The organism is Coralliovum pocilloporae (assembly GCF_030845175.1).
In the GTDB taxonomy this organism is placed as follows: domain Bacteria; phylum Pseudomonadota; class Alphaproteobacteria; order Rhizobiales; family Cohaesibacteraceae; genus Coralliovum; species Coralliovum pocilloporae.
Map to the genome: position 1 here is coordinate 57,672 of NZ_CP132542.1, position 230,686 is coordinate 288,357.

The following is a 230,686-nucleotide window of genomic DNA, read 5'->3' on the forward strand; positions in this document are numbered from 1 at the left end:
CTTCTTGTTTCTTCTCAAATGTCCCCGGAATGGAATTGGTCTAAAACGCCTCCCACCATCATACAATGATTAAATTGCCGCAGAGGCCAAGAGAACAGGTGACATTGTCCGCGATCATCTATAAGCGAATGCACGGAAATCAGATCAACGAGGCCAGCACAATTATGAAACAGAGAACCCGCAAGTTTTTCGGCGTTATCCTGGTCCTGATATGGATGATTTTCTACGCCCTTCTGGCCATGACCATTGCGGTCGCAAAGCTGCCAGAAGCAAGCCGTCTGTTTGAACTCGTCTACTACGCTCTGGCTGGCCTGCTCTGGACCATTCCAGTCGCAATCATCATCAAATGGATGGCAAAACCTGACGAAGAGGCCGCAGACGCTGAAGGGTGATCAGCTTCCGTACAGATCAGGCGGCTTCAGATGCTCTCAGGCGCTCACCCTTGATGAGTTTGAGTCCCTTGTAGAACAGCATCGGTGCACCCGACAACAGGACATCCAGATAACGAAGGTCCTGATATTCTCCGTTCAGCGAAATTCTGGGTAAGGCGGTGGGTACATCCATAGGCTTCCTGTGCAAAAGCCCAGGGCGCGTCGTAACGGCAGTCTTGAAGCCGATTTCCGCCGCAAGCTGAAACTCCCTCTCCGACGCGGCCATAGCCATGCCATAAGGATAAGAAAAATGTGCAGGGTTTTCACCGAGCTGTTCTGCCAGAACAGCTGCCCCGCGGATGATTTCCTCCCGTGCTTCGTCCCTGCCAAGGCGGCGCAAAGCGTAATGATTGACCGTATGGGCACCGATTGTCACAAGAGGATCCTGATTGATGGTCCGGACTTCATCCCAGGTCATGAACAGCTCATCGTTCATCTCATCGATTGAGATATCAGCCTGGTCAGCCAGCCTGCGGATAATCCGCCTCTGCCAATGCTGGTCACCGGTCATCAGGGCATGCCAGAGCATCTGATAAGCCGCACATTTCTCGCCAGATGTTCTGAGCGGAGCCGACCATTCCACTCCTTCCCCGGCAAAATCCAGCGCTTGTGATTTCCGCAGGACTTCCTCAAGCACAAGCCACCATGGCTCCGTCTGACGATCAATCAGGCCGGTCGCCACATAGATACAGAAAGGAACATTGTGTTTTTTGAGGATGGGATAGGCCAGTTCCAGATTATCGCGATATCCATCATCAAACGTCAGGCAGACAAAACGACGGGCATCGGGGTCATTCAACCGATTTGAGGCTTCATCCAGCGAAACAAGATCAATATCAGCTTCCCGCAAGTGCCGGACTACGGCCTCAAGATAGTCTGGTGTGACTTCCAGAAGTCGATTGGGCTGGAAATCATCGCCATCCTGCCGCGGCTGCACACGGTGCAAGGTCAAAAAAGCGCCCTTGCCTCCACAAACAGGCGACAGCATCCGATACAGACCAGAGTAATAAAAGGACTCGAGTCCAAGCCGAATAATGGCTCTTCTCAATGACGAAACATCCAACGCACCAGCCTCAAACCTGTTTGCGACAGAAGGCAATCACTTTACCATATGCCATTCAGAAAGCAGTACCTCAATGGCATAGGGCAGCAACAGCCTTAACAAATTCCTGCACTATTCTATACAATTACCGTTGATAGATTAAATTGATCTGAACGCGCGTGTCCTATGGTTGTATCAACAACTTTGGGGAAGTGACACGATGCCATCGAAAGTCGATGCATTTGAACGGGCGGAAAGCCGGGTGACAGCCAACATGCTTGGCCAGCATCTGGGCAATGTCGAATCGTTTGATCTTTATCTCTCCGACAGCACCAGTTCGCTTGAATATTTATGGCACGATTTCCAGAAAACGGCCGTTATGACGCCCTATCAGCAGTTTGGCTGGATGGATGCATGGCTGAATACGATCGGCGCAGAGCAGAATATTGAAGCAGCGATTGTGACCGGATTCGATAATCACGGGATTGCATTCATCCTCCCCCTCTGCATCAAGCGTCGCGGACCATTTCGGGTCCTGAACTGGATTGGTGGAAAACATACCAACTACAATATGGGCCTTTATCGCCGGGATGTGATGAGCAGATTGTCAGCGCAAGACATCTGCCAACTGCTCAAGATCATCTCACAAAACGGCACCAGAATTGACGTTGTCCAGCTCCAGAACCAACCCAAGAGCTGGAATGGACTGGATAACCCGTTCGCCGCTGTCCCCTATTCGGATGCGCCAAGCATTGCGCTCTCTGTGGATCTGAGCAGTGGCTTTCAGCACTATTTTGAAACCGTAGTGCGCAAAAGAGCCCGTAAGAAATACAAGACCCAGACTCGCAAACTTCTTGAATCCGGACACTCCGTTGCAATCCGCATCTCGGAAAGTGCAACGGATGGTTATGAGCTGTTTTCAATCTTTCTCAAGCAGAGAAATGAGCGGTTCCGAAATCAGGGCATTCAAAGCCCCTTCGGCAGTGACGATGCCATATTGTTCTATCTTGATCTGATCCAGCGATCACAATCAGCCGATAAAGATCTGCTGACCTTCTACAGTCTGGTTATCGATGGTCAAGTGCGGGCGATTTTCGCAGGCGTCGGTCACAGAGGAAGGTTCTCGGCCTGTATAACGTCCTTTGCAGATGATGAACTGGCACAGCTCAGCCCGGGTGAATATCTGTTGCATTACCTTATCCAGGATCGTGCGGAGCTGGGTGATGTGATCTTTGATCTTGGTATTGGAGATGCGCGCTACAAACGCGCCTGGTGCGATACAGAGGACGTTCTGTTCGACAATCTCCTCCCGGTCGCTTCTATTGGCAGACTTCTGGTCCCTGCCCTTCGGGTAGGCTCTCGTCTCAAGTCCGAAATCAAAAACTCCAGAACTCTTTGGTCTGCGGTTAATCTATACCGAAGAGCCAAAGCTTACCTGCTCTGTGTCTTTCATCCATGCGATGATGAAGAGGCTTTACCGTCGGTCAAAAACGTCAAACAGCCCGTTGCAAACCAAGATCGTCGCGACAGTAACGCTGCCTAGATATCGCCCTTCATAGGAACGACCAGCTCTGCGCCAATCCGCCACCAGAATCTTCAATCCTCGCCAACAATAAAACACCCGGACCAGTGTTTGCTCCGGGGGTTAATCCGTTTTACAGTCGCCATAATGGCCTGCAGCGCGCGTCTGAAAAATGGATAGACTTTCAGGCAGAAATTCGTGCAAAAACAAACTCTTAAAGTACTGCCACCAATTCAAGTTAAAGGTCTGGTGCTTTAAGCCATTGAGCGGGCTCTTGAAGCAAAAGTCACATCGCGACAGGCAAACTCTTCCAGAGCTTCACGCAGGCTGGCTTCATCCGCCTCGCTGAGTGCCTGATCCGGGGTAACGATCACATCAGCGCCATCTCCGATAACCTCAAGCCCTGCATCCAGATGTTCAGGTCCGCCGAGATTGGTCACCACATAGTCATAACGCTTGCTCAACCGCCTGAAGAGCCCTTTGACGATATCGGAGGACTCATCCCAACGATCATCAACAGTACCCGCGACCACCATATCAAGGCCCGTATCAGCATCCGGCACGATAACATCACTCAGAGACATTGTGCCTGCCACCACATCCCAGAAACCTGCGGCTTTATCAGCGGCGCCAATGTTGGCAAGATCGATATCAAGAAGCAGAACCTTCTGTCCTTGACCAGATAAATCCTGAGCAAGATCCATCGCCCGCCCAAGGGATCCACCGGACGGAGAAAGCTGAATAAACACGACAGATTCAGCGTCCTTGTTGTTCACCTGAGCAATAGCCGCCGGAGACACAGACGCAGCTTCGGCCTCAGATCCCCGCTGGTCCGACGAATCCGGTGAACGTACCTTGGTCAGATCATGAATAGAGGCGCTTTTAGGAGTAGCCATTGCTGCCAGTGTCGATGCTCCGGCAGCGGCATGGCCAACGCCCGTTTCCCCTGAGCCTCTTTTCTCGTCTGAGACAAGCTTTGGCTTGGTCATTTCTGTCTCAGAGGTGCTCTCCCGGAGGCTTTCCGGTATCTGTGAAGTAGAGGCTGTAATGTTGTCTGACGGATTGTCATCAGTCTTGATAGCTTTGACACGCTCATCCATCAGAACATCTTCGATCGACGCTCTGAGACGTAGTCCCTCTTCCTTGGCCTCGTCATCCAGAACGACGGAATTCCTTGTCGATTCCTGTGTGTCGGACCTGTTGGTTTGTGGTGAATTGACCGGAGGCGTCTCCTCAACAACACGACTGACCTCAGCATGGCCAGTCCGTGTCGGAGAAGTCGGTGCCGGAGTTGGTGTTGGTGTTGGTGTTACAGCCGGTGCTGCAACAGCAGCAACTGGTACAGCAGCAGGCATAACTTCAGAATACACGATAGCCCGACCACTCAGGAGTGACCGAAGGGTTATTCCCACCACGCCAAAAATAAAGACGACAGCAACTGCAGCAATGACAAACAGCCCAACATTGGGGAAATATGGCTTGCTCGGCACCGACGCGTTCGACACAACACGCGCATCTGGCAGGAACGCATCAACATTCTGCCGCGCCAAAGCTTCACGATACCGCTTGAGGAACGTCTCGAGCAGATCACGATCCGATGTCGCCTCCCGCTCCAGTTCGCGCAACTTCACCGACTGGGTATCAGCATTGGCAGAAACTTGCTGAAGCTGCGTCAGCTTCGCCTCAAGAGATTCTACTCGCTTGCGAGCAACCGTTGCATCATTTTCAAGTGCACGTCTGAGGTTACGGGCTTCCGAACGGATTTCCTTATCCAGATCAGCGATCTGGGACTGGATTGCCTTGATCGTCGGATGGCCAGGCAGAAGTGAAGCAGACAGTTGAGCCAGCCGGGCCTTCAACTGTGCTTTCTGCTCGCGCAAACGCTGGATAAGCTGAGAGTTGATGACCTCACGAGAGGTATCGAGAGATCCACCCCCATCAAGCAAAGACTGGATCTGCGATGCCTTAGCTTCCGCATCGAGCTGAACGCCGCGCGCACGAGCCAGTTCCGTGTTCAGACTGCTGAGTTGTTCGCGATTGAGAGGCGTATTGCTCTGGCCAATCTGTAATCCGGTTTCGGCACGATATTCAGCTACCCGGTTTTCTGACAATGTTACCGTCTCGCGGAGGCGCGCAATCTCGCTTTCAAGCCAGACCACAGCTTCCTTGGTCCGCTGTTCCTTTACCTCTCCCTGGAAAGCAAGGTATTCGGAAACAACGGTGTTGGCAGCAGCAGCTGCAAAGGTCGGGTCCATCGAAGAGTAATCAATGGTTATAACGCGTGTTCCACGTACTTCATAAACCTCCAGCCCTTCCGAAAAGCGGGCAACACGGTCATATTCCGGGTTCACGCTACGCTTCGGTCCGCCGAGGTTGAAAATACCACTGACACTGTCAAACAGCTGCTTTACGATACCCCGCTCATTCTCACGCTCTTTTTCGCTGGCCGGCATTTCTCCTGTCTTGGCGACAACGCGACGCAGCAAGTCGACGGAGGCAAGCATCTCGACCTGACTGCGAACACCTTCCTTGTCGAGAATCGTGCGCTCTTCCGATCGCACCCCACTTTCGGCAGGTCGCGTGAAAACACTGTCATTAGCTGCAACGATAATTTGCGCGGTCGCTCTGTACTTCGGATCAACCATCTGCATCAGAAACAGGACAAAAACCCCTGCGATCAATGCACTGGCTATCAGTTTGTACTTGGCACGCCAGAGTGCCGCAGCAATATATCCAACATCAATTTCACCATCGGCATCCGATGGTCTGTATTGCATAGCCATGCTCTTTGCCCTCAATCCTGTCAGGACAATGCGCTGTCAAGGTAACGGTTTCGTTAAGCTATACCGTACTCCCATAATGCGCGTTACGTCTCGCCATAAGTCTGGCGACCAATTATGGCATAAACACTTCAGCGCCAGATTTACTCGACATTAACCAAGAAATCCGATTTTGGAGAGAGTTTCGATGAGATCGGATTGTGTAATGTTTATTCGCTCAATTGCCATAGCCCTTGTTCTGGCGCTTGCCGCGTGCTCTTCAACAGCACCGCGCAACCCATCCCTGACACAAGGGTTGAAGGGTCCATATCGCCTCGACAGTGGTGACCAGTTACGTATTCTGGTGTTTGGCCAACGAGAGCTGACCAACAGCTATACGGTCGATCAGTCAGGGTTTCTCTCGTTCCCGCTTGTAGGGGCTATTCCTGCCCGCGGCCGCACGACAGCCGACATGGAAAAAGCCATTGCCAAGAAACTCAAGAACGGTTTCCTGAGAAACCCGGATGTTACGGTTGAAGTTCAGACATTCCGGCCTTTCTTTATTCGCGGCGCTGTACGAGCACCAGGCCAGTTTCCTTATGTGAACGGCATGACCGTGGAAAACGCTATTGCCATTGCCGGAGGCTTCACTGAGCGAGCTGCCAAGAAATCTGTCTTCATTACACGGCATATTAACGGCAAGGTGATAAACGGACGTCTTGCATTAACTGATCCGATCAGGCCCGGGGATACGATCCGGATTGACGAGCGTCTGTTCTGATCCAGGCTCCGGCATCTATCCGGAAAAGCCATTGAGAGCGGAACCGGAATTCCATGCACCAGCAAAATGCCCGTATCGTGCACTGTGTCAGATCACCGGTTGGTGGCATTTTCCGCCACATCGAAGATCTCATCCGTCACCAGAGTGCCGAAGGAAACGCTGTCGGCCTTATCTATGACAGCCTGACAGAAGGCCCCGTCGAACGCGCTCACGCAGAACGCATGGCACCGTATCTCGCACTGGGTGCACATACGGTTCCGATGGCTCGAAGCCTTGGTCCAGCAGATGCTTTCTCCGTTATGCGCATTCATCGTCTGGTCAGGAGCATGGCACCGGACATACTTCATGGCCATGGTGCAAAGGGTGGCGCATATTCCCGTATGCTGGGTGGCCTCAACAGCATCATGCGGCGTCCACTCGTGACACTCTACAGTCCGCATGGCGGAAGCCTTCATTACGACCCACAGAGCCTGAAAGGAAAGCTGTTCTTCTCACTGGAACGCTTCCTTGAGCGCTGGACATCATCATTGGTCTTTGTCTGCCAATATGAAAAGAACGTCTACAGCAACAAGGTTGGTTCACCCTGTTGTCCTGCAGCCGTCATTCACAATGGCGTACGCCCTGAAGAATTTGAACCCGTTGCCGAAGCAGACTCCATATCTGACTTTGTTTTCTTCGGCACGCTCAGAGATCTGAAAGGCCCCGATCTCTTTCTCAGTGCAATCACTCAACTCCCCTCCGAGACGCGAGCAGACATTGTTGGGGATGGGCCTGACCGTCCGCGCTATGAAGCTATGGCAGCAGAACTTGGGCTGAAAGAGCGCATAACATTTCACGGCTCACGTCCTCCGCGTGAAACGTTCGGCCTGGGACGATGTGTTGTGATGCCATCCCGTGCTGAATCGTTCCCCTATGCGGTCCTTGAGGCTCTTGCAGCCGCAAAACCTGTCATCACGACCAATGTCGGCGGTATATCAGAAATGTTTCAAGCCTCTGACAGCCGCCTTATTCCTGCCGATGATGTGGCTAGTCTGGTAACAGCAATGGCACAGTTTCAACAAAATACCACCGCCTGGCAGGCACGTGCGCAAGATGAACAGCTCTTCATCAAGACGCATTTCCAGGCCAGCCAGATGGCCGAGACGGTGAGCAATCTCTATCGCGACCTTCTCAGATCTGTATCGGCGACATCATGACCGGACCAATCCTCCCTCCATACGAACCGCGTTGGACAGTTCGGGTACCTGACAAGTCCGGTCGAGAAATATTGATCAGCTTTGTGCTTGGTTTTGCAGTCTTCCTCGGCGGGTTTGTCCTGATGGAGCCAGCTCCTTATGAGCTTTTCTTCGTTATACTCATAGCAGCCTGGATTTTGACAGGAGCATTGACACTGTCGCGAACGACAGCAACTCTTTTACTGCTGTTGATGGTGTTCACTGCTGGCGGTTTTATTTCCATGACACAGGTCGCCCGTCTGAATCAGACAATCGCCATCTATGTGCTTGTGACAGGCTTTCTTTGCGCAACCAGTATTTTTCTGGCCAGCGTAATCAGCAGAAAACCGGAAACCCGGCTGTCTGCCATACAAACCGGATATCTCGTGGCAGCGACCATCGTCGCCTGCCTGGGTATTGCCGGATATTTCAATCTCATTCCCGGAGCCGACGTTCTGACCCGGTACGGTCGGGCAAAAAGCACCTTTGAAGATCCCAATGTTTATGGTCCGTTTCTGGTACTTGGTGCTGCAATCCTGACACGACAGACGATGATCGGCAGACGCAACAAACGCCTGTTCTCTGCTGCCTTTCTCGGCATCCTGCTGCTCGGCATCCTGCTGAGTTTCTCCCGGGCCGCCTGGGCACTCGCCTTGTTCAGCTGCGGCAGCATAGTTGCCCTCACCTTTGTCGAGCATAGGAATCCCGTCTTCAGACTGAGATTGATCGCTGTCGCATTAATCGGCGTCGGCCTAATGGGCCTAGGTCTCTTTGCGGCTCTTTCATCAGGCGCTTTGGGAGATCTGTTCACAGAGCGTCTTCAGCTCGTGCAAGAATATGACAGCGCACCTGATGGTCGCTTCGCACGACATCTTGATGGTTTCGCCCTTGCGTTAACAAGCCCCCTGGGAATCGGTCCACTTCAGTTCGCAAAGGTCTACGGTGAAGACCCACACAATCTGTACCTGAAATCAGCAATGGCCTATGGCTGGCCCGGTCTTATCAGCATGATACTGCTAATTCTGATCACTCTTGTACATGGGTTCCGGCAGCTCCTGCTGAAAAGGCCATGGACACCGCTCCTTCAGGCCTGTTTCGTGACCTTCCTTGGGCATGTCTGTATTGGCCTCGTTATTGATCTCGACCATTGGAGACATTTCTATCTGCTGCTGGGCCTCCTCTGGGGAATGTATGCAGCTAACGCGAGACTACGCGCGCACTCTCATACCATTACTCAGACAATGGCAAATCCGGGTCAAACCTCATAGTCACTCAGATCTTCCGGTGCATGAAGCAGAGTGCTGTCATGTTTAGGCAGATCATCACCCATCTGAAGCCAGGACAGCTTGCTTTTATAGTTTACATGGAAGGTCGGTTTAAAATTTTCAGGATCCTCCAAAGAAGCCGCATAGAGATGCATGCCGCCTTTGTAATGGTCTGCTTCAAAACCCATTGGTGCCCCGCAGTGACCGCAGAAATGCCTGTAGACACCTTCTGAACTCTCAAGCGTCTTTGGCGCGTCCCCTGTCCATCGAAAGTTCCGGAGGGGAATACCCAGCCAGGCAACCACAGGGGCCGAACAATTCCGGCGGCAGTCATCACAATGGCAATAGCAGGCCCAGGTCACTTCACCTTCATATTCCCAACGAGTCTTATTGCAGAGACAGTGGCCACGGGTTGTCATGGAACTCTCCTCAAACCTCAAAAGACATAATCCTCAGCAGCAAGATTTGCATGATATCCAGCCAACACAATGCATAAAGCGGACTAATCACGTTCCAGATACGACACAGATCCTGCGACCGTGTTTGGAACATGCAAGCAGACAGACTGGAGATCAGGGAAGGTCACGCGGAACGAGAGGAATTAAGTCAGCTCCCATGATCACCATATCGACCATGAAGCCTCCGCCACGCCAGGCTTTAAAGTACCAGATCTTTAACTTGGATTGGTAGCCGTGCTTTAAGAGTTTGTTTCTGCGCGAGCTTTTATCTGAAAAGTCTATCAACTTTTCAGAAGCACGCTGTAAACCGAAGCAGCAGCAAGACTTTAGCTCTTGAGCGAACTAAATAATGGTCGGAGCGATAGGATTCGAACCTACGACCCCCTCACCCCCAGCGAGGTGCGCTACCAGACTGCGCTACGCTCCGACTGGGGCGCACTATATGAGCGGTGTTCTGAAATAGCAATTCGAAACCGCGCTGTATCACCAGGGTTTTTATAGAGGCTGAATTTGGGTTCTAGGGTCTACCTGTCCTGCGCTCTTGTTTGCGTCCATTCTGCCCTTCCCTGATAAACAGAATGGACGTGAGCAATGAGTTTTGACCCTAGCGAACCTGATCCAGTATGCGCTTGCACTCCAGCAGCTCAAACAAGGTTGACTGCAGACGCCTCACATCGTCACGAGACAATTCCTGTGAGGAACTGTCACCGGATCGATCCGAGACCGGAGCTACAGGCGTCCTGGAAACTCGAGAAAGGACAGGTTCTTTGGCCCGACCAGCAGCAGTCGGACGAGGTGCAGACACCGCAGAAGGTTTAGGCTTGCTCTGTGCGGGTTCTGCCACGACTTGCTCAGGCGCTATCTGTTCAGCAACAACGGCCTCAGGCTGGTCAGCAGTTTTGGGGGCCGCTGGAACGTCAGGCTCCGGCTCCGAATGAATCTCATCGACCGGATCAGCTTCTGCTGTCTTTTCTGAAGCCTCTCTCATCACCTGCGGAGCACCACTTCCCTGACCGTTTGGCTGGACTCTGGCTGGCTCAGCCTCGACCACAATACGGGGCTGTGGTTCCGGAGCAGGTTCAGCAATAACGGGCGCTTCCAGCTCTATCTCGACCGGGTCAGCATCCTGCCAGATTGTCTGAACATATTTGATCCCTTGCTCTTTGAGGATCCGCTGAACGCCTTTGATGGTGTAGCCTTCATCATAGAGCAGATGCCGGATCCCCATCAGAAGATCCACATCGTCAGACCGGTAGTAGCGTCGTCCTCCACCACGCTTCATCGGTTTGATTTGTGAGAATCGGGTTTCCCAAAACCTCAGCACATGCTGCGGGAGATCCATCTCCTCGGCAACTTCGCTGATTGTCCGGAACGCATCTCTGCTCTTTTCCAACACCGCACCCAATATACGCAGATGATCTGTCGTCAGGTTTATTTCCCGGCGTTACCGCCTTTGGAAAGTCCGTCATTCACACGGTTCTTCAGAACATTGCTCGGTTTGAAGACCATGACACGCCGTGGCGAAATCGGAACTTCCTCACCGGTTTTGGGATTACGTCCAATCCGTTCTCCTTTGGAACGGACGACAAAAGAACCAAATGACGACAACTTGACGGTTTCACCGGTCACAAGACAGTCTGAAATCTCCTTGAGAACAAGCTCAACAAGATCCGACGACTCTGTCCGGGACAAACCAACCTTCTGATAGACGGCCTCGCACAGGTCAGCGCGCGTAATCGTTTTCCCCCCCATCAGACACCCTCAGCTTTTTGTTTTTTCATAGCAGGTCAAATATATAGTCGGAAACCAACTCACAAAGCGTATTGCCTTAACGTCCCCCGGTCAACAGGCAGGAACCGTAGAAACGAAAGTTTAAGCGTTCCTTGAGGTGGTATTATATTACAAAAATCACGATTTGGGGCACCGAACGCATAAGTTGTCACCCAGCCAAAATTACCAGCGCAGGAGGACAGAACCCCAGGTGAATCCTCCACCCATCGCTTCCAGCATCACCAGGTCACCGGTCTTGATTCGACCGTCCCGACGGGCCTCAGTCAAAGCAAGCGGCACAGATGCAGCGGATGTATTGCCATGTTTCTGAACAGTGCAAACAACCTTCTGCGGATCGATGCCCAGCTTCTTGGCACTGCTGTCGATAATCCGTTTGTTTGCCTGATGCGGAACAAACCAGGTCAGATCATCCGCGGTCAGGCCCGTCTCTGAAAAGGCATCATCGACCACATCGGAAATCATGCCGACAGCATGTTTGAAAACCTCACGGCCCTCCATGCGGAGATGACCAACGGTCTGGGTAGAAGATGGCCCGCCATCCACATAAAGCTTCTTCTGATGGCAACCGTCAGAGCGCAGCTTGCAGGTAAGAATACCCCGGTCATCAACGGTGCCCTCGCCTTCCTGCGCCTCCAGAACCACAGCTCCAGCGCCGTCACCGAACAGGACGCAGGTGGTTCTGTCTTCCCAATCAAGAATTCGTGAGAATGTCTCCGCACCGATCACCAGAACACGTTTGGCAAGCCCGGCCTTGATATAGGCGTCCGCCGTGGTCATCGCATAAACGAATCCGGAACAGACTGCATGCACATCAAACGCGGCACCATGGCTCATGCCCAGGCGATGCTGGATGCTGACAGATGTTGCCGGAAATGTATTGTCGGGGGTCGCGGTTGCCAGGATAATCAGATCCAGGGACGAGGCATCAATCCCGGCATCGTCCAACGCAGCCTTTGCCGCATTGTATCCGAGATCAGAAGTGGTCTGGCCTTCAGCAGCAATATGGCGCTGAGAAATGCCTGTCCGCTGAACAATCCATTCATCAGACGTATCAACCATTTGCGCCAGATCGCTATTGGTCAGCGCCTTCTCGGGAAGGTACGAACCGCATCCCAGAACCACAGATCGGACGACTCTCACTCTTCTGCTCCATTCCCGGCTTGTGTCGCTTGAAAACGAGCCTTGTGATAGCGATCAAGATCATTGCCAATCTTGGTCATCAGCCCGTTGCGTGCCATGTCATATGCCAGTTCGACAGCGCTTGCGAAACCTTCCGCATCCGTTCCGCCGTGGCTTTTGATCACAATTCCATTCAACCCTAGGAAAACGCCACCATTGGCCTTCCGCGGATCCATTTTCTCGCGCAGTTTGTCAAACGCTGTCTTTGCAAGAAGATAACCCAGACGCGCTCGCCATGTTCTGCCCATGGCATCCCTCAGGTAAGAGGCAATCTGCTTGGCGGTACCTTCTGCTGTCTTGAGAGCAATATTGCCACTGAACGCTTCAGTCACCACCACATCGACAAGCCCCTTGCCGAGGCTGTCGCCTTCAACAAAGCCTTTGTAATTCATGGTCTCCAGATTGGCTTCCCGCAGCAGGCGGCCGGCAGTCTTTACATCATCCTGCCCCTTGACCTCTTCCACGCCGATATTCAGCAGTGCAACACTCGGGCGCTTCAGATCAAACAGCGCGCGCGCCATGGCACTTCCCATAATGGCGAAATCAAAGAGCTGCTGAGCATCGGCTCCAATCGTCGCGCCCACATCGAGAACGATGCTTTCTCCGCGGAGCGTGGGCCAGATAGCAGCAATAGCCGGGCGATCAATATTGGCCATGGTCCGAAGGCAGAATGTCGACATCGCCATAAGCGCGCCGGTATTGCCAGCAGACACACAAACATCAGCATCCAGGTTTTTGACCGCCTCGATGGCCTGCCACATGCTTGAGCGCTTGCGGCCTTTCCTCAGAGCCTGACTCGGCTTTTCATCCATCCGGACAGAGTAATCACAATGATGGAATGTCGATTTTTCCTGCAGGCGGGGATAGTTCGCCAGAAGCGGCCTGACGACGGCTTCATCACCATAGAGCTGATAGCGAATATCCGGTCTGCGCAGCAGTGCAAGCTCAGCCCCCGGCAGAATAACCGCAGCCCCCTCATCACCGCCCATCACATCAAGCGAAATAGTTATTGTTTTCGACATTCAAACGCCAAACCGGGATGGTTCTTCATGACAATGGCCGGGGTTTCCGGTGCCCCCAGTCAAGACCAGCGAAAATACCCGTTTCCGAAGCTGAGACAACCTCTTTTCTTACCTCAGCGTGGGATCTGTCTCCCAAATCGTCCGGAAATCAGGATTTCAATTGCCCCTGAAGGCCCTTCAGGGCTGCGAACGGTGATTCCCTGCCGTCGTCCTCATCTTCATCTTCCGTATCGGGCAGATGAGCTCCTTCAAGGCGTGGATAGGGATTGAGAGCCAGTGCGAAATGCTCAAAAGCCGGAGTCGCCACATCCAACCTGTTGCCAGTCAGAATTTCTGGTGGATCCTCGGCTTCCGGATCGATCATGATTTCCTTGCCGCTGGCCTCGACCTGCCGCCCTCTGGATGCTCCCTCAGGCAAAAAGCAGATATCCATCTCTTCACGAATCGTGCCGGGAACAGGTTCAAGCGTTACAACACAGGACTGAATGACCTCAGCCTTCAGATCTCCCTTGAGCCGCAGGCCCTGCTTGCGCCAGGCTTCCACCTCAATCTCAAATGAGAAAGCCGTTACGTCCGGCAAACTGTAAAGTTTGGCAATCTCGGCACATTCTTCAGCTGATGCCGTGAACCGAACGGTTTCCGGGCGTTTCAAAGCATCTGAAATCAACACCCAGTGTTTGAGGTTGTCCGGCAGTTGATCAATCATCCTGCGACTTTCTTTCTATTGCCCGGCTGTCCTGAGCCGAGGCGGCACTTACGGCAGATATTGTTCCGGATCAGCAAACGACAACTGGCCTGAGAGAATTTCCTCTACTGGACAATCGCTAAGCCGGGAAATGTTTTTGCGGATATAATCGGCCAGAGCCTGCGCTTCCAGCTCTTTTTTGTCATCAGGGAAAAGGTTCCGGCTGACAGCTGCAGCCAGCGCACCCGGCTCAGCATCAGGTGAGACAGCCTCTCCATACGCCTGACAGCGCCCATAAAAAGCCTGAACCATCTTTTTCACCTTCTTGGGCACCGAAATATCACCAACACCCATCTCTCTCAGCGACCGGTCCATATCCTTAAACATAAGGTCAAAAACCTTCTGACCAAAGGTCCGCTTTGCCTCATCCTCAACAGACAGACGGTGAAACAGGAGAAACGCGTGCAGCACAATCATATCAAAACGCCCGGTCACGGTATCGTTTATACCGAAATGCGTATAAAATGATGGCTGACGGGCCTGTGCCACGATCACGCCATAAATCTGATGGACCTCATCGGACGGTTGGTTTCGACGGAAAAGGCCGAAAATCATCCTGCTCAACTCCCTGTTCTGCAACAACGGGGTTGCATGGTTTCGTATTGTGCCGTAACGCAGTCTTTCGGTCTTGCCAAGCGGCATATGGGTTTTGGAGGCAATAATCGTGTCGAACGCGGATGACAGACAAATAAAAACCTCATCTGGACGGAAAGCTTACCGCCTGCTGGCCGGAGCCGCCGCCCTAGCTGTTCTCTCCATGGTCAGCGCTTGCGGTACCGCAAGCACAGAACATGTGCATGGTTTTGTTGTGACCGACGATCTTCTGCAGCAAGTGCCTGAAGGTGCCAGTCAGGATCACGTCAATCTCGTGCTTGGAACTCCGTCAGTGACGGCAGAGTTCGGTAACGAGGTCTATTATTATATTTCCCAGACCAAAAGACAGGAAATGCGGTTCCTGAAGGCCGAGCTGGTCGATCAGAAGGTTCTCGCCGTCTATTTTGATGAAGAAGGCTCAGTCGATCGTCTCGCCAATTATGGTCTGCAGGACGGTAAGGTTTTTGATTTCATCACCAAGACCACGCCTACAGGCGGTAAGGACGTCTCCTTCGTTCAGCAGCTTATCGAGGGTGCAGGGCGTGGCCTTGTCGGCGGCATCTGATCAGAACCTTGAATTGCACTCATTTAAAAGCCCGATCACATGGTCGGGCTTTTCTTATGCAGTGGCGTGATCGGGCGCACGAAGCTTCTGCCACAGAAGCGCTGCCAGGCAGAGCACAACAATCGGAAAGACAACCATATTCACGCCATCCCATCCGGCGGTATTGAGCATTCTCCCGGACAGGAACGACCCGACACCCACCGTACCGAAGACCAGAAATTCATTCAGACCCTGAACCTTGTTGCGCTCTTCCGGCCTGTAAACATCCGTCAGCATGGATGTGGCACCGATAAAGCTGAAATTCCAGCCAACACCCAGGAAAACAAGCGATATCCAGAAATGGGCGAGCCCAAGACCTGACAGGCCGATTGCAGCACTGATGGCAAGCAGCACAAACCCCACCCCGATGATTACCGTCTTGCCAAACCGGGCAATCAGATGTCCGGTAAAGAAGCTCGGACCGAACATGGCAATCACATGCCACTGGATGCCAAGCGCTGCATCGCCCTGCCCGTGCCCGCACTGCACCATGGCCAGCGGTGCAGCCGTCATAACGAAATTCATGATCACATAGCTCGATACGCCACAGAGCACAGCAATAAGGAATCGTGGTTGTCTGGCGATTTCAGCAAGCGGGCGTCCCTGATGGCTATAGGCTGCATCCCGCACTGGCGGCGCCTTCAAAAACAACAGCAACGCAATGGCAACCAGGCCATAAAAGGCCTGAACCAGAAACATGCCTGCAAATGCGACTGTCGGAATAAGATCAGACGCCAGAATAACCGTCTGGGGTCCAACAACAGCAGCCAGAATCCCGCCAATCAGAACCCAGGAAATCACTTTCGGCTTCATGGCATCAGACGCTGTGTCGGCTGCAGCAAACCGGTATTGCTGCACAAAGGCTGTACTGGCTCCGCTTACCAGATAGGCCAGACAGAACAGCATGAAACTTGAGACATACAGTGCGCCAAAAGCCGAAAGCGCACCAATAATTGTCATACCGGCACCCAGGACGAAGCCCGCCTGTCGGCCGATGTGGCGCATCATCAGCGCAGCAGGCATAGTCATCAGGGCTGTACCGACCACAAAAGCAGTAATTGGCAAGGTGGCCAGGGACTGGTCTTCACCAAGGAGATGTGATCCGATAATGCTGCCGATCGCAAAGGACATGGGCGCGACAGCCCCCGCCACCGACTGCGTCGCAGCCAGCACAATGGCATTGCGCCGGGCAAGGCCATCATCAACAAACGGTTCCGTATCAACAGTCGAGGTCATGCTTGCCTTACCCATGACCGCGGAGCAAAAACCGATGCGCCTGGTCAAAGAAGAATGGTGAGAATCCAGTTTGGATCAGAAATGGGAGAAGGACTGCTGCTCCCAGACCAAGCTTTGCCCATCAGCATCCTTCAAGTCAATCTCGGTCGAGCCTTCAGTCATCACGCCAATTCGCGTGAAAGGAACAGAAGACATCTTCACAGCGTCCTGAAATGCTTTATGCCTGTCATCAGGCACCGTCAGGAGAACCTCGTAATCGTCACCACCGGTCAGCATGGTCTGGAGACAGCCGGTCTCAACTGAAGCTGCCACCTGCCCGGCCTCGGACATCGGCACAAGCCCTGTTTCCAGCCGCGCGCCACAGCCGGAGGCAACACAGATATGACGCAGGTCTCCCACAAGGCCATCCGAGATATCCATAGACGCTGATGCATAATCCAGAACCAGCGATCGGATATCCTGCCTGTTTCCCGGCAGAAGGTAGCGATTGATCAACTCGTTGCACAGTCTGTCGTCCAGAGCCACTACCCACGTCGGTTGGTCCCCGCGATGCAGCAGAAGACCAAGCGCAGAATCACCGATGACACCACTGACATACAGATGATCCCCAGGCCGGGCCCCGCCTCTCGTCAGACGGGTTCCCTTGGGCTGCCATCCGAAAACAGTCACGGAGATTGTCAATCGGTCCGACCCGGATTTGACCGTATCTCCCCCGAGAAGCCCAAGACTGAAAACAGCAGCGTCTCGCCCAAGCCCTTCGGAGAACCTCTGGAGCCAGTCTTCAGTCCAGTCATCCGGCAGGCTGAGACCCAACATATACCCGGCGGCCTCTGCGCCTTTGGCTGTCAGATCGGAAATATTGACCCGGAGGGCTTTCCGGGCAATCAGGTCAGGCGGGTCGGTGGCAAGAAAATGCATACCGGAGACCAGCATATCCTTGCTGATAACCAGCTGCTGGCCATCCGGGATATCAAGACGACAGGTATCGTCTGTGAGGTCAAATGTACCGGGATCTGTAGCAAGCGGCGCAAGATACTTGGCGATCAGCGCAAATTCACCAGGCCTTTGCCGCTGCTCGCCCATCAGTAATCACTGCTCGCCGTCAAATTCCTGCGGGCGCTCTGCATGGGCCAGACGGTCCAGCACACCATTGACCATCTTCGCCTCATCACCTTCAAAGAAGGCCCGTGCAACATCCACATATTCCGTGATGATCACCCGGGACGGAACATCGGAACGATTGAGGATTTCATAGGTGCCACAGCGCAGAATAGCACGCAGCGTTGTATCGATCCGCTTCAGCGGCCATTTGTCCGCCAGCGCAACGTGAATCTTCGGATCCAGCAGACGCTGATCCTTGACCACGCCGGAAACGATGTCCCGGAAATAGACCCGATCCGCATCGCGATACTGATCACCGTCCATCTCCTTGCCCAGACGGAAGGATTCGAACTCGACGATCACATGCGTGAGGTCAGTCCCGCCCACATCCATCTGATAAAGCGCCTGAACAGCTGCAAGCCGGGCCGCGCCACGCTTGTTGGCCGGTCTGAAAGTCTTCGGAGCCTGCGGAGAGGTGTCACTGGCCATTCGTTATTGTCCGTATTTCTGCTTCAGTTCGATCATCCGAAGCGCTGCAGCGGCGGCACCGCCACCCTTGTTCTTTTCAGAGATACGTGCACGTGCCCAGGCCTGAGCCTCGTTCTCAACCGTCTGAATGCCGTTTCCGACAGCCAGACGGTGGTCAACGCACAGGTCCATGATAGCACGGGCGGATTCACCCGCGACGATATCATAATGTGTCGTCTCGCCACGAATGACACAGCCCAGCGTGACATAGCCATCGTAAGAAACCTTGCCATCTGCCACAGCCTTGTTGGCCACAGCCAGAGCCGTCGGAATTTCCAGAACGCCCGGAACAGCAATCCGCTCATAAGTCGCGCCTGATGCTTCGATTTCAGCAATCGCGCCATTGGCAATTTCGTCGGCAATCGCTTCATAAAAACGCGCCTCAATGATCAGGATATGCGGCTTTGACTGTGCCATATGTGTACTTCCGTCAGAATGATCAGGACTTCTTATTCTTCTTACGTGAATTCAGCAAGCCTTGCTGCATAGCGGGCCATCAAATCGACTTCAAGGTTTACTTTGTCACCAGCCTGACGGCTTCCCCAGCTTGTCACCGTCAATGTGTGTGGAATCAGCATGATCGTGAATTCATCCCCCTCCACGTCATTCACCGTCAGAGAAGTGCCATCAAGGGTCACAGACCCCTTCCCGGCAATGAATTTTGCCAGATCATGCGGTGCTTTCAGGCGGAAGCGGGATGTATCATCATAATCCACGCGCTCGACAATCTCGGCCAGCCCGTCCACATGGCCGGTCACCACATGGCCGCCCAGTTCCGTGCCAAGAGTAAGCGGACGTTCGAGATTGACCGTATCCCCTTCAACCCAGAACCCAAGCGTCGTGCGATCAAGCGTCTCACGTGACACGTCAAACTGAAACGTGCTGCGACCATCCTCAAGCCGCTCACTGTCAACAACAGTCAGACAGATACCGGCACAGGCGATGGATGCACCCATATCAACCTGGGCAGCATCATATGCGCTCGCAATGGTGATGCGGGCACCGGACGGGCGTGTTTCCACCGAGTGGATCTCTCCCTTGTCTGTCACAATTCCGGTAAACATGGATTTGTCTCCTTTTCTGTAACGACGAAGCCTGTCCGCGCCATAGCGCTGCTCGTCCATCAGAATAAAATCGCTGTCTCTCCTGATCCTGCTTTCACGCAAAACAGCAGAGAGATCGAGCCCGGCCAGCGCGGGAATGCCATCCGCTCCAATCCGGCCTGGTCCGGAAAACAACAGGAATTCGTCAACAAGCCCGGCATCAAGAAAACTCCTGGCGACCCGAGCACCACCCTCAACAAAAAGAGTGGTCAATTCCTCTTCCGCCAAAAGCGATGTCAGATAAACCAGATCAAGCCCGGAGCCTGACAGCGGGCAGCGAATAACACGCGCGCCTCTGGCCTCACAGGCCTTCAGGTGAGACACATCAGCCTCAGGTCCAACCAGAATCCAGACGGGCACCCTGTCCGCTGTCTGCAGAAGACGACAGTCAAGCGGCATCCGTCCACGCCTGTCGAGCACCAGCCGGACAGGTGAAAAGCGCTCAAGCCCGGGCAATCGGCAGGACAGGTCCGGATCATCGGCAAGAACGGTCTCTATCCCGACCAGTATCCCATCGGCCTGTGCCCGCATGATCTGGACAGCCTGTCGTGCTTCAGGGCCGGTGATGGCCACCTGCCCGGCACCTTTCTGACCGATAAACCCGTCGGAACTGACAGCCAGTTTCAACTGGATATGCGGCCGTTTGCGGGTGACCCGGCTGACATGCCCATCATGCAGCTGTCGGGCCTCTTGGCCCAGAACACCAGTTACGACCTCGATACCCGCATCCCGCAGCCGGGTAATTCCCTGTCCTGCCACACGCGGGTCGGGGTCTTTCAGGGCAATGACGACCCGCGCTACGCCAGCCTCCACAAGAGCATTAGCACACGGGGACGTTTTTCCGTGATGAGAACAGGGCTCAAGGGTCACATAACAACATGCTCCCCTAGCCTCACCGCCAAGTGCATCCAGCGCACGTCTTTCGGCATGTGGACGGCCGCTGTCCGCTGTCCGGGCGTATGACAGCACCTGCCCCTCTGCGGTTACCAGCACCGCACCGACTGATGGATTGGGAGCAGTACGTCCGAGACCGCGACGCGCAATACGGATTGCAAACCGCATGAAATGCTCATCGCGTGAGGAATCAAAACGGGGGACAGATGGGGACACCTCCCCCTGTATCTTGCTCATTATCAGTCGCCGGACTTCAATGAATCAGCATCCGTGTCCGGACTGAGAGGCTCGTCCTCAGGCCCATGCAGTTCATCAAGAATATTCTCGAAGTCTTTGGCTTCACGGAAGTTTTTGTAAACCGACGCAAACCGCACATAGGCTACATCATCCAGCCCGCGCAGGCCGTCCATGACGAAGTACCCAATCTGGTCTGCATTGACTTCCGGGTCGCCTAGGCTTTCGAGCTGACGCACAATGCCACTGACCATCCGTTCCACCCGTTCCATCTCAACCGAGCGCTTGCGCAGGGCGATCTGAACAGAGCGCATCAGCTTGTCCCGGTCAAACGGAACACGGCGGCCACTCTTCTTGATGACGGTGAGTTCACGGAGCTGGATGCGTTCAAAGGTCGTGAACCGACCACCGCAATCCGCACAAACACGACGCCGACGGATGGACGTATGGTCCTCCGTCGGCCGAGAGTCTTTTACCTGCGTATTGTCACAGCTGCAATATGGACAACGCATTCAGTCTACCTTCCTGACGCGGAAGGCCGGTCTGGCTCAGTAGATCGGGAACCGATCGGTCAGAGCAATAACCTTTTCCTTCACACGTGCTTCAACGTCTGCATTGCCGTCTTCGCCGTTTTCTTTGAGGCCGTCAAGCACTTCGCAGATCAACTGAGCGATTTCACGGAATTCAGCAGTACCAAAGCCGCGTGTTGTACCAGCCGGTGTACCCAGACGGATACCGGATGTGATGGTTGGTTTTTCCGGATCGTTCGGCACACCGTTTTTGTTACAGGTGATGAATGCACGACCAAGAGCCGCTTCAGCAGCCTTACCGGTGATGCCTTTCGGGCGCAGGTCAACCAGAACGATGTGGTTGTCTGTACCGCCAGACACGGTGTCGAGACCATTTTCCATCAGAGTGGATGCCAGAACTTTGGCGTTGTCCACAACAGACTGGATGTAGCTGTTGAATTCCGGACGCAGAGCTTCACCGAATGCAACGGCCTTAGCAGCAATCACATGCATCAGAGGACCACCCTGGATGCCCGGGAAGATAGCCGAATCGATCTTCTTGGCCAGAGCTTCATCGTTGGTCAGGATGATACCGCCACGTGGACCACGGAGGGTTTTGTGGGTCGTGGAGGTTGCCACATGTGCATGCGGGAACGGGTTCGGATGAGCGCCACCAGCAACGAGGCCGGCAATGTGGGCCATGTCAACAAACAGATAAGCGCCAACCTTGTCAGCGATTTCACGGAACTTGGCGAAATCGAACTGACGGGCATAAGCAGAACCACCAGCAATGATGACCGTAGGCTTGTGCTCAACAGCAAGAGCTTCAACCTGATCATAATCGATTGTGTGGCTATCTTCTTTCACGCCATACTGAATGGCGTTGAACCATTTACCGGACTGGTTCGGACGGGCACCATGGGTCAGGTGACCACCGGCATCAAGGCTCATGCCGAGAATGGTGTCGCCTGGCTTGGCCAGTGCCATCAGAACACCCTGGTTAGCCTGGCTGCCTGAGTTTGGCTGAACGTTGGCATAAGAGCAGCCAAACAGCTTGGTGATGCGCTCGATAGCCAGATCTTCAGCGATATCAACAAAATGACAACCACCGTAGTAACGGCGATGCGGATAACCTTCCGCATACTTGTTGGTCATTATGCTGCCCTGGGCTTCCATAACGGCTTTGGAAACAATGTTTTCAGATGCGATCAGTTCGATCTCATGCTTCTGACGACCGAGTTCTTTCTCGATTGCGGCAGCGATATCCGGGTCGGAACTCGCCAGGTCCGCAGAGAAGAAATTCGGAAAGTTCGACGCCCCGCTGGGCTGCTCAACCGTAGACATATGTGTCGATCCCTGTTCTCATGACGCGTCCCTTAAGACGCACGGTCGCTGATGGATAAATGCGATTTAACACAGGTCCACACCGGGACCAAACTTTACAAACGACAAATTCCATCGGGTTTTCGTCGCTTTTGTTCACTTTCGGAAACTTTTTCCCAGAAATAGCGTAACGACACGCTTGGGCCCAGGTGTTTCATGGGGGGCCATGGGGAGTGCTTATGGGGCTTCATCAGGCGCTTTAGGCCTGCCCTTCCCGCTCGAGACGGCGACGCAGTTTCTGGATGGCAATAGACTGCAATTCGGTACGACTGCCATTGACCGGCCCGAATACGGACACCTCAATGCCAGTCGCCTCGTCAATTGCGTTGACCTTCAATTGCTGGCCGACGCGGATAAACTCGAGAAAAACTGTCCCGGACATTCCCCCTCCCGGACCAGATCACCATATCCCTCCGGCCCTATTGGGCCAGAGCGCCCAGTCCATCACGATTATAGACATCGGGGCGGAAATGCACATGCCCCTGACGTGTGGCCCAGGCCGTCACGTATGTCATATAGAGCGGTGTTTTTTCCTTGATGCGGACATCCAGTCGCTCGCCGCTGCCAATTGCGGAATCGACCCGTGCCCGGTTCCAGTCCCCATTTGGCTGCAGCAGCCAGGATACGAAATCGCGAACATTATGAACGCGTACACAGCCCGAGCTATGGAAACGATAGTTCTGACCAAACAGGCTCTGGGACGGCGTATCGTGCAGATAGACCGCATGCGGATTATGGAAGTTGATCCGTACAGAGCCCAGGGAATTCTCAGAACCCGGATCCTGACGGAACAGGTACTTTGTCGCTTCATCAGTATGCCAGTCTATGGAATTCTGATCGAGCAGGTTCCCCTTCCAGTCATAGATAAAGATCTTGTTGCGCAGCAGATATTGCGGATCCTGCTGCATCTTAGGAATGAGATCCTTGCGGATAATGCTCTTGGGCACGTGCCAATACGGATTGAAGTTCAGCTCATGAATTTTGCTGTTCAGAATTGGTGTCTGCCGGTCAATCTTGCCGACAACAGCCACATGACGCGAATAGACCGCACGCTGCTCGACAGCTTCAATCTCGGCCGCCGGAATATTGACCATCACGAACCGGTCTCCCAGGAAACCGGACATGGCGCGCAGGCGCACAAGATTTGTCTGCAGCTGGTTCAGTCGCACATCAGCTGGAACATTGAGTGCACGATAGGTCGCCTCACGCACGACACCATCATCCCGGATGCCATGCCGCGCCTGGAACCGTCGCACCGCCATAGCTGCTTCTGCATCATAAACATCATTCACATCTGCACCCGGCGCCATATCACCGGACGCAATCAGGCGCTGACGCAACTGCGGAACATTTCTATGCCTGGAACCAAGGCGCAGCCGTGCGCCATGCGGTACTGCCGGCCATCCACCCTTCTGAACGATGTAGGAATAGCGGGCCACAGCCTGCTCGATGAAGACCCCGGCCTCGTGGGACAGCACAGGCTCAGCACCCAGAACTTCACTGCGAACATCACGGTTCGGATCAAACCCCTGGGACCAGGCGGACCGACGGTTGTTCTTGAGGAAGACAGTCACAGGGTTCTCGGCCTGCGCCGCGCTCGAAAGAAGCGTCGCCGAGCCTGCAGCCAGTCCTGTAACAAACGCCCTGCGATCCAGCGTGCGCGTGGTCTTTGGAGAAGTCATTTTACGATCCGATTATATCTCGTGCCGGTGTCAATACCGCATGTATCAATGGGCTCGCTTCGACCCAAAACAAATCGCGAGCGCGTTACGGTTCAGTCAATACGCATCCGTACATGAAACTCTGAATAAAATATGACATAGTCCGGCAAGAATTCGAAGCCAAACAAATTCTGAAAAAAAGCGGAAGGCGTTACCCAAAAACCACAAACACAGGGAGTTCCGCCGCTTCCTGCCCTCAGACAAAAGAAAACGGGGCGCCATAAGCACCCCGTCTTGATCTTCACAAATTAGTGTTCCCGTCAGAGACGGTACAAAATCTGATCCGTCCAGAACCGTTCAAGTCGTTTCAGCGACTTGTTCATGGCCTGGAAGTCTTCAACGCTCACACCACCGACTTTCTCGACAGTCTCGATATGGCGCTCATAGAGACCGGCAACCACATCTGCGATTTCCTGCCCGTGATCCGTCAGACGAACCCGGACAGACCGCCGGTCAGTCTTCGAACGCTCATGATGGATATAGCCGAGGTCCACCAGTTTCTTGAGATTGTAAGACACATTCGAGCCCAGATAGAACCCGCGGGTGCGCAGTTCCCCTGCCGTCAACTCGGAATCACCGATATGGAACAGCAAGAGTGCCTGAACGCTATTCACATCCGACCGGCCCATGCGATCAAATTCATCCTTGATCACATCCAGCAAACGGCGGTGCAGTCGCTCAACATAGCTCAGCGCCTCAAGATAGAGCGGTCTGATGTCCGCTACCTCTTCCGCTGGCTCCAACGTGTCGAGCTTCATCGATACGTTGCTCATAGTTACGCCTCTCTGACATCTGTTCTTATGGGCCTGTTTTTTATTGGTGGCCCTTATTCAATACAGGCGACTATAGGCGAGGCATTCTAAAATCCACTTAAGAGAGACGGATAACGAAACCTTACCAGGGCCTCTCAAATGACATACAATCTATCAGAGTAAAGAGAACGTTTCTAAAAACGACCGGCTTTTATCTATTGAATACGGTCCGGAACGCTCAATAGCCCTGTTGTGCATGGATACGCTCACGCACGTAGAGCAGACAGAGATAGATGAGAACCGTTACCCCATCGAAAATCAGAAGCGGTGCATTGAACTGGGTTATTTCCGGGAAGAAAACCGCCAGTACGGCATTGAGAAATGCAGCGGCCATCCAGACCACCACGCCCCAGGTTGCCAGGATCCAGAGGCCGGTGGACGCCACCAGCAGCACCACAGCAAAAAAGACAAGTTCGACCTGACCACTCACGGAAAGCCCGAGCAGGCCTTCAGGATGCCCGCTCAGCCCGGTCAAGTCAGCCCATCGCAAAATGCCACGCACCATGAGGACAGCAGCCATGACACGCAAGAACACAGACAGGGCCAGATCCGAGCGAATAGCAGCGCTCTGCCCGGGCAATCCTGATCTGTCAGTCCTGCTGATCATCACATGGTCTCACTTCAGTCGCTGACCGCTATCGGTCAAATGTCAGTTCATCGTCGCCAAGTTCGGCGAAGTATGCATCGATATCACGTGACGACACCAGATCAAGCCTCTCCGGTGACCAGCGTGGATTATTATCCTTGTCGATAATGGCAGCACGGATGCCCTCATAGAACTCCTGCCCCGACAACAGACGGGAAACAATCCGATACTCCATCTGCATGGCGGCCCTGAAATCAAGCGCCAATCCCTCCTGCATCTGCCGGAATGCGATATGCAGACTGGTCGGAGATTTCAAACGGATTGTGGCAGCCGTCTGGCCGCACCACTCATCACCATTTAAAGCCGCCTTATCCAGACGGGACATCACGGTCTCAAGATTATCAGCCCTGAAATGCGCATCAAGGGCGTCTGCGAGCGCTCCAATCCGATCCGCAGGCACTGATTCTTCATGTGCTGCCAGAACAGCATCTGTATCGGGGCTCTCCACGAGCGCTTCAAGAAGCACCTCGAAACGATGAGACGGCACGGTATGGGTCAGAACACCAGCCCATAATGCGTCTCCCTGTTTCAGGCGATCTCCAGTCAGGGCCAGATAGACACCGCAGCTCCCCTTAAGACGGGGGAGAAAATAAGAGCCGCCCACATCCGGGAAAAAGCCGATACCCACTTCAGGCATGGCAAAGCCGACATTGTCCCCGCCGATCCGATGAGAGCCATTCACCGAAACACCGACACCGCCTCCCATGACGATGCCGTCAATCAGGGAGATATAGGGTTTTGGATAGTGATGGATATAAGCATTGAGCCGATACTCATCTCTGAAGAAATCAAGCGGAGGTTTGCCCGCCCGCCCCGATTCATAGAGATCCCGAATATCACCACCCGCACTGAACGCCCGTTCTGATGTGGATCTGACAACAATATGGGCTACACTGCTGTTCGTCTCCCAATTCCGCAACTGATCAGACAGGCGCAGAACCATGTCATGACTTAACGCATTCAGCGCCTTGGGACGGTTGAGCGTAACCAGACCGGCACAGCCCCTCTGCTCAAAGAGAATATCGTCACTGCTCATGATCACTGACCTCGTTCAAACAGCTTGCGGGCGATGATCAGTCGCATCACTTCATTGGTTCCCTCGAGAATCTGATGGACACGGACATCCCGCAAATGGCGCTCTATGGGAAAATCGCGCAAATAGCCATAGCCACCGTGCAATTGCAGCGCTTCATTGACCACCTGAAAGCCCACATCCGTTGCAAATCGCTTGGCCATGGCAGCCTGCTGTGTCGCAGCTGGGTGTTTATCCGAGACCATCAGCGCTGCCTTGTGCAGCAGTAGACGCGCTGCCTCAAGTTCGGTCGCCATATCGGCAACCCGGAACTGAAGCGCCTGAAACTCGGCAATGGCTCGCCCAAACTGCTTCCGTTCCTGCATATAGGCAATAGACCGGTCCAGACAGGCCTGTGCCGCGCCCAGCGAACAGGCCCCGATATTCAGACGTCCGCCATCGAGGCCCGCCATGGCTATCCTGAACCCGCTTCCCTCACCACCAATCAGATTGGCTGCAGGCACGCGACAGTTTTCAAACATGACCATTGCCGTCGGCTGACTCTTCCAGCCCAGCTTGGCTTCGTTGGCACCGAATGACAGACCCGGCGTTCCATTTTCCACAACAAAGCATGAGACACCTTTCGGCCCCTCTCCGCCCGTCCGCGCCATGACCACATAGATATCAGATCGCCCACCACCGGAAATAAAGGCCTTCGATCCGTTCAGCACATAAGCATCACCATCCCGCTCAGCCCGGGTTTTCAGACTGGCTGCATCAGACCCGGCTCCAGGCTCGGTCAGGCAATAGCTGGCGAAATGCTCCATGGAACACAGTCTGGGGAGAAACCGTGTCCGCTGCTCATCAGACCCAAACGTATCAATCATCCACGCGGCCATATTGTGGATAGAAATATAGGCAGCGGTTGATGTGCAGCCTTTTGACAATTCCTCGAAAATGATCGCGGCATCCAGACGATTGAGAGCGGAACCACCCACATCGTCTTTCACATAGATACCACCAAAGCCAAGAGCCGCAGCCTCCCGCAGAACATCTTCGGGGAAGATCGATTGCTCGTCCCACTCCCGGGCATGCGGCTCCATCTGGTCTGCTGCAAAAGACCGTGCCATGTCCTGAATGGCACTTTGCTCTTCAGTCAGTTGAAAGTCCATAACTCCCCTTTCATGCCCGCTTTAAGGCCTTCCGCGTCAGCATGTCACGGTAATAGAAAACAGTCATTTGCAGATAGCACCAAGCTGATCTCTTGTCCGGCAACCCCGCGAGGTGATAAGTTTTGCCAAGCAGACACGGTTTGAGGAAGTTAATCAATGGACGTAGGTGGTAACGCGAGCTCCGGCCAGACATTGCGGCAGCAGGTTCGTGATATGATCGGCGGACGCAGAATGCGCCGGAACAGGAAGAGCGACTGGTCCCGTCGCCTGGTCCGGGAAAACAGCCTGACCGTCAATGATCTGATCTGGCCCATCTTTCTCATGGAAGGGAACGGAGTGGTCGAACCTGTTCCATCCATGCCGGACGTCTATCGCTATTCGGTTGATCAGGCCGTAAAGCAGGCTGAAAGAGCCGCAGCGCTTGGGATCCCTGTCCTTGCGCTCTTTCCGAACACACCAACACACCTGCGCGATGACATGGGCACAGAAGCGCTCAATCCGAACAATCTGGTGTGCACGGCCTTAAGGGCGATTAAGAAGGCTGTGCCCGACATCGGCCTGATGACGGATGTGGCGCTTGATCCCTATACCAGTCATGGTCACGACGGCCTGATGGTCGGAAACGAGATCATCAACGACCAGACCGTCATTCAACTGATGCAGCAAGCTCTGGTTCAGGCGGAAGCCGGCTCCGATATTATTGGGCCTTCCGACATGATGGACGGGCGCATCGGAGCCATTCGCACCGCTCTTGATGATGCCGAATTCGAGCATGTACAAATCATGGCCTACACCGCCAAATACGCGTCAGCGTTTTACGGCCCGTTCCGGGACGCAGTGGGTGCCAATGCCACACTGAAAGGTGACAAGAAGACCTATCAGATGGACCCAGGCAATTCAGATGAAGCCATTTATGAGGCGCAACTGGATATTGCAGAAGGCGCCGATATGGTCATGGTCAAGCCCGGCATGCCCTATCTGGATATCGTTTATCGTCTGAAAAGCGATTTCGGCCTGCCGACCTTCGCCTATCAGGTCTCTGGCGAGTATGCCATGATCCACGCAGCATCTGCCAATGGCTGGCTGGATCATGACCGCTGCATGCTGGAAAGCCTGCTGGCGTTCAAACGAGCTGGGGCCGATGGCATCCTCACCTATTTTGCACCCAAAGTGGCTCAGATGATTGCGGACGGACAATTGTGAGAGGCAAGAGAACCGGACCTGTCGCGGCCTTGAGCCTCACACTGGTATTGCTGTTGTCAGCCTGCCAGGATCAAGGCAAATTGCTGACGCGTCTGTGTCTGGCAACGCTTCCGGCCCTTGAGTCTGCCGAGAGCAAGATCACGGTTCGGTCCGTTTCAAATCTGTCCGCTGCTGAAGTGCGCATTGATTATGAGACCTATCAGAACGGAGCTTATGACTCCGGTGTTGCTGTCTGCGAATATGGTCACGATGCAGCTACGGGAAACCGCACGGCGCTGGCGGGGATCGACACTCATTTCGGCCGCCTGTCCGAAACCCAGTTGTGGGCTCTCAAGCGGTTCTGGCTGGCACGCCCTGGCAAAATCAGCGAAGCTATCGACATGCTGGCCTTTGAAGATGGTGGAGAAGTCATCGCCCCATCCCCATTCGAACAATTATTAGCGCTTTTTGACGGGGATTGAGCCCTACCCTCTCCGATATTCAGAGACTGATCACAAGAGCCGCCAACTCCTGGAAAGAAACCTGCAGAATGCCTGAACACACTTCTGTCGACCTGTCGACGATACAGGATGCCGCCTCGATCATTGAAGGCCATATCTTACGGACTCCGACCCTGTTCTCCCCGCGCCTGAGCGCCCGGCTCGGAGCAAAGGTCCACGTCAAGTATGACAACATGCAGGCCACCGGTGCCTTCAAGGAGCGTGGGGCGCTGGTCAAGCTGACCATGCTGTCAGAAGACGAGCGGAAACGCGGCGTCGTTGCCATGTCAGCGGGCAATCATGCACAGGCTGTTGCCTATCATGCCGGTCGGCTTGGCATTCCGGCAACCATCGTCATGCCGCGTTTCACACCATTCGTGAAAGTCGAAGCCACTGAATCCTATGGCGCGACCGTCGTTCTTCACGGTGACACCCTCATTGAGGCTCAACAGGAAGCACAGCGCCTGTCAGAAGAAGAAGGCCTCGTCTGGGTTCATCCATTCGACGACCCGGATGTCATTCGCGGACAGGGAACCATCGCTCTTGAAATGCTGGAGGACTGCCCGGATCTCGATACGCTTGTGGTCCCTATCGGAGGCGGAGGTCTGATTTCCGGTATTGCTGTTGCCGCAAAAGCGTTGAAGCCTGAGATCACCATCGTCGGCGTTGAAACGGAGCTTTATCCGGGCATGACACGCGCCCTCAAAGACCCCTCTCTTGAATGCGGAGGCAACACCATTGCCGAAGGCATTGCCGTCAAGGATGTGGGGCAGCTCACCCGTCGCATTACGGCAGAGCATGTGGATGAGCTGGTGATTATCCCCGAGGCGCTCGTGGAACAGGCCATCTATCTCTATATGGCCCTTCAGAAAACCAGTGCGGAAGGTGCAGGCGGAGCAGGCCTTGCAGCCCTTCTCCATGACCCTGAACGGTACCACGGCAAATCTGTCGGGCTGGTGCTGTGCGGTGGTAATATTGATGCACGTATCCTCACTTCCATCATGGTGCGGCAGCTCGAGAGCGAAGACAAGATTGTCACTCTGCGGATGATCATCCCGGACCGGCCCGGCATCCTGGGTACCATCTCGACGATTATCGGCGGTATGGGTGCAAATATCCTGGAGGTCTCCCATCATCGGCATTTCCTTGCGGTTCCCGCCAAGGGGGCCACTCTGGATGTGACCATGGAAACCCGGAACCGGGATCACGCTGAACGGATCATCAAAAGCCTGGAAGCAGAAGATCTGATCGTCCGGCGACTGAAATCAGCCCGTAGCGATGATGCCTGATGCTCACTTGTAAAGCCCGCTGCCTTCCCCATCTCTTGTGTGACGATATATTCAAAATACAGGATGCGATATGAGCACCGAAAATCCGTTGCCTCAGACAGGAGTTGGTATTAGCCGCACCATGACATCAGGTGTCAGAACACGCCGGATGATGGCCTTTGTGGTTGATGCCATCATCATCGCAGTGCTCACATCCATTATGTATGTGGTGGTTGCCGTTCTCGGGATAGTCACACTGTCTCTGGGGTGGCTGCTGTTTCCAGCGGTCTTTCCCTGTGTTGCCCTGCTCTACAATGCATCGACTCTTGGCAGCCGTGATGCGGCAACAATCGGCATGCGTCTGATGGGGCTTCAGGTCCGCTTTGAGGATGGCGCATCCATGACCATGCTGCAGGCATTGGCGCACACCCTGCTCTTCTATGTATCCGTCACCATTCTGACGCCATTTGTGCTGCTGCTGTCACTGTTCACCAGACACAAACAATTGCTGCATGATCTCCTGTTGGGCGTCATTGCCGTGAACTCTGACCAATAGATGCCGTTTCCTTGATGGTATCAATATCCGGTGCCCTTAAAATTGATTTCGTGCTTTAATTGTACGGAATCAGAACCCACCGCAATGCGGCAAAGGAAGACCGGGGACTGTTGAGTGGATTATAGTTTTGCGGGCCATGCCAGCAATCTTCATATGTGGCTGTCACTGGCAATCATTTCAGCCACAATCTTTGCTTTTGCCTGGGAACGTTATTCGATTGAAGCCATTTCTCTGGCTTCACTGGCCGCTTTCCTGTTTCTGTTTACAGTCTTCCCTTATCAGAACACCGCGACGGGCATTCTTGTTGATGCCGAGCAAATCCTTTCCGGATTCGCCAACCCCGCGCTTATTACAATCCTGTCCCTGCTGATTGTCGGACAGGCGCTTTTCCAGACGGATGCTCTCGACAGACCCAGCCAGCTTATCTCGCGGCTGGCCAGAAAAAACCGCTGGCTGGCAATCACCGGCGTCTATCTGGTTGCAGGCATTGTAAGCGCTTTCATGAACAATACGCCTGTTGTGGTGATGTTCATCCCGATCCTCTCTGCCCTTGCTGCCAGCGAACGGATGAGCCCGGCACGTGTTCTGATGCCTCTGAGCTTCATCAGTATTCTGGGCGGCATGACCACGCTTATCGGCTCATCCACCAACCTGCTTGTGGCGGGCGTATCCGAGAAGGCCGGTTTCCCCATCGGCTTCTTCGACATCACGGCTGTCGGCGTCATCCTCGCCGGTGTCGGTGCGGTCTATGCACTGGTCATCATGCCGCGTCTGCTGTCGGACAGGGAAACCATGGCCGACGAGTTGCGCCATGGCGATGGCAAGCATTTCATAGCACAAATCATCATCTCGGATTCCCACAGCCTGAACGGTGTTCGTGCCGTTGCAGGCATGTTCCCCGACCTGAAGGACATGACGGTTCGACTGGTGCAACGTGGCGAGCAGCCGCTTCTGCCTCCCTTCGATGACATCACGCTGGAGACAGGAGATGTTGTCGTGGTGGCTGCAACACGCGCAGCTCTCACAAAAGCACTCTCGTCCAAGAAAAAACTGCTCCAGCATGACGAGGAGCAGGAAGAGGAAGCCAATACAGCACCCCCGTCAGACTTCACTCTGGCGGAGGTGATTATCCCGCCCGGCTCCCGCATGATCCGTCGCATGGTGTCGGCAGCAAACATTCACGCAGATACAGATTGCGTTGTTCTTGGCATCCAGCGTCGCGCCCGCATGCCACGTATGTCGATCAGCGACATCCGGCTTGAGACCGGCGACGTTCTGCTTGTTGGCGGTTCCAGAACCGACATCATGGGTCTGAGATCCAATCGCGACATGCTGGTGGTTGATTTCTCAGCGGCAGACGTGCCCATGCGCAGCCGCGCACCGCATGCGCTTGCCATTTTCGGTGCAATGATCATCACAGCAGCAACAGGTATCCTGCCTATCGTTACATCAGCCCTTCTGGCAACACTGGCGATGATAGCCGCAGGCTGTATCAACATCCGCCAGACGGCCCGTGCCATTGACGGCAAAATTCTGATGCTGATCGCAGCCTCACTGGCCAGTGCAACGGCTCTGGAAGCAACAGGAGGGGCGGAATTCATCGCCCATGGCGTGGTCCTGGCCCTGGAAGGTGCTCCACCGGCTGTGCTTCTGTCCGCCCTTTTCCTGCTGATTGCCGCTTTGACCAACATCCTGTCAAACAATGCAACAGCCGTTCTCTTCACACCGATTGCGCTCAATATTTCCGCGCAGACCGGATTGCCGGTAGAACCATTTATCATTGCGGTTATTCTGGCAGCCAACTGCTCGTTCATCACCCCGATCGGCTATCAGACCAATCTTCTTGTTATGGGCCCCGGTCACTACAAATTCAGTGATTTCGTCCGGGCTGGCCTGCCATTGGCTATCCTTATCTGGATCACATTTTCGATTGTAGCGCCCTGGTACTATGGTTTGATATAGTCCTCGCCATGACGCGTCATTTCACAGAAACGCCGCAATTCTTCCTGACGGCTCCCTCAACCTGCCCCTATATTGAAGGGCGGGAGGAACGCAAGATTTTCACTCATCTTGTGGGCGAGAATGCTGCCGCTCTGAATGACCTTCTCACCCATGGCGGCTTCAGGCGCAGCCAGAATATTGCCTATCGGCCAGCCTGTGAAGGATGTCGCGCCTGCGTTTCCGTCCGGGTGCGTGTGTCAGACTTTGTCTGGGAGCGCAAGTTCCGCAAGATCATGAAACGCAATACGGACCTGATCGGAATAGAACGTCCCGCTCAGGGGGAAGATGAGCACTATGCCCTCTTCCGGGACTATCTGGAATCCCGGCATGCGGACGGTGGCATGGCGGATATGTCATTCTACGATTACATGCAGATGGTGGAGGACAGCCACGTGGACACCATGCTGATCGAATATCGCGCCCGCGATATCGACAGCGGCATATCAGGCGACAGCGAAGGCCCGCTTTTTGCCACAGCTCTCACCGACCGTCTCGTTGATGGTCTCTCGATGGTCTACTCATTCTATACCCCGTCAGAGCATCACAGAAGCCTTGGCACCTACATGATTCTCGAGCATATCGATCGCACACATCGGCTCGGTCTCCCCTATCTCTATCTGGGATACTGGGTCGAGGGGTCTCAGAAAATGGACTACAAGGCCCGTTTCCTTCCCCAGGAACGATTGGGTATGGAAGGCTGGACTCTGGTGACCAAATAATCAGCTTGCATCCATCTGCAGCCGCCTTCATACAGCCATATTGACCGGACAAGTGAACCGGGAAGAACGACACTCACAGCGCTGTATCCTGAATGATAAGCTTACTTCGCTTCTTTTACTGGCTTGCCCTGCTGGGCCTTGTTTCACTGCAGGCCACAGCTCTGCTGGGGAGCCATATCTATGCGTTTGATGCCATCAATCACTTCCAGCCCTTCCTGCTTCTAGTCTCCGTCCTGTCACTGATCATCGCGATACTTCTTTTCGGAAAGCACATTTTCAGGCCATTTCACACTCTTTTGCTCGGCTTTCCCTTTGTGGTCAGCAGCGTCATGGTGCTGCCGCATCTTGCAAGCCACTGGCTGCAGGCCTCCACCCCGATCGCGACCTCAGAAGCCGGTTCACCGCTGAAAGTCATCAGCTTCAATCTCTGGGCAGGAAACTACAAGCAGGATCAGGTTGTTGCCTTCGTCCGGGAAGAAAATCCGGATGTCATCCTGTTTCAGGAATTCGCGGCATTGAACAGACGCCTCCTGAAAGCATTCAGGACGGATTATCCTTATCAGGTTCACTGCGCGCACAGAGCTCATTGCAAAGTGGGGATCCTGTCCCGATACCGGCTGACTGATGAAGCAATTCAGCCCTTCAGTTTTCGCCAGGGCGCAAAGCCGAAATTTCTTGATCGGGTCTTTGGAGAGAAACCGGAAAGGCCCAGCGGCCCCATTGCCAGTGCCCGGCTGCATCTGCCAGGTGCAAAACCCGTCCATCTGATAACGGCGCATCTGCGCTGGCCCTTGCCGGGAGATCGACAAAGACAGCAGTTCCACACGCTGTTGGGTGAATTGAAAAATCATCCCTCCGAGCGCACACTTCTGACCGGAGATTTCAATTCAACGCCCTGGTCCTTCGCGCTCGGAGCATTTGACAAGGCTGCCGGTCTCGAGCGGCACACAAAGGCCATATGGACCTTCCCGACACCGCGTTTTTATGAGGAACTGGGCGGCTATGAGGGCATAGCCTTCCTGCCCATAGACCAGATTTACTCAGGCTCAGACCTGCGCCTCATATCCCTGAAGCGTGGGCCTTATGTGGGATCTGATCACTATCCGCTGATTGCCGAATTCGCGATCAGCCCCTAACTCAACCTTTGAACTTGTTGGTACGCGGGAAACCGGACGGTGCCAAACGACCTGCCTGAGCGCGATCACCACACCAGTCTGCAAGATCCTCAAGGCTCCGCGTATGGGTTCGGCCAGCTGAATCGGTCCAGGTCAGTCCCTCTTCACCCTTGAACAGCTTGGCATCTGACACGCCGCCATCCTTGTAGCGCTGCAGACGTACACCGCGCCCTCGGGTCATTTCAGGCAACTGGTCTGCCGGGAACAGAAGCAGCTTACGGTTCAGACCCACAAGGGCAACATGATCACCCTGCGCCTCGACACAGAGGCAGGCTTCCTCACCGCCAGAAACATTCAGCACCTGCTTGCCCTTGCGGGTTCCCGCTACAACATCACTTTCAGACACCACAAACCCGCGGGCATCAGTAGCGATCACCAGACGTTTCATCTCCTTGCGATGAACAAATGCATCAACCACGTCCTGATCCTGATCCATATCGATCATGATACGGATTGGTTCTCCGTGCCCACGCCCGCCCGGAAGTTTATCCCCCTGAAGGGTGAAGAACTTGCCGCCGGTGGTGAAAATCAGGATTTTGTCCGTCGTCTCGGCATGGAACGCAATCTTCAGCTTGTCACCGGTTTTGAAGGCAAGCGTCGAGGTATCTGACACATGCCCGCGCATGGCACGGATCCAGCCTTTTTCAGAAATGATGACCGTAATCGGTTCCCGTTCGATCATCGCCTGCTGGATATCAGACAGGTCACGATCCGGGGCCTCGGCAAATCCGGTCCGGCGCGCGCCCAGCTCCGTATCCGGTCCGAAGGTTTTCATAACCGCCTTGATTTCCTTGCCAACCCTCGCCCACTGCTTGGCATTCGAGGCAAGAAGCGCTTCAAGACCACTCTTTTCCTTGGTCAGATTGTCATGCTCGGTACGGATCTCCATTTCCTCAAGCTTGCGCAAGCTGCGCAGACGCATGTTGAGAATGGCCTCAGCCTGAACATCAGTCAGCGAGAAGGTCCGCATCAGTTCCTTTTTGGGCTCATCCTCTTCACGGATGATCCGGATCACCTCATCCAGATTGAGGTAGGCAATCAGATAGCCGCCCAGAACTTCCAGCCGGTGCTCAATCTTGGCCAGGCGATGCCTGGAGCGCCGTACCAGAACTTCTTTCCGGTGATCGAGCCATTCCCGAAGCACCTGCTTCAGGCCGATAACATTCGGAATCACACCACGAGACAGAACATTCATGTTCAGCGACACGCGGTTTTCCAGATCCGTGAGCTTAAAGAGGGATTCCATCAGAAGCTCAGGATCGACGGTCCGGCTTTTCGGCTCCAACACAAGCCGGATATCTTCTGCAGATTCATCCCGGATATCACCCAGAAGCGGCAGCTTCCGGTTCTGCAGAAGCTCGGCCACCTTCTCGATCAGCTTGGATTTCTGAACCTGATAGGGAATCTCGGTCACAACAATGACCCAGGCCCCACGTCCCTGATCTTCCTTCTCCCAGCGCGCACGGACGCGGAACCCGCCACGACCGGTTTCGTAAGCGTCCAGAATATTGGCCGGATCTTCAACGATGACACCTCCGGTCGGGAAATCCGGACCAGGAACAATCTTTACCAGCTCTTCCGTAGTGACATTGGGATTGTCGATCAGCACAAGAGACGCTTCACACAGTTCAGCTGCGTTGTGAGGCGGGATATTGGTCGCCATTCCCACCGCAATACCGCTTGAACCATTGGCCAGAAGGTTGGGGAAGTTGGCCGGAAGAACCACCGGCTCCTTGTCTTCCCCGTCATAGGTCTCGCGGAAGTCAACAGCGTCCTCATCAAGCCCTTCAAGCAGCAAGGCGGCAACCGCGGTCAGGCGGGATTCCGTGTAACGCATGGCAGCGGCGTTATCACCATCGATATTGCCGAAATTGCCCTGCCCGTCGACCAGCGGGAACCGAACGGCAAAATCCTGCGCCAGACGCACCAGCGCGTCATAGACCGATTGATCACCGTGCGGGTGGTACTTACCAATCACATCGCCCACCACACGGGCACATTTCTTGAACGATGCATTGGGATCAAGCTTGAGCTGCCGCATGGCATGCAGAAGCCGTCTGTGCACAGGCTTAAGCCCATCCCTGACATCCGGCAGTGCCCGGTGCATGATGGTCGACAGAGCATATGCCAGATAGCGCTCTTCCAGCGCTTCCCGCAGATTGATGGTTTCAGTGCCGCTTGGCGGAATCAGTTCGTTTCCCATATGAATTTGCTACTCTTTAATGCTGCAAAGCGCAAGAATCAGCCGCTCATCTGCTTTTTCAAGGCGGTGATAAATCCATCCCGCTCCCCCGGCGGCTGGATACCGCGTGCCCCCCAGATATGGCGATCATAGAAAAACCCGGCCAGCCTGAATCCGTCAAAAACTTCCCCCGCATCCGGTGTTTCACGCGGCAGGCTGGAGACAAGGAAGCGCGGCAGGGTCAGCAGCTTGTCATGATAGGGCAACCCGGCCTTTCGCGACACAGCACGGCCCGATTTAGGCGACACGTAAACCAGTTCCTGCGTCCCGCCGGTCGCAGCACAGCTTTCCAGGTCAAGGCCAAAGCCCAGCTCCTCCAGCACGGCAAGTTCCAATCGGACCAGAAGACCGGCGGCAAGCAGCGGTTCTTCAAAAGTCTCAACAATGGCAGACGCCGCCAGATAAAGCCCGTCCTCACGGGTTCTCTCTGGCAGAAGCCTTAACAGGCCTGCAAGAAACTGGACCCCGTAGACGCTGACCGGATCGGCCATCAGAACAGCTGCCCGTGCCTTGTGGAGTTCCACAGAGAACTGTCCCAGATGATCTTCCAACCGGGCGCGCCAGGTCACAGTCACGCTGTTGCCCGGTTGCAGGGCTGCCTGAAACTTCCGTGACCGACCATTGCGAACCAGGCCAAGATGACGGCCATGATGATGGGTCATCACCTCAAGGATGACGCTGTTCTCACCATGTTTGCGGGCACCCAGCACAAGCGCCTCGTCTGTCCATTCCATCACAGAGCCCGAATGATTCGTGTCTTGATCTGACCTAACAAATCAGCCCACACTCCCAAGAACAAGGGAGTAACGCGGAATGGCCTCCAATCTGTTGATTCTGATCTCCGATGAGCATCGCAAGGATGCTCTTGGCTGTGCCGGACATCCGATTGTCAAAACGCCAAATCTGGATGCGCTGGCCGCAAGGGGCGCGCATTTTACAAACGCTTATACACCCTCTCCCATGTGTGTCCCCACCCGGGCGGCCCTTGCCTGTGGTGACCACGTGCACAGAATCCGCCACTGGGATAGCGCCACACCCTATGACGGCAAACAGCGAAGCTGGATGCGGCATCTCCGCGACCAGGGCATCGATGTCACCTCAATCGGAAAGCTCCATTTCCGATCGGCGCAGGATGACAACGGCTTCACAGAAGAAATCCTGCCCATGCACGTGGTGGGCGGTGTCGGCTGGGCCATTGGCCTCCTGCGGGAGAACCCTCCCTCCTATGACGCTGCGAAAGAACTCGCTGCAGATGTCGGACCGGGGCCCAGCACCTACACGGATTACGATCTGGCAATCACCAAAGCCACAGAACACTGGCTGAAAGACAGATCAGGCTCGGAAAATCCCTGGGCCGCATTCGTCTCTCTGGTCAGTCCTCACTATCCCCTGACCTGCCCGGAGACGTTCTACAATCTTTACGACCCGGCAGACATGGACCTGCCCATTGCCTACGACCCGGCAGAACGCCCCCATCACTCCGAACTGTCGAACGTGGCGGACTTCTTTGCCTATGACAAACACTTCGATGAGGCCAAACTCAGGGAGGCGAAGGCCGCCTATTATGGCCTGACCAGCTTCATGGACCATTGTGTCGGGCGCATTCTGACAGCTCTGGAAGCAAGCGGACAGGCAGAGAATACGGTCATTGTCTATGTCTCTGACCATGGCGACATGATGGGCGATCACGGTTTCTGGACCAAACAGGTGATGTATGAACAGTCTGCTGGCGTGCCGATGATTGCAGCCGGTCCGGGCATTCCACAAGGACGCATCGTCACAACCGGCGCCACTCTTCTGGACCTGGCGGCCACCGCCGTGGATGTCACCGGCGCCAGACATGACAAACTCAGTGAAGCCCTGTCCGGCCAGTCCCTCAGAGACCTGGCTACTCAGCCAGACAACAAAGACCGCACCATTCTAAGCGAGTATCACGATGGCGGATCAACCACCGGCACCTTCATGATCCGCTGGGACAAGTGGAAATATATCCACTATGTAGGCCATCAGCCGCAGTTATTCGACCTGGATGCAGACCCGGATGAAAGGCTGGACCTCGCAGCCAATCCGGACCGCTCCAACACCATAAGCATGGCCTTGCGGGAAGGTGAGACACGCCTCCGGGCGATTTGTGATCCTGACGCTGTCAATGCGCTGTGTTTTACCGACCAGAAAAAACGGATTGACGATCTGGGGGGCGAAGATGCCTGCCTGCACGCCTATGCCTTCAATCATACCCCGACGCCATCAGAACAAGAAAAAATGCGCGAAGGGTCTGCTCTTTAGAGGGGATCAACAACCATACCGAAGGACCTCACCATGCCTATAGCTCTTATTGTCGGCGCAGGCGAAGGACTGTCAGCCTCCTTTGCACGGAAACTCAGGGCGCGCGGTTACGACCTGCTGCTGGCGGCACGCAATATCGACAAACTTGACGACTTGCAGGCTGAAACCGACGCAGAACTGATTGCCTGTGACGCCTCCGACCCTGACCACATGACAGAGGTCTTCAGGAAAGTGGACAGCATGGCGGGAACACTGGACGTCGCTCTTTATAACCCGTCTGCCCGGGTGCGTGGCTCAATTGTCGATCTGGACCCCGAACAGGTTCGCAACGCCGTTCTCATCACAGGCTATGGTGCCTTTCTGATGGCTCAGGAAGCGGCGAAACGCATGCTGCCGCAAGGACATGGTGCCATTCTGTTCACCGGAGCGTCTGCCGGTGTCAAAGGCTATGCAAATTCAGCACCCTTTGCCATGGGCAAGTTTGCTCTGCGCGGGCTGGCTCAAAGTCTTGCCCGAGAACTTCATCCGAAAGGCATTCATATCGGTCATTTCGTTATCGACGGCGGCATCCGCAATCCCAACAGACCGGAGCGGATAGACCCGGCTGATAATCCCGATTCCATGCTTGATCCGGATGCAATAGCCGACAGCTATCTGTACTTCCTCGATCAGCCCCGCTCAAGCTGGGCCTGGGAAATTGAGCTGCGTCCCTGGGTCGAAAAGTTCTGAATTCCTGACCCGATATCAGGTCGGGAATTCCAGCCCCATCTCCCGATAGCGCTCGGGATCATCAGACCAGTTCTCGCGCACCTTAACGAACAGGAAGAGGTGAACCGGGCGCTCTATAATCTCGGCCAGCTCCTTGCGGGCCTGCATGGAAATGGCTTTCACAGTCTGACCGTTCTTGCCCAGAACAATCTTCTTCTGACTGTCCCGCTCTACATAGATGACCTGCTCAACGCGCACCGACCCGTTTTTCTGCTCTGTCCATTGCTCTGTCTCAACGGTCGAGGAATAGGGCAATTCCTGATGCAGACGCAGATAGAGCTTTTCACGGGTCAATTCCGCAGCCAGCTGGCGCATGGGAAGGTCTGACATCTGGTCTTCGGGATAGTGCCAAGGCCCTTCCGGCGAATGGTTCGCCAGATAGGACATCACATCTCCGATGCCATCACCATTGAGAGCCGAGATCATGAAGGTCTGGTCAAATTTTGCCAGTTCATTGGCCCGCTGTGTCAGCGCCAGAAGCGCATCGCGCGGCACCGTATCAATCTTGTTCAGCAACAGAATCTTCGGCTGACGCACATCCACCAGCTTTTCCAGAATGTCGATAATATCATCCTGAAGGCCGCGTTTCGCATCAATCAACAGCGCCACAAGATCCGCATCCTGCGCCCCGCCCCAGGCCGTCCGCACCATGGCACTGTCAAGCCGCCGCTTGGGCTTAAAGATCCCCGGTGTATCAATGAACACAATCTGGGATGCATCCTGAATGGCAATGCCACGAACGATCGCACGCGTGGTCTGCACCTTGTGGGTCACAATGGAAACCTTGGCACCAACCATTCTGTTGAGCAAGGTTGACTTACCGGCATTCGGCGCGCCAATCAGGGCGACAAAACCACACCGCTGCGCTGACTGTTCAATCTGATCAGACATGATCATCCCCTTCAGACCAGACCCCTTCCCGCTTCAGGACAAGACTGGCCACTTCATGTTCTGCGACGCGTTTGGACGACCCGCTGGCTTCCGCCGGATCCACACCGTCAATCTCGACCTTGATACGGAAAGTCGGAGCGTGGTCGGGGCCGGTACGGCTCACCTCACGATAGACAGGCGCCGGCAACCCTCTTCCCTGGGCCCATTCCTGCAGGGTCGTCTTGGCATCACGTAACGGCCCGCTCGCATTGGCCATGCGCTTTTTCCAGTTATGACGGATAAACCGATCTGCAACCTCAAGGCCACCGTCCAGATAGAGCGCTGCAATCACACTTTCGCACACATCGCCTAGAATTGCATTTTTACGTCGCCCACCGGTCTGGGCCTCACCATCCCCCATGCGGATGGCCTCTCCGAATGTCAGGTCCCGGGCAACTTCGGCACATGTTTCCCTGCGAACAAGCTGATTGAGCCGTCTCGCCAGTTCGCCCTCATCTGCTTTCGGGAACGCTTCATACAGCATCATGGAGATAACCAGCCCAAGAACCCGGTCACCAAGAAACTCCATACGCTGATAGGATTCATACTCGCTGTTTGTCTGCTGCTTCAGCGCGCTGGAATGGGTCAGGGCCCTGTCCAGCAGAGCCCTGTCCTTGAATGAATATCCAAGCCGCTCTTCGAGGCGGTCCAGTTTATTATCCCGCGGCTCGCGTCTCATAACGTATCCAGCAACCTGTCCCAGCGGACGGACCACGGCCATTTCCAGACCTGCCAGGCAGATGTGCCCGATTTAACAGAGAAGAAAATGATCTCGGCTCTGCCAATCAGGTTTTCTTCAGGAACGAACCCGACACTGAACCGGCTGTCTGTAGAATTGTCGCGGTTATCGCCCATCATGAAGTAATGACCATCCGGCACTTCAAAGACACCGGTATTATCCCCCTGACTGGTGGAATAGAGATCAAGCACATCATAGGTCACGTTATTGGGAAGCGTCTCGGAGAACCGGCGAATCTCCTCAGAGCGTCCATAGCGACCGTCCTCATCGATAAACACTTCAGCCGGAGACATTTCGACTGGTTTGCCGTTGATGGAAAGAACCCCATCCTGCATCTGGATTTTGTCGCCGGGCAAGCCGATCACACGCTTGATATAATCTGTCTCGTTATCCTGTGGCAGCTTGAAAACGGCAATATCACCACGCTCCGGCGCGCTGCCCCAGATCCGGCCCTCAAAAGGCACCAGACCAAACGGGAAAGAATAGCGGCTGTATCCGTAGCTGTATTTTGAAACAAACAGATAGTCACCGATCAGCAGGGTCGACTTCATCGAACCCGAAGGAATGTTGAACGGCTGAAACAGAAATGTTCTGACCACAAGGGCAAGAAGAAGCGCATGGATGATCACTTTGACCGTTTCACCCAGGCCGCCTTCGCTCTTACTGCTATCCTGCTCTGCCACGTTCTCGCCTTTCCATAAAACCTGGCCCCAAATCAGACGCCACGCGCCCTGATCCCCCGATGTAGCGACTGTTACCGCCATACGCAACGCGTGACTTGCCGCAGAGGGAACTTTCCCCCTCATTTAGAGCATTTCATGGCTGATAAATCAGAAATCGGGTGGATCAGACCGCTTCTATGACAACAAATGCTTGCGCGTAAGGATATTCGTCTGTTGTTGTAACATGCACCCGAATATCAGAGCTGTCCGGTGCAAGTGCCTGCGCCGCACTCATGGCACCGTCTGTCAACACCATTGACGGCTTGCCACCAGATGCCGTCCGGACTTCCATATGATGCCAGTAGACACTCTCCTGGATACCTGTCCCGAGCGCCTTCGAGCAGGCTTCCTTAGCTGCAAAGCGCTTTGCATAAGCACCCACACGGTCTCCCCGTCCATCACAGAGAGATCGCTCGTCTTCAGTGAAAACCCGCGTCAGAAACCGGTCACCAAACCGCTCAATGGACCGTTCAATCCGCCTGATATCAACAAGATCACTGCCCATGCCGACGATCATGGCTGCTCTGTTTCCTGATCCTGCAACACCTTCCGACGGATACGCAGCTTCTCTGATCTGGCCCTCTGATAGGCCTGGGCTGCGAAACGAACGATGATATAAACCACCAGTCCCATGGAGAAGCCGAATGGAATACTGCCAACCAGCATGGGCTTCAGAACCGGAATGGCCGATTCAAACGAGTTCCAGATCATATCAAAAGACAGGGTGGCCGGGGCACCGGAACCGCCGTCCGAAGGCACTCCCCCAAGGATAAAATTACCGATCTTCCACGTGGTCGCCCAGATGAACGGAAAACTGAGCGGATTGCCAAAGGAGGTTCCCAGAGCCGCCGCCAGCATATTGCCGCCCACAAAGAAGGCAAAAATGAAACTGACGATGAAGTGAAACCCGACAAAGGGTGTGCAGGACGCCGCGACACCAGCCGCGACACCAGCTGCAATCGTATGGGGAGAACCGGTCAGACGCAGAATACGCTTGGTAAAATAGCTATAGGAACGAGCCCAGGTCCGACGCGGCCACATCCAGACCCGGATTGTTTCCAACCAACCCGGCTTATCTCGCCTTTGAAACAGCATATCCTACGCCAATACCTTCTAAGCCCACCCTCTCTTTACCACTGAGAGTCTTAATTGATTACGACAAGCCGCGACTTCCAGGCTTGACGGGAGGCAAAGCGGCCATTTCTGCAGGAATTTCATCTGGCTCATAAGCCGGAACCTTGTATTCCGCCAGAGACAGAAGTGGCACACCCACATCCGCTTCACCGCCGGATCTGTCGATGAGACAGGCCACAGCCAGAACTTCAGCACCAAGATCCCTGATAGCTTTGACCGTTTCGCGGCTGGAAAGACCTGTTGTGACAATATCCTCGACGATAATCACCTTGGCATTCTCTGGCATATCAAAGCGACGAAGCTGGAAAACACCATTCTCACGCTCAACCCAGATTGCAGGAACATCAAGATGCCGCGCTGTCTCATAACCCGGGATAAGACCACCGAGAGCCGGGGAGATAATCAGATCAAATTCACCGATATCGGCAGACCGGATCTTGTCAGCCAGCGCTTTGCAGAGTTTCTCGGTCTTGTCCGGATACATGAAGACCCGGGCTTTCTGCAGAAAGATCGGGCTTCTGAGGCCAGAACTCAGAATGAAATGCCCTTCAAGAAGGCCACCCGCTTCGCGGAAAATCTCCAATACATCGTCCCTGGTCATAAAACTGTTCCTGCGTGATTTCCGTCAACCATTCACACGATTGACGCTGCTTACGGGTTCAAGATTGTGGATCTCGTGAATGATGCGGCTTAAATGCTTCAAGTCCCACACTTCGAGATCGATTACGATATCCGCAAAGTCCGATGCTCGCTTGGACAGATGCAGATTGTCGATATTGCCATCATTGGTGCCGATCACCGCTGATATCTGGGCCAGCGTGCCAGGCTCATTGATCACCGTCACATGAACGCGGGCAGGAAAACGCTCGGGATTGTCTTCATCAATATCCCAGCGCACATCCACCCAGCGATCCGGCTCGTCATCAAATTCCTGCAGGGCTGGCGACTGGATCGGGTAAATTGTAACACCCTCGCCCGGCGACAGGATACCCACAATCCTGTCTCCCGGCACCGCTCCGCCTTCTGGTGCGAAAGACACAGGCAGGCCTCGCCGGATACCGCGAACAGGAATGGACCGTGTGCCATTGCTGCCGGCTTCCTCGACCCGCATCTTCATGCCCGCCTTGCCATCAAGGGCAACCCAGCCGGTATCATTCGGATCGGTCTGATGAATCACACGTTCATCCTGATAATCCGGATAAAGCACCCTGACCACGTCACGGGATGTAATCTCCCCGCGCCCCACAGCTGCCAGACAATCTTCAATATTGGCATGCCCCAGCCGCGGCGCAACAGTGCCAAACGCTTCTTCCGAGAACGGCTTGCCGTAACGCTCGAACGAATGGGTCAGAATCTGGCGGCCAAGGTCAGCGTATTGCTGCCGCACAGCTTCACGCGTCGCCCGGCGAATGGCTGCACGCGCCTTGCCGGTTACCGCAATATTTTCCCAGGCAGATGGTGGTGTCTGCGCATTGGATCGGATGATTTCGACCTCATCCCCGTTCATCAACTCGGTCACAAGCGGCCGGATATGTCCGTTGACCTTGCTGCCGACAGCGGTGTTGCCCACATCCGTATGGACCGCATAGGCAAAATCAATCGGTGTTGCCCCTTTCGGCAGCGCAATCAGACGCCCCTTCGGAGTAAAACAGAAAACCTGATCGTGAAACAGCTCAAGCTTGGTGTTCTCAAGAAAGGCTTCAGGGCTGTCACCCTGGGCAAGGATCTCGATTGACCGGCGCAGCCATTCATAAGCACGGCTATCCGAAGACAGGCGCTGTGCATGCTCACCTTCGCGATCCTTGTAAAGGGCATGGGCAGCAATGCCATATTCGGCAATCTGGTCCATATCCCGCGTCCGGATCTGCAGCTCGACACGCTGTCGGCTGGTGCCGACCACCGTCGTATGGATAGACTGATAGTCATTCTGCTTCGGCGTCGAGATATAGTCCTTAAACTGCCCCGGGACGCAAGACCAGCTTGAGTGGACAATACCGAGTGCCTGATAACAGGCGGGAATGGTATCCACCATAATCCGAAAGCCGAAAATATCCGAAAGCTGCTCGAACGAAAGAGACTTCTTCTGGGTCTTCCGGAAGATGGAATAAGGCCGCTTCTCACGTGCCTTGACCACAGCAGAAATCCCGTTCTGCTCCAGCCGCTCCAGGAGGTCATGCTGGATTTCTTCGATGAATGGGCGGTTCTTTTCTCTCAGGTCCGAAAGACGCTCGACAATCGCCTCGTAGGCATCAGGATTGACATAGCGGAAAGACAGATCTTCCAGCTCTTCACGCATATCCTGCATACCCATACGGCCTGCAAGCGGCGCATAGATCTCAAGCGTCTCTTCCGAAATCCGGGTACGCTTGTGCGGCGGCACATGATGGAGGGTCCGCATGTTGTGAAGGCGGTCACCCAGCTTGACCAGCAGAACACGAACGTCATCCGAGATCGCCAGAAGCAGCTTGCGCAGGTTTTCTGCCTGCGCAGCCTTCTTTGACATCAGATCAAGACGCTCGATCTTCGTCAGTCCCTCGACAAGCTTGCCGATATCATGGCCGAAAACATCGTCAATTTCTGCCCGGGTCGCATCCGTGTCTTCAATGGTGTCATGGAGAAGAGCAACGACAATCGTCGCATCATCCACTTTCAGATCCGCCAGAATAGCCGCAACTTCAAGAGGATGAGAAAAATAGGGATCGCCGGAAGCGCGCGTCTGTGAGCCATGCTTCTGCATGGCATAGACATAGGCCTTGTTCAGCAGAAGTTCGTCCGCATGCGGATTATAACTGGTCGCACGTTCGACCAACTCATATTGACGCATCATGGGCAGAACACCGGTTTCTGCTTACCAGGGCCGAAACCCCAAACAACAGCACATGCCGTGAGGTTTGCAAAGACGAAGAAAGAGCGTAGCGGGCTGGCGATCAAAAGAAAACCGGATTGTGCGGCTGACCGACAATCCGGTATTCTAATTCACTTATCGGTCGTGATTAATCGTCACGACGCTCCGGCGGTACCAGACCTTCAAGACCGCGCAGAAGCTCTTCTTCCGACATCCGGTCATAGGATTCGACAGCTTCACCCATATCAGCATCAGCGGACGCAGCAGGGCTTGCAATCATTGGTACGATTTCCGGCTCCGGCTCATCCACTTCAACATATTTCTGCAGTGAATGGATCAGGTCTTCTTTCAGATCACCGGGAGAGACTGTTTCATCAGCAATCTCACGCAGTGCAACAACCGGATTCTTATCGTTATCGCGATCAACGGTAATCTCAGAACCGCTGGAAATCATTCGGGCACGGTGACTCGCCAAAAGCACAAGCTCAAAGCGATTCTCGACCTTGTCCACGCAATCTTCCACTGTGACGCGGGCCATATGGTCTACTCCTGTCTGGAAATTAGTTTGCCACTAAATAGCAAATCTGCCGAGAAACGCAAGCACAGCAAACAGATCATGGTTTTGATTCTTGCCACAAGCAACAGCGCACACGCGAGCAAGGAAACCCAAGGGAAAAAGCACCACAAAGTAGCAACAACTCATGATACAATAGGCACTTATCCGACACCCGCTGCGGATAATGCAGAAAAACCGAATATAATCCCTTTCGAGTGATTGCAAAGTATAAGGGGAAACGCTAAGTGAGGGTTTAGTGCGATTTCTTTTATTTCTGTTAGTCGCATTAATATGCTGGACCCTTACAATTCACAAAAGAAAACCAGCATCTGTCGGGCAAATAGAGAAGCAATTACAGCTTCATCAAATATAGAAAGATAACAACAATATGTTCGATCCCAGAGAGAAGGTCGCTCTGTTCATCGACGGAGCCAACCTGTACGCCACTGCGAAATCACTTGGCTTTGATATCGACTACCGTCGACTTCTTAAAGTATTTCAAACAGAAGGCTATTTGCTGAGAGCCTACTACTACACTGCTCTGGCAGAGGATCAGGAATATTCATCCATCCGTCCGCTCATCGATTGGCTGGACTATAACGGCTATAAGGTTGTTACCAAACCAACCAAGGAATTCTTCGACGCATCTGGCCGCCGCAAGGTCAAGGGCAACATGGACATTGAGCTGGCTGTTGATGCCATGGAAACCATGGAACATGTGGACCATATCGTCCTGTTCTCTGGTGACGGCGATTTCCGCAGACTTGTGGAAGCCATCCAGCGCCGTGGTCGCAAGGTCAGTGTCATCTCCACATTGTCGACACAACCGCCAATGATTGCAGACGAACTGCGTCGTCAGGCAGACCATTTTGTTGATCTGGCAACGCTGGTCAAAAAAGTCGGTCGTGACCCGGCAGAACGGCCACAGCGTCCTGTTGAACGCAATTCTGATGATGATTACGAAGATGACGATTACGAACTGTGACCCCACTTGATCCGGATTATGACTGCCCGGACTGTCCGAGGCTTGTCGCATTTCGCAATCGCTATAGGCAGGAGGAGCCGGACTGGTTTAACGGTCCGGTTCCCAGTTTCGGCGATATCAATGGTGCTCTCCTGATTGTCGGGCTCGCTCCTGGCCTCAGGGGCGCCAATCGCACCAGTCGTCCCTTTACCGGCGATTATGCCGGCGATCTGCTCTATCAGACCCTGGGTGAGTTCGGCTTTGCCAAGGGACATTATGACAAACGGCCAGACGACGGTCTGACTCTGCACAATGTTCTGATTACCAACGCCGTGCGCTGCGTTCCGCCGGAAAACAAGCCGATCGGTGCAGAAATCAATACCTGTCGTCCTTACCTCACCAATACGATTGCCGCCATGACGGATCTCAAGGTGATCCTGACACTTGGCAAGATAGCCCACGACACCACCGTCAGAATGCTGGGGTACAAACTCAAGGACATTCCATTCGGCCACGGCAATGCCGCTCGGCTGGACAATGGACTGACCCTTGTCGACAGCTATCACTGCTCCCGATACAACACCAATACCGGTCGCCTGACGGAAGACATGTTCCGCAGTGTTTTCCAAAAGATAAGGGATATACTTTAAAGCGCCAGACCTCTGACCTGAATTGGTGGCGGTGCTTCAAGCTTTTTTCAGCGATTTTCCTTGAAAATCCGGGCTTTTTCGCGGTCCCAGCTACGTTTTTTCTCGGTTTCGCGCTTGTCATGCAGCTTCTTGCCACGTGCCAGGGCAATCTCAAGCTTGGCGCGCCCGGAATCATTGAAATAGATTTTGAGGGGAACGATCGTCATCCCCTCCTTCTGGACACCACCCAGAAGACGACCGATTTCCCGCTTGTGCAGAAGCAGTTTTCTCGGGCGTCGCGGCTCATGGTTGAACCGGTTGGCCTGCAGGTATTCGGGGATATTGGCATTGAACAGGAAGATTTCACCGCCCTGCTCGCCCGCATAGGATTCAGCAATATTGCATTTGCCAACCCGAAGGGACTTTACCTCAGTACCACGCAGCTCAAGACCGGCCTCGAAAGTCTGGCCGATCTCGAAATTGAACCGCGCCTTGCGGTTGTCTGCGATAACACGATAGGCAGACCCAGCCTTACGGGCTGATGACATGCTGAACCTCTAATTCTACTACTAGTTCAGAAGACCCGCATGGGTCATGGCATCACGAACGCGCTCTTCTGTGGGCCCGCTGATGGATACAAGCGGCAAACGCAGCTCATTCTGCATCCGGCCAAGCAACGACAGGGCATACTTCGAGCCTGTCGGGTTCGGCTCAATAAACAGCGCTTCATGCAGCGGCATCAGCCTGTCCTGGATAGACAAAGCCTTGGCAAAGTCACCAGCCAGACATGCGGCCTGGAACTCGGAGCACAGACGCGGTGCCACATTGGACGTCACTGAAATACAGCCATGACCACCGTGAGCCATGAAGCCAAGAGCAGTGCCGTCTTCACCAGAAAGCTGGATGAAATCCGGCCCCATGGCAGCGCGCTGCTGGCTTACGCGCTGAATATTGGCTGTCGCATCTTTCACGCCCTTGATATTGGCACAGTCCTCGTAAAGGCGCGCCATGGTATCAACTGACATATCGATGACGGAGCGTGGCGGGATATTGTAGATGATGATGGGAATCCCGACCGCATCATTGATTGTCTTGAAATGCTGGTAGAGGCCTTCCTGATTGGGCTTGTTGTAATAAGGCGTCACAACAAGAAGTCCGTCAGCACCAGCCTTTTCAGCATGGGAAGCCAGTTCCAATGCCTCAGCTGTGTTGTTAGACCCGGCACCGGCAATCACGGGAACACGCCCGGCAGAAACCTTGATGGCAATTTCAACAACACGTTTGTGTTCTTCGTGGCTCAGCGTCGGTGACTCACCAGATGTTCCAACCGGAACAATGCCATTCGAACCTTCGTTGATCTGCCAATCGACAAATGACTCAAAGGCTGCCTCATCCACAGCGCCATCCCGCATGGGCGTCACAAGCGCCGTAATAGAACCCTTAAACATCAAACGTATCCTGCTCACACAAAGCTCCCCACCGGGAGCAGTCTCAAACGAGACGCACAATAGACGCGCCCCCCGCGTTCCACAAGGAAAACCATGCACCTGGTTAACGGGCATCCTGTTTTCCCCACTCATTCCTCAAACAAGTCAGGATCCAGTCATATTTCCGGCCTACAAATCAGGCTGAGCGGATTTATGGCTCTGGTTACCAGCCTGATCTGCTACCCTTGCATCATTCATCCCCGGATTCGAATATCAGGGCCGGGTTGATGACCGTCTTTCATTCTGCTGATCTGGGAGGGTCAGAATGAAGGAAAAGGGGCACGGCCCCGCCAGCCCCCTCCCCGTAACGGATGATACGATGACGCTGAAACAGAAGCGACCAGGGATATTCGGCAAGACGGGCACGCTGGCATACCTGATTTCAATGACCTGTCTGGTTTCAACGGGTCTTGCTGTACCGGTTTCCGCCACACCAGTTCCCGAACCGCGTCCACAGGCATCATCCCCAGTATCTTCACCAGAGCGCCGCACTCCAGCCATCCGCTTCGGATCAGTCCCCACTCCCGCACCGAGACCACAAAACAGTTACGCACCGGCGCGCACCACGCCATTGGCCGTCAAGCCAACGGGCTCGGCCAAAGCGCTTGGCAAGGCCTTGACCGCTCTTGACCGCGGCAAGCCTCAGCAGGCACGTGCATTGCGGACGACACTCTCATCACGCCTTGATCGGGAGATTCTGGACTGGCAGATCATTCTCACCAAAGGGTCAGGTGCATCCAGCAACCAGATCCAGCAATTCGAGAGGCAATATCCGAACTGGCCGGGCGACGACATCAGACAGGTTCGCCTGGAACTGGCCCTCTGGGAAGAGAAGGCTTCAGCCAGAAAGGTTCTTTCAGCGTTCTCCGGTCGCACTCCCAAGACCATTACGGGGCGCTATATTTACGCAAGAGCACTGCTGAACAATGGGCAGAAATCCAAAGCAGCCGTTGAAATACGCAAACTGTGGCACCGGGAAACGCTGTGGTCCGCCCTTGAAGGGCGCATTCTGGCAGATTTCAGATCTGTACTCACCAAGCAGGACCACAAGATCCGGGTCCATTTTCTGCTCTACAGGGACAGGACAACAGCAGCGGCACGGCTGAAGCGCTTCCTCTCGTCTTCCGAGAAAGCTCTGGTTGATGCACGAACGGCCGTCAGCAAGAAACAGAGGAAAGCCGCGAAGCTTCTTCAGCAGGTTCCCCGGTCCCAGCATTCAGATCCACTTTATCTGTTCAGCCGCATCCAGCACATGCGCCGGGCCAACAAGATCACAAAGGCCGCCCAACTGATGCTGAAGGCTCCAACAAAACAGTCCTCCCTCATCCACCCGGACGAATGGTGGGTCGAACGCAAGCTGATTGCCAGAAAGCTGCTGGATCAGAGAGATTACAAGACCGCCTATAGAATAGCGGCAGGTCATTCAGCGGAATCGGAAGCATCTCAGGTTGAAGCGGAATTCCATGCGGGCTGGATAGCGCTGAGCTATCTCAACAATCCCCGTCAGGCCTATCCGCATTTCGAACGGGTTCTGGCACTGGCAACCACGGATCGCACCAGCGCCCGGGCCTATTACTGGATGGGTCGGGCTCAACAGGTATCTGGGAACACGAGCGCTGCCCGACAACTTTACGAACGGGCCGGCCAGTTCGGCAACGTCTTCTATGGACAGCTGGCGCGGGAGGCTCTGGGCAAACGCAATACAGGCCTGCTGCCAGTCCCCAAACTTACCCAGACAGCGCGCAGGCAGTTTGAACAGCGCAAGACCGTCATCATGGCTCGACGCCTGCATCAGGCCGGGCACAGCAGCAGGACAGGCAGCATCATCCGTCATATGGCCAAGCAGGCGAAAAGTCGCGAGGAACTGGCGCAAATCATAGCCTTGGCGGAAGACCTGGGCGAGCATCAATATGCTCTGCAAGCTGCTCTTCTGGCTGGCAAAAACGGTATCAACCCCGGCATGCTGGCCTTTCCCATCAATGCTATTCCGAAATCAACACGCATCCCTTCAAGGGTTGGCAAAGCGCTTGTTTATGCCATTGCCAGGCAGGAAAGCGCCTTCAATATCGGCGCAGTCAGCTCTGCCAATGCCCGCGGATTGCTGCAATTGCTGCCAAGCACAGCCAAAGCAACGGCAAAACGCAATGGACTGCCCTATTCAAAAAGCCGCCTGACCACAGATGCCCGGTACAATGCCACGGTTGGAGCTGCACATCTTGGCGAGCTACTGGACGAATTCCAGGGGTCTTATTCTCTGGTCGCCGTAGGCTATAATGCGGGTAAGAGACGATCCTACCAATGGACGGAGCGGTTTGGTGACCCGCGCAGTTCATCCATCGATATCGTTGACTGGGTCGAGCGGATCCCGTTTACCGAAACCCGCAAATATGTGCAGCGCGTGCTGGAGAATATGCAGGTCTACAAGGCCCGCCTCGACGGGGCTCCCCTCACTCTGACCCGTGATCTGAAAAGGGGGCGCTAGCTGTGTGGCAGGAGGTAGAATGGACTGCTCAGGATGGCCTCACATTACGCGGCCGGAGCTACGGGCCTCCAAATTGTCGGCATCCGCATGCAATTGTCTGCCTTCCTGGTCTGACCCGCAACAGCGGCGATTTCCACGATCTGGCAATCGCTTGCGCTGATGCAGGTTACCGCGCCATCACCATGGACTCCCGCGGTCGCGGCCGGTCGGACTATGCAGAGGATTGGGAAACCTATTCCATCCTACAGGAAACACAGGACGTGCTGGCAGGGCTAACGGCGCTCGGCATTGAGAAGGCAACACTTATCGGCACCTCCCGCGGTGGTCTGATTTCTATGCTTATCGGCGTTCTGCAGCCCGCCGTTCTGGCCGGCGTTCTGCTAAATGATATCGGACCTAAAATAGAGCTGAACGGCCTTCTTGCCATCAAGACCTATCTCGACAACCGCAGCACGCCTGAGAACTGGTCACAGGCGGTAGACATGGTCAAGGCGGCAGCTGCCTTGTCTTTTCCGAACCTGACCGAAGAGGAATGGGAGAAGTTCACCCAGGCCACATTCTGGGAGATATCACCCGACACCCTCGTGGCAGATTATGACCCCAACCTCCTGAAACCTCTTGCAGAACTGTCAGAGACAACCGAAATCCCGGAGCTCTGGCCGCAGTTTGAAGCTCTGGCTCATATACCGGTTCTGGTTATGCGCGGAGCTCTGTCAACTCTTCTGTCCGATGAGACCGTCAACAGGATGCGGACAGTTCATCCGGATTGTGATTCCGTCACCATAGAGAACCAGGGTCATGCGCCGCTTTTCACATCAGAGGCAACCCTGAAACCAGCAATGGAGTTCATCAGTTCGACAGTTCTTTCGCCTGTTCAGTCGAACAGTCACACCTGACCAGTTTGGGTGTCTGCGGGACGCCAACCATTTTCAAATCACCAATCGCTCAGCTCGTGAGTTCCACACATGCTGAGACAGCCAGCAGAATCTATTTCTTAAGAAAACCAAATATCAATTTGATTTTTATGCAAAAATCATAATTTCCGAGCAGGTTTCAACCTTCTGAGAAGCGTTCCGATCAGACATCCGCTAAGGAAAACCATCAGGATCAGGACGGAAACGTGAAGTGTCTCGATCATCTTGATGACTCCCATTACGCTTCACTGTCAGTCAACAGGAAACCAACGGCAATTCCAATCAAAAGAACGAATAGAAGCGAGCCGCCAATCTGACCGGTTAATTCGAGCATCTGCCTTCTCCAATCTTCAGAACCCGTAACAGAATCGACACTAACGGTTTCAAGCAACTGCGCCAAGACAACAAAAAACCCGGCGGGAAAACCCGCCGGGTCACTGTCAGACCAAAAGGTCCGTCAGATTAGAACGTACGCTGTACGCGGAAGACACCACCGTATACGTCAAACTCATCATCGGTGATACCGTTGATGGTGACAGGTGCGTCAATTTCAGCATGCTGCCAGTAAGCTTCAAGACCAACAACCAGACCAGAAACCGGGGTCCAGGACAGGGTTGCTGCTGCAGAGTAAGCTTCGATGTCGGAACCTACGACGTTTACATCAACATCAGAGTAAGAACCACTGATAGCCAGTGAGACATCAGAAGAGAAGAAGTGCAGGAAGCCAGCAGATACGTGGAAGATTTCTGCATCTGCATCGTTCAGATCAGAGTTGCTGATGCTTGCAGCAGAAGCAATCTGGTAATCTTCAAATGCGGAGTACTCAGCCAGGTCGTCTGCGTACAGAACATATACGCCTACACGGTCGTTAGCACCAGCTACCGGTACGTTGACTTCGAGGCCAGCGCCGATTGCAAAGCCAGTGTCGTCAGAACCGGTTGTTGCACCTTCACCAACAGCACCGGAGAGGTCAAAAGTACCCCAGCTCTGGTTGACAACAACTTTACCAACCAGGATCGGCAGTGTGTCAGCAGGAATGCCGTTTGCATCTTCGAGAGCAACTGTAGCAGAAACGCCGTTACCTACGTCGAATGTGTAAGCAAGAACGTTGGTGTCTTCATAGTTATCCGGAACACCGAATTCAGACGCGAAGGAGTAGTGACCACCCCAAGTTGGGTAGAAGAAACCACCAGCAACACGACCGAATGTGAAGCCACCCCACTGTACGAAGCCAGCTTCGAGAGTGGTGGAAACAGAACCGTTATCCGTTACGGTGAAGTAAACGGAAGAATAGGCGCGGAGAAGACCGAAGTCTGTCTGCGTACGAGCGTCGAGACGGAAGTAGGAACGAGCGCGGAAATCGAGATCGTTTTCGTCGCCACCTTCGGTGTCAGCGTCGATATAACGGTAGTCGGCACGAACACGACCACCAACGCGCAGGCAGGTGTCGGTGCCTGGCAGGTAGTAGAAACCGGAACCGTAAGCGTCACAAACGCGAACGTAATCAACCGGCTCAGCCGGCAGGTCGGCAGCCTGAGCGCCAGCAACAGTCATAAGCGCAGCGGCAGAGCCGAGAACGAGAGTTTTAAAGTTCATTTCTGACCTCCAATCAGATCGATCAAAGGGAATTGAGTTCTTCGGCGCCTGGCCGGTGAGAAACGTCATGTCCCCGCGAGACCCAATGTTTTCGAGAACCACCCCAGTCCTTGAGAACATCAGTTGACAGTCTGGATTACCCCCAAACCGCAGGATCAACATACTCATGCTTTTTTTGAGAACAAGCCAATAATACACCCATATGGGTGAATAGGATGAGGGTGTTGCAAGAAAGCCACAAACCCACCCGTCAGACCGGCAATTTTGAAAGGATTCATTAAGAAACTGGCCAATTTCAGGCGATTTCCTGCGGGTAATGCACAGAAGCCAGATTAAAAAAACGCCTCTGCGCAACTTAATGCAGCAGAGGCGTAGAATTCTTGTCACAGAATTAAAGGTGATGACCTTCGCCCGAGAGCGTTTTTATCACCTGATTGGGACTATACGCGGATTGGAGAGAAAGGCAATAGGAAATTACCTCATTTGGGGTGGTTTAGAGCCTTTTCCCGCAAGGCAGAGAGTGTTGTCGCAGGGGTAATGCCTTCCGGATCTATCTTTATATGCAGCAATGCCGGGCCGTTTGATGCCTTCGCAGCGCGGAAAAGATCAGCAAACTCTTCGGTTTTTTCCACCGTCGCTCCAAACACGCCATAGGATCGCGCCCAGGCCGCAAAATCCGGATTGATCAGGGAGGTTGCCGATAGACGTGCTGGATACTCCCTCTCCTGATGCATACGAATCGTGCCGTACATGCCATTATCCACCACAAGAACAATGACAGCGGCTCCAGCCTGAACAGCCGTACCGAATTCCTGACATGTCATCTGGAAGCAGCCATCTCCCGCAAAAGCCACAACATCCCTGTCCGGATGCAGCAGTTTGGCCGCAACAGCAGCCGGAACACCATATCCCATCGACCCGGATGTCGGCGCTGCCTGAGTAGCGAATCTCCTGAATGGCCAGAAACGATGGATCCAGGTGGCATAATTGCCCGCGCCATTGCAGAGAATCGAATCGTCCGGCAACTCCCCTTTAAGCCATGCGACGATCTCACCCATATGCACATCACCCGGCATGCTGTCGGGGATTCGGGACCAGGAGAGATAGTCTTTATGAGTCGATTCTGCCCAATCAGAATACTGAGGGATAGAATCATCCTGATTATAAGCCGCCAGGGCGGACGCAAACCCACGGGGTGATGCGTGGATAGCCAGATCAGGCCGATAGACACGTCCAAGCTCTTCCACACCGGCATGAATATGGATAAACGGCTGCCTTGGAGACGGGATATCAAGCAGCTCATAGCTCTGAGATGGCATTTCCGACAGGCGCCCACCCAGGAGAATCAGGCAATCCGACTCATCAATGCGTGCCCGCAGCTTCGGATTGAGACCGATTCCCACATCTCCGGCATAAAGCGGATGTGAATGGTCAAACAGCATCTGACGACGGAAGGAGCAGGCGATCGGCACAGAGAACCGCTCCGCAAAGCCTTTAACCTGATCCACGGCATCCTGAGACCATCTAGAACCACCAAGAATCATCAATGGCCGCCCAGCCGCCTCGATTCGCCTGACAAAATCAGCAATCTGATCAGATCCCGGATAGGTTTCCACCGGCTTCCAGGGTGCGGGCTGGGATATATCAGCTGTATCAATCAGCGCATCTTCGGGCAGAGCCAGAACAACAGGCCCCGGCCGACCGCTGGTGGCTACATGAAAAGCGCGGGAGATCATCTCCGGCACGCGCTCTGCCGAATCGATCTCAGCAACCCACTTTGCCATGGGACTGAAGAATCGCCGGTAATCGACTTCCTGAAAGGCTTCACGCTCGCGGAACCGGGAATCAATCTGGCCAATGAACAGAATCATCGGCGTTGAATCCTGATAAGCAATATGCACCCCGGCAGCCGCATTGGTTGCTCCAGGCCCACGCGTCACCATACAAATGCCGGGCGTACCCGTCAGCTTGCCCCAGGCATCCGCCATCATAGCGGCTCCACCTTCCTGCCGACAGACAGTTGTTTCAATCCTGCTGTCATGAAGCCCGTCGAGAACCGCCAGATAACTCTCGCCCGGTATGCAGAACACCCGTTCCACACCGTGGGTTTCAAGCGCTTCAACAATCAACTGTCCGCCGGTTTTCATTCTGTCCTCATCAACCTGGTTTGGTCACCATGACCCGGACCTGCTTCTGGCCCGCTTTAAAAGGAATATGTGTGTCATTGATAAAGCGCAGCACGCCATCCTTGACGATATGAACGGAAATCGAGCACCGCCCCTCTTCCTTGCATAGCTCCAGAGACGCCTGATCAATCGGGAAAGACAGCCGCAAGGACTTGTCCGCCCGCCTGAGAGTGGTTTCATCACCCGCAAGAGCTTTTGATGGAGCGTCAGCCAAAGCCGTATCCGCGATTGTAATCACCACACGACTTCTGGCCGGGATAATCCGATGTGCCTTGGTCCTGATGGTAACCGCAAGCAGGCCATCCCCAACTCTGGCCGCGGGCGGCCTGTCGATTTCAAAGGATGGTGCGCAACCGGACAGGACAAGAAGTCCGGTACCGAGAAGAAAGGCAAGAGGTCTGAACATGAAGACTACCCTGATGAGGAATCAGATAACGCACTATGATGATGTGCTCCTACTATGCGGGCAAATCACCTCTGCGTCTCATTCCTACTCCTTCCATCCGATTTCGGCCAAAATCTGATCGGTATGCTCACCCAGACCAGGTGCATGGCGATCACTGCACAGTGTCTCACCATTTCGGATAATCGGCAGACGCACACTCGGAATGGTGCCGTCAGACGCATGGTCATGTTCCAGACTGACCTGCATGCGGCGAGACTGGACATGGCGGTCGCTGAAAACATCCGCCACTGTGTTGATCGGCCCGACAGGCACGCCCCGCTCGGCCAGCGTCTCAAGCAGATCATCCCGCTTCCACAAGCTGGTTTTCTCTGTCAGAAGCGCAATCAGTTCCTCTCGAGCAGCTATCCGCGCCTGATTGGTGGCGAAACGCGGATCTGAGGAGAGAGCCGGACAGTCCAGAACCTGACACAGTTTTTCGAACTGACCATTATTGCCAACCGCAATGATCAGATGACCATCCAGAACCGGGAAAACCTGATAGGGCACAATATTGGGATGTGCATTGCCCATACGTCTGGGCGCCTGACCTGAGACCAGATAATTGAGTGCCTGATTGGCCAGAACACCCGTCTGACAATCGAGAAGCGCCATATCCAGATGACAGCCTTCGCCTGTCTTCTCCCGTTCAATCAGTGCCGATTGAATGCCGATGACAGAATACAGCCCGGTAAAGATATCAGCGTAGGCAACACCAACTTTCTGCGGCTCTCCTTCCGGATCACCAGTGAGATCCATGATTCCGCCCATACCCTGAATCATAAAGTCATACCCGGCGCGGGCGGCATAGGGCCCGGTCTGCCCAAATCCGGTAATTGAACAATAGATCAGCCGAGGATTGATCTCTTTCAGGCTGTCATAGTCGAGGCCATATTTCTTGAGGCCACCAACCTTGAAATTCTCAATCAGAATATCGCTGCGCTTGACCAGTTCGCGGACAAGGCGCTGCCCGCTCTCGTCGCGAAAATCAACTGCCACGGACCGCTTGCCGCGATTACAGGCATGGAAATAGGCCGCATCCAGATGGTCACCATCTACAGCCTCGACAAACGGAGGGCCCCACCCTCGGGTATCATCCCCCTGCCCGGGCTGCTCCACCTTGATCACATCGGCGCCCAGGTCAGCCAGCGCCTGACCGGCCCATGGGCCTGCCAGAATACGCGCCAGCTCCAGAACCCTGATCCCTTCCAGCGGACGTGTCATTGCCCTCTCCTGTCTGTCAGACGTCTCAGAAGAAAGCCTGCAGGCCGGTCTGCGCACGGCCAAGGATCAGTGCATGCACATCATGTGTGCCTTCATAGGTGTTGACCGTTTCCAGATTCGCAGAGTGCCGGATCACATGGAATTCGTCCGCAATACCGTTACCGCCGTGCATGTCACGCGCCAGGCGGGCGATATCCAGCGCCTTGCCGCAATTGTTCCGCTTGACGATGGAAATCATCTCTGGTGCGGCCCGCGCCTCATCCATCAACCGGCCAACCCGCAGGGAAGCCTGCAGACCAAGGGCAATCTCCGTCTGCATATCCGCCAGTTTCTTCTGGAACAGCTGAGTCTGGGCCAGAGGGCGACCGAACTGCTTCCGGTCCAGGCCATATTGCCGGGCCGCATGCCAGCAGAATTCAGCCGAGCCCAGAACACCCCAGGAAATGCCATACCGTGCTCGGTTCAGACATCCGAACGGCCCTTTCAGGCCGGAGACATTCGGAAGCAGCGCCTCTTCCGGTACAACCACACCGTCCAGAACAATTTCACCGGTGATGGACGCCCGCAGAGACTGCTTTCCTTCAATCTTCGGCGCTGTGAGACCCGGCAAGCCCTTGTCCAGAACAAACCCACGGATCTTGCCATCATGAGCATCAGACTTGGCCCAGATGACAAAGACATCAGCAACCGGCGAGTTTGAAATCCACATCTTGGATCCGGTCAGACGATACCCGTCCGAAACCTTCTCGGCCCGCGTTTTCATGCCAGCAGGATCAGACCCCGCATCCGGCTCTGTCAGGCCAAAGCAGCCGATATATTCACCACTGGCAAGCTTGGGCAGATAACGCTGGCGCTGCTCCTCGGAGCCATAGGCATAGATTGGATACATCACCAGCGACGACTGGACGCTCATAGCAGAGCGATAACCGGAATCAACCCGCTCGATTTCCCGCGCCACGAGGCCATAAGTGACGTAGCTTGTACCCGCGCCACCATACTGTTCAGGTGTTGTGGGTCCGAGGAGGCCCAGCTCTCCCATCTCATTCATGATGTCACGATCGAACCGCTCTTCCCGATAGGCGGAAAGCACGCGCGGCATCAGCTTGTCCTGGGCATAGGCGCGCGCTGCGTCTCGCACCATACGCTCTTCTTCGGATAGTTGATCATCCAGATAGAACGGATCGTCCCACTGAAAGGAGCCAAGGTCGGGTCTGTCTTTTGCTTTCAGGTCAGTCATCGCCTTCAACTCCGGGGATCATTCAACATCAAAGCTGACGCCCTGCGCCAAAGGCAGGTCGCGGGAATAGTTGATCGTATTGGTGGCACGCCGCATATAGGCTTTCCAGGCATCCGATCCGGATTCACGACCGCCACCGGTTTCTTTCTCGCCACCGAAAGCACCACCGATCTCTGCACCGGACGGGCCGATATTTACATTGCAGATACCACAGTCAGACCCAGCAGCTGACATGAACTGCTCGGCTTCCCGCATGTCATTGGTAAAGACGGATGATGAAAGCCCCTGCGGAACATCATTGTGAAGCGCAACGGCTTCATCAAAGTCGGAATAGCGCATCACATAGAGAATGGGCGCAAACGTCTCCCGTTTGACCACATCGGCCTGCTCGGAAATCTCAACAATGGCCGGCTGTACATAATAACCATCGCCCGGCCCTTCGACCCGGTCCCCACCCTGTACCGACGCGCCACACGCTCTGGCATCGTCGAGAGCTGTCTGCATGCCGTTGAAGGCCCCTTCATCAACAAGCGGACCGATCAGCGTTCCGGCATCCCGAGGATCACCAATGCTGACAGACTGATAGGCCTTCTTCAGGCGTGGGACCAGGGCATCATAAACATCATCATGGACAATCAGACGACGCAGGGTCGTACAGCGCTGGCCACAGGTTCCCATGGCAGCAAAAGCCACACCACGGAGAACCAGATCCAGATCAGCCGTCGGCGTGATAATCGCCCCGTTATTGCCGCCCAGCTCAAGAATGGAGCGACCAAAGCGAGCCGCAACGCGCGGAGCAACTTCCCGGCCCATGCGGGTCGAGCCCGTTGCCGAGATAAGCGGTACGCGCGTGTCATCGACGAGCTGCTCACCAAGGTCACGACCACCAATGATCAGGCCCAGCAGACCATCCGGTGCGTCGCCAAAGCGATCCAGTGCCCGCTTGAAGATTGCTTCACAGGCCAGCGCAGTCAGCGGCGTCTTCTCAGACGGTTTCCACACAACACTGTTGCCCGCCACCAGGGTCAGAGCCGAATTCCAGGACCAGACAGCCACAGGGAAATTGAATGCCGTAATCACCCCGCAGGCCCCGATCGGGTGCCAGGTTTCCATCATCCGGTGTCCAGGGCGCTCTGTCGCAATCGTGAGACCATAAAGCTGACGGGAGAGACCAACGGCGAAATCACAGATATCGATCATCTCCTGAACTTCGCCCAGGCCTTCCGAAATGATCTTCCCGGCCTCAAGGGTTACAACGCGGCCAAGATCGTCCTTGGAAGCCCGCAGTTCCTCGCCCAGCAGGCGAATGAGTTCACCACGACGGGGTGCCGGGACCTGACGCCAGGCTTTGAACGCGGCATCTGCGTCTTCAATCATCTGCGCCACATCTGCAGCGCTGTGTTCTGCAATCCGCGCCAGCTCGGCCCCATCAACAGGAGACCGGGCAGGCAGAGACCCGCCTTCAAGCCTTGCCAGATCAACACCGATACGGCCTAGAACATCACGGATTTCTACTGCAGACGATTGCATGACACCTCTCAACGGATTCTATTTGGTCGGAGCAAGCCCTGCTCCATAAAGCGTTGCTCCTTTATGCCGTGAAGCAGAACCGGTCACAAACGAATTTACATCAGAAGGTCATGCATTATTGTAATGACCATGACAGTCAATCGCCGCGTCCTCCCCTCCATCAGTGCACTTGCCGCCTTTGAAGCGGCAGCACGGACTCAGAGCTTTACAGAAGCCGCCGAAGAAGTGGGCCTGACACAGGGTGCTGTCAGCCGCCAGATAGCCAGTCTTGAAAGCTTCCTTGGGGTCCGGCTGTTTGACCGGGACCGCCAACGGGTTTATCTGACCAAGGACGGGCGGAGTTATGCGGCCGAAGTGAGACCAGCCCTTCACCGGATCGGCACCGCATCGCTACGCCTGATGGTCTCGAAAGATGGTGCCGGAATTATCAATCTGGCCAGCCTGCCGACCTTCGGGACCCGTTGGCTCATTCCGCGTCTGCCGGACTTCTTTGCAAGCCATCCCGATGTCAGCGTCAATCTGAACACGCGGGTAGAGCCTTTCGATTTTGCCGAGACCGATATCGATGCAGCTATTCACTTCGGTCATGATAACTGGCCAGGCACAGTCGCCACCCGCCTGATGGGAGAAGAGATCATACCGGTCTGCAGCGCTGACTTTCTGAAAAGCCAGGCCATTGCCCAGCCCGCTGACCTCCTGCATTTGCCCCTGCTCCATCAACGGACCCGCCCATCCGCCTGGCTCGACTGGTTCCATGCTCAGGGAATCAGGGTAGACCGCGTTCCCGGAATGCGCTTTGAACAGTTTGCCATGGTGGCTCAGGCAGCCTCTGCTGGCATGGGCATTGCCATTCTGCCAAGATTCCTTGTTGCGGATGAACTCTCCTCGGGCCGCCTTGTGCCGCTCTATTCAAGTGGCATTCGCATGGAGACCGCCTATTACTTTGTCTATCCGGAATGGAACAGCGAAGTACCGGCCATCCTCGCCTTTCGCGACTGGCTGACGACGGAGATGAACGCATTTGAAACAGAACTGGCCCAATGGCCACCACTTGAAGGACGTTTGGATCATGATAGTCACTGAAGCCGTGAGAAGGCGCATGAGCTGCCGGGCTTTCCGTCCCGATCCTGTTCCAGACGACGCGCTGCGGGCGATACTGGAAACCGCACTCTGGTCTCCGTCCGGCAGCAATATGCAGCCCTGGCACATACATGTGGTGCGCGGGGAAAGCCGGAACAAGCTTGTCCAGGCCATCCAGAACCAGTCTCACAAGCTGCCCGATGGCGAAGGATCTGAACTCGCATTCGCTCCATCCCCCCTGCCTGATCCCTACAAAACCCGCTCACGGGAATGCGGCATGGCTCTTTATGAGGCCATAGGCATTGAGCGTTCGGACCGTGCCGGGCGTCTGGCGCAATATGCTCAGAACCTCGCCTTCTTCGGTGCACCGGTTGGTTTGTTTTTCACCGTAGACCGATCGTTTGACAGAGGTCAGTGGGGTGATATCGGCATGCTGATGCAGACAATCATGCTGCTGGCTTGCGAACATGGCCTTGATACCTGCGCCCAGCAAAGCTGGCTGGAATGGCCTCAGACCCTCACAACTCATCTGAGCATTCCAGACAATCATGTGCTCGTTTGCGGCATGTCACTGGGGTATGGCGATGAGACCCATCCGATCAATCAGTGGCGGACCAGACGGGATCCGCTTGAAAACTGTACGACCTTTCACGATTGAGTCTTTGAAACACCAGATCTTGATATTGAATCGACGGGGGTGCTTGAAAATATTCTTTTCAAAGCGAGCTTTTACCCGAAAGGTCTGTCAACTTTTCGGAACCCTGCTGTAGAACAAACAGACAAGACCAGAGAGCAGCTAGCGCTGGCTTGTCTTCATTCTCTATCTCGATTGAAACGGTGTAACGCACGAGAACACGCTCTCCCTCCTGTCGCTTGAGGGAATGCACGCCGAACAAAGCCCGGATACGTTTGCCCGCCCGCACCGGTGCAAGAAAGCGCAGTTTGTCAAAACCGTAGTTCACAGACATGGCGACATTGTCGGGGATAGGCATCGCCTGCCTGCCGAAAAAGGACAACAGCGACAACGTCAGAAAGCCATGCGCAATGGTACCGCCAAATGGCGTCTCCGCAGCCGCACGCTCGGGATCACAATGAATGAACTGATGATCGTCCGAAACAGCCGCAAAGGCATCGATCCGGTCCTGATCAACGAGCAACCAGTCCGATACGAGCGCATCCTGCCCAATCAGCGCCTCAAGATCAGACAGGGGCAGAACCGGCCTTTCTTTCATCAGGATGTCCTGTTGGTGTGTTTGCGCAATTCATGGCGCGCCACCTGACGGCGATGAACGGCATCCGGCCCATCTGCAAACCGCAAGGTCCGGAGATGCATCCACATGCGCGACAGTGGCACATCCTGACTGATGCCGGTGGCACCAAAGATCTGCATGGCCTCATCTACCACTTTCGTTGCCATCTGCGGGCCGATAACCTTGATCTTGGAAATCCAGGGAGCCGCCGCCCGCATGTCGCCCTGATCCATGATCCAGGCTGTCTTCAGGCACAGAAGGCGCGCCATCTCGATCTCCATCCGGCAGTTGGCGATGATGTCGTAATTCCCACCCAGATGCGCAATTGGCTTGCCAAAGGCTTCCCTGTCCAGCGCCCGACGACACATCATCTCAAGTGCCCGCTCCGCCTGACCGATTGCCCGCATGCAATGATGGATACGACCCGGCCCAAGCCGCCCCTGCGCAACCTCGAACCCGCGCCCGCGCCCCAGAACAAGATTGTCTGCAGGAACCCGCACATCGGAAAACCGGATATGCATATGGCCATGTGGCGCATCATCATGACCGAAGATATGCATCGGTCGTAAAATCTCGATACCAGGTGTATCCGCTGGCACCAGAATCTGGGAATGCTGCTGATGCCGGTCGGCGTCCGGATCGGTCATCACCATAACGATATAGAGTGCACAACGCGGATCACCTGCTCCGGATGCCCAGTATTTCTCGCCATTCAAGACCCAGCTATCCCCGTCAAGCCGGGCATCCAGAGAGATATTGGTGGCATCTGACGATGCCACATCCGGCTCCGTCATCAGATAAGCAGAGCGGATTTCACCATTCAGCAAGGGCGTCAGCCAACGCTCTTTCTGGGCTTCCGTGCCATATTTGACCAGCACATCCATATTGCCGGTATCGGGCGCATTACAGTTGAAAATCTCAGGTGCAATATGGGACCAGCCCATCTCTTCCGCCAGATAAGCATAATCCACCGTTGAAAGGGCATGCTCTCCGTGCGCGCCGGTCAGCCAGAAATTCCAAAGCCCCTGCTCACGTGCCCTGGCCTTCAACCCTTCGATGATGTCCAGCTGGCGTGGCGTATGCTCAAACCGCTCACCATTGCGTCCGACCTCGGCAAAATACTCATCCTCCACCGGCAGGATATCCTGCCGCACCATCGTCCTGACAGTCTGGACAAGTCCTTCTGCGTGCTGGGACAGTCTGAAATCCACGGCTCTATCCTGTCATGCCAACAATGTTGTCGAGCCGGTCTTTCAAACGCCGCATACCGCCGATCCATCCATCATAGTCGGACGCCTTGCGTTTGAAATGTTCCTGCACCTGCGGATGCGGCAGGATCATGAAACGCCCCTCCTCAAGCCCCCGGAATGCAGCCTCAGCCACATCTTCGGGCCTGACCATCCCATCAACCGCAACAGAACTGTTGTCTAACCCGGCAATCATGTCCGTCTGCACCCCTTGCGGGCACAGGGCACAGACCTGAATATTGTCCTTACCATGCATGATGGCCAGATTTTCAGCAAAACCAAGGGCTGCATATTTGCTGACCCCATAAGGAGCATTGCCGATCTGGTTCAGGAGCCCGGCCGCAGAAACCGTCATAAGAAACGCACCGCCACCCCGTGCCTTCATACGAGGCACCAGAGCACGGGCCGCATGCACATGGCTCATCACATTGACCTGCCAGCTCTTTTGCCAGACTTCATCGCTGGCGGCAGCACTTTCGTCCGTCAACTCGGCCGGAAAAACAACGCCTGCATTGGAACAATAGAGATCGATCGGGGCGATCTCGTTTTCCACCTGTTCCACCAGTGCTGACACGCTGTCCTGGCTGGCAACATCGACCGCAATGGCCTGAGCACCAAGGCCGCGCGCGGTTTGTCTGGCAGCAGAGAAATCCCGATCAGCAACCACGATATGTGCCGCACCATGATCTGACGCAGCTTCAGCAAGCGCCCGGCCAACACCACGTGCACCACCAGTCACCACGACGGTCTTGCCGGTCAGTTCCATGGATGATCCTCCCCTGTTCTCCCTCGGAGATTATAGGACCCGCATCTCTGACAGAATGCGAATCCGCATTTCCGCCATCATAAGCCGAGACAGGGAGAGGTCAAAAGGTGGAGTACCACAAAGATCTAAAAATCGGTTGGCGCACCGCCCTCTTCTTTTCGTCTGGCGACAAAATCCTGAAGGGATTCAAGGACAGCAGGGTCAATCGGCGGCTCTTCATATTCCGTCAGGAGCTGCTTGTAGACCGCATTGGCCTTGTCATAGGCTGTTGGCTGGCCCGCATCCGCCCAGCTCTCATAATTGCGCCAGTCAGAAATCATCGGCTCATAGAAGGCACTGTCATAGCGGGCCAACGTGTGTGCACAGCCAAAGAAGTGCCCGCCCGGCCCCACTTCCCGCATGGCATCAAGGGCAAGCTCATCCTCATTGACAGCCAGCGGAGACAAGAACTGCGACGCCATCTGCAGAAGATCCGCATCCAGAACCATCTTCTCAAACGAAGCGTGCAGGCCGCCCTCCATCCAGCCGGCTCCATGCATCAACATATTGGTGTGGGCCATTGTTGCACCCCAGAGCGAAAACACGCTCTCATAGGCAGCTTGCGCATCCAGCGTGTTGGCCGCATTGGTGTTGGACGCCCGGAACGGCACTTTATAGCGCCGCGCCAGCTGCCCGCTGAGCAAGGTCGTTTTCATATATTCCGGGGTACCGAAAGCCGGAGCACCTGACCGCATATCCACATTGGATGTAAAACTGCCATAGACGAAGGGCGCGCCTTTGTTGACGGCCTGGGTCAGCACAAGCCCTGCCAGAGCTTCCGCATTCTGCTGGGTGACCGCCCCCGCCAGGGTGACGGGAGCCATGGCACCGGCCAGCGTAAATGGCGTCAGAACAATCGGCTGATTGCGCTGCGCCATCTCAATGATGCCCTGCATCATCGGCGTGTCATGCCTGAGAGGTGAACTGGCATTGATCACGGTAATCACCGATGGCTCACGCATCAGCGTTTCATCGTCAATGTTGCGGGCGCGCTTGACCAGCTCAATCGCATCCAGATTCCGCTCCTTGCCAAGACTGTAGGCATGGATCGCCTTGTCTGACAGGGTCAGCATGTCATAGAGCGCATCCAGGTGACGGACTGATGCGTGAATATCAGCGGGCTCAACCGGATAACCGCCCCAGAGATGAACGGCATTGAGTACCTGCCCGAGCTTGAGGAACTTTCTGTAGTCCTCATGAGTGCCAGTCCTGCGACCACCATCCCGGTCCGCGGCATTCGGCGGGCTGGCAATCGAGCAAACGGCCATTTTGTTGCCGCCAAACTGCAGATTATGCGCCGGGTTCCGGGCATGAAGCGTGAAGGTCTCAGGCGCAAGCCCGATGAATTCCTCAACCAGAGCCGGATCAAACCGTACCCGATCCCCGTCAGGCTGAACATCTGCCCCCGCAGCCTTCAGGATCTCCTTGGCTTCCTCATGGATGAAGTCGATACCGATGTCACTGAGAATGGTCAGCGACGCCTGATGAATCGATTCCAACTGATCATCCGAGACCGCTTTCAGGGCCGGGTAGATATGGGTAGGTTGTTCAAACGGCAATTGCCGGATCTTCTCGACAGCCTTGGCTGTATCCTGTCGGCGGGACCGCCGCCTCCCCCGTGACCGTTCTGCCTGCGCGGATTGATCCGTCATACCCGTTATCCTTATTCACTGCCTCATGTCATGATGAGGTCAGGCCTCCACATCCAGAATTACCTTGCAGGCTTGCCCTGCTCTCAATGCATCAAATCCATCCTGAAACCGCTCGAACGGCAGACGATGGGTAATGACAGGGGAAACATCCAGTCCGCTCTGCAGCATTGAAACCATCTTGTACCAGGTGTCGAACATCTCCCGCCCGTAAATGCCCTTGATGACCAGGCCCTTGAAGATCACCTGATTCCAGTCAATTGCAAAAGGCTCTAGCGGGATGCCGAGAAAACCGATCCGTCCACCATGGTTCATTGCGCCAAGCATGTCCCGGAAAGCGTGGCTGTTGCCGGACATCTCAAGCCCCACATCAAAGCCTTCCCGCATACCAAGATCGGCCATCACATCCTGTAGATTCTCCCGATCAGCCCGAACGGCGCGATTGGCCCCCATCTGCTCAGCAAGTCGGAGGCGCTCGTCATTCATATCGGTCACGACCACATGGCGCGCGCCCACATGTCGGGCTATGGCCGCAGACATCAGACCAATCGGACCAGCACCGGTGATGAGAACATCCTCTCCCACCAGATCAAAGGACAATGAGGTATGAACCGCATTCCCCAGCGGATCGAAAATGGCTGCAATCTCATCCGGAATTTCATCGGGGATCTGATAAAGATTATGCGCTGGCAGAACCACATAATCGGCAAACGCACCGGGGTGATTGACACCAACACCAAGCGTATTGCGGCAAAGATGCTCCCGCCCGGCCCGGCAGTTACGGCAGGTTCCACAGACGATGTGCCCCTCACCGACAACCCGTGCACCCAGCTCGACAGACCGCACATTGGCACCCGTGGCAATCACCGTTCCCACATGCTCATGCCCTGTTACAAGCGGCACCGGAACCGTCTTCTGAGCCCAGTCATCCCAATTGTAGATGTGAACATCAGTCCCGCAAATAGCCACTTTGCGAACCTTGATCAGAACATCATCCGGCCCGGGGTCCGGCAAGGGAACCTCTTCCAGCCACAAGCCTTCCTCCGATTTGGCTTTTACAAGCGCCCGCATATCATGCCCTCCCTTCAAGGATGCCAAGCGACCGCCCAACCCTGCCAAATGCATCAATGGCAAAGTCCAGATCGTCACGGGTCAATGAGGCTGACATCTGGGTACGAATACGAGCCAGGCCTTTCGGCACCACCGGATAGGAAAACGCGGTGACATAGATGCCTTCATCCATCAGCCCCCGCGCCATGGCCTGCGCCTGAACCGCATCACCAATCATCACCGGAATGATCGGATGATCTCCTGGCACCAGGTCAAATCCCTGATCTTCCAGACCTTTGCGGAACCAGGCAGCATGCGAGCGCAATGCTGCGCGCAAATCCTGTCCTTCCCGAACCAGATCCAGCGCCTCAAGGGTAGCTGCGGTAATCATCGGCGCAAGCGCATTGGAAAACAGATAGGGCCTGGCCCGCTGACGCAGCAGATCAATAATCGGCTTCGGTCCAGCAATATATCCGCCAGATGCCCCGCCAAGCGCCTTGCCAAAGGTACCGGATGTCAGGTGAACGCGACCCTCTACGCCTTTGTATTCCGGTGTGCCGCTTCCCCGCTCGCCCATGAAGCCGACGGCATGGGAATCATCCACCATCACCAGTGCATCATGGTCTTCAGCCAGTTGGCAGACAGCCGGGAGATCAGCGACAATGCCATCCATGGAGAAAACGCCATCAGTGACAATCAACCGGTGGCGGGCATCTGAAGCCTCCTGAAGCCTTTCCCGGAGCTCATCCATATTGTTGTTGGCATATCGCAGACGCCGGGCCTTGCAGAGGCGAATGCCATCAATAATAGAGGCATGATTGAGCGCATCTGACAGAACCGCGTCTTCCGGCCCAAGCACCGTTTCGAAAATCGCCGCATTGGCGTCAAAGCAGGACGAGAACAGGATCGCATCCTCATAGCCAAGATAGTCGGCCAGGCTCGTTTCAAGCTCCCGATGCAAGTCCTGCGTACCGCAAATGAAACGGACAGACGCCACACCGAACCCATGGCTATCCAGCGTATCCTTAGCAGCATCAATCAGCCGTTGATTATCAGCCAGTCCAAGATAGTTGTTGGCACAGAGGTTCAGCAGTCTAGAGCCATCTGAGAGCTCAATATGCGCACTCTGCGGGGAACGGATCGGCCGTTCGGTCTTGTAGAGACCGTCCGCTTCTATGGACGACAGCTGATTACGGGCAAAATCGACAAGGGATCTGGACATGACATCCTCTGAATTTCACTATCCTGAACTATTTCAATATATAGAAAATTCTGTCAAGCCTATTGCTGCCCAAACAGGCTGATTACCTCACAACGCTCCATATTGTGATGGCAACGCAATCATCAGCACGGCCCGCGCCGGACCATCACCCGCATTTCGGATCACATGTGGCTGATCCGCATCATAACGCACTGTATCCCCCTCTCTCAATACAACGCGGGTTTCCTGGACCTCCACTTCCAGAAGGCCGGAGAGGCAACTCAGATGTTCATAGGTTCCACGGGCATGGGCATTGGATGCAAGGACACCGCCAGCGTCAGCCTGCAGATCATACCACTCCACCGGAAGAACTGTGCCGCGCGGCGGGCTGAGCATACGCAACAGAACACGGCCATCAGCGCTGGTTTTTGTCGGGGTGGAATAGGCCGCCTGAAAATCCACCATGGTTTGCGGCGCAGATGCTCCACCTGCCAGCTCGTTCATATCAAGTCCCAGAGCCTGCGTCAGATTCCAGACCACAGAGAAGGTCGGATTCACCAGTCCCCGCTCGATCTGAGACAGCATGGATTTCGATAACCGGGCCCGCGTTGCCACCTGATCAAGCGTCAGGGACAAATCCTTTCGCTTCTGTCGGAGGATAGCACCAAGGGCTGGCGGCGGCGCGAAGGCATCGGTCATGCTGATCTCTGTTCAATATCTTGAATTTACTCACTATACCGAACAGAGATCAGAATGCGAGGCAAAAAGAAAGGGGCCTGGAAGAGCCCCTTTCCTCAACATGTTTCAGGCAGACCTTACTCGGCGGCCTGATTGTCATGGACCTTGATCACCGGCTCCATCTCCTTGAGCGTTTCTTCACTCAGATGACAGGCAATCCTGTGTCCTTCTCCCATATCCCGCAACGGTGCCTGCTCCACATCACACGTGCCCGGAATCATATAAGGACAACGGGTAGAGAACGGACAGCCGCTCGGTGGATTGGTGGGTGATGGAATTTCACCGGTCAGAACCACCTTACGCTTCTCAATGGATGTGTCGGCAATCGGCACCGCAGACAGAAGCGCTTCCGTATACGGATGATAAGGCGGCGCGAAGATATCGTCTGTGCGCCCCTGCTCCATGATCTTGCCGAGATACATCACCACGATACGGTCAGACAGATAACGCACCACCGACAGGTCATGACTGATGAACAGCATGGTCGTCCGGTTGTCCCGCTGGATGTCCATCAGCAGCTCTGTCACCGCAGCCTGAACCGACACATCAAGCGCTGAAACCGGTTCATCGGCAATCACAATGTCCGGATGGCCCGCAAAGGCACGGGCAATGCCGATTCTCTGCTTTTGCCCGCCTGACAACTGCCGCGGCCTGCGTCTTGCGAAGTCTCTCGGCAGCTTGACGATATCCAAGAGTTCAAAGACACGGTCGCGCACCTTGTCTTCATCGGATTCAATGCCAAACTTCCGGATCACCCGCGCAATCTGGGAGCCCACCGTATGGGAAGGATTGAGCGTGTCAAACGGGTTCTGGAACACCATTTGCAAACGTGAGATCGTTTTCGGATCACGCTTGTCAACTGGTAGCCCGCCAAGTTCCAGATCACCCATATAGACACCACCATCGGTGGATTCCTCAAGCCCCATCAGAACCCGGGCAAAGGTGGATTTGCCACAGCCGGATTCACCCACAATGGCAACGGTTTCGGCCTCACGCGCATTGAAGTTGAGATCCTGATTGGCTTTCACCGTCTTTGCCGGGCCTATGCCCAGAAGACCGCCAGCGGCGATCTCGTAATGCTTGGTCAGGTCCTCGACCTTCAGCACCACGTCGCCCGCCTCAACCACTTCGCGTTCAGTATGCTTGATTTCCTGGACGCCCCAGTCAATCTCCCGGAACCGGGCACACCGCGTATGATGGCGATCGCCAGAGCCCGTATCCTGCATGGAGATCAGGCCCTGCTCGCAGACGCTGGCATCGAAGTGGTCACAGCGCGGCCCGAAATAGCACCCGTTCGGCCGCTCATGCGGCAAGGGCAATTGACCGCGAATGGACTGCAACGGGCGCGCATTCTTATCCGCTCCAGGCACAGGAATGGAGCCGAACAGGCCACGGGTATAAGGGTGACGCATCTCATCAAATACGTCCTCCACCTGGCCCACTTCCACAGCCTCACCGGAATACATCACTGTAATCCGGTCACAGGTTTCGAGAATGAGGCCGAGGTTATGGGAAATATAGATCATGGATGTCCCGAACTTCTTCGAGATATCCTTGATCAGATCCACAATACCCGCCTCAACGGTCACATCCAGTGCCGTGGTCGGTTCATCAAGCAGCAGAAGCTTCGGATTGGACAGCAGTGCCATGGCAATCACCACGCGCTGCTGCTGGCCGCCCGAAATCTGGTGAGGATAGGAATCCATGATCCGCTGAGGGTCCGGCAGGCGCACACTGGCCAGCATCTCTTTCGAGCGTTCCCTGGCCTCTTCTTCTGATACGCCTTCATGATAAATCGGCACTTCAGCAAGCTGGTCGCCAATCTTCATGGACGGGTTCAGAGATGCCATGGGCTCCTGATACACCATGGCGATGTCAGAGCCGCGGATCTGCCGCAGCTCCTCCTGGCTCATGGTGCGCATATCACGACCATTAAAGAGGATTTCCCCTTCAACCACCCGACCGTTCTTGCCCATATGCTGCATGATGGCCAGAGCCACCGTCGACTTCCCGCAGCCGGATTCCCCAACGATACCATGGGCTTCCCCTGGCATCAGTTTGAGGTTGAAGTCGACCACCGCCGGAATCTCGCCTGCTCTCACAAAATAGGAGATGGAGACATTACGGCATTCGAGAATTGGGGTTTGTTCCGTCATATCATCTCTCCCGATCAATCTCTAAGGCTCATCTCACGCAGACCGTCAGCCATCAGATTGAAGCCGAGGATCAGCGTCATCACCGACACAGCCGGAATGATCAGCATGTAAGAGAACTTGAACAGAAGAGCGACATTCTTCGCTTCACGGATCATCAGACCCCAGTCCGGATCAGGCGGCTGAAGACCAAGACCAAGGAAGGTCAGGGTCGTAATCGCAACCGTCGTGTAACCGAGACGCAGGCAGGCATCAACGATGATCGGGCCACGCACATTGGGCAGAAGCTCGACAATCATGATCCAGAGTGGATGTTCACCGCGCGTCTGCGCAGCAAACACATAGTCCCTGCTCTTGATATCAAGCGCCAGCCCCCGAACGATACGCATCACGGCAGGCGCTGAAGCGAACGTCACCGCCACAACGATGTTGAACCCGCTTGGACCGAGATAGTTCAGGATGATGATAAACAGCACCATCACCGGGAAGGACAGGAAGATGTTCCCGATAAAGGAGATCACCTCATCCCACCAACCGGCAATGTAACCAGCAACCAGACCAAGGAATGATCCGATGACATAGGCAACAAGTGTTGCAGTTACGCCCCAGACAATCACACGCTGGCAGCCCCAGAGTGTTCTCGCCAGGATATCGCGACCCTTGTGGTCAGCACCCAGCATGAAAAACACATCTCGCTTCTCACTGAATGGCGTTGCAAAAGGCGCAATCGGCTTGTTGGGGTCAAGAATGATCCCGGTCGCCTGCAAGTAGGGTGCTGTTACGGCCATCAACAGCCAGAACATCACCAGAGTGAGGCCAATCCGGGCAATCGTCGATTCATGCCAGGCGGCCATCAATGTCACATAAAGCAGGATCGTTGCAGGCACCGCTGGTGCCAGCAGGATCATGCCTGCGGTCTGGCTGAGCGCAGAACCGGACATGACAAAGATCATCAGTGGAAACCACATCAGCGCGAGCATCAGCATCATCGGCTTCGGCTCTTTCAATTGCTCCAGAAGAGGAATTGAATCGGTGGTCGTATCAGTCGTACTCATCATAACCTCCCGATCAACTGAAGCGAATGCGCGGATTGAGGAACGTATAGCCGATATCCGAAATAATCTGGGTGGATACGGCCACGAAGACGGCAACCAGCGTTGCTGCCTGGATCACATAGATATCTCCGAACAGGGCAGCTTCGAGGATCATCTTCCCGAATCCGTCATATTCAAAGAACACCTCAACAACCACGACACCGGACAACAGCCAGGTCATGTAGAGAACAATCACCGTAAACGGCGCAATCAGGGCGTTACGTAACGCATGCTTCATGATGATGCGCTTGTAAGGCAGCCCCTTCAGGATAGCCGTACGGATATATTGTGACGTCATCACTTCAGCCATGGATGCACGGGTCATACGGGCGATATAGCCGGTACCATAAAGAACCAGCGTCGCCACCGGCAGAACCAGCTGCGCACCTTCAAAGCCGTTCAGCATGGCCGACTTGCCAGGCAACCAGCCAAGTCCAAGCGCAAAGACAACAGTCAGAATGATAGCTGTGGCAATTTCTGGGAATGACGTGGTCGCAACTGACAGGAACGAGATGGCCCTGTCCTGAAACGATCCCTCCTTCATTCCCGCCAGCACCCCTAGGGTTAGCGATAACGGTATGAGGATCGCAAAGACCCAGAAGGCCAGAATCCCCGTATTCGCCAATCGGTCAGCCAGCAGACCAGCAACAGGCCGGTTCTTTTCCCAGGATTGTCCGAAATCCCCTTGGAAAATATTGACCACCCAGGTGCCAAATCGCTCGTGAAATGGCACATTCAGACCTTTCTTCTCCAACCAGGCCTGATAATCAGCCTCGGTCAGGGAAGACAGTCCGAAATTGCCCAGTTCCTGCACAGCAATCTGCTGCTTGAACTTATCGGTGTCAAAAATGATAAACAGGATCAGTGAAATAACAGCCATAATCGCTGCCATCTGCACCAGGCGGCGGAAGATCAGCTTTAGCATGAATGTCCCCGGCTTGCCGTACACGACGGAGCAAAGCGTATTGTTGCCGTTCTGCTACGCGAACGGTCGTTCTTGTTAATGCTTTGCCCGTTTACGAATGAGCCCCGGAACACTCCGTTCCAGGGCTCCTGTTATCAGCAGTAGGCTTTAGCCAACCCAGACCTTGTTGAACTGGTGATACTGCGTCGGATGTGGAGGCCATCCGTGAACCTTCTTGGATGCAATGGTAAAGACCGGACGCCAGAACGGCTGCACCATGATTGCATCGTCCTGAAGAATGCCTTCCACTTTTTCCATGAGTGCACGACGTTTCTCAACATCCACCTCAGCTTCAGCAGCATTAAGTGCCGCTTCCCACTCAGGATTGTCATAGTGCGTCTCGTTCCACGGCACACCCGCACGATAGGCGAGTGACAGAACCATGGTACCAAGCGGACGGTGTGTCCAGGCGGTTGCACCAAAGGCCGTCTTGTCCCAGATTTCCCAGAACTTGGACGCTGGCAGCACATTGATGTTCAGCTTGATACCGGCTTCCGCGAGCTGATCCCTCAGGATCTCACAAACTGCCTGATGCCAAGGGCCATCCGTATTACCGGTATCAATGGTGATCTCCAGACCGTCTCCGTGACCGGCTTCAGCCAGAAGTGCCTTTGCCTTGGCAACATCACGCTTCTGCTTGGGCAGAGCGTAATATTCCGGATGGATCGGTGCGACGTGATGATCTTCAGCTGGCGTCGCAAGACCCTGGAAGACAAGATCGTTGTAGACATCATGATCCACGGCAGCCTGGATAGCCTGACGGACTTTCTTGTTGTCAAACGGAGGCTTGTCGATCTGGAAACGCAGAATAAGCGTCTGGGCTGTCTTAGCAGCAATCACATCGCCCTCAAGAACCTTCGCAAGCTCAAGCTGCTCGATACCAAACTCGTAAATGCCATCCACGTCACCAGACGCAAATGCGGTCAGCTGGTTGTCGGCATCAAAGTTGTAGTAGTGAATTTCATCCACATAGACATCACCACCCCAATATTCACCATCACGGCGCTTGAGGATACACTTGTCTCCCACAACAAGCTCGGTCAGTTCATAAGGACCAGTACCGATCGGATTGTCGGAGAATGGCGGCTTGAAGCTCCGGTGCAGCATGGCTGTCGGGTAATTGTAAAAATTCTCCGGAATAGCCAGAGCAGCCTGCTTCAGATTAAGCCGGATGGTGTGATCGTCAATTTTCTCGACGCCCTTCTCCACCATACGCTTGGTGCCATCTACTTCCTCGACCATTGCGCCGAAAAGGCCAATATTTGAGGAACCGATATCCGGATCGAACCAGCGGGTAATGGTAAAAACCACATCATCGGCGGTGAAATCATCACCATTATTCCACTTCACACCCTTACGGAGTTTGAAGGTCCAGGTCTTAAGGTCATCAGATGCTTCCCAGCTTTCCGCCAGCATCGGACGGGTAATATTGTTCGCATCTGTGAAGGTTAGGTACTCAAGAACATGACGGGACTGGTTTGCCATCTGCAGCCAAGAGTACGATGCAGGGTCTTCCATTTTCTGGATCTGCATGGCCACCTTCAGAACGCCACCCTTTTTGGCATTCGGATCATCCGGAGCAAACGGCAGGTTATCCGCTGCCATGGCTGGCGCCGACAGTCCCGCCATCGAATAAGCCGCTGTTGCGCTGACACCCAGAAGGGCGGCAATCCGAACAAATTCACGGCGATCCATTTCGCCGGACTTCATAAGGCTCTCGGCCTCACGAACCTTCGGATGCAAACGGCCAGTGTGGTTGTGATGAGAAGTCATATTGGGATTTATCCTCCGCTTAACGGCAGTTAATCATGCCTTGTTCCTTCAGCGTTTTGCCGCGCTTGCCCCTCCTCCTGGTCAATAACGCGCAAAGCAAAGATCGCTTCGGCCAGAATTAAACACGCAGAAGCATTCAAAGATCAACAGTCTATGGACAGTTTTTTTGATTTCTGTACACAATTGTCCTGATCTCGACAGACACCATCCCGTTCCCGGCAGCAACAGTTACCAGGGAAGTGCTTGCCTTTTACAAAGCATCAAATCTACCAAACGAAATAAAGCATGAATTTCAGAATCTTATCAGATCCGCTTCGTCCATAGCAGCGCGTCACGGGTTTTTGACCGTTTCACCAGACGCCAACCCGACCGGTCACGGCAAAAGCACTACCAGGAAAATAATCGATTCAAGCTGCTCAGCGTCTAGACATCTTTGGAACATAGAGCTGGGAATAGGCCCGACGGACGGCACTGGTTGCTTCTTCACTCCGCCGCTCGATATGACGCCTCATTGCATCAGCGGCCTGGTCCGGCGCACGTGTCTGGATCGATTCGACAATGGCACGATGATCGGTTGGTGTAACCGTTCTCCGATCTTCCATATCAATCCATCTTATATAACGAATGCGGGCGTTGATATTATCAAGCATCCTGACCAGTTCTTCATTGCCGGAAAGGCGCGCAAGCTTCAGATGGAAACACTCATCAATGCCCACCAGTTCCTTTGGCTCCAGATCGCCGGAATAATCCTTCTCCACACCATCCAGATAGGCTGACAGGTCAGCTATCGCTTCATCCGACGCCCGCTGACAGGCAAGACGTGCGGCTTCGCACTCAATCGCAGCCCTCACCTCATAGAGATCAAGGATTTCATCGGGATCGAGAGAACGACAGAAGAAGCCCTTACCGGTCTGGAATGTCAGAAACCCCTCTGCCACAAGCCGGTTCAACGCCTCACGGACCGGCGTACGACTGGCACCAAGCGTGCGCGCAAGAGCGCCCTCATTAATCCGCTCATCCGGTTTTATCTCGAACGACGCAGCCATCAGGCGCACTTGCTCATAGATCCGGTCGACACTGCTCGGTTGTCTGGCTTCCATTCATATTCTCTCTGTCAGCGATCAACAGTCTCAGACTACAGGCCGGACAATCAACCGCAAAACCTATTGTGGACAGACTTGAATACGATACTTTCAACCCTGCATAACGCACAACACAGGCTTTCCTATAGCAGCAAATGCCGAACTTGCGCAGCAATTATCCAAAGCCTGCAAATTCCAATTGATCTGCAAGATGTTAAGGCGCACTCTGTCCTTGACGGCCCAGACATCAAACAGAGCGCCGAAAAGAGTAAACTGGAGTGTAGCCATGTCCCGGAAACCGGCGGAGAATGTTGTCGTTATCGGTGCTGGTATCAATGGCATATCAACAGGTATCTGGCTGAGACGGGCGGGCAAAGCCGTTACAGTGATTGACAGGCTTGCCCCCGGCGAAGGTGCGTCTCATGGCAATGCCGGTATTCTGGCGGCTTGCGCGATTGTGCCTGTCACTGAACCGGGCCTCATCACCAAAGCCCCGGGTATGGTGATCAGACCGTCTTCTCCATTGTTTCTCAAATGGCCCTATATACCGCGCATGATCCCGTGGCTGCTGCGTTATCTGTCGCACGCCAATACGGCAGATACCACCCGCATTACCAACCACCTGGCTCCTGTTGCCATGGACACAGTGGAGCAGCACAAGGCGCTGGCCGAAAATACAGAAGCGGAGCACTGGCTGCAGGAGTCAGACTATGTTTTTGCCTACGCCTCCGCCGAAGCCCATGAAAAGGACCGGTTTGGCTGGAGCTTGAGAGAACAGGCGGGCTTTCAGCCACAAATTCTCGATGGCGATGACGTCCGGGCCTATGATCCGAATTTCGGGCCCTCCGTCAATCGACTGGTCGTTATGGGGCAGCATGGCTATGTGCGCAGCCCAGGTCTTTATGTAAAAGCTCTGGCCAAACATTTTGAAGCACTGGGCGGCACACTCGTCAAAGCCGATGTGAAAGACTTCGACATCACAGATGGTACAGTCAAAGCGGCTCTCACCGATCAGGGACGCTTCCCCTGCGACGCTCTTGTCCTCGCCACCGGGGCCTGGTCAAAAGCCCTGACGCAGAAGTTGGGCCTGACTGTACCTCTTGAAAGTGAACGCGGCTATCATGTCATCCTCAAAAACGCCCGTGGCGGCCCCAAGGTCCCGAGCATGATTGCAGCATCAAAATTCGTTGCAACACCAATGGAAGATGGTCTTCGCTGTGCCGGGCTGGTGGAATTTGGCGGCCTCGAAGCCTCCCCGTCAACAGCTCCAATCGAACTGCTTATGCGTGGTGTTCGCACGGCCTTCCCGCAAATTGACTATGACGAGACCGAAGAATGGCTTGGCCATCGCCCTGCTCCGACCGACAGCCTGCCACTGATAGGTGAGCTCAACAGCTGCAAGGGTGCCTATACCGCCTTCGGTCATCAGCATATCGGCCTGACCTGTGGCGCGAAGACCGGCAGACTGGTCGCCGACATGATTGCAGACAAAGGCATCAATCTGGACATGAAACCTTACGACCCGAACCGGTTCAGATAAAAAGGCTTAGCTGAAAAAGGCAGGTTTCAGGGCAAGAAGAGCCACCACAATCAGCAATCCGCCAACGGCAAGCTTCCAGGCGTCCTGCCTGCGCTCAAGACCGGGCCAGCCGAGGGGTTTGATGATCTGAATTGCAGCCATGGCCGCAAGCACCAGCATAACAACCTTGGTCACAAGGCTCTCCGTCTGTTGAAGTGACTTGCGGAGTTATACACGTCCCTGTCGGATTCGTCCGTACGATTTTTCACCCAGGAGATTTCAGAGAACTGACGCCACTACTCCGCAGCTTCCTGAATGAGGTAACCGTCTCGTGTCTGCGGCAGTTTCCGGTTCAGAATCCGACCTGCAATCAGATTACGCAACATCTCGGCAGTTCCCCCGCCAATCGTAAACATCCGGGCATCCCGCACCATACGCTCCATAGGCAGATTGCGGGAATAGCCCATGGCACCGTGCATCTGCAGGGCGTCATTCGTCACCTTGATAGCCATTTCAGACGCCATCAGCTTGGCCTGGGCCGCCAGCATCGGGTCCGGAAACCCTGACGGGTCTTGCTGAGCACTTGCAGCTGCATGCCACAACATCAGACGTGCTGCATCGATCCGGGTTTTCATATCGGCCAGAGACCACTGCAACCCCTGAAATTCACAGATGGGGCGACCGAATTGCTCCCGGTGCTGAGAATAGTCCAGCGCCTGATCAAAAGCGCCCTGCGCAAGACCCAGCGCAACAGTACCCGCACCGACGCGCTGGCCGTTATAGGCCGTCATCAGACCGGCAAATCCATGACGAATACCTTCCGGGGGAAGAATAATCCTGTCCTCTGGCAACCAGAGATCCTGACAATGTATCTCCGTCTCCGGAATACCGCGCAAGCCCATGGCAGGCTCACGACGTCCCACAATGAGGCCCTGATCCTGCCCCCGAACCGCAAGAAAACCGGCAATGCCATAATCCACATTGCCGTCTGACAATCGGGCGAAGATCAAATGCAGACGAGATACTCCACCGCCGGTGATCCAGTGCTTTGTTCCATTCAGAACATAACCATTGCCACGCTTTTCAGCAGTTGTGGTCATATCCGTAGCCGCACTGCCCGCGTCCGGCTCTGTTATGCAGATTGCCGGTTTATCACCTGACAGCACCAGATCAGCAGCTAAGCGTTTCTGCGCTTCAGAGCCATAACGCATAATGGCGCCGATCGCCCCCATATTGGCTTCAACCGCAATTCGTGCCGTAACACCGCAGACGCGCGCCAGCTCTTCAACAACCAAGATAGCATCAAGATAGGAACGCCCCTGCCCGCCATAAGCAGCCGGAACCGTCATTCCCATGAAACCCGCATCCTTCAGGCAGGCCACATTGTCCCACGGGTAGGCCTCTGATGCATCAATCCCGGCAGCCCGGTCAGCAAAGACCTCACGCGCCAGAGATTGCGCCTTGTCTCGAAGCGCACATTGCGCTGGTGTCAGTTCAAACATACTTCCCCCAAAGTGTCGTTTGATCCGGTGTACCGGTGTTAAACAGAATTTCTGCTCCCAAACTCAGCCAAACCTTTGCCATCAAGAGAAACAGCAGGTCAGACAGCGCCAGGAGCACGCGACTGGTCGACTGTAACAAAGAGCGATTATTGAGGAAAATTGATACATATATTTATAATCTTCAGAATTATAAAAGATAAATTCAAACTACCGCCCCATTACCCAATCTGAGAAATCTCTCTGGACGCAAATCTGTAAATTATGCATAGTATCGTAAAATTTGCAGGATAATTCCAGAATGCAGGATTTCAGCGCGGCATTTCTCTTGGCATTTCAGCTCGTCTGGCAGCTTGATTCGACTCTGGTCGAGATTGTCGGCCTGTCCCTGCATGTGAGCCTGTCCGCACTTGTTCTCGCCTGCCTGTTCGGCCTGCCTGCCGGAGCTGTTCTGGCAATTTTCCCCATACCGTTCCGAGGAACCATCATCGTGATGGTCAACGCCCTGATGGGACTGCCGCCGGTGGTCGTTGGCTTGCTGGTCTATCTGGCACTGTCACGGGCGGGGCCGCTGGGTTGGCTGGCGCTGCTTTATTCCCCCACGGCAATGATTATCGCCCAGACCCTTTTGATCACGCCCATTATCGCGGCCCTGTCTCGTCAGGTTCTGGCAGATTTGCACGAAGAATATGACGAACTGCTGCGCTCCATGAATGTCCCGGCCTACAAGGCGATTGGAACATTGATCTGGGACGGGCGCTTCAGCCTTTCAACAGTCGCCCTTGCCGGTTTTGGGCGCGCTATAGCAGAAGTCGGAGCTGTCATGATCGTCGGTGGCAACATCGACCACCTGACCCGGGTCATGACAACGGCAATCGCACTTGAAACATCCAAGGGCGAACTGGCTCTGGCCCTCGCTCTGGGGCTTATCCTTGTGACCCTCGCAATGCTGATCAACGGCCTTGTCTCGGTGCTGAATCAGGTGGGAGCACGCTATGCAAATGCCTGAAGCAAGCGTGAGAACATCTGACACAGGCAGCCTGCTGCCGCTCACGCTGTCCGATATCTGTCTCAGGCTGAACGGAACCGTATTGCTGAAGTCAGTTTCACTCACGCTTGACCAGCCCTGCAAGACGGTCATCCTCGGCGCCAATGGCGCGGGAAAAAGCCTTCTCCTGAGGGTCATGCATGGCTTGATCGCCCCCACATCCGGCACAATCCGGTGGAATGGCCAACAGGCTGATGAGACGATACGCAAACGTCAGGCCATGCTGTTTCAGCGCCCTGTCCTGCTTCGTCGCAGTGTCGCGGCAAACATTGACTATGCGCTGTCTCTGGCAGACAACACAGACCCGCACCGACGCGACCAGCTTCTGGACGATGCGGGGCTTCTGCCCTTTGCAAAACAACCGGCCAGACGCCTCTCAGGCGGCGAACAACAAAGACTGGCACTGGCTCGTGCACTAGCAATCAACCCCGACATCCTGTTTCTTGATGAACCCACATCCAATCTTGATCCTGCATCAACAGCCCGTTTCGAACGCAGTCTCGACAGAACCAACAAAGCCGGAACAACCGTTGTCCTTGTGACACACGACATCAATCAGGCCAAACGCCTCGCCGACCAGATCATCTTCCTGCATCAGGGGGAAATCATCGAGCAGGCACCTGCACAGAGCTTCTTCCGTGCTCCTAAGTCGGATATTGCCCGCCGCTATATCTGCGGTGAACTTTTGACATAACACTTCCGAACCGGAGACACCAATCCATGCATCTCGATCAATCACTCGCAACACTGTGCCGGTCAACGTTTGTCGCCTGTACCATTGCCGCGCTTTTACAGATGCCCCTTCTGCAGGAAGCAGAGGCAGGCGAGATCATTGTGCAGTCGACCACATCGACGGCCAATTCCGGCCTCTATGATCATCTTCTGCCGATCTTTGAAGCCAGGACAGGCATAAAGGTTCGCGTCGTCGCTGTCGGCACCGGTCAGGCCATCAAGAATGCCCGTAATGGCGATGCGGATGTCCTGCTTGTCCATGCCAAAGATGCAGAAGAGCAATTTGTCAAAGATGGCTTCGGAACTGTCCGACATGATCTCATGTATAACGACTTTGTTCTTGTCGGTCCCGCTTCAGATCCCGCAGCTCTGGGTGGATTACCAAACCCGCACAACGCATTGTCAAAAATAGAAAAAACAAAATCAGTCTTCGCTTCCAGAGGCGACAATTCCGGAACACACAAAAAAGAGCTGAAACTGTGGGCCGCAGCGTCCCTTGATCCGTCTGCTGCAAGCGGCACGTGGTACAGGGAAACAGGGTCAGGCATGGGGGCAACGCTGAATGTGGCCATCGGCATGAACGCCTATACGCTGACTGACCGCGCAACCTGGATCAGCTTCGGCAACAAGGCCGACCACAGGATTCTTGTTGAAGGCGACCCGGCCCTGTTCAATCAATATGGCATCATTCTGGTCAGCAAGGACCGTCACAGCCACGTCAACGAGGAGGATGGTACAGCATTCGTCAACTGGATGCTGTCAGAGGAAGGCCAGTCAGCAATCGCAGCCTACAGGCGCGACGGAAAACAGCTTTTCTTCCCGAATGCCAATTAGGCCGTAGCCTGGGGCCCAAATCTGGGCCCCACAGTTGGATCGATGACTCAATTCATCCGTTCCAGTGAACCCGGCCAAAGTCTGACAGGTCATAACCCGTCAGGCTGTCAGCCCGGGCTTTGAACAGATCCGACTGGCAGTAAGACCAGAAGGTCTGGAAAGGCTCTTCAAACCAGTGCCGTCGGCTGATCAGAAGGTCAAACCGCTCTTCAACAATCGGAACGAAAGCCAGCCCCAACTGGTTGGCCACACTTTTGAGCCCGAAGGTCACATCGACCTGCCCTTCCCGCAGGGCCAAGGCAGCATCAAACTCAGTATGTGCGATGATGGATGGTTTTGCTGCGGACTCTTCTATTCCATTGTCTCGCAAGAGATGACTGAGAAGAACCTGCGTGCCTGTCCCGTCCGCGCGTCCAGCGAGCCTAAGTCCGGTGATATCCGACAAAGATCTGATATGGTCTGCTTTGTCTGGATTGATCACAAGGCCGCGGCTGCGTTTGGCCCATTCCACAAGCACCACATCCTGACCGGCAAACCGGGCGCTGACAGATGCTACATTCCATGTCCGAGATACTGCATCAAACAGATGCAGAGCAGTTCCGCTTCCCTGATGCAGCGCAAAGCGCTCAAGTCCGTCTCCACTGCCGCTGAACCCCATAGCCAGGTTCGTACCAGACTCCCTCAGCGCCCACTCGAGCAGCGGGTCATGACTGCCCAGGAGAATCGGCGGCAGGTCTTCTGGAGACCTGCGCGCACTGGAGTGCTTTCCACCGGAGCTGTTCTCCTCAAGCCAGGTCTCCACAGCATCTTTCGGGAAAAGAAGCTTGCCCATGGCCCGTGTACACGGAACCACGCCAGAAGCAGCAAGATCATAGACCTTGCGTTCCTTGATCCTCAGGAACTCAGCCAATTCTTTAGTGGTGAAGAACTCGGACATAAACTCGCTCGGCAAGAATGAACTTTTTGCATGATTATGCAAAACAGTGCAGTTTGCCAAGCCCTTCAGCAGAGTTCGCGGGGATTACCCGTCCGGTTCAGCACCGCCTTCTTCCTTCCGGCGTGCAACAAATGCATCCAGTGCAGTCCGTCTGTCAGCCGCAAGCGCCACAGGTTCAAAGGTATCAAGAATGGAGCGATAGATCTCGTTGGCCCGCTCCGTTGCGGTCTTTTCGCCATTCTCTGACCATTGACCGAAATTGCTCCAATCCGAGAGAACCGGCGTATAGAAGGCCGTGTCATACCGTGCCAGAGTATGATCCTCACCAAAATAGTGGCCACCCGGTTCAACAGACGCAATTGCATCAAAGGCCAGATCTTCATCCGTCACCTTCTGAGGCTGAAACAGTTCCGCCATCTGCTGCAGCATTTCAACGTCAACAATCAGCTTCTCGAATGAAGCCGTGAGGCCTCCCTCAAGCCAGCCAGCCGCATGAAGCAACAGATTGGCACCACCGAGCATCGCTCCCCAGAGCGCCATTTGCGTCTCATAAGCCGCCTGGGCATCCACACAATTGGACGTACAGGACCCTGAAGACCGCCATGGAACACCGACCTTCCGCGCAAGCTGACCACTCCCCATAGCCGCTCTCACATATTCAGGCGTACCGAATGCCGGTGCGCCCGACCGCATGTCCACATTAGAGGTAAACGCCCCATAGACCACAGGCGCACCCGGCCTTACCAGCTGATGAATGGTGAGCGCGGCCAGAAACTCCGCATGTTGCTGCGACAGAGCGCCTGGAATTGTTACGGGAGCCATCGCTCCAGACAGCGTGAACGGGGTGATGACCATCATCTGCCCCCATTCGGCAAAGTCGATGAGCCCCTGCACCATCAGTGAATCCAGAACACGCGGCGAATTCGTGTTGATCACACCCCAGATATAAACCTTCTCGCGGAATTCCTCTTCAGACAGTCCGCGGGCAATCCGCACCATTTCAAAACCATCCATGACCTGACCATGCCCGCGACAGAAAACCCAGGGCAACTTGTCTGACAGGGTCAATTGGGCATGCATGGTCTCCAGATGCCTGAACCGGATCGGAACATCCTGAGGCTCTGTCATCGCACTCTGTACGTGCAGCACATCAAAATGCTGCACCAGCTTGACGAAATTCGTGTAATCCTCAAGCGTTCCCGGCCGCTTGCCACCCTCAAGGTCTGAAGCATAAGGGGCTCCACCAACAGGAGCAAAAACCGCAGATCGCCCTCCAAAACGCACCGGTTCATGCTCTTCAGTCGTATATGCGTCAAATTCTGAAGGTGCCGAGGCCATTGCCTGCTCGACGAGCTCTCTGGGAAACCGCACCAGATGGTCATCAGCATCAACGGAAGCGCCATGCTCCACCAGCATGGCACGGGCCTTGTCATGTAGAATCCTGATACCCGTTTCCTGCAGAATCCTCAGCGCATTGGCATGGATCGCATCGATATCAGTGTCAGAATAGAACGGCACTGGTGAAAAGCAGTTCATCAGCGTTGTGCGCGGCTCTGATGCAGAGGCTTCAGAATCCTCACGCGCTCTGCGTCTTCTTCCGCGACGTCCATGCTGCACAGCTTCCATAGCACCCTCCCGCAATGACGAAACCTGTGGCGATGAAATCACGATAAGTCAGGTGCGGCAAAAAATCTAGACACTTATGTACAGAGATTTTAGATGTGATGTCACAGAGCCATATCAGGAACGCCATTGCCTCACCGCTCATCGCTGGATAAACAGGAGCCATGACCGTTTACGTTGACAGAGCCCGGCACCCCTTCAAGGGCATGATTATGTGCCACATGCTGGCTGACACAGAAGAAGAGCTGCATCAGATGGCCAGACGTCTGGGCATGAAACGGGAATGGTTCCAACCGAAAAGCTCACCACACTACGATATTGATGAAAATCGCCGGGCAAAAGCCCTTGAGATGGGCGCACAGGAAATCAGCCGTCGCGATCTTGTCGACCTGATACGCCGGATCAGGCGGGAGCCCCGAACGTTCTGGCTACCCGGCCACGAGCTCAAGTGACGGCCTGTCCATAACCACACGATTGCGGCCGTTCTGCTTGGCGCGATACATGTTTCTGTCCGCCTCATTGATCACGTCATGGACGGTCAGGGCATGATCTGTCCGGGCAGCGCCAATACTGATTGTCAGGGATTTTGCGTCGCCGTTATCAAGAGCAAATTCGCACTGTTCCACATGACCTCTGCACGATTCCGCCAGCTCTGATGCAGAACGCCCCTCCTTGTGAGGGATAAAGATGACAAACTCCTCGCCGCCCAGGCGACCGAATAGACAATCTTCATCCAGAAGACTTCTGACAGCTTCAACAAGCGCTTTCAGAGCCCGGTCTCCGACAGGATGACCAAAAGTGTCATTGATGGCCTTGAACCGGTCCGCGTCCAGAACCAGCAATGTTCCATGACGCCCCTCATCAAACCGGTTGGTCAAGGCAACCAGAAAGTATTCCCGGTTCATAATGCCTGTCAGCGCATCAAGCTTGGCTCTTGTAGAAAGCTCACCATACATATCGCGAAGTTTCTGATGGGCAAGCGCCAGCTCCTGCAATGCATCATTGGCACGATTGCGCTGAAACTCGACAAAATAACTGACGGGAAACGCAACAAAGAGAGGGACAAAAATAGCCACAATGAACGCGACCCGGTTCATACTGCCGTGAACCAGATACATCAGGATTGTTGTAATCCCCAGTGATACCCCGACGGACAGAACTGTTACGAGAACAGCACGGGCAAAAACGCGTTTCATCAGCAACTATCCAATAACCTAGGCTGAAGCCTACACGCCACAACTGAACAGAATGATAAAACGACACTGACAGTTTTAGCAATGCTGAGCGAAAGGCAAACAGCAAGAACTCTTACTGAGTACGCAAAATAAACACCGGGAGTCTACTGACCGCAGATGGACATGGCACACAAAAGCGTGCGTTTGTGTGATGACTCAAGGCTCCAGAGCATCCAGTCTCAGTTATTCAGGTCAGGCAAGAGGCGTTGGTGGCGGCGCATGGCACTGAGGACATCTCCGAATGTGTGGAGACCATGACTCTCCAGAACCGGGATGAGTTTCAACAGAACCGCCGCTGTGGCCTGGGCATCCCCCAATGCCGTGTGCCTCACCTCATCAGGGAGACTGACCCCAAGGCGTTCAGCCAAAGCATCCAGCGTATGTTCTTCAAGCTCTCCATAGACCGCCGCTGACAGAAGCACCGTATCCATGATCGGATGATCAAACCGGATTCCCAGGCGCTCACCATAACGCCGCAGAAAAGCGATATCGAACGGCGCATTATGGGCGACGAGAACAGCATCACTTGCGAACCGCGAAAAGATCGGGATAACCTCGTCAATGGGAGGTGCACCACGAACCATCTCATCAGTAATACCGTGAATTCTGGTTGAGGCTGGCGGAATGGGACGTCCCGGATTGACCAGCATATCGCAAACCTCGCCATCAACCAGACGACCGTTGACCACACGCAAGGCTCCCATCTGCACCAGGTCATCCTTTTCTGTATCAAGGCCGGTGGTTTCGGTATCGAACACCACAAATGTCAGATCTTTCAGAGGCGTCTCATAAACCGTGGATGATACGCGGCGATCAAACAGTGAGAAATCAAACGTGACCGGTCTGCCCGAATAACTGACATGCTCAACATCGATCGCAAGAAGATACCCTTCCCCCTCACCCAGCATACGCATGGTCGCAGGATAGTTCTCCGAATGATCCGCAGACAGCAGTGATATGGACTGAGGTGTGGTCTGACTGCGTTCAACAAGCCTCTGATACGTCTCTGTCAGAATAGTCTTGTCAAACCAGTCAAAGGCCGTTCGCCCGAGCCCGATCGGATCACGATCTCCGAGTAATGCAGAGAACTGACCATCATACAGCGTCACATGATGGGTCGGGCTCATAACAGCAACCGCTAAGGGAATATCAGACAGGATCGCTGCCAGCCTGGATTTCTCCGCTTCCAGTTGCGCAGTTTTTCGGGCGATTTCCTCTGCAGCAGTATATTTGGCAGCACCCAGCATTTCGGTCATGCTGGCAGCAGCCGGCGCAAGGTCTCCCAGATAACGCGCGGCATCCGTGCGCAGTTCAGCCCCGACATCCGCATGAGCACGTGTGCGCAGATCCACAGCCAGTGTTTCAACGGCCTTGGCCACATGCTCGTCAAACAGCCGCCAGACAAACACCGTAAGACCGAAGATGCCAAAGCCTGCAAACAGGCTGCTCTGGATCAAGGCTGCACCGACCAGTTCACTGCCCTGGCGATGTGCAATGAACCAGGAAGCGGCCCCCAGAATCGTCAGCGCGCCAATACCAAGAAACAGGAAAAACAGTAAGACACGCAGACGAAGGCTTAGATGATCAAGCACCTCATATCCTCCCCCCACATGCAACAGCCGTCACGGGTTCATCCAGGCCTGTTTCATACCAGACCGCCCCGACCAGTGCCCCGTCTGCACCAAACTCAACTCCGTCGACCAGATCAGCACGCTTGCCGTCATTGCAGTCAAAAACCGCCCGCAGACGACGGGGTGGTGCCCAGCGTCCCATGACAAGCAGGTCAACAATACGCTGCCCGGGCAAGGCCTCATTGGTTCGGACCGAAGCTGTATCCACGGCAATAAAGCGGCTGACAAACGGAATGACATAGCTCCAGGGGCGCCAGATCGCGCGATCTTCCACAGTTCTGGCTACAACGACCCCTTCAGGCAGGCTTGCCGATGTCCGGCTGTACCAGCCATATTCATTGGCAACCGTTACCCCGATCATGGCAAGCCCGGCAGCGACAGGCACAAGCCAGCGCGGCAGCCTGCCGCCGGACAGGTTGCGGAGCAGCATCAGAATACCAGCGCCAGCCAGACCACCAGCAAAAGCGGCAATCAACTCAAAGAACATTTCCGGCTCCTTCTGCTCCACATCAACTGATGCGAAGTCTTACACCTATCCCAACAGCCCGCGTCCGCCACCAGCGGCGGATTGCATCGTACGCACGACAACAAAGGCATCACGCAGGTGACTGCGTTCAAACTCGGACAAAACCGTCGGGCTCATGAAGTTGTCCGGCGTCTTGCCAGACCGGATCAGCCGCGCCTGATGGCTCAGGCGGGTTTCAGCAATCAGATCATACGCATCAATCAGGTCTTGGCCGCCACTTGTGCTGATAATCCCCTTGGCCTGAGCCGCAACAAGCCGCGCACGGGTGTTCACAGCGGTGATCTCACCTTTCAGAGCCGAGACACGACCAAGGTCCACAACCGGCACCACCCCGTTATGCTTCAGATCGATCTGGTTCTTGTGCTCGCCAGAGCGCAAAGTCGCAAACCCGCGCAAAAGACCAAGTGGCGGCGCATGCTTGATTGAGTTGGAAACCATATGCGCCACAAAGATGCTGTTCCGGGATGCAAATTTCAGGGTCTCCGCCTGAACCTTATCGAACAGCCTCTCATCACCTCCAATCGGCCTCAGATCGAACATCACAGAGGCCAGCATCTGCGCCATCGGATCCGGCGTGTTGATCCAGCCCTTGAAATAACTGCGCCACACCGAAATCGTCTGACGCCATTTCGGGTTGGTCGCCATCATGTCACCAGGACAATAGACATACCCGCAGGCATCAAGACCATCGCAGACAAATTCGGCCAGAGCCTTGAAATAGGCGTCATCGTCCTCTGTGGCAGCATCATCCAGCATCAGGCAATTGTCCTGATCGGAAACGCCTGCCTGCTCCTGCCGCCCCTGCGAGCCGCAGGCAAGCCAGAGATAAGGCACAGGCGGTGGTCCGAGTTTCTCTTCAGCCATGGCCAGAAGCCGCCGCGTGGTGCTGTCAGCTATATCGGTTATCAGCCGGGTGACCACTTCATGGCGGTTTCCAGCACCCACAAGATGCACCAGCAATTGCGGGATGCGAGCCGTAGTCGCAGCCATTTGCTCGATCGTCTGAGCCTGGGCGATGTCCCTGACCAGAAGAGCAGAATTCTCGGCCTGAACACGGGTCAGATTGGTCTGGGTGACAATTCCCACCACCTGATCACCATTCGCAATCGGAACATGCCCGATCCCGCGCTCCATCATCAGATGCAGAACATCTGAGCCGATTGCAGTCGGTGGCAGAGTATAAGGGTCGGGCGACATCACATCAGCAACTCTGGTGTCGTGCCCCAGACCAGCAGCAACAACCCTGTTGGTGATATCCCGCAAGGTCAACAGACCGACAAGCCGCCCCTCTTCAGTCACCACCAGCGACGATATTCGATGATCGCGCAAGATCCTGGCAGCTTCACCCACACTCGCCTCCGGCGAGCAGCCAATCGGTGACGATGCCATAAGCTGTTCCACTCGCATATTGGCAAGGGTATTCTGTCGCGGTGTCGGAAGGCTGGATCGATTGCGCGTGAAAAACAGATTGAAAGGCGGATGCCCTTCCATCAGGGCCTGAAAGTCAAAGGCAGGCAGAAGCAGAACCGTCACGTCATCAAGAGCGCGCGCTGATGTGACTGCATATCCCTCGCGCAGCAGGCCGCGCTCGCCAAATGTATTCTTGGCTCTCAGAGAGGAGACGATTTCACCGTCGGGTCCCTCAACCTGAACCTGACCGTCATAAATCACATAGAGCCCGTCAAGCCTGGCCCCGAGCTGATAGATAATTTCGCCTTTGGGAATTGTCAGAGATCGGAAGCACCCCGCGACCTGAGTCAATTCATCAGTCGCGAATGTATCATAGGGGTGGATTGCCGACAGGAAATCCCGGATCACTGATGCACTGACAGACAAATCAGATCTCCTTCAAACAGATAGGCTCACCGTAACAGTTATCGGCGAGCACTTAGGGTCAGGACCCAAAACGAGTATGAGAGCGGAGAGAAACTCCCCGCTCCCGAATAGCTTAGTGATCCGTAGCTGCACCGGCGCCACGCGGGACGCGGACACTGCGAACAAGCTCTTTGATTTCCTGCGGAGTATCTTCCGTCGCATTGGACACCATGAAGGCCACTGCGAAGTTCAGAAGAGCGCCGATGGAACCAATCGCCGTTGACTGGATACCCAGCAGGGAGCCGGAAATCGTGTCAGCAAACTGGTTGGTGCCTGGAATGAAGAACCAGCCTTTGTGCATGAAGATGTAGATCAGCGTGAACAGCAGACCTGTCAGCATCCCCGCAACCGCACCACGGTTGTTCACCCGCATGGAGAAGATACCCATCATCAGCGCCGGGAAGATCGATGCCGCAGCAAGACCGAAGGCCAGAGCCACCGTCTGAGCCGCAAAGCCCGGAGGATTGAGCCCCAGATAGGTCGCCACACCAATGGCAACCGCCATTGATACACGAGCCGCCATCAACTCGCCCCGCTCACTGATATTCGGGTTGATCTGCCCCTTGATCAAATCGTGGCTCACCGCCGACGAAATCGCCAGAAGCAGACCCGCAGCCGTAGACAGGGCCGCAGCCAGACCACCGGCAGCCACCAGAGCAATCACCCAGCCAGGAAGCCGTGCAATCTCAGGATTGGCCAGAACAAGGATGTCGCGGTTCACCGTCAATTCAGAACCCTGCCAGCCACGCGCTTCAGCGGTTGCTGCAAAGGCCTCAGACTTGTCGTTGTACCACTGGATACGACCGTCATTGTTCTTGTCTTCGAACTTCAGAAGGCCTGTAACTTCCCAGTTCTTCATCCAGTCCGGACGTGCCTGATATTCAATCGGCTGCTCGGAAACACCATTCGGGAACACCGTATCGATCAGGTTCAGACGCGCCATGGCACCAACAGCCGGAGCTGTCAGGTAAAGAAGCGCAATGAACACCAGCGCCCAGCCCGCAGACCAGCGCGCATCAGCCACTTTCGGAACCGTGAAGAAGCGGATGATCACGTGCGGCAGACCAGCTGTACCGATCATCAGCGAGAAGGTGAACAGAACCATGTTGATCACCTGGGATGGCGTGCCATCCTGGAAGGTGTACTCACGGAAACCGAGATCGGTCACCACCTGATCAAGCCGTGTCAGCAGCGCAACACCGGATTCAGCATGCTCACCGAACAGGCCAAGCGGCGGCAACGGGTTACCCGTCAGCTGCAGTGAGATGAAGATCGCCGGGATTGTGTAGGCGGTGATCAGCACGCAATACTGAGCCACCTGCGTGTAGGTCACGCCCTTCATGCCGCCAAGAACCGCATAGAAGAACACAACAGCCGCACCGATCAGAAGACCAGCGGTGTTGGAGACTTCCAGGAAGCGGGAGAACGCCACACCAACGCCGGTCATCTGACCGATAACATAGGTCACAGACGCAACGATCAGGCAGAGCACCGCAACGATACGGGCTGTCGGGCTGTAAAACCGATCGCCGATAAACTCGGGAACCGTAAACTTGCCGAACTTGCGGAGATAAGGCGCAAGCAGCAGAGCCAGAAGCACGTAGCCACCGGTCCAGCCCATCAGGAACGAACTGTTCTGGTAACCGCCAAAGGCAATCAGGCCGGCCATGGAGATGAAGGAGGCCGCTGACATCCAGTCAGCTGCTGTCGCCATACCATTGGTGACCGGATGAACGCCCCGGCCCGCCGCATAAAACTCGGATGTGGACCCGGCACGGGCCCAGATCGCGATGCCGATATAGAGCGCAAATGTACCGCCCACAAACAGCAGATTGAGAGTATATTGATCCATGGCCCCTATTCCTCATCCACGCCGTGTTCACGGTCGAGCTTGTTCATGCGCCATGCATAGAAAAAGATCAGCGCCAGGAACACGAGGATTGATCCCTGCTGCGCGAACCAGAAACCAAGATCTGTTCCGCCTACCGTGATGCCGGAAAGCAGTGGACGCAGCAGAATGCCGAACCCAAAGGACACCACACCCCAGATGACAAGGCTGACCACAATGATGCGCAGGTTTGCGGACCAGTAGGCCTTGTCGGATTCACTCGACTGAGAGTTTTGATCTGTCTGATCAGACATTAGAACTCCTCCGTTACAATGATCGACGATTCATATCGCCGAATGCGTCTGCCCCCTCTCCCCTTTGAAAGGACCAGCACCCCCAGGCATGGCATCAGGTGTTCTCGCTAACCGGCAAACATCTGATCTGAAGCCCATAACTGTTTCTGGGACCGCTTCTGGCCGCCTCCGCCCGCTTCCGGCGGAAACGGCGAGAAAGGTTGTGAACGCTTCTTTAACGAAGTCAGTAACTTGTCAATTCCAGCCCCTTGCTACTTATTTCCAATAAGGATTCCGGAAAGCGCAGTTTTCTGCCAATTCACAAAAGCGGTCTTCGACCATTGGACGAGCCCCAAAACAGTTGTTATCCCGAGACAACGAGGTCATCAGGTAACCTGTTCCACGCCGCAATCAGAGATCCAACAAGGCGAACGAAGGCTGCAGGCAGCCAGGCAGACATACGCGCTCAGCCTGTAGTTCGCCCCTCACGGTACACCTTGGGGAAAACTGACAAGACCTGCAAAAAGCCCTTGATTCAGGCCCTTCCCGCCTATAAACACGTCTGCGGAGAGGTGGCCGAGTGGTCGAAGGCGCTCCCCTGCTAAGGGAGTAGGCGGGAAACCGTCTCGAGGGTTCGAATCCCTTCTTCTCCGCCATTTCATTTTTTTCCCTTCTAATTCCCTCTAATACCTTGAACGGCAAGATAGTTTTTGGGGTTCGAAGTCTTTTTTCGGCAATATGTAGGACGCTCCGAAAACACCATTCTGAGCACCATTTTTCTGTACATCAAATCACCGAAAATGTAGATATTACAAGGGTTTGCTAAAAACATTGTAGCGAGTTCGAACAGTTCATCAAACGATCCTGTTTTTGACGGCTTTTCTTCCATTTTTTCTGCTAAGATCAGCTTTTCACGTTCCAACTCATCAAGCTTCTTTGCGCAAGCTGAAACGACACGATCCGATGACGCATCGACCAAACGCTCAACCAAAGCATCGATTTTCTTATCGATCTCTTTTATCTGCGATTTGAAATCGAGCATCACAGCGGCCAATTGGTCTGACTGTTGTTTCCAGGCATGTTTGAACATGATGGTGGCAATAGCAATGAAGTCATTGCCCGGTTGCAGCGCTCTGAGAACGTCATCGAACTCGCCTTCCAGCTGATCGCGCCGGATTGATTTGCGGTAGCTTTCACAGCCTTTGGTGAAGCACATATAGTAAAGATGCTTCTTGCCTGCCTTACTCTTCGACCAGTTCCCTGTCAGCGGATTGCCGCAATCAGCGCAGGTCGCAAACCCGCACAAGGGAAAATCAGCACTGATATCTTTACGGGCCGGAGCACGTGCCCCTTCTATAGTTCGGCTTTGTATCTTCTCGAAATCCGCAAACGAGATCGGCCCTTCATAATGGCCTTTGCGTTAGGAAATCCCCCAATCGGGAATTTCGATATATCCGGCATAATGAACACGGTGGAACAGACGAATGACTTCTTCATAGCGCACTTCCTCGGTGCGGCGATCCTTTGGAAAGTCCGACTAGCTTTCCAGATATCGTTTTACTTCGCTTTGGGTTTCAAAGCGCCCCGAGGCAAAGCCCTGTAAGGCTTCCTGAATAATGGAGACCATCGGTTCATCGCGCACCATGACCCGGCCCTCATGCCCCGCCACCTTGACGTATTTATGACCGGGCGGCGCATGCCCCCCCAATAGTCATTACGTGCCCGCCCTTCCATTCTGCTGCGGGTCTGCTTGGCATTATCAAGTCGTTGATGCTCGGCAAAGACAGCTTGAATATTACCCATCATGATCCTGAGGGTGTTTTCTCTCAATACTGTTGCATACGCATGCGGTGGCTGATCTATTCAGTGCGTTAGAACCTGTTCTAGGAAATTCCGTGTCCGTTCACTTTTGGGACTGTCAAAGAAGCTTTCCGGATCATCTTCTTCTATGATCTCACCGGTATCCATGAAGATCACCCGATCCGCCACTTTACGGGCAAACCCCATCTCATGGGTTACGCAAATCATTGTCATGCCTTCTTCAGCAAGCGTCACCATCACGTCCAGAACCTCACCGATCATCTCAGGATCAAGGGCCGAGGTCGGCTCGTCGAACAGCAGAATATCGGGCTTCATGCACAACGCCCGTGCGATGGCAACACGCTGTTGCTGACCGCCCGAAAGCTGACCGGGGTATTTCGATGCCTGATTGGCGATCTGCACCTTTTCCAGATACGTCATCGCGGTCTCTTCCGCTTCAGCCTGAGAGATTTTGCGCGCCAGCATCGGGGCCAGTGTGCAGTTCTCAAGGATCGTCATATGGGGAAATAGATTGAAGTGCTGAAACACCATGCCAACATCCTGCCGCAGCTTGTCGATATTTGGATCGTCTGCGCTGATGGCGTGGCCATTGATCTCAATCAGGCCGGACTGATGTTCCTCGAGCTGGTTGATCGTGCGGATCATGGTCGATTTGCCGGAGCCTGAAGGACCGCAGACAACGATCTTTTCACCCTTGCTTACGGTTAGATTGACGTTCTTGAGAGCGTGAAAACTGCCGTAGTACTTTTCGACATGGCTGAGTCTGACGGCCGGAACTTCGGACATGGGCGATCTCCCCTTCAGGTTTTTATGGCGGCAGTAACGATGATCTCGACTTTCAGTACATCCCGCGCCAACCGGGCTTCGCCACAGGCGCGGGCAGGCGCGTGATTTTCGGGTACCCAGGCATCCCAGACGGCGTTCATTTCGGCGAAATCCGCCATATCGCGCAGCCAGACAATGGCTTGCAAAATATGCTCACGGTCAGAGCCCGCCTCGGTCAGCAGGGCATCAATGCGCGACAGACAGTCTTGCGTCTGCTCGGTGACGCTGTCACCGGCTCCGACCTGACCACACAGGTAAGCAACGCCATTGTGTTTGACGATCTTCGACATCCTTGCGCCGGTATGCAGGCGTTCTATCATGACAGTAACCCCCTGGCCTTCAGCGCATCGGATATCTCGTCCAAAATGGCCGGATCGTCGATGGCAGCGGGCGTCTTGAATTCGGCGCGATCGGCAATCTTCTGCATCGTGCCGCGTAGCACCTTGCCCGAGCGTGTCTTGGGCAGGCGTTTGACCGGGATGGCTGTTTTGAAAGCGGCGACGGCACCGATTTGCTCTCGCATCAGCGCGACCAGCTCTTTCTCCAGCTCACCCGTATCCCGATCAGCGCCGTCATTGGTTACATAGAAACCCAGCGGCATTTGACCTTTCAACGCATCCGCCGCGCCGATCACGGCACATTCCGCGATGTCGGGATGCGCCCCGATCACTTCCTCCATCGCGCCGGTGGACAGGCGATGACCGGCCACGTTGATTATGTCATCCGTGCGGGCCATGATGAAGACATAGCCGTCCTCATCAATGATCCCCGCATCCGATGTGGCGTAGTAGCCAGGAAATTCGTTCATATACGAGGTCAGGAACCGCTCCGGCGCGTTCCATAGCGTCGGGAAACCCGAGGGTGGTAGCGGAAGCTTGCAAACGATATTGCCCAGCGTGCCGGGTTCAACCTCGTGCCCTTCGTCGTCCAAAACGCGGATGTCGAATCCCGGCATCGGTTTGCCCGGCGAGCCGTATTTGACCGGGATCTGTCCAAGCCCTACAGGGTTGCCGGACATGGCCCATCCGGTTTCTGTCTGCCACCAGTGGTCAATCACTGGACGCTGCAGCTTTTCTTCTGCCCATTGGATCGTTGCCGGGTCCGAGCGTTCGCCGGCCAGAAACAGCGTGCGGAATTTGGACAGGTCATACTGTTCGATCAACTGGCCTTTGGGGTCTTCTTTCTTAATCGCGCGAAACGCCGTGGGGGCCGTAAAAAGCGCCGCGACCTGATGATCCTGAATAACCCGCCAGAAAGCGCCCGCATCTGGGGTGCCCACCGGTTTCCCCTCGTAAACCACGGTGGCGCAGCCATGCAGCAGCGGCCCGTAACAGATGTAGGAATGCCCGACGACCCAGCCTACATCGGACGCGGCCCAGAACACCTCACCAGGCTGGATCCCATAGTGGTATTCCATCGTCCATTTCAGCGCCACCATGTGCCCGCCATTGTCGCGCACAACGCCTTTCGGCTGGCCGGTGGTGCCAGAGGTGTAGAGGATATAGAGCGGATCGGTCGCCGCAACCGGCACGCATTCTGTTGTCTCTCCTGCCGCCTTTGCTGCACCGATCAGTTCGGCATAGTCCAGATCGCGCCCCGGGATCAGTTCGGCCACTTCCATGTCGCGTTGCAGGATCAAGCAATGCTCGGGCTTGGACGTGGCTTCCTCAATGGCCGCTTCCAGTAGCGGTTTGTAATGTATGATCCGACCCGGTTCGATCCCGCAGGAGGCTGAGATGATCATCCTAGGTTCGGCATCATTGATCCGCGTGGCAAGTTCATGTGGCGCAAAACCGCCAAACACAACCGAATGGATCGCCCCCAAACGAGCGCAAGCCAACATTGCGAACACAGCCTGCGGCACCATTGGCATGTAGATGACAACGCGGTCGCCCTTGCCAACGCCATGCGCGCGCATGACGAATGCAAGCGCGCCGACTTCCGCCTGTAACTCCGCAAAGCTGAAAGTCTGGGCCGTGTCAGTGACCGGACTGTCATAGATCAGCGCGGTGCGGTCGCCATGCCCAGCCTCGACATGACGGTCGACGCAGTTCCAGCAGGTGTTGCATGTAGCACCCGCGAACCAGCGGCCATAAACGCCCATCTCAGGGTCCAACACCTTATCGGCTGGTTTGAACCAGTCTATCTGTTCAGCGGCTTTGGCCCAGAACGCCTCTGGGTCCACTTGCCAGCTTCCATATGCGTCCGCGTAGCTCATGACATTACGTAGTTCAGGCCAAGGCGGCCGCCATCGACATAGATCGTTTCGCCGGTGACATAGCTGGCCTTTTTCGAGCATAGGAACGCCACCACATCCCCGATCTCGCGGGCCGTGCCAGCGCGACCCAGCGGAGTACGTGACATCGCAATTTTGAACGCTTCAGGGTTGGCGTTCACGCCAGCCATCATCTCGGTATCGATCGAGCCGGGACCCACGGCATTCACGCGGATGTTGTTCTTGGCCAGTGCCAAGGCTGCGACCTTGGTCAACTGCATGACACCGCCTTTGGACGCGCAATAAGCCGGGATGGCCGGGATCGCGACCTGCGCGTTGATTGACGACATGTTTACAATCACACCTTCAATCCCCTTTTCAACCATCGTCGCTGCAGCCCGTTGCATCGCCACAAAAACACCGCGCAGATTGATATTCATCACGCGGTCAAAAGCATCCAGATCGTAGTCCAGAAAATTGCCTGGCATCGCGATACCCGCGTTGTTCACCAGGGCCGAGACCGGGCCATACTCTGCTTCGATCGTGTCGAACAAGGCGCCGATGGAGTCCACGTCCCCCATATCGCAAATCATTCCAACACCACCCAGATCGGCGGCAACCTTGTGAACGCTGTCCTGAATATCGACCAAGATGACCTTAAAACCATCTTCGTTCAGCGCCTCGACACAGGCCAGTCCGATGCCTTGCGCAGCACCTGTTACAACTGCAATTGGAGTGTCAGCCATCTGCATCTATCCTTCAAATCCATAGTCATTCTTTGCCTGTTCGGCGGTAATGAACCCGGCGGCTAGATCTTGAGCCACCGCATTACGATCCCTTTTCTCCGGCGCGCCATAACCGCCGCCGCCCGGCAGGCTCAGCTTCAGTCGCTGGCCGTTCTTGATCATTTGGCGCCCCTTAGACCGCAGCGCCGATCCGTCGGTCAGTTCCACCGCACCGGCACCACCCGCAAGTCCACCATTGCGTCCACGCGCCGGGTTTTTCACCCGATCGAACATGGCGTTGAAGTAAAAATCATACCCTGCACGCGGCTCAATCTCGATCGTCTGACCCAAGCCGCCGCGCAGCATCCCAGCACCGCCAGACCCTTCACGCAGATCTTTTCGCCAAACTGTGATCGGGCCGACATGCTCGGTCGCCTCAACACTCATCGTCGAAACACCGGAGGGGAATGCTGTTGCGCTCAACCCATCGAATGCCGGCCGTGCACCGGTGCCGCCGGAGTTGAACATCAGCACTTCTCGGTTCGGCAGTCCGCTTTCGGGATCGGAGGCACGGGCAGAAATCTGAATATTCCAAAGCGCGCTTGCGCCTTCCGCCGGAACTGTGTCGGGCATCGCCTTGTGCAATGCGCCCAGAACCACATCGGGCACCAGATGCCCCATGACATGCCGCACGGACACGGGCGCGGGCCGTCTCGCTGCAAGGATACAACCCTCGGGTGCCGTGATCTGGAATGGCTCGAGCGAGCCGGTATTGTTCGGAACTTCGGGCGCGATTGCGCATTTCAGCGCGTAGCAGGCATAGGCGCGGGTATAAACCTCGGGGCAGTTTACGCCAAAGCGGCTCATACCCGAGGTGCCCTCAAAATCCGCAACAAGCTGATCGCCATCAACGCTCAGCGTCACTTCCATATGCACGGGCGCGTCATAGCCATCGACTTGCATCGTCTCGTGATAGACACCCGAGGGCACTTTCGCGATGGCCTCCAGCGTTGCATTGCGGCTGGTTTCGATAACGAAATCTGACAGGGATTGCAGGTCATCAATCCCGAACTCGTCCATCATCGCCTGCAAACGACGCCCCCCCGCCTCGTTACAGGCTGCCAGCGAGTACATATCACCCACGGTCTGATCAGGCGTGCGCACATTTGCGCGGATCATCTCGATCAACAGGGGCTGAACTTGACCACGCTCGGCAAACTTGGTGATCGGGATCAGCAGGCCCTCTTCAAACACCTCGTTACCGTCAGGTCCAAAGCCGCGCCCGCCGATATCGACCACATGCGCGGTACAGGCGAAGTAACCGATATGCACGCCCTCGCGGAAAACCGGTGTGACAACAGTAATGTCATGCAGATGCCCAGTGCCCAGCCACGGGTCATTGGTGATGAACACATCACCTTCAAACGTGTTCTGTGGGCCGATCCGGGCGGCAAAATGCGTGACACTTTCGGCCATCGCATTGACGTGGCCTGGCGTCCCGGTCACCGCCTGTGCGATCATGCGGCCCTCGCGGTCAAAGAGGCCCGCCGACAGGTCGCCCGCCTCGCGGACCGAAGTTGAAAATGCTGTACGGATCAGCGTGGTGGCTTGTTCCTCCACAACCGCGATCAGGCGGCTCCACATGATCTGATGATCGATATCTGACACGCCCATGCCTTAAGCCTCCTTCGCCAGCAACAGCAGACTTCCATCGCCCTGCCCCACCGCGCGATAGCCTGATGTGACAATCGTTGATGTCTCGGATTCCACGATGATTGCGGGGCCTTCGACGGCCATGCCGGGCGTCATGTGCACCCGTTCAACCTCACGCGCTTCGACCGATTTGCGTAATGCAGCGTCAAAAAATTCACGTGTGCGGGCGGCTTCTGCGGAAGACCCACTCTGATGGCCAACAACAGCTTCAGCGTCAGGCAGGACCGTTGATACGGTCAACAGCCAGTTCGTAATCTCAACCGCCAACCCATCAATCACCCGGCCAAATAGCGTGCGATAGGCATCTTCGAAAGCTGCAAGGATCAACGATACATCGCTGTCTTCAAACTGTTTATGTGGCAGTACAACCGGAATTTCCCAGCCCTGCCCGGAATAGCGCATCTGCGCTGTCAGGCGGATCTCGGTGGCTTCGCCTTTAGCTCCTTCGTTCACAAACGCGCGCGCCTCAGCCTCCATCTCGATCAAGGCCGCATTCACAGCACTGGCGTCAAATTCATCCATGCGCTGGAACATGCCGCGTGTCGCTTCAAAACTGAATGGCGCTTTCAGAAACCCGATAGCCGAGCCCACACCCGCACCCGGCGGTATGATCAGCGCCTTGATCCCAAGCTTTTCACATTGGCGGCAGGCATGCAGCGGAGCGCCGCCGCCGAATGCGATCATGGTGAAATGCTCAATGTCGCGCCCATTCTCGACCGTGTGAACCCGCGCCGCGTTGGCCATGTTTTCATCTACCAGTTCGGTGATACCAAAGGCGGCATCACCTGCGGAGAGGTTCAATTTGGCCGCGGCCTTCTCGGATTCCGCCACGTTTAGCGGTATCGCACCACCCGCAAAATTATCCGGGTCCAATCGGCCCAACAGCAGGTTGGCATCAGTCACCGTGGGTTCCGTCCCGCCGCGCCCATAACAGGCAGGTCCAGGTTCAGAGGCGGCAGAACGCGGTCCCACCTGCAGCCGCCCCATGCTATCGACAGAAGCGATCGAACCACCACCGGCACCGATCTCAACCATTTCGACCACGGGTGTCGACACGGTCATGCCGGACCCTTTCTTAAAGCGATAGGTTCGGGCAACCTCAAAGGTGTTTGCCGTTTTGGGCGCACCGTCTTCGATCAGACAAATCTTGGCGGTTGTCCCGCCCATATCGAAGCTGAGCACTTTGTCCAGCCCATGTGCCCGCGCGAAATCGGCGGCAAAAATCGCCCCCCCCGCCGGGCCGGATTCCAGCAGACGCACCGGCTGCTCTGCAGCAGTTTCGACCGAAATCAAACCTCCACCGGAATGCAGCATGAAGACCGGCGCCATCACGCCGGTATCGCGCAGCCGCGATACCAGCCGCCCGAGATAATCAGCAACTTGCGGCTGCACATAGGCATTTGCAATCACAGTGTTGAAACGCGGCAGCTCTCGCATCTGCGGGGAGATCACAGAGGACAGAGAGATCGACAACTCCGGCATCGCTGCGCGCAACGCCTTACCCATCGCGACTTCATGCGCGTCATTGGCATAAGCATGCATCAAACCAACCGCAACGGCCTCGAACCCGCCTGCACGGATGGTTTCAACCATCTCTTCGACTTCGACTGGATCAAGCGTCAGCAGAACTTCTCCGTCCGGGCCCATCCGTTCGTTCAGAGTGAAGCGATGCTGGCGCGGGACCAGAGGCTTGGGCAGGTTCAGATTCAGATCATACTGCTCGAACCGGTTTTCCGAGCGCATCTCAATCACGTCGCGGAAACCCTCAGTGGTTATGAACGCAGTCTTTGCCCCGCGCCGCTCGATCAGCGAATTTGTGACCAGCGTTGTGCCATGTATGACCTGAGCAATCTCACCCAACGCAAGACCCACCTGACCGGCCGCTTTGACGATCCCGTCCAGAATAGCCTGTTCCGGCTGACTGTAATTGGTCAGCACTTTGCAGGTAGACAGACCACCCGAATGCACAAGCGCTACATCTGTGAAGGTTCCGCCGATATCGACGCCGACGCGTATTTCTGAATTGCTCATGGGTCTCTTAAAGGCTCTTGAGGACTTGGTTGGCCGTGAATGCCACCCGATACACGCGCGACATGATTGATGCCGCTGGTACAGGCGAAAACTCGGCCATTGGTAGTGGCAGCACGGCAGGGTCCATTCCCGATATCAGCTTAGCCATACACTCACCAAAGATTGTACCCGTGGTGATACCTCGTCCATTGTATCCGATTGATGTCAAAAGATTGGGTGCCAGCTGGTAAATTCGTGGTAGGTGATCCGGAGTCATGGCTATTTTCCCATCCCAAGCCTCCTCGAATTCGATAGGCCCAAGCTCCGGAAAAAGACGTAAGAGTTGTTTTCTGGCCCAGCGATGTGACAATCCACGACCGACCGATCCAACGACCGAACCCATCGAACCGATCACGAGGCGGTCATACGCATCCCGGCGGAGGCTAAACATAATTTGCCCGGTATCCCAGATGCCTTGCCGTCCTGGAATTATGTGTGACATTCCGGTGCTCAAAGGTGTCGTGGCAAACTGAAAGTAAGGGATCATGGTGAATACACGATTCAGACTTGGCCACAGCTCATCACTATAGGCGTTTGTACCCAACACCACATTTTTTGCACGAACCAAGCCTTTGTTGGTTTCAACGATCCATATTTGACCATCTCGTCGAAGACCGGTTGCTCGGACATTTGTACTGATTTCCGCACCTGCGCTCCTAGCCGCACGGGCCAATCCACGGCAATATCCCATCGGGTTGATTGTACCAGCACGGTGATCCAGCAAGCCGCCATAGAACGCACTTGTTCCGGTCATCTCGACCATCTCTTCTGCCGAGAGTAAATCAACCGGCTCTCCCAAGCGTTCCCATTCAGCGTGTCGGGCTTGTAAATCTCTGACGCCTGACTTCGCATGGGCGGCGTGTATGGTTCCTGTTTTTGAGACCTCACAGCGGATCTGGTGCTTTTCAATCAGATTGAAAACCTGAGCAGGGCCAGCTCCAAATCGTTTTATAAACTTTGGTCCATATGTATTCCCAAGCTTTTTTCGAACCGCTGCAGGGGGATGCCACACGCCAGCGTTTACGAGACCTACGTTCCGACCTGAACCGCCATATCCAATAAAATTGGCTTCAAGTACGTGTGCACTTAACCCCATTTCTGCACAGTGAAGCGCAGTGGATAGTCCTGTAAATCCGCCACCAACAATTGCGACATCTGTCTCCGCGTCACCCGTCATTGGGTTACGGTAATCTGGTTCTTCGGCAGATAAGTCCCAAAGAGAAATCGGGCTGTCTGAATTCATGCGCTGGGGCCCTTTTTTGGTATAGACATGCCGCGTGTTCAGCGGTTCCTGTCAGCTTACGTTGCAATGATTTTCTTGATGTGTCAATATATGGAATTAGTGTTTTATATAACGGAACAATCGAAATGTTTCAACTCAAGAAAACGGCTGCCCAGATGGTTCAAGAGGCGCGTGACCGTATAGAAGAAATAGAAACACCAAATCTGATCGGGATGGTCGATGACCCAAATGTGGTCATCGTCGATATCCGAGACGTGCGCGAACGTCAGCGCACCGGGTTCATCCCGGGCAGCTTCCATGCGCCGCGGGGCATGGTCGAATTCTGGGTCGATCCTGATAGCCCGTATCACAAGGATATTTTTGCGCAGGAAGGCAAGAAGTATGTCTTTCACTGTGCGTCGGGCTGGCGGTCGGCCCTGACGGTCGCAACCCTGCAAGACATGGGCTTTGAAGCAGCACACCTTAAGGAAGGATTCGGTTCCTGGGAAAAATCCGGCGGCCCTGTCGAGAAATCCGATTGAATCCAACCGGAAGCTGCGCCTCAGAGCTGGCGCAGTTTCTGGGTCACGCCTTCTGCAGCATGATGCACCAACATCCCCAACCGGTCCTCGCCGCCGTCGCTCATGTTGATATCAGGCAGTGAGATGCCAAGCGCGGCGATGGCCTCGCCGTCGGGCAACAGGATAGGGGCTCCGAAGCTCAGGATACGGTCGCGGAACTCTCCGCGGTCAAACGCATAACCACGTTTTAGCGTTTCCTGCATGTCCTCGGCGACTTGCTCCAGTGTCGTCAGGGTTTTGTCTGTATACCGCGCCAACCGGCCCTCGAGCTTGTCGCGCAATTGATCAAAATTTCTCGACAGAATGGCCTTGCCCGTTCCTACGCAATGAATTGGGGCGCTGCCACCAACGGGATTCCAGGACCTGATTGGCTTCAGGCTTTCAACCTTGTCTATATAGATGACATTCAATCCCTCTAGCACAGCCAGATAAATGGCCTCACCGGTTTCCTGACTCAGATAGGCCATTTCAGGCGCTGCGGCAGCTCGCAGGTTGAGGTTTTCGACCGAACTGCGCCCCACCTGCCATGTCTTCAGCGTGGCGGCATAAGTCTTGTCATCGAGGTGTTTCACATACCCCAGCGTGATCAAGGTCTGCAACAGCCGAAACGTATTCGATTTTGTCAGTTCCAGTTCGCGCGACAGCTCGGTCACTCCTTTGCTGCCTTGATGCGCCGCGAGGTTCTCCAGAATGGCAAGCCCTTTGGATAAGGTCGAGTCCACCTTTGGGGCTTTGGGTGCGTCACTCACTATTCGTCCTTTCTGCGCAGTTTGCTCTGTATAGCAGAACGGGAACGAGCTTCAAATGATGGTTGATCATGAACCGTCAGATCAGGCACTTCGCCTTCAAAACGGCGTATGTCCACCATGGTCGAATGAGACGCCGGGCTTTGGGTCAGGCTCGATGTGCGCAGATCATGAGTTAGGGCATTGGGATTGCCGTGCCTGTCCCGTTCCTGGGGGGCGTCATAGTCAGGATCGTACCAGGCACCGGTCCAGAGAAAGACACAACCTTTCAAAATGTCCGGCGTAACGCGGGCACCGGCCAAACACCGGCCACGATCATTGAAAAGTTCAACAACATCGCCATCTGCGATTCCCCTGTCGGCCGCATCTTCCGGGTGAATCAATACCGGCTCGCGCCCCTGCACCTTCATGGCAAGGCTGTAGTGGCCATTGTCCAGTTGCGAATGCAGCCGTGTGCCCGGCTGACCCGACAACAGAAAAAGAGAATGCGTACCGGCGGAATAATCTCGGGGCACGAACCAGGTCGGATGTCCATGACAGTCGTCCAGTCCAAACCCTGCAATCTGCTCTGAGAATATTTCGATTCGACCGCTTGGCGTCGGCAAAGGGTTCGCATCTGGATCCCGTCGAAAATCGGCCAAAAAGACTTGCTGCGGAGATGGGTCCTGCAGTTCCACAACATCCCCTTTGATGAATGTCTCCCAATCCGGCAAGCGCTCACCGCTCGACTGCGCCACCTCTTGCGTTTGGGCCCAAATGCGGCGCAGCCAGTTGTCACGGTCCAACCCATCGGTGAACTGGTCCGCATTTCCCATGCGCCGGGCGAGATTGGCATAGATGTCAAACTCGATCCGCGCTTCACCGCGGGGGGCTGCATTTGCGGGCATGGGCACCAGTGCGTTGTCTGACTTGCCGCCACCGAAATCCGTGCGCTCTTGCGGTGCGGCCACTGGCAGAACGATATCCGCGTGGCGCGCCGTTGAGGTCCAATTCAACTCGTTCACAATCACGGTTTCGGGACGTTGAAACGCTTGGTGAAGGCGCCGCAGGTCCTGATGGTGGTGAAAGGGGTTACCGCCAGCCCACCAGACCATCCGAATATCAGGAAAAACGCGGTCCTCGCCATTGTATTGATACTCACCGCCCGGGTTCAAAAGCATGTCCGATATCATCGCTACCGGGATGAAATCAGAAACTGGGTTCTTGCCCTGCGGCAATGTCCCCCAGCGGAACGGGCGTTCAATGTTGCCGATATTTGCATTTACACCATAGCCAACCGTATACCCGCCGCCCGGCAGTCCGATCTGCCCCAGCATCGCCGCCAGCGTGACTGTCATCCACAGCGGCTGTTCACCATAGTCCGCCCGCTGAAGCGCGGCGGCGCAGGTGATCATCGTCCGACGTGCGGCCATTTCCCGCGCCAACGAGGTAATCCGCTCGGCGGGGACGCCTGAGATTGATGCAGCCCAATCGGCGGACTTTGCAATCCCATCGGTTTCTCCCTGCAAGTAGCTCGCGAATTTGTGAAATCCGACGGTGTAGCGATCTAGAAATTGGATATCATGCAACCCTTCTGCAAGCAGAGTATGCGCCAATCCCATCATGACTGCGGTATCCGTACCGGGCTTTGGCGGCACCCATTCCGCCCCGATCTCGTCAGCGGCATCGGTTCTCAGGGGGCTGAAATTCACGAATCTCACACCAGCCTCTGTGCAGGCTTTCAGGTTGTCCATCATCCTGTGACGCGCCACGCCACCATCGCTGACCTGTGTGTTCCGCATCGCCATGCCCCCAAACATGACTACCAGTTCACTATGCTTGGCGACAACGGGCCAACGGGTCGCCTGCGCCACATGAGTTCTAAACGGGCCGACGATATGCGGCATCAGCACCAGTGCGGCATTATAGCTGTAATTACCCTCTGAACGCACAAACCCGCCTTGCCCGTTTAAAAAACGTTTGAGCTGGCTTTGCGCATGATGAAAACGCCCGGCGCTGGACCAGCCGTATGACCCTGCATAAATCGCAGTGTTGCCGTAGGATCCGCGTACGCGCGTCAACTCCGAAGCAATAAAGTCCAGTGCATCATCCCAACTGACTTCGACAAAACTGTCGCGCCCGCGCGTACCGTCACCCTCCAACCAACCGCGTCGTATGGCGGGACGCAGAACGCGCGCGCGACCGTTCAAGCTGGACGCGATGTTGCGGTTGATTTCAGACGGGTTTGGATCATTCGGATGCGGATGCACCGCTACAAGTTTGCCGTTTCTGGTTTCAGAAATACCAGCGCCCCAGTGATTTCCTGTCAGGGTCCGGGAGGTTTCTGCGGTCACATTTTTTGTTCCGTTATAAAAAACTCACTTTCCAAATATTGACACAACATTGACTGGCTGTCATCATGCCTGTCAACATTAAAGGGCACAAAAGTGCAAAACACTCCAATTAATTTATCGGACTGTCTGGTGCAGGATGGACGACCAGATCGTATCGAAGGGCGGCACGTCAATATGCCGATCGAGCTCGGCTCGACGATGGTGTTTGACACCTTGTCCGAGTTCGAGGCCGCGCGCGATGCGCGATACAAAAGCGGCACGCATTATTATGGGCGATACGGCAACGCCGCGACGCATAAGCTGGAACAGATGCTCGCAAAGCTCGAAGGTGCCGATGCGATCACACTGACCTCCTCTGGCGTGGCCGCGATTACCACCACGTTGATGGCCCTGACCCGACCTGGCAGTCATCTTCTGGTCGCCGACAATGTGTATGGCAATACGCGGGCCTTTTGTGACGGTCTTTTGACTCAGCAAGGAGTTCAGGTCGAATATTTCGACCCTATGATCGGCAGCGCAATAGGGCATCTGATACGCGAAGACACCGCTGCCATCATGTTCGAAAGTCCCGGGTCGGGAACCTTTGAGATGCCCGATATTCGGGCCATCGCCACAGCGGGAAAATCGGCAAACGTGCCGACCATTCTGGACAATACCTGGGGCACACCCGTGTTCAGCCAGCCCATTGCCCTAGGCGTCGATATCGTCGTCTATTCCGGCAGCAAATACATCTCGGGCCATTCCGATTGCATGTTGGGGGTCACCGCAAGTAATGCGACCTATGCAAAGGTCATTCGCAAAGCGGTGATGCAGATCGGCGACAAAACAGGGGGGCAGGAAATACTGCTGGCACTGCGCGGCCTCAGAACGCTAAAGCTGCGGATGGAACATATCGACGCCGCTGGTCGTGAGATGGCGCTTTGGTTTGCGGATCAGCCGCAAGTGAAAACCGTTTTGCATCCCGCTCTGCCCTCCTGCCCCGGTCAAGAGAACTGGGCGCGTGACTTTACCGGGGCTGCGGGCCTGTTTGGCGTTGTATTTCATACAAGCAGCGAACGTTCGGTACGGGCATTTGTTGATGCGCTGCATCATTTCGGGATCGGCGTGAGTTGGGGCGGGTATGAAAGTCTTGTCCTGCCCGTCACGCCCGTCCGTACGGCAACAAACTGGTCGGAGACCGGCCAGCTTGTCCGCTTCAACATCGGATTGGAGAATGTTGAGAGCCTGAAATCAGACCTCGCAAATGCACTCCCCCTGCTTGACCAATAAGGACTCAGAATGCGCAACAAGATCGACCACTTTGCCGTCGGTGCCGATACCTTGGCACAGGGCGTATCCGCGATGAAAGACGCGCTGGGTGTCGACATTCCTCAAGGATCAAAGCACGATGCGATGAGCACGCATAACTGCGTGATGCAGGCCGGAAACGAGAGCTTCTTCGAGCTTATCGCAATCGACCCCGACGCGCCCGAACCGGCGCGCGCGCGCTGGTTCTCGCTTGACGATAATACCACACAAGCGCGCCTGAAAGAACGCCCGCGCGCCTTATGCTGGGTGGTCAACACCGACGATCTGGATGCTGTGATCGCGTCCAGCCCTATTGATCTGGGTGAAGTTGTGAATTTCCAGCGAGGCGACCGCACTTGGCGTCTGACCGTCCCCAAAGATGGTCATTTGCCTGAAAATGGCCTGTTGCCCGCGTTCATAGAATGGTCGCCCGGCCCGCACCCTTCAACTGGACAACAGAACCTTGGTGTGACTTTGTCCAAAGTGCAAATCCAAACACCGGATCCTGCGCACCTGAAAGAGATATTCGAGACATTGCAGATTTCGCACTTGGCCGAGATCGCTGAGGGTCCAACCGCGCTTTCTTTTGTACTGGACAGCCCGAAAGGGTCGGTGACTATCGAATAACGAAGGGGTGTTTCATGTCGATCCCAACCGTGGATCTAACGCAAAGGCCTGACATAACGGGTTTTTTCGACCCGGGATCGAACACGATCACTTATGTTGTGCGCGACCCGGCCTCAACAGCCTGCGCCATAGTTGATCCGGTTATGGAGTTTGATCTGGCGGCTGCCCGTCTGACGTTCGACAGCGCCGATCAGATCATCGCCCACATTCGCGATAACAAGCTGACGCTTAAATGGATAATCGAAACGCATGTGCATGCCGATCACCTCTCGGCCGCACCTTATCTGCAACAGAAACTGGGCGGCAAAATCGGTATTGGCGAACATGTTCAGACCGTTCAGGACACGTTTGGTAAAATCTTCAACGAAGGAACCGAGTTTCAACGGGACGGGTCCCAATTTGATGTTTTGTTTTCGGATGGCGCGACCTACCAACTGGGCGGCCTCTCGTGCTTTGCATTGCATACACCGGGACACACACCCGCTTGCATGGTGCACGTCATCGGTGATGCGGTTTTCGTAGGTGATACTCTTTTCATGCCGGACGGCGGGTCTGCACGCGCTGACTTTCCGGGCGGAGACGCCGGTCAGCTGTATGATTCAATCCAGCGGGTCCTTTCAATGCCGGACGAGATGAGGCTGTTTATCTGCCATGATTACGGCCCCGGTGGTCGGGCAATCGCATGGGAAACCACGATTGGCGAGCAAAAGGCCAAAAACATCCATGTCGGCGAGGGAAAGACGCGAGACGAGTTCATCAAGTTCCGCACGGAACGGGACGCTCAACTGGCGGTTCCAAAGCTCATTTTGCCATCGCTTCAGGTCAACATGCGCGCAGGCGAAGTGCCTGAGGACCCGGACGGCAACATGATGCTTAAGACCCCAATCAATAAACTCTGACCATCACGAAAATTACCCATCCGGTTTTAGGTGGGCGTTGCTTGTGCAGAAGCGGAGAAGGGAGGCCGAGGAGAGATTACCGCTCTGCAACGTTCATGCGCCGCTTCAGGTATTCGCCGTATTGACCAAGGCCAAACAGGAAGATCCAGTAGATAGCAGCCACAAAGGCAAGCACTTCGATGTAATAAGGTGCCCATGCGCCGGTGCCGAAAGCGGCATTGGCCGAAGCGAGGATATCGAAGAACCCGATGATGATTACAATCGCGGTTTCCTTGAAGGTCACGACCACGTTGTTGACCGTTGCCGGCAGCGCGTGGCGGAATACCTGTGGTAGCACAATGCGCCCAAGGATTTGCCAATAGGTCAAACCCAGCGCTTTGCCCGCTTCGAACTGGCCTTTTGGGATGGCCTGAAATCCGCCTCGTAAAACTTCGGCCTGGTAGCAGGCAAAGAACAAGCCAAAAGCGATGATCACACGCCAAATTTTGTCGCCCTCCAGCCAGCTGGGCAACAGGATCGGGATCACAACCGCAGCTGTGAACAAAGTTGTCAGCAGCGGCAAAGATCGGATCAGGTCAATCACCAGCGAGGCAAACCCGCGCACCACGGGCATCTCAGACCGTCGCATCAGCGCCAGCCCAAGCCCCATCGGCATCCCGATCAGCACGACGCTTGAGAACAGAAACAGAGTTAGGGCAAGTCCACCCCACTGGTCCGTTGTCACCTGGGGCAAGCCCAACAGGCTGCCTTCCATGAGCAGGTAATAGATCGCAAAACCCGCAATCCATATCGTCGACAGACGCTTGGTAGTCCATGTCCACGGGAAACAGGAAATCACCACAGTAGCGATGATCGACAGGCAGGCCAGAGTGGACCGCCAATGCTCTTCATATGGATAAAGACCGAACAGGATCAGCCGGTGCCGCGCGTCGATGACCGACCAGCAAGCACCACCATGGCCGCATTGCTCTACATCATCGGCGCTCCAAACCGCGTTGAGGATGCCCCAGTTCAACGCCTGCCAGACCAACCACGCAAGACCAGAAAAGACGATAACGGTGATGACCGTGTCCATCGGCGAGGCAAAAGAACGGCGGCGGAACAGCTGCCAATCGAACTTCTTGGAAACTACAGCGTCAGCCATATCAATGCGCCTTGAGTTTGAGACTTTCGTTCAGCCAATTTATGAACTGCGCAATCGTGAAGTTCACCAGCAGGAACGCGCCCATTAGGATGGCAATCAGTTCCAGAGTCTGACCGGACTGCGTGATTGACGTCGAGACGATGTAGAACAGGTCAGAAAAGCCGATGGCGACCCCGATGGTTGTCGCTTTCATGATGAAAATCCACTGATTGCCCAGCGGCGGGATGATGGTGCGCAGCGCCATCGGCATCTTGATCCGCGCCCAGATCACACGTTGTGTCAGCCCCAGCGCCTCGCCCGCCTCGATCAAGCCCTTGGGGACTTCAACCAGACCGCCGCGAACCACCTCGGCGATATAGGCCGAACCATAGAGCGTGATCGCAATGATCATCACCAGCAGCTCCGGTGAGATGGTCAATCCACCAACGAAGCGCAGCCCTTTGAGTTCGGGCCAAGAAATCGCGCCCTCACCCGCTGGTACTGTCAGACCAGTCGCGATCAACACCATGAAGAAGCACAAACCAATCATGGCCAACACGATCTTGATAACGCTGACTTTCATCCGCGCCATGAAAAATGCGGCTACGATCAAAACAAGGACCATCACCAGCGCAACGGTCAGTGATACGTTCAACAGCGGGATCATCAACCCGCGGTTAGACAAGAAGATCGCATCGCCGAGACTCATCGCCTGTCGCGGGCCCGGCAGGTGGATCACGATGGCGTACCAGAAAATCCCCTGAAGGATCAGCGGAATGTTTCGGAAGGTCTGGATATAGACGGTAGCTGCAGTCTTAAGCGCCGGGTTTCGCGCATCACGGAAAGTGCCGATGAGGAAGCCGAAGATCGTGGACAATACGATTGTCAGCAGACCCAGAAAAACCGTGTTCAAAAACCCGATGGTCAGGGTTCGGGCATAGCTGTCGTTGATATCCCGCTCGATCAGCGAGAAGGAGTACGACCAGCCGGTGGACCGTTCGAGAAATCCAAAACCACTGGCAAGCCCCAAAGCATTGAGATTGACCTGAGCACTCCGAATAGCGCTGATAATGATAAGCGCCGAAAAAACGATCAACGCGCTTTGTATGATCAGCTTACGCCGATTGGCGCGCGCCTTGAGTGCGGATGCGTCCATGGATCAGATCTTTTGCTTTGAAGGACGTTTCGGGGCCGCAGAACCTGCAGCCCCGGGCTAAGTCAAAACTTAGTCGAGCTGCGGGGCGTAAAGCACGCCACCATGGCTCCAGAGGTTGTTGAGACCGCGCTCCAGTTTGTACGGGCTGTTTTCACCCAGATTGCGGTGGTAGATTTCGCCATAATTACCCATTGCGGCAATCATTTCTTTGGCCCAAGTGTCGCGCAATCCAAGACGCTCGCCCATACCGGGCTCAGCACCCAGCAGACGTGCGATTTTCGGGTTCGGCGGGTTTGCGGCCATTTCTTCAACGTTTTCCGAGGTGATACCTTCTTCCTCGGCAATGAGCAGCGCGGCCAACATCCAGTTGGTGAAATCGACGAAGTCTTCATCACCCTGCCGCATTGCGGCCGAGATTGGCTCGTTCGACAACTGGTCATTCAGGATCACATGCGCATCGGGGTTTTCAAGTTCCGTGGCGCGCAGAACGGCCAGGAACGGACCCCAAGCCACAAAGCTGTCGCACCGGTTGGCCAGATAAGCAGCCCGCAATTCGGACGCCTTTTCATAGCTGACCATGGTGTGTTCGACAGCAAGGCTTTGCAGATAATTCGCGGCGATGCGTTCGATGGTGGTTCCGGCCTCGACACAAATCGTACCGCCTTCCAGATCCTTGGCATCGGTGATCCCAAGATCGCCATGCGCCATGAACTGCGCACCGCCAAAAAAGTAAGGAATCGAGAACTGCAGACCCAGCTCGGTATCGCGGCCCATTGTCCAACCTGTCGCTTTGATGATCACGTCCACGTCACCAGATTGTAGCGCCGGAAAGCGCTGCGCCCAGCTGAGCGGAACAATCTGCGCCTTTTCCGGATCACCCAGCAGAGCCGTGGTCATTGCGCGGCAAAGGTCAATGTCGAGACCTTTCCACTCGTTCCGGTCGTTTACCTCGACGAATCCGAAATAGGACCCGTTGTGGCCCGAGCACAGTAAGGTGCCACGTTCCTGGATTGCTTTTATTGTCGGACTTTCGGCCTTGGCAATACCGGGTAATACCAAGGCCCCAGCTACTGCCAATCCCAAGGCTAGATGTTTAACTAGCATTTTTCTCGCTCCACTGTTGTTCTATATATCAATACATTAGTACTGATATATAGAATGAATAACTTGTGTGAGCAAGTCAACAGTTTCGACTCAACAGACTGCGCGTTCCGGGGGTAGCGCGGACAAGGATTCCAATCTGACGCGGACACCCATTCCGATTTAGCGCGGACAGGATTCCGGGGCCTGCGGACAAGACCGCAGAGTTCCTTGTCGGGGTGCTGAGCAATCACGTGGCGAGTAGCCTTTCGCTCTTTTGAAGAAAGGGAAGGACCCAATGGCGAGATTGCCTATGAGGAAGATCAGAGAAGCTTTGAGGTTGCGTGCAAGCGGCCTGACGAACCGGGAGGCGGGTGACGCAACAATATGTTGCTTTGACCGCGTTGCGACTGTTAGAGCCATCGCAAATCTACATTCGAAACAAATGGCAGGTTTTGGGAAGATACGTTGCCAAATCGACGACTAGCAAAATGTCGGCTTTGAGCCGAGAGTGTAAGTAAAAAAAACCCTGCGTGACGTCTCAGTTGTTTCGTGGAAATTCATCTACTCTGAGCTGCCTTGCGCATCCAACTTCACCTATTACATTGCAAGTCCCCTCTTGGCACGATGACCATGACAGCTTCAGCCGGGCTGATGACACCACCAATGGTTTGGACAGCAAGATTGTTCACAAAGCCTGAGCGAGGGGCACGGATCTCAACCCGGGTCAGCTGATCTTCTGCAGTTTCCCGTGAAGGATATTTCGACCATTTTGGGGTTGCGGTTGGACCGTATTTTCTGATCTGCTACAGTAGATAATCGGTTAATTCCTTGAAATAAAAAGGGAATTGACCGCTTCTACTGGAGCTAAAATGAGACATTTCCTCAAAAAAGAGCCAATTGTTTGGGATTTTTTCGGCGTTTTTTGCGCGCCTGATCCGAGAATCGGACAATATTTTCATACTGCCTGTCGGTAAACTGGAAGATGTAGATATCGCCCCATTCCGGCAAGGCTTGCTCGATCTGGCGGACATAACTTTCAAACTGCTCCTTGCCGTTACAATAGCGCAGATAATTGGAAAGCTGACTCATTTCGAAGCCGATATCCAGCAGAAATTCGCGAAATTTTGTTGCGGCCTTGCGCTGTTTCTTTGTCTCGACCGGCAGGTCAAATGTCACCAGCATCCACATGATCTGATATCCGCTTAAATGAGTGGCACCATTATTCGCCTTGTTTTCAAATGCCGTCATGGTGCGTCGTCCTCCTCGACCAGCCTGCCAAGGCTTGACAGCTCCAGAGGGGATGGCAGAGCTGGCAATTCGAGAGTGGCTTTGCCTGTCTCAAAACTGGTAACAACAGAATGAACCAGTCGGGACACCTGGACAGAAAGAGGTGACAGTCCCGGCCCGCTTTCCAGATCAAACGTCGCGATACTGGTCAGGGCGTGCTTGGCCTCAGGTGTTACCTCATCAACACCGCCTGCCAGAAGGTTGAGGACAAGCTGGTCGACAAGAGGTCGATAGATTTCCATCAGGTCATCAGCCAATGCAAAGGTGTTGGCTCTATTGGAATGAAAAATGCCCATGGTCGGATGCAGGCCCGCCGCACAAACGGCCCGGGACACAATGGCACGCAAAACCGTATAACCATAGTTCAGCAGTGCATTGACGCCGCCGGCATCCTGATCACGGGCAAAATCCGGACCAAACAACTGCTTCCAATATCGTCGTGCCGCCTGGGCTTCGATGTTGTCAGGATCACCGGACCGGACCTTGCGTGCCAGTGTCCAGAAGCCACCACCCTCCTTGCCATTGGCATGAAGGACTTTCCCCTGAAGTCGGATCTTCGCAACAATCACCTTCTGCCAGATTCTCTTCTGCAGAATTTTGGAAGCCGCAAGCTGGGCCCTCAACCGCGCTCCCTGAATATGATGCCCCTCAAGAGGCCAGACGACAGAGACCGGCGCGTGATTAGGCGCACATAAAACCACCGGAACATTTCGTTCAGCCAGTCGAACAAACACCTGATTGGACCACGTCACGCCATGGGCATGAACGATAAGTCCTCCTATATCGTCCAGTGCAATGCGACCAAGCTCACCATCCTCGCTGGAAATGACAAGAAAGCCGCGATAGACGGACAGATACAGGCCGTCGGTTGATATATCGACAATCCGATCCATGATGGCATTATGCTATCATGGTTTGAATAAATGCAATTTAAACAAGAAAAAAGCTTATTTTATCTTGTTTTTCCGCGCTTCCCTGTCTTGCGGCCCTGGGTCAAACACACGACCGGCTTCGTCTATACGCACCTGACGGCATTGGATTTTTTTCAGGCCGGATGCACTTTTGCTCATATATTTGAAGGGATCCTGCTTATCCGCGTCACGGGATTTCAGACTACCCGCTTCCTTGTGATTGGCCAGGGCGATCTGCCCGCTTACGCGAAATTTCACCACCCGGGCGATGGTATAGCCATCATCGGGATGCTCATAGGCCACCATATCATTCTGCTGCAGACGCAAGACCCGGCGAGCCGTTGGATTGTCCCTGTGAAATGCCGATTGCCAGTCTGACTGGTGGGCATCAAACATGGAAATCACTTCAGAATGCCATTTGCCGTCCAGTGTCTCCCAGACATCATAACGGTAATTGGCATCGCCCTTGTAGCCTTTATAGGCCCTGCCTTCCTTGTCACGAATCGGAATGACCTTGAGCGCCTCAGCGATCCGGACACGCCGGATTCCTCTGAACCTGGGATGCGTTTCGCGGAACTTTTGAAGTGCCTCCTGCAAGGCTTTCTTATCGGTGATGCCATCCAGCGCCGTAAACAGCTCAGCCCGCAAATCTTCATCCCGAATAGTGGGAAGGTCCTTCAGCTGCAGCCCGGAGAACGGCACCCGATGAACCGCGACCGGGCGGCCATCCGGGTCATGACCCAGCCCATAGGCCGTATCATTGTGCAGTTTGCCAGCGGTCTGCCCCTTGCCCTCGGCATAGCCCTTGCGAGACACAGTGCCATGATCCGGTTTGTGGCTGACGGTAATCCTGTTGACAGCCTCGCGAAGATCAGAGCGGAAAGTCTCCCAGGGCAGAATCTCGCCCACAGTCTTGTTGACGTAATTCTCCAGATCCAGACTGTCCATCCGCCCGGCCGCCTTGGAAATACGGTTGAGCAGGCTGCGTGTGGTGACACCGACGACAGCCGCATCAATCGCATGGTGACGATGATCCTTGCGGTTCTTGGCCTGTGCCATCCCGCCGAGATTGCTGTCCGGCAGCAGGGAATTGAGCCCCCAGTTTCGCCGCAGCATCTCTGTCAGCCGCCCGGGCGATACCAGAACATGGTTGCGCCTTTTCAACTCACCATGCTCGTCTGCTTCTTCATAGGGATACAGACATTCGAGATATTCCCGCGCCATGCGTGACAGATACTGAGTATCCGTCAATTGCCGAGCCAGGAATCCGCCATCCTTTTCAACTTTCTCCATCGCATCGGCAGAAAACCGCCAGCGCTTGTTTTTCGGCAGGCGGGCAGCCCGAGCCAGAATCTCATCATAGCGAGACTGCCATTCTGTCACGTCAACCGGAGCCCGATTGCCTTTCTGCCGGTTGGCGGATTTCAGGCACAGAATCTTGTTCGTCGGACTGTCATCCAGTGTCTGCGACCAGGGCAGGATGTGATCAACATCCACCTCACCGGAAAACAGCATCTTGATACCAATCCGTTTTCCTGAATAGATGCAGACTCGGTCTTCCGGCTTATCCACGTTCAGCTCTTCCCAGAGTTTCAGCAGCAGCCGGTTATAGCCATTGTTCTGCTGGCTCAGCTTTTCAAGCTTTTTCCCGCGCGCCTCCGCAGCGCGGGTGTTTTTGGTAATCGTCTGCTTGACCTTCCTCTTCTGCTCATCAGAAAGCTGCAGGTCGCGAGCCAGTTCCACAGCCATAAAGCGCGGCTTGCCATGCACCCGGATCAAGGCATTTACCAAACGCTTGAGCTGATTGAGCCCGATGTGAACGGTCGGATTGGTGATCCGACCCTTGTAGATGTGATAAATATCGTCCGGATTACCGCTGCCCGGCGGAATATGCAGTGCCAGCACCTCCTGATACGGCGGCAGGAATGCCTCGCCCTCATCCTCAGCGCTGCGTTCGGAGTGTTTATACCCACAGTTCTGAGCAGCTATTGCCTCGGGAATGACAAAACCATCCGCAACCGTGTTCTTCAACTCATCAAGTATGGACGAAAGAGCCGTTTCTCCTATACGTCCATGGCCATCCGGCAGCGGGCAGTTGGCAATCGCTTCAGCCTGCTCCCCCGCTATTCCGTAACGCTCCTGCAGCCATTCAAACACACGGTCCGGGTCTTCTTCCTCTTTCAGAGTCTGGATAATCTGCCACTGCTCTTGACGGTCAAACCCTGCCCATTTCGGGCCAAAGCGAGTCTTGTCAGACAGGGCCGCATAGACTTCATCTCCCTTCAGCTTCTGGCGATTTTCAGATTCCTTGTTGAACGAAAAATCCGGGGTCAGCTTCAGGGTCTTCCGCAGCGCCTTGAAGGTCACCTCCTTTTTGCTGCGCAGATGGTGGATCAGGGCATCACGCTGATCAGGCGTCAGTTTTCGTTCCTGGAGGTCCGGCTGAACCAATGCCAGCTCATTGACCTCCTTATAGAGGCGAAATTCCTGAAACAGCGGGTGAGCTTTGGACAGGCGTTCTTCCAGCGGATTGTAAGCACACTTCCCCACCTGCGGCTTTTTCAATGGCCGCTGATAGAACATCACCCTGAACAGATAAGCACGGCGCTCTTCAGTCAGAAGGTCCGGATAATGCGACTGCTGCGCATCCCAGATCGCATGGAACTCAGCCTCAAGCAGCGATCGCTCAGGATAAAACGCGTAACCGGTCTCATCAAAGGCATCAGAGCCGGCACGGAGACGGACCACATCCCCCGCCTCACGTCGCATCGACAGCCATTCTCCGTAAGTCCGCGCGCGCGTATCATGCATCCGGCCCTTTAGGTCAGCAATGCCCAGCGCGATCTTGCCCTGATCGTTCTCCTTGCGATCTGTCTTGCGGTTTGATTTGAAACCCCGCCGCTGTGACAGATGGAACAGAGCCCGACCGATATAAGCTGGCGGCAGAACCTCATCCAGAGCTTTGGCCCGCAGCGCGTAAGGGTTGGCACTGTCTTCACCGGTTTCCGCCTTGCGATCTCCGGTTTCCAGCAGAAGCGCCTTCTGGGCTATTTTATCCGCAGGCATCAGACCAAATTCAATCAGGGTCCGTAACGCCGCCTTACGTCGCCGCTTGTAGCGATCCCGCATCCGCGAAGCTGCCCGTCCCTCCCGCCGTGCAACCGCAAGAGAAGCATTCGACTTCGGCTCTCTCCCGTCTGAATAAATGCGCGTCCCGATATCAAGAATACGGTCCGGCTCTCCATTGGAATCCAACCCAAACACGCACCAGCCAATTGAGTTGGTGCCGATGTCGAAAGAGAACAGACGATTCGTGAAAAAGAGGTTAGCCATACAGAACCCACAACCTTTGACCGATAAGACGAATATAAACTCACCAAGCTGTATTCACAATATGATACAATAAAACAACGACTTAGCAATATTTATATAAATTACTGGTAAGGGACTATTTTTCTACACACATCTCTGCTATCTTAAACAAAGGCTCATGATGCCTAATTTCGAGCCTAGAACATCATGAGCCTCAGCAACAAATCACGGAACCATAGGCCGTGCAGTCGTAGGACACTGGTCCGTTGCGGGAGGTGGTCCATGAGAAGATTATAGGCAATAATTTGGGCAGCGGCAATTATCTGCTGCCCATTCTGCAGATTACTGGAATTTTTCTTGTCAAAATTTTTGCTTTTGCAAGACAAATTACTGGTAGTTGCGGCCAGGCAGACTTGACGTATGCTCTGGAATATATCAATCTGAGATTGATTATAGATCAGAAAATACGCGTCTGGCCGTTAACAAGCTAAGACGGCACCAGATAAGGCCGCTCCTCCGGGGGCGGTTTTTCTGTTTGCATATGGTGTTGGACACCACGCTGATCGCCCCGCTGGAAGCTGATCTGTTGTCTACCAGACGAGTGCCACTCGCCATCTGGTTGCTATCACGGATACTGGTGATATAGTACGGCCTCAGAAGGGGATGTGCTGCCTTGGGGGGGGTGCCAAGCCATCGCGGATAAACGCGATTTCCCCGATATGCCCCATAAGAGCAAGTATAAAAATCCCGACAAACGGGAAAGAAGCGGCTCCATAGATAGATTGTATAATCCTCCGTTGCGGAACGGAGCCTTGGGGGCATTTATGCTTATCGATGATATTATGGAAATCCTGCAACATGCCCGGGCTGCAACGCCACAGGAACAGCTTGAGCGGTTGAACGCCAATATTGAACGGCATGACCTCCAGGCTCTGGCCGGTCTCATTCTGATGGATCGCTTCAACACGCTTGACCCGGCCCTGCTGGCTGACGAACAAAAGCTGGAATACATTCGGGTCATGAGTGATATATTGCGGACACAGACAGCCTTTGCCCGAACACATGATACACACGCGCATTGAGGTATCGCGATGAACCGTTTCAGTTCCCTCCCCGTTTCATGGCTGCAGTCGGGCCACGCTTCAGAGCGGCTCGGGCAGTTCTACGATGCCGTGATGAGTGCGGGATCCGTTCTGACCCAGGAACACAATGCGGTCTTTTCCGACCTTTCCATCTGTGCGATGGACGCCAGGCTTGGGCAATCCCCCACCATTCTTTTTGTTGGCAGCCAATCCAGTCAGCGCTCTGTCTTCGGCGATGACTGGGCAGACGACCCCAGTCATCGAGGCAGAACCACTGATAACAGGCTGGAAGAGGACGCCAGTGCTGGCTATGTGCTTGCCCAGACAGGCAGTCCCGTCTATCAGATCGCGGAAACACGTGTACACGGAACTCATATGACCTATGAACGGCTGATCCTGCCGATCAGGCTTGATCACCGGAAGCCGCCGAGCCTGCTTGCGTATATGGGTTATGTTCTGCACCGTAGCGATCAATGATCTCGGCCAGATAATACATGTTGGCCTTGTCCATCCAGACAAGCCAGTCTTCCGATGAAATCCCCTCTGGTTCAAGTTCCCAGTCGGTTCCATGCGGCACAGCATGTGTATAGCCGACACGAGAGTGAAACCCCACGTGAACGCCCTTGGTCGCCATCAGGCCATAGAGGTAGTCACAATCAAAATTAATGAGCGCCATGAGATAGCCAAGCTGCGCGATCTGCACGCTCACCGAACCGCCTCTTATGGAGCGGTCAATCCAGTAGTCACCATGATAAACAACCCGCCCTGTTATCTGGTCTGCGGCGATAGCGTGACGTTTGCCTATCCGGCCGCCATAAAGGCGCGGTTGCTGCTCATTCCAGTATTCCGACAGTGTCTTTCGTCCCAGGCAGTCCAGGCGCGCGGCCTGCACGCTGACACACTTCCCTTCCCCATCAAACGCGCCAATCCAAAACCCGTTGTCAGATGTAAAATCAAAAAACTTGTTATCCGCCTGCTGTGTCACCCGCTTTTCCGGCATGCACGACACAATGCGCTTCATATCCGCAAAAGAGTCTGACTCAACCAATGTTACCCCAGCAGATTCAATCGCGCTGTTCAGCTTCCCGATCGCCTTGGTCACAACAAGGCGGTTCTGTCTGTTGTCTGTACCCATGCTGCCCTCCAGATTGCGCAAACAATCTTGGACATACCATTGATAAGTATGGGTTGAGAAACAGTATCGCTCTACCGTGCATTTTCTTATTGCAACCAAATACACGCGAAAGAGACCGGGTCGACTATTGAGTAACACCCAGATCCTGAATCAGGCTCGACAAACAGCGCCAGCAACAGGAAGGCGAGAATAGAGCCGTTCAATATTCCGGATTGGATATCCAGGGTTCATAGACAAGCTGGACACTGGGTCTTTGCATCACAGCGTCCGCAATCCGTTTGACATTTGGAAAATCGGAAACAGGTGGATGGCCCTTTGAAGACCGCAACCATGTTGTCAGCATGAACAGATAGATATCAGCAGCACTGAACCGATCGCCCAGCAGCCATCGATTATCGCTGATCTGCTCATCAATAACCCGCCATGTCTCCGCAAGCCGCCGGTTACCACGCCTCTCGGCGCTCGGTTCATACTCTACCGCATCAGCAAAGCGATCCGGATAGTAGGTGAGCTGAAAGGCATTCTGAATCGAGTTCGAGAAATAGACCAGTGTCTGCAGATAAAGCGCACGCGCCGGGTCATTTATAGCCGGAGCAAGGCCCTTCTCCCCATGCCGGTCGCAGAGGAAAACGATTATGGCCGCCGCTTCATACATTGCGCCGTTCTCCCACTGAAGAACAGGCACCCATCCATTGGGATTGACGGCCAGTTGCGCTTCTGGACGGGGCTCACCCGGCTCGACGCTCGTCTGGAGCAGTTCATACGGCAGGTCCAGCTCTTCCAGTATCACCCGGATGCCCATGGAAGCACTTTTTTCCGCATAAAACAGCCTGTACATGCGTGCCTCGGCTACCGAACCAGAGCACGTGCCTGAGCAAAAGACAGAAGACGCTTGCCTTCTTCATCCCAGAGGTGAAGTCGGGCAGCAGAAATGCTTTCCCGAATTGTCAGCCTGTTTTCATTGGCGAGAACCGCATGGTCACGCAGGACTTCCGGCAAACGATAGAACGGTATGCGGCTGTAAAGATGGTGCACATGGTGAATGCCGATATTCGCACTAAGCCACTGCAGCACCGGGGGCAGCACATAGTGAGAACTGCCCTTGAGCGCCGCATCATGAAGCTGCCATTCTTCTTCTTCGTCCCAATGCGTGGTCTCGAACTGATGCTGCACATAGAACAGCCACACCCCTGCAGTGGCAGCCAGAAGCGTTGACGGCAGGAAAATCAGCAGGATTGGCATCAGACCACCGAAATAGAGAATAAGCCCCACAGCAACAAAAATAGCTGCATTGGTGCACATCGCACTGGTCCAGTATCTGGCACTGTCCATCAGGCCGAGCGGCAACCGGTTCTGAAAATAGAACAGATAACCAGGCCCCAGGCCAAACAGAACAATCGGATTCCGGTACAGCCGGTAAACCAGACGGTTGAACGGTGTCAGTTCACGATATTCAGCCACCGTCAGCGTATGGATGTCTCCCATACCGCGTCGACCAAGATTGCCGGAAGAGGAGTGATGGATCGCATGGGTACACCGCCAGACATCATAGGGTGTCAGCGTCAGCACTCCAATCACCCGGCCAAGCCAGTCGCTGACAGTGCGGTTCTGGAAGAACGCCCCATGTCCGCAATCATGCTGGATACAGAAAAGGCGCAAAAGAAAGGCCGCATTGACAACAGAAATCCCGAATGTCAGCCAGTAACTGACCGACAGCGACCACCAGGCAAGCCCCCAAAGAAGAAGAAACGGTCCCAGAGTAACAGCAAGCTCGAATGAACTGCGCCAGGTGCTCGCTTCCCGATATTCGGAAAGAACCTTGACCCACTCTCTTCCAGTGCGCGTTTCAGGCAGCTGCCCGGAAGCTTCGGATTGTTCGACCATGCAAATGCCCTTTTCTGAGTTCGTGGACAGGGTTCTTATATGATTGCCGGTCTGTTGGAAAGATAAGTTCTTTAAAGCAATCGTGATACTGTTTTATCGGCGGATTCGTAACGGATTACCAGCACCTGATTGCGGAACTCCATGTAAGCGGTCTTCACGGAAACAGGTCATTCACCGCTACACCTCCACGAACACAACACGATGTCAAGGCATGGCTTCCCCGACATCATGCCAACCTCTTTCCATCGCCTGCTGAGAGGATGACGAATACACGGCGAGCCACCTCTCTATAAGAGTCCTGCTGTCATCGCTGGAAAGATAGACGCAGGGCCAATTCTGGACCATAGGCTCCGAATTGGGATGTCATCGGTCAGACAGGATCAGAAGATCGACACAAAACGGGATACTGCCCTGCTCAAGCCGGGCTGGAAAACAGCCCCGCCCTTCGGGTCTGCGGGAGTAATCTATGGGTCTGAATCCTAGAACGGCACGTTGACACTCAGAGACCCGCCATAGGCCTCAAAGTCACGAACACCGATACCATCATAGAAGCCCTCTCCCGTAACTCTGATGTTATTGGTTGAGAACAAAACAGCCGCCCCGGCTTCAATTCGAGCCCGTACGGAATCTGAAGATGATGTCAAGGAAGCGGTCGTCGCTGTGTCATCGCGTAATTCGTTAAAGTCATAGATACCTGACAACGACATGAAGAGAGACATGATGTAATCATCTTCTCCCTGAATGTCATAGGACACCCTGGGGCCGAACTCCAGACGACCAAGGTCAAAGTCCTGACTGGGGATCAAATTCCCCAGCGTATCGGTATAGGATTCCTGTTCTTCCCAGAAATAGGTGACCTTCAGGAATGGATTGACGTTCAACGGCCCCATATCAAAGTCGCCTGTCAGGCCGCCCTGAATCAGAACCCGCTGTGTATCGAAGTCATCCGAGAACAACCCCAGAGCATTGACCTGATTGTAGGATTGCCCATAGGTCGCACGGCCATCCAGATAGAGATTGTCATGCAGTCGTACAACTGCATATGGCCCGACCATCCAACCAATGCCATCGGCAGAGGTATTGGCCACAGTATTCTCTTCATCAGAAATATCGAGCTGCCCCATAAGCCCGATCAAGGCATCATCCCGGAACCGGTAATCAACACCGGCAAAGAAAATCCCGTTCTCGCTCTCGCTGCTGCCATTCTCAACCGCTGCATAAGTGCCCTTGGCCCAGAAGTCGAAACCGGACTGAACCGCCCCACCCTGTTTTCCGTCAACCTGCCCCTCATCAAAGGCAAGCGTTGCAAAGGTCTCTTCCAGGTCGCGTGTTTCCTGCGAGAAGGCAGAATGTCTGCGAGCAGCGTCTTTCGCCTCCAGCTCATCAAAAGCCGAAAAGCGGTCAACGAGCTGGCTTGTCCCTTCTGGAGCGTTTTCACTCCGCTCCCCAAGAGAGGATATCTTGTTGACGAAGGCCCTGTAGCTGAACTCAAAACTGGCTGATTTGTTCTGTGAACTGATATCAAAGGCAAAACTGTTGAAATTGTTCTGGCGCCCGAAAGCTCCACCCTTGAGCCGGTCAACCAAGTCAGGTTGCTCTGAGACAATCCTGTCCGCTCTGTTGGTGACAAAAGACGCAATCACTTCCTGGGTTTTGGTGATATCTGCCGATGAATCGCGCGTATTGGTCAGAGAGAATGTGACATCAGTCACTCCTGCGGCTTGCGCTGTGACCATATAGGGTTCAAACGCACTTCCTCCGAGAAAGTTCGACACAACAGAGTTGGCTGTCATAATCGAGCTTGTCGCCTCACCATTGGCATCTGTGGTTACGGTCTCGGTATTGGTCCCTGTCGATGCAAATGTCAGCGAGGCTCCACTGGCAGGCGCTGTAAACGTGACCGCCTCGTTGGCAACACCATTGCCGCTGGCATCCGTCAATGTGGCCACCAGACGGCTGCCAAAGGCTGTATTGATTTCGGTAATCTGCCCAGACCCGGAGGTTGCTGCCAGCGCTGCCGGAACGCCCAATGCCGCCCCGGAGGCCGTGATGTTATACGGGTTCTCATCAGCATCACTGTTAGCGAAGTTAAACGCGAAGCTGAACGCCCCTGCAGCAGTCGGCGTATAGTTCACAACGAGCGTTGTTGTACCGCCACCCGGCGTTACGCTGACAGCGCCGAGGGTCATGCTATTCACGGTCACATTCGATGTGGACGTCACATTGCCACCCACAGTGGGAGGCGTAACACTGAGCGCAGACGTCCCGGTATTTGTGATTGTGTAGGTAACAGTCGACGCAGAGCCAGCCGCCGGTGTCGAGGTGAAGGTGTCCGTTCCACCATCGGCCACAGCGCCACCCTCAGAAGACGACACCTCTATCTCAGGTGTACCACTCGCATTGCCACTTGCAGTAATGTTGAACGGATTCTCATCAGCATCACCATTGGCAAAGTCAAACGCGAAGCTGAACGCCCCTGAATTGGTCGGCGTATAATTCACAACAAGTGTCGTGGTCCCACCACCAGGAGCGACACTTGTCGAACCGAGTGTCAGGCTGTTCACGACAACATTGGTTGTCGCGGAGACGTTGCTGCCAACGGTAGGCGCGGTCACAGAGAGAGCGGACGTGCCGGAATTGGTAATCGTGTAGGTGACTGTACCTGCCACACCGGCAACAGGGGTAGACGTGAAGGCATCCGTCCCACCATCTGCAACAGCACCACCCTCAGAAGACGAAACCTCTATCTCCGGAGCACCTGTCGCTATACCGCTGGCCGTGATGTTATACGGGTTCTCGTCACCATCACCATTGGCAAAATTAAACGCGAAGCTGAACGCGCCAGCAGCGGTTGGCGTGTAGTTCACAACAAGCGTTGTCGTACCGCCACCTGGCGCTACGCTGACAGCGCCGAGTGTCATGGCATTCACGGTCACATTCGATGTGGACGTTACATTGCCACCCACAGTGGGAGGCGTAACACTGAGCGCAGACGTCCCGGTATTCGTGATTGTGTAGGTCACAATCGCCGGGGAGCCAGCCGCAGGTGTCGAAGTGAAGGTGTCCGTTCCACCATCAGCGACAGCACCACCCTCAGAAGACGAAACCTCTATCTCTGGAGTACCTGTCGCGGTGCCGCTGGCTGTGATGTTGTACGGATTCTCGTCACCATCACCATTGGCGAAATTGAAATCAAAACTGAATGCGCCAGCAGCCGTTGGCGTATAGTTCACAACAAGCGTTGTCGTGCCGCCACCAGGAGCCACGCTGACAGCGCCGAGTGTCATGGCATTCACGGTCACATTGGATGTGGAGGTCACATTGCCCCCAACAGTCGGTGGCGTAACACTGAGCGCAGACGTCCCGGTATTCGTGATTGTGTAAGTCACAATCGCCGGGGAGCCCGCTGCAGGTGTCGAGGTGAAAGTATCCGTTCCACCATCAGCAACCGCACCGCCCTCGGAAGACGATACTTCAATCTCAGGCGGGCCGACTGCCGTACCACTGGCTGTGATATTATACGGGTTCTCATCACCATCACCATTGGCGAAGTTGAACGCGAAGCTGAAAGCGCCTGCAGCAGTCGGGGTATAGTTCACAACGAGTGTTGTCGTCCCCCCTGCCGGAGCAACGCTCACGGCACCCAACGTCATGGCATTAACCGTCACATTCGACGTCGACGTCACATTGCCCCCAACAGTCGGTGGCGTGATGGACAAGGCGGACGTCCCGGTATTTGTGATTGTGTAGGTAACGATTGCTGGAGAGCCAGAGACAGGTGACGACGTAAAAGTGTCTGTCCCACCATCCGCAACAGCACCACCCTCAGAAGACAAAACCGCAATCTCCGGAGTGCCCGTCGCAGTACCACTCGCTGTGATGTTGTACGGGTTCTCGTCACTATCACCATTGGCGAAGTTGAAATCGAAGCTGAACGCGCCTGCAACAGTCGGCGTATAATTCACAACGAGCGTGGTCGTTCCACCGCCGGGTGCAACACTCACGGCACCCAACGTCATACTATTCACTGTCACATTCGACGTTGATGTCACATTGCCCCCAACAGTTGGAGGCGTAACACTGAGCGCAGACGTCCCTGTATTTGTGATTGTGTAGGTCACAATCGCCGGGGAACCTGCTGCAGGTGTCGAGGTGAAGGTATCTGTTCCACCATCGGCGACAGCACCACCACTTTCTGACGAGGAAACCGCAATCTCCGGGGTGCCCGTCGCAGTACCGCTTGCCGTGATATTGTACGGGTTCTCATCACTATCACCATTGGCGAAGTTAAACGCGAAGCTGAATGCCCCGGCAACGGTCGGCGTGTAGTTGACGACGAGTGTGGTCGTTCCTCCCGGGGCAACACTCACGGCACCCAACGTCATACTGTTCACCGTCACATTCGACGTCGACGTCACATTACCCCCAACAGTCGGAGGCGTAACAGACAGAGCAGATGCGCCCGTATTCGAAATCGTATAGGTCACAATCGCCGGGGAGCCAGCCGCCGGGGTTGATGTGAAGGTGTCCGTTCCACCATCCGCAACAGCACCACCCTCAGAAGAGGAAACCGCAATCTCCGGCGGACCGACTGCCGTACCGCTGGCGGTGATATTGTAAGGGTTCTCGTCCGCATCACCATTGGCGAAGTTAAACGCGAAGCTGAACGCCCCTGCAGCAGTCGGCGTATAATTGACGACAAGTGTTGTCGTGCCACCCGGGGCGACACTGACAGCACCCAACGTCATGGCATTAACAGTAACGTTTGACGTCGATGTCACATTGCTTCCCACAGTGGGAGGCGTAACAGACAGTGCAAACGTCCCGGTATTCTCAATTGTATAGGTTACAATTGCGGGGGAACCCGCAACGGGAGACGATGCAAAACTGTCCGTTCCCCCGTCCGCAACAGCACCGCCGCTTTCAGAGGACGACACGGCAATTTCAGGCGCAACACCAGTACCGGATACCAGAATATCGTAAGGATTCTCATCTGAATCATCATTCGTGATGTCCAGCTCAAATGAGAAGGCACCCGTGGCTGTCGGCGTATAGGTCACATCAAAGGTCTGGGGTCCGCCACCCGATGCAATACTAAAACTCGTCGAGGAAATCGTCGGACTGCCCGTGATGTTCGACAGATTGCTCGCGACAATATTGGTCACATTCAGCGTCGCTGAACCGGAATTGGTGACCGTGTAGGTTACCGTCTTGGCCGTACTGATGGGCTCATCACCCTGGGCATCGGTTCCACCATCCAGAACAACACCACCGCTTTCGGAAGATGACACTTCAATCTCGGGAGCCAGGACACCAACCGCGCCCTGGCCGGTGCCTGTATTAAACGTGTAAGTAAAACTGAATGGCGTACCGCCATGGGTACCGGAAACCGTACATCCACCACTACAGTCGATCGTTGTACCATCACCATTGTTATCAATAGAGCTACCACCATTCACCTGATAGACAAGATCGCGGGCATCGGCTGGCCCCTCTTGAATTTCAAAGGTGGTTGAACCTGTTCCATCAGCAGGCTGTATTAAAATAAAGTCGTTATTCTGCTGCGAAACAGGTAAGGAATTCGTGTCGGTACAATTGTCGGCCGTCAGATCAAGCCCGGCCTGAATAGGGAATGGTGTGACATCCAAAGCCGGGCACATCGTAAAGGATGCTTCCGCCTGATTTGGCATGGCCGTCCAGAACAGAACACTCAGCATTGACCCAAAGACAAGTTGAAAAACGGCAAGAGACCGAATGGTCCATCGCCATCCTGCTGATCGATCAGATCCGATAATCATGTATGCCACCCCTGTGGGTGCAATCGTGTCGTCGCACCTCATAAGTTTGCTTCTGCCGATCGTTCTAAGAACCCTTTCAAATCAACCGAAACGAGAAACAACTAATACGAGCGAAGCAATTGACGCAACCTAATTGATTACCACCTTGTTAATTTTTTCAGGGAGTCCATCGAAAAAGTGGCATTTGTGCAACACAACTCTAAGATTCATTTTCGCCAGAGAGAACTCATAGCTCAAAATACCCGTTATAGACAGATTGCAAGCTTTTCCAGATAAGAATCGCCTAACGATTAAAAATCACCACAAAAATCAATCAAACAAAAATCAATCAAAAATTGAAATTTTTCTATAAAAAACAATAAGAGAAACTGATCTCCTGCCATCATTGAGCTCACCTAAAAAGCGATCACTCAAATCATACGACACCTTTAAATCGATTTTTTAGGTTGCACACCATAATTATACCGTGCAAAAATTACCCTCAATTGGTGAAAAATTACATTCATCACCCAGGAATTGACGATGTATAGATGCTGGTTTCCAGATATTCCGCCAGCTGTGTAAGCCTGACTTCAGAGCATCGGAGATTTTAATGTCAGAGCCGTTTCTTGCCGAAATACGAATGGTCGGGTTCAACTTCGCACCGCGAGGATGGGCATTCCTTGATGGCCAAATCCTTCCAATCAACCAGAACCAATCGCTCTATTCCCTACTTGGAACCAATTACGGAGGCGATGGCAGAACGAGTTTCGCTCTGCCGGACTTACGTGGTCGGACACCAATCCACAAGAGCGACGCTCATCCTCTGGCTCAAAAGAGTGGTGCTGAGACGGTTACTCTGACAGCAGCCGAAATCCCCGCGCATACTCATGCAGCAAAGGCTTCATCCACCCTCGGCAATGTTCGGCCACCTGCAGGAGCTATTCTTGCAGCAGAGAGGCCGCCCGATCTGGCTTATCGAGATCCGGAAGCTGCAACAAGCACAGCATTGCGCAGTGGTTCGATAACCAATGCAGGCGGCGGACAGGCTCACAACAATATGCAGCCCTACACGACCTTGTCTTTTTGCATTGCCTTGCAGGGATTGTTCCCTTCGCGCAACTAAATCTGGAAGGACAGAGAATGTCGGAACCGTTTGTTGGCGAAATTCGCATGTTCGCGGGCAATTTTGCACCACGAGGCTGGGCCTTCTGTGATGGCCAGTTGCTTGCAACGTCTCAGAATGATGCCTTGTTCTCTCTGCTTGGAACGATCTATGGGGGTGATGGTCGAACGACCTTCGGCCTGCCTGATATGAGAGGCAGAATCCCGCTTCATCAGGGCACAGGGCCCGGACTGAGCCCTCGCAGGCTTGGCAGCAGAAGCGGCAGTGAGACAGAAACCCTGACGACCAATCAACTGGCCAGCCACAGCCACGATCTTAACGCAAATACGGCGCAGGCCACTGATACAGCGCCACAAGGGAAAATCCTCGCCCAGGGCGTGGGAGTCAACTTCTACAACCCGTCAGACCCGAACGTTTCAATGGCGCCTTCCGCGATCACACAGACAGGTGGTTCGCAACGCCATACCAACCTGATGCCCACCTTGTGCGTCAATTTCATCATTGCACTCTTCGGCATTTATCCAAGTCGTCATTAGGAGGTCGGAACATGTCGGAACCATTTATTGCAGAAATCCGCATTTTCGCAGGAAACTTCGCACCACGGGGCTGGGCCTTCTGCGACGGACAGCTTCTGCCAATCTCCAACAACACCGCCCTGTTCTCTCTCATAGGCACCACTTATGGCGGGGATGGCCGGAGCACAACCGCTCTTCCCAACCTTCAGGGCCGCGCACCGATGCATCCCGGTCGTGGACCAGGCCTGACAGCGCGGCGGCTCGGTGAAAAAGTCGGCACTGAGACAGTTACTCTGAGCGAAGCCCAGATTCCCTCTCACAATCACACCATGCGAGCCAGCTCGTCATCCGGTGTTCCAGCCGTGCCATCGAACACAACGGCGCTGTCTCAACCGGGATTTGGCGACAATCTTTATCAGAACAACACCACAGACAACCTTGTCGACCTGGCCAGTGAATCAGTCAGCACTACAGGCGGTGGTCAGCCGCACACGAACATTCAGCCGTTTCTGTCTCTGAATTTCATCATCGCGCTGACTGGCCTTTATCCATCGCGCGGCTAGATCAAGCCTTTGGCCACCACGTGGAGCAACCAGGGCCAGGACCCACTAATTTCTGTCCAGATAAAGGACGATTGATATGTCGGTTGAAACAACAACACCAGAAGACGTAGAAGGCAAACTGGATCTTCCTCCTTCCTACTATCGCATTTTCATTGCCGCGATCGCGGCTGACGGAAAACTGGTTTACCTTGATCAGGACAGTGAGGACGGGCCATTCACCGGCACCTTCACTCAGTTGACCGACAAATCCTATGACCACGCGCCTCTGCAGGCAGGGTTGTCGATGGATGGATATGTCACCATTCTGGCGCAGCAGACCGGGACACAACACCTTATCTATATTCGCGAAAGCAATGATGAGGCCAATACGAACAGGTTTGACCAACCGGTCGACCTCGGACTGCCGCCATCCGTTGCCGCATTCCAGGATACCAAGCTTATCCGTGGTCTGAACGGGCTCGACAATATCTTTGGCACCGCAGCGACCACAGACAATTCCATCTGGTGGAAGTTCAAAAATCCCTACACGATCAAGACAGAGACGGAACAAGTCACACCCCCGGGGTCTGACACCCCGATCGAAGTGACCGTTCAGGTTCCTGTCCCGCCTGCCCAGCCATGGTCTGACTGGATTCAGATACCGGGGGGATTGAAGTCAATCACCGCTGTCAATAATGCCGACGGTCGCCTGATTATTGGCGGGCTGAACAGCGGCAAAATCCCCTATATCAATTTCCAGAACAGTGATGATCCCTTCACTGTCGAGGGCTGGAAGGGTTGGGAGGATATCTCCGGAGTAATCGGACAATTCGAGCAGATTGAACTGGCCATAGACGGCAATGCTCTTGTTCATATCTTCGGCCGCATCGGAACCAACATCTACATGAAGGCGCAGAAAGAGGTTGGCAAGGACGACTTCACCGGTTGGGTTCTCTTTGCAGCCTTTGACGAGATCATTTACACTTTCGATGTCGATGCCTGCTCCAATGACGGATTGTATATCACCGCGCAGGTTGGCAGTGGCAGCGGCAGCCCGATCTATGGCTGGCATCAGGCAGACCCGAACCTCAGAACCTGGACCGCGCCACAGATCATTACGTTCGCACAAAGTGATGCCCAGCTTGTTCTGGAGCCCAATGCGAATACAAAACTGAGCCTATTCGCGCTCAACACCGGGTCGCAGATGCTTGATTATACCGACCAGCTACTGCCGGATTATTGGCAGGCCGGATGGAAACGCATTGGTCAGGGCATCACGAGTATCGCAATCACGCATGACATAACGCCCAATACCAAGTGATGCTGGTTAAACCAACTACTGATGTGAGGCGCTTGCCGCCAATTGACAGGGCCTCACGTCATTCCCTGCGCTATCGCGACATAACCCAGGACGATATGGGCTTTCTGTGTGCTCTCTACCGCTCGACCCGAGAGGCGGAGCTGGCCCGCACCCCATGGGATGAGGTTCAGAAGCAGGCCTTCATCCAGATGCAGTTCGACGCCCAGCACAGCCATTACCAGAAGCATTATCCGGATGCGTTATGGCTGATCATAGAACAGAATACCCTTCCAATCGGCAGACTTTATCTGGAGCGCTGGCAAAAAGAACATCGGATTATCGATATCGCCTTGATGCCTTCTGCGCGAAATACCGGCATAGGGGGAGACATTCTGACTGACCTGATGCACGACGCCAGACGAGAAGACAAGTCAGTCAGCATCCATGTGGAAAAGACAAATCCTGCCCTGTCCCTCTATTATCGTCTCGGCTTTCAAACCACCGAAGACAAGGGCGTCTATGACCTGCTGGTCTGGACCCCGTCATGATATGGGACAGCACTCTCTGAGGGTCACGGGTTCTATGTAAAGATGGCCTCATACTGAATGCCAGCCTGCTTTTCAGCCACCGGCACCAGAAACATGTCATGAGATCCAATAGCAGTCTGGGACAGACAATATGTCGCCTGTGTCAGGACCGGCTCTGACGGCCCCTGCCACAACAGCGAAAACGCACCGCCTTTTCGCTCCCCTGAACCAAGCTTCTTAACTTCAATGAGCTGCAGGGAAATCCGGGGATCGAGCGAGGTAATATGAAAAACCGTGTCTTCGAGATCAGCAAAATCTTCAGCTGTCATATCATTGAGATTACGCATGCTTCCCTGCTATCCAGTTGAAACTCTGATATTCACCACCTTAAGGGTGCTTCTGACAAGTGGATAGGCTTTTCAGATAAAAAATCATGCAGAAGCAGATTCTCAAAGCATCATTGCCAATTCAGGTTAAAGGTTTAGTGCTTTAGCCTGCGCTACGCTCCTGTCACCTCTTGTGCACAGACTTCACGTGATCGAACCATCAGCACTGTGAGAGATGGACTGATCGTGTGCCATTGGCATCAGGATACGGAAACAGGCTCCGCCACCAGATCGGTTGGAAGCAGAAATATCTCCGCCATGTGCTTTGACCAGAGTTGCAACAACGGCAAGCCCCAGCCCTGACCCACCCGTCGCGCGTGATCGGGATTCATCGCCTCTCTTGAACGCCTCAAAATAGGTTTCTGCATTCCCGTCAGGAAAGCCCGGACCACAGTCGGAAATCTCAAGAAAGGCCCGGTCACCTTCCCTGCCGGTTACAATCTCAACCCGCTGCCCGTCTGAGGCATACCGCAGAGCATTTTCCAGAAGGTTGGTGGTTATCTGCTGGATCCTGCTTCCATCAGCATGCACCTTAACCGGCTGCAAATCAGAGAGGACCACCATATCCTGTTCCTGAAGGCGCGGTTTGATAGCACCAACAGCCGCTCCAACCGCATCAGCCAGATCCAGAACCATGCAGTTCAGGCGGATAGCGCCAGCATTCCCAAGGGATACGGTTCTCAGATCCTCAATCAGAACCGCCAGCATATGCGTCTGCCCAAGAAGACGATCATACTCCTCCTCTCTGGCCTCAAATACGCCGTCACGAATGCCCTGTAGCCGCCCGATAAGAATGGTCAGCGGCGTTCGCAGTTCATGTGCAATCGCGGCCATATCCTGCCTGACCCGCTTCTCAGAAATTTCAAGAGACTCAGTCAGTTGGTTGAAATTCTGGACCAGACCCGAGATTTCCTGGCCGCCCAGTCTGGTATCACTCTCCACCCGGACAGACAGATTGCCCTGAACAATCCTGTTGGCCGCATTGGCAACATCGGATATCGGTTGCGTAATCCGTCTGGCGATAGCAGAGGAAATGACTGAAACAAGCGTCAGTGCCAGCAGACCACCAACTGACAATGTGAAGATAATCCTGTTCCAGGTGACGATGTGATAGTCATCATAGGTGGCATAGATCTCAAGAATACGTTTTTCATTGGCAATGCCATCCTCTTCGAGAACGTTCAGTTCGGCCTCAACCTCGGGTGGGAGGTTCGCATAGAATTTGTAGTCCAGAACAATCTCAAACGTAATGATTGTCCCAACCATGATGAGGACACTGAGGGCCGTCATGAGACAGGTCATCAGAGACAGGCGCGCCCAAAGGCAGGAAAAACGGTTCATCGGAAAACCTGTAATAACGGGATATCGAGGCTGGAAAGCATCTGGTCATTCGGGAGTATGCGTATCAGGACAGGCGGTAGCCGATACCACGGACAGATGTCAGCATTCCTTCTGCCCCTCCCTTGTCCAGCTTGCGCCTCAGATTACTCACATGACTGTCGATGGTCCGCTCAAGGGCATCGCTGTCAGGGAAGCACGCGTCCAGCAACTCCGCACGGGAAAACGCCTTGCTCGGCACCCGGATCATATGGGCAAGGAGCGTAAACTCGGTCAATGTAAGATCAAGATGCGCTTTCGACCCATCACTTTGAACAAAAGCGGTATGCGCTGTTGGGTCAACCACAAGATCACCCAGCCGGAACACAGCAGCCTCGGTAGACCGGCCGCGCCGTAAAATCGCCTTGGCCCGGGCGACCACTTCCAATGGATTGAATGGTTTGACCACGTAGTCATCCGCACCGATGCGTAACGCCGACAGTTTATCGAGATCTTCCGCCAGTGCCGTCACCATCATCACTGGCGTATCACCCCGCTGACGCAGCTCTCCCAATACGGTAAATCCGTCAGCTTTTGGCAGATTGATATCAAGAACCACAAGATCGGGTTTCAGCATCTGGTGATGCTGCAGCCCCATCTCACCATCTCCTGCACAGACTGTACGGAATCCCTCACGCTGAAAGTAGGCTTCCAGAATGGAGGAGATATCCGGCTCATCCTCAACAATCAGTATCAGCGCATTATCCAATGCAGCCCCCTCAATTCCCGCACATTCCATAACAACTCTCACATTACAGTATTTTATCTCGATTTCGAGACAATGCCCATCGTTGCCAGATAGACGCGAACTGTTGAGATCGTGTGGAGATTTTACCCTCCTTCGCTCCAGCAGAAATCAAAAAAGCGGTAATAAAGAACCTCCACACAATCTCCACAAAGTAGCGACGCCTTCTCAATCTCCCCTGACCAGATTACGCCCAAGGAAAAGCCCGGCCTCGTCATCGGGACCGGACAACAAGGGAGCACAAGGCATGCCTGCAGCGCAAAATTCATTTAACACTGATATTGCCAGTGGCTCACGTCCATTGGCAGGCAAATACAGACATGGTGTTCTGAAACGGTTATCGACCCTTGCCAGGCACCTGCTCATCAGCACCGCCCTGCTCATGCCAATGGCAGCAGCACAGGCAGCAGAAGAAGAGCCTGACCTGACATTCGAACCGTTGTTTGAGCTTCTCGAACAAGAGCCTGTCTTCACTGAGACTGTGAAGGGCGAGAAGCTGACGATCAAACTGGACTTCATGCATCTGATTCCTGGAGAACAAGGACAGACAGCACGTCCGTGGGACAAAGCTGCCCGCGCTCCTTTCGTCAAGGGCGTAAAACGCTGGATGGAGATCATCAAGGGCGTCAAAAACAAGGCTCATCATGAGTTGACGGTTCGGGTCGCTGTCTTTGATCTCAAGGACTACGCAAACGGGGTCGCAGACCTGCATTACGATGAGCTGGTGATCACCGACGGCAATATTCTGCCGACACTTGGCTATATTGCCGTTCACAAGGATTTCTACCTGGGAGATCCGAAGGCTTTCGGCTTTCCGAACCAGAAGGAACTGGACCAGGAGTTTGATGCAAATATCCTGCATGAGCTCGGGCATGTCTTTGGGATCGGCACCTTGTGGAACCTGCACAAGACACCAGACGGGTTTATTGAACCAGCAGAACCCAATAATGCCACCTACAGAAACTGGGTCACCCGAAGCAAAAGCGGCGCTGGCTACAGCTATCAGAAGCCCAACTCAGCGGCAGTCAAGGCATTCAACACCACGTTCCATATGAATCTGTCGTTCCTGCCCGCAACGCAGGGGCATCTCTACAATGCCTCAGAGCATAAGGAAGAATTCAAGGATACCGGAATTCGCAAAACACACTCGGGAGAAATCATTCCGTCCATGTCGGAAGAACTGATGGGTCATGGCATGACACTCAGCAGCATCACCATCGGTCTGCTCGATGATCTCGGATGGGATGTGAACTACAGCACTGCCGAACCCCTGCCCCAAACCGTTAGCCAGTAGCGACCTGAGATTACGCAAAACCAATTTATTTTAGGGTCAAGACTCATTGCTCACGCCCATTTGACTGGAGATTATTATGCCCGGATACATGAAAACACTCCCTGTCACAGGAACACTTCTTGCCATCGGCCTGGTAATATCAGGCGGGCTTCTGTCTGCTCCGGCATATGCCTACCCGGCAGAAGCCGTTACAGCCCTCAACGTCCGTACCGGCCCCGGCGTAAAACACAAGCGTATTTCCACGCTGGCCCGATACGAGACAGTCGACGTCAGGAAATGCACGTCAACAGGATGGTGCAAAATCAGCTTCCGCGGGAAATCCGGATGGGTATCCAAGAGATATCTTGTCAATGCCCGCGAGGTTCTTCCGCCCGTTATTGTGCGCCCGGAACCAAATGTCCTTATTATTGAGCCAGAACCGGAGATCGTCATTATCGAGCCGGAACCGGAAATCCTGATTGTTGAGCCAGAGCCGGAGGTTGTCATCATCGATGAAAACGAAGGTATCGCCGTTATAGACGGCCCGGACGGCACTGCCATTATTGATGAGAAAGAAGGCATTACCGTCATAGATGGCCCTGACGGTTCCGCCATCATTGATGAGAGAGAAGGCATCGCCGTTTTTGAAAACGAAGATGGTACGGTCCTTGTCGATGAAAATGAAGGGGTTGCTGTGATTGATGACGGCACAGACCTCGTCATCATTGAGGACTAGAAACAAGCCCAACAGCCAACAGAGATTGCACAAGCGGTTGATATATTTTCAGCACGAAACAATTCGTCAAAATTCATTTTAAACAAAAAGAACCTTCCATCGTCAGATGGAAGGTTCATTTGTGTGAATCACACTGGTCTGAATGTCTGTTGCCCGAACCACATGGCGCTGGCCATACTGGTTCTACGGTCACTGAGACCGTCTTTACCCCCTCAAACACTCAGAGAGATCAGTGCAGACGCAGCCATTCACGCGCTTCACGCAGAGCACAAGCAACATCATCCTTGGACATTTCCGAAGACAGTTCCTGACGATATTCCGCAGCTTCCGATTTGCCTTTCAGAGCGGCAAGATTGAACCACTTGTGAGCCGTTACCAGATCCGTTACGCCTTCGCGGCCGGTAGAATACGTCAAGCCAAGCTGGAAAAAAATCTCTGCAGTTGCATCAGCTCCGATACCGGCATGCTCTATACCACCAAAATCCATACGAGCCATTTTTAGTCCCCTGTTCCCCTGAGCGGCGACACACTATGCGTTGCCGTTTCAATGAGGAAATCTTCGGCCTTTGATTTAAATTTGAGGTAAAAAGACATGTTTAATATCTACACAACAAAACATTGACGCGAATTTACTTATCTTATTGTTTACCCAAAGACTCCGCAGATTCTCTGACCTAGAGATGAAAATCTGTAAATACGTCAAAATTTCAGTAAGAACTGGCTAACCATTCAGCTATTTAGCATTTTTATTGACGCTGATCTGGAAGGGGAAACAAAGCCCGATCAGTTGAGCTACATCAAGGTACGCGAATGGCGGGCGGATACACTTTCCTTAGGGTCAAGACTCATTGCTCACGCCCATTCTGTTTATCAGGGACGGGCAGAATGGACGCAAACAAGAGCGCAGGACAGGTGGATCCTATTCAAGCTGTTGTTTGTGGCCAGGCTGCGCTTCCCTGATGAACCCAAAGGGCGGGGCCATTTTACCGCCCGGCTTTGTTGGAGATCCTTGAAAACCGGAAGGTTTCCTGTGGACCTCCGCCGCGCCGGACGAAAAAATGACCATCGCAGAATGGACGTGAGCAATGAGTCTTGACCCTAGTATCTCTGCTGACAAGAAAGAGGAGTATCCGCATGACAGACATTCGCGAATACGCGCAGATCCTGACAAACAGAAAGCAGGAACTGGCGGAACGCCTGCAGAGCATTGAGACCGCGCTTGATCAGCCTGGAAATCCTGATTTTGAAGAACAGGCCACAGAGCGTGAAGGCGACGAGGTCATGGAAGACCTGGGCAATGCGGGCCTTGATGAACTCCGCGCCATCGATGCTGCTCTGGACCGCATCGCAGCTGGCACCTTCGGCGTCTGCATCGAGTGCGAGGAGCCTATTTCGGAAGAACGGCTCGCCGTCGTGCCCACAGCATTCAAATGCCGAAACTGCATGAGTTGACAAAAAGCCCGGCTAAAAGCCGGGCACAGTCACTTTACGTATATGTTCAGCCTTACTTTGCGCGCTGTCCAAACAGGATAGCCTGCGCTTCCTTATCATCCTTCAGATTGGTCTGCTTGCGCTCTTCCTTGCCAATCGCCACACCGCGCTCCACCGCTGGCCGCGCGGCAATCCGGTCAATCCAGGCACCCACATTGGAGAATTCAGCAATGTCCATCTGCTGATTGGCCCAGATCCGTGCCCAGCTGAAGATGGCCATATCTGCAATGGAATAGTCTCCGGCCACATAGTCGCGGCCTTCAAGCTGACGGTTCAGCACCCCATAGAGACGGTGGGTTTCATCGGTGTAGCGTTTTTTGGCATAGGGTACATCTTCAGGAGCATAATTGTTGAAGTGGTGGTTCTGGCCAAGCATCGGCCCAAAACCGCCCATCTGCCACATCAGCCATTCATCCACTTTTGCGCGGGTCCGCTCATCGCTCGGATAAAACTGCCCGAACTTGCGCCCCAGATATTGCAGGATCGCACCAGACTCAAAGATTGAGATCGGCTCTCCCCCCGGCCCTTCCGGATCGATGATGGCAGGCATGCGATTATTTGGCGCAATCTTCAGAAAGTCAGGCTCGAACTGCTCACCTGTTCCGATATTCACATAGCGGACCTCGTAAGGCACACCCAGCTCTTCCAGAAGAATGCTGATCTTCCAGCCGTTGGGTGTCGGCCAATAATACAGCTCGATCGGTGCAGTTTGCTGATGCGCCATTCTCTTATCTCCTCGATAAACCCCGTCGGGTTGAAACTCTGTCCATTGACATAGGTTTTAGACCACATGGTTCAATAGCATTCTTCCATATGGCCAAAGACATCTCAATATTCGACAACAGAGTTGTGACACGCCGCACAATGACAAAGACGAAGCCCTCCGTCATACTCCCATCATGCGCTATGTCATTCGTCATTGGCAGGGAGACCTTACTCTGATCCAGACCGTGGCTCTCAATTTCATTGGGCTGCGCATTCTCATCAGTTGGTGTGATGAGCTGATCCTGGCCAGGCCCGCGTTCAATTGGACCGGGTCCCACCTCCACGACACGCTGACCATAGTATACCTGCTGACAGCCCATGGGGTGATCCTGGCCTGGCAATGCGTTGGATTATGGCGTTATGCCCACCAGTTTGCAGCCAGCTATAATGGCTTTTACTGGACTTCTGGCGCGGCCTTTGGCTCCATCCTGACAGCCGCTTTCTCAATGGCAACCGTCTGGGCAACCATGGGTGATCTGCTGAACCCGTCTGAGCCATATCAGCCTTCCTATAGGCTCACCTATGATGAAACATCCGGCACGGTCCATATCTCCGGCCACTTTGAACCCGGGATTACACGAGCCTTTCAGAACATTCTCAAGACGTCACCAAACGCCCGGCAGGTTGCTCTCAACAGCGAAGGCGGCAACATCTATGAAGGGCGCGGAGTGGCCAGGACCATTCTGGATGCCCGCCTCAACACTGTCGTCGATGAACAATGCCTTTCAGCCTGCACCCTAGCCTTCATCAGCGGGCAGTCACGAACCCTGCCCGAAGGCGCACGGCTCGGGTTTCATCAATACCGCCTTGAACTCACCCGCTACCATACGGCCATCTTCGATATTGAAGCCGAACAGGAAAAGGACAGAACATTTTTCAGAAGCCGCTCAGTCTCGGCAGAATTCGTTGAGAAGATCCACAAGACAGGCACTCATGACATATGGACCCCCACACGGGCAGAACTGGTACAGGCCGGAATCATAAAGGCCATCCCGAAGGATGGCCTTTGAACGCAATCGAATGTCAAACAGATCAGAGACCCAGCTTGTCCTTCAGAATGTCGTTGACGGCCTTGGGATTGGCCTTGCCTTGTGACGCTTTCATCACCTGACCGACAAACCAGCCCATAAGACCCGGTTTGACTTTGACCTTCTCAACCTGATCCGGATTGTTGGCAATGATGTCATCAATGATGGCTTCAATCGCACCGGTATCAGTCACCTGTTTGAGACCCTTGGCCTCGACGATTTCCGCAGGATCACCGCCTTCAGTCCAGACAATCTCGAAAACATCCTTAGCGATTTTGCCAGAGATATCGCCTTTGGAGATCAGATCAATGATGCCACCGAGCTGGTCTGCAGAGACCGGGCTGCTGTCAATGTCCAGCCCTTCCTTGTTCAACCGGCCAAACAGCTCGTTGATCACCCAGTTGGCAGCAACCTTGCCATCCCGGCCATTGGCAACCACCTCAAAGAAGTCCGATGACCGTTTTTCAGCAACCAGGACGCTGGCATCATAAGGCTTCAGGCCAAACTCATCGATAAAGCGCTGACGTTTGTCGTCCGGAAGCTCCGGCAGACTGGCAGCCAGTTCCTCAATCAGGACGTCGTCGAACTCCAGCGGCAGCAGGTCAGGATCAGGGAAGTAGCGATAATCGTGCGCTTCTTCCTTGGACCGCATGGACCGGGTTTCACCGTTTTTCGGATCAAACAGGCGGGTTTCCTGATCAATTGATCCGCCATCTTCCAGAATAGCAATCTGCCTGCGGGCTTCATACTCAATGGCCTGACCGGCAAACCGGATGGAGTTGACATTCTTGATTTCGCAACGGGTGCCGAATTCGTCGCCCGGGCGACGAACAGAAACGTTCACATCCGCCCGCATGGAACCCTGTTCCATATTGCCGTCACAGGTTCCGAGATAGCGGAGGATGGTCCGCAGCTTCGTCAGATAGGCCTTGGCCTCATCAGAAGACCGCAGATCCGGCTTGGAAACGATCTCCATCAGGGCAACGCCGGAACGGTTCAAGTCAACAAAGGACATGGTCGGATGCTGATCATGCATGGACTTGCCGGCATCCTGCTCCAGATGAAGACGCTCAATACCAATTTCAATCCGCTCACCATCAAGCATATCGACGATGACAATCCCCTCACCCACAACAGGCTGCAGATACTGGGAAATCTGATATCCCTGTGGCAGATCCGGATAGAAATAGTTCTTGCGATCAAAGACCGACTTCTTGTTGATCTGGGCTTTCAGACCAAGCCCTGTCCGTACAGCCTGACGAACGCATTCCTCGTTGATGACGGGCAACATGCCTGGCATAGCCGCATCCACCAGAGAGACGTGGTTATTCGGCTCACCGCCAAATTCGGTCGACGCGCCAGAGAACAGCTTGGCCTCGGAAGACACCTGCGCATGAACCTCCATGCCGATGACTACTTCCCAGTCTCCGGTCGCTCCCTTGATCAGTTTCGATTTGCCTGCTTTCGCTGATCCGCTCATGTTTCTCGTCCAGTCATCTCTCGTTGAGGCGCGTTGTTGTCACCGAACCGGTCTCCGCTTTGGCACAACCCGCTTTAGATGCGCGCCAGTGTCAGGCCGCGCTATAGGAAAATTCAAGCCGAATTCCGCTCGGCTCATAAATCATGCAATGGGCAAAGGGTGCATCACCCTCCGGGTTCGGAGCGAACTCGACCTCGACACCTGGCCAGTTCCGGACCGCTTCAAAGACATCATCCAGCGCTGCCCGTGTTTCGACACGAAGCGCCAGATGGTGAAGACCGACATTACCCCGACGGTCGAATGTCACCGCTGCCTCAGGCTCGGCCACACGCCAGAGGGTCAGCATGATCGAACCATCGGAGACGAAGATTGCCGGATAGTCGGGCTTTTCCTGCACCACGGACCAGCCGAGACAATCGGTAAAGAACATTGATGTGGCATCAAGATCCTTTACGGCCAGGCCAACATGGTGCACGCCGCGTGTGATTGGGGTCGTCATCTGCTTTTCTCCTCGTCCTCAGAATGATTGTCCCCCAGCAATCCGTCCTCAAATGCGATATTCCAGTCGATCAGTTCACGCCACATCCGCTCGAAGAGGGCACCATCCAGCCCCTGCTCCTCTGCCAGCTGTCGCACATGAAGCGCGACTTCCTCAACCCGCCACGGGATACGTCCCGGCAGGCTTTCCGAGCGCTTCAGATCCACCATTCGCGTCACGTAATCAAGGCGCTGCCGAAACAGGCTGATCAGTTCAACATCCAGCCGGTCAATCTGTGTGCGGATATCCTCTTTGGTCAGGCAGTCTTCCGGTGCCAGAACAGAAACGTTCTTCTCATCACGATCATGATCCATCACGATCTGTTCCTTTACCGACGACACCGTGCCTCAGGCCCACCACGCTTTTGGTGCTGGCATAAGGCCTGCAGACTCTTCGAGAACCCCCCCAACCCGGAACAGCGTCTCTTCATCAAATGCCTTGCCGATCACCTGAAGCCCAAGCGGCAGTCCTTTGCCCGTGCGACCGGCAGGAACCGAAATACCCGGCAGGCCGGCCATATTGACGGTCACGGTGAAAATATCATTCAGATACATTTCTACCGGGTCCACATGTTTCTGGTTCAGCGGGAAAGCAGCACTTGGTGTCGCAGGTGTCAGGATAGCATCAACCTTGCCAAAGGCCTGCTCGAAATCCTGCTTGATCAGCGTCCGGATCTTCTGGGCACGCAGGTAGTAAGCATCATAATAACCGGCCGACAGCACATAGGTGCCGATCAGCACGCGACGCTTGACCTCGTCACCAAAACCGGCAGCCCGGGTCTTCTCATACATGTCGGTGATGTCATCACCATCAACACGCAATCCGTAGCGGACACCATCATAGCGCGCCAGATTGGACGATGCCTCCGCAGGTGCCACAATATAATAGGCTGGCAGAGCATATTTGGTCATCGGCAGGGAAATATCGACGATCTCCGCGCCTGCTGCCTCCAGCCAGTCAATTCCCTGCTGCCAGAGCGTCTCAATCTCATCAGGCATATTGTCGACGCGGTATTCCTTCGGGATACCGATCCGCATGCCTTTGACATTGCCGTCCATCGCCGCTTCATAATCCGGTACAGGGCAATCCACGGATGTGGTGTCTTTCGGATCAACAGATGCCATGGATTTCAGCATGATGGCGGAATCGCGGACAGTCCGGGTGATGGGTCCGGCCTGATCAAGGGATGATGCGAAAGCAATCATGCCCCAGCGTGAGCAGCGGCCATAGGTCGGCTTGATGCCAACGGTTCCGGTAAAGGCCGCAGGCTGTCGAATGGAACCACCGGTGTCAGATGCGGTTGCCCCCGCGCAAATACGAGCAGCAACAGCGGCAGACGAACCACCGGATGAACCGCCCGGCACAAGATCCACATCACTGCCCTCTTCCCGCCACGGGTTTTTCACCGGACCGTAGTGACTGGTCTCATTGGCAGACCCCATGGCAAACTCGTCCATGTTGAGTTTGCCCAGCATCACAGCGCCATCTGCCCAGAGGTTGGATGTCACAGTGGACTCATAAGCAGGCTCAAATCCGTTCAGGATGTGGGAACAGGCAGCGGAATGGACACCTTCGGTGCAGTAAAGGTCCTTGATGCCGAGAGGGATACCTTCAAGGGCACCGGCCTCACCCGCTGCAATCCGTCCGTCACTGGCCTTTGCCATATCAAGCGCCTTTTCCGGCGTCTTGACCAGATAGGCATTCAGCTCATCAGCGGAATCCATTGCCGTCAGATAGGACTGGGTCAGCTCGGTTGCGGAGAATTCCTTCTTCGCCAGGCCGTCCCGCGCATCCGCGATAGTCAGGTGTGTCAGATCAGTCACAGATTTAATCTCCGAAGCTCTGGAGCATGCGGCCCGGCGTGTGAGCGGGCCGCGCTCGGACAAAGCATTTATTCAACGACTTTGGGTACCATGAAGAAGTTGTCTTCCGACGCAGGCGCACTGTTCACGACCCGGCTTGCGTAACCACCATCAGTTACGCCATCCTGACGCTTCTTCATGCTGGTCTCGACAACAGATGTCATCGGCTCAACGCCGTCTACATCAACTTCATTCAACTGCTCAACCCATTCAAGAATGGCATTGAGTTCGCCCTGGAGCGTCTGCGCTTCTTCATCAGTAACCGCAACGCGTGCCAGACGGGCAACACGACGGACTGTGGCCTCATCGACCGACATGGACCGACCCTTTCCTGTTTGGTGAATGGCATGCACCAGACGCGCATGACAGAATTCTGAAAAGCCCTATAGCACCCCAGCCGAAGCAGAGGCAACGGGGTGCGATGCCGCAAGAGGCAGATTCAGTGATCTAATATGGGAAAGTGCAATCAGATTTCAAAAGTCTCGCCCACTTTGGCCACCAGAACCTGCTGCCCGGCCATCGCATCCACAAACGCGTCGGCTGTTTCGGCAATAATCGGGAACGAGCCATAGTGACATGGAATCACCGCATCAAACTGGAAGAACCGTTTACAGGCCATGGCAGCCACCTCGACCCCCATGGTAAACCGGTCGCCAATCGGCACCAACCCCACCTGCGGGTGATGAATTTCATTGATCAGCGCCATGTCACCGAAGATATCCGTATCCCCCATGTGATACAGGATCGGCTCGCCTTCTGCTTTCAGGACAACACCATTGGCATTGCCCAAGCAGTGCGACACGCCATCTTCCGTCAGGTGTGCCGAAGAGTGAACAGCGTTCACATAGGTAACCGAGAAGTCACCATGCTCGACCGTACCGCCTGTATTGGTCGGGTCGAATTTCTCAAGGCCTTTTGACTGCAGCCACATACAAAGATCAAAATTGGCGATCACCATGGCATCATAAGCCCGGGCCAGTTCAAGCGTATCGCCCATATGATCGCCATGGCCGTGGGTAAGCACAATATGCGTGCACCCGGAGGCGGCATCTTCAATAGATTGCCCGTCAAAGGCCGGATTTCCGTTAAAGAACGGATCAATCAGGATAACGGAAGACTTGAGCTCGACCTTGAATGCGGAATGGCCATACCAGGTGAGTTTCATTATCGCCTCCAAAAAATCAGGGTTCTGCCCTTCCCTGATAAACAGAATGGGCGTGAGCAATGAGTCTTGACCCTAACCTCTCTGGTTTCCATCGTCATCCCGTGCTAAGTCACTCTCATGTCAAATGATTACATTATTTCTGCCGAGGAGGTGTTGTCGCACCTGTCCTTTGGACAACGACTGATCGGCCTTGATCTCGGAACCAAAACCATCGGTCTGGGCCTTTCGAATCCGGACCTGACAGTCGCCACACCGCTTGAGACGATTCGGCGGAAGAAATTCCAGCAGGACACAGACCTGCTCCTGTCCATCTGTGCCGAATGGAATGTGGGTGCACTTGTTCTGGGCCTGCCATTCAACATGGATGGGACCGAGGGGCCGCGCGCGCAATCCACCCGTTCGTTCGCCCGTAACCTGCATCAGAAAACCGACCTTCCCATGCTGTTCTGGGACGAGCGTCTGTCGACCGTTGCCGTCACACGGACATTACTTGATCTGGATACAAGCCGGGCAAAACGGGCCGATGTGGTCGACAAGATGGCTGCGTCTTTTATCCTGCAGGGTGTTCTTGACCGTCTGGCTCATCTAGCCCACCCGCCCGAGACTGACTGACTCCAATCTGAGGAATATGCATGCTGACGGTTCTGGAGAGCCTCCTGCCGATTTTCGCGGTGATCTTTCTTGGCCTGTTCATCAGACGGCAGGGTTATGTGCCGGAAGAACAGTGGGAAGGCATGCAAAAGCTGTCCTACAGGATCTTCTTTCCCGCCCTTCTCTGCGCAACCCTCATCAAGGCGGATCTATCCACTATCCCCGTCGGAGGAGTGGCCGCGACTTCGGTTCTGGCCTCTCTGACCATGAGCGCTCTTGTCATTGCAATGTTTCCGGTTTTCCGGCGTACGCTGGGGGTCAACAATGCAGCAAATACGTCTATCTATCAGGGAACCGTACGCTGGAACGGCTTTATCGCACTTGCCATCGTGGCCAAGCTGCACGGCGATGAAGGGATTGCCATTGTAGCTCTGACACTGGCCGTTCTGGCGCCTCTGCTCAACTTTACCACCATCCTGGTTATGGCTGTCTATGCCGGTTCCGCAAAAGCCGACTACAAATCCGTTCTGAGGGAAATCATCACCAACCCGTTTATCCTGTCATCCCTCGCAGGGCTCGCCATCAATCTGGGCCATGTCCCTGTCCCCAGCCCGATCATGACCACTTTGGACATTCTGGCGCGCCCTGCTCTGGCAATCGGCCTGCTGATGGTAGGAGCCGGACTGAGGCTGCGTTACGCCCTTCCACCAACCCCACCGGTCTGGGTTGCTGTCGGGCTGCGTCTGATGGGTATGCCGCTGCTGATGCTGGCCTTCGGCCTGTTGATGGGGCTGGATGAGGTTGCGCTTCAGGTGGCCATGATTGGCGGCGCTGTACCCACGGCCATGATTGGCTATGTGGTTGCCAAAGAGCTGGGCGGTGATGCCCCGCTCTATGCGGCCATCGCCACGATCCAGACCTTTGTCTCGGCCCTGGCTGTGCCCTTTGTCATATGGCTTTCCACGCTCTTATAGGATTGTGCCTCACCGCTCCTGCGGTGCCACCGTATCGATAAGGCGCGCCGCATCATAGCGGCCATCAAGCATGCCATAGGTCATCCGCCACTGCCCCGATGCCAGCCGCGTCTGAAAAAAGACATCCGCCAGCTCTTCATATCCGATCAACCTGAGTGCGGAAACGGACCCGATCAGCGCCAGTTGCTCCGTCAATATGCGAGCTGAACCGGGATCCACCAGACAGGCCCGCGCTGCGGACTGGAGAGCCGACGCGATATCAAGCCCTGAACGGCCAAGCCATCTGCCAAATTCCGGCAGAACCGCATCAAGGCAGTCCGGCTCCTCTTCGAGAACCCGCAGAAGATCGAGGCACATCACATTGCCCGCTCCTTCCCAGATGCCATTGACCGGAGCTTCCCGATAGGCGCGCGCCAGAAGGCCGTCCTCCACATATCCGTTGCCACCGAGGCATTCCATAGCCTCAAAGAGAAAGGCCGGAGCCATCTTGCAGATCATGTATTTGATGACCGGCGTCATCAGCCGCGCATAAGCCCGTTCGGACGGATTGGTCGCAGCCTCGGTAAAACTATGGGACAGGCGCATGACCAGTGCGGTCGCAGCCGCAGAATCGAGAGCCATATCGCCAAGCACGCGCTGCATGATCGGCTGATCGACCAGAGCTTTCCGGAACACATGGCGGTGTCGCACGTGATGGACCGCATTCGCCAGCCCAAGACGCATGAGGCCGGCCGAGCTGGTCGCACAATCAAGTCGCGTCTGCGTCACCATATCGAGAATGGTCCGAATACCACGCCCCTCCTCGCCCACCAGAAAGGCCGTTGCGTCGTGAAACTCAACTTCTGAGGAGGCATTTGACCGATTGCCAAGCTTTGTCTTCAACCGCTGAAACTGAAGTCCATTGACCGTCTCATCCGGCAGAACCCGGGGCATGAGAAACAGACCCACGCCCTTTTCTGTCCGGGCCAGAATGAGGAAGGCATCACACATGGGAGCTGACATGAACCATTTATGGCCGGTCAGTCGCCACGCACCGGCACCATCCGGCACGGCAACAGTTCGTGTGGCAGACACATCAGTGCCGCCCTGTCGCTCTGTCATGCCCATACCGATTGTAGCCGATGTCTTCAGATGCGGCGCACGGAATGACGGGTCATAAGATCGGGTTTTCAAACGAGGGGCCCACTCCTCAACCAGGTCTGGTGCATGCCTGATTGCAGCCAGTGACGCACTGGTCATCGACAGCGGACAGATATGCCCAGCCTCTACCTGAGCCGTCAGATAGAGCAGCCCCGCCCGCTCAGCATGCCCCGCAGGAGAGAACAGGTCCCGATTATTTTCCCATGGCATCGAGTGAAGCCCACCTGCGGCACTCCGGCTCATCAGCGCATGATAGGCTGGATGAAACTCAACCTGGTCAGACCTGTTTCCAACCGCATCATGGGTTTTCAGCACGGGCGCATTTTCGTTGGCCAGTCGACCGAGATCAAAGCTGCTGCTCATACCCCAGTCTTCGCCAGAGCGTTTCAGCCGCGAGGCTGCATCCGGAGCGTACAAAGAAATAGCCTGGCGCAGCACAGGATCTGATGAAAAGAGATTCCGACCGGCAAACGGCGGACTCTGGTTCACGTTCTCCAATGGCTCGAACGGATGCATTCCACGCTCCCAGAATCGCCTAGACTGTTGAAACAATAACATGCGTCAATCAGCACGCGGAAACCAGAGAGCCAAAGAATGTCGCCTTTCCATCGCAACAGGCTTGCTCCTCCAGCCCCTCGGGCTTATAGGATGGGTCCTTGATGAGCGAGCAAAACACACCATCCGATTTTACATTTCCCCACCGGCATCTTCTCGGCATTGCAGGCCTGCATCCGACTGAGATAACCGGTTTGCTGGATATGGCCGACGAGGCGGTTGAGATCAGCCGACAAGTCGAGAAAAAGAAAAGCGTTCTGCGCGGCAGGACGCAAATCAACCTGTTCTTCGAAGCATCCACCAGAACCCAGTCCTCTTTTGAACTGGCAGGCAAACGCCTGGGCGCTGATGTGATGAACATGTCCGTGGCCTCCTCTTCGGTCAAAAAAGGGGAAACCCTGATCGATACGGCCATCACGCTGAACGCCATGCGACCGGATCTGCTTGTGGTCCGGCACAGTTCCGCCGGTGCTGTGGAGCTTCTGGCACAGAAGGTTGACTGTTCCGTCGTCAATGCCGGAGACGGCGCCCATGAGCACCCGACCCAGGCGCTTCTTGATGCTCTGACCATCCGGCGCGCAAAAGGCAGCCTTGAAGGTCTACAGGTGGCAATTTGCGGTGATGTCCTGCACAGCCGTGTGGCGCGGTCCAATATCCTCCTGCTCAATACCATGGGTGCACGGGTACGGGTCATAGCCCCCAGCTCTCTGCTGCCGCTGGGTATTGACCGGATGGGTGTCGAAGTCTTCACCAACATGAGGGCTGGCCTGAAGGATTGTGACGTTGTCATGATGCTCCGGCTGCAGCGCGAGCGGATGGCCGGATCCTTCGTCCCCTCCATCCGCGAATACTTCCGCTTCTACGGCCTTGATGAGGAAAAGCTCTCCTTTGCCAAACCGGACGCTCTGGTCATGCATCCCGGCCCGATGAACCGGGGTGTGGAGATTGATTCGGCTGTCGCAGACGGACCGCAGAGCGTCATCCGGGAACAGGTCGAGATGGGTGTCGCCATCCGCATGGCCGTTCTCGAAGCCCTGTCAGCCCACCTGCCCAATTCCATCGGAAAGTGACCTCATGGCTGATGAACGCCGCAAGGGAAATACGGTCCCCGTCATTCTGAAAAATGCACGTCTCTATGATCCGTCCCAGCCCATGGATGAACATGGCTCGCTTCTGATTGAAGATGGTATCATCAAGGCTCAGGGCGGCCCGGACGAACTGGCACCCTCCGGGACCGAGATTATCGACTGCGAAGGCCATACTGTCATGCCGGGTCTTGTCGATGCCCGGGTCTTTGTCGGTGAACCAGGTGCAGAACATCGCGAAACCCTGCGTTCTGCCAGCAAGGCAGCCGCAGCCGGTGGCGTGACCACCATTGTCGTGATGCCGGACACAGACCCCGTCATTGATGATATCGCCCTGCTTGACTTCATCATGCGCCGCGGACGGGATGAGTCCGTTGTTCGGGTCCGCGCCATGGCGGCCATGACACAGGGGCTCGAAGGCCGTGAAATCACCGAATTCGGCCTCTTGAAAGAGACCGGTGCCCTTGGCTTTACTGATGGGCGTCACAGCATTTCCAATGCCATGCTGATGGCGCGCGCACTCACCTATGCCCGTGATTTCAAGATGCCGATCTGCCATCACACCCAGGATCTGAGCCTCAGCTCAAACGGTGTAATGAATGCGGGCGAGAATGCATCACGTCTTGGTCTGCCGGGCATTCCGCATGAAGCAGAAACCATTGTGGTCGACCGGGATATCCGCCTGGCCCGCATGACACGTGGCTATTATCACGCAGCCAGCATTTCCAGCCCGGAATCAGCTCGCCTGATCGCTGGTGCAAAGTTGGAAGGCCTCAATGTCACGGCAGGTATCTCTGTCAATCATCTGACCTTGAACGAAAATGACATCGGCTCCTACCGGACATTCTTCAAGATGTCCCCGCCCCTGCGCAGTGAAGAAGACCGGCAGCAGATGATCGAAGCGCTGAAAAACGGCACCATCGATATCATCCAGTCCTCCCATGACCCGCAGGATGTGGAGACCAAGCGTCATCCGTTTGCCGAGGCTGAAGATGGAGCGATCGGTCTTGAAACCCTGTTGTCCGCCGCTCTCAGGCTTGTTCATTCCGGCGATGTGCCGCTGGCAACAGTGATCAAGGCCATGACCAGCAATCCGGCCCGCCTTCTCAACCTTGAGGGAGGCACCCTGAAATCGGGAAGCCCTGCCGATATTGTCGTTGCAGATCTGGATCGCCCCTGGGTCGTCAAGGCAGACGCACTCAAGTCCCGCTCAAAAAATACGCCATTTGAAGATGCCCGAATGCAGGGCAAGGTTCTGCGTACCATTGTGGCCGGAAACACCGTCTATACCTATCAGGAGGCCTGATCATGCCCGATCCGATCAGCTGGGAGCTCGCATGGCCATATTATCTGGTCGCACTGGCCTTCGGTTATGCTTTCGGATCAATTCCGTTCGGCCTGATCATCACCAGATTTGCAGGTCTGGGTGATGTCAGGTCCATCGGATCAGGCAATATCGGCGCAACCAATGTACTGAGAACCGGCCGCAAAAGCCTTGCAGCCCTTACCCTGCTGTTTGATGCTCTCAAGGGCACCGCTCCTGTACTGCTAGCGGGGTTATGGGGCCCTGAAACAGCATTGATCGCCGGACTTGGGGCCTTTATCGGCCATCTTTTCCCCGTCTGGCTTGGGTTCAAGGGTGGTAAGGGCGTCGCAACCTATATTGGCGTTTTGCTCGGATTAAAATTTCTTCTGGTTGTATTTTTTGGGATGGTCTGGATTGCCACAGCCGTCATAAGCCGGTATTCCTCTCTATCAGCGCTTGTTGCAAGCCTTCTTACACCTGTGGCTCTTTACTGGATTGGTGAACATCAGCTTGCGGAACTCTTTGCCCTTCTCACATGCCTTCTGTGGATCAAGCACCACGCCAATATCCGGCGTCTGCTCAAGGGTGAGGAAAGCCGAATCGGGAAATAGTCATGCTTGATCTCCGGCCGCCCACGCATCCGGCCCGGAGACAGCTGACAGAAACCCAGCGGCTGAACTGGCTGCGGCTGATCCGCAGCGAAAACGTCGGCCCGACAACCTTTCGCGAACTGGTCAATCACTTCGGAAGCGCAGCCGCCGCACTGGATGCCCTGCCGGAATTGTCCCGCAGGGGTGGGTCAAAGAAACAGATCCGCGTCTGTCCGCAGGAGTTGGCGGAAAGAGAGCTGACCCATGCTGATAGATGTGGGGCACGATTTGTAGCCTGGAGAGAGCCCGGCTATCCCTATCTTCTCGCATCTCTTGACGTGCCTCCACCCCTTCTCGCAATTCGCGGGCAAAGCGATATGGCGGACCGGCCATCGCTGGCCATTGTCGGTTCCCGAAACGCATCCATCAGCGGCAGCAAACTCACGGATCGCTTCGCACGAGAACTGGGTGAACAGGGTCTGGTCATCGTGTCTGGCCTTGCCCGTGGAATTGATACAACCGCTCACAAGGCAGCGCTGGAGCATGGCACCATTGCCGTTCTGGCCGGAGGTCTCGACAAGCTTTACCCTCCGGAGAACCGGGCTTTGTTCGATGCGATTGCAGAGCGCGGCCTGGTCATTTCCGAAATGCCGTTTGGCTGGACGGCCCGTGCTCGGGATTTTCCAAGGCGCAACCGGATTGTCTCCGGAATCGCCTATGGAGTGCTGGTGGTCGAGGCGGCCCGTCGGTCCGGAACCCTGATTACCGCCCGGCTGGCCGGGGAACAGGGACGCCTGGTCTTCGCCATTCCCGGCTCACCGCTGGACCCGAGAGCCGAAGGCACAAACAACCTCATCCGGTCAGGGGCAACTCTTGTCGCAGAACCGAATCACATTGTGACAGATGTGATGCCGCTGCTGGGACGGCCTGTTGATGATCGCATGCTCATTGCAGAAGAGCCGGATTATACATCGCCCATTGATACAGACCTGCCCGAAACAGACCGACAGGCTCTGATAGCAGCGCTCGGACCAACACCTGTCTCTGTTGATGATATTATCGACCATACGGGGCTTGATGCCAGAACAGTCCAAATCCTGTTGCTTGAGCTTGACCTGGCCGGGCGGTTGGAACGGCACGGCTCACAGCTTGTCTCACTCATCCTCTAGGCCAAAAGTCCTCTTGTCACAGGTGGGAAAATATCTCACGGCATTGGTGGAAAAAGCGACAGACCGGAACACCTGACAGGTCAGCGATACCGTGCCTTCGGTGGCTCAAAGTTCTGAGAGACCAGATCTTTATCCAGTTTTGTGACCACACCGTCTGCGGAAGCGACGGCTTCCTGCCTGGCCATCTCGAGCAAATGCGCCAGGAAAATCAGGTCAGCCCCTCGCGCCATACCGATCATCTCTTTGAGATAGTGGCTAATGTGCTCGGCAATCTGGCGATCGGTCGGTTCTGAACTCACACTGTTACTCGTCATGGTCAGCCATTCTGAAGGACTAGGATGCCGGGTTCGACATCACCGAATGAATGGTGCCTGATGCCTCCCCCAGATACAACAAAATAATCTTTTTAATTGCATTATGTCAAATACAACCACTTTAACGATTATAGGTTGAAATACAGGTTTATCGGAATGCACTCTTGACCCGAGCGCTTTGTGACGTCATTTCACTGTGGGCAGCAAATCCATATGAATGGAGCAATGCTGTGCAATCGTGGACCAGTTTGAGTGAAGTGCCTTCATGGACGTTGTCATTGTAGAATCACCGGCTAAGGCCAAGACGATCAACAAATACCTGGGTTCGAACTATCAGGTTCTGGCCTCCTATGGGCATGTGCGCGATTTGCCTGCCAAGGATGGGTCCGTGCGCCCGGACGACAGTTTCTCAATGTCGTGGGAGCTGGACAGCAAGTCCAAGAAGCGCATGAGCGACATCACGGCCGCTGTCAAAAAGGCAGACCGCCTGATCCTCGCAACTGACCCTGATCGCGAGGGAGAGGCCATTTCCTGGCATGTGCTGCAGGTTCTCAACGAGAAAAAGGCCCTGAAAGACCGTCCGGTCCAGCGTGTTGTCTTCAACGCCATCACCAAACAGGCGGTGACAGAGGCGATGAACAACCCGCGTGACATTGATTCCGATCTGGTTGACGCCTATCTGGCGCGCCGCGCCCTTGACTATCTTGTGGGCTTCACCCTGTCGCCGGTTCTCTGGCGCAAATTGCCCGGTGCCCGCTCTGCCGGGCGTGTGCAATCCGTTGCTCTCCGTCTTGTCTGTGACCGGGAGCGGGAAATCGAAACTTTCTTGCCGCAGGAATACTGGTCCATCCTGGCGACGCTGAAATCCGAACGGAATGCAGAGTTTGAAGCGCGGGTCGTCGGTCTTGATGGCAAGAAGCTTGGCCGTCAGGATATCCCGAACGGAACCCAGGCCTCGGAAATCGAAGGTCTGCTCAATTCTGCGTCCTTCACCATTGCAGCTGTTGAGGCGAAACCGCAGAAGCGGAACCCGCAGCCGCCTTTCACCACGTCCACCATGCAGCAGGAAGCCTCCCGCAAGCTTGGTTTTGCGGCCGCCCGCACCATGCAGGTCGCGCAGAGACTGTATGAAGGCATTTCGATTGGCGGAGAAACCGTCGGCCTCATCACCTATATGCGTACCGACGGTGTGCAGATTGCGCCGGAAGCTGTACAGGCAGCCCGGTCAACAATCGCAAAGTCATTCGGCGACCGGTATCTGCCGGAAAAGCCACGGCACTATCACACCAAGGCCAAGAATGCGCAGGAGGCTCACGAGGCCATCCGCCCCACGGATATGAGCCGCCACCCGAAAGACGTGGCCTCTTATCTCGATGCCGATCAGGCCCGCCTCTATGAGCTTGTCTGGAAACGGACCATCGCCAGTCAGATGGCTTCTGCCCTTCTGGAGCGCACCACGGCTGATATCAACGCCACAGCATCCGGCCGCACTGTTGCCCTTAGAGCCAACGGATCTGTTCTGAAGTTTGACGGCTTCCTGACCCTCTACCAGGAAGGCAAGGATGATGAGCAGGACGAGGATTCAAAGCGCCTGCCCGAGCTTCACGGCGGAGAGACCGCAAGTCGCGAGAAAGTCACCACTTCACAGCATTTCACAGAGCCGCCTCCCCGTTATACCGAAGCAACGCTCATCAAGAAAATGGAAGAGCTCGGCATCGGTCGCCCGTCCACCTATACGGCAACCCTTTCAGTGCTTCAGGACCGCGGTTATGTGGAGATCGACAAGAAACGACTGATCCCGCATGACAAGGGCCGGATCGTTACCGCATTCCTTGAAAGTTTCTTCGAGCGCTATGTCCAGTATGATTTCACAGCCGGTCTTGAAGAACAGCTTGATGCGATCTCAGCCGGAGATCTCGACTGGCGGGCTGTCCTCGGCGATTTCTGGCAGAACTTCTCCGCAAGTGTGGATGACATCAAGGAACTGCGCGTCACCCACGTGCTTGATGCACTCAACGACATTCTCGCAGCGCATATCTTCCCGGAGCGGGAAGATGGCAGTGACCCTCGATCCTGCCCGACCTGTGATGACGGCCGCCTGTCGCTGAAACTCAGCCGCTATGGCTCCTTCATCGGTTGCTCCAACTATCCGGACTGCCGCTATACACGGCAGCTGTCTCAGTCTGACAGCGAAGCTGCAGACGCTGACAACGGTCCGAAAATTCTCGGCCAGGACCCAGCAAGTGGTGAAGATATCAGCCTCAGAACCGGACGTTTCGGCCCCTATGTGCAGATTGGCGAAGAAGCCAAGCCCAAACGGGCCAGCATCCCGAAAGGCTGGTCACCAGACAGTATTGATCTGGAAAAGGCTCTCTCACTCCTGTCCTTGCCACGCGAAGTTGGCCTGCATCCCGAAAGCGGGCAGATGATTTCCGCCGGGATCGGTCGGTATGGCCCGTTCGTCCAGCACGAGAAGACCTATGCCAATCTGCCATCAGTCGAGGATGTCTTCACCGTCGGCCTCAATCACGCGGTTACCCTGATTGCCGAAAAGCTTGCAAAAGGCGGTCGTGGTCGTGGTGCTGCACAGGTTCTCAAAGAACTGGGCGACCATCCGGATGGCGGTGCCATCACGGTAAAAGATGGCCGCTATGGCCCTTATGTGAACCATGGCAAGGTCAACGCTACTCTGCCAAAAGACAGCGACCCGCAGGCCGTAACGCTGGAACAGGCGCTTGAACTGATTGCCGCCAAGAGCAAAACCAGCAAGTCCAAAACCACGAAAAGCAAAACTGCTGCCAAAAAAACAACGGCCAAGAAGACCACGCGGACCAAAAAGACCGCCAGTTGATCAGCCGGCCTGAACGGGAAAGACAGACCATTTGGCCAAAATGAAAAAACCGAAGGGCAAGAAGCCCGGCTTGCCCTCTCGGGAAGATGTTCTCGCCTTTATCGCCGAACATCCCGGCCAGTCAGGAAAACGGGAAATTGCCCGAGCCTTTGGTCTGAAAGGCGCAGCCAAAATCGCTCTGAAGAAGCTTCTGAAAGAGCTAACGGATGACGGCGTTCTCGTCAGGCATAGAAAACGCCTGACCAAACGCGGGGAACTGCCGTCCGTCACGGTCCTGACCGTTCATGAACTGAGTTCTGATGGAGATCTGGTCGCCCTGCCCCAGCAATGGGATGAGGATGATCTTGGAGATCCTCCCCGCGTTCTGGTTCTCGACAGCAAGCGCCCCAATGCCCCGAAACCCGGGTTGGGTGATCGGATTCTGGCTCGTATTACGGAACCACCCGAGCCTGATGCCGGTTTTGCCTATGCGGCCCGGCCCATGAAGCTCCTTGAGAAAAAGAACCCGCCAGTGCTGGGTATTTTCCGGGCCATGCCCGGCGGCGGTCGCATCATCCCGGTTTCCAAGAAGCAGGATGAGATTGTTGTCGATGCCATCGGGGCCGGAAAGGCCAAGGATGGTGATCTGGTCGAGGTGGAGATCACCAAGGCCGGACGGCACGGCCTGAAGCGCGGACGGGTCAAGGAAACGCTCGGCAATATGGACAATGAGAAGGCGGTCAGCATGATCGCCATTCATGCTCATGAGATTCCGCATGTTTTTCCAAGTGAGGTTCTGGCAGCAGCTGATGCTGCAACAGAAGCGGACTGGAGCAGGCGCGAGGACTGGCGGCATATTCCTTTCGTCACCATCGACCCCGCTGACGCCAAGGATCATGACGATGCCCTCTATGCCGAGGCTGATCCGTCATCCGACAATGACGGCGGGTTTGTGCTCTATGTGGCCATTGCCGATGTCTCCTATTATGTGCGTCCGGGATCCCTGCTCGATAAGGAAGCTCTCCATCGCGGTAATTCGGTCTATTTCCCCGACCGGGTCGTTCCCATGCTGCCCGAGCGGATTTCAAATGATCTCTGCTCGCTGAAGGAAGGCGTTGACCGCCCGGCCATGGCTTTGCGGATCATTCTGGACAAGAGTGGTCGAAAGAAAAGTCACAGTTTCCACCGGGTGATGATCAAGTCAGCTGCAAAGCTAGCTTATCCCGAGGCTCAGGCCGCTATCGATGGCGACCCCAGTGAGCGGAGCGCGCCATTATTGGAGACGGTCCTGAAGCCGCTCTGGGCCTGCTACGACGCTATGAAGAAGGCGCGTGATGCCCGTGAGCCTCTGGACCTGGATTTGCCGGAACGCAAGATCCTGCTCAAACCCGACGGGACCGTCGACCGGGTCATCGTCCCTGATCGCCTCGATGCGCATCGCCTTGTGGAAGAGTGCATGATCCAGGCGAATGTGGCAGCAGCTGAAACTCTTGAGAAGCAGCGAACACCACTCGTCTACCGCATTCACGACACTCCGTCCCTTCAGAAGCTGGAGGCCTTACGGGAATTCCTGACCAGTATCGATCTCAGCTTCTCGAAATCCGGCAATCTGCGACCATCGCATTTCAATCACATTCTGCAGCGTGTTGCAGAAACGGAACATGCTGATCTGGTCAATCAGGTTATCCTGCGCAGCCAGAGCCAGGCAGAATATAATCCTGAGAATATAGGGCATTTTGGCCTCAACCTGAGACGCTATGCCCATTTCACCAGCCCGATCCGTCGTTATGCGGACCTGATTGTCCACCGTGCGCTGGTGCGGGCCCTGTCACTGGGCGCAGGAGAATTACCCTCCGACGCCGAAGCCACACTGAAGACTGTGTCAGAGCAGATCTCAGGCACGGAACGACGCGCCATGGCAGCCGAGCGTGACACAATCGACCGCCTGATTTCCGCTTTCATGGCCGACCAGATCGGTGCGAGCTTTACAGGACGGATCGCCGGAGTGACCTCAGCAGGCCTGTTTGTGAAACTGTCAGAGACCGGCGCAGACGGTTTTGTACCCATTTCCACATTGGGTGATGACTACTTCATTTATGACGAAGCCAGCCAGTCCCTTATCGGAGAACGCACAAGCAAGGGCCACCGCCTTGGAGACAACGTGGAGGTGAGACTTATTGAAGCAGCCCCCATGGCTGGCGCATTGCGCTTTGAACTGTTAAGTGAGGGGGTGAAGCGATCACAGATCGACGCAAAACGATCGATCCGGAACGCTCGTCGCAGGCGCGGGTCTCGCCTTGCAGATAAGGGAAATCGACGTAACGGGCGCAGTCAACGCAAGCGCTCGTGAGAAGGAGCCTGAAATGGCAGTCACCGAAATGCACCATGATGCCAAGCGTCCCCCGCGGTCTGTCTGGACGTCCATGTGGCGCGGCATGCGCTTCAAATGCCCGAAATGTGGCGAAGGATCCGCTTTCAAGAGCTTTCTGAAAGTGGCCGACAACTGCAATCACTGCAATGAAGACCTCAGCCACCACCGCGCCGATGATGCCCCACCCTATTTCACGGTGTTGATTCTCGGCCATATCATCATCTTCCCGGTTCTCTGGCTGGAAGCGACTTATGAGCCGTCTCTCTGGGTTCATACTGCAATCTGGGGTCCGCTTTCTGTTCTGCTGACACTTGCCTTCCTGCGGCCAATCAAGGGGTCTATCGTTGGCCTGCAATGGGCGCTCTACATGCATGGCTTTGACCCCTACGCAGACAAGAACGGTGATCCGGGTGTCGAGTTCACAGACGACAAATAAGCCGCAGACCAGTGCTCGGCTGACAAAGGAAGCAGAGAAGCACTGGAATACGGACTATCCCCTGTTGCGGCCGAAAGATGCCGCAACACTGATTATCCTTGACCGCAGCACCCCGTCACAGCCCCGCCTGCTGATGGGGCGCAGGCACATGCGGCACAAGTTCATGCCAGGTCTCTATGTTTTTCCCGGCGGGCGTGTTGATCGTGGCGATGGCCGGGTTCCTGCCTCTCAAGAACTGAACCCGGTTGTTGAAGCCAAGCTGCTGAAAGACATGAAACGCGGCCCTCGCCCATCCCGGGCCAGAGCTCTTGTACTCGCCGCCATCCGGGAAACCTATGAGGAAGCGGGACTATTGATTGGCAGCGCCGTCGACCCTGCGCCTTCCATGCCTGCGGACTGGTTCGAGTTTGGCGCTCGCGGCATCCTTCCCGATCTCTCGTCTTTCCGGCTTCTGGCCAGGGCTATTACGCCTCCCCGCCGCAACAGACGCTTTGACACACGGTTCTTCATCGTCGATGCGAGCGCGATTTCTGCCCGCCTTGAGAGCGGCACAGGGCCATCCGGAGAGCTTGAAGATCTGCATTGGCTGACAATCCCGGAAGCGCTTAACCTCAAACTGCCGGGTATAACCATCCAGATACTGGAAGATCTGGAAGAGCGGATGCGCATTGATCCGGATCTCTCTCCCGACCATCCTGCCCCCTATTATTACTGGCGACCTTCAGGCATGATCCGCGACGAAATCTAATTTTATCCGGATTCGCGCTGTCATGACTTTGTCTGCTTCCCCGCCTGCTGCTGACAAGCAGGCTGTTATTCCTCTGCTGGCAGCAGTGGCATCGATTACATCGGTCGGCATGGGGCTTAGCCTGATGTCGCCGCTTCTGAGCCTGGTTCTTGAGGCCAAAGGCTTCTCAGACAGCCTGATCGGCCTCAACACCATGATTGGTGCCATAGGCGCTCTGGTCTCTACACTGATCACAACAACAATTGCCCGGCATATTGGCGTGTCTCTGACCATGATTCTGACGCCATTCCTCACAGCCGGGCTGGTGTTGTCTCTCTATTTCATATCGTGGATACCGGCCTGGTTCCCCATCCGTTTCGCAATCGTGTTTGGCCTGACCGTCCATTTTATCCTGTCTGAATTCTGGATCGTCTCCGGGTCCGCAAGCCACCGCCGTGGCTTCTGGATGGCTATTTACGCGACCAGTCTGTCCGTCGGCTTTGCTATTGGAACCCTGACCCTGTCCCTGACCGGATCACAGGGTGTTCTGCCCTTTGCCATCTGTGCCGGTCTCATTCTGTTTGGAGCCGTCCCCGCCATTCTGGCACGCCATCATGCACCCAGACTGGAGCGTGAACAGCCGACCCAGCCACTCAAATATTTCTTCATGGTTCCTCTGGCTATCTTTGCCGTCGGCGTCTTTGCCTTTTCGGAAAGTTCCGTCATGGCCATGATGCCGCTTTATGGCCTTGGTACAGGGCATGTGGAATCAGATGCCAGTCTCCTCCTGACAGCAGTCATGCTTGGCGGCGTTGTCTTTCAGCTGCCAATCGGTTTTCTCTCCGACAGAATGGACAGGCGCGTTCTGCTGACGGCTATCGCCCTTGTCGGGACGGCTGGCCTCGTGTTTCTGCCTTTTGTCATTACGTCGTTCTGGGCAGCCGTAACCATTCTCTTTGTCTGGGGAGGAATCACAGCAGGTCTTTATACGGTCGGCCTGGCCCATCTTGGCAGCCGCCTGACGGGCAACGCACTTGCCGGAGCCAATTCCGCCTTTGTGCTGTCCTATTCTCTGGGGATGATTATAGGTCCGCCACTCTCTGGCATCGTGCTGGATGTCAGCCCTGTTTACGGTTTTCCGCTTCTGTCTGCTGCGGCTTTCCTTACTTTTTTCCTCTATGCAGCACACCGTTTGAGGGTTCAGCCGGTTTCTGAAAGCACTTGAATGCACACTTCATGGATCACAGCAAACTCCGGCCTTGACAATCCGGCAACAATCAGTAGGTTCCCGTCCTGAAGAGAGCCGGGCTTCTGCCCGGCCCATTTGGTTTATCAAGGGATTCCAAGTCATGGCAAAGGCGACGACCGTAAAGATCCGTCTCGTCAGCACGGCCGACACAGGGTATTTCTACGTCACCAAGAAAAATTCTCGCACAATGACCGAGAAAATGGTGAAGCGGAAATACGATCCGGTCGTCAAGAAGCACGTCGAGTTCAAGGAAGCGAAGATCAAGTAAGATCGCCCTTCCCCGGAAAACAAAAAGCACCGCAAGTCGGTGCTTTTTTTATGCCCGTTCGAGCAGATGCACATATCAGATCCAGGCTGGCGCATACTCTCGAAACGTACGTGCAGCTTTCGGCTAGGAATATAGGTGGAAACAACACGATAGAGTGCCTGGGGAGATAGAGCATTTGGGGTGACACCGTTGTCACACAAAATGCTCTTGAGGGAAGCGTGACCTGCAGAGCTGCGAGGCCCAACCAAAGGCCGGATACGATCGAGAACTGTCTTTGAAAAGAGGGTGACCGGTCGGGAATCCAGAGGCGTGAGGAGGCCACTCCTGCCTCACCCGACCGGTCAAACCCCACGGACCCAGGAGATGCGGCGGACCTGAGCATTCCGTAGGGTATCTGAAAGCAACGCGTGGCGATAACAGAATAACTTCCGTCTATCGCTGCTCTTGTTGTTAACGCGTGCTTTTCTGTCTGAGTGGAAGACTACGCCGTTTAGCGTAAAAAGCAAGATTGCATGCAATTTGAGGCGACTAATCTTAGTCGTTTAGTAAACCCTTAACCTTAACAGAACAGAGAAAAACGATATCCGGAGCATCAACAGTGTCTCTACAAAAGCCATAAAACAGCCACAGACACGAAGTGCGCAGAGAAAATAGATATTATTTATCAGATGCTTGAATTCAAGAGACAGAGGCCCGAAAGCAACAATCGATCCGGTAGAAACAGCGCCACGTCGTGCCCTTATGCGGCTTCGGCAATCACGCGGTTCCGACCGGCTCTCTTGGCATCATAGACCGCGACATCAGCCCGTTTCAGCAAATCTTCAGGTGTCTTGTCGCCCGGCTGCAAAGTCGCCACGCCGATGCTTGTAGTAACAGGAAGCTGCTTATCCAGCTCGCGCAACGTAAATTCGCGCATGGCAATCTCTTCCCTCACACGCTCGGCAATACCCGTTGCCATGTCCAGATCAGTATCCGGCATGACCACGACAAATTCCTCTCCGCCTAGACGACAGGGCAGATCAATTGAGCGAACAATAGAACGAATGCGCTGGGAAAACTCCCTCAGAACCACATCGCCCGCATCATGCCCATAGGTATCATTGACGGACTTGAAGTGGTCGATATCCAGAACCATGATGGAGAGGTTCTTGCCTCTTCGCTCAGCTTCCTTGAAGAGGGTCGACAGATGGCTCTCAAGATAGCGGCGATTATGGAGGCTGGTCAGGCTGTCGGTTACCGCCATGGCCATGGTTGCTTCCACATTGTGGCGCAGCTCATCAGTGAAACGCTTCCGACGAACCTGGGTCCGGACACGTGCCCGCAGCTCATTCTGCTCGATAGGACGCAGCAGATAATCATTCACACCCAGCTCAAGCGCCCGCAGCAATTTTGGATGATCATCTGAATCCGCCATCACCAGCAATGGCAACGTCCGGGTCCGCTCAAGCGAGCGGATCTGAGAACAGAACCGGAGTCCGTCAAAACTGCGCATGGACAAGCTGACAATGCACAGGTCGTAATTGCCATCTGTAGCCTGGAACAGGGCATCATGAGCATCGGACTGAAGATCAACAATGTTCTGTGCATCCAGAACACGCCCGATCCGCTCGGCAGAGCTGCGACGCTCATCAACAACCAGAATACGCGCTGGATCCACATCAAACTGGTCCATGGAGAAATTCTTGGCATCAAGCCCGATCGCCTCCCCCGTCATCGCACGCATATAGAGTTCATCCGTCATCATCTTGAGGCGAACAAGACTCTTCACACGGGTCAGCAGGGTCACGTCATTGACCGGTTTTGTCAGAAAATCATCGGCACCGGCTTCAAGCCCCTTCACCCTGTCATCGGACTGGTCAAGCGCACTCACCATGATAACCGGGATATGCGCTGTTTTCGGGTCAGCTTTCAGGCGACGACAGACTTCAAATCCGTCCATTCCCGGCATCATCACATCAAGCAGGATAATATCGCAGGCTGCTTCGGAACAGATCTTCAGGGCTTCCGGACCGGAAGATGCGGTCAGAACTTCAAAATATTCAGCAATCAAACGCGCTTCGAGAAGCTTAATATTCGCTTCGATATCATCAACAACAAGAACACGAGCAGTCATAGGAAAATTGGCCTTTATGCATCGCCGAGATAAGTTTTGACCGTTTCAATAAACCGGGCAACAGATATGGGCTTCGACAGATAGGCTTCACACCCACCCTGCCGGATCCGCTCCTCATCACCCTTCATGGCAAAGGCTGTAACGGCAATAACCGGTATAGCCCTCAGCTCATCGTCTTCCTTCAGCCATTTGGTCACTTCAAGACCGGATACTTCAGGAAGCTGAATATCCATCAGGATCAGATCGGGCCGATGCTCACGCGCCAGATCAAGCGCAGTCAAACCATTTCTGGTCTGTACGGTTTCATAGCCATGAGCCTCGAGCAAATCGTGGAAAAGCTTCATGTTGAGCTCATTGTCTTCCACGATCAGGACACGTTTTGCCATATCGTCCCCTATTCGGAATCGGCTATCATCAGTGATATCCGATGTCCCCGTTTTAAAGCGTTATCTGATCGGACATTCTAGAGGTGAATTCTTTCAGAAACGCAAACTTACTGAATCAAACAGGATATGGTTAATGATCGGCATCACAAACAGATCAATTTCTAAGGAAGAGGCCCATTCTATCTGTATTGAGGCCGTCCAGTACCTTGCCGGTCATGCAGAAGATCTCGAGCGCTTTATAACACTCACAGGCATGATGCCTGATCAGCTCCGCGACATTGTCAATGATGATGGTGTGAAGTCCGGTGTCCTGGACTTCTTCCTTTCCGACGATTCCCTGCTTTGCGCCTTTGCTGAAACCATCGGGCGCCATCCGGAACATGTGGCCAGTGCCCGGATGGTTATCACCGGCGAGCCTTTGTCGATGTAGCCCATGGACACGTTCGAACAAATCGCCGAAACAAAGCTGACCAACCGCCCTCTTCTGCTCTGTGATGTGGATGAGGTCGTGCTGGAATTCATGGCACCTCTTGAGCGGCATATGAACCGGAAGGGCTACGAGTTCCGGTATGACAGCTATGCTCTCAACGGCAACATCCGCCATCAGCACACAGGCGCAGTACCGCCATCTGATCAGGTAAGGTCTCTTATTCACAGCTTCTTTGCCGAAGACGGTGCCAGTCAGCCAGCCGTCATTGACGCTGCAGACCAATTGGAGGCTCTGTCAGAGCATGTGGATATCATCATGCTGACCAATATGCCTGGTGTCTTCCGTGACCAGCGGATCAATTGCCTTACAAGCCAGGGCATGCCCTACCCCGTTGTCACCAATAACGGCTCCAAGGGGCCTGCCGTCAGCGCATTCAGGGCTCGCACCAACAGGCCCATAGCCTTCATTGATGACAGCCCGACCAATCTCATCTCGGTCGGACAATCCGGTACGGATACGGCCCTCGCCCATTTCATCGCGCATCCGCGATTGTTTGACTTGGTGCCGGATGTTCCAGACGTTATGATCAAAACCAGCAGATGGCAGATATTGGGGGACCATCTCCAGACTTGGCTTGAGACATGTGAATGACCCCCTCAAGGGACCATGACAGACACAGACACCCTTTCCCTCTGTCGGGACTGCCTGACAGATCATGATCGTGTTGTGGCCCGTTGTCCGGGCTGCGGCAGCCCGCGTGTCTTGTCCCATCCCGAGCTTACAAAGCTGGCCATCGCACACATCGATTGCGATGCCTTCTATGCATCCATCGAAAAGCGGGACCACCCGGAACTCCGTGACAAACCGCTGATTATCGGCGGTGGACATCGCGGGGTCGTCTCAACCGCCTGCTATCTGGCCCGTATTTCCGGCGTCCATTCAGCCATGCCCATGTTCAAGGCAAAGCGCCTTTGCCCGGAAGCAGTTGTACTGCCTCCCGACATGGAGAAATATTCCCGCGTCGGCCGGGAAATCCGGCAGATGATGAAAGAGCTCACACCTCTGGTCCAGCCTTTGTCAATTGACGAGGCTTTTCTTGATCTCACAGGCACCGAACGGCTTCACAGAGCCTACCCGGCCAAGGCCCTGCTCGGGCTGGTCAGACGCATCGACAGTGAATTGGCGCTGACCGTCTCAGTCGGGCTGAGCCACAACAAATTTCTCGCCAAGGTCGCCTCTGATCTCGAAAAACCAAAGGGTTTCTCAATCATCGGTCAGGCAGAAACCATGGACTTCCTCGCCAGACATCCCGTTTCCATCGTCTGGGGGGTGGGCAAGGCCATGCAGAAGAAGCTGGCCCAGGATGGTATTACCATGCTGTCGCAAATCCAGGCCATGGAACTCTCCGATCTGATGAAAGCCTATGGCTCCATGGGCGAGCGGCTCTACTATTTGTCGCGCGGGATAGACAAACGCAATGTGAATCCGGAGAGCGATGCCAAAAGCGTCTCGGCCGAAACCACCTTCAACACAGACATTGCACGATTTTCCGAGCTTGAGCCCGTCCTGCGCCGCCTGTCCGAGAAGGTGTCAGCACGGCTGAAACGGTCCGATATTGCCGGGCACACGGTTGTTCTCAAGCTGAAATCAAAGGACTTCCGCATCAGAACACGCAACAGGAAACTTCATGATCCGACGCAGCTTGCCGACAGGATATTCCGGACAGGCCGGGACTTGCTGCAACGGGAGTGTGACGGCACAGAATATCGACTTCTTGGCATTGGTGTCAGCGATCTCGGCACGCCGGAAAATGCTGATCCGGATGATCTGGTCGATGTCAAAGCAGGGAAACGGGCTGCAGCCGAACTGGCCATGGACAGCCTCAAAACCCGCTTCGGCAACGACCAGGTCAAGCTCGGTCTCCTGTTCAATCCAGCAAAGGCGGATAGTGAACAGGGCAGCGAGCCAGATGATGACGATTCCAGCATGGACAAGACTGACCAATCCACCTAGGGTCCTGATCTGCAAAGAGTATACAGCCTATTTCCGGAGGATCAGCAGATGGGTGAAATCGAACAGAACCTGAAATCTCTCGGCGTCGAACTTCCGGCAGCCGCAGCACCGGCAGCCAACTACATTCCCTATCTGATCAGCGGCAATATGCTCTATATTTCCGGCCAGATCACCATGGGCCCCGACGGCATCGAACACCAGGCCCGCCTGGGTGAAAATTATTCCGTCGAGCAGGGCCAGGCCGCTGCAAAACTTTGCGCCATCAACATCCTGGCCCAGGCAAAGGCAGCCCTGGGCGATCTGGAGAAGATCGGGCGTCTGGTTAAGATCACAGGATTCGTCAATTCCACACCGGATTTCGGCGATCAGCCCGCAGTGATCAACGGCGCATCTGATTTCATGGTTGCTGCTTTGGGCGAGCGCGGCCGCCACACCCGCTCTGCAGTTGGTGTTTCCAACCTGCCCTTCGGCGTCGCGACCGAAATCGAGGCAATCATCGAAATCGCCGGATAAGCGGATCGGAGGCGTTGCCCATGCGCAGTTCCGATACACATCAGGGGCTCGACTGGCTAACCAGTCGGCCCATCGCCCATCGTGGCTATCACAATCCGTCTGAAGGGCGGATGGAGAATGGCGTCAAAGCCATTGCGGCTGCCGTTGAGAATAATTTCTCAATCGAACTTGACGTACAACTGACCAGCGATCGGGAAGCGCTCGTCTTTCATGATGAAACACTTGACCGCCTGACCCATGAGACAGGCCCGGTGCTGGCGCGATCATCGGCTGATATCAAGACACTCCCCTTCTGCGAGACCGATGACCGGATCGCAACGCTTGGCGAGATCCTTGATCTGGTGAACGGGCGGGTGCCTGTTATTGTTGAACTCAAGAGCCATTGGGACAAGTCAGACTTTCTCGTCCGGCGCACCATCGAGATTGCCCGGGCCTACAAGGGTCCGATTGCCATCATGTCATTCGATCCGTTCATGGTTGCCGGCTTACGGACCCTGGCTCCCAACATTCCCCGTGGAATTGTTGCAGAACGCCGTTTTACCGAGCAGGGTCAGACTGTTACCCCGTTTCAGGCGTTTTACCTGGGCAATCTCTGCCACTGGCTGCAGACCAGGCCCGACTTCATCAGCTACGCGATCAACGACCTGCCCGCTCCGGTTCCTTCTGCCATTCGCCGCTGGACGAGGATACCTCTGATTTGCTGGACCGTGCGAACAGCTGAGCAACGCAGAAAAGCCGCCATTGAATGTGATCAGATCACGTTTGAAGGCTTTCATCCGGACCGCGATTAAGTCTGTAGAAGCCTTGTACACACCCAAATTCAGCCTACCTTGAAGGGGCACAGTGGAAAGGGTGACAATGAATCAGGACAGCCAACTGATCGCACGCGCCTGCAGCAGTTTCGGGGATATTGATCAGCAAGCCTGGGATGCCTGCGCATGTGCGGATGGCTATAATCCGTTCATCACCTATAACTTCCTGTCATCTCTGGAAGATTCCGGATCAGCTACCCTTGATACCGGCTGGCTTGGCCAGCATATGCTGTTCGAACAGGATGGCACACTGGTTGGTGCTATTCCCTGTTATCTGAAGAATCATTCCTATGGCGAGTATGTCTTTGATCATGGCTGGGCCGACGCTCTTGAGCGGGCTGGCGGGGATTATTATCCAAAGCTCCAGGTCTCGGTTCCCTTCACTCCGGCTACCGGCAGGCGATTGCTCACCTCAAAAACTGCTGACCGCGCAAAACTCCTGCCGCTGATGAGCGCGACCCTGGGCGAATTGTGCAGTCAGACGCGTGCATCATCCGTTCACATCACCTTTCTTGCAGATGATGAATGGCTGACCACTGGCGAAACTGGCTACCTCAAGCGGATTGACCAGCAGTTTCACTGGCAGAATGACAGCTATCACACATTTGATGATTTCCTTTCCGCTCTCTCCTCCCGAAAACGCAAGGCTATCCGCAAGGAGCGGCGTACGGCTCTGGAAAACGGTATAAGTGTTGAACTCCTGACCGGAACCGAACTGAAAGAAGAGCATTGGGATGCCTTTTTCGGTTTCTACATCGACACGGGAAGCCGAAAATGGGGCAGCCCCTATCTGACCCGTACATTCTTCTCCCTCATCGGAGAACGAATGGCTGACGACATTCTTCTCATCATGGCAAAACGCGACGGGCGATACATCGCAGGCGCTCTGAATTTCATCGGATCAGAAACCCTGTTTGGCCGCAACTGGGGATGCATTGAAGATCATCCCTGCCTGCATTTCGAACTCTGCTACTATCAGGCCATCGAATGGGCCATCGCCAACAGACGCACCTTTGTAGAGGCTGGCGCGCAAGGTGCGCACAAGCTGGCTCGGGGCTACCAGCCTGTCCAGACCCGATCGGCCCACTGGATCGCCAATCCGAGCCTTAGACGGGCTGTGGACGACTATCTCGACAGAGAACGCTTCCATGTGGAGCAGGAACAAAAAATTCTGGCGCGCCACACCCCTTTCAGAAAAGATACAATCTGACGATCACACCACTGCAGGAAACAGCAATGACCGCTTATGACACTGACAATATCTTCGCCAAGATCCTTCGCGGCGAGATGCCCTGCCACAAGGTCTATGAGGACGAGCACACTTTTGTTTTTATGGACATCATGCCGCGAGGCGATGGTCATGCTCTTGTCATCCCGAAAAATCCGGCCCGCAACATTCTGGATGTGGATGATCAGGACCTAGTTCATGTGATGGCAACAGCCCGCAAGATTGCCCAGGCGCAGATCAAGGCCTTTGGCGCGGATGGCATCACCATCAATCAGTTCAACGAAAGTGCTGGCGGTCAGGTCGTTTTCCATCTGCATGTACATGTCATCCCGCGCTTTGACGGCATTGCACTCAAACCGCATACAGGTCAGATGGAAGATCAGGATATTCTTGCCGCCAATGCCGAGAAGCTTCGGTCTGCTTTATAGAGCATTATATATTCGGAAACTCTCCGTAGTAGGAGCCAACCAGTTTCCGATTGTTTCCTTTTTAAAGAGCATCGAGTGGCTCTGAGGGCTTCGGCTCCAGCCAGCCACTCTTGCGTGCTGGGCTACTTTCTGAAAACCCGAAATACCGACGCAGGTTGGTGACAAGATAGAAGCTGAGCACAGCAACAAGTCCACCAGCGAGGCCATCTACCAGATGATGACCACCGTCGATCGGCGTTGAAAGGACAACACAGAGATTGACAGTCAGAATTGGCCAGAAAACCCACCAAAACCCCCGGAATGCAATAGTCGTCACAAATGCCAACGCCACATGGTAGGATGGGAAAGCGATCAGTCCTTTGCCATTCTCCAGAGATAGAGCAGTAGTTACGCCACTCCTGAGATCAAAGAAAGCCTGCTTGTAAGCCAGGTCGACAAGTGGTTGATTTTGAAGGTAGAATGAACCATCCGGCTTAAAAGTTGCCAGAGCACCTGCAGCAGGCAGAATCCCAGAAATAAATATCGCAATCAACGCGGAAAGAATGACCATCATGACCATTTCTCGGGTGCGATCCACCTGCCCGAGAAGTGGCAGAAGAATGGCGGCCAACGCAACTTGCGGCAGTGTGGTAACATAGACCGCTGTTGACGCGAAGCCAAGCCAGGGATGACTGTTCACAAAAGCAATATAGGACGTCCAGTCAAAGCCAAGCGTTTGGTCTACAGCAACAAGATGATGATCGATCAGTGGCAAATTCAGGCTTGTTACCAGATAACTCAGGATGGCTGCGACCCCGGTAAAGGCCAGCAAAAACCCTGTATTGATGATCATCACCGCATAGACGGGAATTCGGCGGATAGTTGAGTAAACCCAAGCGACAGCGCCCAAAAGCATCAGAATACCAGTCAATGGCATCGCGCTGCGGATATCAAATGTAAAGTCCGTCATTGCAATCCAGACAATATCGATTGCAAGAAGGCTCAAAATGGTGGCAGCCATAAATCGATTTTCAGTCATGAGCAGCGCCTACTATCTACCAAACACACCCCATTTGTGAGGTTTCACTCCAACCTATCCTCATAAGGTTGAAGTCCCATTAAGCAGATGGAAGGTCAAAGACCGATCCCGATCAGCAGAACCGTTTCTGCCAGGATCACGCCCGCAAGAACACTGCGTCGGATCAAGAGAAAGCCCGCGAATCCAACACCAACAGCAAGGATACGCAGCCACATCTCGGTCTCTGCCAAAGCTCCGTTCGGAAACAGGATAAGCCGGGCAATCACCCCGGCAATCAAAGCGCCAGCAACAGCTCTGACCCATTCAAGGATTTCACTGTCCTCCCGCACCCGTCCGGCAACGATGACGCCAAGCCAGCGCCAGACATCGCTCACCAGAGCTCCTGCAACGAGAATATACAGATAAGGCTGGTCGAAGGGTGTCACGGCGATGCCCTCCGGAATCGACCGATCAGATAGGCTGCCGTGCCGCCCACGAGCCCGGTCCACAAGAGATCAAGTCCTGGAATCCAAAGGAAAAATACCGGCCCCAGCACCAATCCAAAGGCAAGAGCCAGCTTATCCGCAAATGCCTTAGCTGCAGCCGTGAGTGAGGTCAGGAAATAGACCGGCGTCAGGAAGAACAGAGCTGCAGAAACAACGGGTGGCAAACGCTCCAGCAGCAGATAGGACAGTACAATACAGAGCATCGACCCGCTCATGATCGCACAACCAAACCCCATCAGAAAGGGCAGCCGTCCCTGTCTGGGCACCTCAGGCGCGCGCGCCATCGCGAAAACCCAGGCTGTTATCGCAATGAAGTGGGACAACAAGAAGAGCTGCCAGCGCGGGGTCGTATCGGTCCGGACAAGCGGCAGAAGGGACACAATCATCGGCAAAAGCCGGACAGAGCTGAGTGTCACGGCAAAGGCTGTGGCCCAGAGGGATGCATCAGCCGCCATGGAACCCACGAGCACGACCTGAGCCGGAAGGGCCCAGACCGTTGCTGTCATCACCAGAGCCTGCTCCAGAGAAAAGCCGCTTTCACGGGCCAGCGAGGCAAATCCGGCAAAAGCGGTGATCAGAATGATGGCCGGAACGGAAATGATGTTGGACAGGCCGAGCAGAAACCAGCGACTGCCTGTCACCGGCTCATCCGCATCGCCCGCCTGCCCCGTCATCTATGTTCACCTCAGGTCAGTGTTCGAGATCAGTCCTGAGGCAAAGGTACCTTGGGAACGGAACCGGCAGAGCCGCCACCCCGCCCCTTCGGCTTCCTCCTGGTGCTGCGAGCCGTTGTTGACGTCGATTTGGCTTTCTTTCGCGGCTTGGCGGGTTTACGCACCGGCCGATCTTCTATGGCTTCAAGTCCGAGAATGGACTGTCCATCATCGCCCACCGTCACATATACCTTGACCGATCCGCCCTTCTGCAGGGTACCGAACAGAATATCTTCGGCCAGAGGCTTCTTGATATACTCCTGGATGACCCGTCCCAGAGGACGCGCGCCCATCTGCTCGTCATAGCCCTTGTCAGCCAGCCATTCTGTTGCTTCCGGCGTCAAGTCGAAGGTTACGTTACGATCCGCCAGCTGCGCCTCAAGCTGCATCACGAACTTTTCGACCACACGGAACACCACATCCTTTGGCAGGTTCGAGAACGCAATCGTCGCATCAAGCCTGTTGCGGAATTCCGGCGTGAACAGCTTGTTGATCGCCTCTGAATCATCACCATCCCGCTTGGATTTGGCAAAACCCATCACCGGTTTGGCCAGATCAGCAGCTCCGGCATTGGTGGTCATGATCAGAACCACATTACGGAAATCAATCTGCTTGCCGTTATGATCCGTCAGCTTGCCGTGATCCATTACCTGCAGAAGAATATTGAACAGATCCGGATGCGCCTTTTCAATTTCATCAAGCAGGAGAACACAATGCGGGTTCTGGTCAACGCCGTCGGTCAGCAGCCCGCCCTGATCAAATCCCACATAGCCCGGAGGAGCACCAATCAGGCGGGAAACCGTATGCCGCTCCATATATTCAGACATATCGAACCGCAGAAGTTCAACACCCAGCTGGTCTGCAAGCTGCTTGGCGACTTCGGTCTTTCCGACACCCGTCGGGCCTGAGAACAGGTAATTTCCGATTGGTTTTTCAGGCTCCCGCAAACCGGCCCTCGCCAGCTTGATGGCTGAGGCCAATTGTTCAATCGCCTTGTCCTGCCCGAAGACAACCCGTTTGAGATTCTCCTCAAGATTCTTCAGCGTTGTCGCATCATCCTTTGAGACACTCTTTGGCGGAATCCGCGCCATGGTGGCAATTGTTGTCTCGATTTCCTTGACGCCAATGGTCTTCTTGCGCTTGCTCTCCGGCAGCAGCATCTGCGAGGCGCCCGTCTCATCGATCACATCAATTGCCTTGTCCGGCAGTTTCCTGTCATTGATATAGCGCGCAGACAATTCCACCGCCGATTTGATCGCATCATTGGTGAACCGGACATTGTGATAGTCTTCGAAATAGGGCTTGAGCCCCTTGAGAATGGCAATTGCGTCCGGCAGGGTTGGTTCTTTCACATCAATCTTCTGGAACCGGCGCACCAGCGCGCGGTCCTTCTCGAAGAACTGCCGATATTCCTTATAGGTCGTGGAACCGACACAGCGAATAGACCCGGAAGCCAGAGCAGGCTTCAACAGGTTGGACGCATCCATTGCCCCACCCGATGTGGCCCCTGCCCCGATGACTGTGTGGATTTCATCAATGAACATGATGGCACCAGGATAATTCTCGATCTCCTTGACCACCTGCTTCAGACGTTCTTCGAAATCACCCCGATATCGGGTTCCAGCCAGAAGAGCGCCCATGTCGAGCGCAAAAATCGTCGAGGCCTGAAGAACCTCGGGCACATCCTTATTAATGATCCTGAGAGCCAGGCCTTCCGCAATCGCAGTTTTGCCCACGCCCGGATCACCAACAAAGAGCGGATTGTTCTTCTGACGGCGGCAAAGCACCTGAATGGTACGGTTGATTTCCTCACCCCGCCCGATCAGCGGATCGATTTTCCCGATCCGGGCTTTCTCATTCAGATTGACGCAATAGGCCTCAAGGGCATCGGCTTTCTTGTCCGGGCTCTCTTCATCAAGGTCAGCATCAAGATCGTCATCAACGCCGCTGACAGGACGCTCTTCCGAATGGCCCGCACGCTTGGCAATGCCATGCGAGATATAATTCACCGCATCATAGCGGGTCATATCCTGCTCCTGCAGGAAATAGGCCGCATGGCTTTCCCGCTCGACAAAGATGGCAACCAGAACATTCGCACCAGTCACCTCTTCCCGACCCGATGACTGCACATGGATCACGGCCCGCTGGATAACCCGCTGGAATCCAGCTGTCGGCTTTGTGTCATCTGTCTCGGCGCTCACAAGATTGACAAGTTCGGTATCGATATATTCGACCAGGCTGCCTCTCAGGACGTCGAGATCCACATTGCACGCCCGCATCACTGCCGCTGCATCAGGATCATCAATTAGGGCCAGCAACAGATGTTCAAGCGTTGCAAATTCCTGATCACGCTCATTGGCATAGGCCAGAGCTTGATGGAGAGCATGTTCCAGGCTTTGGGAAAAGGATGGCACAGGCGTTCCTCACTTCTTTTCCATGACACATTGTAGCGGATGCTGATGCTTGCGCGCAAAATCCATTACCTGCGTCACTTTGGTTTCGGCGATTTCATAGGTGAAAACGCCGCATTCGCCGACACCATGATGGTGCACATGCAACATAATTTCAGTGGCTTCTTCCATCCGTTTGTTGAAGAAGCGCTCCAGAACATGAACGACAAACTCCATAGGCGTGTAATCGTCGTTCAGCAGCAGAACCCGGTACAGACTGGGTTTCTTCGTCTTCGGCCTGGTTTTCAGAACCACACCGGTTCCGCCGTCATCATCTCGCCCGGACTGGCCAGCCATCATCCGTAAAGAGAAGTCGTCTTTCATGTTCCAAATCCAACCAGAGGACCGTTTCGCAATTCCCGGACCGCAAACGGATCATCCGTATTCGTCCATGCCCGCGTTCAGCATATCCGAAACGCTCAGGCAACCGCCACAGATACAAACTGCGACCATAGCCATATGTAGATCATTCTGACCTGATTTTAAGGGGATGTCGATGTATTGGGAGAGAGGATCTGACCTGCGTGGCAGTTTTCCGTGGGAAACTGACGAGGAATATGGTTCAGGTGAGAAAGTCAGATCAAACCGGCCTGTCTGGACAGGCATCCCGAAGCCGGATCGGGGCATCTCGTCACCCGATTCTCACCATCTGAGCGCAGTGTTATATACCCGCACAAAAAGAAAGAGGCCCGGTCAAAACCGAGCCTCATTCTGCAGTCTGCAAAGTCGGGAGGAGGAGGATTACTTCGCAGCCTTCGCAAGAACGCCTTCTACAGGCTTGTAAGCTTCTTTAGCCAGATCAGCATACAGCTCACCAACTTTGGTGGCGTGACCGACAAAAGCTTCATAAGCGGATTTGGCATAGTCAGACTGAACTTCAACAGCTTTGTCGATGCTCTTGACAGCCATCATCTTCTCAGCAACGGCAACGCCGTCTTCGAAAGACTTCTTGGAGTAGTCGGTCATCTCAACAGCGATGGCCTGAAAACCCTGAGAAACAACGCCAAAGCTTTTGACTGCTGTGTCTACGTTGTCTTTGCTCATCTTCTGAATTTCATCAAAACCCTGAAACATTGCCGTGCCCTCTGTTTCACTGTGCATCTAAATTCTGAAACTCAATATATATGCACTGCACAATAAGTCAAGGAGATTTTTTGCAGTGCACAAAAATTATGGTTGATGAATTTTTACGGTTTTGTAACTGCCCTACCCTTATCCTGCATCATCAGGATATCGCGTAAAGTTTGTGACACGCTGATCAGTCGGCTTTTCTGCTGTCAGCATCTCGGTCCCATACCTTTGCTCATATCTTAGTTTTTTGGGGGTTCTCGCCTGACATTTGTCGCTTATTGGGAACACGGGGTTTTAGTAGTGTTGCGTTATAGAGTTCAAGTTGCGATGCGGCGCATCTTAAAAGCGGCCTGCATTGCCGGTGCCAGCCTTTCCATTACAGGAACGGCCATTGTCACCAGCCAGACAGAAGCTTCGGCCAATCCGAAATATGCCAGCTTCGTCATCGACCACAAGACCGGCAAGGTTCTGCACAGTCGAAATGCGGACGCGTTGCGCTATCCGGCTTCGCTGACCAAGATGATGACGCTTTATGTGCTGTTTGAAGATATCGAGAAGGGACGGTTCTCACTGAACTCCCGCTTCAAGGTGTCGGCTCATGCAGCCTCACAGCCGCCATCCAAACTTGGCCTTCGCCGCGGAAAGACCATCCGTGTCCGCGATGCCATCCGTGCGCTGGTTACGAAATCAGCTAACGATGTCGCTGTCGTTGTGGCCGAAAACGTCTCAGGTTCCGAGCATGCCTTCGCACGCCGGATGACACAGACCGCACGGTCACTGGGCATGTCCCGCACCACTTTTGCAAATGCGTCCGGCCTGCCCAATTCAAAGCAGCGCACAACAGCACGCGATATGGCAAAACTGGGTCGTTCCCTGCAGGACCGGTTCCCGACCTACTACAAGTTTTTCTCCACCCGCAGCTTTACCTACGGCAAGCGCCGGTACCGCAACCACAATCGTCTGCTGGGTCGTGTGAAGGGTGTTGATGGCATCAAGACCGGTTATATCCGCGCGTCCGGCTTCAATCTGGTCACATCCGTCAAGCGCAACGGTCGGCACATTGTCGGCGTTGTCATGGGCGGCAAGACCGGCCGTAGCCGTGACCGTCACATGGCAAAGCTGATTGCTGCCAATCTGCCAAAGGCCTCTCGCGGCAAGCGTACATCGCCATTGCTGATCGCATCTGCAACATCACGCATCGCGTTGCCCAAGACAGCGCCAGTCCCGGCACGCCGGTCTGTTGAAACTGTACTGGCGTCCAAGGCATCCGCACCAAAAGCTGTTGCACTGAAGCTGCCAGCCATCACACCGGAAACCAAGCCGGTTCTGGCAACGCCGCCTGTGAAAATCGCAGCAGTCCCAACACCAAAGGCTCCGCTTCTTTCTGCTGAAGCTGTTCCGACACCGGCACCTGCTGCAGTCAAGCAGGCCCCTGTCGAAACACAGCGGGCTGGATGGGTTATCCAGGTCGGTGCTGCGCCAACAGAAGCAGGCGCGCTCTCGCTCCTGAGCAAGGCGCGGAAAGTCGGCGGCGGTGCCCTGCGCAAGGCAGAGTCCTTCACCGAAACCGTGGACAAGAATGACGAGACGCTCTATCGCGCCCGCTTCGCAGGGTTCCGCGGCAAGAAACAGGCATGGGCAGCATGCAAGACGCTGAAGAGAAAGCGTCACGCCTGCTTCGCCGTCCAGCTGTAGAAAGGAGGCCCGGATATGTCAGAATTTACTGCCGATCAGAATATCCTTGGCCTCGTTGATCTTGCTGGCCAGAAACGTAGAGCCTCCCTGGTCCGGATGCATCCGTTTCATCAATCGACGATGGGCCTCCCGTATTTCCGCTTCGCCGGAGCCGGGAGAAAGCCCCAGGATCTGGTAAGCCTCCTCCTTGGTCATGGGGCCAGAGCGCGTCGCGCCGCCCTGCCCCGTTGCCGCGTCGGCCTCGAAGTCTTCTCGCCATCCGGACGACCGGCGGTCCAGATAAGCTTCGAGTAGAGCCCGGCTTTCCGGATCGCTGGAAATTTCAGCCCAAAGACTTTTCAGATCCTCGCTCGACAATGTGTTGAGCGGGGATCCTTCATATTGACCGGCAAGAACCCGGCCTTCAATTGCACCGCTATCGTGATCAAGCTCCATTTCAAGCGCGGCCGACCGCACGGTTGATGTCTGCCCGGACCGGGGTGTCGTATTGATGGAGAACCCTCCGCGCCCTAAAAGTCCAAGCGCGAAAATGGCAAGTGGAGCGGCCATCATCCAACGCCCTGTCAGGGTGAGCCAGCCCGCTACACCAAGCACGCCCACCCCAACAAGTCGCTTCATGGATTTTGCTATTGTTTGCGGAGAGGATTTCAGAAACCAGCTCAGACCAAAACCGAAGGCGATCAGAACAAGACCGACAACAAGCAGAATCTTAATCAACGGCCGTTCCCTTTCATCTGTTCCAGTAGAAGCCTCGGCTCAGACCCGCCTTTTGCTTCAAGAGCCTTGAACCCTCCGGCCGCATAAGCAGCAACAGCCTTGAGCAGACGGCGCAACTGATCCGCAGCCCCTGCATCAAACCGGCAATAGGCTCCACTGGTCAACCGGGCAATCTCTCGAAAAGCCCGCTCCGCACTCGGCTCAAACCCCTCCTGGAACATGAAGGCCTTCACACCTTTCAGACCAAGCTCCCCGGCGCGCGCGCAGAGCAGATCCACATCTTCTTCCATACAGTCGCCAACATAGATAAGAGCGCGAACCGGCTGACGCCCGGTCTCCTTCAGAGCATGAGCCAGAACCTTGCGGATCTGTGTATGCCCGCCCCGGCAGTCAATGCGACTCATAAGACTGGCCAGAGCGTCACCATCGCTGACCCACTTCCCGGCTCTGCATTCCCCCATTCCACGAAAATACACAAGCTGAACGGCGAGACCACCGATACCAAGCGCTTCACGAAACATATCGGCCTGCAGGACACATGCGCTGTCCCAGGTGGGTTGCCTGCTCATTGTGGCATCCAGTGCAAAGATAAGACGCCCGGCCCCGTCAGACGATGCCGGCTGAAGTCCTGCAGCCTTACTCAGAAACGCGTCGATCTCGCCGGATGTTGATTGCCGAGCGACCCCGCTCTCTGATGTCCTATTTGGTACGGACGGCTTCTTGATCATAATCGAATCCCCTTGCCCTCCTATTTGGGGTTGCCTGGAGACATCCCGCAAGACCTGAATAGCAAACAGGGTCAGATAGAATGAGCCATCTTATCTCCTGCTTGGCCTGTCGGAAGTGATCTGTTATATGCGGCGCACATAAATTTCGGAGTTGAAGACATGGGGTCAACAGAGCGCTCTTCGACATGTGACGTCAAGAAAGCGGACCTGGTCATCGTCAGAACAATTGAGGATTTGCGCAAGGCTGTCGCTCTATGGCGTCAGGCTGGCGAGACCGTCGGCATGATCCCGACTATGGGAGCCCTCCATCCGGGGCATCTTTCGCTGGTCGATCAGATGAACGGCAAGACGGACAGATCCGTGGCCACCATCTTTGTCAATCCGACCCAGTTTGCACCCCATGAGGATTTTGATTCCTACCCTCGAACAGAAGACACCGACGTGCAGAAGCTGACCCGGCATGGGGTGGATCTGGTTTTCATTCCCAACGCCCGGGAAATGTATCCGGAAGGCTTTGCAACAAGCATGACGGTCGGTGGCCCGGCTTTGGGGCTGGAGACGGACTATCGGCCGCATTTTTTCTCAGGCGTTGCAATTGTGGTGGCCAAGCTCCTGCTGACCTGCTCGCCAGACATGGCTATTTTTGGGGAGAAGGACTATCAGCAATTGCTGGTCATCAGGCAGATGGCCCGCGATCTCAATCTGCCCACGCAGATCATCGGCGGCGAAACGGTCCGCGAGCCGGATGGCCTGGCGCTCTCCTCACGCAACGCCTATCTGAGCGACGAAGAGCGCCGGAAGGCCACACGCCTTATCCTTACGCTCAGAGAAACAGCTATAGCCCTCAAAGCCGGACGGGACACCCAGACAGCCCTCGATGAGGCCATTGCCCGCCTGACTGAGGTCGGTTTCAAAGTGGATTATGTGGCACTGCGCAACGCGGAAACACTGGCAGAAATCAGGGACCGGACTGAAGAACCAGGACGTCTTCTGGCGGCTGCCTGGATGGGGAAAACCCGCCTGATCGACAACATTCCAGTTCTCTGAACGCCCAAAGCGTCCCGGCTTATAGCAGGCCGAGATCCGCGAGTTCGCGGCGCAGGTCAGCCGGGAGGTCTGCATCATCTCCGAGCGCCCTGTCTCGCGGAGCGTCTTCAGGCTTCAGATAACGCCAGCCCTGAAAAGCGCGCCTGGGGCTCCATTCGGTCTCAATCAGGGTCGGTTCAAGCACCAGATGGCAACGCCCGATCCCGTCCTCTCCCTTGAACGGTCTAATATCTAGCAAGGGTTGCCGCGCCTGAATCTGCCCTTTGATCACCCAATAGAGCGAGCCGCCTTCAACAAGCTCATCCTTGCGCTTGGGGACCATCCGGGTCGTATGATACTGCTCAGCCGTCACCCCGGCCTGACGGAGCTGGGTCAATTTCCAGTCAATCCAGGTTTTCAGATCATCCAGCGTATCAACGCCAACGCAGAGCTTAATCAGATGTACGGCCATAGGGATCCACATTCAGGGTTCATACCAGAGGACCATACGCAGACGCGGAATATGCTGCAAATCACAGCGCGGAAATCCGTCTCCCCCTGTGGATGACGATCACGAGCTCAGGGTAACCGGTATCTTCAGATAGTGGACGCCATTGGCTTCTGCCTCAGGAAAACGCCCTGCTCTGATATTGACCTGAATGCTCGGCAACAGGAGAAGCGGCGTTGCCAGCGTGGCGTCGCGCTCTTCCCGCATGGTCACGTAAGCGTCTTCATCAACCCCGCCCTGCAAGTGGACATTTCCGGACTTTTCAGCGCCAACTGTGGTTTCCCAGGCGTAGACATCACGTCCTGGAGCTTTGTAATCGTGGCACATAAAAAGCCGGGTCTCATCAGGCAACGACAAGAGCTTCTGGATCGACTGATAAAGCTGTCGTGCATCTCCACCGGGGAAATCTGCCCTGGCCGTGCCGAAATCCGGCATGAAAAGCGTATCCCCGACAAAGATCGCATCGCCAATACGGTAGCAGATGCAAGCCGGAGTGTGGCCAGGCGTATGGATAACGGAGACCGTCAGATGACCGAGAGAGAAAGCCTCACCATCGGCAAACAAGGCATCAAAGTCACTGCCGTCCGTCTTAATAGTCTCGTCATTGAACACAGGACGGAACAGCTTCTGGACAGCCTTGATATGCTCACCAATGCCGATACGGGCTCCCGTCTTTGCCTTGATATAGGGCGCCCCGGACAAATGATCCGCATGCGCATGGGTCTCCAGCGCCCAGACGATGGAAAGTCCCTTCTCCTGAGCCGTTTCGAGGATCTGGTCAGCAGAGGCATTAGAGGCAACACCGGACCTGTGATCGAAATCCATAACCGGATCGATTACTGCCGCCTCTTTGGTCTCCGGGTCAGAAACCAGATAGCTGACCGTATTGGTCGCTTCGTCAAAGAATGCCTGAATATCTGCTGCATTATGGTCTGACATCAACTCATGTCCTCAATTAAGTCTTGCTCTCTGTATAAATTTTCATATATTCGAATTAATGAATTAAAACAAGCGCGCCAGAGATGCATTCACCTTATAAGTGGAGGAGTACACCGGCGGCTTGTCAATCACAAACAGACAACGAGCGTTCACATGAGCCTGAGCACGATTGCCCCACAAGATGCCCTGCCCCTTGCCAGAGCCAATGCTCTGATTGTCGACATTCGGGAGCCTGACGAATACAGGCGTCACTATGTGGAAGGGTCGGTCAATCTGCCGCTTTCCAGCCTCGGCACCAGCGGATTGCCCGCAACAGACCACGATACGGTGTTGTTCATGTGTTCATCCGGAAACAGAACCACACTGAATGCCCATATCCTGTCCAGCATTACGGAAAAACCGGCTTTTTGCATTGATGGGGGAATCACAGCCATGGCCGATGCCGGGTTTGATATCCGTAAAACGGTATCAGCACCCATCGACGTCATGCGCCAGGTCCAGATCATTGCAGGTAGCGTTGGCGCTTTGGGAACAATCCTCGGCGCGCTGCTATCACCCTGGTTCCTTATCCTGCCCCTGCTTGTTGGCCTCGGGCTGACATTCGCAGGAATCAGCGGTTTCTGCGGCATGGCGAAGCTGCTGCAGCACATGCCCTGGAACAAACCAGCCATTCAGACATAAGCTCAATATTCGTTTCAGATCATATCTCGCTCACAAACAGATGAGCGGACGTGACGAAAATATCATCATCTATGAATGGGAAACCAAAACGCGCTGGGCTATCCTGATATTAACTGAACTTGGGTCAAGGAGGCAGTTCCGTGCGTTTTCCATTCTCGCGTTTAAACCCACGAACCTCTTGGGTTTCCAGTATCGCATCCCTCGCTCTTATAGCAGGACTGGTTGGCGCGCCCTTTACTGAGGCTCGTGCGGCGACACCACAGCGGGTTCAGATCACGGGAGAAATCATTGATACCTGGTGCTATGTCACCGAGATCATGTTTGCCGAGGGAACGGCCCACCATCAATGCGCTATCTGGTGTGCCGTTGGCGGCATTCCCGTGAGCATCAAGGACAAGGACGGCAACATCTATATGGTGTTGAAGCTCGAAGAGGATACGTCCAGCGTCGCCAACCCGAAAATCATCACAATTCAGACCCATGAAGTCACTGTGGACGGCGACCTCTATGAACGGGATGGCGTGAAATACATTTTCGTCAACACGGTCGCTGACGACAAGGGTGTCGTCAATCTGACCCATGAAGATTATGGCATTGTTCCATTCGGGAAGTGATGAGATGAAACAGTCAATCAAAACCCTGTCCATGGCCGCTGCCGTCTCCCTGACCATCGGCACTGCTGCCCAGGCCGCCAATTCCTGGGGCCTTGATTATGAAGAAGAAAAAGAACTTCAGGCAAAAGTCGTTGATATCGCATGTGAACTCAGTGGCGACTGCCCGCCCAATTGCGGCGATGGTCAGCGTCAACTCGGCCTGCTGACCGCAGAAGGCACCCTGATCCCTGTGGTCAAGGGTGGGTCATTATTTGCAGGCGGTGTGGACGAACTCCTCAGCTCCTGTAACCAGCAGGTCCACGTGGACGGGCTGTTTATCAAGAACCCCATCATGCACATGTATTTTGTCCAGCGGATCAAATCCCGTGCCACCGGCAAATGGCTTCGCGCCAATCAGTGGCGGAAGAACTGGGCAAAACGGAACCCCGATATCAAAAAGGGCAAATGGTTCCGCGAAGATCCGCTCGTCAAGGAACTGGTCGCTCAGGAGGGTGTGTTCGGCATCCCGGGCCTTGAAGCGACAGAGGAGTAAGCTCCCTTGAAAAATACCCTGATTTCCATGGCGGGAACACTCACCCTCGTCGGAGTGATGACAGCTGCCCCGGTTAATGTGGCCAACAGCGGGAGTTCCCATAACCACGGAGCCAGCCATACTCAACAGGAGGCTGGTGCGGATAAAGCGCATACAGAGACGCCAAAAGCACCACCGATTCCCAAGCTGGATGCACTCTTCGGCGGCACGTTCGAGCTGACCGACCATCAGGGGCAAACCCGCAAGGACACCGACTGGGATGGGCGTTATCGGCTGATTTTCTTCGGCTACACCCACTGCCCCGCCATCTGCCCGACCACCCTGCAGGATATCACCATTGCCCTGGATGAGCTGGGTGACAGGGCAAAGAAAATCCAGCCGATTTTCGTGACAATCGACCCGGCTCGCGATACGCCTGAGATCCTGGCCGACTATATCGAATCGTTCACCCCCGGCATGGTCGCCCTGACCGGAAGTGAAACGCAGATTGCCGATATAGCCCGGAAATATCGGGTTCAGCGCCACAAGCTCCTGACATCAGAACATGAGCACCACCAGCATGGTGATGGAAAAGGCGTTGATGATTATGAGGCAGCCCACAGTTCCCTGACCTACCTCATGGGGCCTGATGGCAAGTTTCTGACGCTGTTTCCGTTCGGCACAACACCGGATGTTCTGGCCAAGAGGCTGTCCACCTATGTGAGCGGTGAAGCATCATAGGAATACGTGGAGGAAGGCACGGAGGCCTGCACAGGCTATTTGTCCTCAAGACCTCAAGAAACTGTGTGTCGGACAACAGTGCATTTCTGATATAGTCCCGGCGAATTCGAGCCATCAGTTGGAGAAAAACATGCGGACTCTCCTTTCAGCCGCCCTTGCCGCAGCCATCAGCCTGACGGCTTTGCCTGCTTTCACCAATCCGGCAAAAGCTGATCTGGCCGCAGAGGCCATTGAACGGGTGAAAGCTCTCCGCCAGGGAGAAATGTCACGCCTTCTCTTTCACAAGAAAGCCAAAGCTGCCATCAAGGTTCCATTTCAGGATCGCGATGGCAATCCGACAACTGTGGATGCCTTCAAGGGCAAGGTTGTTGTGCTGAACTTCTGGGCAACGTGGTGCCCGCCCTGCCGCCATGAAATGCCGTCACTCGACCGCCTTCAGGCCAAACTGGGTGGCGATGACTTCAAGGTGCTGCCTGTCAGCCTGGATCGCCAGGGACTGGAGAAGGTCGATGCCTTCTTCAGCCAGATCAAAGCTGAAAACCTTCCCGTCTATCTGGATGAAAACAACAAGTTCGCGGTAGCCAACCGGGCTATTGGCCTGCCAATGACGCTTATTCTGGACAGGCAGGGTCGCGAAATCGGTCGTCTGGCAGGGCCAGCTGAATGGGATTCAGCTGACGCGGTATCTGTCCTCAGTGCCGTGGTCAAGGAAACAGCGGAAGCGCCAGTCTCAAACTAGGGTCAGGTCTAGGCTTCGATATCCGGTCTTATCATTTCGGTTCGACCGGATATCTGTTTTCTACCCAGGCCTTGAAGCCACCGCCGATATGAGCAGCAGGCTTCAACCCCATCCGCATGGCGGATTGGGTGGCGAGAGCGGAACGCCATCCGCTAGCACAGAAGAAGATATAGCGGACATCCTGGTTAAAAATGTCCTTGTGATAAGGGCTGTCCGGATCAATCCAGAATTCGAGCATCCCGCGGGGGACATGAACAGCGCCAGGAATGGTCCCCTCACGCTTCAACTCCCGAATATCTCTCAGGTCAACAAACACACAGCTGTCATCACCGTGAAGCGCCCGTGCCTCGTCTGCTGACAGCGTTTCAATTTCTTTCTCCGCCTCAGCAACAAGCTGTTTGATACCGGTATGGATTGTCTGTGGCATTGCACCAAAGGACCTCTACGCTTCACTTAGCGAGACAATCTTACAGCGTGTTTCTGAAAAGTTGATAGACTTTTCAGATAAAAGCTCGCGCAGAAACAAACTCTAAAAGCACCGCAGCCAGTTCAGGTTAAAGGTATGGTATTTTTACACCTTAGATATCGAAGCGCAAACAACTACGGACCCGCTTTCTGGGGCGGATCCGCTCTGTGCAATCTCAATTTTTCTGGAAGCTTGCCTTGGGGTCGACTTACAGGCCACCGAGCAAATAAACAAGAGAAACAATGCCGAAGACCACGATCAGCGTACGCGCTGTAACGGTCCAGCAGGACAGATTAACATCTGTGTTCATTGGTGAGTTGCTACCTTGCATCTGTTAAACAGGAGCCTTCAGGAGGCCCCTTCTGATGCTGTGGATACGCCAACAAACAGCCGTGTGCAAGCGCAAAATAGCCATATTTCAGACAGAATTTTGCCAGCTTAAAAAACCATTCAATCCCAAATAGTTAAAAGATTTTAACCATTCAAAAGAGCGACTTCTTTTCCGATAAATGCCCTATTGCTGCTCTGTAAATCTGACAGGGTCTGACAGTAACCCTGTCATTTTCTGACGTCATGCGGCGGCAAAAACCCGATGCTGATCATTGAACCCCTTGAAGCTGAAGCATCCCTTTTCCGAGAGCTGGAACTTCTGGCTTTTGCTTGCGAGCTGTTCAGAAACAAGAATGGTCTGATCGAGATCCCGACACAGCGCCTGAATACGGCTGGCCAGATTGACCGCTGGCCCGATCACCGTGAAATCGAGACGCCCACTACTGCCCACATTGCCATAGAACACATCGCCCATGTGGAGACCGATCCCGGTCTCGATCCGGTCCCGCGCATCAACATCCCGCTGTTCATTCACCGCATTCAACTCTTTAAAGGCCATGCAGGCAGCGGCAAGCGCTCTGTCTGAGGCATCACACTCTTCAGGGATCGGGTGGAACGGAAAGATAGCCAGAACCGCATCCCCGATGAACTTGAGCACCTCTCCGCCATGCTCTTCAACCGAGCGCGTCACAACATCGAAATAGGTGTTGAGAACATCAAGCAATTCGGTGCCGTCCAACCGGTTGGAAAGATCCGTGAACCCTCGCAGGTCGGAGAACCAGACAGCCGCCCGCAGCACCTCGCCCTCGCCCCGCTTAATCTCACCCTTCAGCACCCGTTCCCCGGTCTGATGCCCCACATAAACATCAAGCAAGGTCTTGGCGAGCCGCTGGGTTGTCTGCAGTTCCAGAACCGGCGCAAGCTCATCGGCTATCTCATGGGCGCTCTCGATCATCGCCTGAGTGAACCCCTCAGGAGACCGTGTCGCCATGGTAATGGCCTTATAGCTGGCATCAGAAAACTGAATGGGGACAGCCATATAATCCGTGGCACCATCTGCTCGAATATCTTCCAGAATGCCAAACTCACCATCCACCTTTTCCGGTGTCACCGGCACGTGGACAAACTTGCCGAACTCATAAACCTGATAGAGCGGGCTTCTTCGGTAGATCTCTTCCAGATCTGAACCGGTGCCATGAAAATGGACATCCCCGCCAACTCCTTCGACCCACAAGGCAGTCTCTGCCCTGATACTGGGATGCAGAATGGGAATACCCGTGGTGAGACGATAGATCGGAAACCCTGCTTTCAGAAGAATATCAGCCAGCTCTTCGACGAACACCGACCGATGTGTCAGAAAGCGCCCACGGGTTCTGAGCCAGTCACGGAACGGATTGAGATCAAATCGGGTCACGGGCAACTCCAGGCTCGGGCAGCAGGGCGTATGAGATTGACGGATATAGGAAAGTTCCCTACCCATATGGCTATTCTGCCCTTATCCGTCAATCATTGAAACATCAGACATTCATGGCTCTGCGAAAACCAACCCCGCTGGATCTGTTCCTGCTCATGTTTGTCACACTGATCTGGGCAGGCGCCTTTCTGGCAATCAAGGTCGCCGTTCCGGAAACCGGTGCACTATGGCTGGCGGCATCCCGCGCGCTTATCGGCTGTATGGCTCTCCTGCCATGGGCTCTTATACGCGGCGCTGTTTTCCCCTCCACAGGCAAACAGTGGATTCTGGTTGTTTTGATTGCCTTGCTGAATGTTGTCATTCCTTTCTTCCTGATCAGTTGGGGCCAATTGACGACCGATGCCGGCGTCACTGCCCTGCTCATGGGCACCGGCCCCATTCTTGGGCTTCTTGCCAGTCATTTCACCACAAGCGATGACCGCATCACCCCGCTGAAGGCACTTGGCGTTGTGCTTGGATTTTCCGGCGTTGCTCTTGTGGTCGGCAAGGGAGCCATTGACGGGCTTGGCGGAGACCTGGTGGCGCAAGCTGCCATTCTGCTGGCGTCTGCCTGTTATGTTACAGCCGGGTCCATGGTCAGACATGTGAGCGACCTGCCGCCAACGCGCTTGTCGGCACTGGTTCTGTCAATCGCCACTCCTATACTGATTGTAAGCGCCTTTGTCATCGACGGCCCACCAAACCTGTCCCTGTCACAAGAGGCGTGGCAAGCCATCCTCTTCCTGGGTCTGTTTCCAACAGGCATGGCTTATATCCTGCGGTTCCATCTCATCCGGACAATCGGTTACAGCCTGTTCTCGCTTGGCGTCAATCTTATCCCGGTTTTCGGCGTCCTGTTGGCATGGCTCATCCTTGACGAGCCACTCACACTCACCCTGATGATTGCGCTCGGCCTTATTCTCTCAGGCCTTTTTGTCGCCAGAAAAGGTCAGGGATGACGCACATAATAATAATGTGTTAACCTCGCTCGAAAAAGAGGGAGGAGAGTAAGATGAGTTCAAGCTGGTCTCGATTTATCGGCCTGATTGTTATGAGTTTTGCGGTGATCGGTCTCAGCGTTGGGTCTAGCCATGCGGCCCAACTGACCTGGAAAGTAAAGAGCAATCATCCGAACAAAGTCAGTGTCGTTTTCTATTCGCAAACTTATGATCACGCTTGGCCTGGCGGCAGCAAAGTCTACGTTATTTCCGACTATAAAACCCATACTTACCGGCTGAATTGCCGACGCGGAGAAAAAATCTGCTACGGTGCCTGGGTACGCGGAAATTCAACTACATATTGGGGTGTCGGACAATATAACCAGCATGGCTGCCGGGGATGTTGCTACACCTGTGGCGGTGGCACAACAAAAGTCCAAGTACTCAACCCATAGCTGCAAATTGTTCTGAAAATCATTTAATAACCAAACGGCAGAAGTTGCTAAAATACGACTTCTGCCGTTAGGTTTTGTTTAGATTGACCATGTAATGTCACCATCAACTGGCTTTATCCAGATGATTGGAGTAATTCATGTCAATCACGGCAACACCTTCCGATATCGGCGCACAGAAAAGCGTCCTTTCTCTTGAGCGTCTGACAATTGTTCTTATTGCCGGTGCTTTCGGCACCATCGCTTTCGAGATATTCGGTCAGGCTATCAGCCCTCTTCTTGGTGGTTCAAGACTGGCACCGGTTCCGCTGGCTGCATCCGTATTCAAGGCTATTGCAGGTTTTGGTTCAAAACCGGCGGCTTACATGCTGCACTACCTTGCCGGAGTTTTGTGCTACCCGCTGGCCTTTGCCCTCATTGGTCGCCCTCTCTGGAAAAGCATCGCACCATCCGTGCCCTGGTATGTGGTCGCAGTTGCCTTCGGTCTGTTCCAGTGGGTCTTTGCGCTCTATGTGATGGCGCATGTAATCGCTGGCATGCCACCATTCCTCAACTTTGCCGGCATTACCTGGGCAGCGCTTTACGGTCATGTCATCTACGCACTGGTGGCAATCGGCGTGTCCCAGCACCTCAGCATATCCTGGGGACGCAAGACATAACCATCGGACTTGTCACAACAAGTTTGAGTAAGCCGGGCCCACGCAAGGCCCGGCTTTTTTATTTCGTTCTTTCGAACAATTCCCTGCCAATCAGCATCCGTCGGATTTCCGAGGTTCCGGCACCAATCTCATAAAGTTTTGCATCCCGCAGAAGCCGCCCGGTCGGGCTCTCACTGATATAGCCCATACCACCGAGGCACTGGATCGCCTCAAGCGCCATCCAGGTGGCTTTCTCCCCCGCATAGAGAATGGCTCCGGCGGCATCTTCCCGGGTTGTTTCACCACGATCGCAGGCCTGCGCGACCTGATACACATAGGCCTTGCAGGCATTCATGGTGACATACATATCTGCCAGCTTGCCCTGCATGAGCTGAAACGTCCCGATAGGCTGTCCGAACTGCTTGCGTTCATGCACATAAGGCAGAACCACATCCATACAGGCCTGCATGATACCAAGAGGTCCGGCGGACAGCACGGCCCGCTCATAGTCAAGACCGGACATCAGGACATTCACGCCCCGCCCTTCTTCGCCCAGGATATTCTCTTCCGGCACCTCACAGTTTTCAAAGACCAGCTCACCGGTATGAGAGCCCCGCATACCCAGCTTGTCGAGTTTCTGAGCCACAGAAAAGCCCGGCATGTTCTTTTCGATCAGAAAGGCCGTAATCCCGCGCGACCCGGCATCGGGATCAGTCTTGGCATAAACCACCAGCGTCTCGGCATCTGGTCCATTGGTGATCCACATCTTATTGCCGTTGAGAATATACCGGTCACCGGTTTTCTCGGCTCGCAGGCGCATGGAAACCACATCTGACCCGGCACCCGGCTCTGACATGGCCAGAGCCCCGACATGCTCACCGGAAATAAGCTTTGGCAGATATTTCTGTTTCTGCTCTTCAGTGCCGTTCCGGCTGATCTGGTTGACACAGAGATTGGAATGCGCCCCGTAGGACAGGCCGACAGATGCAGAAGCACGGGAAATCTCCTCCATCGCCACAACATGCTCGAGATAACCAAGGCCTGAGCCGCCATATTGCTCATCAGCCGTAACGCCAAGCACACCCAGCGTCCCCATCTTCTGCCAGAGGTCCATGGGGAATTCATCCGTCCGGTCGATATCATCTGCTCTTGGCGCGATTTCATCTGCAGCAAAATTACGGACGGAATCGCGGATCATGTCCGCTGTTTCACCAAGGTTGAAATTGAAGCTCGAAAAGTCATTACGCATTTGAGTTATCCCAATCACATCCGCTATCACCAACCGCGGAATTCATACCTCTAGTCGGCTAAACCCTGTTTCTGAATCATTGTGAACAGACCTGTGGCTACCGGTGTCTCAGCATCCTCCTGAAGAGCAAAGACATCCGCCTTCGCCAGGGTCAGGGTACGCCCCGACTTCACCACCCGGCCCCGGGCAAGAAGCGCATCCCCCTGGCCAGGCGCCAGAAGATTGATCTTGAACTCAACTGTCAGAACACCGGCACCGGCCTCAAACAGGCTGAGCGCAGCATATCCCGCAGCACTATCAGCAACCGATGATGTTACGCCCGCATGAAAGAAGCCATGCTGCTGTTCCAGATCAGATCGTGCAGCGACTTTCAGGTCCACCGCACCAGGTGCTATGTGACAAAGCTCGACACCCATAAGCCCCATAAAACTCTGTCGGGCAAAGCTGCGCCGAATGCGAGCGTCATAGTCTGGATCCCGGACAACAAAATCACTCATCGGACATCATCTCCTTCAAGCGCTTCCGGCAGCCGGTTTCAACGGCATCCAGCTCAGCAAGGGTAACATCAAGATCGCGGCGCTTTCGCAAAAGCTCATCACGGCGTTGGGCAATCCGGCCCATCAGGGTTTCAAGCTGGCCGCGTTCACCGGGCTTGGCTTCATACATGCTGATGATTTCAGAGATTTCAGATAGCTCAAACCCGAGCCGCTTGCCCCTCAGAATGAGTTTCAGCCGCGTCCTGTCCCTCTGGGAATAGAGCCGTCTGCTTCCCCGGCGGGTTGGGCTGACAAGCTTGCGATCCTCATAGAACCGCAATGTCCGGGTCGTAACGCCGAATTCCTCCGCAAGATCGGATATCGTGTAAATGCGCTGCATGACACGAGTATCAGTCTCTTTGACGTTAAAGTAAAGAGATACGATATTTATTATATATTACATAATTTTAGAATAACTTTATCAGAGCACAAACCACCAGGCGGCCAGCCCCAGGAAGGCATAGAATCCCACCACATCGGTCACGGTGGTTACAAATACTGATGACGCAATCGCCGGGTCAGCGCCGGTCTTCTCAAGGCAGAGCGGAATAAAAATGCCCGCCATGCCTGCCGAGACCATGTTGATCACCATAGCAACCGCAATCACACCGGCCAGCTCCGCATTGCCAAACCAGACAACGGTGACCACACCGATAATCAGCGCGAAAATCACCCCGTTCAACAGGCCAACGAGGGTTTCACGCGTAATAAAACGCCTGACATTCAGATTATCGAGATCGCGGGTCGCAAGAGCACGCACGGCCACGGTCATCGTCTGGGTGCCCGCATTGCCTCCCATAGACGCCACAATCGGCATCAGAACCGCCAGTGCCACCATTTCCTGAAGGGTTCCATCGAACAGGCCAATGACAAATGACGCAAGAATGGCCGTTCCAAGATTGACCAGTAGCCAGACGAAACGGCTTTTGATGGTCTCGACGATATTATCCGAGATTTCCTCATCACCAACACCGGCCAGGCGCTTGATATCCTCATCCGCCTCTTCCTGAATAACGTCAACGATGTCATCAATCGTAATGACACCAACAAGGCGGTCGGTGTCATCAATCACTGCTGTGGTCACAAGATTGTAGCGCTCGAAAAGATGAGCAACCTCTTCCTGATCCTCATCCGGCTTCACCATATGCCGGGCGTCCAGCATGATGTCCTGGATCTTGGTCGGCCGTTTGGTACGCAAAAGCGTATTCAGCGGCACGGTCCCCAACAACGTGAACCGCACATCCACCACCAGAAGGTCATAGAACTGGTCCGGAAGGTCCTCCGCTTCCCGCATATAGTCAATCGCCTGTCCCACCGTCCAGAACGGCGGAATGGCAATGAAGTCCGACTGCATGATACGGCCGGCTGAATCCTCCGGATAATCCAGACCTCGCTGCAGCTTGATCCGGTCAGCGATAGGCAGCTTGGAGAGAATCTTGACCTGATCTTCCTCATCAAGGTCTTCCAGAATGAAAACAGCGTCATCAGAATCAAGGTCCAGAAACCCCTCGGCGACCTGTTCATCAGGCAGCGCATCAATCACCTGATTACGGATATTTTCATCAAGCTCGGTCAGGGCCGTGAAGTCAAAGTCATCCCCAAGAACCCGGATAAGCTGAACCCTCTCATCCGCGTCCAGCGCGTCGATGAGTTCAGCCATATCGGTTTCATGAAGATCCCGCGTCAGCTCGCGGATTTCATCGAAATCGGATGTCTCAAGCGCAATATCAATACGGTCAAGAAAAAAGGGATCGATATTGTCCCGATCATCACGCGGCAGATAGGCAGGTGTTGTCGTCTGGTCTGCTGCGATCGTATCGGTTTCCGCCATGAGAGCTCCCAATCCCCAGGGTCAAGACCCTAAAAAGCTTATGTGTTTTCCGCAAAGACTAGCGCGTGCGTCTATCACGCTCAAAGGCTTTTTTGTGGTTTATCCATATGACAAGGTTTGATGACAGTTACGTGCCGCTTACCGATCGGGTCGGGCCAAAAATCTGTTCAAACTCGGTTCTCAGAACCATATCCGCCTCAGGAAGCGACACCGGCAATCCGAGATCCGTAAGACTGGTCACACCATGTTCCTGAATACCGCATGGTATGATGCCGCCGAAATGATCAAGATCGGGGTCCACATTCAGACTGATTCCATGAAAGGTTATGCCTCGGCGAACCCGAATACCAAGTGCGGCGATCTTGTCTTCCACATCCGCACCTTTTTCAGGTCTTCTGACCCAGACACCAACCCGGTCTTCCCGCCTCTCACCGCGAATATGAAAATGCCAGAGGCTGCGGATCAGCCATTCTTCGAGGCCTGCGACAAACCGGCGAACATCCTGCCCCCGCTCCTTGAGGTCCAGCATCACATAAGCCACGCGTTGTCCCGGCCCGTGATAGGTATGCTGACCGCCCCGCCCCGTCTGAAACACCGGAAACCGATCCGGCATCACAAGGTCAGAATCATCAGCGCTGGTGCCAGCTGTATAGAGTGGCGGATGCTCCAGGAGCCAGACCCTCTCGGCACAGTGCCCAGCAGCAATATCCGCCACACGGCGCTCCATTTCCTCAACCGCATCAGGATAGTCCGTGAGGCCATCACTCACCACCCAGTCAACCGGCATCTCCTCCTGTCGTCTCAAGCTCAGATCCGTCAGCTCATCACGACCGTTAACCATTCGCTAACCATTTTCTGTAAGATTTTATTAACATTTCCCGCCCCGTTCTTAACTGGAAACCAGGTCGGGTAAAACCAGTTTATCACCGGAGTGACAATTGTGACGACGATCCAGAATGTCGAAGTGGAAATCGCTGTCCTGCTTGGCACATCCCAGATCCCCGTTCATCAGCTGCTGCGCATGGGTCGTGGTGCCATTATCGAACTCAACACCCATGAGGACGATGACGTTCAGATTCTGGCCAACAATATCCCGGTCGCCAAGGGTCAGGTGGTTCTGAATGGAGAGCATGTGGGCATTTCCATCACCGAAGTTCTCTTCCGCTCAGCCGCTTTCCGCCCGTCCGACAATGTGAAACGCGTGTGACTGCATTTTTCAAGATCTGTGAATATCTTGAAATGGATCCTTATTCCCCTTGCACAATCTGATGGCATCTGATACTTCACCGCTCGTCAGCGAGAGCTGAGTACCAGTTTGCGGTCGTGGCGGAACTGGTAGACGCGCAGCGTTGAGGTCGCTGTGGGGTAACTCCCGTGGAAGTTCGAGTCTTCTCGACCGCACCATTTCAAGCTTGTCAAAGCATTGGAATTATAATCAAGCCCTCTCACTCCGGTGAGAGGGCTGATTTTATTCAGCACCCTCAACGGCGGCTCACCTCCATATGGAAGAGCCTACTGGCAACAAAGACTGGATACGTCCCGGCTCTGTTGTTAGGGTCAAGACGTATTGCGGGCGCTGAAAGCAATTTTATCAGGACACCAGACAGTCATGCATCATTCCGAGCACGAGATTCTGCCAAGAGACCTGCGGTTTGGCCTGTCTGATAATCCCGTACGGAACTGGTTTGCCGGAGATCCGATCAAGACTGCCATGATGAATTCCATGTCGATCTTTCTGCCTGAAGGAGAGCGTTTCTTCATCAGGTCTCTGAAGCATTACGCAAAGAAGACCGACAATGCCGAGCTCATCAGCCATATTGACGGCTATGCCCGGCAGGAAGCTTTCCACACCCGCGAACATGAAGACTATAATGAGTCGCTGCGCAGACTGGGATATGACGTCAACCGCATGGAGGCCCCCATCCGTCAGGCCCTGCGCATGAAGCACAAGCCGGTCTATGATGTGGCCCTCACCTGCGCCATTGAGCACATGACTGCCACGCTCTCCATCGCCACCCTGAGAAATACGAAACTTCTTGAGGGAGCGGAGCCAGCCTACAGGCGTCTGTGGATGTGGCATGCTCTTGAGGAACTGGAGCATGCAGGCGTCGCCCTTGAGGTCTTTGAGAAAGCCACCTCCAAGGTTTCTCCCTGGAAACGCTATCTGTTGAGAACAGCCACGATGAATGCAACGCTGATTGTGTTCGTGGTGACGTTTATTCGGAACATGAGACTGATGCTGAAAGCCGATGGAGAATCAACCGGGCTCTCCTTCTGGGCGAAACTGTTCTGGGTCAGTTTCGTCTCTCCCGGATATACCCGGCTCGGCTTCATCCATCTGGCCCGGTATTATTCACCCTGGTTCCATCCAAGCTCGGAAACAATCGACGCCCTGATCGTAAAAGGGAGAGCATGGCTGGAAGAAGAGCTGGCACCAGACCAGTCCGGAGCCTTGCCTGCTCCCGCAGAGTAATCCCTTCATCAGACTGTTTGCGCGAAAGACCCGTTCATGGCCAGCAAGCTTTTCAACACCGTCATCCGGCTTGTGGAACAGGGACGTTTGCCCGAAACACGTAAGTGGTTCTGGAAGCAGACCTATAATCTCCTGTCCCGCGTCTGGTCAGACAAGGACTGGGCATTCATGAACTACGGCTATATGCCGGACGTTCCCTTCCCTCTCGACACAGAGGACGAACCGGACCGGGCCTTTATCGGACTTTACCAGCAAGCCGTGGATGGTCTCGACCTGAACGAAAAAACTGTCGTTGAAGTGGGCAGCGGTCGCGGGGGCGGCTCTTCTTATATCGCACGCTATTTCAAGCCGGCTTCCATGACCGGGCTCGATTATTCTCCTGCGACGGTCAAACGTGCCCGAAAGGTTATACCGCCGCATCCGGCACTCGCCTTTGACGTTGGAGACGCGGAGGCACTTCCACTTGCTGATGAGAGCGTCGACATTATCGTCAACATTGAATCATCCCACTGCTACAGCAACCTGCCGAAATTCTTCTCAGAAGTTGAACGTGTTCTGAAACCCGGAGGCGTATTCACCTGGGCTGATATCCGCGCATCATCAATGATGGAATCGCTGGAAAACCAGTTCGCGGAAACCGGCCTCGTTGACGTTCGTCGAATGGAGCTGACACCCGGTGTTATCAAGGCCCTTGACGCCATGAGTGAACGCAAGAAAGCCCGTATCGGACGGATCCCCCTTATCAGCAAGTTCCTGATGGAATTTGCAGCAACAGAAAACACCAAGCTTTATAAGGGTTTCAGAAATGGCAAGGTCCGTTATCTGGCTCGCAGGTTCCAAAAGCCCGAATAAGTGCAAAAGCATTTGCCTGACGAACAAGGCTTGATAATCTTGCGGCCTGCCTGGAACAGAACAATAAAGCACTAAGGCCAAGACTCATTGCTGACCTATACCTATGACATAACGCTTGTTGTGGCGTCATTAGCCATTTCCATGATGGCTGCTTTCACCGGGCTGACCCTGACCAACGGGATCTCGGCGCTGCCCGTGCCAACCCGCAAGCTGATCATCGGCATGGCAGCAATTGTTCTGGGCGGTGGCATCTGGTCCATGCATTTTGTTGCAATCCTCGCCCTGCAGCTCCCGGTTCCGGTGATTTATGATTCTGCCCTGACCCTTGGTTCCATTCTGATTGCCATCCTGATGGCAGGCACGTCCCTGCTCTTCATGCATTTTGGCGAACGGAACTGGCGCAACATCATTATTGCGGGGGCGATCCTGGGCAATGGAATCGTCGTCATGCACTATGTGGGCATGTCCGGCATTCAGGGGTGTCTGGTCCTGTTTGGCTGGAGTGGACGCTTGCTGTCCGTTCTCCTCGCCACCCTTACAGGGATTGCAGCAATCTGGATTGCCTATCGCGAGCGAACACGGCTCAACATCATTCTCAGCACCCTGATTTTCGGCTCCTCAGTGGTGATTGTTCACTTCACGGCCATGTACTGGACAGGTTTTGCGGTCTCACCTGATGATGCACCGGTTTCACCATCCATCGAAAATGCCGACCTGGCCCTGATTGTGATCCTGGCAGGCTTCTTTATCTGCGGTGGCTTTCTTCTGTCTGCAGCAACCTTCCTGATGCCAAAGCAGAAGACGGAGCCGGCGGCCTCTCCTTCAGAGCCGGATCCAGAGGCCCAGTCTGAAGATGCATCCGATACGGAAACCAGCCTTCCAGACACAGATACCCCTCTCGTCCGCATCCCCTATGAGCGGGATGGCAAGACCTACTTTCTGCCTCTGAACGACGTCGCAGCCATTCGGGCAGAGGGGCATTACACCCTTCTCTATACAGAGACAGAAAAACTGTTCTGCCCGTGGTCAATCTCGGTCGCCGAGAAACGCCTGCCGGATACGGTCTATCTGAAGACACACAGATCATATCTGGTGAACATCAGTCACGTCTCCGGCTTCGAGCGGCGGAAGGACAACGGAGCCTGCCTGTTCGACCATATCGAAAGCCTCAAGACAGTCCCGGTCAGTCGCACACGAGTCAATCCTGTCCGGGAAGCGCTCGGCCTGTAAATCTCCCCTTTTCGCAGTTCGTGCACCATGTTCGCGCTTCGTGAAACGAACTGCGCCGCCAGAGAGTGCCCATTCGACGCCGCTCATGCACCCGGCACAGAATGTCGCAGTCTCGAACGGGCCACATCCCATTGTCAGCCCGTTCGTTGAGCCGGGAGGACAAACCAGACATGATTCCAGGATCGTTCGATTATCATCGACCGAGCAGCCTGACTGCAGCCATTGCACTGCTGTCAGACCACGGCGATACAGCCCGCGTGGTTGCAGGCGGGCACAGCCTCATACCCATGATGAAACTGCGGATGGCAGACTTCGATCACATCGTTGATCTCAGCGCCATTTCCGATCTCCAGGGTATTTCCATTGACGGAAGCACAATCAGAATTGGCGCCATGGTGACCCAGCATGAGCTGATCACCAATGACGTTCTGGCGAATGCCGCTCCAATCATCCGCGAGACAGCCCTTCAGATTGCTGACCCCCAGGTCCGCTACATGGGCACGATTGGAGGCAACATCGCCAATGGTGACCCGGGCAATGACATGCCGGGTCTGATGCAGTGTCTTGATGCAAAGTTTCATCTGACCGGCCCCAATGGTGAGCGCTCTGTAGCCGCACGTGACTTCTACGAAGCGGCCTATTTCACAGCGCGCGAGGATGAGGAAATTCTCACCCATGTGAGTTTCCAGACACCCGGTGGGGGTTATGCCTATGCCAAGCAGAAGCGCAAGATTGGTGACTATGCAACAGCAGCCGCAGCGGTTCTCATCTCCAGGTCCGGCGATACATGCACATCCGCATCTATCGCCCTGACAAACCTCGCCGATATCCCGCTCTACTGCGAGGCGGCAGTCGACGCATTGGTCGGATCAACTCTCGATGATGCAGCGATTAAGGCGGCAGTCAGCGCAGCCGTCGATATCACGGAACCGTCCGAGGACAATCGCGGGCCGATTGAGTTCAAGAAACATGTGGCAGGCGTCATCATTCGGCGTGCCATCGACAGCGCCATCGCGCGCGCCTGAACGACGGGAGAACGGCATGACAAAGACAAGCATCACCTTCACCGTCAACGGACAGGAAACAACGGTCGAAGCAGAACCTCGCGAGCTCCTGATTCACGTACTCAGGGAGCAACTGGAAATCACCGGCCCACATATCGGCTGCGAGACGTCACACTGCGGGGCCTGCACCATCGATATAGATGGAAAGTCAGTCAAATCCTGCACGCTTTTCGCAGTTCAGGCAGACGGAGCCAACCTCACCACAATCGAAGGAATCGGCAACCCGGATTCCCTGCATGTTCTCCAGATCATGTTTCGTGAGCATCACGGTCTGCAATGCGGCTTCTGCACCCCCGGGATGATCACCCGTGCCTATCGGTTCCTGCAGGAAAACCCGGACCCGACAGAAGAAGAAGTAAGGTTCGGTATGGCTGGCAATCTCTGCCGCTGCACAGGTTACCAGAACATCGTCAAAGCCATTATGGCAGCAGCCGCTGAGCTGAATGCCGCACAGGAGGCAGCAGAATGAACGAGATGTCCCCTCCGAAAGAAGAACGCGCCTCCGCCCTCAAAGGCATTGGCTGTTCCCGTCGCCGCGTTGAAGACGCCCGCTTTACCCAGGGCAAGGGCAACTATGTAGATGACGTCAAACTGCCCGGCATGCTGTTTGGGGACTTCATCCGCTCCCCTTACGCCCACGCACGCGTCAAATCCATCAATACGGACGCAGCCATGGCCCTCCCAGGTGTTGTGGCCGTGCTGACGGCAAAAGACCTTGAGCCGCTTAACCTGCACTGGATGCCCACCCTGGCTGGTGACAAGCAGATGGTTCTGGCCGATGGAAAGGTTCTGTTCCAGGGCCAGGAAGTGGCCTTTGTTATTGCTGAAGACCGCTACATCGCAGCGGACGCAGCCGATCTTGTGGAAGTGGATTACGAAGAACTGCCCGTTCTCACCGATCCGTTTCAGGCGGAGGTCGAAGATGCACCAATCCTTCGCGAAGACATTGCAGACGAGACATCCGGAGCCCATGGCCCTCGCCGTCACCCCAATCACATCTTTACCTGGGAACAGGGTGACGCCGAGGCAACGGAATCTGTTCTCAGCAGTGCTGATGTGGTGGCCGAAGAAATGGTTTATTACCATCGCACCCATCCATGCCCGCTTGAGACCTGCGGCTGCGTCGCTTCCATGGATAAGGTCAATGGCAAACTGACCGTATGGGGAACCTTCCAGGCCCCGCATGTGGTGCGCACCGTTGCAGCTCTCCTGTCCGGCATTGCCGAGCACAATATCCGCGTGATTTCTCCTGACATCGGTGGCGGGTTCGGCAACAAGGTTGGCGTCTATCCCGGCTATGTCTGCTCCATCGTCGCCTCCATCGTGACCGGCAAGCCGGTCAAGTGGATTGAGGACCGGATGGAAAACCTGATGGCCACAGCCTTTGCCCGCGATTACTGGATGAAGGGCAAGATTGCAGCCACACAGGACGGTAAAATCACGGGCCTCTGGTGTCACGTCACCGCCGACCATGGTGCCTTTGACGCCTGCGCTGATCCATCAAAATTCCCGGCCGGATTCTTCAATATCTGCACAGGCTCCTACGATATCCCAACAGCATATCTGGCTGTAGACGGGATCTACACCAACAAGGCCCCGGGTGGCGTCGCCTATCGCTGCTCCTTCCGTGTGACGGAAGCCGCCTATTTCATTGAGCGGATGATCGAGGTCCTGGCCATCAAGCTCAACATGGATGCCGCTGAACTCAGGGCCAGGAACTTCATCCGCAAGGAGCAGTTCCCCTATCACTCGGCGCTCGGCTGGGAATACGATTCAGGTGATTATCACACTGCCTGGGACAAGGCCCTTGAGAGCGTCAACTACAAGGGGCTGCGTCAGGAGCAGGCTGATCGTGTTGAAGCCTTCAGACGTGGAGAAACCCGTAAGCTGATGGGCATCGGCCTGACATTCTTCACAGAGATTGTCGGCGCGGGACCTGTCAAGAACTGCGACATCCTCGGCATGGGCATGTTCGACTCCTGCGAAATCCGTATCCATCCGACAGGGTCGGCCATCGCACGGCTGGGCACAATCTCGCAGGGCCAGGCGCATGCCACCACCTTTGCGCAGATTCTGGCCAGTGAAATCGGCATATCCGCCGATGACATCACCATCGAGGAAGGTGATACGGATACAGCCCCTTATGGTCTTGGCACCTATGGGTCACGCTCCACACCGGTCGCCGGTGCAGCCACAGCCATGGCAGGGCGGAAAATCCGCGCCAAGGCCCAGATGATTGCCGCCTACCTTCTCGAAGTTCATGACGATGACGTGGAATGGGATGTGGACCGGTTTGTGGTCAAAGGCGAGCCCGACCGCTTCAAGACCATGAAGGACATCGCCTATGCGGCCTATAACCAGCCCATTCCAGGCGTGGAACCTGGCCTTGAGGCGGTCAGTTATTATGACCCGCCCAACATGACCTATCCGTTCGGGGCCTATATCTGCGTGCTCGATATCGATGTGGACACAGGTGAAGCGGATATCCGGCAGTTCTACGCTCTGGATGACTGTGGCACCCGGATCAATCCAATGGTCATTGAAGGCCAGGTGCATGGCGGTCTGACAGAAGCCCTGGCAATCGCCATGGGTCAGGAGATCGCCTATGACGAGATCGGCAATGTGAAGACCGGCACCTTTATGGACTTCTTCATTCCAACGGCCTGGGAGACACCCAACTACATTACCGACCATACGGAAACCCCGAGCCCGCACCACCCGATTGGCGCAAAGGGTGTGGGAGAAAGTCCGAATGTCGGTGGTGTCCCCGCCTTCTCAAACGCAGTGAATGATGCCTTCCGGGCGTTCGGGCATGTGCATGCACATATGCCACACGATCACTGGCGTATCTGGTCGATTGCACGCGATCTTGGCCTCCACGACTGAGATTGATGATGCACAGGCCGGGTGGGCCCCCAACCCGCCCGGCCAACAAGGACAAGCGCATGACCTGGACACAATTGCAATCGGACCTCGCAGAGACCGGCTATATTGCCTCTGATGATCTGGCTATGGCTCTGTTCCTGGCCATTCGCCTTGAACGTCCGCTTCTGCTGGAAGGGGCCGCGGGTGTTGGCAAGACACAGATTGCCAAGACACTCTCGGAGCTCTACGAAACCAAACTGATCCGCTTGCAATGCTATGAAGGCCTGGACGCAGCTTCGGCAATTTATGAATGGAACTACCAGCGCCAGCTCCTGTCCATTCGGGCTGCGGCAGAGACAGAAAGCTCTGCTGATGAGATAGAAGATCGCATCTTCTCGGAAAAATATCTCCTCGCCCGGCCGCTGCTGGAAGCGATCCGGCAGAGCGAACGTCCAGTTCTGCTGATTGACGAGATTGACCGGGCGGATGAAGAATTTGAAGCCTATCTGCTGGAAATTCTGTCGGACTTCCAGATCTCCATACCTGAACTTGGCACAATAAAAGCCAAAACAACACCGATTGTCATTCTGACAGCCAACGGAACCCGTGATCTGTCAGATGCCCTGAGGCGTCGCTGTCTCTATTCCTTTGTCGACTACCCGGACCGCAAAACAGAGCTGTCCATTCTGCAAAAGCGCCATCCACATCTTGATCAGGAACTGGCTCGGCAAATCATCGGTTTCGTTCAGGACCTGAGAAAAGAAGACCTTGAGAAGAAACCCGGCATTGCTGAAACCCTGGACTGGGCTGCCGCCCTTGCTGGCCTCGGGGTCAATGACCTGACAGAAGACCCGGTACAGCTTCAGGCCTCACTTGTCTGCCTGCTGAAGACAGAGGCAGACAGTCTCGCCGTGCCCACGGAAGTCGCCCAAAGACTGGCCGGGCGGGCCGCATAATGATTACCCGCTTTCCAGAACGAGCCGATGGTCCGGCTGACCGATTATCAGATTTCATGGCGCATCTTCGCGGCAACGGCTTTGAAGTCGGGTTACAGGAAGTGGCGCTTTCCCTCCATGGTCTGCCGGAATTGACATGCAGCAGCACTGATATGGTCAAAACAGGCCTGAAGGCTATCTGCTGCGGAAATTCCGACGAATTCAATCGCTTCGACGATCTGTTTGACGCCTATTGGCGCAGACGGGGAACCACCAGAGTTGAACACAAGCCCACGCCTCCTCGACCTTCAAAACCATCAGAACACCCCGCTCTCAAGTCCTGGGCAGATAATGCGAAAGACCAGCAAAGCGGCATAGCTTATGAAGCGGACACGAGCACGGACAGTGACAGTCAGGAAGACACCTCCAACGCAACAGGAAAGCTGATCGCGGCCAAACAGCAGAGCAAGATGACAGCAGATCTCCGTAAGCTTGTCACACCTGAAGACATGGCAGAGGCTGAAGACATCGCAGAGGATTTTGCCAGACAGTGCCGCTATCGCCGCTCGCGCCGCACAAAAATCAGCCAACATGGCCATCAGGCAGATCTGAGGCGAACGATCCGTGCGAGCCTCGCTTCGGGCGGCGAGCCTGTTCATCTGTTCCGAAAGACACACAAGAACAAACCATCACACCTGGTGGTTCTGCTTGATGCATCAGGATCCATGACCGGTTATGCGCGGGTATTCCTGGCTTTTCTCAAAGGTCTCATCGGAGCCGATCAACGGGCTGACGCCTATCTGTTTCATACGCGCCTGATCAGGATCAGTGATGCCCTGCGGGACAAGGACAGCCTGCGAGCGATCAACCGCCTCTCCCTCATGGCTGAAGGGTTTGGCAGTGGAACCCGTATCGGCCACAGCCTTCATCAGTTCAACACGGGCTATGCCAGCCGGATGGTCAATGGCCGGTCAACCGTTCTCATCGTCTCGGACGGTTACGATACCGGCGCCCCGGAGCAGATTGGTCAGAACCTCAAACGGCTGAAGAAACGTGGTTGCCGTATCATCTGGGTCAATCCGCTCCAGAGCTGGAAAGATAGCGATGTCATCACGCGTGGCATCGAAGCAGCACGCCCCTATCTCCATCACCTGTCTCCCGCCGCCACCCTGCAGGATCTCGCCACACTCGGGCGGGACCTCACATGACAATGAAAGAGGATCCGATGTCAGCACCAATCGATATTCTCGACCATATCTCCGATCTGAAAGCGGCAGGTGAAACCTTTGCTGTTGCAACGGTCATCCGAACAGTTTCCGTAACAGCAGCAAAAGCCGGAGCAAAAGCGGTCATCCGTGCCGACGGGCATATATCAGGTGGCTGGATTGGTGGTGGCTGTGCAAAAGGTGCAGTCGTCAAGGCTGCAAAAGAAATTCTCAAGAGCGGCACGCCCCGCGTTATCGCGCTCCAACCCGAGGATCTGCTGAAAGAACAGGGTGTTGTAACCGGCGAGGAACAGGACGGAATCCATTACGCTCGCAACATGTGCCCAAGTCAGGGCAGCATGGATATCTTTATAGAGCCTGTTCTGCCACGCCCTGCCCTTTTCATTTATGGAGCCAGCCCCGTGGCCGTGGCTCTGAACACTCTGGCTCGTTCTATGGGTTTTGACTGCATCGTCTGCGCTCCTGCAGATCTGCATGCAGGCTTCGATATGATGAACCAGCCTGTCGATGGCTTTGCCATTGAAGGTCGCTTTCGGGCCGATGCCTTTGCCATCATCTCCACCCAGGGAAATGGCGATGCCCTCGCCCTCAAGGAGGCGCTTGCGTATCCCTGGCAGCACATCGCCTTCGTCGGGAGCAGCAAGAAGATGGCAGCTCTTCGAGACAAGCTGAGCGCCGACGGAGTTGCCGCATCCGCACTGGATCAGGTCAGAGCCCCGGCCGGTCTCGACCTTGGCGCCATCACACCAGAGGAAATCGCCCTGTCGATCCTCGCCGAGATCACCAGGGTACGCCGCCGGGGCATCAAACATGGCGGAGAAGTACAATGATCTTCCGTCTGTTTCTTACACTCTTCAGCAAACCAGGGGGCGAGGCACCACTCCCTGCCGTCAGCCCGGGCGGATCAGATGAAACAGCCCCAGGCACGGATACTGCTGAAACATCCAGACAATCCCTCAAAACACATGCTCTGCTCGCACGCTCGTGCTGCGGATAACAGGAGAAAACTGAATGGATCTGAAGGACGATGTCGATATTCCGGCACCGAAAGCCGCTGTCTACGCAGCTCTGAATGACCCGGAGATACTGAAGCAGTGTATCCCTGGTTGTGAGGAACTGATCAAGCATTCTGACACCGAGCTGGAGGCAAAGGTCTCACTCAAGATTGGACCGGTCAAAGCAAAGTTCACCGGCAATGTCACACTGGACACGAGTGGTGCTCCGGATAATTTTTCTCTCACGGGCGAAGGAAGCGGCGGCGCTGCAGGCTTTGCCAAAGGTAAGGCCGACGTCACTCTTGAAGAGACTGCGGATGGCACTCGCCTGAGCTACAATGCCCATGCCGATATGGGCGGCAAAATTGCCCAGCTCGGCAGCAGGCTGATTGATTCAACAGCCAAAAAACTCGCCGGACAATTCTTCAACAAGTTTGCTGAAACCGTTGCAACGGCCCAGGGTGCACCAGACTCAGAGGCTGAGAACCAGTCCGAACTGGGAACGTCATCCGCCAGCGCAGCCCAACAGGCATCGCAGGAAGGGGCTGATGGTTCATCATCCGGCACACTGACCTACGTACTGATCGGTGTTGCCATTCTGATTGGCGCTTACGCGCTGTTTGGCTAAAAAAAGCCCCGGCTTATGAAAGCCGGGGCCTTTATATGCATAACAGTCTTATGCTTATTCGAATTCCATGATCACCGCATCAACGGCAAGGCTGTCACCTGGCCCGGCATTGATCTTGGAGACCACAGTATCCCTCTCAGCTCTCAGCACGTTTTCCATTTTCATGGCCTCCACCGTACAGAGTGCTTCACCAGCCTTCACCGCCTGTCCTTCTTCCACATTAATGGACACAACGAGACCCGGCATTGGGCACAGCAGGAATTTGGATGTGTCCGGTGCTTCCTTCACCGGCATAAGCGCATCCAGTTCAGCGACCCGGCGCGGCATGGCACGAGCCACCACCGTCACGCCCTGCCAGGACAACTCATAGCCGTTCAGAACCGGGCGGACCTGCACCGTGCACGAGGTCTCCCCAATACTGCCAAGCCAGAGATAATCACCCGGGACATATTCGGAATAGACACCCACCGGCTCTTCCGCATCACCAACACGGACAGCCAGTTCCAGCGGGATAGAGACAAAACCGCCCTCAATTGCCAGCGGGATCTGCTCACCATCAAGCGACACAACCCAGTCCTGCCGGAGATGGCCGCCATGGGGCCGCAGGCGATCCTGATGATTGTCAAGACGGTCAGACCGGTGAAGTTCCATGGTCAGAGCTGCAATAGCGAGAACCTGGCGCGCTTCGTCCGTCATCTCCACGCCTTCAAAGCCGTCGGGATATTCCTGCGCGATGAAAGCTGTCGAAATATTGCCGGACTGCCAGCGTGGATGATTCATCAGCGCAGACAGGAACGGAATATTGTGCTGGATGCCATCAACCACGAAGGAATCAAGCGCTTCACTCATGGCCTCAATCGCTTCACTGCGGGTCGCGGCATGGGTGCAGAGCTTGGCGATCATCGGATCGTAGAACATGGAAATCTCGGCGCCATCATACACACCGGTGTCATTCCGAACCGTGATGCCATCAAACACACCCTCTTCCGGCGGGCGGTAACGGGTCAGCCGACCAATGGACGGCAGAAAGTTCCTGTACGGATCTTCCGCATAAAGACGGCTTTCAATCGCCCAGCCATTGAGTTTGATGTCATCCTGGCCAATGGTCAGTTCCTCGCCATAGGCCACCCGGATCATCTGCTCCACCAGATCGATACCGGTAATCAGCTCGGTCACCGGATGCTCCACCTGCAGGCGGGTGTTCATTTCGAGGAAATAGAAGTTCCGATCCGCATCAACGATAAACTCCACCGTACCGGCGCTGACATAGTCCACAGCCTTTGCCAGAGCCACGGACTGCTCGCCCATGGCCCGGCGGGTTTCCTCATCAAGGAATGGCGATGGCGCTTCCTCAATAACCTTCTGGTTTCGACGCTGGATCGAACATTCTCGCTCACCCAGATAGATGGCATTGCCATGCTTATCGGCCAGAACCTGAATTTCGATATGGCGCGGGTCAACGATGAATTTCTCAATGAAAACACGCTCGTCACCAAAGGACGAACGGGCTTCTGACTGGGCCAGCTGGAACCCTTCAGCCACTTCACTTTCCGCGTTGGCAATACGCATACCCTTGCCGCCGCCGCCAGCAGACGCCTTGATCATCACCGGATAACCAATGTCATTGGCAATCTTTACGGCTTCTTCAGGCGTATCAATAATGCCCATATAGCCGGGAACGGTGCTCACTTTGGCTTCAGCAGCAAAGCGCTTGGACTCAATCTTGTCGCCCATCGCCTCAATGGCTTTCACATTCGGCCCGATAAAGGAGATGCCTTCCTTCTGAAGCGCTTCACAGAACGCAGCCCGCTCGGACAGAAAGCCATAGCCCGGATGCACAGCCTGAGCGCCTGTCTGTTTGCAGGCCTCAATAATCTTCTCGATCACCAGATAGGATTCAGATGCTGCAGGCGGTCCGATATGCACGGCCTCGTCAGCCATTTCCACATGGAGCGCATCCTTATCCGCATCGGAATAGACAGCGACAGACTTGATACCGAGTTTCCGGCAAGACTTGATCACCCGGCAAGCAATCTCGCCGCGATTGGCGATGAGAACTTTCTCAAACATACGGGGTTTTCCCTTTATTGAATCCTTGCCTATCTTCTTAGGCTGCCCGGCCCTGCAGGTAAACTAAGTCGATGGACGTAGGGAGCCCTGCCAGACCTTGCATCCGGCGTGAACACACGCAAAACATGTCGGTTTCCGGACTGGCTTCAACCGGGCAAGTAGTTTAGAGACTTATCCAAATAAAAACAGACAAACGGGATGGGCTGGCATGGACAAGATCCTGATCGAAGATATGGCGTTTTATGCCTATCATGGCGTTCACGAGGAAGAAGCACGCCTTGGTCAACGGTTCCATATCGATGTGGAATGTCGACTGGATCTCTCTGAGGCCGGTCGCAGTGACGATGTTCTGAAAACCGTCAGCTATGACCGCATCGTCGCCATTGCGGCAGAAGTCACCACAGGGCAGAGATTCAATCTCATCGAAGCGCTGGCGGAAGCGATATCGGATAAACTTCTGGCCGACATCCCGAAAGTGCAGTCAGTCCGCATCAAGATCCGCAAGCCAAGCGCTCCCATCCCTGCGCCATCCGGCTATGCATCGATTGAGATTGAACGGTCTCGATCAGAGTAAGCAGACCATCTTCCAAGATATGAAAAAGGGCCCAAAAACGGGCCCTTTTCCTGTTGTGTTCAGCATATCCTGCTCAGAGCGGGATATTGTCGTGTTTCTTCCACGGATTTTCGAGCTTCTTGTCACGCAGCATCTGCAGCGCACGGGATACCCGACGGCGGGTTGAGTGAGGCATGATCACCTCATCAATGTAACCGCGCTCAGCAGCAACAAAAGGTGACAGGAACCTGTCTTCATAACTCTTGGTGTGCTCGGCAATCTTGTCCGGATCACTCATATCAGCCCGGAAGATGATCTCGACGGCACCTTTCGCGCCCATGACCGCAATCTGGGCCGATGGCCAGGCATAGTTCACATCGCCACGCAAATGCTTGGACGCCATCACATCATACGCCCCGCCATAGGCCTTGCGGGTAATGACCGTAACTTTCGGCACAGTGGCTTCCGCATAGGCAAACAGAAGCTTGGCACCATGCTTGATCAGGCCACCATATTCCTGAGCCGTTCCCGGCAGGAATCCCGGCACATCCACATAGGTGACAACCGGAATATTGAAGCAGTCGCAGAAGCGGACAAAGCGGGCAGCCTTGCGGCTGGCATCACTGTCCAGAACACCGGCCAGAACCAGCGGCTGGTTGGCGACGAAACCAACAGTCGTTCCTTCAATGCGACCAAAACCGGTGATGATATTCTGCGCAAAGCTTGGCTGGATCTCATAGAAATCCCCCTCATCCACAGTCTTGCGGATCAGCTCCTTCATATCATAGGGCTTGTTCGGATTATCCGGAACCAGAGTATCAAGAGATCGCTCCAACCGATTCGGATCATCATAGTAATCAAGCTGGGGAGCATCTGCGGTATTGTTCGCAGGCAGGAAATCAATCAGGCGACGGATCTGCAGAAGCGCTTCCACATCATTCTCGAATGCGCCATCAGCAATTGACGACTTGGTCGCGTGCACAGACGCACCACCAAGTTCCTCAGCCGTTACCGTTTCATTTGTAACGGTCTTCACCACATCAGGCCCGGTAACGAACATGTAGCTCGTATCCTTGACCATGAAGATAAAGTCCGTCATCGCCGGAGAATACACATCCCCACCGGCACACGGCCCCATAATGACGGAAATCTGCGGGATGACACCAGAAGCCATCACGTTGCGCTGGAACACTTCACCATAACCGCCGAGAGCAGCCACACCTTCCTGGATACGGGCACCACCCGCATCAAACAGGCCAATGATCGGCGCACGGTTCTTCAGCGCCATGTCCTGGATCTTGGTGATTTTCTGCGCATGGGTTTCAGAAAGAGATCCGCCGAAGACCGTAAAGTCCTTGGCGAAAATGAAGACCTTGCGCCCGTTTATGGTCCCCCAGCCGGTTACAACACCATCACCGGCCGCCTTGTTCTTCTCCATACCGAAGTCAACGCAGCGATGCTGAACGAACATGTCGAACTCTTCGAACGACCCTTCATCCAGCAGAATCTCAATCCGCTCGCGTGCCGTCAGCTTACCGCGGGTATGCTGGGCATCGATCCGTCTTTGTCCGCCACCGAGACGAGCCTGTTCGCGTCGCTCTTCCAGTTCAGAGAGAATTTCCTTCATAGTGCCCTGCTTTCGTTCAACACAAGGCGGGGATCCGACAGCGCCGAACCTTGTCAGTCCAGCCAGATCGACCCCGCGTCTGATCTTTCAGAATGATCGATAGCACGCGCGCGAAAGGGCGGGAAGTTGTTCGAACGGCCAAGGCCGGACATACACCCTGCTGATCCAGCCTCCCTGCCCGGTCCGGCTCAGCGCGCCCAACGGAACATCAGATAATACCCAGCAGGGACAAAAAACAGCGACAGGACTGACGCAATGACAAGTCCGCCCATCATCACCACGGCCATCGGCTCCCAAAGCGCACCGCCACCAAGTGCCATGGGCAACAGACCAAGCACTGTGGTCACCGATGTCAGAAGAATGGGCCGCAGACGTTTCTGGGACGCAGAAACAATGGCATCCACCAGATCATGAGTTCGGCGTTCTATGTCCACCTGATCAATCAGCACGATGGCATTGTTGATAATGATCCCGGCCAGACTGATCAGACCAAGGGTTCCAAAGAAGGAGAACGGCATACCAGTCAACAACAGCCCCAATGGAACACCGATCAGAACCAGTGGAATGGTCATGAAAATGAGAACAGACCGGCGGAAGGAATTGAACTGGAACATGATAGCCAGGAACATGATGGTCAGGGCCAGGGGCATACCGCCAGCCAGCTTCCCGTTCACATCCGCATTGGTCTCAAGCTCACCGTCAATCTTGATCTGATAGCCACCAGAGAGATCCAGACTGTCCAGACCAGGCTGAATCTGCGCCAGAAGATCTTCTGCTGAATAAGCGGGAGACTTACCGGAAATCTTGATGGTCCGAACCTGGTTCTCCCGTCTGATCTGGGAGAATTCAAGCGTTGGCTCGATAGTAGCGACCTGCGCGAGAGATATCGTCTGACCGGTCACGCCGAAGGTCATATCCGTCAGATCTTCAAGACTGTTACGAAACGGCTCCGCCGCGCGCAACACAATCGGGATCGAGTTTTCGCCTTCACGGTAGACCGAGATCTCCGTTCCATCAAAATGCGCGCTCATAACCTGGGAAATTGTTTCAGATGAAATACCCAGCTCGCGCGCACGGTCTTGCGCAACATCAACAACAATCTTTATAACCTTGTTTCCCCAGTCATTTTCATTCTGTTCAATACCTGGAACAGAGGAAAAGAATCCTTCCACCTGATCAGCCAGAACAAGCAACCTGTCCGCATCCGGACCGCTGATCTCGACATCAACGATGCCTGATTCTGATGCCCCCATGGCAAGGCGTTTGACCTTGAAACGGGCTTCCGGATGATTCTGGGCAAGATAGGTCCAGGCGCGCTGACCAAGGGCGACAGCCCCCTCGAAATCCGTTGTATTCACAAGGAAGAAAGCATTGGCGGAATCACTGTCAGCGGGATTAAGTGCCAGATAAAAGCGCGGGCCACCATCTGCAACATAAAGCAGCACATCTTCTGTTTCCGGATTGACCTCCCTGTTACGCAGCCAGTCAGATATTTTTTTTGCGCTGGTTTCAGTTGCCCGGATATCGGTTCCCTTGGGCATATCCATATAGATGAGGATCTGATTGCGATCACTCAGCGGGAACATCTCCCGCTTCAGCGACCCAAACAGTGAGATCGATCCAAAAGCTGCGGCAAAACACAGCACGAGCACCAGAGGTGCGGCCGGCAGAAGTCGCCGGATTACAGCGCCATAAGCCGCAAGAACCGGCCCGTCCCCCTCTGCTTTCTGTGTCGCTTTTCTGGATGGCTTGATCAGCCATACACAGAGAGCTGGCAGAATATACATTGCTGTCAACCACGACCCGCCAAGCATCAGGGCAACCACCATACCCAGGGAGAATGCATACTCCCCGGATGTCCCTTCAAGGATCATCATCGGAAGGAAAGCCGAAACAGTGGTGATAGACGCAACCACCAGCGGCACAAAAAACTGATCTCCGGAGGCAATCGCTGCGTCCTTTGGCGGCACGCCCCGGTCAATCTGCCCCTGGATATCCTCCACGATGACCAGACCGTTATCCACCAGCAATCCAAGCGAGATGATCACCGCAGCAATAGAGACCTGCTCCAATTCAATGCCGAGAAAACTCATGCCGATCAGGGCGAACATGACCGTGAACGGAACGATGGCAGCAATGATAAAGCCGGATTTGATACCGAGAAAGAACAGCATCACCAGCAGCACAACCCCAAAGGTCTGCGCCACATTTGAGAGGGCACCATTCACAGATGTCGTCACCTTGTCTGCCTGGAACGTGGCAAACAAAAAACGGAACCCAATCGGCTGCTTCTGCTCAAACTGCTGAACGAGACCTTTGAGCTTCTGCCCGAGAGACTGGATATCCTGGCCATCCTGCATTTCGACGCCCACCACAATTGCAGGCTGACCGTTGTAGTAAACGGGCTTTTCAATAGGATCAACGTAACCGCGCCTCACCGTCAGCAGGTCACGAAGGCGGACAAAGCCCTCCACTCCATCCACTTTTGTGAGCACCAGTCTGACATCTTCAATGCTTTTGAGGTCTCCGCTGGCTTCAAGCAGGATCTTGTTGCCATCGGCATTGAGTGTACCCGCAGGCAGGATCACATTCTGGCTCTGCAGATCACTGACCACCTGGTTCAACTGAACACCAATTGAAGCAAGCTTGCGGGAATCAAGCTCCAGCCAGACCCGTTCTTCCTGCTCTCCATAGAGCGAGACTTTCGACAGGCCTTCAAGTGTGTAGAGTTCCTGCTGCAGATCCTCGGCAACATCCTTGAGCTCACTGTAGGAAAAGCCCTCACCAGTCACAGCGATAGAGGCCACGGTGACATCACCATAGTCCGTATTCACAAACGGACCGCTGGTTCCGTCAGGCAGATCTCCCGTGCTGTCAGACATCTTGTTGCGCAGATCCTGGAAAATCCGGTCAAGATCTTCTGAGGGAATACTCTCCTTCACAGCCACATAGATGGTTGCCACACCGGTCGTCACCAGCGTGTTGATATCGTCCACTTCGCCAATTTCGCGAATACGGCGCTCAAGCGGAATAGCAATAAGCTGCTCGACACGCTCAGGCCCCATTCCGGCAAACCGGGCCTGGACAACAGCTGTCCGGATGGTAATGGCCGGGTCTTCGCGCTTTGGGAACGTCGTATAAAGCAACAGGCCCTGAACAATGAGGCCAATCATGATCAGGATGGTGAACCGGGATTGATTGATCCCGAAGCGTGTCAGGCCATTCATGGTACGCCCCCTACTCTGCTGTATCGAGCAGTTTGACGGTCTGGCCATCTCTCAGGAATGAGACACCAGCAGACGCTACGCGCTCTCCTTCTTTCAGACCTTTAATCACCAGAAGGGAGTTTTCACGAACACCGGCAATCTGGATACGCCGCTTCTGAACGGTGGAGGTGTCATCATCAAAGACAAACACGTCTGCCAGCCCCCCCTCAGGGCTGCTGCCGCCTTCTGCGCTGGCCTTGATTGCATCAAGGGAGACGATGCTCAACGGCATCAGGAAGCCCTCGGAAGCACCGAGCACGGGGAATTCAAGAGTAACCTCAATCGCCATACCGGCTTTCATCTGCGGATGAATGTCATTAAGCGCCACGACCACGGGAAAAGCCGAAACCGTATCTGCCCGGGATCCGAGTTCAGACACGCGACCAGTCAGCACAGTAGAAGGATCATCAGCCAGCCGAAGCCAGGCCATTTTGCCAACAGCTATTCTGTTCACCACATCAAAGGGAACCGAAAACGACACCTCATAGGCATCATCCTTATACAGGCCCAGCGCCCCACTACCCGGGGCAACATTGGCAAAGGACTGCACATCGATATTTGACAGGACCCCGTCAAATGGAGCCTTCAGTTCAGATTTCGAGAGATTGTCTTCCGCCAGTTCAGCCTGCCGACGTGCCTGCACCACCTGCGCGGCACTGGTTTCCATGGTCGTGCGCGCCTGATCCACGGTCGCTTTGGCAATGACCTGCTTCTTGAACAGCTCTTCCTTGCGTTTGAAATCATCTGCAGCATTCCGAGCACTGGATTCCGCCTGTACCAGTGCCGCCTGGCTGGATTCGTACTGAAGCTGCAACGATTTTGGATCGATGGTCAAAAGCACATCTCCTGCCTTGACCCGCTGGCCGACAGTAATGTCAACGGCCGTAAGCTGACCACCAACCTCAAATGACAGCCGCGTAATGTCTGCCGGTTCCACAACACTGGGGAAATGCCGCCGGGTGGTCTTCGCCGAAGCCGAGACAACAACTGTCTTCAGCCCTCGAACAACCGTTTCAGCCTTGTTCTCGGGTTGATCATCGCAGGCAACGAGACCCGCAGCCAGAGACACGATGATCGGCAAAGACAGGGACAAACGCATAATGAACCTCTTTCTGGATTCAATTTCATCCATGAGACCGGCAAGATACCAGGCAAAAAACTGATGGCAAATCGGCAGCCAGCCTCCCAAGGCTGGCCCGACAAGTATAGATTGTCTATGAAAAAGAATACGGTTCTAGAGCACCGACAGGATCAGTCCGGCCACATCTACCTCTGCCTTGCGATAGGCTGCCAGGCGCTGGGCTTCGGGATCTTCTCCCCAGAGTTCTCGATTCCAGTCTTCCTCAACACGCGAGACATCCCAGGCGCGATCAGCAGAAAGGTGAGACTTGAGAACCGCGAGCGGCAACACAGCAGAACCATACGCAGAAGTCAGGCTGGCAAATGCTGCAAGTTTGAAACTGTCCAGGCCGGAAATCTCGACCCGGAAAGATGCGAGCAATTCTTCAGACTGTTCCACATGCATAATGCCACCGGCCAGAACAAACCGGTGTCCAAGCAGGCCTGCAGCCCAGTCCAGCACCGGGTCCCAGGTGTCAGTCTGACGCTGTACAAGCTCATCAGGTGCATCAGCACGATAACAGAGGCAATCCGTACCGGCGTAGCGCACCATCTCGTCAAGAACCTCATCATGACGATTGGCGACACCATCAACGGTGGAATTCACCAGCCGGGTCATCGGCATGGTCGCCGGGTCGATATGGGCTACCTGCGCAGACCATTCTTCAACCAGCTTGTCGGCCAGAGTACGATGCGGCACAGCCAGAAGAGTTTTGGAAGGCGTGCGAACCGGGCGGCCATCCAGAAGAACGCGCCACTGCCCTTCAACACAGTCACATGACACATCCTTGTAGAAACGCTTGGGAAGCTCCTGTTTGGAAACTTCGCGGGCTTTCTTGACCGGGTCAAATGCCTCGCGCTGAGCATCAAGGTCATCCAGAAGATCACGCATTGCCTGTTCCTATCCGTTCAAGAAGCAAATGTGTTCAGAGCCGCCATCAGAGCTTCAGGTGTATCCATCACATGATGCGCCCCGGCCTCAAGCATTTCTTCAGTCGAGTGATATCCCCAGGACACGCCCATTGTATGGGAGCCTGCAGCCCGGCCCATAGCCATATCAAAAGATGTATCACCAATCATCACTGTGCGCTCCGGTACGGCTCCCGTCTCGGCCATGGCCTGCAAGACCATACCGGGATGCGGCTTTGACGGAGCGATATCCGCTGTCTGGATCGTGACAAACCGCCCTTCCAGATCATGGCCTTTCAGCACGTGATCCACACCACGTCGGGCTTTCCCTGTGGCAATCCCAAGCAGGATGTCCTCTCTCGCAGACAGTTCGAGAACCATTTCTTTCATGCCATCATAGAATGGCTCAAGCGCCTGATGCTCCCGGCGCATGCGAATGAAAGCATCCTTATAGGCTGTGGCCAGCTCGGACGTTGAAACCTCCGCCCCTTCCGGCATCAGCCGCTGCATGGCCGGTTCAAGCGACAAGCCGACAATGGACAATGTTTGAGCCCGTGTCGGTTCCTGCACCCCCAGGGAGCGAAAGGCCTCATTCATGGCAGAGACAATCATCACCTGGCTGTCAACAAGCGTCCCGTCACAATCAAAGATAACCAGATACACGATGCTCTCCGTTACAGATCGTCAATGGGTCTTGACCCTAGTCGAGGCCGTCCTCATCAGGATCGGCATCGAACCGTCCTGCATCAAGTGCGAGCAGATTCCATGACTGTTCCATATGCGGCGGCAAGGGAGCCGTTACATCCAGCGTTCCACCTTTCGGATGCGGAATCACAATACGCCGCGCCAGAAGATGCAACCGGTTCTGCAAGCCCGCTGGCAGTTCCCAGTTCTCAACCTCGAAATATTTCGGATCACCAATAATCGGATGGCCGATATGGGACGTGTGGACACGAAGCTGATGCGTCCTGCCGGAAACCGGTTTCAGAGACAACCAGGACAGCTTCTGTCCGGCCTGATCAATGACATTGTAGTGGGTCAGGGCATGGCTGGCATCATCTTCACCGTGCCGGGCCACACGCATACGCTCACCCTGACTTTCTTCATCCTTGGTAAGATAGGTGGAGATCCGGCCCTGTTTCGGCTTCGGCACACCTCTGACCAGCGCCCAATAAGTCTTCTTGGTTGTCCGAGACCGGAAAGCCTTGGCCAGGAAAGACGCCGCAGAGCGCGTTTTGGCAACAACCAGAACACCTGACGTATCTTTGTCGAGACGATGCACCAGACGAGGTTTCTGACCATTGCGATCCCGAAAAGCCTCAAGCATGCCATCCACATGACGGGTTGTGCCGGAGCCACCCTGCACAGACAGACCGGCGGGCTTGTTGAGCACCATCACATCCTTGTCGTCATGCAGAAGAATGGACTCGATAAAGGCCTTGTCGCCATCACCAATCTTTGGCTTGGATTTGGGTGCTTCCGAATCCTTGGCATCGGTCGCGAGTGGCGGAATACGCACGGTCTGCCCCGATGCAACACGGGTTGAAGTCTTGACCCGGGCACCATCAACTCGCACCTGCCCTGTCCTGACCAGTTTCTGAAGCTGACCAAAGCTCAGGCCCGGATAATGCTCCTTGAACCACCGGTCAAGACGCATACCCGATTCAAACGATTTCACTTCGTGGGAAATGACGCCAGCCACAGCCCTCTCCAATTCCTGACTATCGCGGAGATTTCATTAACACAGGCAATAAAGGCCCGAACACAGAACTGCAACACGGAAATCTGCAAAACCGCTATGCACATCACGCAGAAAGGCCAGAAAACCGTCAGGGTGCGAAGATCTGCCGGGACAACAACAGACCCACAACCAGGAAACCGATAGCAACGACTACCGAACCGAACACATAAAGTGCGGCTTCCATCATCGCTCCCCGCGCCCAGAGTGTCACAGCATCCAGAGAGAACGCCGAAAAGGTCGTAAAGCCTCCCAGCAGGCCGGTGGCCACGAACAGGCGAAGTTCCGTATTGTCAGAAAACTTCAGAGCCAGAAGGCCAATGAACACCCCCATGACCAGGGAGCCAACGGCGTTAACGAAAACAGTCCCCCATGGAAAGCCCGGACCCACCAGCTTAAGCGCCGCAACACCTGAAAGGTAACGCAGGCTCGCTCCGAACGCGCCACCGAGGGCAACAAGCAGCAGATGCGTCATGTTTGCCGCTCCCGTCTCAGCTTCGCCCAGTAATCAAGACGTTTCTTGAGTTCACGTTCAAACCCGCGCTCAACCGGCTGATAATAGTTCTCTCGCCCCATCTCTTCAGGAAAATAGTCCTGTCCGGAAAAGGCATCCGGCGCATCGTGATCGTAATCATACCCCGTGCCATAGCCGATATCCTTCATCAACCGGGTCGGAGCATTGAGAATATGCTTGGGCGGAAGCAGCGAGCCATTCTCCTTGGCAGAACGGCGTGCCGCCTTGTAAGCCACATAGGCCGCGTTGGACTTTGGCGCTGTTGCCAGATAGACAGCCGCCTGAGCCAGCGCCAGCTCCCCTTCCGGACTGCCCAGCATATGGTAGGCATCCTTGGCCGCATTCGCCTGTACCAGCGCCTGCGGATCTGCCAAACCGATATCTTCAACCGCCATGCGGATCAAACGGCGAGCCAGAAACATCGGATCTTCCCCGCCATCCATCATCCGGCAAAGATAATAGAGCGCCGCATCCGGGTCAGACCCCCGCACCGATTTATGCAGGGCTGAAATCAGATTGTAATGCCCTTCCTGGCCCTTGTCATAGATGGGCGCACGCCGGTTCAGAATATTCTGAAGCCGCTGGGGATCAAAAACCTCCCCCTCGCCTGCAGCACGCCAGATATCTTCAGCCAGTGTCAAAGCAGAACGACCATCCCCATCTGCCATGCGGATCAACACCTGCCGTGCATCATCATCAAGCGGAAGGGGTTTGCCTTCCCGCTCTTCCGCAGAAGTCAGCAAACGATCTATGGCCTCGGGGTCAAGCGACCGGAACACCAAAACCTGGGATCTGGACAGCAAAGCGGCATTCAGCTCAAAAGACGGGTTTTCTGTGGTCGCACCAATCAGCGTCACCGTGCCATCTTCCATGACCGGCAGGAAAGAATCCTGCTGCGCCCGGTTGAAACGATGGATTTCGTCCACAAACAGCAAGGTTCCCTTGCCACTCACACGACGTGCCTTGGCGGCTTCAAACACCTTCTTGAGATCGGCAACCCCGGAGAAGATCGCCGAAACCTGATCAAAGGCAAGATCGGTCTGGCTGGCCAGCAACCGCGCCAGAGTGGTTTTACCTGTCCCGGGTGGCCCCCAGAGAATAAGCGAACCGATACGCCCCGAACGCAGCATTCGGGTGACGGTACCATCGTCACCAACCAGATGGTCCTGCCCCACCACGTCAGCCAGAACCTGTGGCCGCAGGCGATCTGCCAGAGGCCGTGGCGCGTCTTGCTCAAGGCCAGCTGATGTAAACAAGTCCCCCATCGTGTTTCTCTGCTATCGGCCCAGGGTCACGTTACGCCGTTGTCCTTTTCTCAGGAAAGAAATCCGCCACAGTGCTGAATCCCGACGGGCAAGACGTGCCAATTGCCGTGTTGATTTCACATCCCGGCGGTTCACCTCGAGGATCACATCACCAGAGCGGAAGCCCACACGCCGCGCAATCGACCCCCGCTTGACCTGCAGGATAACCACGCCCTCATGGCCGAACTTGTACCCGATTTCCTCAGCGAGAGCCGGGGACAGATTGGCAATCTCCGCACCGGAAAACGGTGAGTCGTCATCCAGAGCACGAACATCGCGCTTCGGCTTCTCCGGCGCCCCCTGCAATGCCAGGGTAACCTTGATACGCTCATCACCACGCACGACACGGAGCTGTACAGTTCCTCCAAGCCCTTTCGTCGCAATCCTGTAGCCAAACGCGTTATGGTCTTCAATCCGCTGGCCATCCACGGCAACAATCAGATCACCAACCTCAAGGCCTGCTTCAGCAGCTGGACTTCTACCGAAAACATCGGAAATGAGCGCACCTCTTGGTCGGTCCAGACCAAGACTGTCTGCAATATCCGCTGTTACAGGCTGGAACCGGGCACCGACCCATGGGCGGCGGACTGTCGGCCCAATCCGAGCGGAATTGGCCACCACCTGAACCATTTCAGACGGAATAGCAAACCCGATACCGTTCGATCCACCAGACCGCGAATAGATAGCCGTGTTAATCCCGACAAGACGCCCCTGCATATCGATCAGTGCGCCGCCGGAATTGCCCGGATTGATCGCCGCATCCGTCTGAATGAAGAACTGGAAGTCAGTCACCCCCACCCGCGTGCGCGCCAGAGCCGAAATAATACCCTGTGTCACCGTCTGACCAACGCCAAACGGGTTACCGATGGCCAGAACCAGATCGCCGACTTCAAGAGAGTCAGATGCCTGGAATTCCACAAACGGAAAGGCTCCACGCGGTTCCCTCACCTTCAGGATAGCCAGATCGGTGCGCTCATCCTTGAGAATGATATCCGCTTCAAATTCACGCTTGTCAGACAGCGCAATCTTGACCTCATCAGCCCCTTTGATGACGTGATGGTTGGTAACAACCGTCCCGGAAGCGTCGATGATAACCCCGGATCCCAGCGAGCTCTGCATGCGCTGCTGTGGTCGACCACGCAGGCGGTCTCCAAAAAAGCGGCGGAAAAACGGATCGTCAAAAAACGGCGACCCGCGTCTCTGCTGAACGGTCCTCGTTGCATAAACATTGACAACCGCTGGCCCGACCCGTTTGACAATCGGAGCAAAGGATAGCTGAACCTCTGCCTGGTTGGCCGGAACCTGACGCTGCTGGGCTGATGCTGCAGCACCAAACATGACAGCCGCCAAGAGGACAATTGAGAACCGTTTCATCATATTTTTGCCTTCCCGTAGATCATACGGATTCGTTTAAACGCAGTTTCCGGCTCCAATCGGGCAGTTTCAATAAAAAAAGGCGGCCGAAGCCGCCTTTTTAAAACACAGAAACGCGAGGCTTATGCAGCTTCGTTTTCTTCCGCTGCTTCTGCAACAGGGCCGGAATCGACACCTTTGGCAGAGACATCACGGTCAACCAGCTCAATAACAGCCATTGGAGCACTGTCACCATAACGGTAACCGGCTTTCAGAACGCGGGTGTAACCACCATTGCGATCTGCATAACGCTCAGCCAGAACATCAAACAGCTTGCGAACCATATCCTGGTCACGCATGTGCGAGATTGCCTGACGGCGCGCGTGCAGGTCGCCGCGCTTGCCAAGGGTGATCAGCTTGTCGACAACAGAACGCAGTTCTTTTGCCTTCGGCAGTGTGGTGACGATCTGCTCGTGCTTTACCAGAGCAGCAGCCATATTCGCAAACATCGCCTTGCGGTGGGACGACGTCCGATTCAGCTTACGACCAGCTTTACGATGACGCATGGTCCTCTCCTTACCTAATGTCCGGCGGCATCACGCCGTGGGATTGTCTCTTAGTACTGATCTTCAAAACGCTTGGCCAGGTCTTCAATATTTTCCGGCGGCCAATTGGACACTTCCATACCGAGATGGAGGCCCATTGAAGCAAGTACTTCCTTGATTTCGTTAAGCGACTTCCGACCGAAGTTCGGCGTACGCAGCATTTCTGCTTCCGTCTTCTGAATAAGGTCGCCGATGTAAACGATGTTGTCGTTCTTCAGGCAGTTGGCCGAACGGACAGACAGTTCCAGTTCGTCCACCTTCTTCAGGAGAGCCGGGTTGAACGCCAGTTCCGGTGCCTGCTCTTCGACGACTTCCTTTTCCGGCTCTTCAAAGTTGATGAAGATGGAAAGCTGGTCCTGAAGAATACGCGCGGAATAGGCAATTGCGTCTTCCGGCGTGATAGACCCGTCTGTTTCAACGGTCAGCGTCAGCTTGTCATAGTCGAGAACCTGTCCTTCACGGGTGTTTTCCACCTTGTAAGACACTTTCTTGACCGGCGAATAAAGGCTGTCGACCGGAATAAGACCGATCGGAGCATCTTCCGGACGGTTGCGGTCAGCAGGAACATAGCCCTTGCCCACATCAACCGTGAATTCCATGCGAACTTCCGCGCCCTCATCGAGGGTGCAGATCACATGATCCGGATTGAGGATCTCGATATCACCAACAACCTGAATATCTCCAGCACGGACAACGCCCGGGCCTTCCTTGCGCACAACCATGCGTTTCGGACCTTCACCACCCATCTTGATGGCGATTTCCTTCACATTCAGAACGATATCGGTCACGTCTTCCCGAACACCGGCGATTGATGAGAATTCATGCAGAACACCATCAATCTGCAGCGCCGTTACAGCGGCACCCTGAAGCGATGACAGCAGAATACGACGCAGAGCATTGCCGAGCGTCAGACCAAACCCGCGCTCAAGCGGTTCAGCTGTCACAGTCGCAATCCGGTCAGGCTCATCGCCCGGTTTGACGTCGAGCTTTGTCGGTTTAATCAGCTCTTGCCAGTTCTTCTGGATCACGTCTAACCCCTTCCTTGTCTCAGTAAGCCACTAAAGTGTGGCGGAATGCTCCGGTCTGCCGCCAGCAGCCGGAGCGCTGCTGAGTCAATTCGACCTACAATCAATCAGACGCGACGACGCTTGCGCGGACGGCATCCGTTGTGCGGAATAGGCGTCACGTCGCGGATGGACGTGATGGTAAAACCAGCAGCCTGAAGCGCACGAAGAGCAGATTCACGACCAGAGCCCGGACCGCGGACTTCAACTTCAAGGGTCTTCATGCCATGTTCAGCTGCCTTGCGGCCCGCATCCTCGGCAGCCATCTGAGCCGCATAAGGGGTCGATTTACGAGATCCCTTAAAGCCCATTGCACCGGCGGAAGACCACGAAATCGCATTGCCCTGCGCATCCGTGATGGTGATTTTGGTGTTGTTGAATGTCGCGCTGACATGAGCAACGCCGGAGGTAATGTTTTTACGCTCACGGCGGCGAACGCGCGTTGCATCCTTAGCCATACTTTTTTCCTTACGATCTCAAGCGCCGCCGTAATGCCAGCGGCTACACCGGGAAACCGGCGTGTTACTTCTTCTTACCTGCAATCGGCTTAGCCGGACCCTTGCGGGTGCGGGCATTGGTGTGAGTGCGCTGACCGCGAACCGGAAGGTTACGACGGTGACGCAGGCCACGATAGCAACCAAGGTCCATGAGACGCTTGATGTTCATCGCGGTCTGACGACGCAGGTCACCTTCCACCATGTGATCACGATCGATCACTTCGCGGATCTGAACGACTTCTGCGTCTGACAACTCATTGACCCGACGTTCGGCCGGAATGCTCACCTGATCGATGATTTCCTGGGCCTTAGTCGAACCGATGCCATGAATGTACTGAAGCGCGATTACAACACGCTTGTTCGTCGGAATGTTGACGCCAGCAATACGGGCCACGCCTATTCTCCTTTTTGACGACCGATACAATCAGTCGCCGTTTCATAGTCACCAAATGATGGGAACGAAACAGCATCAAGCCGGCAACGCATCCCAAAAGGATCCGGCACCGACCGAAACAAACTTCGATTGGTGCCGGTTAATAAAGGATTCCACTACCCTTCGTCAACAGAAGAGATGCAACCCTGTTCAGTTAGCAGCCAGAATCTTGTCGATAGCTGCTGCAACATCTTCAATCGACGCCATTCCGTCGACAGTAGATAGCATATCCCGCTCTGCATAATAGGCTGAGAGCGGAGCTGTCTGTTCGTGATAAACAGCCAGACGTTTCTTCAAAGTCTCGGCATTGTCATCGGCACGCGCACCGCCGGTTTCCTTGGCGCGCTGCTCAATACGACCGAGAAGTGCCTCATCATCCACCACCAGCTCAACAACTGCGTTGAGCTGCATGCCCTTCGCTTCAAGAAGAGCACTCAGGGCATCCGCCTGGGCAATGGTGCGCGGGAAGCCGTCCAGGATAAAACCATTGGCACAATCCGGCTCATCGATCCTGTCGGAAATGATGGAGCAGATGATATCGTCGGAGACAAGCTCACCACGATCCATCACGGCCTTGGCTTTCAGACCAACCTCAGTCTCAGCGGCAACCGCTGCCCGGAGCATATCGCCCGTTGAAAGCTGAACGATCTTGTGATTCGTAACCAGACGTTCTGCCTGCGTGCCTTTACCTGCCCCCGGAGGGCCGAGAAGAATAAGTCTCACCGACGTTTACCCCTTAGCTTGGCCTTCTTGACGAGCCCTTCATACTGGTGCGCGAGCAAGTGACCCTGGATCTGCGATACTGTATCCATCGTCACACTCACAACGATCAGCAACGACGTTCCGCCAAAATAGAACGGCACACCTGTCGCCAAAATTAGAAATTCGGGTAACAGACAAACGATAACCAGATAGATCGCACCAACAACAGAGATACGCGTCAGAACGTAGTCAATGTGCTGCGCGGTGCGCTCACCCGGACGAATGCCAGGAATGAAACCGCCATGCTTCTTCAGGTTATCCGCCGTATCAGCAGGATTGAATACAATGGCAGTATAGAAAAAGGCGAAAAAGACGATCAAGGCAGCATAAAGGGCCATATAGAGCGGCTGACCATGACCAACCAGCGCATTAAGCGTTACCAGCCAGTCCGGACCGCCCTGCTGGGCTGTAAAGCTTGTCATTGTCGCAGGCATCAGCAGCAGCGATGATGCAAAGATCGGCGGAATAACACCGGCTGTGTTCAGCTTCAGCGGCAGATGCGATGATTCGCCCTGGAACATGCGGTTACCGACCTGACGCTTCGGATACTGGATGATCAGGCGACGCTGGGCCCGCTCCACGAAGACGATAAAGGCGATTACAACAACCGACAGAGCAATCATGCCGAGGATCAGCGGTGTGGACAGCGCGCCCTGACGGCCAAGCTCAAGCGTTCCGGCGATGGCTGACGGAAGTTCAGCAACAATACCGGCGAAGATAATCAGAGAGATACCATTACCAATGCCGCGTGCGGTGATCTGCTCACCAAGCCACATCAGGAAGACCGTACCGCCAACCAGGGTCACAACTGTTGTGAACCGGAAGAACATGCCCGGGTCTTCAACAATGTTGGTGCCACTTTCAAGGCCGACTGAAATGCCATAGGCCTGCAGTGTCGCCAGGAACACTGTACCGTAGCGGGTGTACTGGTTGATGGTCTTGCGCCCCTGCTCGCCCTCTTTCTTGAGCTGCTCAAGAGATGGGACCACAGAGGTCATCAGCTGAATGATAATGGATGCGGAGATGTAGGGCATAATGCCCAGGGCGAAAATCGCCATCCGGCTGACCGCACCGCCGGAAAACATGTTGAACAGGCCAACAATACCCGTCTGGGCCTGGTTGAACGCCTGTGCAAGCGCTTCCGGGTTGATACCCGGAAGCGGAATGTAGGTGCCTAACCGATAAACCAACAGAGCGCCGAGGGTGAACCAAATACGTTTCTTCAGTTCTTCGGCCTTGGCGAATGCTGAAAAGTTCAGATTCGCCGCCAATTGTTCTGCGGCAGATGCCATACTCTATCGCTCCGGTTTGGCAAACAGTCTTCGTTATTCTGCAGAGGAACCCGCAACAGCGACGGAGCCACCTGCTTTTTCCACAGCAGCAACAGCTGCTTTGGAGGCACCTTCGATCTGGAAGGTAACCGCAGACGTGATTTCACCGTCAGCCAGGAGGCGAACACCATCTTTGATGCGCTTCAGAACACCGGCTTCCTTGAGAGAAGCTGCTGTAACCGGAGCGCCTGCATCCAACTTGCCTGCGTCAATAGCCTGCTGAATGCGGCCAACGGAGACAATGTTGAAATTTTTGGCAAAGATATTGGTGAAGCCACGCTTCGGAAGACGACGATGCAATGGCATCTGGCCGCCTTCAAAGCCTTTGATCGCTACACCTGAGCGAGACTTCTGACCTTTAACGCCACGACCGCCGGTCTTGCCGGTGCCGGATCCGATGCCGCGACCAACGCGCTTGCGTGCCTTGGTTGCGCCTTCGTTATCGCGAATGTCGTTCAACTTCATGGTTCAACGTCCCGCGTTAGGCTTCGTCTACAACACGAACCAGGTGCTGAACCTTACGGATCATACCCCGGACTTCAGGTGTGTCCTGAAGTGTGCTGCGACGGCGTATTTTGTTCAAGCCCAGACCGATCAGCGTAGCACGCTGGTCGGCCGGACGGCGAAGTGGGCTTCCGGTCTGCTCTACGGTAACCGTCTTGCCCTCAGCTTTGGAATTGCTCATTTGCAGCTCCCTGATCCTTTAGATCGTTATCAACCGCGCTGCCGTCAAGCTTCCGCAGTACCACCGTCGACTTCACGACGACGGGACTGGATAGCGGAAACCTTCAGACCGCGACGAGCGGCAACCGCACGCGGGCTGTCTTCACGCGCCAGAGCATCAAACGTCGCACGAACCATGTTGTACGGGTTTGAGGTGCCCAGCGACTTGGCAACAATATCCTGAATGCCAAGCGTTTCGAAAACAGCACGCATCGGACCACCGGCGATGATACCTGTACCAGCCGGTGCGGAACGGAGCACAACGCGCCCTGCCCCGTGACGACCCTGCACATCATGGTGCAGTGTACGGCCTTCGCGCAGCGGAACACGGATCATGCTGCGCTTGGCAGCTTCCGTAGCCTTGCGGATTGCTTCCGGCACTTCACGTGCCTTACCGTGACCGAAGCCGACACGGCCTTTCTGATCGCCAACGACGACAAGGGCTGCAAAACCGAAACGGCGGCCACCCTTGACTACTTTGGCTACGCGATTGATATGGACCAGCTTGTCCACAAATTCACTATCGCGCTCTTCTCGCTCTCTAGCCATCGTTTTCTTCCCGATTTGCTCTTAACGCTTCAGAGCGCGTTAGAAATTCAAACCACCTTCACGAGCGGCATCGGCAAGAGCCTTTACACGTCCGTGATAGATATATGAGCCGCGATCAAACACGACGTCCTTAATACCCGCCGCTGCAGCACGCTCTGCAATGAGCTTGCCGATTACAACAGCTGCTTCCGCGTTACCGCCGGTTTTCACCTGTTCACGCAGATCTTTTTCCAGAGTGGAAGCAGATGCCAGGGTAAGACCCTTAGCGTCATCAATGATCTGTGCGTAGATGTTCTTCGACGAACGGAATACGCTGAGGCGCGGACGACCATTGGCCGCAGCCTTGATAGAACGGCGGACCCGCTGGGCGCGGCGTTCTGTTTTGGTCTTGGGCGTTGCCATGGATAAGCCCCGTTACTTCTTCTTGCCTTCCTTGCGGAAGATCGTTTCATCAGAATATTTGATACCTTTGCCTTTGTAAGGCTCAGGCGGGCGGAAACTTCTGATTTCAGCAGCTACCTGACCAACTTTCTGTTTGTCGATACCATTGATAACGACTTCTGTTGGCTTCGGGCACTGAATCTGAATGCCATCCGGGATCGCGTAGGATACGTCGTGGCTGAAGCCCAGAGCCAACTGAAGGTTGGAGCCCTGTACCTGAGCACGATAACCAACGCCGTTGATATCAAGTTTCTTCTCGAAACCGTCTGTTACGCCGGTCAGAAGATTTGAAATCATCGTACGGGTCATGCCCCACTGGGAGCGAGACCGCTTGCTTTCATCACGAGGGGTAACGACGATACCATCGTCGGTTACTTCCACCGTAACGTCTTTTGTGAAGTTAAACGCCAAAGCACCTTTGGCGCCCTTCACTGAAACCGTCTGTCCAGAGATTTCCGCAGTAACTCCCTGCGGCATCTGAACCGGTTTTTTACCAATCCGTGACATGTTACCGACCTGTCCGGTTAGCGTTAATCCGACAAGGTTCCTGTCGCGTTAGAAGACGCGACAGAGCACCTCACCACCGACATTCTCTTCGCGAGCCAAGTGATCAGCCATCACACCTTTCGGAGTCGAAAGGATGGAGATGCCCAGTCCGTTAGCAACGCGCGGAATGTTTTTCACCGAAGCGTATACACGACGACCCGGCTTCGAGATCCGCTCGATCGTACGGATGACAGGTTCGCCATCATAGTACTTCAGCTCGATTTCGATTTCGGACTTGCCGTTATCAAACTCAACAGTGGTGTAGCCGCGAATGAAACCTTCGGACTGCAGCACATCGAGTACACGCTGACGAAGCCGGGAATCCGGGCTCGTCACTTTATTTTTCTTCCGCATCTGCGCATTGCGGATACGGGTGAGCATATCGCCCAAGGGATCGGTCATTGACATGGAACCGCTCCTTACCAGCTCGACTTGACGAGACCCGGGATCAGACCTTGCGATCCCAGTTCACGAAGTGCAATACGAGACATTTTCAACTTGCGATAATAACCGCGCGGACGACCAGAAACTTCACACCGGTTACGGATGCGAATTTTCGCGGAGTTCCGCGGCAGCTCAGCAAGCTTGAGACGAGCCTTGAACCGCTCTTCCAGAGAGAGAGATTCGTCCTTCGCGGCTGCTTTCAGAGCAGCACGCTTGGCGGCATACTTGTTAACAAGCCGGATACGCCGGTTGTTCTTTTCGGTAGCGCTTTTCTTAGCCATACTTCTGTCCTCGCTAAACCTTACCGATCACTGCCGGAACGGGAAGTTGAACGCCTTCAGAAGGGCCCGCGCCTCGTCGTCCGTCTTTGCAGTCGTGCAAACGATGACGTCCATGCCCAAAATCTGGTCCACTTTGTCGTAGTCGATCTCAGGAAACACGATGTGCTCCTTGATACCCATGGCGAAGTTGCCGCGACCATCGAAGCTCTTCGGGTTCAGACCACGGAAGTCACGAACACGCGGGAGAGCGATATTGACCAGACGGTCAACGAATTCGAACATCTGGGTCTTGCGAAGGGTAACCTTGCAGCCCAGCGGCATCTGTTCACGAACCTTGAAGCCGGCAATCGACTTGCGAGCATGCGTGATGATGGCCTTCTGACCAGCAATCAGGCTCAGCTCCTCAGCAGCTGCCTTGACTTTTTTCGTGTCATTGACGGCTTCACCAACGCCCATGTTGATAACAACTTTATCCAGGCGCGGGATTTCCATCGGGTTTTTGTAGCCGAACTCTTCGACCATTTTGGTGCGGATTGCGTCGTTATACTGCGACTTCAACCGCGGAATATAGCTAGCCTCAGCCATCGATCAGATCTCCCGAACGCTTGGCGAAACGAACCTTGCTGCCGTCCTCAAGTGTCTTGAAGCCAACGCGGGTTGCCTGACCGTCTTTCGGATCGGCAACTGCGAGGTTGGACAGCGCAATCGGCGCTTCTTTCGAGATAATTCCGCTTTCCTGGGTCTGGGTCTGACGCTGGTGACGCTTCACCATGTTGATACCCTGAACCAGTGCGCGGCCTTCGCTCGGCAGGACCTTCAGAACTTCGCCGGAACGGCCTTTGTCCTTGCCCGCCAGTACGACAACACGGTCGCCCTTTTTAATCTTGGCAGCCATATTAAAGCACCTCCGGAGCCAGCGAGATGATCTTCATATGGTTCCGGGCGCGCAGTTCACGCGGGACCGGGCCGAAGATACGGGTACCAACCGGTTCTTTATTGTTGTTCACCAAGACTGCTGCATTGCGGTCAAAACGGATAACACTTCCGTCCGGACGACGAATGTCCTTGGCCGTACGAACGACCACGGCTTTCATCACCTGACCTTTTTTAACGCGGCCGCGCGGGATTGCCTCTTTAACGCTGACAACAATGATGTCGCCAACGCTGGCATATTTCCGCTTGGAGCCGCCCAGCACCTTGATGCACATGACGCGACGAGCACCGGAATTATCGGCTACGTCGAGATTTGTTTGCATCTGAATCATAACTGGTCGCCTTTTTCATCGTCGGCAGATCATCACCGACGTTGGACCTCACTCTGGAACGTTTAGCCGTTTACAACGACCCAACGCTTGTTCTTTGAGATCGGCTTGCTTTCCTGAATGAAAACATTGTCGCCGACTTTACAACTGTTGGCTTCGTCGTGAGCCTGGTAGTTTTTCGTACGACGCACCGTCTTCTTGAGAAGCGGATGCGTAAAACGACGTTCTACCTTCACAACAACCGTCTTGTTGTTTTTGTCGGAAACAACGGTTCCCTGAAGCACGCGTTTCGGCATAACTGTCTCCTTACGCCTGCTCTGCTGCGCGTTTTTCCGCAGCGATCGTCAAGACCCGGGCAATGTCCTTGCGGACTGCGTTCACCCGAGCCGTGTTTTCCAGCTGTCCCGTCGCTTGCTGAAAGCGAAGGTTGAACTGTTCTTTCTTCAACGAGGCCAGCTCATCATTGAGCTGGTCAAGTGTCATTGCGCGAATATCTGTTGCCTTCATGGCTAACCCCTGTTCCTAAGGCCGCCTAGTCGGCAATACGCTGAATGAAGCGTGTCTTGATCGGCAGCTTGGCCGATGCCAGACGCAGTGCTTCACGCGCTACCGGCTCTGATACACCATCAATTTCGAACATGATCCGGCCAGGTTTGACGCGGCATGCCCAATATTCAGGCGAACCCTTACCTTTACCCATACGGACTTCGGTCGGTTTTGACGTGACCGGAAGATCCGGGAAAATGCGAATCCATACGCGCCCTGCACGGCGCATATGGCGAGTCATTGCACGACGGGCTGCTTCGATCTGACGTGCGGTGATACGTGCCGGCTCAACTGCCTTGATCCCGTAGGATCCGAAGTTGAGGGACGTACCGCCTTTAGCAACGCCATGGATGCGGCCCTTGTGCTGCTTACGGAATTTCGTACGCTTCGGCTGCAGCATCTTACTTCTCTCTCGCTCTCAACGCCGTCCGATCAGGACGCATTATCGCGGCGACGTCCGCCCTGGCGACGATTTTCATTACCGCCCTCGGAGCCACCTTCTGTTGCACGACGTTCGGACGCCATCGGATCATGTTCCATGATGTCGCCCTTGAAGACCCAAACCTTGATACCGCAGATGCCGTATGCTGTTTCAGCTTCAGCAGTGCCGTAATCAATGTCAGCACGCAGTGTGTGAAGCGGAACGCGGCCTTCGCGATACCATTCGGTCCGGGCAATCTCGGCACCGCCAAGACGGCCACCGCAGTTGATCCGGATACCGCCAGCGCCAAGACGCATGGCAGACTGAACAGCACGCTTCATGGCACGACGGAAAGCCACACGACGCTCAAGCTGCTGAGCAATCGACTGGGCAACCAGGTTGGCATCGGTTTCCGGCTTACGAACTTCCACAATGTTGATGTGGACTTCGCTGTCGGTGATCTCGCCAACTTTCTTGCGCAGCTTGTCGATGTCAGCGCCTTTTTTACCGATCACAAGACCCGGACGGGCTGAATGAATGGTAACGCGGCATTTCTTGTGCGGGCGCTCAATAACGATCTTGGAAACAGCAGCCTGCTTCAGAAGCTTCATCAGCATCTTGCGGATACGGATGTCTTCATGCAGCAGGTCGCCATATTCACCGGTGGCCGCAAACCAACGGGAATCCCAGGTCCGGTTAATACCGAGACGCAGACCGATCGGATTTACTTTATGTCCCATCAGGCGGACTCCTCAACTTCGCGAACCACAATCGTCAGATGTGAGAACGGCTTCTGAATGCGACCGACACGACCACGAGCACGCGGCTGCCAACGCTTCATCACCAGACCTTTGCCAACATGCGCTTCTGCAACAACCAGCGAATCAACATCAAGATCGTGGTTGTTTTCCGCATTTGCGATGGCTGATTCAAGTGTCTTTTTCACATCTCCGGCAATCCGTTTGCGAGAGAAGGTCAAATCCGCCAGAGCGGAGGCAACCTTCTTGCCACGGATTGTCGCAGCGACCAGATTCAGCTTCTGCGGGCTTACCCGAATATTCCGGGTAATTGCGCGCGCTTCATTATCACCGAGCACACGCTCGCGCTTCGCCTTACCCATCGTTACTTCCTCTTCGCCTTTTTGTCCGCAGCGTGACCGTAATAGGTGCGCGACGGTGCAAATTCGCCGAACTTATGTCCAACCATATCTTCCGATACCAGGACAGGAACGTGTTTCTTGCCGTTGTAGACGCCAAAAGTCAGGCCGACGAACTGCGGGAGAATCGTCGAGCGCCGGCTCCAGATTTTGATTACATCGTTTCGGCCGGACGAACGTGCCGTCTCGGCTTTCTTCAGGAGGTAACCGTCTACAAACGGACCTTTCCATACAGAACGAGCCACCGTTCGCTCCCTTACTTGTTCTTCTTACGCAGATGACGACTGCGCAGAATGAATTTATCCGTAGCCTTGTTAGACCGGGTCCGTTTGCCCTTCGTCGGCTTGCCCCATGGCGTAACCGGATGACGGCCACCAGAGGTACGACCTTCACCACCACCGTGCGGGTGATCGATCGGGTTCATGGCAACACCGCGAAC

228 protein-coding genes, 3 tRNA genes and 1 pseudogene (1 of these 232 running past the window's edge) are annotated in these 230,686 nt (G+C 54.7%); 84 read left to right on the plus strand and 148 right to left on the minus strand.

The genetic code is table 11. The features are described 5' to 3' along the window. Positions 1–164: 164 nt before the first annotated feature. Positions 165–392 (plus strand): DUF2842 domain-containing protein, encoded by a 228-nt coding sequence (locus RA157_RS00255; RefSeq protein WP_350334484.1) that lies wholly within the window; start codon positions 165–167, stop codon positions 390–392. 16 nt (positions 393–408) lie between these two features. Here RA157_RS00255 and RA157_RS00260 read toward each other — a convergent pair whose 3' ends face one another. Further along, positions 409–1,383 carry a polysaccharide deacetylase family protein gene (locus tag RA157_RS00260; protein WP_350334485.1) on the minus strand — a complete coding sequence of 325 codons (975 nt, stop codon included), beginning with the start codon at positions 1,381–1,383 and terminating at the stop codon, positions 409–411. 310 nt (positions 1,384–1,693) lie between these two features. Between RA157_RS00260 and RA157_RS00265 the strand changes: the two genes are divergently transcribed. Then, the gene (locus RA157_RS00265) at positions 1,694–3,016 is read left to right on the plus strand and encodes a GNAT family N-acetyltransferase (protein ID WP_350334486.1); all 1,323 of its coding nucleotides are present in this window, start codon (positions 1,694–1,696) and stop codon (positions 3,014–3,016) included. A 233-nt stretch (positions 3,017–3,249) separates the two neighbouring features. Here RA157_RS00265 and RA157_RS00270 read toward each other — a convergent pair whose 3' ends face one another. Continuing rightward, complete coding sequence (locus RA157_RS00270) at positions 3,250–5,778, minus strand: Wzz/FepE/Etk N-terminal domain-containing protein (RefSeq protein WP_350334487.1); 2,529 nt, start codon at positions 5,776–5,778, stop codon at positions 3,250–3,252. Positions 5,779–5,980: 202 nt separating this feature from the next. On the opposite strand from RA157_RS00270, the gene RA157_RS00275 reads away from it, so the two are divergent. Genes RA157_RS00275 through RA157_RS00285 form a run of 3 tightly spaced genes read left to right on the plus strand, consistent with a single transcriptional unit; the run spans position 5,981 to position 9,017 of the window. Further along, positions 5,981–6,535: a polysaccharide biosynthesis/export family protein gene (locus RA157_RS00275; RefSeq protein ID WP_350334488.1), complete on the plus strand. Its 555-nt coding sequence runs from the start codon at positions 5,981–5,983 to the stop codon at positions 6,533–6,535. Between the two features lie 53 nt (positions 6,536–6,588). Continuing rightward, positions 6,589–7,731 (plus strand): glycosyltransferase family 4 protein, encoded by a 1,143-nt coding sequence (locus RA157_RS00280; protein ID WP_350334489.1) that lies wholly within the window; start codon positions 6,589–6,591, stop codon positions 7,729–7,731. Further along, positions 7,728–9,017: an O-antigen ligase family protein gene (locus RA157_RS00285; protein WP_350334490.1), complete on the plus strand. Its 1,290-nt coding sequence runs from the start codon at positions 7,728–7,730 to the stop codon at positions 9,015–9,017. Before RA157_RS00280 ends, RA157_RS00285 begins: the two co-directional genes overlap by 4 nt. Here RA157_RS00285 and RA157_RS00290 read toward each other — a convergent pair. The 8 genes and pseudogenes from RA157_RS00290 to RA157_RS00325 form a co-directional block, all read right to left on the minus strand. Next, the gene (locus tag RA157_RS00290; protein ID WP_350334491.1) at positions 9,005–9,433 is read right to left on the minus strand and encodes a GFA family protein; all 429 of its coding nucleotides are present in this window, start codon (positions 9,431–9,433) and stop codon (positions 9,005–9,007) included. The two genes, RA157_RS00285 and RA157_RS00290, sit on opposite strands and share 13 nt — an antisense overlap. Positions 9,434–9,822: 389 nt before the next feature. After that, positions 9,823–9,899: transfer RNA gene (locus RA157_RS00295), tRNA-Pro, on the minus strand. Positions 9,900–10,604: 705 nt separating this feature from the next. Further along, a pseudogene (locus RA157_RS00300) lies at positions 10,605–10,865 on the minus strand (MerR family transcriptional regulator); the annotation flags it as partial. Positions 10,866–10,903: 38 nt separating this feature from the next. After that, positions 10,904–11,224: an integration host factor subunit alpha gene (locus RA157_RS00305; RefSeq protein WP_350334492.1), complete on the minus strand. Its 321-nt coding sequence runs from the start codon at positions 11,222–11,224 to the stop codon at positions 10,904–10,906. 201 nt (positions 11,225–11,425) lie between these two features. Further along, positions 11,426–12,403, minus strand: coding sequence for a beta-ketoacyl-ACP synthase III (locus RA157_RS00310; protein ID WP_350334493.1), 978 nt, complete (start codon positions 12,401–12,403; stop codon positions 11,426–11,428). Next, entirely contained in the window at positions 12,400–13,464 is a 1,065-nt protein-coding gene (gene plsX, locus RA157_RS00315) for a phosphate acyltransferase PlsX (protein ID WP_350334494.1), read from the minus strand. The genes RA157_RS00310 and plsX overlap by 4 nt, the downstream gene beginning before the upstream one ends. 148 nt (positions 13,465–13,612) lie before the next feature. After that, the gene (locus RA157_RS00320) at positions 13,613–14,170 is read right to left on the minus strand and encodes a YceD family protein (RefSeq protein ID WP_350334495.1); all 558 of its coding nucleotides are present in this window, start codon (positions 14,168–14,170) and stop codon (positions 13,613–13,615) included. A 48-nt stretch (positions 14,171–14,218) separates the two neighbouring features. Further along, complete coding sequence (locus tag RA157_RS00325; protein ID WP_350334496.1) at positions 14,219–14,764, minus strand: ubiquinol-cytochrome C chaperone family protein; 546 nt, start codon at positions 14,762–14,764, stop codon at positions 14,219–14,221. Positions 14,765–14,873: 109 nt separating this feature from the next. Here RA157_RS00325 and RA157_RS00330 point away from each other — a divergent pair, with 109 nt between their 5' ends. Beyond that, on the plus strand, positions 14,874–15,368 hold the full coding sequence (locus RA157_RS00330; RefSeq protein ID WP_350334497.1) for an outer membrane protein assembly factor BamE: 495 nt from the start codon (positions 14,874–14,876) through the stop codon (positions 15,366–15,368). 54 nt (positions 15,369–15,422) lie between these two features. Here the strand turns inward: RA157_RS00330 and RA157_RS00335 are convergent, their stop codons facing one another. The 13 genes from RA157_RS00335 to RA157_RS00395 form a co-directional block, all read right to left on the minus strand. Continuing rightward, positions 15,423–16,643 carry an MFS transporter gene (locus RA157_RS00335; RefSeq protein ID WP_350334498.1) on the minus strand — a complete coding sequence of 407 codons (1,221 nt, stop codon included), beginning with the start codon at positions 16,641–16,643 and terminating at the stop codon, positions 15,423–15,425. A gap of 75 nt (positions 16,644–16,718) precedes the next feature. Beyond that, positions 16,719–17,726, minus strand: a complete 1,008-nt coding sequence (thiL, locus tag RA157_RS00340; RefSeq protein WP_350334499.1) for a thiamine-phosphate kinase — start codon at positions 17,724–17,726, stop codon at positions 16,719–16,721. 6 nt (positions 17,727–17,732) lie between these two features. After that, a complete protein-coding gene (gene nusB / locus RA157_RS00345) occupies positions 17,733–18,233 on the minus strand; it encodes a transcription antitermination factor NusB (RefSeq protein ID WP_350334500.1) in 501 nt (166 codons plus the stop codon). Positions 18,234–18,236: 3 nt separating this feature from the next. Continuing rightward, positions 18,237–18,689 carry a 6,7-dimethyl-8-ribityllumazine synthase gene (ribH, locus tag RA157_RS00350; RefSeq protein ID WP_350334501.1) on the minus strand — a complete coding sequence of 151 codons (453 nt, stop codon included), beginning with the start codon at positions 18,687–18,689 and terminating at the stop codon, positions 18,237–18,239. 41 nt (positions 18,690–18,730) lie between these two features. Continuing rightward, the gene (gene ribD / locus RA157_RS00355; protein WP_350334502.1) at positions 18,731–20,506 is read right to left on the minus strand and encodes a bifunctional diaminohydroxyphosphoribosylaminopyrimidine deaminase/5-amino-6-(5-phosphoribosylamino)uracil reductase RibD; all 1,776 of its coding nucleotides are present in this window, start codon (positions 20,504–20,506) and stop codon (positions 18,731–18,733) included. A 2-nt stretch (positions 20,507–20,508) separates the two neighbouring features. Continuing rightward, complete coding sequence (gene nrdR / locus RA157_RS00360) at positions 20,509–21,015, minus strand: transcriptional regulator NrdR (RefSeq protein ID WP_350334503.1); 507 nt, start codon at positions 21,013–21,015, stop codon at positions 20,509–20,511. Between the two features lie 36 nt (positions 21,016–21,051). Beyond that, positions 21,052–22,356 (minus strand): serine hydroxymethyltransferase, encoded by a 1,305-nt coding sequence (glyA, locus tag RA157_RS00365; protein WP_350334504.1) that lies wholly within the window; start codon positions 22,354–22,356, stop codon positions 21,052–21,054. Positions 22,357–22,594: 238 nt separating this feature from the next. Next, a complete protein-coding gene (locus RA157_RS00370) occupies positions 22,595–22,777 on the minus strand; it encodes a DUF6898 family protein (protein ID WP_350334505.1) in 183 nt (60 codons plus the stop codon). Between the two features lie 37 nt (positions 22,778–22,814). Continuing rightward, on the minus strand, positions 22,815–24,077 hold the full coding sequence (locus RA157_RS00375) for a L,D-transpeptidase family protein (RefSeq protein ID WP_350334506.1): 1,263 nt from the start codon (positions 24,075–24,077) through the stop codon (positions 22,815–22,817). A gap of 299 nt (positions 24,078–24,376) precedes the next feature. After that, positions 24,377–24,889, minus strand: a complete 513-nt coding sequence (ldtR, locus tag RA157_RS00380) for a transcriptional regulator LdtR (RefSeq protein ID WP_350334507.1) — start codon at positions 24,887–24,889, stop codon at positions 24,377–24,379. 217 nt (positions 24,890–25,106) lie between these two features. Continuing rightward, entirely contained in the window at positions 25,107–25,535 is a 429-nt protein-coding gene (locus RA157_RS00385; RefSeq protein WP_350334508.1) for a DUF6163 family protein, read from the minus strand. Positions 25,536–25,563: 28 nt separating this feature from the next. Next, entirely contained in the window at positions 25,564–26,610 is a 1,047-nt protein-coding gene (locus tag RA157_RS00390) for an enoyl-CoA hydratase/isomerase family protein (protein ID WP_350334509.1), read from the minus strand. A 2-nt stretch (positions 26,611–26,612) separates the two neighbouring features. Further along, on the minus strand, positions 26,613–27,758 hold the full coding sequence (locus tag RA157_RS00395; protein WP_350334510.1) for an isobutyryl-CoA dehydrogenase: 1,146 nt from the start codon (positions 27,756–27,758) through the stop codon (positions 26,613–26,615). A 213-nt stretch (positions 27,759–27,971) separates the two neighbouring features. On the opposite strand from RA157_RS00395, the gene hemB reads away from it, so the two are divergent. The 7 genes from hemB to RA157_RS00430 all read left to right on the plus strand — a co-directional run bounded on the left by hemB (position 27,972) and on the right by RA157_RS00430 (position 35,120). Further along, the gene (hemB, locus tag RA157_RS00400; protein WP_350336244.1) at positions 27,972–28,961 is read left to right on the plus strand and encodes a porphobilinogen synthase; all 990 of its coding nucleotides are present in this window, start codon (positions 27,972–27,974) and stop codon (positions 28,959–28,961) included. 80 nt (positions 28,962–29,041) lie between these two features. Continuing rightward, positions 29,042–29,422, plus strand: a complete 381-nt coding sequence (locus RA157_RS00405; RefSeq protein ID WP_350334511.1) for a hypothetical protein — start codon at positions 29,042–29,044, stop codon at positions 29,420–29,422. A 68-nt stretch (positions 29,423–29,490) separates the two neighbouring features. Then, positions 29,491–30,729 (plus strand): threonine ammonia-lyase, encoded by a 1,239-nt coding sequence (locus RA157_RS00410; protein ID WP_350334512.1) that lies wholly within the window; start codon positions 29,491–29,493, stop codon positions 30,727–30,729. Positions 30,730–30,799: 70 nt separating this feature from the next. Beyond that, the gene (locus RA157_RS00415; protein ID WP_350334513.1) at positions 30,800–31,264 is read left to right on the plus strand and encodes an RDD family protein; all 465 of its coding nucleotides are present in this window, start codon (positions 30,800–30,802) and stop codon (positions 31,262–31,264) included. Between the two features lie 114 nt (positions 31,265–31,378). Next, the gene (locus RA157_RS00420; protein WP_350334514.1) at positions 31,379–33,226 is read left to right on the plus strand and encodes an SLC13 family permease; all 1,848 of its coding nucleotides are present in this window, start codon (positions 31,379–31,381) and stop codon (positions 33,224–33,226) included. Positions 33,227–33,234: 8 nt separating this feature from the next. Further along, on the plus strand, positions 33,235–33,984 hold the full coding sequence (locus tag RA157_RS00425) for an arginyltransferase (RefSeq protein WP_350334515.1): 750 nt from the start codon (positions 33,235–33,237) through the stop codon (positions 33,982–33,984). A 92-nt stretch (positions 33,985–34,076) separates the two neighbouring features. Beyond that, positions 34,077–35,120, plus strand: coding sequence for an endonuclease/exonuclease/phosphatase family protein (locus RA157_RS00430; protein ID WP_350334516.1), 1,044 nt, complete (start codon positions 34,077–34,079; stop codon positions 35,118–35,120). Position 35,121: 1 nt separating this feature from the next. On the opposite strand, the gene parC is transcribed toward RA157_RS00430, so the two are convergent. Together parC and recO are read right to left on the minus strand one after the other, a co-directional pair. Next, complete coding sequence (gene parC / locus RA157_RS00435; protein ID WP_350334517.1) at positions 35,122–37,362, minus strand: DNA topoisomerase IV subunit A; 2,241 nt, start codon at positions 37,360–37,362, stop codon at positions 35,122–35,124. 38 nt (positions 37,363–37,400) lie between these two features. Further along, complete coding sequence (gene recO / locus RA157_RS00440) at positions 37,401–38,135, minus strand: DNA repair protein RecO (RefSeq protein WP_350334518.1); 735 nt, start codon at positions 38,133–38,135, stop codon at positions 37,401–37,403. A gap of 79 nt (positions 38,136–38,214) precedes the next feature. On the opposite strand from recO, the gene RA157_RS00445 reads away from it, so the two are divergent. Both RA157_RS00445 and RA157_RS00450 read left to right on the plus strand, forming a co-directional pair. Continuing rightward, the gene (locus tag RA157_RS00445) at positions 38,215–39,687 is read left to right on the plus strand and encodes a sulfatase family protein (RefSeq protein WP_350334519.1); all 1,473 of its coding nucleotides are present in this window, start codon (positions 38,215–38,217) and stop codon (positions 39,685–39,687) included. A gap of 33 nt (positions 39,688–39,720) precedes the next feature. After that, positions 39,721–40,416 (plus strand): SDR family NAD(P)-dependent oxidoreductase, encoded by a 696-nt coding sequence (locus tag RA157_RS00450; protein WP_350334520.1) that lies wholly within the window; start codon positions 39,721–39,723, stop codon positions 40,414–40,416. Positions 40,417–40,431: 15 nt separating this feature from the next. Here the strand turns inward: RA157_RS00450 and era are convergent, their stop codons facing one another. The 8 genes from era to rpoZ all read right to left on the minus strand — a co-directional run bounded on the left by era (position 40,432) and on the right by rpoZ (position 47,363). Beyond that, on the minus strand, positions 40,432–41,346 hold the full coding sequence (era, locus tag RA157_RS00455; RefSeq protein WP_350334521.1) for a GTPase Era: 915 nt from the start codon (positions 41,344–41,346) through the stop codon (positions 40,432–40,434). After that, entirely contained in the window at positions 41,339–42,064 is a 726-nt protein-coding gene (gene rnc, locus RA157_RS00460) for a ribonuclease III (RefSeq protein WP_350334522.1), read from the minus strand. Before rnc ends, era begins: the two co-directional genes overlap by 8 nt. Next, positions 42,061–42,807: a signal peptidase I gene (lepB, locus tag RA157_RS00465; protein ID WP_350334523.1), complete on the minus strand. Its 747-nt coding sequence runs from the start codon at positions 42,805–42,807 to the stop codon at positions 42,061–42,063. The genes rnc and lepB overlap by 4 nt, the downstream gene beginning before the upstream one ends. 163 nt (positions 42,808–42,970) lie before the next feature. Then, positions 42,971–43,363: a holo-ACP synthase gene (gene acpS / locus RA157_RS00470; RefSeq protein ID WP_350334524.1), complete on the minus strand. Its 393-nt coding sequence runs from the start codon at positions 43,361–43,363 to the stop codon at positions 42,971–42,973. Continuing rightward, the gene (locus tag RA157_RS00475) at positions 43,360–43,941 is read right to left on the minus strand and encodes a DUF2062 domain-containing protein (RefSeq protein ID WP_350334525.1); all 582 of its coding nucleotides are present in this window, start codon (positions 43,939–43,941) and stop codon (positions 43,360–43,362) included. The genes acpS and RA157_RS00475 overlap by 4 nt, the downstream gene beginning before the upstream one ends. Before the next feature lie 58 nt (positions 43,942–43,999). Then, on the minus strand, positions 44,000–44,581 hold the full coding sequence (gene pyrE, locus RA157_RS00480; RefSeq protein ID WP_350334526.1) for an orotate phosphoribosyltransferase: 582 nt from the start codon (positions 44,579–44,581) through the stop codon (positions 44,000–44,002). Positions 44,582–44,605: 24 nt separating this feature from the next. Beyond that, on the minus strand, positions 44,606–46,807 hold the full coding sequence (locus RA157_RS00485; RefSeq protein WP_350334527.1) for a RelA/SpoT family protein: 2,202 nt from the start codon (positions 46,805–46,807) through the stop codon (positions 44,606–44,608). Positions 46,808–46,973: 166 nt separating this feature from the next. Beyond that, positions 46,974–47,363, minus strand: coding sequence for a DNA-directed RNA polymerase subunit omega (gene rpoZ, locus RA157_RS00490; protein WP_350334528.1), 390 nt, complete (start codon positions 47,361–47,363; stop codon positions 46,974–46,976). A gap of 406 nt (positions 47,364–47,769) precedes the next feature. On the opposite strand from rpoZ, the gene RA157_RS00495 reads away from it, so the two are divergent. Then, positions 47,770–48,366: a LabA-like NYN domain-containing protein gene (locus RA157_RS00495; RefSeq protein ID WP_350334529.1), complete on the plus strand. Its 597-nt coding sequence runs from the start codon at positions 47,770–47,772 to the stop codon at positions 48,364–48,366. Then, a complete protein-coding gene (locus RA157_RS00500; RefSeq protein ID WP_350334530.1) occupies positions 48,363–48,995 on the plus strand; it encodes a uracil-DNA glycosylase in 633 nt (210 codons plus the stop codon). Before RA157_RS00495 ends, RA157_RS00500 begins: the two co-directional genes overlap by 4 nt. A gap of 47 nt (positions 48,996–49,042) precedes the next feature. Here the strand turns inward: RA157_RS00500 and smpB are convergent, their stop codons facing one another. Both smpB and dapA read right to left on the minus strand, forming a co-directional pair. Further along, entirely contained in the window at positions 49,043–49,522 is a 480-nt protein-coding gene (gene smpB, locus RA157_RS00505) for an SsrA-binding protein SmpB (protein ID WP_350334531.1), read from the minus strand. Positions 49,523–49,543: 21 nt separating this feature from the next. Beyond that, entirely contained in the window at positions 49,544–50,422 is an 879-nt protein-coding gene (dapA, locus tag RA157_RS00510; RefSeq protein ID WP_350334532.1) for a 4-hydroxy-tetrahydrodipicolinate synthase, read from the minus strand. Positions 50,423–50,726: 304 nt separating this feature from the next. Between dapA and RA157_RS00515 the strand changes: the two genes are divergently transcribed. Both RA157_RS00515 and RA157_RS00520 read left to right on the plus strand, forming a co-directional pair. Next, a complete protein-coding gene (locus RA157_RS00515; protein ID WP_350334533.1) occupies positions 50,727–52,943 on the plus strand; it encodes a lytic transglycosylase domain-containing protein in 2,217 nt (738 codons plus the stop codon). Between the two features lie 2 nt (positions 52,944–52,945). Next, the gene (locus tag RA157_RS00520; protein WP_350334534.1) at positions 52,946–53,839 is read left to right on the plus strand and encodes an alpha/beta fold hydrolase; all 894 of its coding nucleotides are present in this window, start codon (positions 52,946–52,948) and stop codon (positions 53,837–53,839) included. 480 nt (positions 53,840–54,319) lie between these two features. Here the strand turns inward: RA157_RS00520 and RA157_RS00525 are convergent, their stop codons facing one another. From RA157_RS00525 to amaB, 6 genes are all read right to left on the minus strand, one after another. Further along, the gene (locus RA157_RS00525; RefSeq protein ID WP_350334535.1) at positions 54,320–55,453 is read right to left on the minus strand and encodes a porin; all 1,134 of its coding nucleotides are present in this window, start codon (positions 55,451–55,453) and stop codon (positions 54,320–54,322) included. Positions 55,454–55,932: 479 nt separating this feature from the next. Further along, positions 55,933–57,600: a thiamine pyrophosphate-binding protein gene (locus tag RA157_RS00530; protein WP_350334536.1), complete on the minus strand. Its 1,668-nt coding sequence runs from the start codon at positions 57,598–57,600 to the stop codon at positions 55,933–55,935. A 10-nt stretch (positions 57,601–57,610) separates the two neighbouring features. After that, positions 57,611–58,045, minus strand: a complete 435-nt coding sequence (locus RA157_RS00535) for a YbaY family lipoprotein (protein ID WP_350334537.1) — start codon at positions 58,043–58,045, stop codon at positions 57,611–57,613. Between the two features lie 84 nt (positions 58,046–58,129). Next, complete coding sequence (locus RA157_RS00540; RefSeq protein ID WP_350334538.1) at positions 58,130–59,305, minus strand: CaiB/BaiF CoA transferase family protein; 1,176 nt, start codon at positions 59,303–59,305, stop codon at positions 58,130–58,132. 25 nt (positions 59,306–59,330) lie between these two features. Then, positions 59,331–60,542 carry an acyl-CoA dehydrogenase gene (locus RA157_RS00545; protein ID WP_350334539.1) on the minus strand — a complete coding sequence of 404 codons (1,212 nt, stop codon included), beginning with the start codon at positions 60,540–60,542 and terminating at the stop codon, positions 59,331–59,333. A gap of 18 nt (positions 60,543–60,560) precedes the next feature. Beyond that, on the minus strand, positions 60,561–62,072 hold the full coding sequence (gene amaB / locus RA157_RS00550; RefSeq protein ID WP_350334540.1) for an L-piperidine-6-carboxylate dehydrogenase: 1,512 nt from the start codon (positions 62,070–62,072) through the stop codon (positions 60,561–60,563). A gap of 123 nt (positions 62,073–62,195) precedes the next feature. Here amaB and RA157_RS00555 point away from each other — a divergent pair, with 123 nt between their 5' ends. Both RA157_RS00555 and RA157_RS00560 read left to right on the plus strand, forming a co-directional pair. After that, on the plus strand, positions 62,196–63,155 hold the full coding sequence (locus tag RA157_RS00555; protein ID WP_350334541.1) for a LysR family transcriptional regulator: 960 nt from the start codon (positions 62,196–62,198) through the stop codon (positions 63,153–63,155). Further along, positions 63,142–63,810: a nitroreductase gene (locus tag RA157_RS00560; RefSeq protein WP_350334542.1), complete on the plus strand. Its 669-nt coding sequence runs from the start codon at positions 63,142–63,144 to the stop codon at positions 63,808–63,810. Before RA157_RS00555 ends, RA157_RS00560 begins: the two co-directional genes overlap by 14 nt. Before the next feature lie 58 nt (positions 63,811–63,868). Here the strand turns inward: RA157_RS00560 and RA157_RS00565 are convergent, their stop codons facing one another. The 12 genes from RA157_RS00565 to RA157_RS00620 form a co-directional block, all read right to left on the minus strand. Further along, positions 63,869–64,384 carry a MaoC family dehydratase gene (locus RA157_RS00565; protein WP_350334543.1) on the minus strand — a complete coding sequence of 172 codons (516 nt, stop codon included), beginning with the start codon at positions 64,382–64,384 and terminating at the stop codon, positions 63,869–63,871. After that, positions 64,384–65,613 carry an acyl-CoA dehydrogenase family protein gene (locus tag RA157_RS00570; protein ID WP_350334544.1) on the minus strand — a complete coding sequence of 410 codons (1,230 nt, stop codon included), beginning with the start codon at positions 65,611–65,613 and terminating at the stop codon, positions 64,384–64,386. The genes RA157_RS00565 and RA157_RS00570 overlap by 1 nt, the downstream gene beginning before the upstream one ends. 4 nt (positions 65,614–65,617) lie before the next feature. Further along, positions 65,618–66,415, minus strand: coding sequence for an SDR family NAD(P)-dependent oxidoreductase (locus tag RA157_RS00575; RefSeq protein WP_350334545.1), 798 nt, complete (start codon positions 66,413–66,415; stop codon positions 65,618–65,620). Positions 66,416–66,540: 125 nt separating this feature from the next. Then, complete coding sequence (locus RA157_RS00580; RefSeq protein WP_350334546.1) at positions 66,541–68,106, minus strand: trimethylamine methyltransferase family protein; 1,566 nt, start codon at positions 68,104–68,106, stop codon at positions 66,541–66,543. Positions 68,107–68,145: 39 nt separating this feature from the next. Continuing rightward, on the minus strand, positions 68,146–69,174 hold the full coding sequence (gene tdh / locus RA157_RS00585; RefSeq protein ID WP_350334547.1) for an L-threonine 3-dehydrogenase: 1,029 nt from the start codon (positions 69,172–69,174) through the stop codon (positions 68,146–68,148). Between the two features lies 1 nt (position 69,175). After that, positions 69,176–70,375, minus strand: coding sequence for a glycine C-acetyltransferase (locus RA157_RS00590; protein WP_350334548.1), 1,200 nt, complete (start codon positions 70,373–70,375; stop codon positions 69,176–69,178). Positions 70,376–70,462: 87 nt separating this feature from the next. After that, positions 70,463–71,053: a helix-turn-helix domain-containing protein gene (locus RA157_RS00595; protein WP_350334549.1), complete on the minus strand. Its 591-nt coding sequence runs from the start codon at positions 71,051–71,053 to the stop codon at positions 70,463–70,465. A 116-nt stretch (positions 71,054–71,169) separates the two neighbouring features. Beyond that, positions 71,170–73,248 carry an ABC transporter ATP-binding protein gene (locus tag RA157_RS00600; protein ID WP_350334550.1) on the minus strand — a complete coding sequence of 693 codons (2,079 nt, stop codon included), beginning with the start codon at positions 73,246–73,248 and terminating at the stop codon, positions 71,170–71,172. 14 nt (positions 73,249–73,262) lie between these two features. Next, positions 73,263–74,303, minus strand: coding sequence for an ABC transporter permease (locus RA157_RS00605; protein WP_350334551.1), 1,041 nt, complete (start codon positions 74,301–74,303; stop codon positions 73,263–73,265). Between the two features lie 10 nt (positions 74,304–74,313). Beyond that, a complete protein-coding gene (locus RA157_RS00610; protein WP_350334552.1) occupies positions 74,314–75,264 on the minus strand; it encodes an ABC transporter permease in 951 nt (316 codons plus the stop codon). 147 nt (positions 75,265–75,411) lie between these two features. Beyond that, on the minus strand, positions 75,412–77,076 hold the full coding sequence (locus tag RA157_RS00615; RefSeq protein ID WP_350334553.1) for an ABC transporter substrate-binding protein: 1,665 nt from the start codon (positions 77,074–77,076) through the stop codon (positions 75,412–75,414). A gap of 416 nt (positions 77,077–77,492) precedes the next feature. Further along, entirely contained in the window at positions 77,493–78,176 is a 684-nt protein-coding gene (locus RA157_RS00620) for a GntR family transcriptional regulator (protein ID WP_350334554.1), read from the minus strand. 268 nt (positions 78,177–78,444) lie between these two features. Here RA157_RS00620 and RA157_RS00625 point away from each other — a divergent pair, with 268 nt between their 5' ends. Next, a complete protein-coding gene (locus RA157_RS00625) occupies positions 78,445–79,698 on the plus strand; it encodes an NAD(P)/FAD-dependent oxidoreductase (protein ID WP_350334555.1) in 1,254 nt (417 codons plus the stop codon). 6 nt (positions 79,699–79,704) lie between these two features. Here the strand turns inward: RA157_RS00625 and RA157_RS00630 are convergent, their stop codons facing one another. Next, the gene (locus RA157_RS00630) at positions 79,705–79,872 is read right to left on the minus strand and encodes a hypothetical protein (RefSeq protein WP_350334556.1); all 168 of its coding nucleotides are present in this window, start codon (positions 79,870–79,872) and stop codon (positions 79,705–79,707) included. Positions 79,873–79,973: 101 nt separating this feature from the next. Continuing rightward, entirely contained in the window at positions 79,974–81,179 is a 1,206-nt protein-coding gene (gene acdA, locus RA157_RS00635; RefSeq protein ID WP_350334557.1) for a 3-sulfinopropanoyl-CoA desulfinase, read from the minus strand. Between the two features lie 298 nt (positions 81,180–81,477). Here acdA and RA157_RS00640 point away from each other — a divergent pair, with 298 nt between their 5' ends. The 3 genes from RA157_RS00640 to RA157_RS00650 are packed head-to-tail and all read left to right on the plus strand — an operon-like array spanning position 81,478 to position 83,790. Then, entirely contained in the window at positions 81,478–82,185 is a 708-nt protein-coding gene (locus RA157_RS00640) for an ABC transporter permease (protein ID WP_350334558.1), read from the plus strand. Beyond that, on the plus strand, positions 82,172–82,918 hold the full coding sequence (locus RA157_RS00645; protein ID WP_350334559.1) for an ATP-binding cassette domain-containing protein: 747 nt from the start codon (positions 82,172–82,174) through the stop codon (positions 82,916–82,918). Before RA157_RS00640 ends, RA157_RS00645 begins: the two co-directional genes overlap by 14 nt. A 26-nt stretch (positions 82,919–82,944) precedes the next feature. Continuing rightward, on the plus strand, positions 82,945–83,790 hold the full coding sequence (locus RA157_RS00650; protein WP_350334560.1) for an ABC transporter substrate-binding protein: 846 nt from the start codon (positions 82,945–82,947) through the stop codon (positions 83,788–83,790). Between the two features lie 52 nt (positions 83,791–83,842). On the opposite strand, the gene RA157_RS00655 is transcribed toward RA157_RS00650, so the two are convergent. Beyond that, positions 83,843–84,727 (minus strand): substrate-binding domain-containing protein, encoded by an 885-nt coding sequence (locus RA157_RS00655; protein ID WP_350334561.1) that lies wholly within the window; start codon positions 84,725–84,727, stop codon positions 83,843–83,845. An 84-nt stretch (positions 84,728–84,811) separates the two neighbouring features. Next, positions 84,812–86,353, minus strand: a complete 1,542-nt coding sequence (locus RA157_RS00660; protein ID WP_350334562.1) for a trimethylamine methyltransferase family protein — start codon at positions 86,351–86,353, stop codon at positions 84,812–84,814. Positions 86,354–86,514: 161 nt separating this feature from the next. On the opposite strand from RA157_RS00660, the gene RA157_RS00665 reads away from it, so the two are divergent. Beyond that, positions 86,515–86,802 (plus strand): DUF4031 domain-containing protein, encoded by a 288-nt coding sequence (locus RA157_RS00665; protein WP_350334563.1) that lies wholly within the window; start codon positions 86,515–86,517, stop codon positions 86,800–86,802. Here the strand turns inward: RA157_RS00665 and RA157_RS00670 are convergent. The 6 genes from RA157_RS00670 to RA157_RS00695 all read right to left on the minus strand — a co-directional run bounded on the left by RA157_RS00670 (position 86,779) and on the right by RA157_RS00695 (position 93,759). Further along, a complete protein-coding gene (locus RA157_RS00670; RefSeq protein WP_350334564.1) occupies positions 86,779–87,546 on the minus strand; it encodes a GGDEF domain-containing protein in 768 nt (255 codons plus the stop codon). The two genes, RA157_RS00665 and RA157_RS00670, sit on opposite strands and share 24 nt — an antisense overlap. A gap of 218 nt (positions 87,547–87,764) precedes the next feature. Beyond that, positions 87,765–89,177 carry a 3'-5' exonuclease gene (locus tag RA157_RS00675; protein ID WP_350334565.1) on the minus strand — a complete coding sequence of 471 codons (1,413 nt, stop codon included), beginning with the start codon at positions 89,175–89,177 and terminating at the stop codon, positions 87,765–87,767. Position 89,178: 1 nt separating this feature from the next. Continuing rightward, positions 89,179–89,703, minus strand: a complete 525-nt coding sequence (locus RA157_RS00680) for a hypothetical protein (protein WP_350334566.1) — start codon at positions 89,701–89,703, stop codon at positions 89,179–89,181. 45 nt (positions 89,704–89,748) lie between these two features. Beyond that, positions 89,749–91,578: a DUF294 nucleotidyltransferase-like domain-containing protein gene (locus RA157_RS00685; protein ID WP_350334567.1), complete on the minus strand. Its 1,830-nt coding sequence runs from the start codon at positions 91,576–91,578 to the stop codon at positions 89,749–89,751. Between the two features lie 112 nt (positions 91,579–91,690). Continuing rightward, on the minus strand, positions 91,691–93,469 hold the full coding sequence (locus RA157_RS00690) for a sodium:solute symporter family protein (protein ID WP_350334568.1): 1,779 nt from the start codon (positions 93,467–93,469) through the stop codon (positions 91,691–91,693). Between the two features lie 5 nt (positions 93,470–93,474). Next, positions 93,475–93,759 carry a DUF4212 domain-containing protein gene (locus RA157_RS00695; RefSeq protein ID WP_350334569.1) on the minus strand — a complete coding sequence of 95 codons (285 nt, stop codon included), beginning with the start codon at positions 93,757–93,759 and terminating at the stop codon, positions 93,475–93,477. Between the two features lie 545 nt (positions 93,760–94,304). Here RA157_RS00695 and RA157_RS00700 point away from each other — a divergent pair. After that, positions 94,305–94,394: transfer RNA gene (locus RA157_RS00700), tRNA-Ser, on the plus strand. A gap of 17 nt (positions 94,395–94,411) precedes the next feature. Here RA157_RS00700 and RA157_RS00705 read toward each other — a convergent pair. The 8 genes from RA157_RS00705 to RA157_RS00740 all read right to left on the minus strand — a co-directional run bounded on the left by RA157_RS00705 (position 94,412) and on the right by RA157_RS00740 (position 104,350). Further along, positions 94,412–95,044 carry a recombinase zinc ribbon domain-containing protein gene (locus tag RA157_RS00705; RefSeq protein ID WP_350334570.1) on the minus strand — a complete coding sequence of 211 codons (633 nt, stop codon included), beginning with the start codon at positions 95,042–95,044 and terminating at the stop codon, positions 94,412–94,414. Between the two features lie 557 nt (positions 95,045–95,601). After that, positions 95,602–96,345, minus strand: a complete 744-nt coding sequence (locus tag RA157_RS00710; RefSeq protein ID WP_350334571.1) for an amino acid ABC transporter ATP-binding protein — start codon at positions 96,343–96,345, stop codon at positions 95,602–95,604. 14 nt (positions 96,346–96,359) lie between these two features. Then, positions 96,360–96,704, minus strand: a complete 345-nt coding sequence (locus RA157_RS00715; protein WP_350334572.1) for a RidA family protein — start codon at positions 96,702–96,704, stop codon at positions 96,360–96,362. Next, positions 96,701–98,602 (minus strand): propionyl-CoA synthetase, encoded by a 1,902-nt coding sequence (locus RA157_RS00720; protein ID WP_350334573.1) that lies wholly within the window; start codon positions 98,600–98,602, stop codon positions 96,701–96,703. Before RA157_RS00720 ends, RA157_RS00715 begins: the two co-directional genes overlap by 4 nt. After that, on the minus strand, positions 98,599–99,345 hold the full coding sequence (locus RA157_RS00725; protein ID WP_350334574.1) for an SDR family NAD(P)-dependent oxidoreductase: 747 nt from the start codon (positions 99,343–99,345) through the stop codon (positions 98,599–98,601). The genes RA157_RS00720 and RA157_RS00725 overlap by 4 nt, the downstream gene beginning before the upstream one ends. 6 nt (positions 99,346–99,351) lie before the next feature. Beyond that, positions 99,352–100,998 carry a hydantoinase B/oxoprolinase family protein gene (locus RA157_RS00730; RefSeq protein WP_350334575.1) on the minus strand — a complete coding sequence of 549 codons (1,647 nt, stop codon included), beginning with the start codon at positions 100,996–100,998 and terminating at the stop codon, positions 99,352–99,354. A gap of 3 nt (positions 100,999–101,001) precedes the next feature. Beyond that, a complete protein-coding gene (locus RA157_RS00735; protein WP_350334576.1) occupies positions 101,002–103,068 on the minus strand; it encodes a hydantoinase/oxoprolinase family protein in 2,067 nt (688 codons plus the stop codon). 7 nt (positions 103,069–103,075) lie between these two features. Next, positions 103,076–104,350 (minus strand): NAD(P)/FAD-dependent oxidoreductase, encoded by a 1,275-nt coding sequence (locus tag RA157_RS00740; protein WP_350334577.1) that lies wholly within the window; start codon positions 104,348–104,350, stop codon positions 103,076–103,078. A gap of 125 nt (positions 104,351–104,475) precedes the next feature. Between RA157_RS00740 and RA157_RS00745 the strand changes: the two genes are divergently transcribed. Beyond that, positions 104,476–104,871, plus strand: coding sequence for a rhodanese-like domain-containing protein (locus RA157_RS00745; RefSeq protein WP_350334578.1), 396 nt, complete (start codon positions 104,476–104,478; stop codon positions 104,869–104,871). Between the two features lie 20 nt (positions 104,872–104,891). On the opposite strand, the gene RA157_RS00750 is transcribed toward RA157_RS00745, so the two are convergent. Next, positions 104,892–105,659 carry an IclR family transcriptional regulator gene (locus RA157_RS00750; RefSeq protein ID WP_350334579.1) on the minus strand — a complete coding sequence of 256 codons (768 nt, stop codon included), beginning with the start codon at positions 105,657–105,659 and terminating at the stop codon, positions 104,892–104,894. Next, positions 105,659–107,989 (minus strand): molybdopterin-dependent oxidoreductase, encoded by a 2,331-nt coding sequence (locus RA157_RS00755; protein ID WP_350334580.1) that lies wholly within the window; start codon positions 107,987–107,989, stop codon positions 105,659–105,661. The genes RA157_RS00750 and RA157_RS00755 overlap by 1 nt, the downstream gene beginning before the upstream one ends. 129 nt (positions 107,990–108,118) lie before the next feature. On the opposite strand from RA157_RS00755, the gene metC reads away from it, so the two are divergent. The 3 genes from metC to RA157_RS00770 are packed head-to-tail and all read left to right on the plus strand — an operon-like array spanning position 108,119 to position 110,802. Then, complete coding sequence (gene metC, locus RA157_RS00760; protein WP_350336245.1) at positions 108,119–109,258, plus strand: cystathionine beta-lyase; 1,140 nt, start codon at positions 108,119–108,121, stop codon at positions 109,256–109,258. A 9-nt stretch (positions 109,259–109,267) separates the two neighbouring features. Beyond that, on the plus strand, positions 109,268–109,903 hold the full coding sequence (locus RA157_RS00765; RefSeq protein ID WP_350334581.1) for a VOC family protein: 636 nt from the start codon (positions 109,268–109,270) through the stop codon (positions 109,901–109,903). Between the two features lie 14 nt (positions 109,904–109,917). Then, complete coding sequence (locus tag RA157_RS00770; RefSeq protein WP_350334582.1) at positions 109,918–110,802, plus strand: MBL fold metallo-hydrolase; 885 nt, start codon at positions 109,918–109,920, stop codon at positions 110,800–110,802. Between the two features lie 76 nt (positions 110,803–110,878). Here RA157_RS00770 and RA157_RS00775 read toward each other — a convergent pair whose 3' ends face one another. From RA157_RS00775 to cas9, 6 genes are all read right to left on the minus strand, one after another. After that, positions 110,879–111,946, minus strand: a complete 1,068-nt coding sequence (locus RA157_RS00775) for an amino acid ABC transporter permease (RefSeq protein WP_350334583.1) — start codon at positions 111,944–111,946, stop codon at positions 110,879–110,881. Position 111,947: 1 nt separating this feature from the next. Next, a complete protein-coding gene (locus RA157_RS00780) occupies positions 111,948–113,081 on the minus strand; it encodes an ABC transporter permease subunit (RefSeq protein ID WP_350334584.1) in 1,134 nt (377 codons plus the stop codon). A gap of 69 nt (positions 113,082–113,150) precedes the next feature. Next, the gene (locus tag RA157_RS00785) at positions 113,151–114,185 is read right to left on the minus strand and encodes an amino acid ABC transporter substrate-binding protein (protein ID WP_350334585.1); all 1,035 of its coding nucleotides are present in this window, start codon (positions 114,183–114,185) and stop codon (positions 113,151–113,153) included. Positions 114,186–115,046: 861 nt separating this feature from the next. Beyond that, positions 115,047–115,412, minus strand: a complete 366-nt coding sequence (gene cas2 / locus RA157_RS00795; protein WP_350334586.1) for a CRISPR-associated endonuclease Cas2 — start codon at positions 115,410–115,412, stop codon at positions 115,047–115,049. After that, positions 115,409–116,344 (minus strand): type II CRISPR-associated endonuclease Cas1, encoded by a 936-nt coding sequence (cas1, locus tag RA157_RS00800; RefSeq protein ID WP_350334587.1) that lies wholly within the window; start codon positions 116,342–116,344, stop codon positions 115,409–115,411. Before cas1 ends, cas2 begins: the two co-directional genes overlap by 4 nt. Before the next feature lie 54 nt (positions 116,345–116,398). Next, complete coding sequence (gene cas9 / locus RA157_RS00805) at positions 116,399–119,695, minus strand: type II CRISPR RNA-guided endonuclease Cas9 (RefSeq protein WP_350334588.1); 3,297 nt, start codon at positions 119,693–119,695, stop codon at positions 116,399–116,401. A gap of 803 nt (positions 119,696–120,498) precedes the next feature. Here cas9 and RA157_RS00810 point away from each other — a divergent pair. Further along, entirely contained in the window at positions 120,499–120,756 is a 258-nt protein-coding gene (locus RA157_RS00810; protein WP_350334589.1) for a hypothetical protein, read from the plus strand. Between the two features lie 9 nt (positions 120,757–120,765). Next, entirely contained in the window at positions 120,766–121,233 is a 468-nt protein-coding gene (locus RA157_RS00815; RefSeq protein ID WP_350334590.1) for a hypothetical protein, read from the plus strand. On the opposite strand, the gene RA157_RS00820 is transcribed toward RA157_RS00815, so the two are convergent. The 4 genes from RA157_RS00820 to RA157_RS00835 all read right to left on the minus strand — a co-directional run bounded on the left by RA157_RS00820 (position 121,160) and on the right by RA157_RS00835 (position 129,573). Then, complete coding sequence (locus RA157_RS00820; protein WP_350334591.1) at positions 121,160–121,858, minus strand: hypothetical protein; 699 nt, start codon at positions 121,856–121,858, stop codon at positions 121,160–121,162. The two genes, RA157_RS00815 and RA157_RS00820, sit on opposite strands and share 74 nt — an antisense overlap. A gap of 232 nt (positions 121,859–122,090) precedes the next feature. Further along, complete coding sequence (locus RA157_RS00825; RefSeq protein WP_350334592.1) at positions 122,091–122,729, minus strand: glutathione S-transferase family protein; 639 nt, start codon at positions 122,727–122,729, stop codon at positions 122,091–122,093. An 11-nt stretch (positions 122,730–122,740) separates the two neighbouring features. Beyond that, positions 122,741–123,775 carry a fatty acid desaturase gene (locus RA157_RS00830; protein ID WP_350334593.1) on the minus strand — a complete coding sequence of 345 codons (1,035 nt, stop codon included), beginning with the start codon at positions 123,773–123,775 and terminating at the stop codon, positions 122,741–122,743. 479 nt (positions 123,776–124,254) lie between these two features. After that, entirely contained in the window at positions 124,255–129,573 is a 5,319-nt protein-coding gene (locus RA157_RS00835) for a choice-of-anchor D domain-containing protein (RefSeq protein ID WP_350334594.1), read from the minus strand. Positions 129,574–130,165: 592 nt separating this feature from the next. Here RA157_RS00835 and RA157_RS00840 point away from each other — a divergent pair. The 5 genes from RA157_RS00840 to RA157_RS00860 all read left to right on the plus strand — a co-directional run bounded on the left by RA157_RS00840 (position 130,166) and on the right by RA157_RS00860 (position 133,583). Further along, complete coding sequence (locus tag RA157_RS00840) at positions 130,166–130,678, plus strand: phage tail protein (protein ID WP_350334595.1); 513 nt, start codon at positions 130,166–130,168, stop codon at positions 130,676–130,678. Positions 130,679–130,695: 17 nt separating this feature from the next. Continuing rightward, a complete protein-coding gene (locus RA157_RS00845) occupies positions 130,696–131,214 on the plus strand; it encodes a phage tail protein (protein WP_350334596.1) in 519 nt (172 codons plus the stop codon). A gap of 11 nt (positions 131,215–131,225) precedes the next feature. Further along, positions 131,226–131,756 (plus strand): phage tail protein, encoded by a 531-nt coding sequence (locus RA157_RS00850; protein ID WP_350334597.1) that lies wholly within the window; start codon positions 131,226–131,228, stop codon positions 131,754–131,756. 76 nt (positions 131,757–131,832) lie between these two features. Then, positions 131,833–133,056, plus strand: coding sequence for a PLL family lectin (locus RA157_RS00855; RefSeq protein ID WP_350334598.1), 1,224 nt, complete (start codon positions 131,833–131,835; stop codon positions 133,054–133,056). Further along, complete coding sequence (locus RA157_RS00860; protein WP_350334599.1) at positions 133,056–133,583, plus strand: GNAT family N-acetyltransferase; 528 nt, start codon at positions 133,056–133,058, stop codon at positions 133,581–133,583. The genes RA157_RS00855 and RA157_RS00860 overlap by 1 nt, the downstream gene beginning before the upstream one ends. A 32-nt stretch (positions 133,584–133,615) precedes the next feature. On the opposite strand, the gene RA157_RS00865 is transcribed toward RA157_RS00860, so the two are convergent. From RA157_RS00865 to RA157_RS00875, 3 genes are all read right to left on the minus strand, one after another. Beyond that, entirely contained in the window at positions 133,616–133,909 is a 294-nt protein-coding gene (locus tag RA157_RS00865) for a DUF6916 family protein (protein WP_350334600.1), read from the minus strand. 183 nt (positions 133,910–134,092) lie between these two features. Beyond that, positions 134,093–135,289: an ATP-binding protein gene (locus tag RA157_RS00870; RefSeq protein WP_350334601.1), complete on the minus strand. Its 1,197-nt coding sequence runs from the start codon at positions 135,287–135,289 to the stop codon at positions 134,093–134,095. Positions 135,290–135,353: 64 nt separating this feature from the next. After that, positions 135,354–136,064, minus strand: a complete 711-nt coding sequence (locus RA157_RS00875) for a response regulator (protein WP_434058458.1) — start codon at positions 136,062–136,064, stop codon at positions 135,354–135,356. 253 nt (positions 136,065–136,317) lie between these two features. Between RA157_RS00875 and RA157_RS00880 the strand changes: the two genes are divergently transcribed. Next, positions 136,318–137,364, plus strand: a complete 1,047-nt coding sequence (locus RA157_RS00880; protein WP_350334602.1) for a hypothetical protein — start codon at positions 136,318–136,320, stop codon at positions 137,362–137,364. 76 nt (positions 137,365–137,440) lie between these two features. Continuing rightward, the gene (locus RA157_RS00885; RefSeq protein WP_350334603.1) at positions 137,441–138,079 is read left to right on the plus strand and encodes an SH3 domain-containing protein; all 639 of its coding nucleotides are present in this window, start codon (positions 137,441–137,443) and stop codon (positions 138,077–138,079) included. Between the two features lie 229 nt (positions 138,080–138,308). On the opposite strand, the gene RA157_RS00890 is transcribed toward RA157_RS00885, so the two are convergent. Then, positions 138,309–138,575, minus strand: a complete 267-nt coding sequence (locus tag RA157_RS00890) for a sel1 repeat family protein (RefSeq protein WP_350334604.1) — start codon at positions 138,573–138,575, stop codon at positions 138,309–138,311. A gap of 638 nt (positions 138,576–139,213) precedes the next feature. Here RA157_RS00890 and RA157_RS00895 point away from each other — a divergent pair. Beyond that, entirely contained in the window at positions 139,214–139,531 is a 318-nt protein-coding gene (locus RA157_RS00895; protein WP_350334605.1) for a TraR/DksA family transcriptional regulator, read from the plus strand. A gap of 52 nt (positions 139,532–139,583) precedes the next feature. Here RA157_RS00895 and RA157_RS00900 read toward each other — a convergent pair whose 3' ends face one another. Further along, the gene (locus RA157_RS00900; RefSeq protein WP_350334606.1) at positions 139,584–140,294 is read right to left on the minus strand and encodes a glutathione S-transferase N-terminal domain-containing protein; all 711 of its coding nucleotides are present in this window, start codon (positions 140,292–140,294) and stop codon (positions 139,584–139,586) included. Between the two features lie 175 nt (positions 140,295–140,469). Between RA157_RS00900 and RA157_RS00905 the strand changes: the two genes are divergently transcribed. After that, positions 140,470–141,345, plus strand: coding sequence for a COG3904 family protein (locus RA157_RS00905; RefSeq protein WP_350334607.1), 876 nt, complete (start codon positions 140,470–140,472; stop codon positions 141,343–141,345). A gap of 22 nt (positions 141,346–141,367) precedes the next feature. On the opposite strand, the gene gatB is transcribed toward RA157_RS00905, so the two are convergent. The 6 genes from gatB to RA157_RS00935 all read right to left on the minus strand — a co-directional run bounded on the left by gatB (position 141,368) and on the right by RA157_RS00935 (position 146,408). After that, positions 141,368–142,843, minus strand: a complete 1,476-nt coding sequence (gene gatB, locus RA157_RS00910) for an Asp-tRNA(Asn)/Glu-tRNA(Gln) amidotransferase subunit GatB (protein WP_350334608.1) — start codon at positions 142,841–142,843, stop codon at positions 141,368–141,370. 91 nt (positions 142,844–142,934) lie between these two features. Beyond that, positions 142,935–143,342: a VOC family protein gene (locus tag RA157_RS00915; RefSeq protein ID WP_350334609.1), complete on the minus strand. Its 408-nt coding sequence runs from the start codon at positions 143,340–143,342 to the stop codon at positions 142,935–142,937. Continuing rightward, the gene (locus tag RA157_RS00920) at positions 143,339–143,695 is read right to left on the minus strand and encodes a chorismate mutase (protein ID WP_350336247.1); all 357 of its coding nucleotides are present in this window, start codon (positions 143,693–143,695) and stop codon (positions 143,339–143,341) included. The genes RA157_RS00915 and RA157_RS00920 overlap by 4 nt, the downstream gene beginning before the upstream one ends. Before the next feature lie 33 nt (positions 143,696–143,728). After that, complete coding sequence (gene gatA / locus RA157_RS00925) at positions 143,729–145,204, minus strand: Asp-tRNA(Asn)/Glu-tRNA(Gln) amidotransferase subunit GatA (RefSeq protein WP_350334610.1); 1,476 nt, start codon at positions 145,202–145,204, stop codon at positions 143,729–143,731. Positions 145,205–145,272: 68 nt separating this feature from the next. Continuing rightward, a complete protein-coding gene (gatC, locus tag RA157_RS00930; protein ID WP_350334611.1) occupies positions 145,273–145,560 on the minus strand; it encodes an Asp-tRNA(Asn)/Glu-tRNA(Gln) amidotransferase subunit GatC in 288 nt (95 codons plus the stop codon). 149 nt (positions 145,561–145,709) lie between these two features. Further along, a complete protein-coding gene (locus RA157_RS00935; RefSeq protein WP_350334612.1) occupies positions 145,710–146,408 on the minus strand; it encodes a metal-dependent hydrolase in 699 nt (232 codons plus the stop codon). A 117-nt stretch (positions 146,409–146,525) separates the two neighbouring features. Between RA157_RS00935 and ruvX the strand changes: the two genes are divergently transcribed. Beyond that, on the plus strand, positions 146,526–147,020 hold the full coding sequence (gene ruvX, locus RA157_RS00940; protein ID WP_350334613.1) for a Holliday junction resolvase RuvX: 495 nt from the start codon (positions 146,526–146,528) through the stop codon (positions 147,018–147,020). A gap of 20 nt (positions 147,021–147,040) precedes the next feature. Further along, on the plus strand, positions 147,041–147,973 hold the full coding sequence (locus RA157_RS00945) for an AEC family transporter (protein WP_350334614.1): 933 nt from the start codon (positions 147,041–147,043) through the stop codon (positions 147,971–147,973). A gap of 9 nt (positions 147,974–147,982) precedes the next feature. Here the strand turns inward: RA157_RS00945 and RA157_RS00950 are convergent, their stop codons facing one another. Continuing rightward, positions 147,983–149,629 carry an acyl-CoA dehydrogenase family protein gene (locus RA157_RS00950; protein WP_350334615.1) on the minus strand — a complete coding sequence of 549 codons (1,647 nt, stop codon included), beginning with the start codon at positions 149,627–149,629 and terminating at the stop codon, positions 147,983–147,985. A gap of 143 nt (positions 149,630–149,772) precedes the next feature. Here RA157_RS00950 and RA157_RS00955 point away from each other — a divergent pair, with 143 nt between their 5' ends. The 4 genes from RA157_RS00955 to dprA are packed head-to-tail and all read left to right on the plus strand — an operon-like array spanning position 149,773 to position 153,818. After that, the gene (locus RA157_RS00955) at positions 149,773–150,738 is read left to right on the plus strand and encodes an aspartate carbamoyltransferase catalytic subunit (RefSeq protein WP_350334616.1); all 966 of its coding nucleotides are present in this window, start codon (positions 149,773–149,775) and stop codon (positions 150,736–150,738) included. A 4-nt stretch (positions 150,739–150,742) separates the two neighbouring features. Beyond that, positions 150,743–152,059 (plus strand): dihydroorotase, encoded by a 1,317-nt coding sequence (locus tag RA157_RS00960; RefSeq protein WP_350334617.1) that lies wholly within the window; start codon positions 150,743–150,745, stop codon positions 152,057–152,059. 2 nt (positions 152,060–152,061) lie between these two features. Further along, positions 152,062–152,670 carry a glycerol-3-phosphate 1-O-acyltransferase PlsY gene (plsY, locus tag RA157_RS00965; RefSeq protein ID WP_350334618.1) on the plus strand — a complete coding sequence of 203 codons (609 nt, stop codon included), beginning with the start codon at positions 152,062–152,064 and terminating at the stop codon, positions 152,668–152,670. Positions 152,671–152,672: 2 nt separating this feature from the next. Further along, positions 152,673–153,818, plus strand: a complete 1,146-nt coding sequence (gene dprA / locus RA157_RS00970; protein ID WP_350334619.1) for a DNA-processing protein DprA — start codon at positions 152,673–152,675, stop codon at positions 153,816–153,818. An 80-nt stretch (positions 153,819–153,898) separates the two neighbouring features. On the opposite strand, the gene RA157_RS00975 is transcribed toward dprA, so the two are convergent. After that, on the minus strand, positions 153,899–154,132 hold the full coding sequence (locus tag RA157_RS00975) for a hypothetical protein (RefSeq protein WP_350334620.1): 234 nt from the start codon (positions 154,130–154,132) through the stop codon (positions 153,899–153,901). Between the two features lie 265 nt (positions 154,133–154,397). On the opposite strand from RA157_RS00975, the gene topA reads away from it, so the two are divergent. The 6 genes from topA to rpmG all read left to right on the plus strand — a co-directional run bounded on the left by topA (position 154,398) and on the right by rpmG (position 162,013). Then, positions 154,398–156,983, plus strand: coding sequence for a type I DNA topoisomerase (gene topA, locus RA157_RS00980; RefSeq protein ID WP_350334621.1), 2,586 nt, complete (start codon positions 154,398–154,400; stop codon positions 156,981–156,983). Between the two features lie 40 nt (positions 156,984–157,023). Continuing rightward, positions 157,024–159,312, plus strand: a complete 2,289-nt coding sequence (gene rnr, locus RA157_RS00985; protein WP_350336248.1) for a ribonuclease R — start codon at positions 157,024–157,026, stop codon at positions 159,310–159,312. A 13-nt stretch (positions 159,313–159,325) separates the two neighbouring features. Beyond that, entirely contained in the window at positions 159,326–159,769 is a 444-nt protein-coding gene (locus RA157_RS00990; RefSeq protein ID WP_350334622.1) for a DUF983 domain-containing protein, read from the plus strand. Further along, positions 159,744–160,517 (plus strand): NUDIX hydrolase, encoded by a 774-nt coding sequence (locus RA157_RS00995; RefSeq protein WP_350334623.1) that lies wholly within the window; start codon positions 159,744–159,746, stop codon positions 160,515–160,517. Before RA157_RS00990 ends, RA157_RS00995 begins: the two co-directional genes overlap by 26 nt. A 22-nt stretch (positions 160,518–160,539) precedes the next feature. Beyond that, the gene (locus tag RA157_RS01000; RefSeq protein WP_350334624.1) at positions 160,540–161,721 is read left to right on the plus strand and encodes an MFS transporter; all 1,182 of its coding nucleotides are present in this window, start codon (positions 160,540–160,542) and stop codon (positions 161,719–161,721) included. Between the two features lie 124 nt (positions 161,722–161,845). Next, positions 161,846–162,013 (plus strand): 50S ribosomal protein L33, encoded by a 168-nt coding sequence (rpmG, locus tag RA157_RS01005; RefSeq protein ID WP_350334625.1) that lies wholly within the window; start codon positions 161,846–161,848, stop codon positions 162,011–162,013. Between the two features lie 739 nt (positions 162,014–162,752). Here the strand turns inward: rpmG and RA157_RS01010 are convergent. After that, positions 162,753–164,126, minus strand: a complete 1,374-nt coding sequence (locus RA157_RS01010) for a PleD family two-component system response regulator (RefSeq protein ID WP_350334626.1) — start codon at positions 164,124–164,126, stop codon at positions 162,753–162,755. Positions 164,127–164,140: 14 nt separating this feature from the next. Next, positions 164,141–164,512 (minus strand): response regulator, encoded by a 372-nt coding sequence (locus tag RA157_RS01015; protein WP_350334627.1) that lies wholly within the window; start codon positions 164,510–164,512, stop codon positions 164,141–164,143. Positions 164,513–164,645: 133 nt separating this feature from the next. Here RA157_RS01015 and RA157_RS01020 point away from each other — a divergent pair, with 133 nt between their 5' ends. From RA157_RS01020 to RA157_RS01050, 7 genes are all read left to right on the plus strand, one after another. Continuing rightward, entirely contained in the window at positions 164,646–164,942 is a 297-nt protein-coding gene (locus RA157_RS01020) for a DUF3572 domain-containing protein (protein ID WP_350334628.1), read from the plus strand. A gap of 3 nt (positions 164,943–164,945) precedes the next feature. Then, entirely contained in the window at positions 164,946–165,593 is a 648-nt protein-coding gene (locus RA157_RS01025; RefSeq protein WP_350334629.1) for a hypothetical protein, read from the plus strand. Positions 165,594–165,608: 15 nt separating this feature from the next. Further along, positions 165,609–166,955 carry a DNA polymerase IV gene (locus tag RA157_RS01030; protein WP_350334630.1) on the plus strand — a complete coding sequence of 449 codons (1,347 nt, stop codon included), beginning with the start codon at positions 165,609–165,611 and terminating at the stop codon, positions 166,953–166,955. Positions 166,956–167,003: 48 nt separating this feature from the next. After that, positions 167,004–167,468, plus strand: a complete 465-nt coding sequence (locus tag RA157_RS01035; RefSeq protein ID WP_350334631.1) for a RidA family protein — start codon at positions 167,004–167,006, stop codon at positions 167,466–167,468. 20 nt (positions 167,469–167,488) lie between these two features. Next, positions 167,489–168,259: a glycerophosphodiester phosphodiesterase family protein gene (locus RA157_RS01040; RefSeq protein WP_350334632.1), complete on the plus strand. Its 771-nt coding sequence runs from the start codon at positions 167,489–167,491 to the stop codon at positions 168,257–168,259. Between the two features lie 67 nt (positions 168,260–168,326). Further along, positions 168,327–169,490, plus strand: coding sequence for a GNAT family N-acetyltransferase (locus RA157_RS01045; protein ID WP_350334633.1), 1,164 nt, complete (start codon positions 168,327–168,329; stop codon positions 169,488–169,490). Between the two features lie 26 nt (positions 169,491–169,516). Further along, entirely contained in the window at positions 169,517–169,936 is a 420-nt protein-coding gene (locus RA157_RS01050; protein WP_350334634.1) for an HIT family protein, read from the plus strand. Positions 169,937–169,997: 61 nt separating this feature from the next. Here the strand turns inward: RA157_RS01050 and RA157_RS01055 are convergent, their stop codons facing one another. The 6 genes from RA157_RS01055 to RA157_RS01080 form a co-directional block, all read right to left on the minus strand. After that, positions 169,998–170,954, minus strand: coding sequence for a phosphatase PAP2 family protein (locus RA157_RS01055; protein ID WP_350334635.1), 957 nt, complete (start codon positions 170,952–170,954; stop codon positions 169,998–170,000). A gap of 95 nt (positions 170,955–171,049) precedes the next feature. Beyond that, complete coding sequence (locus tag RA157_RS01060) at positions 171,050–171,385, minus strand: AzlD domain-containing protein (RefSeq protein ID WP_434058514.1); 336 nt, start codon at positions 171,383–171,385, stop codon at positions 171,050–171,052. Continuing rightward, positions 171,376–172,113, minus strand: a complete 738-nt coding sequence (locus RA157_RS01065) for an AzlC family ABC transporter permease (protein ID WP_350334637.1) — start codon at positions 172,111–172,113, stop codon at positions 171,376–171,378. The genes RA157_RS01060 and RA157_RS01065 overlap by 10 nt, the downstream gene beginning before the upstream one ends. A gap of 29 nt (positions 172,114–172,142) precedes the next feature. Continuing rightward, positions 172,143–174,566: an ATP-dependent Clp protease ATP-binding subunit ClpA gene (gene clpA / locus RA157_RS01070; protein WP_350334638.1), complete on the minus strand. Its 2,424-nt coding sequence runs from the start codon at positions 174,564–174,566 to the stop codon at positions 172,143–172,145. A gap of 9 nt (positions 174,567–174,575) precedes the next feature. Further along, positions 174,576–174,926, minus strand: a complete 351-nt coding sequence (gene clpS / locus RA157_RS01075; RefSeq protein WP_350334639.1) for an ATP-dependent Clp protease adapter ClpS — start codon at positions 174,924–174,926, stop codon at positions 174,576–174,578. Positions 174,927–175,343: 417 nt separating this feature from the next. Then, positions 175,344–175,676, minus strand: coding sequence for a phasin family protein (locus RA157_RS01080; RefSeq protein WP_350334640.1), 333 nt, complete (start codon positions 175,674–175,676; stop codon positions 175,344–175,346). A gap of 324 nt (positions 175,677–176,000) precedes the next feature. Here RA157_RS01080 and RA157_RS01085 point away from each other — a divergent pair, with 324 nt between their 5' ends. Beyond that, a complete protein-coding gene (locus tag RA157_RS01085; protein ID WP_350334641.1) occupies positions 176,001–177,368 on the plus strand; it encodes a serine hydrolase in 1,368 nt (455 codons plus the stop codon). 18 nt (positions 177,369–177,386) lie between these two features. Here the strand turns inward: RA157_RS01085 and RA157_RS01090 are convergent, their stop codons facing one another. Further along, positions 177,387–178,085 (minus strand): DnaJ domain-containing protein, encoded by a 699-nt coding sequence (locus RA157_RS01090; protein ID WP_350334642.1) that lies wholly within the window; start codon positions 178,083–178,085, stop codon positions 177,387–177,389. Continuing rightward, positions 178,082–178,813: a vWA domain-containing protein gene (locus RA157_RS01095; protein ID WP_350334643.1), complete on the minus strand. Its 732-nt coding sequence runs from the start codon at positions 178,811–178,813 to the stop codon at positions 178,082–178,084. The genes RA157_RS01090 and RA157_RS01095 overlap by 4 nt, the downstream gene beginning before the upstream one ends. Before the next feature lie 159 nt (positions 178,814–178,972). On the opposite strand from RA157_RS01095, the gene panC reads away from it, so the two are divergent. After that, on the plus strand, positions 178,973–179,860 hold the full coding sequence (gene panC / locus RA157_RS01100; RefSeq protein ID WP_350334644.1) for a pantoate--beta-alanine ligase: 888 nt from the start codon (positions 178,973–178,975) through the stop codon (positions 179,858–179,860). Between the two features lie 19 nt (positions 179,861–179,879). Here panC and RA157_RS01105 read toward each other — a convergent pair whose 3' ends face one another. Continuing rightward, positions 179,880–180,311, minus strand: a complete 432-nt coding sequence (locus tag RA157_RS01105) for a DUF1489 family protein (RefSeq protein WP_350334645.1) — start codon at positions 180,309–180,311, stop codon at positions 179,880–179,882. A 99-nt stretch (positions 180,312–180,410) separates the two neighbouring features. Beyond that, positions 180,411–181,286 (minus strand): MBL fold metallo-hydrolase, encoded by an 876-nt coding sequence (locus tag RA157_RS01110; protein WP_350334646.1) that lies wholly within the window; start codon positions 181,284–181,286, stop codon positions 180,411–180,413. 153 nt (positions 181,287–181,439) lie between these two features. Between RA157_RS01110 and RA157_RS01115 the strand changes: the two genes are divergently transcribed. From RA157_RS01115 to RA157_RS01135, 5 genes are all read left to right on the plus strand, one after another. Next, complete coding sequence (locus RA157_RS01115; protein ID WP_350334647.1) at positions 181,440–181,967, plus strand: rhodanese family protein; 528 nt, start codon at positions 181,440–181,442, stop codon at positions 181,965–181,967. 140 nt (positions 181,968–182,107) lie between these two features. Next, complete coding sequence (locus tag RA157_RS01120; RefSeq protein ID WP_350334648.1) at positions 182,108–182,581, plus strand: hypothetical protein; 474 nt, start codon at positions 182,108–182,110, stop codon at positions 182,579–182,581. Positions 182,582–182,585: 4 nt separating this feature from the next. Then, entirely contained in the window at positions 182,586–183,113 is a 528-nt protein-coding gene (locus RA157_RS01125) for a hypothetical protein (RefSeq protein WP_350334649.1), read from the plus strand. Positions 183,114–183,119: 6 nt separating this feature from the next. Then, positions 183,120–183,833, plus strand: a complete 714-nt coding sequence (locus RA157_RS01130; RefSeq protein WP_350334650.1) for an SCO family protein — start codon at positions 183,120–183,122, stop codon at positions 183,831–183,833. A 130-nt stretch (positions 183,834–183,963) separates the two neighbouring features. Next, on the plus strand, positions 183,964–184,572 hold the full coding sequence (locus tag RA157_RS01135; protein WP_350334651.1) for a TlpA disulfide reductase family protein: 609 nt from the start codon (positions 183,964–183,966) through the stop codon (positions 184,570–184,572). A 31-nt stretch (positions 184,573–184,603) separates the two neighbouring features. Here the strand turns inward: RA157_RS01135 and RA157_RS01140 are convergent, their stop codons facing one another. Both RA157_RS01140 and RA157_RS01145 read right to left on the minus strand, forming a co-directional pair. Further along, positions 184,604–184,999 (minus strand): rhodanese-like domain-containing protein, encoded by a 396-nt coding sequence (locus tag RA157_RS01140; RefSeq protein ID WP_350334652.1) that lies wholly within the window; start codon positions 184,997–184,999, stop codon positions 184,604–184,606. A 610-nt stretch (positions 185,000–185,609) separates the two neighbouring features. After that, the gene (locus RA157_RS01145) at positions 185,610–186,782 is read right to left on the minus strand and encodes an adenylate/guanylate cyclase domain-containing protein (RefSeq protein ID WP_350334653.1); all 1,173 of its coding nucleotides are present in this window, start codon (positions 186,780–186,782) and stop codon (positions 185,610–185,612) included. Between the two features lie 113 nt (positions 186,783–186,895). Between RA157_RS01145 and RA157_RS01150 the strand changes: the two genes are divergently transcribed. The 3 genes from RA157_RS01150 (at position 186,896) to RA157_RS01160 (ending at position 188,870) form a co-directional block, all read left to right on the plus strand. Beyond that, complete coding sequence (locus RA157_RS01150; RefSeq protein ID WP_350334654.1) at positions 186,896–187,780, plus strand: DMT family transporter; 885 nt, start codon at positions 186,896–186,898, stop codon at positions 187,778–187,780. 53 nt (positions 187,781–187,833) lie between these two features. After that, positions 187,834–188,214 (plus strand): hypothetical protein, encoded by a 381-nt coding sequence (locus RA157_RS01155; RefSeq protein WP_350334655.1) that lies wholly within the window; start codon positions 187,834–187,836, stop codon positions 188,212–188,214. 137 nt (positions 188,215–188,351) lie between these two features. Beyond that, entirely contained in the window at positions 188,352–188,870 is a 519-nt protein-coding gene (locus RA157_RS01160; RefSeq protein ID WP_350334656.1) for a hypothetical protein, read from the plus strand. A gap of 58 nt (positions 188,871–188,928) precedes the next feature. Here the strand turns inward: RA157_RS01160 and RA157_RS01165 are convergent, their stop codons facing one another. From RA157_RS01165 to lipB, 5 genes are all read right to left on the minus strand, one after another. Next, complete coding sequence (locus tag RA157_RS01165; protein ID WP_350334657.1) at positions 188,929–190,098, minus strand: isovaleryl-CoA dehydrogenase; 1,170 nt, start codon at positions 190,096–190,098, stop codon at positions 188,929–188,931. Positions 190,099–190,148: 50 nt separating this feature from the next. Next, on the minus strand, positions 190,149–190,595 hold the full coding sequence (locus RA157_RS01170; protein WP_350334658.1) for a PaaI family thioesterase: 447 nt from the start codon (positions 190,593–190,595) through the stop codon (positions 190,149–190,151). After that, positions 190,588–190,974: a MerR family transcriptional regulator gene (locus RA157_RS01175; protein ID WP_350334659.1), complete on the minus strand. Its 387-nt coding sequence runs from the start codon at positions 190,972–190,974 to the stop codon at positions 190,588–190,590. The genes RA157_RS01170 and RA157_RS01175 overlap by 8 nt, the downstream gene beginning before the upstream one ends. Before the next feature lie 81 nt (positions 190,975–191,055). Next, positions 191,056–192,465 carry a magnesium transporter gene (gene mgtE, locus RA157_RS01180; RefSeq protein ID WP_350334660.1) on the minus strand — a complete coding sequence of 470 codons (1,410 nt, stop codon included), beginning with the start codon at positions 192,463–192,465 and terminating at the stop codon, positions 191,056–191,058. A 127-nt stretch (positions 192,466–192,592) separates the two neighbouring features. Next, complete coding sequence (lipB, locus tag RA157_RS01185) at positions 192,593–193,306, minus strand: lipoyl(octanoyl) transferase LipB (protein WP_350334661.1); 714 nt, start codon at positions 193,304–193,306, stop codon at positions 192,593–192,595. A gap of 99 nt (positions 193,307–193,405) precedes the next feature. Here lipB and RA157_RS01190 point away from each other — a divergent pair, with 99 nt between their 5' ends. The 12 genes from RA157_RS01190 to RA157_RS01245 all read left to right on the plus strand — a co-directional run bounded on the left by RA157_RS01190 (position 193,406) and on the right by RA157_RS01245 (position 204,733). After that, entirely contained in the window at positions 193,406–193,672 is a 267-nt protein-coding gene (locus RA157_RS01190; protein ID WP_350334662.1) for a FliM/FliN family flagellar motor switch protein, read from the plus strand. 110 nt (positions 193,673–193,782) lie between these two features. Further along, positions 193,783–193,869, plus strand: a tRNA-Leu gene (locus tag RA157_RS01195). Positions 193,870–194,074: 205 nt separating this feature from the next. Further along, entirely contained in the window at positions 194,075–194,938 is an 864-nt protein-coding gene (locus RA157_RS01200; protein ID WP_350334663.1) for a metal-dependent hydrolase, read from the plus strand. 36 nt (positions 194,939–194,974) lie between these two features. Continuing rightward, entirely contained in the window at positions 194,975–195,790 is an 816-nt protein-coding gene (locus RA157_RS01205) for a class I SAM-dependent methyltransferase (protein ID WP_350334664.1), read from the plus strand. Between the two features lie 87 nt (positions 195,791–195,877). Continuing rightward, positions 195,878–197,020 (plus strand): MHYT domain-containing protein, encoded by a 1,143-nt coding sequence (locus tag RA157_RS01210; RefSeq protein ID WP_350334665.1) that lies wholly within the window; start codon positions 195,878–195,880, stop codon positions 197,018–197,020. 170 nt (positions 197,021–197,190) lie between these two features. Continuing rightward, positions 197,191–198,045 carry an FAD binding domain-containing protein gene (locus tag RA157_RS01215; protein ID WP_350334666.1) on the plus strand — a complete coding sequence of 285 codons (855 nt, stop codon included), beginning with the start codon at positions 197,191–197,193 and terminating at the stop codon, positions 198,043–198,045. A gap of 16 nt (positions 198,046–198,061) precedes the next feature. Then, on the plus strand, positions 198,062–198,553 hold the full coding sequence (locus RA157_RS01220; protein ID WP_350334667.1) for a (2Fe-2S)-binding protein: 492 nt from the start codon (positions 198,062–198,064) through the stop codon (positions 198,551–198,553). Further along, positions 198,550–200,970 (plus strand): aerobic carbon-monoxide dehydrogenase large subunit, encoded by a 2,421-nt coding sequence (locus RA157_RS01225; RefSeq protein WP_350334668.1) that lies wholly within the window; start codon positions 198,550–198,552, stop codon positions 200,968–200,970. The genes RA157_RS01220 and RA157_RS01225 overlap by 4 nt, the downstream gene beginning before the upstream one ends. 59 nt (positions 200,971–201,029) lie before the next feature. Next, positions 201,030–201,905 carry an AAA family ATPase gene (locus tag RA157_RS01230; RefSeq protein ID WP_350334669.1) on the plus strand — a complete coding sequence of 292 codons (876 nt, stop codon included), beginning with the start codon at positions 201,030–201,032 and terminating at the stop codon, positions 201,903–201,905. A 56-nt stretch (positions 201,906–201,961) separates the two neighbouring features. Beyond that, positions 201,962–203,092, plus strand: coding sequence for a vWA domain-containing protein (locus RA157_RS01235; RefSeq protein WP_350334670.1), 1,131 nt, complete (start codon positions 201,962–201,964; stop codon positions 203,090–203,092). Positions 203,093–203,109: 17 nt separating this feature from the next. Then, the gene (locus RA157_RS01240; RefSeq protein ID WP_350336249.1) at positions 203,110–203,940 is read left to right on the plus strand and encodes an XdhC family protein; all 831 of its coding nucleotides are present in this window, start codon (positions 203,110–203,112) and stop codon (positions 203,938–203,940) included. Positions 203,941–204,121: 181 nt separating this feature from the next. Next, complete coding sequence (locus RA157_RS01245) at positions 204,122–204,733, plus strand: SRPBCC family protein (protein ID WP_350334671.1); 612 nt, start codon at positions 204,122–204,124, stop codon at positions 204,731–204,733. Positions 204,734–204,787: 54 nt separating this feature from the next. Here the strand turns inward: RA157_RS01245 and RA157_RS01250 are convergent, their stop codons facing one another. Further along, entirely contained in the window at positions 204,788–206,803 is a 2,016-nt protein-coding gene (locus tag RA157_RS01250) for an acetyl-CoA carboxylase biotin carboxylase subunit (RefSeq protein WP_350334672.1), read from the minus strand. 208 nt (positions 206,804–207,011) lie between these two features. On the opposite strand from RA157_RS01250, the gene folB reads away from it, so the two are divergent. After that, positions 207,012–207,377 carry a dihydroneopterin aldolase gene (gene folB, locus RA157_RS01255; protein WP_350334673.1) on the plus strand — a complete coding sequence of 122 codons (366 nt, stop codon included), beginning with the start codon at positions 207,012–207,014 and terminating at the stop codon, positions 207,375–207,377. 73 nt (positions 207,378–207,450) lie between these two features. On the opposite strand, the gene RA157_RS01260 is transcribed toward folB, so the two are convergent. The 32 genes from RA157_RS01260 to rplB all read right to left on the minus strand — a co-directional run. Beyond that, positions 207,451–208,983 carry an acyl-CoA carboxylase subunit beta gene (locus RA157_RS01260; protein WP_350334674.1) on the minus strand — a complete coding sequence of 511 codons (1,533 nt, stop codon included), beginning with the start codon at positions 208,981–208,983 and terminating at the stop codon, positions 207,451–207,453. Between the two features lie 188 nt (positions 208,984–209,171). Continuing rightward, on the minus strand, positions 209,172–212,210 hold the full coding sequence (locus RA157_RS01265; RefSeq protein WP_350334675.1) for an efflux RND transporter permease subunit: 3,039 nt from the start codon (positions 212,208–212,210) through the stop codon (positions 209,172–209,174). Positions 212,211–212,220: 10 nt separating this feature from the next. Then, on the minus strand, positions 212,221–213,348 hold the full coding sequence (locus RA157_RS01270; protein ID WP_350334676.1) for an efflux RND transporter periplasmic adaptor subunit: 1,128 nt from the start codon (positions 213,346–213,348) through the stop codon (positions 212,221–212,223). 135 nt (positions 213,349–213,483) lie between these two features. Next, positions 213,484–214,260 (minus strand): ATP12 family chaperone protein, encoded by a 777-nt coding sequence (locus tag RA157_RS01275; protein ID WP_350334677.1) that lies wholly within the window; start codon positions 214,258–214,260, stop codon positions 213,484–213,486. A 17-nt stretch (positions 214,261–214,277) separates the two neighbouring features. Further along, the gene (locus RA157_RS01280; protein WP_350334678.1) at positions 214,278–214,940 is read right to left on the minus strand and encodes an HAD-IA family hydrolase; all 663 of its coding nucleotides are present in this window, start codon (positions 214,938–214,940) and stop codon (positions 214,278–214,280) included. Between the two features lie 37 nt (positions 214,941–214,977). Further along, positions 214,978–215,979 carry an RluA family pseudouridine synthase gene (locus RA157_RS01285; RefSeq protein WP_434058459.1) on the minus strand — a complete coding sequence of 334 codons (1,002 nt, stop codon included), beginning with the start codon at positions 215,977–215,979 and terminating at the stop codon, positions 214,978–214,980. Between the two features lie 127 nt (positions 215,980–216,106). Further along, complete coding sequence (crcB, locus tag RA157_RS01290; protein WP_350334679.1) at positions 216,107–216,490, minus strand: fluoride efflux transporter CrcB; 384 nt, start codon at positions 216,488–216,490, stop codon at positions 216,107–216,109. After that, positions 216,487–217,794 carry a replication-associated recombination protein A gene (locus RA157_RS01295; RefSeq protein ID WP_350334680.1) on the minus strand — a complete coding sequence of 436 codons (1,308 nt, stop codon included), beginning with the start codon at positions 217,792–217,794 and terminating at the stop codon, positions 216,487–216,489. Before RA157_RS01295 ends, crcB begins: the two co-directional genes overlap by 4 nt. Before the next feature lie 12 nt (positions 217,795–217,806). Beyond that, the gene (locus RA157_RS01300) at positions 217,807–219,210 is read right to left on the minus strand and encodes a Do family serine endopeptidase (protein WP_350334681.1); all 1,404 of its coding nucleotides are present in this window, start codon (positions 219,208–219,210) and stop codon (positions 217,807–217,809) included. A gap of 119 nt (positions 219,211–219,329) precedes the next feature. Then, positions 219,330–219,752 (minus strand): 50S ribosomal protein L17, encoded by a 423-nt coding sequence (rplQ, locus tag RA157_RS01305; RefSeq protein WP_350334682.1) that lies wholly within the window; start codon positions 219,750–219,752, stop codon positions 219,330–219,332. 50 nt (positions 219,753–219,802) lie between these two features. Then, a complete protein-coding gene (locus tag RA157_RS01310) occupies positions 219,803–220,819 on the minus strand; it encodes a DNA-directed RNA polymerase subunit alpha (protein ID WP_350334683.1) in 1,017 nt (338 codons plus the stop codon). 104 nt (positions 220,820–220,923) lie between these two features. Next, a complete protein-coding gene (rpsK, locus tag RA157_RS01315; RefSeq protein WP_350334684.1) occupies positions 220,924–221,313 on the minus strand; it encodes a 30S ribosomal protein S11 in 390 nt (129 codons plus the stop codon). 64 nt (positions 221,314–221,377) lie between these two features. Beyond that, entirely contained in the window at positions 221,378–221,746 is a 369-nt protein-coding gene (gene rpsM / locus RA157_RS01320) for a 30S ribosomal protein S13 (protein WP_350334685.1), read from the minus strand. Between the two features lie 189 nt (positions 221,747–221,935). Further along, entirely contained in the window at positions 221,936–222,508 is a 573-nt protein-coding gene (locus tag RA157_RS01325) for an adenylate kinase (protein WP_350334686.1), read from the minus strand. Then, positions 222,505–223,839 (minus strand): preprotein translocase subunit SecY, encoded by a 1,335-nt coding sequence (gene secY / locus RA157_RS01330; protein ID WP_350334687.1) that lies wholly within the window; start codon positions 223,837–223,839, stop codon positions 222,505–222,507. The genes RA157_RS01325 and secY overlap by 4 nt, the downstream gene beginning before the upstream one ends. A 33-nt stretch (positions 223,840–223,872) precedes the next feature. Beyond that, positions 223,873–224,343, minus strand: coding sequence for a 50S ribosomal protein L15 (gene rplO, locus RA157_RS01335; protein ID WP_350334688.1), 471 nt, complete (start codon positions 224,341–224,343; stop codon positions 223,873–223,875). Between the two features lie 16 nt (positions 224,344–224,359). Beyond that, positions 224,360–224,563, minus strand: coding sequence for a 50S ribosomal protein L30 (gene rpmD / locus RA157_RS01340; protein ID WP_350334689.1), 204 nt, complete (start codon positions 224,561–224,563; stop codon positions 224,360–224,362). A gap of 44 nt (positions 224,564–224,607) precedes the next feature. Continuing rightward, a complete protein-coding gene (rpsE, locus tag RA157_RS01345; protein WP_350334690.1) occupies positions 224,608–225,150 on the minus strand; it encodes a 30S ribosomal protein S5 in 543 nt (180 codons plus the stop codon). Between the two features lie 39 nt (positions 225,151–225,189). Further along, positions 225,190–225,552, minus strand: coding sequence for a 50S ribosomal protein L18 (gene rplR, locus RA157_RS01350; protein ID WP_350334691.1), 363 nt, complete (start codon positions 225,550–225,552; stop codon positions 225,190–225,192). A gap of 12 nt (positions 225,553–225,564) precedes the next feature. Then, the gene (gene rplF / locus RA157_RS01355) at positions 225,565–226,098 is read right to left on the minus strand and encodes a 50S ribosomal protein L6 (RefSeq protein ID WP_350334692.1); all 534 of its coding nucleotides are present in this window, start codon (positions 226,096–226,098) and stop codon (positions 225,565–225,567) included. 48 nt (positions 226,099–226,146) lie between these two features. Further along, positions 226,147–226,545, minus strand: a complete 399-nt coding sequence (gene rpsH, locus RA157_RS01360; protein ID WP_350334693.1) for a 30S ribosomal protein S8 — start codon at positions 226,543–226,545, stop codon at positions 226,147–226,149. A gap of 11 nt (positions 226,546–226,556) precedes the next feature. Next, positions 226,557–226,862, minus strand: a complete 306-nt coding sequence (rpsN, locus tag RA157_RS01365; protein ID WP_350334694.1) for a 30S ribosomal protein S14 — start codon at positions 226,860–226,862, stop codon at positions 226,557–226,559. A 27-nt stretch (positions 226,863–226,889) separates the two neighbouring features. Beyond that, entirely contained in the window at positions 226,890–227,447 is a 558-nt protein-coding gene (rplE, locus tag RA157_RS01370; RefSeq protein ID WP_350334695.1) for a 50S ribosomal protein L5, read from the minus strand. Then, the gene (gene rplX / locus RA157_RS01375) at positions 227,440–227,757 is read right to left on the minus strand and encodes a 50S ribosomal protein L24 (protein WP_350334696.1); all 318 of its coding nucleotides are present in this window, start codon (positions 227,755–227,757) and stop codon (positions 227,440–227,442) included. The genes rplE and rplX overlap by 8 nt, the downstream gene beginning before the upstream one ends. 1 nt (position 227,758) lies before the next feature. Next, positions 227,759–228,127, minus strand: coding sequence for a 50S ribosomal protein L14 (gene rplN, locus RA157_RS01380; protein ID WP_350334697.1), 369 nt, complete (start codon positions 228,125–228,127; stop codon positions 227,759–227,761). A 62-nt stretch (positions 228,128–228,189) separates the two neighbouring features. Next, positions 228,190–228,420: a 30S ribosomal protein S17 gene (gene rpsQ, locus RA157_RS01385; protein WP_350334698.1), complete on the minus strand. Its 231-nt coding sequence runs from the start codon at positions 228,418–228,420 to the stop codon at positions 228,190–228,192. A gap of 10 nt (positions 228,421–228,430) precedes the next feature. Continuing rightward, entirely contained in the window at positions 228,431–228,631 is a 201-nt protein-coding gene (gene rpmC, locus RA157_RS01390) for a 50S ribosomal protein L29 (RefSeq protein ID WP_350334699.1), read from the minus strand. Positions 228,632–228,656: 25 nt separating this feature from the next. Then, positions 228,657–229,070, minus strand: a complete 414-nt coding sequence (rplP, locus tag RA157_RS01395; RefSeq protein WP_350334700.1) for a 50S ribosomal protein L16 — start codon at positions 229,068–229,070, stop codon at positions 228,657–228,659. A 32-nt stretch (positions 229,071–229,102) separates the two neighbouring features. Continuing rightward, positions 229,103–229,831: a 30S ribosomal protein S3 gene (gene rpsC, locus RA157_RS01400; protein WP_350334701.1), complete on the minus strand. Its 729-nt coding sequence runs from the start codon at positions 229,829–229,831 to the stop codon at positions 229,103–229,105. Beyond that, positions 229,831–230,211, minus strand: a complete 381-nt coding sequence (gene rplV, locus RA157_RS01405) for a 50S ribosomal protein L22 (protein ID WP_350334702.1) — start codon at positions 230,209–230,211, stop codon at positions 229,831–229,833. Before rplV ends, rpsC begins: the two co-directional genes overlap by 1 nt. A 2-nt stretch (positions 230,212–230,213) precedes the next feature. Continuing rightward, positions 230,214–230,492: a 30S ribosomal protein S19 gene (rpsS, locus tag RA157_RS01410; RefSeq protein ID WP_350334703.1), complete on the minus strand. Its 279-nt coding sequence runs from the start codon at positions 230,490–230,492 to the stop codon at positions 230,214–230,216. A gap of 11 nt (positions 230,493–230,503) precedes the next feature. After that, positions 230,504–230,686, minus strand: partial view of a 50S ribosomal protein L2 gene (rplB, locus tag RA157_RS01415; RefSeq protein WP_350334704.1) — the 3' end only. Its footprint extends 657 nt past the window's final position; only the last 183 of its 840 coding nucleotides appear in the window; the start codon falls outside the window, past its right edge; the stop codon is at positions 230,504–230,506.

What these genes read in the sequence shown, in the direction of transcription:
- RA157_RS00255 (WP_350334484.1), top strand. Translation starts at nt 165, where the DNA reads ATGAAACAGAGAACCCGCAAGTTTTTCGGCGTTATCCTGGTCCTGATA.
- RA157_RS00265 (WP_350334486.1), top strand. Translation starts at nt 1,694, where the DNA reads ATGCCATCGAAAGTCGATGCATTTGAACGGGCGGAAAGCCGGGTGACA.
- RA157_RS00270 (WP_350334487.1), bottom strand. Translation starts at nt 5,778, where the DNA reads ATGGCTATGCAATACAGACCATCGGATGCCGATGGTGAAATTGATGTT.
- RA157_RS00275 (WP_350334488.1), top strand. Translation starts at nt 5,981, where the DNA reads ATGTTTATTCGCTCAATTGCCATAGCCCTTGTTCTGGCGCTTGCCGCG.
- RA157_RS00280 (WP_350334489.1), top strand. Translation starts at nt 6,589, where the DNA reads ATGCACCAGCAAAATGCCCGTATCGTGCACTGTGTCAGATCACCGGTT.
- RA157_RS00285 (WP_350334490.1), top strand. Translation starts at nt 7,728, where the DNA reads ATGACCGGACCAATCCTCCCTCCATACGAACCGCGTTGGACAGTTCGG.
- RA157_RS00290 (WP_350334491.1), bottom strand. Translation starts at nt 9,433, where the DNA reads ATGACAACCCGTGGCCACTGTCTCTGCAATAAGACTCGTTGGGAATAT.
- RA157_RS00305 (WP_350334492.1), bottom strand. Translation starts at nt 11,224, where the DNA reads ATGGGGGGGAAAACGATTACGCGCGCTGACCTGTGCGAGGCCGTCTAT.
- plsX (WP_350334494.1), bottom strand. Translation starts at nt 13,464, where the DNA reads ATGTCGAAAACAATAACTATTTCGCTTGATGTGATGGGCGGTGATGAG.
- RA157_RS00320 (WP_350334495.1), bottom strand. Translation starts at nt 14,170, where the DNA reads ATGATTGATCAACTGCCGGACAACCTCAAACACTGGGTGTTGATTTCA.
- RA157_RS00325 (WP_350334496.1), bottom strand. Translation starts at nt 14,764, where the DNA reads ATGATTTTCGGCCTTTTCCGTCGAAACCAACCGTCCGATGAGGTCCAT.
- RA157_RS00335 (WP_350334498.1), bottom strand. Translation starts at nt 16,643, where the DNA reads ATGACCTCGACTGTTGATACGGAACCGTTTGTTGATGATGGCCTTGCC.
- thiL (WP_350334499.1), bottom strand. Translation starts at nt 17,726, where the DNA reads ATGGGCGAGCAGCGGCAAAGGCCTGGTGAATTTGCGCTGATCGCCAAG.
- nusB (WP_350334500.1), bottom strand. Translation starts at nt 18,233, where the DNA reads ATGGCCAGTGACACCTCTCCGCAGGCTCCGAAGACTTTCAGACCGGCC.
- ribH (WP_350334501.1), bottom strand. Translation starts at nt 18,689, where the DNA reads ATGGCACAGTCAAAGCCGCATATCCTGATCATTGAGGCGCGTTTTTAT.
- ribD (WP_350334502.1), bottom strand. Translation starts at nt 20,506, where the DNA reads ATGAGCAAGATACAGGGGGAGGTGTCCCCATCTGTCCCCCGTTTTGAT.
- nrdR (WP_350334503.1), bottom strand. Translation starts at nt 21,015, where the DNA reads ATGCGTTGTCCATATTGCAGCTGTGACAATACGCAGGTAAAAGACTCT.
- glyA (WP_350334504.1), bottom strand. Translation starts at nt 22,356, where the DNA reads ATGTCTACGGTTGAGCAGCCCAGCGGGGCGTCGAACTTTCCGAATTTC.
- RA157_RS00370 (WP_350334505.1), bottom strand. Translation starts at nt 22,777, where the DNA reads ATGTCCGGGACAGTTTTTCTCGAGTTTATCCGCGTCGGCCAGCAATTG.
- RA157_RS00375 (WP_350334506.1), bottom strand. Translation starts at nt 24,077, where the DNA reads ATGACTTCTCCAAAGACCACGCGCACGCTGGATCGCAGGGCGTTTGTT.
- ldtR (WP_350334507.1), bottom strand. Translation starts at nt 24,889, where the DNA reads ATGAGCAACGTATCGATGAAGCTCGACACGTTGGAGCCAGCGGAAGAG.
- RA157_RS00385 (WP_350334508.1), bottom strand. Translation starts at nt 25,535, where the DNA reads ATGATCAGCAGGACTGACAGATCAGGATTGCCCGGGCAGAGCGCTGCT.
- RA157_RS00390 (WP_350334509.1), bottom strand. Translation starts at nt 26,610, where the DNA reads ATGAGCAGTGACGATATTCTCTTTGAGCAGAGGGGCTGTGCCGGTCTG.
- RA157_RS00395 (WP_350334510.1), bottom strand. Translation starts at nt 27,758, where the DNA reads ATGGACTTTCAACTGACTGAAGAGCAAAGTGCCATTCAGGACATGGCA.
- hemB (WP_350336244.1), top strand. Translation starts at nt 27,972, where the DNA reads ATGATCGGCGGACGCAGAATGCGCCGGAACAGGAAGAGCGACTGGTCC.
- RA157_RS00410 (WP_350334512.1), top strand. Translation starts at nt 29,491, where the DNA reads ATGCCTGAACACACTTCTGTCGACCTGTCGACGATACAGGATGCCGCC.
- RA157_RS00415 (WP_350334513.1), top strand. Translation starts at nt 30,800, where the DNA reads ATGAGCACCGAAAATCCGTTGCCTCAGACAGGAGTTGGTATTAGCCGC.
- RA157_RS00425 (WP_350334515.1), top strand. Translation starts at nt 33,235, where the DNA reads ATGACGCGTCATTTCACAGAAACGCCGCAATTCTTCCTGACGGCTCCC.
- RA157_RS00430 (WP_350334516.1), top strand. Translation starts at nt 34,077, where the DNA reads ATGATAAGCTTACTTCGCTTCTTTTACTGGCTTGCCCTGCTGGGCCTT.
- parC (WP_350334517.1), bottom strand. Translation starts at nt 37,362, where the DNA reads ATGGGAAACGAACTGATTCCGCCAAGCGGCACTGAAACCATCAATCTG.
- recO (WP_350334518.1), bottom strand. Translation starts at nt 38,135, where the DNA reads ATGGAATGGACAGACGAGGCGCTTGTGCTGGGTGCCCGCAAACATGGT.
- RA157_RS00445 (WP_350334519.1), top strand. Translation starts at nt 38,215, where the DNA reads ATGGCCTCCAATCTGTTGATTCTGATCTCCGATGAGCATCGCAAGGAT.
- RA157_RS00450 (WP_350334520.1), top strand. Translation starts at nt 39,721, where the DNA reads ATGCCTATAGCTCTTATTGTCGGCGCAGGCGAAGGACTGTCAGCCTCC.
- era (WP_350334521.1), bottom strand. Translation starts at nt 41,346, where the DNA reads ATGTCTGATCAGATTGAACAGTCAGCGCAGCGGTGTGGTTTTGTCGCC.
- rnc (WP_350334522.1), bottom strand. Translation starts at nt 42,064, where the DNA reads ATGAGACGCGAGCCGCGGGATAATAAACTGGACCGCCTCGAAGAGCGG.
- acpS (WP_350334524.1), bottom strand. Translation starts at nt 43,363, where the DNA reads ATGATCGTCGGCATGGGCAGTGATCTTGTTGATATCAGGCGGATTGAA.
- RA157_RS00475 (WP_350334525.1), bottom strand. Translation starts at nt 43,941, where the DNA reads ATGCTGTTTCAAAGGCGAGATAAGCCGGGTTGGTTGGAAACAATCCGG.
- pyrE (WP_350334526.1), bottom strand. Translation starts at nt 44,581, where the DNA reads ATGACCAGGGACGATGTATTGGAGATTTTCCGCGAAGCGGGTGGCCTT.
- RA157_RS00485 (WP_350334527.1), bottom strand. Translation starts at nt 46,807, where the DNA reads ATGATGCGTCAATATGAGTTGGTCGAACGTGCGACCAGTTATAATCCG.
- rpoZ (WP_350334528.1), bottom strand. Translation starts at nt 47,363, where the DNA reads ATGGCCCGCGTCACAGTGGAAGATTGCGTGGACAAGGTCGAGAATCGC.
- RA157_RS00495 (WP_350334529.1), top strand. Translation starts at nt 47,770, where the DNA reads ATGTTCGATCCCAGAGAGAAGGTCGCTCTGTTCATCGACGGAGCCAAC.
- smpB (WP_350334531.1), bottom strand. Translation starts at nt 49,522, where the DNA reads ATGTCATCAGCCCGTAAGGCTGGGTCTGCCTATCGTGTTATCGCAGAC.
- dapA (WP_350334532.1), bottom strand. Translation starts at nt 50,422, where the DNA reads ATGTTTAAGGGTTCTATTACGGCGCTTGTGACGCCCATGCGGGATGGC.
- RA157_RS00515 (WP_350334533.1), top strand. Translation starts at nt 50,727, where the DNA reads ATGAAGGAAAAGGGGCACGGCCCCGCCAGCCCCCTCCCCGTAACGGAT.
- RA157_RS00525 (WP_350334535.1), bottom strand. Translation starts at nt 55,453, where the DNA reads ATGAACTTTAAAACTCTCGTTCTCGGCTCTGCCGCTGCGCTTATGACT.
- RA157_RS00530 (WP_350334536.1), bottom strand. Translation starts at nt 57,600, where the DNA reads ATGAAAACCGGCGGACAGTTGATTGTTGAAGCGCTTGAAACCCACGGT.
- RA157_RS00535 (WP_350334537.1), bottom strand. Translation starts at nt 58,045, where the DNA reads ATGTTCAGACCTCTTGCCTTTCTTCTCGGTACCGGACTTCTTGTCCTG.
- RA157_RS00540 (WP_350334538.1), bottom strand. Translation starts at nt 59,305, where the DNA reads ATGACACGTCCGCTGGAAGGGATCAGGGTTCTGGAGCTGGCGCGTATT.
- RA157_RS00545 (WP_350334539.1), bottom strand. Translation starts at nt 60,542, where the DNA reads ATGACTGACCTGAAAGCAAAAGACAGACCCGACCTTGGCTCCTTTCAG.
- amaB (WP_350334540.1), bottom strand. Translation starts at nt 62,072, where the DNA reads ATGCAATCGTCTGCAGTAGAAATCCGTGATGTTCTAGGCCGTATCGGT.
- RA157_RS00555 (WP_350334541.1), top strand. Translation starts at nt 62,196, where the DNA reads ATGACCATGACAGTCAATCGCCGCGTCCTCCCCTCCATCAGTGCACTT.
- RA157_RS00560 (WP_350334542.1), top strand. Translation starts at nt 63,142, where the DNA reads ATGATAGTCACTGAAGCCGTGAGAAGGCGCATGAGCTGCCGGGCTTTC.
- RA157_RS00565 (WP_350334543.1), bottom strand. Translation starts at nt 64,384, where the DNA reads ATGAAAGAAAGGCCGGTTCTGCCCCTGTCTGATCTTGAGGCGCTGATT.
- RA157_RS00575 (WP_350334545.1), bottom strand. Translation starts at nt 66,415, where the DNA reads ATGGAACTGACCGGCAAGACCGTCGTGGTGACTGGTGGTGCACGTGGT.
- RA157_RS00580 (WP_350334546.1), bottom strand. Translation starts at nt 68,106, where the DNA reads ATGACGGATCAATCCGCGCAGGCAGAACGGTCACGGGGGAGGCGGCGG.
- tdh (WP_350334547.1), bottom strand. Translation starts at nt 69,174, where the DNA reads ATGCGGGCGCTTGTAAAAGCCAAATCGGAGGAAGGCTTGTGGCTGGAA.
- RA157_RS00590 (WP_350334548.1), bottom strand. Translation starts at nt 70,375, where the DNA reads ATGTCCAGATCCCTTGTCGATTTTGCCCGTAATCAGCTGTCGTCCATA.
- RA157_RS00595 (WP_350334549.1), bottom strand. Translation starts at nt 71,053, where the DNA reads ATGACCGATGCCTTCGCGCCGCCGCCAGCCCTTGGTGCTATCCTCCGA.
- RA157_RS00600 (WP_350334550.1), bottom strand. Translation starts at nt 73,248, where the DNA reads ATGACGGAACAAACCCCAATTCTCGAATGCCGTAATGTCTCCATCTCC.
- RA157_RS00605 (WP_350334551.1), bottom strand. Translation starts at nt 74,303, where the DNA reads ATGATGAGTACGACTGATACGACCACCGATTCAATTCCTCTTCTGGAG.
- RA157_RS00610 (WP_350334552.1), bottom strand. Translation starts at nt 75,264, where the DNA reads ATGCTAAAGCTGATCTTCCGCCGCCTGGTGCAGATGGCAGCGATTATG.
- RA157_RS00615 (WP_350334553.1), bottom strand. Translation starts at nt 77,076, where the DNA reads ATGACTTCTCATCACAACCACACTGGCCGTTTGCATCCGAAGGTTCGT.
- RA157_RS00620 (WP_350334554.1), bottom strand. Translation starts at nt 78,176, where the DNA reads ATGGAAGCCAGACAACCGAGCAGTGTCGACCGGATCTATGAGCAAGTG.
- RA157_RS00625 (WP_350334555.1), top strand. Translation starts at nt 78,445, where the DNA reads ATGTCCCGGAAACCGGCGGAGAATGTTGTCGTTATCGGTGCTGGTATC.
- acdA (WP_350334557.1), bottom strand. Translation starts at nt 81,179, where the DNA reads ATGTTTGAACTGACACCAGCGCAATGTGCGCTTCGAGACAAGGCGCAA.
- RA157_RS00640 (WP_350334558.1), top strand. Translation starts at nt 81,478, where the DNA reads ATGCAGGATTTCAGCGCGGCATTTCTCTTGGCATTTCAGCTCGTCTGG.
- RA157_RS00645 (WP_350334559.1), top strand. Translation starts at nt 82,172, where the DNA reads ATGCAAATGCCTGAAGCAAGCGTGAGAACATCTGACACAGGCAGCCTG.
- RA157_RS00650 (WP_350334560.1), top strand. Translation starts at nt 82,945, where the DNA reads ATGCATCTCGATCAATCACTCGCAACACTGTGCCGGTCAACGTTTGTC.
- RA157_RS00655 (WP_350334561.1), bottom strand. Translation starts at nt 84,727, where the DNA reads ATGTCCGAGTTCTTCACCACTAAAGAATTGGCTGAGTTCCTGAGGATC.
- RA157_RS00660 (WP_350334562.1), bottom strand. Translation starts at nt 86,353, where the DNA reads ATGGAAGCTGTGCAGCATGGACGTCGCGGAAGAAGACGCAGAGCGCGT.
- RA157_RS00665 (WP_350334563.1), top strand. Translation starts at nt 86,515, where the DNA reads ATGACCGTTTACGTTGACAGAGCCCGGCACCCCTTCAAGGGCATGATT.
- RA157_RS00670 (WP_350334564.1), bottom strand. Translation starts at nt 87,546, where the DNA reads ATGAAACGCGTTTTTGCCCGTGCTGTTCTCGTAACAGTTCTGTCCGTC.
- RA157_RS00680 (WP_350334566.1), bottom strand. Translation starts at nt 89,703, where the DNA reads ATGTTCTTTGAGTTGATTGCCGCTTTTGCTGGTGGTCTGGCTGGCGCT.
- RA157_RS00690 (WP_350334568.1), bottom strand. Translation starts at nt 93,469, where the DNA reads ATGGATCAATATACTCTCAATCTGCTGTTTGTGGGCGGTACATTTGCG.
- RA157_RS00695 (WP_350334569.1), bottom strand. Translation starts at nt 93,759, where the DNA reads ATGTCTGATCAGACAGATCAAAACTCTCAGTCGAGTGAATCCGACAAG.
- RA157_RS00710 (WP_350334571.1), bottom strand. Translation starts at nt 96,345, where the DNA reads ATGTCCGAAGTTCCGGCCGTCAGACTCAGCCATGTCGAAAAGTACTAC.
- RA157_RS00715 (WP_350334572.1), bottom strand. Translation starts at nt 96,704, where the DNA reads ATGATAGAACGCCTGCATACCGGCGCAAGGATGTCGAAGATCGTCAAA.
- RA157_RS00720 (WP_350334573.1), bottom strand. Translation starts at nt 98,602, where the DNA reads ATGAGCTACGCGGACGCATATGGAAGCTGGCAAGTGGACCCAGAGGCG.
- RA157_RS00725 (WP_350334574.1), bottom strand. Translation starts at nt 99,345, where the DNA reads ATGGCTGACACTCCAATTGCAGTTGTAACAGGTGCTGCGCAAGGCATC.
- RA157_RS00730 (WP_350334575.1), bottom strand. Translation starts at nt 100,998, where the DNA reads ATGGGCGTGTCAGATATCGATCATCAGATCATGTGGAGCCGCCTGATC.
- RA157_RS00735 (WP_350334576.1), bottom strand. Translation starts at nt 103,068, where the DNA reads ATGAGCAATTCAGAAATACGCGTCGGCGTCGATATCGGCGGAACCTTC.
- RA157_RS00740 (WP_350334577.1), bottom strand. Translation starts at nt 104,350, where the DNA reads ATGAATTCAGACAGCCCGATTTCTCTTTGGGACTTATCTGCCGAAGAA.
- RA157_RS00745 (WP_350334578.1), top strand. Translation starts at nt 104,476, where the DNA reads ATGTTTCAACTCAAGAAAACGGCTGCCCAGATGGTTCAAGAGGCGCGT.
- RA157_RS00765 (WP_350334581.1), top strand. Translation starts at nt 109,268, where the DNA reads ATGCGCAACAAGATCGACCACTTTGCCGTCGGTGCCGATACCTTGGCA.
- RA157_RS00770 (WP_350334582.1), top strand. Translation starts at nt 109,918, where the DNA reads ATGTCGATCCCAACCGTGGATCTAACGCAAAGGCCTGACATAACGGGT.
- RA157_RS00775 (WP_350334583.1), bottom strand. Translation starts at nt 111,946, where the DNA reads ATGGCTGACGCTGTAGTTTCCAAGAAGTTCGATTGGCAGCTGTTCCGC.
- RA157_RS00780 (WP_350334584.1), bottom strand. Translation starts at nt 113,081, where the DNA reads ATGGACGCATCCGCACTCAAGGCGCGCGCCAATCGGCGTAAGCTGATC.
- RA157_RS00785 (WP_350334585.1), bottom strand. Translation starts at nt 114,185, where the DNA reads ATGCTAGTTAAACATCTAGCCTTGGGATTGGCAGTAGCTGGGGCCTTG.
- cas2 (WP_350334586.1), bottom strand. Translation starts at nt 115,412, where the DNA reads ATGACGGCATTTGAAAACAAGGCGAATAATGGTGCCACTCATTTAAGC.
- cas1 (WP_350334587.1), bottom strand. Translation starts at nt 116,344, where the DNA reads ATGGATCGGATTGTCGATATATCAACCGACGGCCTGTATCTGTCCGTC.
- cas9 (WP_350334588.1), bottom strand. Translation starts at nt 119,695, where the DNA reads ATGGCTAACCTCTTTTTCACGAATCGTCTGTTCTCTTTCGACATCGGC.
- RA157_RS00810 (WP_350334589.1), top strand. Translation starts at nt 120,499, where the DNA reads ATGCTTATCGATGATATTATGGAAATCCTGCAACATGCCCGGGCTGCA.
- RA157_RS00815 (WP_350334590.1), top strand. Translation starts at nt 120,766, where the DNA reads ATGAACCGTTTCAGTTCCCTCCCCGTTTCATGGCTGCAGTCGGGCCAC.
- RA157_RS00825 (WP_350334592.1), bottom strand. Translation starts at nt 122,729, where the DNA reads ATGTACAGGCTGTTTTATGCGGAAAAAAGTGCTTCCATGGGCATCCGG.
- RA157_RS00830 (WP_350334593.1), bottom strand. Translation starts at nt 123,775, where the DNA reads ATGGTCGAACAATCCGAAGCTTCCGGGCAGCTGCCTGAAACGCGCACT.
- RA157_RS00835 (WP_350334594.1), bottom strand. Translation starts at nt 129,573, where the DNA reads ATGATTATCGGATCTGATCGATCAGCAGGATGGCGATGGACCATTCGG.
- RA157_RS00840 (WP_350334595.1), top strand. Translation starts at nt 130,166, where the DNA reads ATGTCAGAGCCGTTTCTTGCCGAAATACGAATGGTCGGGTTCAACTTC.
- RA157_RS00845 (WP_350334596.1), top strand. Translation starts at nt 130,696, where the DNA reads ATGTCGGAACCGTTTGTTGGCGAAATTCGCATGTTCGCGGGCAATTTT.
- RA157_RS00850 (WP_350334597.1), top strand. Translation starts at nt 131,226, where the DNA reads ATGTCGGAACCATTTATTGCAGAAATCCGCATTTTCGCAGGAAACTTC.
- RA157_RS00855 (WP_350334598.1), top strand. Translation starts at nt 131,833, where the DNA reads ATGTCGGTTGAAACAACAACACCAGAAGACGTAGAAGGCAAACTGGAT.
- RA157_RS00860 (WP_350334599.1), top strand. Translation starts at nt 133,056, where the DNA reads ATGCTGGTTAAACCAACTACTGATGTGAGGCGCTTGCCGCCAATTGAC.
- RA157_RS00865 (WP_350334600.1), bottom strand. Translation starts at nt 133,909, where the DNA reads ATGCGTAATCTCAATGATATGACAGCTGAAGATTTTGCTGATCTCGAA.
- RA157_RS00870 (WP_350334601.1), bottom strand. Translation starts at nt 135,289, where the DNA reads ATGAACCGTTTTTCCTGCCTTTGGGCGCGCCTGTCTCTGATGACCTGT.
- RA157_RS00875 (WP_434058458.1), bottom strand. Translation starts at nt 136,064, where the DNA reads ATGGAATGTGCGGGAATTGAGGGGGCTGCATTGGATAATGCGCTGATA.
- RA157_RS00880 (WP_350334602.1), top strand. Translation starts at nt 136,318, where the DNA reads ATGCCTGCAGCGCAAAATTCATTTAACACTGATATTGCCAGTGGCTCA.
- RA157_RS00885 (WP_350334603.1), top strand. Translation starts at nt 137,441, where the DNA reads ATGCCCGGATACATGAAAACACTCCCTGTCACAGGAACACTTCTTGCC.
- RA157_RS00890 (WP_350334604.1), bottom strand. Translation starts at nt 138,575, where the DNA reads ATGGCTCGTATGGATTTTGGTGGTATAGAGCATGCCGGTATCGGAGCT.
- RA157_RS00895 (WP_350334605.1), top strand. Translation starts at nt 139,214, where the DNA reads ATGACAGACATTCGCGAATACGCGCAGATCCTGACAAACAGAAAGCAG.
- RA157_RS00900 (WP_350334606.1), bottom strand. Translation starts at nt 140,294, where the DNA reads ATGGCGCATCAGCAAACTGCACCGATCGAGCTGTATTATTGGCCGACA.
- RA157_RS00905 (WP_350334607.1), top strand. Translation starts at nt 140,470, where the DNA reads ATGCGCTATGTCATTCGTCATTGGCAGGGAGACCTTACTCTGATCCAG.
- gatB (WP_350334608.1), bottom strand. Translation starts at nt 142,843, where the DNA reads ATGAGCGGATCAGCGAAAGCAGGCAAATCGAAACTGATCAAGGGAGCG.
- RA157_RS00915 (WP_350334609.1), bottom strand. Translation starts at nt 143,342, where the DNA reads ATGACGACCCCAATCACACGCGGCGTGCACCATGTTGGCCTGGCCGTA.
- RA157_RS00920 (WP_350336247.1), bottom strand. Translation starts at nt 143,695, where the DNA reads ATGGATCATGATCGTGATGAGAAGAACGTTTCTGTTCTGGCACCGGAA.
- gatC (WP_350334611.1), bottom strand. Translation starts at nt 145,560, where the DNA reads ATGTCGGTCGATGAGGCCACAGTCCGTCGTGTTGCCCGTCTGGCACGC.
- RA157_RS00935 (WP_350334612.1), bottom strand. Translation starts at nt 146,408, where the DNA reads ATGAAACTCACCTGGTATGGCCATTCCGCATTCAAGGTCGAGCTCAAG.
- ruvX (WP_350334613.1), top strand. Translation starts at nt 146,526, where the DNA reads ATGTCAAATGATTACATTATTTCTGCCGAGGAGGTGTTGTCGCACCTG.
- RA157_RS00945 (WP_350334614.1), top strand. Translation starts at nt 147,041, where the DNA reads ATGCTGACGGTTCTGGAGAGCCTCCTGCCGATTTTCGCGGTGATCTTT.
- RA157_RS00950 (WP_350334615.1), bottom strand. Translation starts at nt 149,629, where the DNA reads ATGCATCCGTTCGAGCCATTGGAGAACGTGAACCAGAGTCCGCCGTTT.
- RA157_RS00955 (WP_350334616.1), top strand. Translation starts at nt 149,773, where the DNA reads ATGAGCGAGCAAAACACACCATCCGATTTTACATTTCCCCACCGGCAT.
- RA157_RS00960 (WP_350334617.1), top strand. Translation starts at nt 150,743, where the DNA reads ATGGCTGATGAACGCCGCAAGGGAAATACGGTCCCCGTCATTCTGAAA.
- plsY (WP_350334618.1), top strand. Translation starts at nt 152,062, where the DNA reads ATGCCCGATCCGATCAGCTGGGAGCTCGCATGGCCATATTATCTGGTC.
- dprA (WP_350334619.1), top strand. Translation starts at nt 152,673, where the DNA reads ATGCTTGATCTCCGGCCGCCCACGCATCCGGCCCGGAGACAGCTGACA.
- RA157_RS00975 (WP_350334620.1), bottom strand. Translation starts at nt 154,132, where the DNA reads ATGACGAGTAACAGTGTGAGTTCAGAACCGACCGATCGCCAGATTGCC.
- topA (WP_350334621.1), top strand. Translation starts at nt 154,398, where the DNA reads ATGGACGTTGTCATTGTAGAATCACCGGCTAAGGCCAAGACGATCAAC.
- rnr (WP_350336248.1), top strand. Translation starts at nt 157,024, where the DNA reads ATGAAAAAACCGAAGGGCAAGAAGCCCGGCTTGCCCTCTCGGGAAGAT.
- RA157_RS00990 (WP_350334622.1), top strand. Translation starts at nt 159,326, where the DNA reads ATGGCAGTCACCGAAATGCACCATGATGCCAAGCGTCCCCCGCGGTCT.
- RA157_RS01000 (WP_350334624.1), top strand. Translation starts at nt 160,540, where the DNA reads ATGACTTTGTCTGCTTCCCCGCCTGCTGCTGACAAGCAGGCTGTTATT.
- rpmG (WP_350334625.1), top strand. Translation starts at nt 161,846, where the DNA reads ATGGCAAAGGCGACGACCGTAAAGATCCGTCTCGTCAGCACGGCCGAC.
- RA157_RS01010 (WP_350334626.1), bottom strand. Translation starts at nt 164,126, where the DNA reads ATGACTGCTCGTGTTCTTGTTGTTGATGATATCGAAGCGAATATTAAG.
- RA157_RS01015 (WP_350334627.1), bottom strand. Translation starts at nt 164,512, where the DNA reads ATGGCAAAACGTGTCCTGATCGTGGAAGACAATGAGCTCAACATGAAG.
- RA157_RS01020 (WP_350334628.1), top strand. Translation starts at nt 164,646, where the DNA reads ATGATCGGCATCACAAACAGATCAATTTCTAAGGAAGAGGCCCATTCT.
- RA157_RS01025 (WP_350334629.1), top strand. Translation starts at nt 164,946, where the DNA reads ATGGACACGTTCGAACAAATCGCCGAAACAAAGCTGACCAACCGCCCT.
- RA157_RS01030 (WP_350334630.1), top strand. Translation starts at nt 165,609, where the DNA reads ATGACAGACACAGACACCCTTTCCCTCTGTCGGGACTGCCTGACAGAT.
- RA157_RS01035 (WP_350334631.1), top strand. Translation starts at nt 167,004, where the DNA reads ATGGGTGAAATCGAACAGAACCTGAAATCTCTCGGCGTCGAACTTCCG.
- RA157_RS01040 (WP_350334632.1), top strand. Translation starts at nt 167,489, where the DNA reads ATGCGCAGTTCCGATACACATCAGGGGCTCGACTGGCTAACCAGTCGG.
- RA157_RS01045 (WP_350334633.1), top strand. Translation starts at nt 168,327, where the DNA reads ATGAATCAGGACAGCCAACTGATCGCACGCGCCTGCAGCAGTTTCGGG.
- RA157_RS01050 (WP_350334634.1), top strand. Translation starts at nt 169,517, where the DNA reads ATGACCGCTTATGACACTGACAATATCTTCGCCAAGATCCTTCGCGGC.
- RA157_RS01055 (WP_350334635.1), bottom strand. Translation starts at nt 170,954, where the DNA reads ATGACTGAAAATCGATTTATGGCTGCCACCATTTTGAGCCTTCTTGCA.
- RA157_RS01065 (WP_350334637.1), bottom strand. Translation starts at nt 172,113, where the DNA reads ATGACGGGGCAGGCGGGCGATGCGGATGAGCCGGTGACAGGCAGTCGC.
- clpS (WP_350334639.1), bottom strand. Translation starts at nt 174,926, where the DNA reads ATGAAAGACGACTTCTCTTTACGGATGATGGCTGGCCAGTCCGGGCGA.
- RA157_RS01080 (WP_350334640.1), bottom strand. Translation starts at nt 175,676, where the DNA reads ATGTTTCAGGGTTTTGATGAAATTCAGAAGATGAGCAAAGACAACGTA.
- RA157_RS01085 (WP_350334641.1), top strand. Translation starts at nt 176,001, where the DNA reads ATGCGGCGCATCTTAAAAGCGGCCTGCATTGCCGGTGCCAGCCTTTCC.
- RA157_RS01095 (WP_350334643.1), bottom strand. Translation starts at nt 178,813, where the DNA reads ATGATCAAGAAGCCGTCCGTACCAAATAGGACATCAGAGAGCGGGGTC.
- panC (WP_350334644.1), top strand. Translation starts at nt 178,973, where the DNA reads ATGGGGTCAACAGAGCGCTCTTCGACATGTGACGTCAAGAAAGCGGAC.
- RA157_RS01105 (WP_350334645.1), bottom strand. Translation starts at nt 180,311, where the DNA reads ATGGCCGTACATCTGATTAAGCTCTGCGTTGGCGTTGATACGCTGGAT.
- RA157_RS01110 (WP_350334646.1), bottom strand. Translation starts at nt 181,286, where the DNA reads ATGTCAGACCATAATGCAGCAGATATTCAGGCATTCTTTGACGAAGCG.
- RA157_RS01115 (WP_350334647.1), top strand. Translation starts at nt 181,440, where the DNA reads ATGAGCCTGAGCACGATTGCCCCACAAGATGCCCTGCCCCTTGCCAGA.
- RA157_RS01125 (WP_350334649.1), top strand. Translation starts at nt 182,586, where the DNA reads ATGAAACAGTCAATCAAAACCCTGTCCATGGCCGCTGCCGTCTCCCTG.
- RA157_RS01135 (WP_350334651.1), top strand. Translation starts at nt 183,964, where the DNA reads ATGCGGACTCTCCTTTCAGCCGCCCTTGCCGCAGCCATCAGCCTGACG.
- RA157_RS01140 (WP_350334652.1), bottom strand. Translation starts at nt 184,999, where the DNA reads ATGCCACAGACAATCCATACCGGTATCAAACAGCTTGTTGCTGAGGCG.
- RA157_RS01150 (WP_350334654.1), top strand. Translation starts at nt 186,896, where the DNA reads ATGGCTCTGCGAAAACCAACCCCGCTGGATCTGTTCCTGCTCATGTTT.
- RA157_RS01155 (WP_350334655.1), top strand. Translation starts at nt 187,834, where the DNA reads ATGAGTTCAAGCTGGTCTCGATTTATCGGCCTGATTGTTATGAGTTTT.
- RA157_RS01160 (WP_350334656.1), top strand. Translation starts at nt 188,352, where the DNA reads ATGTCAATCACGGCAACACCTTCCGATATCGGCGCACAGAAAAGCGTC.
- RA157_RS01165 (WP_350334657.1), bottom strand. Translation starts at nt 190,098, where the DNA reads ATGCGTAATGACTTTTCGAGCTTCAATTTCAACCTTGGTGAAACAGCG.
- RA157_RS01170 (WP_350334658.1), bottom strand. Translation starts at nt 190,595, where the DNA reads ATGAGTGATTTTGTTGTCCGGGATCCAGACTATGACGCTCGCATTCGG.
- RA157_RS01175 (WP_350334659.1), bottom strand. Translation starts at nt 190,974, where the DNA reads ATGCAGCGCATTTACACGATATCCGATCTTGCGGAGGAATTCGGCGTT.
- mgtE (WP_350334660.1), bottom strand. Translation starts at nt 192,465, where the DNA reads ATGGCGGAAACCGATACGATCGCAGCAGACCAGACGACAACACCTGCC.
- lipB (WP_350334661.1), bottom strand. Translation starts at nt 193,306, where the DNA reads ATGGTTAACGGTCGTGATGAGCTGACGGATCTGAGCTTGAGACGACAG.
- RA157_RS01200 (WP_350334663.1), top strand. Translation starts at nt 194,075, where the DNA reads ATGCATCATTCCGAGCACGAGATTCTGCCAAGAGACCTGCGGTTTGGC.
- RA157_RS01205 (WP_350334664.1), top strand. Translation starts at nt 194,975, where the DNA reads ATGGCCAGCAAGCTTTTCAACACCGTCATCCGGCTTGTGGAACAGGGA.
- RA157_RS01215 (WP_350334666.1), top strand. Translation starts at nt 197,191, where the DNA reads ATGATTCCAGGATCGTTCGATTATCATCGACCGAGCAGCCTGACTGCA.
- RA157_RS01220 (WP_350334667.1), top strand. Translation starts at nt 198,062, where the DNA reads ATGACAAAGACAAGCATCACCTTCACCGTCAACGGACAGGAAACAACG.
- RA157_RS01225 (WP_350334668.1), top strand. Translation starts at nt 198,550, where the DNA reads ATGAACGAGATGTCCCCTCCGAAAGAAGAACGCGCCTCCGCCCTCAAA.
- RA157_RS01230 (WP_350334669.1), top strand. Translation starts at nt 201,030, where the DNA reads ATGACCTGGACACAATTGCAATCGGACCTCGCAGAGACCGGCTATATT.
- RA157_RS01235 (WP_350334670.1), top strand. Translation starts at nt 201,962, where the DNA reads ATGGCGCATCTTCGCGGCAACGGCTTTGAAGTCGGGTTACAGGAAGTG.
- RA157_RS01240 (WP_350336249.1), top strand. Translation starts at nt 203,110, where the DNA reads ATGTCAGCACCAATCGATATTCTCGACCATATCTCCGATCTGAAAGCG.
- RA157_RS01245 (WP_350334671.1), top strand. Translation starts at nt 204,122, where the DNA reads ATGGATCTGAAGGACGATGTCGATATTCCGGCACCGAAAGCCGCTGTC.
- RA157_RS01250 (WP_350334672.1), bottom strand. Translation starts at nt 206,803, where the DNA reads ATGTTTGAGAAAGTTCTCATCGCCAATCGCGGCGAGATTGCTTGCCGG.
- folB (WP_350334673.1), top strand. Translation starts at nt 207,012, where the DNA reads ATGGACAAGATCCTGATCGAAGATATGGCGTTTTATGCCTATCATGGC.
- RA157_RS01260 (WP_350334674.1), bottom strand. Translation starts at nt 208,983, where the DNA reads ATGAAGGAAATTCTCTCTGAACTGGAAGAGCGACGCGAACAGGCTCGT.
- RA157_RS01265 (WP_350334675.1), bottom strand. Translation starts at nt 212,210, where the DNA reads ATGAATGGCCTGACACGCTTCGGGATCAATCAATCCCGGTTCACCATC.
- RA157_RS01270 (WP_350334676.1), bottom strand. Translation starts at nt 213,348, where the DNA reads ATGCGTTTGTCCCTGTCTTTGCCGATCATCGTGTCTCTGGCTGCGGGT.
- RA157_RS01275 (WP_350334677.1), bottom strand. Translation starts at nt 214,260, where the DNA reads ATGCGTGATCTTCTGGATGACCTTGATGCTCAGCGCGAGGCATTTGAC.
- crcB (WP_350334679.1), bottom strand. Translation starts at nt 216,490, where the DNA reads ATGACGCATCTGCTGCTTGTTGCCCTCGGTGGCGCGTTCGGAGCGAGC.
- RA157_RS01295 (WP_350334680.1), bottom strand. Translation starts at nt 217,794, where the DNA reads ATGGGGGACTTGTTTACATCAGCTGGCCTTGAGCAAGACGCGCCACGG.
- RA157_RS01300 (WP_350334681.1), bottom strand. Translation starts at nt 219,210, where the DNA reads ATGATGAAACGGTTCTCAATTGTCCTCTTGGCGGCTGTCATGTTTGGT.
- rplQ (WP_350334682.1), bottom strand. Translation starts at nt 219,752, where the DNA reads ATGCGTCATCGTAAAGCTGGTCGTAAGCTGAATCGGACGTCGTCCCAC.
- rpsK (WP_350334684.1), bottom strand. Translation starts at nt 221,313, where the DNA reads ATGGCTAAGGATGCAACGCGCGTTCGCCGCCGTGAGCGTAAAAACATT.
- secY (WP_350334687.1), bottom strand. Translation starts at nt 223,839, where the DNA reads ATGGCATCTGCCGCAGAACAATTGGCGGCGAATCTGAACTTTTCAGCA.
- rplO (WP_350334688.1), bottom strand. Translation starts at nt 224,343, where the DNA reads ATGAAGTTGAACGACATTCGCGATAACGAAGGCGCAACCAAGGCACGC.
- rpmD (WP_350334689.1), bottom strand. Translation starts at nt 224,563, where the DNA reads ATGAGCAATTCCAAAGCTGAGGGCAAGACGGTTACCGTAGAGCAGACC.
- rpsE (WP_350334690.1), bottom strand. Translation starts at nt 225,150, where the DNA reads ATGGCTAGAGAGCGAGAAGAGCGCGATAGTGAATTTGTGGACAAGCTG.
- rplR (WP_350334691.1), bottom strand. Translation starts at nt 225,552, where the DNA reads ATGGCAACGCCCAAGACCAAAACAGAACGCCGCGCCCAGCGGGTCCGC.
- rplF (WP_350334692.1), bottom strand. Translation starts at nt 226,098, where the DNA reads ATGTCACGGATTGGTAAAAAACCGGTTCAGATGCCGCAGGGAGTTACT.
- rpsH (WP_350334693.1), bottom strand. Translation starts at nt 226,545, where the DNA reads ATGTCAATGACCGATCCCTTGGGCGATATGCTCACCCGTATCCGCAAT.
- rpsN (WP_350334694.1), bottom strand. Translation starts at nt 226,862, where the DNA reads ATGGCTAAGAAAAGCGCTACCGAAAAGAACAACCGGCGTATCCGGCTT.
- rplE (WP_350334695.1), bottom strand. Translation starts at nt 227,447, where the DNA reads ATGGCTGAGGCTAGCTATATTCCGCGGTTGAAGTCGCAGTATAACGAC.
- rplX (WP_350334696.1), bottom strand. Translation starts at nt 227,757, where the DNA reads ATGGCTGCCAAGATTAAAAAGGGCGACCGTGTTGTCGTACTGGCGGGC.
- rplN (WP_350334697.1), bottom strand. Translation starts at nt 228,127, where the DNA reads ATGATTCAGATGCAAACAAATCTCGACGTAGCCGATAATTCCGGTGCT.
- rpsQ (WP_350334698.1), bottom strand. Translation starts at nt 228,420, where the DNA reads ATGCCGAAACGCGTGCTTCAGGGAACCGTTGTTTCCGACAAAAACAAC.
- rpmC (WP_350334699.1), bottom strand. Translation starts at nt 228,631, where the DNA reads ATGAAGGCAACAGATATTCGCGCAATGACACTTGACCAGCTCAATGAT.
- rplP (WP_350334700.1), bottom strand. Translation starts at nt 229,070, where the DNA reads ATGCTGCAGCCGAAGCGTACGAAATTCCGTAAGCAGCACAAGGGCCGC.
- rpsC (WP_350334701.1), bottom strand. Translation starts at nt 229,831, where the DNA reads ATGGGACATAAAGTAAATCCGATCGGTCTGCGTCTCGGTATTAACCGG.
- rplV (WP_350334702.1), bottom strand. Translation starts at nt 230,211, where the DNA reads ATGGGTAAGGCGAAGCGCGAGCGTGTGCTCGGTGATAATGAAGCGCGC.